Annotated in this window: 243 protein-coding genes, 2 tRNA genes, 1 other RNA gene and 1 pseudogene (2 of these 247 only partly in view); 166 read left to right on the forward strand and 81 right to left on the reverse strand. The window is 69.6% G+C overall.

The window, feature by feature from the left end; all coding sequences use genetic code 11:
• The 4 genes from purD to KTR66_RS04230 all read left to right on the forward strand — a co-directional run.
• Positions 1–826: the 3' portion of a phosphoribosylamine--glycine ligase gene (gene purD, locus KTR66_RS04215; protein WP_213610773.1), read on the forward strand. It extends 449 nt beyond the left edge of the window; 826 of the gene's 1275 nt are visible here — the last part of the coding sequence; its start codon lies off the left edge, out of view; its stop codon occupies positions 824–826.
• Between the two features lie 42 nt (positions 827–868).
• Positions 869–2152 carry an O-acetylhomoserine aminocarboxypropyltransferase/cysteine synthase family protein gene (locus KTR66_RS04220; protein WP_213610774.1) on the forward strand — a complete coding sequence of 428 codons (1284 nt, stop codon included), beginning with the start codon at positions 869–871 and terminating at the stop codon, positions 2150–2152.
• Positions 2152–3162 (forward strand): porphobilinogen synthase, encoded by a 1011-nt coding sequence (hemB, locus tag KTR66_RS04225; RefSeq protein WP_213611327.1) that lies wholly within the window; start codon positions 2152–2154, stop codon positions 3160–3162. Before KTR66_RS04220 ends, hemB begins: the two co-directional genes overlap by 1 nt.
• Positions 3163–3271: 109 nt before the next feature.
• Positions 3272–4237: a tripartite tricarboxylate transporter substrate binding protein gene (locus KTR66_RS04230; RefSeq protein ID WP_213610776.1), complete on the forward strand. Its 966-nt coding sequence runs from the start codon at positions 3272–3274 to the stop codon at positions 4235–4237.
• Between the two features lie 95 nt (positions 4238–4332).
• Here the strand turns inward: KTR66_RS04230 and KTR66_RS04235 are convergent, their stop codons facing one another.
• The 3 genes from KTR66_RS04235 to KTR66_RS04245 are packed head-to-tail and all read right to left on the reverse strand — an operon-like array spanning position 4333 to position 7669.
• Complete coding sequence (locus KTR66_RS04235; RefSeq protein WP_213610778.1) at positions 4333–5610, reverse strand: tetratricopeptide repeat protein; 1278 nt, start codon at positions 5608–5610, stop codon at positions 4333–4335.
• Positions 5607–6461, reverse strand: a complete 855-nt coding sequence (locus tag KTR66_RS04240) for an alpha/beta fold hydrolase (RefSeq protein ID WP_213610780.1) — start codon at positions 6459–6461, stop codon at positions 5607–5609. The genes KTR66_RS04235 and KTR66_RS04240 overlap by 4 nt, the downstream gene beginning before the upstream one ends.
• A gap of 2 nt (positions 6462–6463) precedes the next feature.
• Positions 6464–7669 (reverse strand): CaiB/BaiF CoA-transferase family protein, encoded by a 1206-nt coding sequence (locus tag KTR66_RS04245; RefSeq protein WP_213610782.1) that lies wholly within the window; start codon positions 7667–7669, stop codon positions 6464–6466.
• 100 nt (positions 7670–7769) lie between these two features.
• Between KTR66_RS04245 and KTR66_RS04250 the strand changes: the two genes are divergently transcribed.
• The 4 genes from KTR66_RS04250 to KTR66_RS04265 all read left to right on the forward strand — a co-directional run bounded on the left by KTR66_RS04250 (position 7770) and on the right by KTR66_RS04265 (position 11534).
• A complete protein-coding gene (locus KTR66_RS04250; RefSeq protein ID WP_213610784.1) occupies positions 7770–8321 on the forward strand; it encodes an alpha/beta family hydrolase in 552 nt (183 codons plus the stop codon).
• A gap of 269 nt (positions 8322–8590) precedes the next feature.
• Positions 8591–10102, forward strand: a complete 1512-nt coding sequence (locus KTR66_RS04255; RefSeq protein ID WP_213610786.1) for an aldehyde dehydrogenase family protein — start codon at positions 8591–8593, stop codon at positions 10100–10102.
• Positions 10099–10671, forward strand: coding sequence for a hypothetical protein (locus tag KTR66_RS04260; RefSeq protein WP_213610788.1), 573 nt, complete (start codon positions 10099–10101; stop codon positions 10669–10671). Before KTR66_RS04255 ends, KTR66_RS04260 begins: the two co-directional genes overlap by 4 nt.
• Before the next feature lie 23 nt (positions 10672–10694).
• Positions 10695–11534, forward strand: coding sequence for a glycosyltransferase family 2 protein (locus tag KTR66_RS04265; protein ID WP_213610791.1), 840 nt, complete (start codon positions 10695–10697; stop codon positions 11532–11534).
• A gap of 9 nt (positions 11535–11543) precedes the next feature.
• On the opposite strand, the gene KTR66_RS04270 is transcribed toward KTR66_RS04265, so the two are convergent.
• Genes KTR66_RS04270 through KTR66_RS04280 form a run of 3 tightly spaced genes read right to left on the reverse strand, consistent with a single transcriptional unit; the run spans position 11544 to position 12876 of the window.
• Complete coding sequence (locus KTR66_RS04270) at positions 11544–11894, reverse strand: DUF1428 domain-containing protein (RefSeq protein WP_213610793.1); 351 nt, start codon at positions 11892–11894, stop codon at positions 11544–11546.
• A 38-nt stretch (positions 11895–11932) separates the two neighbouring features.
• Positions 11933–12358: an SRPBCC family protein gene (locus KTR66_RS04275; protein ID WP_213610795.1), complete on the reverse strand. Its 426-nt coding sequence runs from the start codon at positions 12356–12358 to the stop codon at positions 11933–11935.
• Positions 12359–12390: 32 nt separating this feature from the next.
• Entirely contained in the window at positions 12391–12876 is a 486-nt protein-coding gene (locus KTR66_RS04280) for a VOC family protein (protein ID WP_213610797.1), read from the reverse strand.
• 146 nt (positions 12877–13022) lie between these two features.
• Between KTR66_RS04280 and KTR66_RS04285 the strand changes: the two genes are divergently transcribed.
• A complete protein-coding gene (locus KTR66_RS04285) occupies positions 13023–13493 on the forward strand; it encodes a MarR family winged helix-turn-helix transcriptional regulator (protein WP_213610799.1) in 471 nt (156 codons plus the stop codon).
• 12 nt (positions 13494–13505) lie between these two features.
• Here the strand turns inward: KTR66_RS04285 and KTR66_RS04290 are convergent, their stop codons facing one another.
• The 4 genes from KTR66_RS04290 to KTR66_RS04305 are packed head-to-tail and all read right to left on the reverse strand — an operon-like array spanning position 13506 to position 16668.
• Positions 13506–13856 (reverse strand): CrcB family protein, encoded by a 351-nt coding sequence (locus tag KTR66_RS04290; protein ID WP_213610801.1) that lies wholly within the window; start codon positions 13854–13856, stop codon positions 13506–13508.
• Positions 13853–15187 carry a replication-associated recombination protein A gene (locus KTR66_RS04295; RefSeq protein WP_213610803.1) on the reverse strand — a complete coding sequence of 445 codons (1335 nt, stop codon included), beginning with the start codon at positions 15185–15187 and terminating at the stop codon, positions 13853–13855. Before KTR66_RS04295 ends, KTR66_RS04290 begins: the two co-directional genes overlap by 4 nt.
• 9 nt (positions 15188–15196) lie before the next feature.
• Complete coding sequence (locus KTR66_RS04300) at positions 15197–15553, reverse strand: MmcQ/YjbR family DNA-binding protein (RefSeq protein ID WP_213610805.1); 357 nt, start codon at positions 15551–15553, stop codon at positions 15197–15199.
• Positions 15550–16668, reverse strand: a complete 1119-nt coding sequence (locus KTR66_RS04305) for an Mrp/NBP35 family ATP-binding protein (RefSeq protein ID WP_213610807.1) — start codon at positions 16666–16668, stop codon at positions 15550–15552. Before KTR66_RS04305 ends, KTR66_RS04300 begins: the two co-directional genes overlap by 4 nt.
• Before the next feature lie 303 nt (positions 16669–16971).
• Here KTR66_RS04305 and hflK point away from each other — a divergent pair, with 303 nt between their 5' ends.
• The 3 genes from hflK to KTR66_RS04320 all read left to right on the forward strand — a co-directional run bounded on the left by hflK (position 16972) and on the right by KTR66_RS04320 (position 20575).
• Entirely contained in the window at positions 16972–18048 is a 1077-nt protein-coding gene (hflK, locus tag KTR66_RS04310) for an FtsH protease activity modulator HflK (protein WP_371819021.1), read from the forward strand.
• The gene (gene hflC, locus KTR66_RS04315; protein WP_213610810.1) at positions 18045–18926 is read left to right on the forward strand and encodes a protease modulator HflC; all 882 of its coding nucleotides are present in this window, start codon (positions 18045–18047) and stop codon (positions 18924–18926) included. Before hflK ends, hflC begins: the two co-directional genes overlap by 4 nt.
• A 107-nt stretch (positions 18927–19033) precedes the next feature.
• Positions 19034–20575 carry a DegQ family serine endoprotease gene (locus KTR66_RS04320; RefSeq protein WP_213610812.1) on the forward strand — a complete coding sequence of 514 codons (1542 nt, stop codon included), beginning with the start codon at positions 19034–19036 and terminating at the stop codon, positions 20573–20575.
• Between the two features lie 52 nt (positions 20576–20627).
• Here KTR66_RS04320 and KTR66_RS04325 read toward each other — a convergent pair whose 3' ends face one another.
• From KTR66_RS04325 to thyX, 5 genes are read right to left on the reverse strand one after another with little or no spacing between them, the layout of a single operon-like run.
• The gene (locus KTR66_RS04325) at positions 20628–21587 is read right to left on the reverse strand and encodes a tripartite tricarboxylate transporter substrate binding protein (protein WP_213610814.1); all 960 of its coding nucleotides are present in this window, start codon (positions 21585–21587) and stop codon (positions 20628–20630) included.
• 24 nt (positions 21588–21611) lie between these two features.
• Positions 21612–22544 carry a tripartite tricarboxylate transporter substrate-binding protein gene (locus tag KTR66_RS04330; protein ID WP_213610816.1) on the reverse strand — a complete coding sequence of 311 codons (933 nt, stop codon included), beginning with the start codon at positions 22542–22544 and terminating at the stop codon, positions 21612–21614.
• Positions 22545–23429, reverse strand: a complete 885-nt coding sequence (locus KTR66_RS04335) for a ribokinase (RefSeq protein ID WP_213610818.1) — start codon at positions 23427–23429, stop codon at positions 22545–22547. It abuts the gene before it with no gap.
• Positions 23426–24007: an HD domain-containing protein gene (locus tag KTR66_RS04340; protein ID WP_213610820.1), complete on the reverse strand. Its 582-nt coding sequence runs from the start codon at positions 24005–24007 to the stop codon at positions 23426–23428. The genes KTR66_RS04335 and KTR66_RS04340 overlap by 4 nt, the downstream gene beginning before the upstream one ends.
• Positions 24004–24942 (reverse strand): FAD-dependent thymidylate synthase, encoded by a 939-nt coding sequence (gene thyX, locus KTR66_RS04345; RefSeq protein ID WP_213610822.1) that lies wholly within the window; start codon positions 24940–24942, stop codon positions 24004–24006. The genes KTR66_RS04340 and thyX overlap by 4 nt, the downstream gene beginning before the upstream one ends.
• A 64-nt stretch (positions 24943–25006) precedes the next feature.
• Here thyX and ssrA point away from each other — a divergent pair.
• Positions 25007–25341, forward strand: a transfer-messenger RNA (tmRNA) gene (ssrA, locus tag KTR66_RS04350).
• Between the two features lie 422 nt (positions 25342–25763).
• Here the strand turns inward: ssrA and KTR66_RS04355 are convergent.
• The 3 genes from KTR66_RS04355 to KTR66_RS04365 form a co-directional block, all read right to left on the reverse strand.
• The gene (locus KTR66_RS04355; protein ID WP_213610824.1) at positions 25764–26819 is read right to left on the reverse strand and encodes a malate/lactate/ureidoglycolate dehydrogenase; all 1056 of its coding nucleotides are present in this window, start codon (positions 26817–26819) and stop codon (positions 25764–25766) included.
• Positions 26820–26886: 67 nt separating this feature from the next.
• Positions 26887–27405 carry a DUF5943 domain-containing protein gene (locus tag KTR66_RS04360; protein ID WP_213610826.1) on the reverse strand — a complete coding sequence of 173 codons (519 nt, stop codon included), beginning with the start codon at positions 27403–27405 and terminating at the stop codon, positions 26887–26889.
• A 15-nt stretch (positions 27406–27420) separates the two neighbouring features.
• Entirely contained in the window at positions 27421–29688 is a 2268-nt protein-coding gene (locus KTR66_RS04365) for an arylsulfatase (protein WP_213610828.1), read from the reverse strand.
• Between the two features lie 129 nt (positions 29689–29817).
• On the opposite strand from KTR66_RS04365, the gene KTR66_RS04370 reads away from it, so the two are divergent.
• Positions 29818–30777 (forward strand): tripartite tricarboxylate transporter substrate binding protein, encoded by a 960-nt coding sequence (locus tag KTR66_RS04370; protein WP_213610830.1) that lies wholly within the window; start codon positions 29818–29820, stop codon positions 30775–30777.
• A 9-nt stretch (positions 30778–30786) separates the two neighbouring features.
• Here the strand turns inward: KTR66_RS04370 and KTR66_RS04375 are convergent, their stop codons facing one another.
• From KTR66_RS04375 to secG, 4 genes are read right to left on the reverse strand one after another with little or no spacing between them, the layout of a single operon-like run.
• Positions 30787–31119: a hypothetical protein gene (locus KTR66_RS04375; protein ID WP_213610832.1), complete on the reverse strand. Its 333-nt coding sequence runs from the start codon at positions 31117–31119 to the stop codon at positions 30787–30789.
• Positions 31120–31122: 3 nt separating this feature from the next.
• Complete coding sequence (kdsA, locus tag KTR66_RS04380; protein ID WP_213610834.1) at positions 31123–31938, reverse strand: 3-deoxy-8-phosphooctulonate synthase; 816 nt, start codon at positions 31936–31938, stop codon at positions 31123–31125.
• Entirely contained in the window at positions 31938–33572 is a 1635-nt protein-coding gene (locus tag KTR66_RS04385) for a CTP synthase (protein ID WP_213610836.1), read from the reverse strand. Before KTR66_RS04385 ends, kdsA begins: the two co-directional genes overlap by 1 nt.
• Before the next feature lie 59 nt (positions 33573–33631).
• Entirely contained in the window at positions 33632–33943 is a 312-nt protein-coding gene (gene secG, locus KTR66_RS04390) for a preprotein translocase subunit SecG (RefSeq protein WP_213610838.1), read from the reverse strand.
• A 93-nt stretch (positions 33944–34036) separates the two neighbouring features.
• On the opposite strand from secG, the gene KTR66_RS04395 reads away from it, so the two are divergent.
• The 5 genes from KTR66_RS04395 to KTR66_RS04415 are packed head-to-tail and all read left to right on the forward strand — an operon-like array spanning position 34037 to position 38555.
• The gene (locus KTR66_RS04395; RefSeq protein WP_213610840.1) at positions 34037–35026 is read left to right on the forward strand and encodes a LysR substrate-binding domain-containing protein; all 990 of its coding nucleotides are present in this window, start codon (positions 34037–34039) and stop codon (positions 35024–35026) included.
• A 26-nt stretch (positions 35027–35052) separates the two neighbouring features.
• On the forward strand, positions 35053–36027 hold the full coding sequence (locus KTR66_RS04400) for a VOC family protein (RefSeq protein WP_371819022.1): 975 nt from the start codon (positions 35053–35055) through the stop codon (positions 36025–36027).
• Positions 36024–36743 (forward strand): PIG-L deacetylase family protein, encoded by a 720-nt coding sequence (locus KTR66_RS04405; RefSeq protein WP_213610842.1) that lies wholly within the window; start codon positions 36024–36026, stop codon positions 36741–36743. Before KTR66_RS04400 ends, KTR66_RS04405 begins: the two co-directional genes overlap by 4 nt.
• Complete coding sequence (locus KTR66_RS04410) at positions 36743–37576, forward strand: ABC transporter substrate-binding protein (protein ID WP_213610844.1); 834 nt, start codon at positions 36743–36745, stop codon at positions 37574–37576. The genes KTR66_RS04405 and KTR66_RS04410 overlap by 1 nt, the downstream gene beginning before the upstream one ends.
• 13 nt (positions 37577–37589) lie before the next feature.
• On the forward strand, positions 37590–38555 hold the full coding sequence (locus KTR66_RS04415) for a tripartite tricarboxylate transporter substrate binding protein (protein WP_213610846.1): 966 nt from the start codon (positions 37590–37592) through the stop codon (positions 38553–38555).
• A gap of 10 nt (positions 38556–38565) precedes the next feature.
• Here KTR66_RS04415 and hemF read toward each other — a convergent pair whose 3' ends face one another.
• A complete protein-coding gene (gene hemF, locus KTR66_RS04420) occupies positions 38566–39480 on the reverse strand; it encodes an oxygen-dependent coproporphyrinogen oxidase (protein WP_213610847.1) in 915 nt (304 codons plus the stop codon).
• Positions 39481–39688: 208 nt separating this feature from the next.
• On the opposite strand from hemF, the gene petA reads away from it, so the two are divergent.
• From petA to KTR66_RS04450, 6 genes are all read left to right on the forward strand, one after another.
• On the forward strand, positions 39689–40249 hold the full coding sequence (gene petA / locus KTR66_RS04425) for a ubiquinol-cytochrome c reductase iron-sulfur subunit (RefSeq protein WP_213610848.1): 561 nt from the start codon (positions 39689–39691) through the stop codon (positions 40247–40249).
• Positions 40250–40325: 76 nt separating this feature from the next.
• Positions 40326–41612: a cytochrome b/b6 gene (locus KTR66_RS04430; protein WP_213610849.1), complete on the forward strand. Its 1287-nt coding sequence runs from the start codon at positions 40326–40328 to the stop codon at positions 41610–41612.
• Between the two features lie 3 nt (positions 41613–41615).
• A complete protein-coding gene (locus KTR66_RS04435; RefSeq protein WP_213610850.1) occupies positions 41616–42389 on the forward strand; it encodes a cytochrome c1 in 774 nt (257 codons plus the stop codon).
• Positions 42390–42514: 125 nt separating this feature from the next.
• Positions 42515–43717: a pyridoxal phosphate-dependent aminotransferase gene (locus tag KTR66_RS04440; RefSeq protein WP_213610851.1), complete on the forward strand. Its 1203-nt coding sequence runs from the start codon at positions 42515–42517 to the stop codon at positions 43715–43717.
• 168 nt (positions 43718–43885) lie between these two features.
• Positions 43886–45967 carry an elongation factor G gene (gene fusA, locus KTR66_RS04445; RefSeq protein ID WP_213610852.1) on the forward strand — a complete coding sequence of 694 codons (2082 nt, stop codon included), beginning with the start codon at positions 43886–43888 and terminating at the stop codon, positions 45965–45967.
• A gap of 266 nt (positions 45968–46233) precedes the next feature.
• Positions 46234–46380 (forward strand): hypothetical protein, encoded by a 147-nt coding sequence (locus tag KTR66_RS04450; RefSeq protein WP_213610853.1) that lies wholly within the window; start codon positions 46234–46236, stop codon positions 46378–46380.
• Positions 46381–46385: 5 nt separating this feature from the next.
• Here KTR66_RS04450 and KTR66_RS04455 read toward each other — a convergent pair whose 3' ends face one another.
• Both KTR66_RS04455 and KTR66_RS04460 read right to left on the reverse strand, forming a co-directional pair.
• Positions 46386–47948, reverse strand: a complete 1563-nt coding sequence (locus KTR66_RS04455; protein ID WP_213610855.1) for an ABC transporter substrate-binding protein — start codon at positions 47946–47948, stop codon at positions 46386–46388.
• Positions 47945–49411, reverse strand: coding sequence for a M81 family metallopeptidase (locus tag KTR66_RS04460; protein ID WP_213610857.1), 1467 nt, complete (start codon positions 49409–49411; stop codon positions 47945–47947). Before KTR66_RS04460 ends, KTR66_RS04455 begins: the two co-directional genes overlap by 4 nt.
• Before the next feature lie 123 nt (positions 49412–49534).
• On the opposite strand from KTR66_RS04460, the gene KTR66_RS04465 reads away from it, so the two are divergent.
• The 4 genes from KTR66_RS04465 (at position 49535) to KTR66_RS04480 (ending at position 51963) form a co-directional block, all read left to right on the forward strand.
• Positions 49535–50488, forward strand: coding sequence for a tripartite tricarboxylate transporter substrate binding protein (locus tag KTR66_RS04465; protein ID WP_213610859.1), 954 nt, complete (start codon positions 49535–49537; stop codon positions 50486–50488).
• 5 nt (positions 50489–50493) lie between these two features.
• Entirely contained in the window at positions 50494–51429 is a 936-nt protein-coding gene (locus KTR66_RS04470; protein WP_213610861.1) for a tripartite tricarboxylate transporter substrate binding protein, read from the forward strand.
• 61 nt (positions 51430–51490) lie between these two features.
• On the forward strand, positions 51491–51814 hold the full coding sequence (locus KTR66_RS04475) for an ETC complex I subunit (protein WP_213610863.1): 324 nt from the start codon (positions 51491–51493) through the stop codon (positions 51812–51814).
• Between the two features lie 72 nt (positions 51815–51886).
• Positions 51887–51963, forward strand: a tRNA-Arg gene (locus KTR66_RS04480).
• A 51-nt stretch (positions 51964–52014) separates the two neighbouring features.
• Here KTR66_RS04480 and KTR66_RS04485 read toward each other — a convergent pair.
• From KTR66_RS04485 to KTR66_RS04565, 17 genes are all read right to left on the reverse strand, one after another.
• Entirely contained in the window at positions 52015–53082 is a 1068-nt protein-coding gene (locus KTR66_RS04485) for a tyrosine-type recombinase/integrase (RefSeq protein ID WP_213610865.1), read from the reverse strand.
• Positions 53079–53312, reverse strand: coding sequence for an AlpA family transcriptional regulator (locus KTR66_RS04490; protein ID WP_213610867.1), 234 nt, complete (start codon positions 53310–53312; stop codon positions 53079–53081). The genes KTR66_RS04485 and KTR66_RS04490 overlap by 4 nt, the downstream gene beginning before the upstream one ends.
• Positions 53305–53490, reverse strand: coding sequence for a hypothetical protein (locus tag KTR66_RS04495; RefSeq protein WP_213610869.1), 186 nt, complete (start codon positions 53488–53490; stop codon positions 53305–53307). The genes KTR66_RS04490 and KTR66_RS04495 overlap by 8 nt, the downstream gene beginning before the upstream one ends.
• Positions 53487–53765 carry a hypothetical protein gene (locus KTR66_RS04500; RefSeq protein ID WP_213610871.1) on the reverse strand — a complete coding sequence of 93 codons (279 nt, stop codon included), beginning with the start codon at positions 53763–53765 and terminating at the stop codon, positions 53487–53489. The genes KTR66_RS04495 and KTR66_RS04500 overlap by 4 nt, the downstream gene beginning before the upstream one ends.
• Positions 53762–53929, reverse strand: a complete 168-nt coding sequence (locus tag KTR66_RS04505) for a hypothetical protein (RefSeq protein WP_213610873.1) — start codon at positions 53927–53929, stop codon at positions 53762–53764. The genes KTR66_RS04500 and KTR66_RS04505 overlap by 4 nt, the downstream gene beginning before the upstream one ends.
• The gene (locus KTR66_RS04510; protein ID WP_213610875.1) at positions 53929–55704 is read right to left on the reverse strand and encodes a DNA cytosine methyltransferase; all 1776 of its coding nucleotides are present in this window, start codon (positions 55702–55704) and stop codon (positions 53929–53931) included. Before KTR66_RS04510 ends, KTR66_RS04505 begins: the two co-directional genes overlap by 1 nt.
• Positions 55697–55912 carry a hypothetical protein gene (locus tag KTR66_RS04515; RefSeq protein WP_213610877.1) on the reverse strand — a complete coding sequence of 72 codons (216 nt, stop codon included), beginning with the start codon at positions 55910–55912 and terminating at the stop codon, positions 55697–55699. Before KTR66_RS04515 ends, KTR66_RS04510 begins: the two co-directional genes overlap by 8 nt.
• The gene (locus KTR66_RS04520; protein WP_213610878.1) at positions 55909–56427 is read right to left on the reverse strand and encodes a hypothetical protein; all 519 of its coding nucleotides are present in this window, start codon (positions 56425–56427) and stop codon (positions 55909–55911) included. The genes KTR66_RS04515 and KTR66_RS04520 overlap by 4 nt, the downstream gene beginning before the upstream one ends.
• The gene (locus KTR66_RS04525; protein ID WP_213610879.1) at positions 56424–57326 is read right to left on the reverse strand and encodes a site-specific DNA-methyltransferase; all 903 of its coding nucleotides are present in this window, start codon (positions 57324–57326) and stop codon (positions 56424–56426) included. The genes KTR66_RS04520 and KTR66_RS04525 overlap by 4 nt, the downstream gene beginning before the upstream one ends.
• Positions 57311–58684 carry a hypothetical protein gene (locus tag KTR66_RS04530; RefSeq protein WP_213610880.1) on the reverse strand — a complete coding sequence of 458 codons (1374 nt, stop codon included), beginning with the start codon at positions 58682–58684 and terminating at the stop codon, positions 57311–57313. Before KTR66_RS04530 ends, KTR66_RS04525 begins: the two co-directional genes overlap by 16 nt.
• Positions 58685–58687: 3 nt before the next feature.
• A complete protein-coding gene (locus KTR66_RS04535) occupies positions 58688–59833 on the reverse strand; it encodes a DNA polymerase III subunit beta (RefSeq protein ID WP_213610881.1) in 1146 nt (381 codons plus the stop codon).
• Positions 59823–60032, reverse strand: a complete 210-nt coding sequence (locus KTR66_RS04540) for a TraR/DksA C4-type zinc finger protein (RefSeq protein ID WP_213610882.1) — start codon at positions 60030–60032, stop codon at positions 59823–59825. Before KTR66_RS04540 ends, KTR66_RS04535 begins: the two co-directional genes overlap by 11 nt.
• A complete protein-coding gene (locus tag KTR66_RS04545) occupies positions 60032–60292 on the reverse strand; it encodes a hypothetical protein (protein ID WP_213610883.1) in 261 nt (86 codons plus the stop codon). Before KTR66_RS04545 ends, KTR66_RS04540 begins: the two co-directional genes overlap by 1 nt.
• Positions 60289–61287: a hypothetical protein gene (locus KTR66_RS04550; protein ID WP_213610885.1), complete on the reverse strand. Its 999-nt coding sequence runs from the start codon at positions 61285–61287 to the stop codon at positions 60289–60291. The genes KTR66_RS04545 and KTR66_RS04550 overlap by 4 nt, the downstream gene beginning before the upstream one ends.
• A 97-nt stretch (positions 61288–61384) precedes the next feature.
• Positions 61385–62002, reverse strand: a complete 618-nt coding sequence (locus tag KTR66_RS04555; RefSeq protein WP_213610887.1) for a YfbR-like 5'-deoxynucleotidase — start codon at positions 62000–62002, stop codon at positions 61385–61387.
• A complete protein-coding gene (locus tag KTR66_RS04560) occupies positions 61999–62238 on the reverse strand; it encodes a hypothetical protein (protein ID WP_213610889.1) in 240 nt (79 codons plus the stop codon). The genes KTR66_RS04555 and KTR66_RS04560 overlap by 4 nt, the downstream gene beginning before the upstream one ends.
• A gap of 320 nt (positions 62239–62558) precedes the next feature.
• Positions 62559–63311, reverse strand: a complete 753-nt coding sequence (locus tag KTR66_RS04565) for a hypothetical protein (protein ID WP_213610890.1) — start codon at positions 63309–63311, stop codon at positions 62559–62561.
• Between the two features lie 52 nt (positions 63312–63363).
• Between KTR66_RS04565 and KTR66_RS04570 the strand changes: the two genes are divergently transcribed.
• The gene (locus KTR66_RS04570) at positions 63364–63570 is read left to right on the forward strand and encodes a transposase (RefSeq protein WP_213610897.1); all 207 of its coding nucleotides are present in this window, start codon (positions 63364–63366) and stop codon (positions 63568–63570) included.
• A gap of 8 nt (positions 63571–63578) precedes the next feature.
• Here the strand turns inward: KTR66_RS04570 and KTR66_RS04575 are convergent, their stop codons facing one another.
• On the reverse strand, positions 63579–64187 hold the full coding sequence (locus KTR66_RS04575; RefSeq protein ID WP_213610899.1) for a hypothetical protein: 609 nt from the start codon (positions 64185–64187) through the stop codon (positions 63579–63581).
• Positions 64188–64526: 339 nt separating this feature from the next.
• On the opposite strand from KTR66_RS04575, the gene KTR66_RS04580 reads away from it, so the two are divergent.
• The 22 genes from KTR66_RS04580 (at position 64527) to KTR66_RS04685 (ending at position 80157) form a co-directional block, all read left to right on the forward strand.
• On the forward strand, positions 64527–64886 hold the full coding sequence (locus KTR66_RS04580) for a phage regulatory CII family protein (RefSeq protein WP_213610901.1): 360 nt from the start codon (positions 64527–64529) through the stop codon (positions 64884–64886).
• Positions 64883–65287: a hypothetical protein gene (locus tag KTR66_RS04585; protein WP_213610903.1), complete on the forward strand. Its 405-nt coding sequence runs from the start codon at positions 64883–64885 to the stop codon at positions 65285–65287. Before KTR66_RS04580 ends, KTR66_RS04585 begins: the two co-directional genes overlap by 4 nt.
• Complete coding sequence (locus KTR66_RS04590) at positions 65284–65505, forward strand: helix-turn-helix transcriptional regulator (RefSeq protein ID WP_213610905.1); 222 nt, start codon at positions 65284–65286, stop codon at positions 65503–65505. Before KTR66_RS04585 ends, KTR66_RS04590 begins: the two co-directional genes overlap by 4 nt.
• Positions 65502–65693, forward strand: a complete 192-nt coding sequence (locus tag KTR66_RS04595; protein ID WP_213610907.1) for a hypothetical protein — start codon at positions 65502–65504, stop codon at positions 65691–65693. The genes KTR66_RS04590 and KTR66_RS04595 overlap by 4 nt, the downstream gene beginning before the upstream one ends.
• Positions 65690–66745 (forward strand): CHC2 zinc finger domain-containing protein, encoded by a 1056-nt coding sequence (locus KTR66_RS04600; protein WP_213610909.1) that lies wholly within the window; start codon positions 65690–65692, stop codon positions 66743–66745. The genes KTR66_RS04595 and KTR66_RS04600 overlap by 4 nt, the downstream gene beginning before the upstream one ends.
• Positions 66742–67023 carry a hypothetical protein gene (locus KTR66_RS04605; protein ID WP_213610911.1) on the forward strand — a complete coding sequence of 94 codons (282 nt, stop codon included), beginning with the start codon at positions 66742–66744 and terminating at the stop codon, positions 67021–67023. Before KTR66_RS04600 ends, KTR66_RS04605 begins: the two co-directional genes overlap by 4 nt.
• Positions 67020–68792 carry a hypothetical protein gene (locus KTR66_RS04610; RefSeq protein ID WP_213610913.1) on the forward strand — a complete coding sequence of 591 codons (1773 nt, stop codon included), beginning with the start codon at positions 67020–67022 and terminating at the stop codon, positions 68790–68792. The genes KTR66_RS04605 and KTR66_RS04610 overlap by 4 nt, the downstream gene beginning before the upstream one ends.
• A 213-nt stretch (positions 68793–69005) precedes the next feature.
• Positions 69006–69644: a hypothetical protein gene (locus tag KTR66_RS04615; RefSeq protein ID WP_213610915.1), complete on the forward strand. Its 639-nt coding sequence runs from the start codon at positions 69006–69008 to the stop codon at positions 69642–69644.
• A gap of 42 nt (positions 69645–69686) precedes the next feature.
• Positions 69687–69944, forward strand: a complete 258-nt coding sequence (locus tag KTR66_RS04620; RefSeq protein ID WP_213610917.1) for a hypothetical protein — start codon at positions 69687–69689, stop codon at positions 69942–69944.
• A gap of 236 nt (positions 69945–70180) precedes the next feature.
• Positions 70181–70750 carry a hypothetical protein gene (locus KTR66_RS04625; RefSeq protein ID WP_213610926.1) on the forward strand — a complete coding sequence of 190 codons (570 nt, stop codon included), beginning with the start codon at positions 70181–70183 and terminating at the stop codon, positions 70748–70750.
• A complete protein-coding gene (locus KTR66_RS04630; RefSeq protein WP_213610928.1) occupies positions 70674–72692 on the forward strand; it encodes a phage terminase large subunit family protein in 2019 nt (672 codons plus the stop codon). Before KTR66_RS04625 ends, KTR66_RS04630 begins: the two co-directional genes overlap by 77 nt.
• Positions 72693–72709: 17 nt before the next feature.
• A complete protein-coding gene (locus KTR66_RS04635) occupies positions 72710–72946 on the forward strand; it encodes a gpW family head-tail joining protein (protein ID WP_213610930.1) in 237 nt (78 codons plus the stop codon).
• The gene (locus KTR66_RS04640; RefSeq protein ID WP_213610932.1) at positions 72946–74421 is read left to right on the forward strand and encodes a phage portal protein; all 1476 of its coding nucleotides are present in this window, start codon (positions 72946–72948) and stop codon (positions 74419–74421) included. Before KTR66_RS04635 ends, KTR66_RS04640 begins: the two co-directional genes overlap by 1 nt.
• Positions 74422–74439: 18 nt before the next feature.
• A complete protein-coding gene (locus tag KTR66_RS04645; protein ID WP_213610934.1) occupies positions 74440–76470 on the forward strand; it encodes a prohead protease/major capsid protein fusion protein in 2031 nt (676 codons plus the stop codon).
• Positions 76471–76550: 80 nt separating this feature from the next.
• Positions 76551–76895 carry a DUF2190 family protein gene (locus tag KTR66_RS04650; protein ID WP_213610937.1) on the forward strand — a complete coding sequence of 115 codons (345 nt, stop codon included), beginning with the start codon at positions 76551–76553 and terminating at the stop codon, positions 76893–76895.
• Positions 76896–76898: 3 nt separating this feature from the next.
• Positions 76899–77120: a hypothetical protein gene (locus tag KTR66_RS04655; RefSeq protein WP_213610938.1), complete on the forward strand. Its 222-nt coding sequence runs from the start codon at positions 76899–76901 to the stop codon at positions 77118–77120.
• The gene (locus tag KTR66_RS04660; RefSeq protein ID WP_213610940.1) at positions 77117–77440 is read left to right on the forward strand and encodes a hypothetical protein; all 324 of its coding nucleotides are present in this window, start codon (positions 77117–77119) and stop codon (positions 77438–77440) included. The genes KTR66_RS04655 and KTR66_RS04660 overlap by 4 nt, the downstream gene beginning before the upstream one ends.
• Positions 77440–77886: a hypothetical protein gene (locus KTR66_RS04665; RefSeq protein ID WP_213610942.1), complete on the forward strand. Its 447-nt coding sequence runs from the start codon at positions 77440–77442 to the stop codon at positions 77884–77886. The genes KTR66_RS04660 and KTR66_RS04665 overlap by 1 nt, the downstream gene beginning before the upstream one ends.
• A gap of 12 nt (positions 77887–77898) precedes the next feature.
• Entirely contained in the window at positions 77899–79071 is a 1173-nt protein-coding gene (locus tag KTR66_RS04670; RefSeq protein ID WP_213610944.1) for a hypothetical protein, read from the forward strand.
• Between the two features lie 11 nt (positions 79072–79082).
• Entirely contained in the window at positions 79083–79322 is a 240-nt protein-coding gene (locus KTR66_RS04675) for a hypothetical protein (protein ID WP_213610946.1), read from the forward strand.
• Positions 79322–79984, forward strand: a complete 663-nt coding sequence (locus KTR66_RS04680) for a hypothetical protein (protein WP_213610948.1) — start codon at positions 79322–79324, stop codon at positions 79982–79984. Before KTR66_RS04675 ends, KTR66_RS04680 begins: the two co-directional genes overlap by 1 nt.
• Before the next feature lie 11 nt (positions 79985–79995).
• Positions 79996–80157 carry a hypothetical protein gene (locus KTR66_RS04685; protein ID WP_213610950.1) on the forward strand — a complete coding sequence of 54 codons (162 nt, stop codon included), beginning with the start codon at positions 79996–79998 and terminating at the stop codon, positions 80155–80157.
• On the opposite strand, the gene KTR66_RS04690 is transcribed toward KTR66_RS04685, so the two are convergent.
• A complete protein-coding gene (locus tag KTR66_RS04690) occupies positions 80154–80468 on the reverse strand; it encodes a hypothetical protein (RefSeq protein ID WP_213610952.1) in 315 nt (104 codons plus the stop codon). The two genes, KTR66_RS04685 and KTR66_RS04690, sit on opposite strands and share 4 nt — an antisense overlap.
• Before the next feature lie 45 nt (positions 80469–80513).
• On the opposite strand from KTR66_RS04690, the gene KTR66_RS04695 reads away from it, so the two are divergent.
• The 14 genes from KTR66_RS04695 (at position 80514) to KTR66_RS04755 (ending at position 94459) form a co-directional block, all read left to right on the forward strand.
• Positions 80514–81230, forward strand: coding sequence for a DUF6441 family protein (locus KTR66_RS04695; RefSeq protein ID WP_213610954.1), 717 nt, complete (start codon positions 80514–80516; stop codon positions 81228–81230).
• Positions 81227–85315, forward strand: coding sequence for a hypothetical protein (locus KTR66_RS04700; protein WP_213610956.1), 4089 nt, complete (start codon positions 81227–81229; stop codon positions 85313–85315). The genes KTR66_RS04695 and KTR66_RS04700 overlap by 4 nt, the downstream gene beginning before the upstream one ends.
• Positions 85312–86886 (forward strand): hypothetical protein, encoded by a 1575-nt coding sequence (locus KTR66_RS04705; protein WP_213610958.1) that lies wholly within the window; start codon positions 85312–85314, stop codon positions 86884–86886. The genes KTR66_RS04700 and KTR66_RS04705 overlap by 4 nt, the downstream gene beginning before the upstream one ends.
• 2 nt (positions 86887–86888) lie before the next feature.
• On the forward strand, positions 86889–87749 hold the full coding sequence (locus KTR66_RS04710; RefSeq protein WP_213610960.1) for a hypothetical protein: 861 nt from the start codon (positions 86889–86891) through the stop codon (positions 87747–87749).
• Positions 87746–89095: a glycine-rich domain-containing protein gene (locus KTR66_RS04715; protein WP_213610962.1), complete on the forward strand. Its 1350-nt coding sequence runs from the start codon at positions 87746–87748 to the stop codon at positions 89093–89095. Before KTR66_RS04710 ends, KTR66_RS04715 begins: the two co-directional genes overlap by 4 nt.
• Entirely contained in the window at positions 89095–89349 is a 255-nt protein-coding gene (locus KTR66_RS04720) for a hypothetical protein (protein ID WP_213610964.1), read from the forward strand. The genes KTR66_RS04715 and KTR66_RS04720 overlap by 1 nt, the downstream gene beginning before the upstream one ends.
• A 3-nt stretch (positions 89350–89352) precedes the next feature.
• A complete protein-coding gene (locus KTR66_RS04725; protein ID WP_213610983.1) occupies positions 89353–89718 on the forward strand; it encodes a hypothetical protein in 366 nt (121 codons plus the stop codon).
• Positions 89711–90136: a hypothetical protein gene (locus tag KTR66_RS04730; RefSeq protein ID WP_213610985.1), complete on the forward strand. Its 426-nt coding sequence runs from the start codon at positions 89711–89713 to the stop codon at positions 90134–90136. Before KTR66_RS04725 ends, KTR66_RS04730 begins: the two co-directional genes overlap by 8 nt.
• The gene (locus KTR66_RS04735; RefSeq protein ID WP_213610987.1) at positions 90136–92778 is read left to right on the forward strand and encodes a hypothetical protein; all 2643 of its coding nucleotides are present in this window, start codon (positions 90136–90138) and stop codon (positions 92776–92778) included. The genes KTR66_RS04730 and KTR66_RS04735 overlap by 1 nt, the downstream gene beginning before the upstream one ends.
• Before the next feature lie 22 nt (positions 92779–92800).
• Complete coding sequence (locus KTR66_RS04740) at positions 92801–93157, forward strand: hypothetical protein (RefSeq protein WP_213610989.1); 357 nt, start codon at positions 92801–92803, stop codon at positions 93155–93157.
• 70 nt (positions 93158–93227) lie between these two features.
• Positions 93228–93887 (forward strand): TIGR02594 family protein, encoded by a 660-nt coding sequence (locus KTR66_RS04745; RefSeq protein ID WP_213610991.1) that lies wholly within the window; start codon positions 93228–93230, stop codon positions 93885–93887.
• A complete protein-coding gene (locus KTR66_RS04750) occupies positions 93887–94120 on the forward strand; it encodes a hypothetical protein (protein WP_213610997.1) in 234 nt (77 codons plus the stop codon). Before KTR66_RS04745 ends, KTR66_RS04750 begins: the two co-directional genes overlap by 1 nt.
• 16 nt (positions 94121–94136) lie before the next feature.
• Positions 94137–94262 (forward strand): hypothetical protein, encoded by a 126-nt coding sequence (locus KTR66_RS25015; RefSeq protein WP_256437514.1) that lies wholly within the window; start codon positions 94137–94139, stop codon positions 94260–94262.
• Positions 94259–94459: a hypothetical protein gene (locus KTR66_RS04755; protein WP_213610998.1), complete on the forward strand. Its 201-nt coding sequence runs from the start codon at positions 94259–94261 to the stop codon at positions 94457–94459. The genes KTR66_RS25015 and KTR66_RS04755 overlap by 4 nt, the downstream gene beginning before the upstream one ends.
• Positions 94460–94518: 59 nt before the next feature.
• On the opposite strand, the gene KTR66_RS04760 is transcribed toward KTR66_RS04755, so the two are convergent.
• Positions 94519–94770 carry a hypothetical protein gene (locus KTR66_RS04760; RefSeq protein ID WP_213610999.1) on the reverse strand — a complete coding sequence of 84 codons (252 nt, stop codon included), beginning with the start codon at positions 94768–94770 and terminating at the stop codon, positions 94519–94521.
• Positions 94771–95004: 234 nt separating this feature from the next.
• On the opposite strand from KTR66_RS04760, the gene KTR66_RS04765 reads away from it, so the two are divergent.
• The 5 genes from KTR66_RS04765 to KTR66_RS04785 all read left to right on the forward strand — a co-directional run bounded on the left by KTR66_RS04765 (position 95005) and on the right by KTR66_RS04785 (position 98113).
• A complete protein-coding gene (locus KTR66_RS04765) occupies positions 95005–95343 on the forward strand; it encodes an NAD-dependent epimerase/dehydratase family protein (RefSeq protein ID WP_213611000.1) in 339 nt (112 codons plus the stop codon).
• Positions 95344–95383: 40 nt separating this feature from the next.
• Positions 95384–95692 carry a sigma 54-interacting transcriptional regulator gene (locus KTR66_RS25230; RefSeq protein WP_213611001.1) on the forward strand — a complete coding sequence of 103 codons (309 nt, stop codon included), beginning with the start codon at positions 95384–95386 and terminating at the stop codon, positions 95690–95692.
• Positions 95693–95837: 145 nt separating this feature from the next.
• On the forward strand, positions 95838–96953 hold the full coding sequence (locus tag KTR66_RS04775) for a class I SAM-dependent RNA methyltransferase (protein WP_213611003.1): 1116 nt from the start codon (positions 95838–95840) through the stop codon (positions 96951–96953).
• A gap of 396 nt (positions 96954–97349) precedes the next feature.
• Positions 97350–97553, forward strand: coding sequence for a hypothetical protein (locus tag KTR66_RS04780; protein WP_213611005.1), 204 nt, complete (start codon positions 97350–97352; stop codon positions 97551–97553).
• A 485-nt stretch (positions 97554–98038) separates the two neighbouring features.
• Positions 98039–98113 (forward strand) — tRNA-Gly (locus KTR66_RS04785).
• A gap of 354 nt (positions 98114–98467) precedes the next feature.
• Here KTR66_RS04785 and KTR66_RS04790 read toward each other — a convergent pair.
• Both KTR66_RS04790 and KTR66_RS04795 read right to left on the reverse strand, forming a co-directional pair.
• The gene (locus KTR66_RS04790; RefSeq protein ID WP_213611007.1) at positions 98468–98647 is read right to left on the reverse strand and encodes a hypothetical protein; all 180 of its coding nucleotides are present in this window, start codon (positions 98645–98647) and stop codon (positions 98468–98470) included.
• A gap of 21 nt (positions 98648–98668) precedes the next feature.
• Entirely contained in the window at positions 98669–99019 is a 351-nt protein-coding gene (locus tag KTR66_RS04795) for a hypothetical protein (protein WP_213611008.1), read from the reverse strand.
• A 72-nt stretch (positions 99020–99091) separates the two neighbouring features.
• Between KTR66_RS04795 and KTR66_RS04800 the strand changes: the two genes are divergently transcribed.
• Positions 99092–100417, forward strand: a complete 1326-nt coding sequence (locus KTR66_RS04800; RefSeq protein ID WP_213611010.1) for a hypothetical protein — start codon at positions 99092–99094, stop codon at positions 100415–100417.
• Here KTR66_RS04800 and KTR66_RS04805 read toward each other — a convergent pair.
• The 9 genes from KTR66_RS04805 to KTR66_RS04845 form a co-directional block, all read right to left on the reverse strand.
• Positions 100394–101500 carry a hypothetical protein gene (locus KTR66_RS04805; protein WP_213611012.1) on the reverse strand — a complete coding sequence of 369 codons (1107 nt, stop codon included), beginning with the start codon at positions 101498–101500 and terminating at the stop codon, positions 100394–100396. The genes KTR66_RS04800 and KTR66_RS04805 overlap by 24 nt on opposite strands.
• A 4-nt stretch (positions 101501–101504) precedes the next feature.
• Complete coding sequence (locus tag KTR66_RS04810) at positions 101505–102173, reverse strand: hypothetical protein (protein WP_213611014.1); 669 nt, start codon at positions 102171–102173, stop codon at positions 101505–101507.
• On the reverse strand, positions 102173–104362 hold the full coding sequence (locus KTR66_RS04815; RefSeq protein ID WP_213611016.1) for an AAA family ATPase: 2190 nt from the start codon (positions 104360–104362) through the stop codon (positions 102173–102175). The genes KTR66_RS04810 and KTR66_RS04815 overlap by 1 nt, the downstream gene beginning before the upstream one ends.
• A 341-nt stretch (positions 104363–104703) precedes the next feature.
• Positions 104704–105093 (reverse strand): hypothetical protein, encoded by a 390-nt coding sequence (locus KTR66_RS04820; RefSeq protein ID WP_213611018.1) that lies wholly within the window; start codon positions 105091–105093, stop codon positions 104704–104706.
• The gene (locus KTR66_RS04825; RefSeq protein WP_213611020.1) at positions 105090–106442 is read right to left on the reverse strand and encodes a recombinase family protein; all 1353 of its coding nucleotides are present in this window, start codon (positions 106440–106442) and stop codon (positions 105090–105092) included. Before KTR66_RS04825 ends, KTR66_RS04820 begins: the two co-directional genes overlap by 4 nt.
• A complete protein-coding gene (locus KTR66_RS04830; RefSeq protein ID WP_213611022.1) occupies positions 106439–106936 on the reverse strand; it encodes a DUF2924 domain-containing protein in 498 nt (165 codons plus the stop codon). The genes KTR66_RS04825 and KTR66_RS04830 overlap by 4 nt, the downstream gene beginning before the upstream one ends.
• 249 nt (positions 106937–107185) lie before the next feature.
• Positions 107186–107809, reverse strand: a complete 624-nt coding sequence (locus tag KTR66_RS04835) for a hypothetical protein (RefSeq protein WP_213611023.1) — start codon at positions 107807–107809, stop codon at positions 107186–107188.
• Between the two features lie 68 nt (positions 107810–107877).
• Positions 107878–108159 (reverse strand): helix-turn-helix domain-containing protein, encoded by a 282-nt coding sequence (locus tag KTR66_RS04840; protein ID WP_111470928.1) that lies wholly within the window; start codon positions 108157–108159, stop codon positions 107878–107880.
• Entirely contained in the window at positions 108156–108890 is a 735-nt protein-coding gene (locus KTR66_RS04845; RefSeq protein WP_213611024.1) for an ImmA/IrrE family metallo-endopeptidase, read from the reverse strand. Before KTR66_RS04845 ends, KTR66_RS04840 begins: the two co-directional genes overlap by 4 nt.
• A 297-nt stretch (positions 108891–109187) precedes the next feature.
• Here KTR66_RS04845 and KTR66_RS04850 point away from each other — a divergent pair, with 297 nt between their 5' ends.
• The 23 genes from KTR66_RS04850 (at position 109188) to KTR66_RS04960 (ending at position 132201) form a co-directional block, all read left to right on the forward strand.
• Positions 109188–109763, forward strand: coding sequence for a sigma factor (locus KTR66_RS04850; RefSeq protein ID WP_213611025.1), 576 nt, complete (start codon positions 109188–109190; stop codon positions 109761–109763).
• A gap of 33 nt (positions 109764–109796) precedes the next feature.
• Positions 109797–110138: a hypothetical protein gene (locus KTR66_RS04855; RefSeq protein WP_191082761.1), complete on the forward strand. Its 342-nt coding sequence runs from the start codon at positions 109797–109799 to the stop codon at positions 110136–110138.
• Positions 110138–110680, forward strand: a complete 543-nt coding sequence (locus tag KTR66_RS04860; protein ID WP_213611026.1) for a hypothetical protein — start codon at positions 110138–110140, stop codon at positions 110678–110680. Before KTR66_RS04855 ends, KTR66_RS04860 begins: the two co-directional genes overlap by 1 nt.
• Positions 110680–111519: an ATP-binding protein gene (locus tag KTR66_RS04865; protein ID WP_213611027.1), complete on the forward strand. Its 840-nt coding sequence runs from the start codon at positions 110680–110682 to the stop codon at positions 111517–111519. The genes KTR66_RS04860 and KTR66_RS04865 overlap by 1 nt, the downstream gene beginning before the upstream one ends.
• A 4-nt stretch (positions 111520–111523) precedes the next feature.
• Complete coding sequence (locus KTR66_RS04870) at positions 111524–112270, forward strand: hypothetical protein (protein ID WP_213611028.1); 747 nt, start codon at positions 111524–111526, stop codon at positions 112268–112270.
• 7 nt (positions 112271–112277) lie between these two features.
• Entirely contained in the window at positions 112278–112733 is a 456-nt protein-coding gene (locus KTR66_RS24720) for a DUF6511 domain-containing protein (RefSeq protein WP_249731839.1), read from the forward strand.
• Positions 112734–112741: 8 nt separating this feature from the next.
• Complete coding sequence (locus tag KTR66_RS04880; RefSeq protein ID WP_213611030.1) at positions 112742–113515, forward strand: hypothetical protein; 774 nt, start codon at positions 112742–112744, stop codon at positions 113513–113515.
• Positions 113516–113538: 23 nt separating this feature from the next.
• Entirely contained in the window at positions 113539–114288 is a 750-nt protein-coding gene (locus KTR66_RS04885; RefSeq protein ID WP_213611032.1) for a hypothetical protein, read from the forward strand.
• Positions 114285–115610 (forward strand): ATP-dependent RecD-like DNA helicase, encoded by a 1326-nt coding sequence (locus tag KTR66_RS04890; protein ID WP_213611037.1) that lies wholly within the window; start codon positions 114285–114287, stop codon positions 115608–115610. The genes KTR66_RS04885 and KTR66_RS04890 overlap by 4 nt, the downstream gene beginning before the upstream one ends.
• Positions 115607–118198 carry a VapE domain-containing protein gene (locus KTR66_RS04895; RefSeq protein ID WP_213611038.1) on the forward strand — a complete coding sequence of 864 codons (2592 nt, stop codon included), beginning with the start codon at positions 115607–115609 and terminating at the stop codon, positions 118196–118198. Before KTR66_RS04890 ends, KTR66_RS04895 begins: the two co-directional genes overlap by 4 nt.
• Before the next feature lie 437 nt (positions 118199–118635).
• Complete coding sequence (locus KTR66_RS04900; protein ID WP_213611039.1) at positions 118636–119184, forward strand: crossover junction endodeoxyribonuclease RuvC; 549 nt, start codon at positions 118636–118638, stop codon at positions 119182–119184.
• On the forward strand, positions 119181–119411 hold the full coding sequence (locus KTR66_RS04905; protein WP_213611040.1) for a hypothetical protein: 231 nt from the start codon (positions 119181–119183) through the stop codon (positions 119409–119411). The genes KTR66_RS04900 and KTR66_RS04905 overlap by 4 nt, the downstream gene beginning before the upstream one ends.
• Positions 119401–119955 carry a DUF6456 domain-containing protein gene (locus tag KTR66_RS04910; protein ID WP_213611041.1) on the forward strand — a complete coding sequence of 185 codons (555 nt, stop codon included), beginning with the start codon at positions 119401–119403 and terminating at the stop codon, positions 119953–119955. The genes KTR66_RS04905 and KTR66_RS04910 overlap by 11 nt, the downstream gene beginning before the upstream one ends.
• 360 nt (positions 119956–120315) lie before the next feature.
• Complete coding sequence (locus KTR66_RS04915; RefSeq protein WP_213611042.1) at positions 120316–121785, forward strand: site-specific DNA-methyltransferase; 1470 nt, start codon at positions 120316–120318, stop codon at positions 121783–121785.
• On the forward strand, positions 121775–123043 hold the full coding sequence (locus tag KTR66_RS04920) for a site-specific DNA-methyltransferase (protein WP_213611043.1): 1269 nt from the start codon (positions 121775–121777) through the stop codon (positions 123041–123043). The genes KTR66_RS04915 and KTR66_RS04920 overlap by 11 nt, the downstream gene beginning before the upstream one ends.
• A 99-nt stretch (positions 123044–123142) precedes the next feature.
• Positions 123143–123379 (forward strand): hypothetical protein, encoded by a 237-nt coding sequence (locus KTR66_RS04925; protein ID WP_213611044.1) that lies wholly within the window; start codon positions 123143–123145, stop codon positions 123377–123379.
• A gap of 95 nt (positions 123380–123474) precedes the next feature.
• The gene (locus KTR66_RS04930) at positions 123475–124284 is read left to right on the forward strand and encodes a DUF3489 domain-containing protein (RefSeq protein WP_249731840.1); all 810 of its coding nucleotides are present in this window, start codon (positions 123475–123477) and stop codon (positions 124282–124284) included.
• A 90-nt stretch (positions 124285–124374) separates the two neighbouring features.
• Complete coding sequence (locus KTR66_RS04935) at positions 124375–124890, forward strand: hypothetical protein (RefSeq protein WP_213611045.1); 516 nt, start codon at positions 124375–124377, stop codon at positions 124888–124890.
• A 25-nt stretch (positions 124891–124915) separates the two neighbouring features.
• On the forward strand, positions 124916–126829 hold the full coding sequence (locus tag KTR66_RS04940; protein WP_213611046.1) for a phage terminase large subunit family protein: 1914 nt from the start codon (positions 124916–124918) through the stop codon (positions 126827–126829).
• A 13-nt stretch (positions 126830–126842) separates the two neighbouring features.
• Positions 126843–127079 carry a phage head-tail joining protein gene (locus KTR66_RS04945; protein ID WP_213611048.1) on the forward strand — a complete coding sequence of 79 codons (237 nt, stop codon included), beginning with the start codon at positions 126843–126845 and terminating at the stop codon, positions 127077–127079.
• Positions 127079–128572 carry a phage portal protein gene (locus KTR66_RS04950; protein WP_213611050.1) on the forward strand — a complete coding sequence of 498 codons (1494 nt, stop codon included), beginning with the start codon at positions 127079–127081 and terminating at the stop codon, positions 128570–128572. Before KTR66_RS04945 ends, KTR66_RS04950 begins: the two co-directional genes overlap by 1 nt.
• A complete protein-coding gene (locus tag KTR66_RS04955) occupies positions 128569–130062 on the forward strand; it encodes a ubiquitin-activating E1 FCCH domain-containing protein (protein ID WP_213611052.1) in 1494 nt (497 codons plus the stop codon). The genes KTR66_RS04950 and KTR66_RS04955 overlap by 4 nt, the downstream gene beginning before the upstream one ends.
• 24 nt (positions 130063–130086) lie before the next feature.
• The gene (locus tag KTR66_RS04960) at positions 130087–132201 is read left to right on the forward strand and encodes a prohead protease/major capsid protein fusion protein (protein WP_213611053.1); all 2115 of its coding nucleotides are present in this window, start codon (positions 130087–130089) and stop codon (positions 132199–132201) included.
• A gap of 21 nt (positions 132202–132222) precedes the next feature.
• Here KTR66_RS04960 and KTR66_RS04965 read toward each other — a convergent pair whose 3' ends face one another.
• A complete protein-coding gene (locus KTR66_RS04965) occupies positions 132223–132642 on the reverse strand; it encodes a PIN domain-containing protein (RefSeq protein WP_213611054.1) in 420 nt (139 codons plus the stop codon).
• Between the two features lies 1 nt (position 132643).
• The gene (locus KTR66_RS04970; RefSeq protein WP_213611055.1) at positions 132644–132886 is read right to left on the reverse strand and encodes a type II toxin-antitoxin system Phd/YefM family antitoxin; all 243 of its coding nucleotides are present in this window, start codon (positions 132884–132886) and stop codon (positions 132644–132646) included.
• Between the two features lie 106 nt (positions 132887–132992).
• On the opposite strand from KTR66_RS04970, the gene KTR66_RS04975 reads away from it, so the two are divergent.
• The 16 genes from KTR66_RS04975 to KTR66_RS05050 all read left to right on the forward strand — a co-directional run bounded on the left by KTR66_RS04975 (position 132993) and on the right by KTR66_RS05050 (position 146340).
• The gene (locus tag KTR66_RS04975; protein ID WP_213611056.1) at positions 132993–133340 is read left to right on the forward strand and encodes a DUF2190 family protein; all 348 of its coding nucleotides are present in this window, start codon (positions 132993–132995) and stop codon (positions 133338–133340) included.
• Complete coding sequence (locus KTR66_RS04980; RefSeq protein ID WP_213611057.1) at positions 133337–133975, forward strand: structural protein; 639 nt, start codon at positions 133337–133339, stop codon at positions 133973–133975. Before KTR66_RS04975 ends, KTR66_RS04980 begins: the two co-directional genes overlap by 4 nt.
• Entirely contained in the window at positions 133972–134280 is a 309-nt protein-coding gene (locus KTR66_RS04985; protein WP_213611058.1) for a hypothetical protein, read from the forward strand. The genes KTR66_RS04980 and KTR66_RS04985 overlap by 4 nt, the downstream gene beginning before the upstream one ends.
• Before the next feature lie 10 nt (positions 134281–134290).
• Positions 134291–134590: a hypothetical protein gene (locus KTR66_RS04990; RefSeq protein WP_092963389.1), complete on the forward strand. Its 300-nt coding sequence runs from the start codon at positions 134291–134293 to the stop codon at positions 134588–134590.
• A gap of 3 nt (positions 134591–134593) precedes the next feature.
• Positions 134594–135319: a DUF6441 family protein gene (locus tag KTR66_RS04995; RefSeq protein ID WP_213611059.1), complete on the forward strand. Its 726-nt coding sequence runs from the start codon at positions 134594–134596 to the stop codon at positions 135317–135319.
• The gene (locus KTR66_RS05000) at positions 135316–135762 is read left to right on the forward strand and encodes a hypothetical protein (protein WP_213611060.1); all 447 of its coding nucleotides are present in this window, start codon (positions 135316–135318) and stop codon (positions 135760–135762) included. The genes KTR66_RS04995 and KTR66_RS05000 overlap by 4 nt, the downstream gene beginning before the upstream one ends.
• A 21-nt stretch (positions 135763–135783) precedes the next feature.
• Positions 135784–136737 carry a phage tail tube protein gene (locus tag KTR66_RS05005; RefSeq protein WP_213611062.1) on the forward strand — a complete coding sequence of 318 codons (954 nt, stop codon included), beginning with the start codon at positions 135784–135786 and terminating at the stop codon, positions 136735–136737.
• 87 nt (positions 136738–136824) lie between these two features.
• Positions 136825–137802: a hypothetical protein gene (locus KTR66_RS05010; protein ID WP_213611064.1), complete on the forward strand. Its 978-nt coding sequence runs from the start codon at positions 136825–136827 to the stop codon at positions 137800–137802.
• A 176-nt stretch (positions 137803–137978) separates the two neighbouring features.
• Positions 137979–138356, forward strand: coding sequence for a hypothetical protein (locus KTR66_RS05015; protein ID WP_213611066.1), 378 nt, complete (start codon positions 137979–137981; stop codon positions 138354–138356).
• A gap of 164 nt (positions 138357–138520) precedes the next feature.
• The gene (locus KTR66_RS05020; RefSeq protein ID WP_213611068.1) at positions 138521–138673 is read left to right on the forward strand and encodes a hypothetical protein; all 153 of its coding nucleotides are present in this window, start codon (positions 138521–138523) and stop codon (positions 138671–138673) included.
• Positions 138674–138702: 29 nt separating this feature from the next.
• Positions 138703–140856, forward strand: coding sequence for a tape measure protein (locus KTR66_RS05025; RefSeq protein WP_213611070.1), 2154 nt, complete (start codon positions 138703–138705; stop codon positions 140854–140856).
• A gap of 15 nt (positions 140857–140871) precedes the next feature.
• Positions 140872–141558, forward strand: coding sequence for a hypothetical protein (locus tag KTR66_RS05030; RefSeq protein WP_213611071.1), 687 nt, complete (start codon positions 140872–140874; stop codon positions 141556–141558).
• Positions 141559–141560: 2 nt separating this feature from the next.
• Positions 141561–142127, forward strand: a complete 567-nt coding sequence (locus KTR66_RS05035) for a hypothetical protein (protein WP_075823479.1) — start codon at positions 141561–141563, stop codon at positions 142125–142127.
• Positions 142124–142477, forward strand: a complete 354-nt coding sequence (locus KTR66_RS05040) for a DUF6950 family protein (RefSeq protein ID WP_213611072.1) — start codon at positions 142124–142126, stop codon at positions 142475–142477. The genes KTR66_RS05035 and KTR66_RS05040 overlap by 4 nt, the downstream gene beginning before the upstream one ends.
• On the forward strand, positions 142477–144498 hold the full coding sequence (locus KTR66_RS05045) for a phage tail protein (protein WP_213611073.1): 2022 nt from the start codon (positions 142477–142479) through the stop codon (positions 144496–144498). Before KTR66_RS05040 ends, KTR66_RS05045 begins: the two co-directional genes overlap by 1 nt.
• A gap of 12 nt (positions 144499–144510) precedes the next feature.
• The gene (locus KTR66_RS05050; RefSeq protein ID WP_213611074.1) at positions 144511–146340 is read left to right on the forward strand and encodes a hypothetical protein; all 1830 of its coding nucleotides are present in this window, start codon (positions 144511–144513) and stop codon (positions 146338–146340) included.
• Positions 146341–146346: 6 nt separating this feature from the next.
• Here KTR66_RS05050 and KTR66_RS05055 read toward each other — a convergent pair whose 3' ends face one another.
• Positions 146347–146553, reverse strand: coding sequence for a hypothetical protein (locus KTR66_RS05055; protein WP_213611075.1), 207 nt, complete (start codon positions 146551–146553; stop codon positions 146347–146349).
• A 61-nt stretch (positions 146554–146614) separates the two neighbouring features.
• Positions 146615–147058, reverse strand: a complete 444-nt coding sequence (locus tag KTR66_RS05060; RefSeq protein WP_213611076.1) for a helix-turn-helix domain-containing protein — start codon at positions 147056–147058, stop codon at positions 146615–146617.
• Positions 147059–147132: 74 nt separating this feature from the next.
• On the opposite strand from KTR66_RS05060, the gene KTR66_RS05065 reads away from it, so the two are divergent.
• From KTR66_RS05065 to KTR66_RS05090, 6 genes are all read left to right on the forward strand, one after another.
• Positions 147133–149286, forward strand: coding sequence for a heavy metal translocating P-type ATPase (locus KTR66_RS05065; RefSeq protein WP_249731841.1), 2154 nt, complete (start codon positions 147133–147135; stop codon positions 149284–149286).
• Between the two features lie 14 nt (positions 149287–149300).
• Positions 149301–149903: a DsbA family protein gene (locus tag KTR66_RS05070; RefSeq protein ID WP_249731842.1), complete on the forward strand. Its 603-nt coding sequence runs from the start codon at positions 149301–149303 to the stop codon at positions 149901–149903.
• Positions 149900–150532: an SCO family protein gene (locus tag KTR66_RS05075; RefSeq protein ID WP_371819027.1), complete on the forward strand. Its 633-nt coding sequence runs from the start codon at positions 149900–149902 to the stop codon at positions 150530–150532. Before KTR66_RS05070 ends, KTR66_RS05075 begins: the two co-directional genes overlap by 4 nt.
• Positions 150532–151251: a cytochrome c biogenesis CcdA family protein gene (locus KTR66_RS05080; RefSeq protein WP_249731843.1), complete on the forward strand. Its 720-nt coding sequence runs from the start codon at positions 150532–150534 to the stop codon at positions 151249–151251. The genes KTR66_RS05075 and KTR66_RS05080 overlap by 1 nt, the downstream gene beginning before the upstream one ends.
• Positions 151248–151733, forward strand: coding sequence for a signal peptidase II (gene lspA / locus KTR66_RS05085; protein WP_213611081.1), 486 nt, complete (start codon positions 151248–151250; stop codon positions 151731–151733). The genes KTR66_RS05080 and lspA overlap by 4 nt, the downstream gene beginning before the upstream one ends.
• A gap of 67 nt (positions 151734–151800) precedes the next feature.
• Positions 151801–153189, forward strand: coding sequence for a carbohydrate porin (locus KTR66_RS05090; protein ID WP_213611084.1), 1389 nt, complete (start codon positions 151801–151803; stop codon positions 153187–153189).
• Between the two features lie 194 nt (positions 153190–153383).
• Here KTR66_RS05090 and KTR66_RS05095 read toward each other — a convergent pair whose 3' ends face one another.
• The 3 genes from KTR66_RS05095 to KTR66_RS05105 form a co-directional block, all read right to left on the reverse strand.
• A complete protein-coding gene (locus tag KTR66_RS05095; RefSeq protein ID WP_213611086.1) occupies positions 153384–153851 on the reverse strand; it encodes a DUF411 domain-containing protein in 468 nt (155 codons plus the stop codon).
• Positions 153848–154234, reverse strand: a complete 387-nt coding sequence (locus KTR66_RS05100) for a DUF305 domain-containing protein (RefSeq protein ID WP_213611088.1) — start codon at positions 154232–154234, stop codon at positions 153848–153850. Before KTR66_RS05100 ends, KTR66_RS05095 begins: the two co-directional genes overlap by 4 nt.
• A gap of 106 nt (positions 154235–154340) precedes the next feature.
• Positions 154341–154673 carry a four-helix bundle copper-binding protein gene (locus KTR66_RS05105; protein WP_213611090.1) on the reverse strand — a complete coding sequence of 111 codons (333 nt, stop codon included), beginning with the start codon at positions 154671–154673 and terminating at the stop codon, positions 154341–154343.
• Between the two features lie 250 nt (positions 154674–154923).
• Here KTR66_RS05105 and KTR66_RS05110 point away from each other — a divergent pair, with 250 nt between their 5' ends.
• Both KTR66_RS05110 and KTR66_RS05115 read left to right on the forward strand, forming a co-directional pair.
• Positions 154924–155247, forward strand: coding sequence for a hypothetical protein (locus tag KTR66_RS05110; RefSeq protein WP_213611092.1), 324 nt, complete (start codon positions 154924–154926; stop codon positions 155245–155247).
• 103 nt (positions 155248–155350) lie between these two features.
• Positions 155351–155962 carry a hypothetical protein gene (locus KTR66_RS05115; protein ID WP_213611094.1) on the forward strand — a complete coding sequence of 204 codons (612 nt, stop codon included), beginning with the start codon at positions 155351–155353 and terminating at the stop codon, positions 155960–155962.
• A 39-nt stretch (positions 155963–156001) separates the two neighbouring features.
• Here KTR66_RS05115 and KTR66_RS05120 read toward each other — a convergent pair whose 3' ends face one another.
• The 15 genes from KTR66_RS05120 to KTR66_RS05190 form a co-directional block, all read right to left on the reverse strand.
• Positions 156002–157288, reverse strand: a complete 1287-nt coding sequence (locus KTR66_RS05120) for an ATP-binding protein (RefSeq protein ID WP_213611096.1) — start codon at positions 157286–157288, stop codon at positions 156002–156004.
• Positions 157285–158037 carry a response regulator gene (locus tag KTR66_RS05125; RefSeq protein WP_213611098.1) on the reverse strand — a complete coding sequence of 251 codons (753 nt, stop codon included), beginning with the start codon at positions 158035–158037 and terminating at the stop codon, positions 157285–157287. Before KTR66_RS05125 ends, KTR66_RS05120 begins: the two co-directional genes overlap by 4 nt.
• 7 nt (positions 158038–158044) lie before the next feature.
• Positions 158045–158434, reverse strand: a complete 390-nt coding sequence (locus tag KTR66_RS05130) for a hypothetical protein (RefSeq protein WP_213611099.1) — start codon at positions 158432–158434, stop codon at positions 158045–158047.
• Between the two features lie 18 nt (positions 158435–158452).
• Positions 158453–161602, reverse strand: coding sequence for an efflux RND transporter permease subunit (locus KTR66_RS05135; protein ID WP_371819029.1), 3150 nt, complete (start codon positions 161600–161602; stop codon positions 158453–158455).
• 3 nt (positions 161603–161605) lie between these two features.
• On the reverse strand, positions 161606–163240 hold the full coding sequence (locus KTR66_RS05140) for an efflux RND transporter periplasmic adaptor subunit (protein WP_213611100.1): 1635 nt from the start codon (positions 163238–163240) through the stop codon (positions 161606–161608).
• Between the two features lie 11 nt (positions 163241–163251).
• Positions 163252–164454 (reverse strand): TolC family protein, encoded by a 1203-nt coding sequence (locus KTR66_RS05145; protein WP_213611101.1) that lies wholly within the window; start codon positions 164452–164454, stop codon positions 163252–163254.
• A 736-nt stretch (positions 164455–165190) separates the two neighbouring features.
• Complete coding sequence (locus KTR66_RS05150) at positions 165191–166054, reverse strand: DUF3037 domain-containing protein (RefSeq protein WP_213611102.1); 864 nt, start codon at positions 166052–166054, stop codon at positions 165191–165193.
• A complete protein-coding gene (locus KTR66_RS05155) occupies positions 166051–166845 on the reverse strand; it encodes a HipA family kinase (RefSeq protein ID WP_371819031.1) in 795 nt (264 codons plus the stop codon). Before KTR66_RS05155 ends, KTR66_RS05150 begins: the two co-directional genes overlap by 4 nt.
• On the reverse strand, positions 166839–167993 hold the full coding sequence (locus tag KTR66_RS05160; RefSeq protein ID WP_213611104.1) for a hypothetical protein: 1155 nt from the start codon (positions 167991–167993) through the stop codon (positions 166839–166841). Before KTR66_RS05160 ends, KTR66_RS05155 begins: the two co-directional genes overlap by 7 nt.
• A 2-nt stretch (positions 167994–167995) precedes the next feature.
• Entirely contained in the window at positions 167996–169552 is a 1557-nt protein-coding gene (locus KTR66_RS05165; RefSeq protein WP_213611106.1) for a class I SAM-dependent DNA methyltransferase, read from the reverse strand.
• Positions 169545–170042 carry a hypothetical protein gene (locus KTR66_RS05170; RefSeq protein WP_213611107.1) on the reverse strand — a complete coding sequence of 166 codons (498 nt, stop codon included), beginning with the start codon at positions 170040–170042 and terminating at the stop codon, positions 169545–169547. The genes KTR66_RS05165 and KTR66_RS05170 overlap by 8 nt, the downstream gene beginning before the upstream one ends.
• Positions 170032–172416 carry an EcoAI/FtnUII family type I restriction enzme subunit R gene (gene hsdR / locus KTR66_RS05175; protein WP_213611109.1) on the reverse strand — a complete coding sequence of 795 codons (2385 nt, stop codon included), beginning with the start codon at positions 172414–172416 and terminating at the stop codon, positions 170032–170034. The genes KTR66_RS05170 and hsdR overlap by 11 nt, the downstream gene beginning before the upstream one ends.
• 222 nt (positions 172417–172638) lie before the next feature.
• On the reverse strand, positions 172639–173028 hold the full coding sequence (locus tag KTR66_RS05180) for a hypothetical protein (RefSeq protein WP_213611111.1): 390 nt from the start codon (positions 173026–173028) through the stop codon (positions 172639–172641).
• The gene (locus KTR66_RS05185) at positions 173025–174377 is read right to left on the reverse strand and encodes a recombinase family protein (protein WP_213611113.1); all 1353 of its coding nucleotides are present in this window, start codon (positions 174375–174377) and stop codon (positions 173025–173027) included. The genes KTR66_RS05180 and KTR66_RS05185 overlap by 4 nt, the downstream gene beginning before the upstream one ends.
• The gene (locus KTR66_RS05190) at positions 174374–174871 is read right to left on the reverse strand and encodes a DUF2924 domain-containing protein (RefSeq protein ID WP_213611114.1); all 498 of its coding nucleotides are present in this window, start codon (positions 174869–174871) and stop codon (positions 174374–174376) included. Before KTR66_RS05190 ends, KTR66_RS05185 begins: the two co-directional genes overlap by 4 nt.
• Positions 174872–175189: 318 nt before the next feature.
• Between KTR66_RS05190 and KTR66_RS05195 the strand changes: the two genes are divergently transcribed.
• From KTR66_RS05195 to KTR66_RS05360, 35 genes and pseudogenes are all read left to right on the forward strand, one after another.
• Positions 175190–176422 (forward strand): hypothetical protein, encoded by a 1233-nt coding sequence (locus KTR66_RS05195; RefSeq protein WP_213611115.1) that lies wholly within the window; start codon positions 175190–175192, stop codon positions 176420–176422.
• Positions 176385–177359 (forward strand): winged helix-turn-helix domain-containing protein, encoded by a 975-nt coding sequence (locus KTR66_RS05200; protein WP_213611116.1) that lies wholly within the window; start codon positions 176385–176387, stop codon positions 177357–177359. The genes KTR66_RS05195 and KTR66_RS05200 overlap by 38 nt, the downstream gene beginning before the upstream one ends.
• Positions 177360–177450: 91 nt before the next feature.
• Positions 177451–178023, forward strand: a complete 573-nt coding sequence (locus tag KTR66_RS05205) for a sigma factor (protein ID WP_213611117.1) — start codon at positions 177451–177453, stop codon at positions 178021–178023.
• Between the two features lie 24 nt (positions 178024–178047).
• Positions 178048–178398: a hypothetical protein gene (locus tag KTR66_RS05210; protein ID WP_249731844.1), complete on the forward strand. Its 351-nt coding sequence runs from the start codon at positions 178048–178050 to the stop codon at positions 178396–178398.
• Entirely contained in the window at positions 178398–178940 is a 543-nt protein-coding gene (locus tag KTR66_RS05215) for a hypothetical protein (RefSeq protein ID WP_213611118.1), read from the forward strand. Before KTR66_RS05210 ends, KTR66_RS05215 begins: the two co-directional genes overlap by 1 nt.
• The gene (locus KTR66_RS05220) at positions 178940–179815 is read left to right on the forward strand and encodes an ATP-binding protein (protein ID WP_213611119.1); all 876 of its coding nucleotides are present in this window, start codon (positions 178940–178942) and stop codon (positions 179813–179815) included. Before KTR66_RS05215 ends, KTR66_RS05220 begins: the two co-directional genes overlap by 1 nt.
• A 16-nt stretch (positions 179816–179831) precedes the next feature.
• The gene (locus tag KTR66_RS05225) at positions 179832–180464 is read left to right on the forward strand and encodes a hypothetical protein (RefSeq protein ID WP_027286248.1); all 633 of its coding nucleotides are present in this window, start codon (positions 179832–179834) and stop codon (positions 180462–180464) included.
• Between the two features lie 17 nt (positions 180465–180481).
• On the forward strand, positions 180482–182158 hold the full coding sequence (locus KTR66_RS05230) for a DEAD/DEAH box helicase (RefSeq protein ID WP_213611120.1): 1677 nt from the start codon (positions 180482–180484) through the stop codon (positions 182156–182158).
• A complete protein-coding gene (locus KTR66_RS24725) occupies positions 182155–182331 on the forward strand; it encodes a hypothetical protein (protein WP_249731845.1) in 177 nt (58 codons plus the stop codon). The genes KTR66_RS05230 and KTR66_RS24725 overlap by 4 nt, the downstream gene beginning before the upstream one ends.
• On the forward strand, positions 182324–182533 hold the full coding sequence (locus KTR66_RS24730; protein WP_027286246.1) for a DUF6511 domain-containing protein: 210 nt from the start codon (positions 182324–182326) through the stop codon (positions 182531–182533). Before KTR66_RS24725 ends, KTR66_RS24730 begins: the two co-directional genes overlap by 8 nt.
• On the forward strand, positions 182533–183300 hold the full coding sequence (locus KTR66_RS05240; protein WP_213611122.1) for a hypothetical protein: 768 nt from the start codon (positions 182533–182535) through the stop codon (positions 183298–183300). The genes KTR66_RS24730 and KTR66_RS05240 overlap by 1 nt, the downstream gene beginning before the upstream one ends.
• On the forward strand, positions 183297–185642 hold the full coding sequence (locus KTR66_RS05245; protein ID WP_213611124.1) for an AAA family ATPase: 2346 nt from the start codon (positions 183297–183299) through the stop codon (positions 185640–185642). Before KTR66_RS05240 ends, KTR66_RS05245 begins: the two co-directional genes overlap by 4 nt.
• 410 nt (positions 185643–186052) lie before the next feature.
• Positions 186053–186601 carry a crossover junction endodeoxyribonuclease RuvC gene (locus tag KTR66_RS05250; RefSeq protein WP_027286243.1) on the forward strand — a complete coding sequence of 183 codons (549 nt, stop codon included), beginning with the start codon at positions 186053–186055 and terminating at the stop codon, positions 186599–186601.
• Positions 186598–186828, forward strand: coding sequence for a hypothetical protein (locus KTR66_RS05255; protein ID WP_027286242.1), 231 nt, complete (start codon positions 186598–186600; stop codon positions 186826–186828). The genes KTR66_RS05250 and KTR66_RS05255 overlap by 4 nt, the downstream gene beginning before the upstream one ends.
• On the forward strand, positions 186818–187372 hold the full coding sequence (locus tag KTR66_RS05260; protein ID WP_027286241.1) for a hypothetical protein: 555 nt from the start codon (positions 186818–186820) through the stop codon (positions 187370–187372). The genes KTR66_RS05255 and KTR66_RS05260 overlap by 11 nt, the downstream gene beginning before the upstream one ends.
• A 430-nt stretch (positions 187373–187802) precedes the next feature.
• A complete protein-coding gene (locus tag KTR66_RS05265) occupies positions 187803–189290 on the forward strand; it encodes a site-specific DNA-methyltransferase (RefSeq protein ID WP_213611125.1) in 1488 nt (495 codons plus the stop codon).
• A complete protein-coding gene (locus KTR66_RS05270; protein WP_213611126.1) occupies positions 189280–190557 on the forward strand; it encodes a site-specific DNA-methyltransferase in 1278 nt (425 codons plus the stop codon). The genes KTR66_RS05265 and KTR66_RS05270 overlap by 11 nt, the downstream gene beginning before the upstream one ends.
• Positions 190558–190657: 100 nt before the next feature.
• On the forward strand, positions 190658–191026 hold the full coding sequence (locus KTR66_RS05275; protein WP_249731846.1) for a hypothetical protein: 369 nt from the start codon (positions 190658–190660) through the stop codon (positions 191024–191026).
• 109 nt (positions 191027–191135) lie between these two features.
• Positions 191136–191945: a DUF3489 domain-containing protein gene (locus KTR66_RS05280; RefSeq protein WP_249731847.1), complete on the forward strand. Its 810-nt coding sequence runs from the start codon at positions 191136–191138 to the stop codon at positions 191943–191945.
• Positions 191946–192090: 145 nt separating this feature from the next.
• Entirely contained in the window at positions 192091–192291 is a 201-nt protein-coding gene (locus KTR66_RS05285) for a hypothetical protein (protein WP_213611128.1), read from the forward strand.
• The gene (locus tag KTR66_RS05290) at positions 192288–192575 is read left to right on the forward strand and encodes a hypothetical protein (RefSeq protein WP_213611130.1); all 288 of its coding nucleotides are present in this window, start codon (positions 192288–192290) and stop codon (positions 192573–192575) included. The genes KTR66_RS05285 and KTR66_RS05290 overlap by 4 nt, the downstream gene beginning before the upstream one ends.
• 34 nt (positions 192576–192609) lie before the next feature.
• A complete protein-coding gene (locus KTR66_RS05295) occupies positions 192610–193137 on the forward strand; it encodes a hypothetical protein (protein WP_213611132.1) in 528 nt (175 codons plus the stop codon).
• Between the two features lie 79 nt (positions 193138–193216).
• Entirely contained in the window at positions 193217–195061 is a 1845-nt protein-coding gene (locus KTR66_RS05300) for a phage terminase large subunit family protein (RefSeq protein WP_371819033.1), read from the forward strand.
• A 98-nt stretch (positions 195062–195159) separates the two neighbouring features.
• Positions 195160–196620, forward strand: coding sequence for a hypothetical protein (locus KTR66_RS05305; RefSeq protein WP_213611136.1), 1461 nt, complete (start codon positions 195160–195162; stop codon positions 196618–196620).
• Entirely contained in the window at positions 196620–196856 is a 237-nt protein-coding gene (locus KTR66_RS05310; RefSeq protein ID WP_213611345.1) for a phage head-tail joining protein, read from the forward strand. Before KTR66_RS05305 ends, KTR66_RS05310 begins: the two co-directional genes overlap by 1 nt.
• Positions 196856–198346 carry a phage portal protein gene (locus tag KTR66_RS05315; protein WP_213611138.1) on the forward strand — a complete coding sequence of 497 codons (1491 nt, stop codon included), beginning with the start codon at positions 196856–196858 and terminating at the stop codon, positions 198344–198346. Before KTR66_RS05310 ends, KTR66_RS05315 begins: the two co-directional genes overlap by 1 nt.
• Before the next feature lie 2 nt (positions 198347–198348).
• Positions 198349–200475 carry a prohead protease/major capsid protein fusion protein gene (locus KTR66_RS05320; RefSeq protein ID WP_213611140.1) on the forward strand — a complete coding sequence of 709 codons (2127 nt, stop codon included), beginning with the start codon at positions 198349–198351 and terminating at the stop codon, positions 200473–200475.
• 86 nt (positions 200476–200561) lie between these two features.
• Complete coding sequence (locus tag KTR66_RS05325) at positions 200562–200909, forward strand: DUF2190 family protein (protein WP_213611142.1); 348 nt, start codon at positions 200562–200564, stop codon at positions 200907–200909.
• Positions 200909–201181: pseudogene (locus tag KTR66_RS24735) on the forward strand (glycosyl hydrolase 108 family protein); the annotation flags it as partial. The gene KTR66_RS05325 and the pseudogene KTR66_RS24735, both read left to right, overlap by 1 nt.
• Positions 201182–201436 (forward strand): putative peptidoglycan-binding domain-containing protein, encoded by a 255-nt coding sequence (locus KTR66_RS24740; RefSeq protein WP_371819037.1) that lies wholly within the window; start codon positions 201182–201184, stop codon positions 201434–201436.
• The gene (locus tag KTR66_RS05340) at positions 201433–201741 is read left to right on the forward strand and encodes a hypothetical protein (protein ID WP_249731848.1); all 309 of its coding nucleotides are present in this window, start codon (positions 201433–201435) and stop codon (positions 201739–201741) included. Before KTR66_RS24740 ends, KTR66_RS05340 begins: the two co-directional genes overlap by 4 nt.
• A 10-nt stretch (positions 201742–201751) precedes the next feature.
• On the forward strand, positions 201752–201928 hold the full coding sequence (locus KTR66_RS05345) for a hypothetical protein (RefSeq protein ID WP_213611147.1): 177 nt from the start codon (positions 201752–201754) through the stop codon (positions 201926–201928).
• Positions 201928–202647: a DUF6441 family protein gene (locus tag KTR66_RS05350; protein ID WP_213611149.1), complete on the forward strand. Its 720-nt coding sequence runs from the start codon at positions 201928–201930 to the stop codon at positions 202645–202647. Before KTR66_RS05345 ends, KTR66_RS05350 begins: the two co-directional genes overlap by 1 nt.
• A 2-nt stretch (positions 202648–202649) precedes the next feature.
• On the forward strand, positions 202650–203090 hold the full coding sequence (locus KTR66_RS05355) for a hypothetical protein (protein WP_249731879.1): 441 nt from the start codon (positions 202650–202652) through the stop codon (positions 203088–203090).
• 15 nt (positions 203091–203105) lie between these two features.
• Positions 203106–204062: a phage tail tube protein gene (locus tag KTR66_RS05360; protein WP_213611153.1), complete on the forward strand. Its 957-nt coding sequence runs from the start codon at positions 203106–203108 to the stop codon at positions 204060–204062.
• On the opposite strand, the gene KTR66_RS05365 is transcribed toward KTR66_RS05360, so the two are convergent.
• Together KTR66_RS05365 and KTR66_RS05370 are read right to left on the reverse strand one after the other, a co-directional pair.
• Entirely contained in the window at positions 204053–204400 is a 348-nt protein-coding gene (locus KTR66_RS05365; RefSeq protein ID WP_213611349.1) for a type II toxin-antitoxin system RelE/ParE family toxin, read from the reverse strand. The genes KTR66_RS05360 and KTR66_RS05365 overlap by 10 nt on opposite strands.
• Positions 204397–204666 carry a type II toxin-antitoxin system ParD family antitoxin gene (locus KTR66_RS05370; protein WP_213611158.1) on the reverse strand — a complete coding sequence of 90 codons (270 nt, stop codon included), beginning with the start codon at positions 204664–204666 and terminating at the stop codon, positions 204397–204399. The genes KTR66_RS05365 and KTR66_RS05370 overlap by 4 nt, the downstream gene beginning before the upstream one ends.
• A gap of 74 nt (positions 204667–204740) precedes the next feature.
• Between KTR66_RS05370 and KTR66_RS05375 the strand changes: the two genes are divergently transcribed.
• The 9 genes from KTR66_RS05375 to zupT all read left to right on the forward strand — a co-directional run bounded on the left by KTR66_RS05375 (position 204741) and on the right by zupT (position 213944).
• Positions 204741–205118: a hypothetical protein gene (locus KTR66_RS05375; protein ID WP_213611159.1), complete on the forward strand. Its 378-nt coding sequence runs from the start codon at positions 204741–204743 to the stop codon at positions 205116–205118.
• Positions 205119–205282: 164 nt separating this feature from the next.
• Positions 205283–205456 (forward strand): hypothetical protein, encoded by a 174-nt coding sequence (locus tag KTR66_RS05380; RefSeq protein WP_213611160.1) that lies wholly within the window; start codon positions 205283–205285, stop codon positions 205454–205456.
• On the forward strand, positions 205446–207602 hold the full coding sequence (locus KTR66_RS05385; protein WP_213611161.1) for a tape measure protein: 2157 nt from the start codon (positions 205446–205448) through the stop codon (positions 207600–207602). Before KTR66_RS05380 ends, KTR66_RS05385 begins: the two co-directional genes overlap by 11 nt.
• 21 nt (positions 207603–207623) lie before the next feature.
• On the forward strand, positions 207624–208310 hold the full coding sequence (locus KTR66_RS05390) for a hypothetical protein (RefSeq protein WP_213611163.1): 687 nt from the start codon (positions 207624–207626) through the stop codon (positions 208308–208310).
• Positions 208310–208888, forward strand: a complete 579-nt coding sequence (locus KTR66_RS05395) for a hypothetical protein (protein ID WP_213611165.1) — start codon at positions 208310–208312, stop codon at positions 208886–208888. The genes KTR66_RS05390 and KTR66_RS05395 overlap by 1 nt, the downstream gene beginning before the upstream one ends.
• Positions 208888–209238, forward strand: coding sequence for a DUF6950 family protein (locus KTR66_RS05400; protein ID WP_213611167.1), 351 nt, complete (start codon positions 208888–208890; stop codon positions 209236–209238). The genes KTR66_RS05395 and KTR66_RS05400 overlap by 1 nt, the downstream gene beginning before the upstream one ends.
• A gap of 3 nt (positions 209239–209241) precedes the next feature.
• Entirely contained in the window at positions 209242–211254 is a 2013-nt protein-coding gene (locus tag KTR66_RS05405; RefSeq protein ID WP_213611169.1) for a phage tail protein, read from the forward strand.
• 18 nt (positions 211255–211272) lie between these two features.
• On the forward strand, positions 211273–213102 hold the full coding sequence (locus tag KTR66_RS05410) for a hypothetical protein (RefSeq protein ID WP_213611170.1): 1830 nt from the start codon (positions 211273–211275) through the stop codon (positions 213100–213102).
• Between the two features lie 50 nt (positions 213103–213152).
• Complete coding sequence (zupT, locus tag KTR66_RS05415) at positions 213153–213944, forward strand: zinc transporter ZupT (protein ID WP_213611173.1); 792 nt, start codon at positions 213153–213155, stop codon at positions 213942–213944.
• Between the two features lie 3 nt (positions 213945–213947).
• Here the strand turns inward: zupT and KTR66_RS05420 are convergent, their stop codons facing one another.
• Positions 213948–214385 (reverse strand): helix-turn-helix domain-containing protein, encoded by a 438-nt coding sequence (locus KTR66_RS05420; protein WP_213611175.1) that lies wholly within the window; start codon positions 214383–214385, stop codon positions 213948–213950.
• A gap of 79 nt (positions 214386–214464) precedes the next feature.
• On the opposite strand from KTR66_RS05420, the gene KTR66_RS05425 reads away from it, so the two are divergent.
• The 3 genes in view from KTR66_RS05425 to KTR66_RS05435 are tightly spaced (at most 46 nt apart) and all read left to right on the forward strand, a layout consistent with a single transcriptional unit that may run on beyond the window.
• A complete protein-coding gene (locus tag KTR66_RS05425; RefSeq protein ID WP_249731850.1) occupies positions 214465–216675 on the forward strand; it encodes a heavy metal translocating P-type ATPase in 2211 nt (736 codons plus the stop codon).
• A complete protein-coding gene (locus tag KTR66_RS05430; RefSeq protein ID WP_213611177.1) occupies positions 216672–217265 on the forward strand; it encodes an isoprenylcysteine carboxylmethyltransferase family protein in 594 nt (197 codons plus the stop codon). Before KTR66_RS05425 ends, KTR66_RS05430 begins: the two co-directional genes overlap by 4 nt.
• A gap of 46 nt (positions 217266–217311) precedes the next feature.
• Positions 217312–217429, forward strand: partial view of a DsbA family protein gene (locus KTR66_RS05435; RefSeq protein WP_249731851.1) — the 5' end (the start) only. It continues 491 nt past the right edge of the window; only the first 118 of its 609 coding nucleotides appear in the window; its start codon is at positions 217312–217314; its stop codon lies off the right edge, out of view.

Genomic DNA, 217429 nt, shown 5'->3' on the forward strand with positions numbered 1-217429 from the left:
CAAGGGCGTGGTGGTGGCGACCTCGGTCGCCGAGGCCGAGCAGGCCGTGACCGAGATGATGGAGGGCGGCATCCACGGCGAGGCCGGCCGCGTCGTCGTCATCGAGGAATGCCTGATCGGGGAGGAAATCAGCTTCTTCGCCCTTTGCGACGGCACCCACGCCATCCCGCTGGGTGCTGCGCAAGACCACAAGCGGGTCGGCGACGGCGATACCGGCCCCAACACCGGCGGCATGGGCGCCTATTCGCCCCCGCCCGCCTTCACCGAGGCGCTGCAGGCCCAGGTGATGGCCGAATGCATCAACCCCGTCCTGGCCGAGCTGGCGCGGCGCGGCACCCCCTTCCAGGGCGTGCTCTTCGCCGGGCTGATGCTGACGGCCGATGGCCCCAAGCTCCTCGAATTCAACGTCCGCTTCGGCGACCCGGAATGCCAGGCGCTCATGCTGCGCCTGCGCTCCGACCTGCTGCCCGCGCTGCTCGCCGCGACCCAGGGCGAATTGCGCAACTTCGACCTGCGCTGGGAGAAGCTCGCGAGCCTGCTCGTGGTGATGGCGGCCGAGGGCTATCCCGGCACGCCGCGCAAGGGCACCGAGATCCGCGGCCTGGAGGCGGCGGCCCAGGTGCCCGGCGTGCAGATCTTCCATGCCGGCACGGCGCGAGATGAGGCCGGGCGTCTCGTCGCCAATGGCGGCCGCGTGCTGGGCATCGGTGCGACCGGCGCGACCCTGGCCGAAGCCCGCGCCGCCGCCTATGCCGCCGTGGCCAAGGTGGACTGGCCCGAGGGCTTCTGCCGGCGCGACATCGGCTGGCGCGCCCTTCCAAGCTAGGCGCAGTGGTGGCACGCTCCCCTCCAATCAAGGAGGCCAGCCATGACCTACACGAACCCCGAGACCATCGCGCTCCATGGCGGCAGCCATCGCGCGGACCCGAACACCGGCTCCGTCGCGGTGCCGATCCACCAGACCACGTCCTTCCAGTTCCAGGACACCGGCCACGCCGCGCGCCTCTTCGGCCTGGCCGAGCTGGGCAACATCTACACCCGCATCATGAACCCGACCTGCGACGCGCTGGAGACGCGCGTGGCGCAACTCGAAGGCGGTGCGGCGGCACTCGCCGTCGGCTCCGGCCAGGCGGCGACCAGCTTCTGCGTGATGAATCTCTGCGAGGCCGGCGACAACATCGTCAGCAGCACCGACCTCTATGGCGGCACCTACAACCTGTTTGCCAATACGCTGAAGCAGTTCGGCATCGAGGTGCGCTTCGTGGACCCGGCCGACCCCGAGGCCTTCGCCCGCGCCACCGACAGCCGCACCCGCTGCTACTACGCCGAGACGCTCCCCAACCCGAAGCTGCAGGTCTTCCCCATCGCGGAAGTCGCCGCCATCGGCCGGCGCCTCGGCGTGCCGCTCATCATGGACAACACAGCGGCCCCCATCATCTGCAAGCCCTTCCAGCATGGCGCCGCCATCGTGATGCACTCCACCACCAAGTGGATCGGCGGCCATGGCACGAGCATCGGCGGCATCATCGTGGATGGCGGCAATTTCGACTGGGAGGCGGGGGGTGACCGCTTCCCGACGCTGAACAGGCCCGACCCCAGCTATCACGGCGCCGTCTGGTCGCAGGCGGCGAAGCCGCTCGGGCCCATCGCCTATATCCTGCGCATGCGCACCTGCCTGCTGCGCGACATCGGCGCGCCCATGGCGCCCTTCAACGCCTTCATGTTCCTCCAGGGGCTGGAGACGCTGCCGCTGCGCATGGAGCGGCATTGCAGCAATGCGATCCGCGTCGCGGCCTACCTCGCGGCGCATCCGAAGGTGGCGCGCGTGATCCATCCCTCGCTCGCCCAGGGCGAGTCGCTGAAGCGCGCGGAAGCGCATCTCAAGGGCGGCTATGGCAGCCTGCTCGGCTTCGAGCTGAAGGGGGGCAAGGAAGCGGGCCAGGCCTTCATCGAGAAGCTCAAGATGTTCTACCACGTCGCCAATATCGGCGACGCCCGCAGCCTCGCCATCCACCCCGCCACCACCACCCACAGCCAGCTGAACGAGGCCGAGCAGGCGGCGAGTGGCGTCACGCCCGGCTATATCCGCCTCTCCATCGGCATCGAGCATATCGACGACATCATCGCCGATCTCGAACAGGCCCTGGCGTGATGCACTACGCCGGCTCCTTCCCCACCACCCGCATGCGGCGCAACCGGCAGGATGCCTGGACGCGTGCCCTCGTCGCCGAGAACGCGCTGCATGTGAGCGACCTGATCTGGCCGATCTTCCTCACCGAGGGCCAGGGCCAGCGCGTCGAGGTCCCCTCCATGCCCGGCGTCTTCCGCGTCAGCACGGACATGGTGGCCGATCACGTGGCCGAAGCGGCCGCACTCGGCATCCCGGCCGTGGCGCTCTTCCCCTACACGCCCATGGAATCGCGCGACGAGGACGGCAGCGAGGCGCTGGACCCCGACAACCTCACCTGCCGCGCCGCTCGCGCGCTGAAGGCCGCGCATCCCAATGTCGGCATCATCGGCGACATTGCGCTCGACACCTACACGCTGCACGCCCATGACGGCGTGGTCCGCAATGGCGAGGTGCACAACGAGGAAACCGTCGAGGCCCTCGTCACCATGTCCCTCAACTATGCCAAGGCCGGCGTGGACGTGGTCGCCCCGTCCGACATGATGGATGGCCGCATCGGCACCATCCGCCGCGCGCTGGACGCCGAAGGGCTGATCCACACGCGGATCATGTCCTATGCGGCGAAATACGCTTCGGGCTTCTACGCGCCCTTCCGCGACGCCATCGGCTCCCTCACCGGGCCCGACCGCGCCGGCCCAAAGGACAAGAAGACCTACCAGATGGACCCCGCCAACACGGATGAGGCGCTGCGCGAAGTGGCGCTCGACCTCGCCGAGGGGGCGGACATGGTGATGGTGAAGCCCGGCCTGCCCTATCTCGACGTGGTGCACCGCGTCCGCAAGGAGTTCGGCGCACCGACCTTCGTCTACCAGGTGAGCGGCGAGTACTCGATGCTGATGGCCGCCATCGAACGCGGCTGGCTCGACCATGACCGCGCGATGATGGAAAGCCTGATGTGCTTCAAGCGGGCGGGCGCCAATGGGATCCTGACCTATTTCGCGGTGCAGGCGGCCAAGATCATCAAGGCCGGATAACACAAGAGGGCCTCCGGCGGCTGGGGCCATTGGCCCCGGACCCCGAAACAGAGGCTTCCCCCGACGGAGGCGCGCTGCCATCCTCCGGAGACATAAACCGGGGGAAACCATGCCGTCACGTCGCCAGCTCCTCGCCGCGGGCCTCGCCCTGCTGCCCGCGCCCGCCCTCGCCCAGGCCTGGCGCCCCACGCGGCCCATCCGCCTGATCGTCCCCTTCGCCCCCGGCGGCTCCAACGACATCGTGGGCCGCATCGTGGGCGAAGCCGCAGGCAACCTCCTGGGCCAGCCCGTCGTCATCGAGAACCGCGCGGGCGCGGGCAGCGTCATCGGCGCCGAAGCCGCCGCCCGCGCCGCCCCCGATGGGCTGACGCTCCTGATCAACTCCTCGCTGCCCACAGTGCCGGCCATCGTGGCCCGCGTGCCCTACAACACGCTGGAGGACTTCACCGGCATCGCGGTCGCCGGCTTCTCGCCCTACGTCCTCGTCGTGAACCCGCAGGTGCCGGCGCGCACCGCGCAGGAGCTGGTGGCGCTGATGCGCGCCACGCCGCAGAACTATCACATCGCCGCCACCGGCAATGGCAGCGGCGTGCATGTGGCGGCCGAACTCTTCCGCTCCGTCGCCCGCGTGGAATCCGATGTGGTGCACTATCGCGGCGGCGGGCCCTCCGTTGCCGCCCTCGTCTCGGGCGAGGTGAAGGTGGGCCTCCCCACCATGGCCTCCTCGATCGGCCAGGTCCGGGGCGGCGCCCTGCGCGCCCTCGCGGTGCTGGCCGAGCAGCGCACTCCCGTCCTGCCCGACGTACCCACCACCGCCCAGGCCGGCCTTCCCGGCGTGGTGCTGGAGGAATACTTCCCGATCGTCGCGCCAGCGCAGACGCCGCCGCAGATCGTGGCCGCCCTGAGCGAGGCCTTCCGCGCCGCCGTGCAGCAGACGGCCCCGCGCCTCGCGGAGCTCGCCGGCGTCACGCCCCGCGCGGGCTACGATACGCCAGCGCAGGTGATGGGGCTGGTGCGCGCCAGCATCACCCAGCAGACGGCGATCCTGCGCGCGGCGGGCGTGCAGGCGGAATAGGGCCTGATCGCCTTTGGTGGGCTCGCCAAAGGCGCAAGTCAGCCTCTCGGCAAAGCCTGACGCGTGATCAAGCGGTGTTGGTCACGCTTCAGCGCTCAACCCGCGTCAAGCCGCGCCAGCCTCTCACGCAGGCGCGGCACCGCCGCGATCACCGGTCGCGCCTCGGCCAAGGCGACCCGCGCCTCCTCCACGCGCCCCAGCGCACGCAGCGCCAGGACACGACCGAGCTGCGCCTCCCCCCAGAGCGGGGCATGGCCGACCGCCGCGTCGAAGGCGGCGAGTGCGGCGGCCGGCTGGCGCTCCCCCAGCAGGACATCGCCCAGCAGCGTATGCGCCGAGGCGTTCTTCGGATCCTCGGCGATCGCGCGGCGCGCCAGCGGCAAAGCCTCCCGCGTGCGGCCAAGCGCCAGCAGGGCATAGCCCAGCTCCACCTTGCCCTGGGCATCCACCTGGTTGTCGCGCACCACGGGCTGCAGCAGCTCCACCGCCGCCTGGTTCTCGCCCCGGTCGCGCAGCACCTGCGCGCGGCCGACGCGCGGGAAAGCGACACCCGGCATGGCGCGCTGCGCCGCCTCGAAGGCCGCCATCGCCTCGTCCAGCCGGCCCAGTTCGCGCAGCGCCCGGCCGCGCGCGTAGAGCGCCGGCGGGTAATTGGGGAAGTCGCGCAGCTGCGCCTCGCTCACCGCCAGCGCCGCCTCCGCCTCGCCCGTGCGCGCCAGCGACCGGCCGAGGAGGAGCTGCACCGTGCGCATCAGTTCCCGGTCAGCGGCGGAGACCTGCATCATCTCTTCCAGCGTCCCGCGCATCTCCCGCTCGCTCGGCGCCTCGCTCGAGAGCCACCACGCGTAGAGCACCGGCTGCACCACCCGCCAGACCTGGGGCGCGCCCGCGCGGATCAGCGCATCGGGATGTGCCGCCGCGACATCGGCGATCACCCCCTGGCCGGAAAGACGAAGCCGCAGGCGCAGCATATCGCCATCCACCGTCACCTCGCCCGAGACGCGGCGCTCGGCGATGCCCAGCATGTTGCGCAGCGTGCTGGCAAGGGAGCGCAGGGAAAGTCCGGTCAGCGGGACCGTGAAGTCGGGGTGGGTGCCGCCGACATCGGCGCCGGTGCGCCGGCGCGGCTCGCCGCCCACACTGTCCTGCAGCTGCGCCAGCGCATCGGTCAGCCGCAACGCCACCACATCGGGCGTGAGGCCAAGTTCGACCAGGCGCGGCGGCACGGCGATGGGCTGCACCTCCACGCCGTCGCGCTGCAGCTCATCCAACAGGATCACGAGGAGGATGGCGGCGCCCACCAGCGGCACCAGCTTGGGGAGCAGGCCCAGCACGCCGCCCCAGAAGCCGGTCCGGGGCGGCGCGTCGCTCATCCGGCCAGGAAGCCGGCCACCAGCGCCACCTGCGCCGGCTCCATCAGCGCCGGCGCATGGCCGCAGCGGGGAATGGTGGCCACCTGCACACCCGGGCTCTCGCCCATGCGCTGCGCCGTCTCGCGCAGCAGCAAATCCGACCGCTCGCCGCGCAGCACAAGCACGGGGCGGCTCGCCACCGCGGGCCAGAGCGGCCAGAGGTCCACGTCGGTCAGTTCGCCCTGCATGGGCTCCATGATGGCGGGGTCATAGTGCAGCGCCACCTGCCCATCGGGCCGCATGCGCGCGCTGTAATGCGCGAGATGCGCCCATTCGTCGTCGGAGAGCGGGCCGAAGGGCGCGTGCACCTGGCGCAGATAGGCCTCCAGCCCCGCGATATCGGCGAAGACGCGTGGCTCGCTCAGATAGGTGCGGATACGCTCCAGCGCGGCCACCGGCACGAAGGGACCGATGTCGTTGATGACGAAGCGCCGCATGTTCAGCCCCGGCGTCGCGCAGACCCCCATGCCGATCAGCCCCCCCATCGAGGTGCCGACCCAGTCGAACTCACCGAGCGTCGTCAGCAGCGGCATCATCGCCGCGATGTAGTTCGGCACGGCATAGAACCGTCCCTCGGGAAGCCAGCCCGAGAGCCCACGCCCCGGCACATCCAGGCAGATGACGCGCCGCCCCTGCCCTGCCAGATGCCGCGCCAGCACGTCGAAGTCGCGCGCATTGCGCGTCAGCCCATGCACGCAGACCACGGGCCGGCCGGCGGCCGGGCCCCATTCCACCCAGCGCAGCGGCACGGTGCGGCTCGCCGGCGTTCCCTCGAAGGGGCCGCTGACGGCACCGAAGCGGGGCCGCTCCATCCTCAGACGATCCCCTTCTCGCGCAGTGCGGCGATCTCGGCGGCACTCATGCCGAGCAGCCCGCCGAGCACGCTCTCGCTGTGCTCGCCCAGCACCGGCGGCGGCGAACGATAATCGGGGGGCGTGGCGGAGAGCTTCACGGGGTTGGCGATCACCTGGATCTCCTTCCCCGTCGCGTGCTGCATGGTTACAACCATGTCGCGCGCCTGCACATGCGGGTCGGCGAAGACATCCTTCAGCGTGTTGATCGGCCCGCAGCCGATCTTCAGCGCCTCCAGCGCCTCCACCCATTCGCTCGTCGTCTTGGACTTCATGACGGGCGTCAGGGTCTGGGTCACCAGGTCCCGGTTCGCGACGCGCTTCGGGTTGGTGGCGAAGCGCTCATCGGCCAGCAGGTGCTCGCAGCCGAAATTCCTGCAGAAGCGCTCGAAGGTCGGGTCATTGCCGACGGCGAGGATGAGGTAGCCATCCTTGGTCGGGAATTCCTGATAGGGGCTGATGTTCGGGTGCTGGTTGCCCAGGCGCGGCGGGTTCTCGCCCGTGGCCAGATAATTCATGCCCTGGTTGGCGAGCCAGGCCACATGCGTGTCCAGCATGCCGATGTCGATATGCTGCCCCTCGCCCGTGGCGTGGCGATGATTCACGGCCGCCAGGATGCCGATGCAGCCATAGAGGCCGGCAAACAGGTCAGCGACCGGCACGCCCGCCTTCTGCGGCGAGCCGCCGGGCTCGCCCGTCAGCGACATGATGCCGCCCATCGCCTGGATCAGCGCGTCATAGCCCGGGCGCGGCGCATAGGGGCCGGTCTGGCCGAAGCCGGTGATCGAGCAATAGATCAGGCGGGGGTACTTCGCCTTCAGCTGCTCATAACCCAGGCCATACTTGGCCAGCGCGCCGACCTTGAAGTTCTCGGCCAGGATGTCGCAATGCTCCAGCAGCTTGTGCACCAGCGCCTGGCCCTCGGGCTTGGCGATGTCCACCGTGACGGACTGCTTGTTGCGGTTCACGCCGAGGAAATAGGCGCTCTCCTTCGTCTCGGGCCAGAAGGGCGGCGCGAAGCCGCGCGTGTCGTCGCCGCTGTCGGGCTTTTCAATCTTGATGATCTCGGCGCCGAGGTCGCCCAGCATCTGCGTGCAGGTGGGCCCGGCAAGAACGCGGGTGAGGTCGAGAACGCGAAGGCCCTTCAGGGGCCCGGAAGGCTGGGACATGTGTTCGCTCCGTGCTCCGATCGTGATTATGCGCCGCAGCGCGGCCGGGCAAGACGGGGCGCCTTGCGGCATGACGCGCGCGGCGTAGATTCCCCGGGCGATGCTGGGACCGGTCATTCAACTCGATGGCGATTCATGCACCCCGGAGACGAGCATCGGGCATGCGCTGCGGCCGAGACTGGAAGCGCATGCCAGCGGCTGGACCAGCCAGCTGGAGCTTCTGCGCGCCGCGGGCGCCGAGCAGCTGAACCGCAACATCGCGCGCCGTGTCGCCATGCTGGAGCGCGCCGTCTCCACCGCGGAGGGAAGCATCGTCATCGCCCGCTCCTCCGGCGCGCGTGTCGCAACGCTGCTCGCCGCGCGCCGCCCGCTGCGGGCCGTCATCTGCCTGGGCTATCCCTTCCGCAAGCCCGGGCACCCGCCGGAGGCGGAGCGCACCGCCCACCTGGCCCAGCTGCCGACGCCGACGCTCATCCTGCAAGGCGTGCGGGACTCCTATGGCGGGCGGGACATTCTGCAGACCTACCCACTTTCACCCGCCATCAGGGTCGAGTTCGTGGAGGCCTGCCACAGGTTCCGCATCCCCGAAGAGCTCTGGGATGCGATCGCCGCGCGCATCCTGCGCTTCTGCGCCGCCCTGCCGCCTGCCTGAGCCGCGGTCGTCCCCGGCGCGGCCCCTGCCAGGGCGTCGCGCGCTCGCCCCACCCCGCGCGGCGAGCTTCGCCCAGGGCTGTCGATCCTGCCGGATCAGGGCGCATCCCCAGCCGCCGCCTCGCGCGGCGTTTGCAGCTGGCCGGCACCCCTGCGGTTCAGCGCCGGCCCGATGACGCCCACAACCGGCCCGGGCTTGCTCCCTCCCCCCCATCCGGCGCATGGTCCGCCGCCAGTCGCCCAGCCGCCAGTCGCGAGAGGAACGCACCGATGCTCGACACGCCGCACCCCACCCCCGCCGCCCCCTGCCTGGACCAGCAGAAGCTGGCCACCGCCCTCTCCGGCCTGCACTTCATCGGCGGCCGCTATGTACCGGCTGTCAGCGGCAAGACCTTCCCCGTGGTGAACCCGGCCACCGGCATCCAGGTGGCGACCGCCGCCGAGGGCGACGCGGCCGATGTGGACGCGGCCGTCCGTGATGCCGCCCGCGCCCAGAAGGAATGGGCCAAGGTTCCCGCCCGCAAGCGCGGCGCCCTCGTTCACCAGTGCGCCGCCCTGCTGAAGGAGCACCAGGAGGAACTGGCGCGCCTCATCGCGCTCGAGACCGGCAAGGCGCTGCGCACCGAAAGCCGCGTCGAGGCCGGCGTGGTGGCCGATGTCTTCGAATTCTTCGGCGGCCTCGGCTCGGAGCTGAAGGGCGAGAGCGTGCCCTTCGCGCCCAACGTGCTGTCGGTCACGGTGCGCGAGCCGCTGGGCGTCGTCGGCGCGATCATCCCGTGGAACGTGCCGATGCTGCTGATGGCGCTGAAGGTGGCGCCCGCACTGGTGGCCGGCAACACGGTCGTCGTGAAGTCGGCCGAGGAGGCGCCGCTCGCCGTGCTGCGCATCTGCGAGCTGATGAACCGCGTGCTGCCGCCCGGCTGCTTCAACATGGTGAGCGGCATGGGCCCGGAATGCGGCGCGCCGCTGGTCGAGCACCCGCTGGTGCGGAAAGTCACCTTCACCGGCTCGGTCGAGACCGGGAAGATCGTGGCCAAGGCCGCCTCGCAGAAGCTGGTGCCCGTGACGCTGGAGCTGGGCGGCAAGTCGCCCATGATCGTCTTCCAGGATTGCGACTTCGCAAAGACCGTCTCCGGCGCGCTGACCTCCATGCGCTTCACGCGCCAGGGCCAGTCCTGCACCGCCGCCAGCCGCATCTATGTCGAGCGCCCGATCTTCGACGCCTTCGTGGCCGAGATGAAGAAGGCGGTGGACGCCATGGTGATGGGCGATCCGCTGGATGAGAAGACCGATATCGGCACCATCATCAGCCAGGGCCAGTTCGAGAAGGTCCAGGCCTATATCGCCGAAGGCAAGGCGACGGCCGGCGCCACCGCGCATGAATGCAGCGCGATGCCGAGCGATCCCGCGCTGAAGAAGGGCCTCTTCCTGCGCCCGGTGATCTTCACCGGCCTCGATGGCAATTCCCGCCTGGTGAAGGAGGAGATCTTCGGCCCCGTCACCGTGATCCAGGCCTTCGACGACCCCGAGGCCGTGCTGGCCGAGGCGAATGACAGCGAATACGGCCTGGCCGCCTCGCTCTGGACCAACAACCTCAAGGTCGGCCTTGATCTGGCGCATCGCCTGGAGGCGGGCCTCGTGCAGATCAACCAGAACCTCGTGGTGCAGGCGAACCTCAGCTATGGCGGCGTGAAGTCGAGCGGCCTCGGCAAGGAGGCCTCGCTGGAGGCGATGCTCGAGCATTTCACCCACAAGAAGACCATCATGGTCAACATGGCATGAGCCTCGACCTCAGCGCCAAGACCACGGCGGAGCTGAAGGCGCTGCTGTCCAATGCGGAAGCGGTGCTGGCCGGCGCCAATACCAAGCTGCATGCCCGCGCGGAGGAATTCCGCGCGGCGGCGGAGGCGGCGCTGGCTTCGCGGCGCGTGGCGCCCCCGGGCCAGCGTGCCGAGCCCGACCCGGCGCTCGACGCCGCCGTCGCCCGCATCAAGGCCGTGGCGGCCGAGGCGCTGAAGACGTTCGACCTGACGCCCGAGACGGCCAAGGCGCGCGGCATCACCACGCCGCATGCGCTGCTGGCCTCCAACGGCGCGCCCAAGACGGGCGGCGGGGTGCGCACCAAGAAGTTCCGCCGCTGCCCCTATATCTCCTACCGGGGGCCGGGCGGCATCGCGATGCTGCAATACGCCGTGCCGCCGGGCGAAGGGGCCGAGGGCTTCTGGTCGGGCGGCCTCGTCGCCGTCGGCAGCGCAGAGAGCAAGACCGGCTTTGATGCGGCGATGGAGCCGGACGCCGCCGTGGCCGCGTTCCTCAAGGCCCTCTCCGAACTGGCGCCCGCCCGTTCGTGACGGCGGAGGCGGCATGTTCCGTCGTGATCGTCGCCTACAACTCGGCGGCGCTGCTGCCGGGCTGCCTCGCCGCCATTCCGGCGGAATGCCCCGTCATCGTGGTGGACAATGCCTCGCCGGATGACAGCGCGGATGTCGCAGCCGCCGCGCGCCCCGCGGCGCGCGTGATCCGTGCGGGGCGCAACCTGGGCTTCGGGCCCGGCGCCAATCTCGGGTTCGCCGAGGTCACCACCGAATTCGGCCTTCTCCTCAACGCCGATGCGACGCTGGAGCCCGACACCATCGCGGGCCTCGTCGCCGCCGCGCGGCGCTACCCGGAGGCCGGGCTGCTCGCGCCCGAGGTGATCGCCGAGGAAGGCCATATGCAGTTCGGCCATGACCTGCCCTTCCGCCGCCTGCGGGGGCCGGTGGTGGAGCCGGTGGGCGATGCCTGCTGCTGGTATGTCGGCGGCTCCGCCATGTTCCTGCGCATGTCGGCCTTCCGGGCGATCGGCGGCTTCGACCCGGAGATCTTCCTCTATTTCGAAGATGACGACATCTGCCTGCGCATGCGCGCGGCCGGCCATGCGCTGGTGCATGTGGCGGGCGTGCGGGTGCGGCATCTGGGCGGCGCGAGTTCCGCCCCCGCGCCGCGCCTTTCGCATTGGAAGGCCTTCCACCAGGGCTGGTCCCGCCTGCATCTGGAGGCGAAACATCGCGGCCGCGCCGCCGCCTGGCGGCTGGCGCTCGCCGAATGGCCGGGCCTGGCACTCAAGGCCACGCTGCGCCGCGGCGATGCACGGCGGGAGAAATGGCAGGGCCGCGCGGCCGGGATCATGGCCTGGATGCGCGGCCGGGCCGCCAGGGACATCCGGCTCGGCTGAGGCTGCGCCTCACGCGTCCACGATCACCTCGAAGCCGCCGAAGATCATGCGGCTGCCATCAAAGGGCATCTGGTCCATGAAGCCCGAGGCGCGCCCTTCGGCGAAGACCTTCTGCATCCCTGCGTCGCGCGTCGCCTTGTCGGGCCAGGTGATCCAGGAGAACACCACCGTCTCCTCCGGCTTGCGCAGCACGGCCGTGTGCATGGAGTTCACCTTGCCCTCCGGCACGTCATCGCCCCAGGCCTCGACGAGCGAGAGCGCGCCATGCTTGCGGAACACCACCGCCGCCTCCTCGGCATGGCGGCGATAGGCCTCCTTGCCGTCGCTCGGCACCGCCAGCACGAAACCATCCACATACATCGCTCGTCTCCCCACAGATGATGTTGCGGCCGCCGCCTTCAGCGCGCGGCCGGTTGCCCGACATGGGCCGCGAAATTGTCGAGGATCGCCTGCCAGCCCTCGCGCTGCATCTCGATGCTGTGCTGCGTCTCGGCGTCGAAGACCGTCGTGACGCGCGTGCCCTCGCCGCTTGGCGCGAAGGTGGTGCGCGCCCGGCGCCCATCGCCGAGAACGAGGGTCAGCGCGCGGCCGGGCTCCACCTCCTCATAGATGCCCTCGAAGTCGAAGCCGAAGCTGCCATCCTTCGCCTCCATGCGCGCCTTGTGGAGGCCGCCCACGCGCAAATCCACCTCGGCCGCGGGGCAGCACCAATCCGGGCTGGCGAAGTTCCAGCGCATGATGTCGGCGGGCGTGGTGAAGGCGGCCCAGGCGCGCTCGACGGGCGCGGCAACGACGGTCTCGACGGTGATCCGGGGTGCGGACATGGGGCCTCCTGTGATGGGGTTTCGTGCCGGCCTCAGCCGCGCCGCGCGGCCTCGATGGCCGCGATGTCGATCTTGCGCATGGTCATCATCGCCTCGAAGACGCGCTTGGCCGCGGGGCCGCCGGCGGCGATCGCCTCGGTGAGGACGCGCGGGGTGATCTGCCAGTTCACGCCCCAGCGGTCCTTGCACCAGCCGCAGGCGCTCTCCCTCCCGCCGTTTTCGAGGATGGCGTTCCAGTATCGGTCGGTCTCCGCCTGGTCCTCGGTCGCGATCTGGAAGGAGAAGGCCTCGCTCTGCGGGAAGACCGGGCCGCCATTGAGCCCGAGGCAGGGCAGGCCGGCCACGGTGAACTCCACCGTCAGCACGTCACCCGCTTGGCCGGAGGGATAATCGGCGGGGGCACGATGCACGGCGCCCACGCGGCTGTGGGGGAAGGTGGCGGCGTAGAAGCGCGCCGCCGCCTCTGCCTCGCGGTCGAACCACAGGCAGATGGTGTTCTTGGGGGTAGTGCCGCTCATCGGCACGCCGCGCCCGGCAGCGGCGCCGGCTCATTCCTGGCGTGGGCCGATGGGTGGCTCATGCTGTCTCTCCCCAAAAATCTCGCCTGTCTGGCGGTTTGGCTCTGGCCTTGATCCATAAATTTTGATATCAAATTACCTAGAAGATGTCAAGCTTGGAAACTCTCCCCGCCGCCACGGTGCACCACATCCGTGACACCTGCCTGTGCCTTGCGGCGCAGCGGGCCGCGCGGGCACTCGCGCGGCGCTTCGACGAGGCGCTGCGGCCCTTCGGCCTCACCAACGGCCAATTCTCCCTCCTGGTTGCATTGAACCAGGCCGAGCCGCCGCCGATCGGGCGGCTTGCGCCCTTCCTGGCGATGGATCCCTCGACGCTGACCGCCGCGGTCAAGCCGCTGGCGCGTCGGGGCTTGCTGCGCCTCATCCCCGATGCGACGGACCGGCGCTCCCGCCGCGTGCAGATCACGCCGGAGGGCGTGGCCCTGCTGCGCGAGGCGATCCCGGCCTGGCGCGCGGCGCATGCACGGCTGGATGCGGAACTTGGGCCCAGCACGGCGGAGGCGCTGCGGCGCGGCCTCGCCGAGATCCGCCCCCTCGCCGCCGATGGCGCGGCCTGAGCCAGCCGGTGCTCAGCCCCGGGCCAGCACCCAGCCCAGCGCGAAGGCGGCGAGGCCGAGCCCCAGGCTCGCCAGCACATAGAGCGCGCCCTGCCACGCCGCGCGCTCCCAGAGCAACGCCGCCTCCAGGCTGAAGGCCGAGAAGGTGGTGAAGCCGCCCAGCACGCCGGTGATCCAGAAGAGCCGCGCGGAGCCGCCAAGCCCCATCCCCGCCAGCACGCCGATCGCGCCGCTGCCCAGCACGTTCACGGCCAGCGTCCCCCAGGGGAAGGCATTGCCGAGCCAGGCCATGGCCAGCAGCGAGACGCCGTAGCGCCCCATCGAGCCGAGCGCGCCGCCCAGCGCCACCCAGAGGAAGTTCATCGCCGCCGCTTCGCCCAATGCGCGAGGCGCTCTGCGATCTCGGCCTCCGCCCCGCGCCCGGCCGGCTCATAGAAGCGGGGTCGCGCCATGCCGTCCGGGAAGTAGTTCTGGCCGGAGAAGCCTTCCTCCGCATCGTGGTCGTATTGGTAGCCGGCGCCATAGCCCAGCTCGCGCATCATCTTCGTCGGCGCGTTCAGGATATGCGCGGGCGGCGCCAGGCTCCCGGTGTCGCGCGCCGCCGCCTGCGCCGCCTTCCAGCCGGCATAGACGGCGTTGGATTTCGGCGCGGTCGCCAGATGGACGACCAATTGCGCCAGCGCGAGTTCCCCCTCTGGGGAGCCCAGCCGCTCATAGCTCTCCCAGGCGGCGATGGCCGCCGGCAGCGCGGAGGGGTCGGCGAGGCCCACATCCTCGGCCGCGAAGCGCGCGAGGCGTCGCGCGATGTAGCGCGGGTCCTCGCCGCCCAGGATCATCCGCGCGAACCAATAGAGCCCCGCATCCGGGTCGCTCCCGCGCAGCGACTTATGGAGTGCCGAGATGAGGTTGTAGTGCTCCTCGCGGTCCTTGTCGTAGAGCGCCGCGCGCTTCGCCAGCAGTTGCGAGAGCCCCGCGGGGTCCAGCGGCGTGGGGTCCGGCAGCGCCAGCAATTGCTCGGCCAGGTTCAAAAGATAGCGCCCATCGCCATCGGCCATGGCGAGCAGCACCTCGCGCGCCGCGGCATCGAGCGGCAGCGCGCGCCCCGCCTCGGCCTCGGCACGCGCCAGCAGCGCCATGAGCCCGGCTGCCTCCAGCCGCTTCAGCACCATCACCTGGCAGCGCGAGAGCAGCGCGCCGTTCAGCGCGAAGCTCGGGTTCTCGGTGGTGGCGCCGATCAGCACCACCGTGCCGTCCTCCACCACCGGGAGGAATCCATCCTGCTGCGCGCGGTTGAAGCGGTGGATCTCATCCACGAAGAGCAGCGTCCGCCGCCCCATCCGCCGCCGCTGCCGCGCCTCGTCGAAGGCGCGCTTGAGGTCGGCCACCCCCGAAAACACCGCCGAGAGCGAGGCGAAGTGCAGTTCCGCCGCTTCCGCCAGCAGCCGCGCGATGGTGGTCTTCCCCACGCCCGGCGGACCCCAGAGGATCATGGAGGCGAGGCTGCCGCGCGCCAGCATCCGCGTGATGCTGCCCTGCGGCCCCAGCAGCTGGTCCTGCCCCACCACCTCGGCCAGCGTGCGCGGGCGCAGGCGCTCGGCCAGCGGGGCGCCCTCGGCGGGCGCGCTGGGCGCCACGGGCGGGGGCGCCTCAGGCGGGCCAAACAGGTCGTCAGTGGGTTCGCGGCGGGGGGCCATGCGGCGAGACTAGACCGGTTCGCGCGTGGCGACACGGGCCGCCAGCGCGCGCGGCGCGATCAGGCTGTAGCTGCGCCGCACCAGCGCTTCCACCTCCGCCCAGTCGGGCCGCCCGGAGAGGTTCACCCCCACCCAGCCCTTGTGGCCCAGATAGGGTGGGCGGAAGAAGCGCGCGGGCGCGGCCTCGATCAGCAATTCCTGGCTGCCGCGCGGCGCCTTCACCCAGATGGCGAGCGGCCCCGCCAGCCCCACCAGGCAAAAGATCTTTTCCCGCACGCGGAAGGTCGGCGTCTCCCAGGTCTCGCGCTCCTCCGCCTCGGGAAGTGCCAGGCAGATGCGCCGCAGCCGGGCGAGGGCCGCGCTCATTCCATCACGATGCGCGGGCCGGCGGCCGTGGCCGGGGCCGAGACCTTCTCCCAGATCCGCGCGGCGATCTGGCGATAGGTCGCGGCCTCATGCGTGTCGGGGGCGGCCAGCACGATGGGCGTGCCTGCATCCGCCATCTCGCGGATGGCGAGCTTCAGCGGCAATTCGCCCAGGAACTCCGCGCCCAGCCGCTCAGCCTCGGCCCGCGCGCCGCCATGGCCGAAGATCTCGGTCCTGTGGCCGCATTCGGGGCAGCAGAAATAGGACATGTTCTCGATGAGGCCGAGCACCGGGACATTCACCTTCTCGAACATCTTGATGCCGCGCCGCGCGTCAATCAGCGCCACATCCTGCGGCGTGGAGACGATGACCGCGCCCGCCAGCGGCACCCGCTGGGACATGGTGAGCTGCGCATCGCCCGTGCCCGGCGGCATGTCCACCAGCATCACATCCAGCTCGCCCCATTCCACCTGGCCCATCATCTGTTCGAGGGCGCCCATCACCATGGGGCCGCGCCAGACCATCGCCGTCTCCTGCTCGACCAGGAAGCCGATGGACATGGCCTTCAGCCCCCAGCGCTGCAGCGGGATGATGCGCTGGCCGACGGCGCGCGGCTTCTCCTGCGTGCCCAGCATCTGCGGGAGCGAGGGGCCATAGATGTCGGCATCCAGAAGCCCCACGCGCAGCCCCTGCGCGGCCAGCGCCACGGCCAGGTTCACCGAGGTGGTGGATTTGCCCACGCCGCCCTTGCCCGAGGCGACGGCGATGATGCGCTTCACCTCCGGCAGCAGCATCTGGCCCTGGCCGGGCGGCGTCGGCCCGGGGGCAGGCCGGGTGGAGCGCGCCCCCGGCGCCTCCGGCGCCTCGCGATGCGCCGTCAGCACCACGGTGGCCGAGATCACGCCCGGCACGGCGGCGGCCGCCTTCTCGCAGGCCTGGCGCACCGGCTCCATGGCGCGCGCCCGCTCGCGCGGGACGGCGAGCGTGAACTGCACCAGGCCATCGCGCGCCGAAATCCCCTCGACCATGCCGGAACTGACCACATCCACGCCCGTCGCGGGGTCCGTCACCCGGGAGAGAGCGGCCCTGATGGCCGCGATGAGCGTGTCCGACATGATTTCTACCTTTCCTTGACCGGCGGGGCGGCACATATGCACATGCGAGAGCGAGAGCGCACCCCTCCCGGAGGGGCGTTCGAGCCTATATATGGAAGAGAATTCAGAAATGACCGTCCGGGGCGTTCCCCGGCGGCCAGAGTGGAGAGTCCGGTAGAGATGTCTTGGAACAATGGCGGGCCGAGCCCCTGGGGCAATCCGCGTCCTCCCGGTGGTGGGGGAAATGGCGGCGGCCCCTGGGGTGGACCGCCTTCGGGGCCGCCCGGCGGAGGCAATCGCGGCCAAGGGCCGGACATCGAGGAGATGATCCGCAACGCGCAGAACACCGTGCGGCGCCTGCTGCCCCGTGGCGGCGCGGGCGGTGGAAAGGCGATCGGCCTGGCTGCGCTGGTGCTGGTCGGCGTCTGGGGTGCCTCGGGCTTCTACCGCGTCCAGCCGGACGAGCTCGGCGTCGTCATGCGCTTCGGCGCCTTCGAGCGCACGGCGCCGCCCGGTCTGAACTACCGCATCCCCTGGCCGGTCGAGACGGTGACCACGCCGCGCGTCACGCGCATCAACCGCGTGGATATCGGCTTCCGCGGCGCGCCCGATGTGGGCCCCGGCGGGCGCGTGATCTCGGCGCGCGACGTGCTGGCGGAATCGCTCATGCTGACGGGCGATGAGAACATCATCGATATCGACTTCGCCGTCTTCTGGCGCATCCGCGATGCGGCGGACTTCCTGTTCAACACCCGCAACCCGGAGGAGACGGTGAAATCCGCCGCCGAATCCGTGATGCGCGAGGTGATCGGCAAGACACCCATCCAGCCCGCGCTGACCGAGGCGCGCGCCCAGATCGAGCAGGAGGTGCGACGCGGCACCCAGGCCATCATGGACCAGTACCGCGCAGGCATCGAAATCACCCAGGTGCAGATGCAGAAGTCGGACCCGCCGGCGGCCGTGGTGGAATCCTTCCGCGACGTGCAGCGCGCCAATGCGGACCGCGAGCGCGTCCGCAACGAGGCGGAAAGCTTCCGCAACGACATCATCCCCCGCGCCCGCGGCGAGGCAGAGCGCATGGTGCAGGAAGCCCAGGGCTTCCGCGACAGCCAGATCGCCCGCGCCCGAGGCGAGGCCGGCCGCTTCAACGCCGTGCTCAGCGCCTACAACCAGGCGCAGGACGTGACGGTGCGCCGCATGTATCTGGAAACCATGGAAGAGATCTTCCGCCGCAACGGCATGATCCTGGTGGATGACCGCCTGCAGGGCCTCGTGCCCTTCCTGCCGCTCGACCAGCGCGGCAACGCGCCCGCGGCCCAGCCGCCCTCACGGCCCGCGGCACCGCCGCCCACCGCGGTGGCGCCGATGATCCAGCAGCAGCGCGGAGGGGCCGGCCGATGAACAAGCTCGCCATCGCGGCCGGCATCGCCGTGGCCGCCCTCTTCGTCGCGGCCTCCAGCTTCTTTACCGTGCAGCAGACGCAGCAGGTGCTGATCACGCAGTTCGGCCAGCCCATCCGCGTCATCCAGACGCCCGGCCTGAACGTGAAGCTGCCCTTCATCCAGACCGTGATCGTCTTCGACCGCCGCCTGCTCGATTTCGAGGCGCCGGGCGAGGAGGTCATCCTGGGCGACCAGCGCCGCCTGATCGTGGACAGCTTCACCCGCTACTCGATCACCGACCCGCTGCTCTTCTTCCAGACGGTCGGCGCCACCGAGGCCGGTATCCGCGGGCGGCTGAACTCCATCGTCACCTCCTCGCTCCGCCGCGTGCTGGCGGGCGAGACGCTGCTCGCCGTCCTCAGCGCCGATCGCGGCCGGATCATGGGCGAGATCCGCCGCCAGGTGAACGAGGAGGCGCGCCGCTTCGGCATCGACGTGACCGATGTGCGCATCCGCCGCGCCGACTTGCCCGACGAGAACACCCAGGCCATCCTGAGCCGCATGCAGTCCGAGCGTGAGCGCGTCGCCCGCGAGGCTCGCGCCGAGGGCGCCGAGGTCGCAGCCCGCATCCGCGCCCAGGCCGAGCGTGACCGTACGGTCATCCTCGCGACGGCCGAAGCGGATGCCGCGATCCTGCGCGGCACGGGCGAGCAGGAAGCGATCCGCATCTTTGCTGACGCCTTCCAGCGCGACCCCGAGTTCTTCCAGTTCTGGCGCACCATGCAGGCCTATCGCGATGTCTTCTCGACGGGCGAATCCCGCATGGTGCTGACCCCGGAGAGCGACTTCTTCCGTTACTTCCGGGACATGCCGGCGCGCACGGGCGCGCCGCGCTGATGCGTCTTGGGACTGGCGCGCTGGACAGGCGCGCCCTAGCTTCCATTTGATGGGCTGGGGTGGTCCGCGCCGCCCCAGCCCTTTCTCCTTCCAGAGGTGCTTGCCCGATGCGGCTTGTCGCGACCGCCCTTCTCCTGGCCATTTCCGCCCCCGCCTTTGCCCAGCAGGCCGCCCCCCCGCCCGCTGCCCCCACGCCTTTCGTGGCGCCCGAGAGCTTCGCGCCGCTCGTGCGCAACCTGCTGCCGGCGGTGGTGAACATCTCCACCTCGCAGAACGTTGCCCCGCGCCCCGGTCGCCCCGATGCGCCCGAGACGCCGCAGGCGCCGCCCGGCTCACCCTTCGAGGAGTTCTTCCGCGACTTCTTCAACCGCAACCGCCCGCCCGGCCAGCAGAACGAGGCGCAGCCCAATCAGCCGAACCAGCCCAACCGGCCGGCGCCGCGCCGCGCGCAGTCGCTGGGCTCGGGCTTCATCGTGGATGCCTCGGGCATCGTCATCACCAACAACCACGTGATCGACGGGGCGGATGAGATCAACGTCATCCTGCAGGACAACACGACGCTCCGCGCCACCCTGCTCGGCACCGATCCGCGCACCGACCTCGCGGTGCTGCGGGTGAGCCACACCGCGCCGCTCCCCTTCGTCCCCTGGGGCGATTCCGATACGGCGCTGGTGGGTGACTGGGTGGTGGCCATCGGCAACCCCTTCGGCCTGGGCGGCACGGTGACGGCCGGCATCATCTCGGCCCGCGGGCGAGACATCCGCCAGGGGCCCTTCGACGACTTCATCCAGACGGACGCCGCCATCAACCGCGGTAATTCCGGCGGCCCGCTCTTCAACATGCGGGGCGAGGTGGTGGGCATCAACACCGCCATCTATTCGCCGACGGGTGGCTCCATCGGCATCGGCTTCTCCATTCCCTCCAACCTGGCGCGCGGCGTGGCCCGCCAGCTCGCCGAGGGCGGCCGGGTGCGACGCGGCTGGCTCGGCGTGAACATCCAGCAGGTGACGGATGAGATCGCCGAGAGCCTCGGCCTGCGCGGCGGCGCGCGCGGCGCGCTGATCGCGCGCGCGCAGGAAGGCGCCCCCGCCGCCGCCGCCGGCATCCGCAACGGCGACGTGGTGCTGCGCTTCAACAACCAGGAGGTGCGCGAGATGCGCACCCTGCCGCGCATCGTGGCCGAGACGGCGGTCGGCGCGCAGGTGCCCGTGGTCATCTGGCGCGACGGCCGCGAGGAGACGGTGACGGTCACGCTGGGCGAGCTGCCCACCGAGGCGACCCAGGCCTCCACCGCGCCGACGCAGACGCCGCGCCCCGATCGCCCGATCGAGCTCTCGGGCCTCGGCCTGCGCGTCACGGCGCTGACGGCGGAACTGCGTGAGCGCTTCCGCCTGCGCCCCGAGGCGCGCGGCGTGGTGGTGACGGAGGTCCTGCCCAATACGCCCGGCGCCGAGCGGGAGATCCGCCCGGGCGACCTGATCCTGGAGGTCCAGCAGGAGCGCGTGACCACGCCGCAGGAGCTGCAGGAGCGGATCGAGCGGCTGCGCCGCCAGGGCCGCGCCACGGCGCTCTTCCTGATCGAAAGCCAGCAGCAGGGTCAGCGCTTCGTGCCGCTGCGCCTCGCGCCACCCCGCGGCGCACCGGGCTGAGGCCACAAAAAAGGGGGGCTCCGGCCCCCCTTTCTCGTTCGCGCGGGCCGCCTCAGCTCTCGAGGCGGATGTTGTTGTCGCGGATCAGCGCGCCGATGCGCGCCCGCTGCTCGGTCAGGAAGCCCGCGAAATCCGCGGGGCCGAGCGCCTGGATGTCCATCCCCAAGTTGGCGTGCCGCTCGCGCACCACGGGGTCGGCCAGGCCCTGCTGCGCCGCTTCCGCGTGCCGCGCGATGGCCGCGGCCGGCGTGCCCGCCGGCGCGAAGAGCGCGATCCACTCGTTCAGCGAGAAGCCCTCATAGCCGAGTTCCAGCATGGTGGGCGTATCGGGCAGCGCCGGGATGCGCCGCGGCGTGGCAACCGCCAGCGCGCGCAGCCGGTTGTCGCGGATCAGCGGCACCACCAGCGGCGTGGTGTTGAAGGTGAAGACCGTCTCGCCCGCCAGGAGGCCCGGGATGGATTGCTGGCTGGCGCGATAGGGCACATGCGTCACCTCCAGCCGCTCGCGCTGGGTGAACATCACGGCCGCGAGATGCGAGGCGAGGCCGATGCCGGTGCTGGCATAGGGCTGGCCCGGATTGGCGCGCAGATAGGCGACCAGCTCCGGCACCGTGCGCACCGGCGTCTCGGCCCGCACCACCAGCACATTGGGCAGCAGCGCGAAGAGGCAGACGGGCGCGAAGGCGGTGAGGTAGTCGAAGGAGAGGCCGCGCATCAGATAGGGGTTGCTCACCTGCCCGGCCGCGTCGAAGAGCAGCGTATGGCCATCGGGTGCGGCCTGCGCCACCACGCCCGCGCCGATGGAGCCCGAGGCGCCACCGCGATTCTCGATCACCACGCTCTGGCCCAGCGCCGTCTGCATGTGCGGCGCAACCAGCCGCAGCGAGGCATCGGCCGAACCGCCGGCGGGCCATCCGGCCACGATGCGCACCGGGCGCGTGGGGGCCCAGGCTTGCGCATGCGCGATCGCGGGGGCGGCGAGAGGAAGGGCAAGAAGGGTGCGTCTGTTCATCTCTCCTAAATGCCGCGCCCCACGCTATCCGTCGAGACGAATCCCCTCGGCCGCGATCAAGGCCCCCATGGCAGCGCGCTCGGCCGCGAGGAAGCGGGCCAGCGGCTCCGGCCCCTCGGCCGCCGGCTCCAGCCCGAGTTCGGCGAGGCGCGGGCGGAGCGCAGGCTGCATCACCGCCTCCCGCGCGGCATCGGCGAGGCGGGCGATGGTGGCGGGCGGCGTGCCGGCCGGCGCCAGCAGCGCCAGCCAGTCGCCCATGGAAAAGCCGGGGAAGCCTTGTTCCGCGATGCTGGGCGCGCGGCCAGGGAGGGAGTAGCCGAGTGCCACCAGCCGCCCCTCCCGCAGCAAGGGGGCGGCCAGCGCCACCGAGGTGAAGCCCAGCGCCACATCGCCGCGCAGCAGACCCGCGATCTGATCGGCGCCGCCGCGATAGGGAATATGCTCGCCGGCCAATCCCGCGCGCCGCAACAGTGCGGCCATGGCCAGATGCGTCCGCGCACCGATGCCGACGCTGCCATAGGCGACGGGCCGCCCCTCTGCCCGCAGCCGCGCCAGCAGGGCGCCCAGCGAGGCCACGCCCGCATCCGCGCGCACCACCAGCACCAGCGGCAAGGTGGCCAGCAGCGTGACCGGCGCGAAACCGGTCGTGTAGTCGAAGCCGAGGCCACGCATCAGGTGCGGATTCACCGCCTGGCCGCCGGAATCGAGCAGCAGCGTCGTCCCATCCGGTGCGGCCTGCGCCACCAGCCCCGCGCCCACCGCGCCCGAGGCACCGCTGCGATTCTCGGGTGTCACCACCGTGGCCAGGATTTCCCCCATGCGGGGCGCGATGAGCCGGCCGAGAATGTCCGTGCTGCCGCCGGGCGGAAAGGCGATGACGAGGCGGATCGGCCTTTCCTGCGCGAGGGCGGGCCCGGCCAGCGGCAGCGCCAGCAGGGCGCGGCGGCCGGCGCGCACCTAGTCGAGCCCCATCAGCGCATCAATGGCCGCACTGTCCGGCATGGCGGGCGCAGCACCCGGCTTGGTGCAGGCCAGCGCACCCGCCGCATTGGCCCGCCGCACGGCCAGCTCCAGCGGCATGCCGAGATGCAGCGCCGCCGCCAGCACGCCGCACCAGGCATCGCCCGCGCCCGTGCTGTCCACCACCTCGACCGTGAAGGCCGGCACCTCGAAGCTGCCGGCCGCCGTCGCGACCGAGGCCCCCTCGCCGCCCCGCGTCACCGCCACCCCGATGCCCAGCGCGGCGTGCAGCGCCGCCGCCTCGCCGGCCCGGCCGAGCTGCTGGCCGAGCCAGGCCGCCTCGCTCTCGTTCACGATCAGCAGTTCCACGCCCCCCAGCGCCGCGCGATCCATCGCGGCCGCGGGGGCCAGGTTCAGCAGCACGCGCGCGCCGGCCTGCCTGGCGCGGGTGATGGCGCGGGCATTCTCCTCGGGCGGCACCTCCATCTGCATCAACAGGATGGTGTCGTCCCGCAGCTCCGGCAGTTGCGCCGCGCGCGCCAGCAGGTTGGCGCCGGGCGAGACGGCGATCTGGTTCTGCCCCGTTGCATCCACGCAGACGCAGGCGAGGCCGCTTGGCGCATCCTCCCCCCGCAGGCCGGTCACATTCACCCCGGCCCCGATCAGCGCCATGCGCAACAGGTCGCCATGCTCATCCCGGCCGACGCAGCCCACGAAGCGCACATCCGCGCCATCGCGCGCGGCGGCGATGGCCTGGTTCAACCCCTTCCCGCCCGCCAGCGGCGCGCCGGCGGTTCCCAACAGCGTCTCGCCGGGGCGCGGCAGGCGCTCCAGGCGGAATACAAGATCGGCAATGGCCGAGCCGAAGATGGTGACCGTCACGGCAGCAGCAGCCCCTCCCGCATGGCGCGCTCATAAAGTGACTCGATCATGGGGGCGAAGGGTGGGCCGAGGTCAATTGCCGGTTGCATCCGCTTGAGGCTGCGCGCGCGGGTGAGGCCCACCTCGGCCCAGGCCGGCGCGCCGCATTCCACCTGCTGGGCGAAGCCCTGCAGCCGGTCGCAGCCCATGGCGAAGCGCGCCTCCGGCGTCTCCTGCGCCTCGAACTCGCGCCAGAGGGCATGCAGGCGCTGGCCGAGATCCTCCGGCAGCATGCCGAAGATGCGCTGGGCCGCCGCCTCTTCGCGCGCCGCCTGGGTCAGCAACCCGGCCTCGTCGAAGGCGAAGGTGTCGCCCGCCTCGATCTCGATCACGTCATGGATCGCGATCATCGAGAGCACACGCGCCATGTCCGGCCGCGGCTCCACTTCCTCGGCCAGCAGCACCGCGATCAGGGCCACATGCCACGCGTGCTCGCCCGCATTCTCGCGCCGCTCGCCGGTGCGTGAGGCGCGGAGCACATGCTTCAGCCGGTCGGCCAGCGCGATGAAATCAAGCAGCGCCGCCTGACGCGTGCTCACGCCGCGCGCCCCAGGACCTCCATCAGCTCACGCCATTCGCGCTTGGAAAGCCCGCTGGTCGCCTGCGTCACCTCCTCGCCGCCCAGCATGCGCCGCACGATGGCGAGCATCTGGGACGACATCATCACCGCGCCCATGCGGTAATCCGCGAAGGCCTCGTAGCTCAACGGCACCCAGGCCTTCACCGTCTCCAGCATCGCCTCGGCATAGACGCGGATCTCGTATTGCGCGTGCGAATCCGCGCGCAGGCTGAGGAAGTGCAGCAGGTTGTGCAGGTCGGTCTTCCAGTACCACTGGGTATAGGTGTTGAGCGTCAGGTTCATCCGCGCCAATTCGCGCGCGAGGCCGGAGCGCCCCTCATCCACCACCTGGCCGGCGTCATCCTCGTTCAGCATCCAGGCGTAGTGATCATAGTTGCGGCTGGCGTCATCGCGCAGCAGGCGCAGCACCTCGGCCGCCTCCTCGCCCTCCAGCACATCACCGCGGCCCTGGCGGTTGCTGCTGGACTGGGCGGCCAGCTGCGCTGGCTCGGGGATGTAGAACTCCCGGTCCATCACCGAATACCGCGCGGAATATTCGTTCACGTTCGCCGTGCGGTGCCGGATCCATTGCCGCGCCACGAAGATCGGCAGCTTCACATGGTACTTGATCTCGCACATCTCGAAGGGCGTGGAGTGGCGGTGCCGCATGAGGTAGCGGATCAGGCCGCGATCCTCATTGGCGGCCTTGGTCCCGCGCCCGTAGGAGACGCGTGCGGACTGCACGACCGCGCCGTCATCGCCCATATAGTCCACCACGCGGATGAAGCCGTGATCGAGCACGGGCATCACCTGGTAGAGCATGGCCTCGAGCGCGGGCACGGTGGCGCGCCGCGTCTCGGCCCGCGCCGCGCGCGCCTGTTCCAGTTCTGCCCGCTGGGCGTCCGTCAATGCCATTGTCGTGATCCTCTGGTGGGCTGCATGTAGCGCAGGGCCACCGGGCGGGAAACGGGGCCCAGTTACGCTGGCAATCGGCAACGCGGGACCCTATGTTGGCGGGGTCAGAGGCGGCTCGCCGCCCCCGACTATGGCGATAAACGCAGCGTGGCATAAACGTGACGGACCCGGGGGCAGTGCCCGGCGTCTCCACCACTCCAACCTTCCTTGTCGGGAAGCGTGGCACGGGGACGAAACAGGCTCGACGTGCGTGGTAAAGACGCTGCTTTTGCCCGGCATGGTACCGGCGTTATCGGACCAAATCACAAGTGCCAACGACAATGTCCGCGAGGACATGGCGCTCGCTGCCTAATAGGTAAGCGCGGTTCGGGGGGCACCGGGCAACAGAAGCCCCCCACTTTTTTGCTTCGCAAAAAAGTTGATTTTTCCGCCCTCAGACGCCGGGCGCGGCCTCCGGCCGCTTGGCTTCGGATCGCTGAAGCGATCCGGCTCGCCTATTCGGCTCGCATACGTCGTTGCCATGCCCTCAGACGCCGGGCGCGCGCTCCGCGCGCTTGGCTTCGGATCGCTAAAGCGATCCGGCTCGCCTATTCGGCTCGCATACGTCGTTGCCGTGCCCTCAGACGCCGGGCGCGCGCTCCGCGCGCTTGGCTTCGGATCGCTAAAGCGATCCGGCTCGCCTATTCGGCTCGCATACTTCGTTGCCGTGCCCTCAGACGCCGGGCGGCGACTCCGCCGCCTTGGCTTCGCAAAGCTGAAGCCTTGCGCCGGGCCTATTCGGCCCGCATCCTCGAAGCGCGCGCCAGGCTCGGGCTGTCCAGCTAGACCAGCGCCGCGCGGATCTCGCTCTCACTGATCCCGAGCCGCGTGGCGCAGGCCGAGAGGTCCCCCCAGGTCACGTCATCCAGCGGGATTCCCTGGGCCATCCGCTCCGCCTTGGCCCGCCGCTCCGGGTCACCCGGCAGCAGCACCCGGCCCGGCGCGCTCGCCTGCACATGGTCGCAGATCGCCTGCACCTCGTCCCCGAAGCCCGGATTCTCCTTCAGACGCTCCGGGTCCAGCACGAAGCCCAGCATCCCGTTCACGATGCCCCGGTTGTTCGGGTTCTTCGGCTCATTCGTCCCGCCGCCGGTCAAGGCGCCCGCCAGGATCTCGCAGACCAGCGCGAGCCCATAGCCCTTATGCCCGCCGAAGGAGAGCAAGGCACCGCGCGGCCCCTGGCCATACATCACCGCCGCATCCGTGCTGGGCTCGCCCTCATGCGTCACCAGCGCGCCGGCCGGCACCGGCTTGCCCGCATTGAAGGCCACCTTCACCTTGCCGACCGCGATGGCACTGGTCGCGAAGTCCAGGATGATCGGCGCGGGCGTCTTCGGAATGCCGATGCAGATCGGGTTCGTCCCCATCCGCCCATCCGCGCCCCCGAAGGGCGAGACCACCGGCGCCCCGCTCACCGCATTCACGAAGAACAGGCCGATCATGCCCTCGGCCACCGCCATCTCCGCATAGGCGCCGATGCGCCCCAGATGATGCGTGTTGCGCAGCCCGAAGCAGGCCAGCCCATGCTCGCGCGCCACGGCGATGCCCGCGGCCGTCACCTGCCGCCCGGTCCATTGGCCATAGCCCATATGCCCGTCCCAGACGGCGAGCGAGCCGGCGCCGCCCACCTGCTCGGCCACCGCATTGGGCGTGATCAGCCCCTTCTCGGTGTTCTCCACATAGCGTGGCACGAGTTGCATCCCGTGGCTGTCATGCCCCTGGAGATTGGCCTCCACCAGATCCGCCGCCACCTGGCGCGCCACCTCGGGCGCGGCCCCCACGCGGGAGAGCATCCCCGCCACGAGATCGGTCAGCTTGTCATGGGCAAGGCGGGGCATGCGGCGTGGTTCCTCCTGAGATCCGGCGCGGATCGAACCACGCAAGCGCGGGTTCCGCCACCCAGGCTCAACTCACCTCGAAGCGGCACTCCGGCGCGCCCTCGGCGAAGCAGGCGACCTCCCGGCAGGAAGGGTCGCCTGAGCTGCCCAACGCCTCCAGCACATAGGCCATGCCGCCCGCGAAGCTGCCCTCGAAGACGTAGCAGACGCGCCGCCCCGCCCCCGCCCCATAGCCCAGCGCATAGGCCGAGTTCCGCACCACGATCTCGGCGCGCCCGGCGGCCGCGTCGAGCGAGGCGATCTCCACCTGCCCATGTCCACGCTGCGACATGCGCCTCAGATAGTGCCGAAAGGTGTCCTCTGGCCCCAGGCCATGCGTCTTTGCCTCGGCCCGGCACCATTGCAGCGCCGAGAGATGGCAGGATTTGTAGAGGATGGCGCGATAGGCCGGCACACCCATCGCCGCCTCGATGGTCTGCTGCATGTTCACCATGAAATGGCGCGGCAGATACATCATGGGCAGGCCGTTGGTGGTCCAGATCCCCGTCGCGGGGTCCACCTCGATCGGCACTTCGGGGGCGGCCATGCTTCGCTCTCCTCGCTACTGGCGCGCCATCAGCGCCGCGCCGACGCCATCGCCATCCAGCTCCTGGTCATCATCCATCGTGACGACGACCTTGGCGAGCTTGCCGGTGAACAGGAAGGGCGGCTCGTAGTCGGAGACGGGCGAGCCGCGGTCGCAGCCCACATCCAGCCCCGCCCAGGAGACAAAGTTGAAGAAGCCGAGCCGGGTCTCGATCCGCCCCGCCGGCATGCCATCAATCAGCAGCGTGAATTCGCTGAGGCCCGGCCCGGTCGCGATGGTCGGCTTCGCCTCGCGCGTCAGCCGCCGCACGCGCAGCCCGACGATGTGATCGCCCGCCGGCACGGGCCGCTCCGAGGTCACCACCACATGCTCGCCGCCGATATTCATGTCGTGCACCAGCCGCCCGCCGCGCAGATAGAGCGCATAGCCCGTGGTCGCATCGCCATGCGCGATCAGCACGCCCTCATCCCCGCCCTGGAAGCGCGCATGGGCGTCAATGCGGTAGCTGCGGCTGCGGATATCGGGCGCCACCTCCGTCGGCACATGGCCGACGCCCGCGTGGAAGACGTAGCGCTTGCGCGCGCCATGCACGCGCGCCGCGTTCTCGGCGAAGCGCTGGCGGAAGCGGTCATCCAGCGGCAGCACCTGGTGCTTGCGCGCCTCCTCCCACCAGAGCGCCACCAGCTCGCGCAGCTTCTCGGGATGCTGCGCGGCCAAGTCATGGCTCTCGGAGAAGTCGGTCTCGAGGTGGAACAGCTCCCAGCGATCTTCCTCGAAGGGCGTCTCCGGCGTGTGGTAGGCCACGGCCTTCCAGCCCTGATGGACCAGGCCGCGATGGCCGAACATCTCGAAATACTGCGGCACGGGCTTGGAGGGCGCCGCGGCGTCAAACAGGCTGGGCCTGAAGCTCACCCCCTCCAGCGGCATCTGGGCCACGCCATTGACGGTGGCGGGTGGCGTCACACCCACGATCTCCAGCAGCGTCGGCGTCAGGTCGCAGGCATGGACGAATTGGTGCCGCAGCTCGCCGCGCGCTGGAATGCCCTTGGGCCAGGAGATCACCAGCGGGTCGCGGATGCCGCCGCCATGGGTGTTCTGCTTGTAGCGGCGCAGCGGCGTGTTCGACGCCATGGCCCAGCCCAGCGGATAATTCGCGTAAGTGCCCGGCGCACCGATCTGATCGAGCCGCGCCATCTTCTCCGCCATCGTCTCCTCGCGCAGGTTGCGTGGCCCCAGCAGGTTCACGCCGCCGGTGGGCCCGCCCTCCTGGCTCGCGCCATTGTCGGAGAGCACCAGCACCAGCGTGTCCTCGCGCATGCCCGCCGCATCGAGGAAGGCGAGCAGACGGCCGATTTGCTGGTCCGCATGATCCAGCATGCCGGCAAAGGCCGATTGCAGCCTTGTGTAGAAGCGCCGCTGATCCGCATCGCATTCCGCCCAGGCGCCGACATCGGCATTGCGTGGCGGCAGCCGCGTGTCCGGCGGGACGATGCCCATCGCCTTCTGCCGGGCGAAGCGCGCCTCGCGCTCGGCATCCCAGCCCTGCTCGAACATCGGATCATAGCCGCGGATGAGATCGGCCGGCGCCTGGTGCGGCGCATGCACGGCGCCGAGCGCCACCCAAAGCAGCCAGGGCGTCTCCGGCAGTTCCGCCGCGTGGCCGGCGAGGAACTGGATGGCTTGGTCCACCAGATCCTCGGTCAGGTGGTAGCCCTGCTCGGGTGTGCGCGGCGGCGCGATCGTCGAATTGTCGCGCACCAGTTCGGGCGTGTACTGGTCCGTCGCCGCATCCATGAAGCCGTAGTAGCGGTCGAAGCCGCGCGCCAGGGGCCAGCCGTCGAAGGGGCCGGTGCTGCCGCTCTCGGTCAACGGCGTCACATGCCACTTGCCCAGCATGTAGTTGCGATAGCCATGCGGGCGCAGCATCTCGGCGAGTGTCCCCGCCTCCTTCGCGATCTTGCCGCGATAGCCCGGATAGCCGCTGTCGAAATTGGCGAGACTGCCGACACCGGCCGAGTGATGGTTGCGACCGGTCAGCAGCGCGGTGCGCGTCGTCGAGCACATGGCGGTCGTATGGAAGCCCGTGTAGCGCAACCCCTGCGCCGCCAGGCCATCAATGTTCGGCGTGCGGATGGGCGAGCCGTAGCAGCCGAAATCCGAAAAGCCCGCATCATCGAAGAGGATCAGCAGGATGTTCGGCGCCCCCTTGGGCGGCCGCGGGGCCGCGGGCCAGGCGGGCGTGGAATCCTTCACGCTGAGACCGATCTTGGGCGTCCCGCTCATGTGGCCTTGTCCTTCCCTCTCCGTTGCCGTGAGATTGGCGGCGCCGCGCGCGGCATGCAACGCCATGCGGAAATGCTGGCTTTCGCGCGCGATCACGGCACAATCGGAGAAAATACCCGGAGGAATCCCATGACACCCATCATGCGGCGCGCGCTACTCGGCGGCTTGCTGGCCACGCCTGCCCTGGCGCAATCCGGCTGGCCCGAACGACCGGTGCGCGTGGTCGTTCCCTTCGCCCAGGGCGGGCCCATGGATCTCATCGCGCGGCTTTCCGGCGAACATTTGCGCGGCGCGCTGGGCCAGCCCTTCGTGCCGGATTTCCGCACGGGCGCTGGCGGCAATCTCGGCGCGCAGGCCGTGGCCCAGGCCACGCCAGACGGCCAGACGCTGCTCGCCACCATCGACACGGTGATGACGGTGAACGCCACCCTCTATCCCCGTGCCGGCTTCGACCCGGTGCGGGATTTCACGCCGATCGGCCTGCTGGCCCGCATGGCGAGCGTCGTAACGGTGAACGCCGCCTTGCCGGTAACGGATCTCGCGGGGCTGGTGGCCCTCGGCAAGCAACGCCCCCTCACCTATGGTTCGGCAGGCGTCGGCGTGCCCGCGCATCTCTATGGCGAGTATCTCCGCCTCATCACTGGCGCGCAGCTGGAGCACGTGCCCTTCCGCGGCCTCGGCCCCGCCGTGACCGAGCTGGTTGCGGGCCGCATCGACATCGTCGTCGCCCTCATGCCCGGCGTCGCGGCGCATGCGGCCGAAGGGCGTCTGCGCGCGCTGGCGGTGACGGGCGGCCGGCGCTCGCCCTTCATGCCGGAGGTGCCCACCCTGTCCGAGACCATCGCCCCGGGCTTCGACACCGGCACCTGGTTCGGCCTCTATGGCCCGCGCGGGCTGCCGCCCGAGATCACCCTGCGCCTGAACCAGGAACTCGCCCGCTTCGCCGGCAGCGCCCCGGTGCGCGAGCGACTGGCGCAGCTCACCTTCGAGCCCGCGACGGCCACGCCCGAGGAATTGACGCAGCTCCAGGCGCGCGATGCGGCGAGCTGGGCGCGCATCATTCGCGAGGCGGGGGTTCGGGTGGAATAGGCGGGGCGGTCAGTCGCTGCTGCTGCCGCCTTCCCCGCCATTGTCCCCGCTTTCGCTGGCCGGCGTCGCCTCGCCCGTGCCGGGCGGGTCGGACCAATCCACCCGGACCCGCTCGCGCGGCGTGCCATCGCGCAGCGGGTCCCATGGCGTGCCGGGATCGGTGGGCGGGGGTGCGGCAGGGTCATCCGGGCGCAGCCAGGTCACGATGCCATAGGCCATCGCTGCGACAGCCGCGCCGGTTACGCCCATCGGCAGCCATTCCCCCGCGAGGAGGGACAGCACGAAAAGCCCGAGGAAAACGGCGCCGAAGCTCCCGAGGATCAGCACCCCGAGGAGGCGCATGCCTCAGCCCTTGCTGAGCTGGTCGAAGGCCTTGAGGCGCGCGATCAGCGCCGGCATCTCCCGCAGCGGGATCATGTTCGGGCCATCGCTCGGCGCCGCATCCGGGTTCTCGTGGCACTCGATGAAGACGGCGGCGACACCCACGGCGACGGCGGCGCGTGCCAGCACGGGCGCGAATTCGCGCTGCCCGCCGGAGGAACCGCCCTGCCCGCCCGGCTGCTGCACGCTATGCGTCGCATCATAGACCACGGGGTAGCCCGTCTCGGCCATGATCGGCAGGCTGCGCATGTCCGATACCAGCGTGTTGTAGCCGAAGCTCGCCCCCCGCTCGCAGAGCAGGATGCGCTGGTTGCCGGTGGACGCGATCTTGGCGGCCACGTTCTTCATGTCCCAGGGCGCCAGGAACTGGCCCTTCTTCACATTCACCGCGGCCCCCGTCTCGCCGGCGGCGAGCAGCAGGTCGGTCTGGCGGGAGAGGAAGGCCGGGATCTGCAGCACATCCACCGCCTCGGCGGCGGGGGCGCATTGCTCGGCGGTGTGGACATCGGTCAGCACCGGCAGCCCCGTGCGCTCCCGCACCTCGGCCAGGATGGCGAGGCCTTCGGTGAGGCCGATGCCGCGCGCCGCGTTCACGCTGGTGCGGTTCGCCTTGTCGAAGGAGGATTTGTAGATCATCGGCACGCCCGCCTCGCGCGCCATGGCGGCGATGGCGTCGGCCATCTCCAGCGCATGCGCCCGGCTCTCGATCTGGCAGGGGCCGCAGATGAAGGCGAGCGGGCGCGTCTGCCCGATCACCAGGTCCCGGATGGTCACATCCATCAGACGAGCCTCGCCTGGCGCACCGCGGCCCCCACGAAGCCCGCGAAGAGCGGATGCGGCGCGAAGGGCTTGGACTTCAGCTCCGGGTGGAACTGCACGCCGATGAACCAGGGATGGTCCGGATATTCCACGATCTCGGGCAGCAGCCCGTCGGGCGACATGCCGGAGAAGCGCAAGCCGGCCGCCTCCAGCCGCTCGCGATAGGCGACATTCACCTCGAAGCGATGACGGTGGCGTTCCTCGATGCGGTTGGCGCCATAGACGCTGCACACGAGCGACTCATCGGCCAGCACGGCGGGATATGCGCCAAGGCGCATGGTGCCGCCGAGGTCGCCGCTCGCATCGCGCTGCTCGCGTTGGTTCCCGCGCACCCACTCGGTCATCAGCCCCACCACCGGCTCGGCGCAAGGGCCGAATTCGGTGCTGGAGGCCGCCGGGATGTTGAGCAGGTTCCGCGCCGCCTCGATCACCGCCATCTGCATGCCGAAGCAGATGCCGAGGAAGGGGATCTTCTTCTCGCGCGCGAACCGCACCGCCTGGATCTTGCCGCCCGTGCCGCGCTCGCCGAAGCCGCCGGGGACGAGGATGCCATGCACCCCATCCAGCCGGCGCATGACCTCGCCCTCCTCGCGCTCGAAGATCTCGCTATCCACCCAGTCGAGCTTCACGCGCATGTTGTGCGCGATGCCGCCATGGGCCAGCGCCTCATTCAGCGACTTATAGGCGTCGAGCAGGCCGGTGTACTTACCCACCACGGCGATGGTCACCTCGCCCTCGGGGGCCGTGATGCGCTGCACCACCCGCTCCCAGGCGGAGAGATCGGGCTCGCCATAGATCGAGAGGTTGAAGTGACGCAGCACCTCGCGATCAAGGCCCTCGCGGTGATAACTGCCCGGCACGGCATAGATGCTGCTCGCGTCATAGGCCGGGATCACGCTCTCGGGGCGGACGTTGCAGAAGAGCGCGATCTTGCGGCGCTCATTCTCCGGGATCGGCCGGTCGCAGCGGCAGAGCAGGATCTGCGGCTGGATGCCGACGCCGAGCAGTTCCTTCACCGAGTGCTGCGTGGGCTTGGTCTTCAACTCACCGGCCGACGGGATGTAGGGCACCAGCGTCAGGTGGACGAAGAGGCTGCGCGTCGGGCCCAGCTCGTTCGCGAGCTGGCGGATGGCTTCCAGGAAAGGCAGCGACTCGATGTCGCCCACCGTGCCTCCGACCTCGACCAGGATGAAATCGTAATCATCCGTGCCGGCGACGACGGCTTCCTTGATGGCGTCCGTGATGTGCGGAATCACCTGGACGGTGGCGCCCAGATAGTCGCCGCGCCGCTCCTTTGCGATCACCTCGGAATAGAGGCGGCCCGTGGTCCAGTTGTCCGCCTTGTTGGCATGCACGCCGGTGAAGCGCTCGTAATGGCCGAGGTCGAGGTCGGTCTCGGCCCCGTCATCGGTCACGAAGACCTCGCCATGCTGGTAGGGCGACATCGTGCCCGGGTCCACGTTCAGATACGGGTCCAGCTTGCGAAGCCGGACGCGATAGCCGCGGGCCTGAAGGAGTGCGCCAAGGGACGCTGCCGCGATGCCCTTGCCAAGCGAGGAAACCACGCCACCGGTGATGAATACGAACCGTGCCATGGGAGGTCGTCATAGCCACTTCCGTGGCCGTGTCACACCCCCCTAAATCGCAGGGCTGATCAGTTCGTCGGAACCGCGGGCAGCGCAGGCGCGGTCGGCGCGATCACGGGGGCCGGCGCGTCGAGGATGGAGCGGTTCACCGCAGTGCCGCGGTCCAGCAGGGCCAGGATCAGCGCCAGGACGAAGAAGATGGTGCCCAGGATGGCCGTGGTGCGCGTCAGCAGGTTGGCCGTGCCGCGCCCGCCCATGAAGGAGCCCATGCCCTGCGAGGAGCCGATGCCAAGCCCGCCGCCCTCGCTGCGCTGCACGAGGATGACCCCGATCAGCGCCAGGGTGACCAGCAGGAAGATGATGGTGAGGATGGTGGACATGATGGCGCCCCGCATAGCCCGGCGCGCGCCGGATGGCTAGCGCGGAAGCGCGCCACCCTGGCTGGCCATGCGGATTCTTGATAGCTTTCCGCCATGCGCCGCCATCTCGACCGCCGCCTGAAGCTGCAATGGCTGCGCGTCATCGACGCGGTCGAGGCGCAGGGCAGCCTGCTGCGCGCCGCCACGCGCCTCGGCCTCGGCCAGCCGGCGCTGACCCGCAGCCTGCAGGAGGCCGAGCAGGTGATCGGCGCCCGCCTCTTCATCCGCCACGCCCGCGGCGTGCGCCCCACCGAGGCCGGCCTCGTCATCACCCGCCTGGCCCGCCGTGTCCTGGCCGAGCTGCATCGCGCGGAGGAGGCGCTGGACCACCTGGCCGGTGCCCAGTTGGCCGTCGGCGTCCTGCCGGTGGCCGCCGTCGGCGTGCTGCCCGGCGCCCTGATCCGCCTGAAGCAGAGCCGGCCCGACATCCAGCTTCGCCTCCAGCAGGGCCGCATGGAGGAGCTGCTGCCCCTGCTGGCGGCCGGCGAAATCGATCTGATCCTCGGCCGCCTCTACCCGCCCCCCACCCCGGACGGCTTCCTGCGCGAGGCGCTGTGGGAGGAGCCCATTTCCTTCCTCGCCCGCCAGGGCCACCCGCTCTTCGGCCGGCCCGTGACGCGCGAGGCGCTCTCCGGCTGCGAGCTGATCCTGCCCACGGTCAGCCAGCGCGTCGGCCTCGAGATCGACGAACGCCTGGCGGCGCTGGGCCTCACCACCGAGGCGCCCCTGCGCTCCAGCAGCTACGGCTTCATCCGCGAGATGCTGCTGGCGAGCGACATGGTCGCCGTCATGCCGCGGCTGATGATGGTGGGGGATCTGCTGCGGGGCGCGCTCGGCGTGCTGCCGCTGGCCGAGGAAGCCCCGCCCCGCCCCGCCGGCCTGATCCTGCCCGCCGACCGCCCTCTGCCGGAAGCCGGCCAGGCCTTCGTGGCGGCACTGCGCGCCCATCTCGCCGAGATCGCGGCGCAGGGCCTCGCCCCTATTCCCGATGCGAATAGCTCACGCCGCAAAATCCATAGGACAGCGCGCCCGCGCCCCGGCTAGAAGCAAGGCGTCAAGGGAGAGAAACAGTGGAACCGGCCGAACCCATCATGGATGTGGCGCATCTCGGCCATATCGAGCTGCTGACGCCCAAGCCTCAGGAAAGCCTGGCCTTTTTCCGTGACATCCTGGGCATGACGGTCAGCGGGACCCAGGGTGACAGCGTCTTCCTGCGCGGCTGGGATGATTACGAGACCTATTCCCTGCAACTCACCGCGGCGAAGACCTCCGGCCTCGGCCACGCCGGCTGGCGCACCCGCAGCCCCCAGGCGCTCGCCCGCCGCCTCGCGGCACTGCGCGCCGATGGGGTGGAGGTGACGACCTTGGAGGGCAGCAGCTTCGGCCATGGCGCCGCCCACCGCTTCCGCGACCCGGACGGGCATATGGTGGAGCTCTACCACGACACGACCTGGTACGAGGCCCCGCCCGAACGCCGCCCCGCGCTGCGCAACCAGGCCGAGCGCTACCCCGCTCGTGGCGTGAATGTCCGCCGGCTTGACCACTATAATTGCCTCGCCGTGGATGTCGCCGCCTGCCGCGAATTCTTCCAGCGCAACCTGGGTCTGCGCTGCACCGAGCGGATCGTGTTCGACAATGGCGTCGAGATGGGGATGTGGCTTACCGCCACCAACAAATCCTACGACGTGGCCTATGGCCGCGAGGCGAACGGCGTGCATGGCCGCCTCCACCACATCACCTTCGCACTGGACAGCCGCGAGGCCATCCTCCAGGCCGCCGACACGTTCCTGGATGCCGGCATCCCCATCGAGAACGGCCCGCACAAGCACGCCATCCAGCAGACCTTCTTCCTCTATGTGGTCGAGCCCGGCGGCAACCGCATCGAATTCGCCCATTCCGGCGCCCGGCTTGTTCTGGCGCCCGATTGGAAGACCATCACCTGGAGCCAGGCCGAGCGGAACAAGGGCCAGGCCTGGGGACTGCAACTCTCCGACAGCTTCCGCACCTACGCCACGCCACCTTTGCCTGAGAAGAACAAGTCATGAGCAAGCCCACCGCACTCGTCATCTCCGCCCATTCGGCCGATTTCGTCTGGCGCGCCGGCGGCGCCATCGCGCTGCACGCCGCCGCCGGCTTCGAGGTGACCGTGGTCTGCCTGAGCTATGGCGAGCGCGGCGAAAGCGCCAAGCTGTGGCGCCAGCCCGGCATGACGCTGGAGCGCGTGAAGGCCGAACGCCAGAAGGAGGCGGAGGCCGCGGCCAAGGTGCTCGGCGTCCATGACCTGCAATTCTGGGATTTGGGCGACTACCCCATCACGCTGGAGCGCGAGAGCCTGTTCCGCATGGTAGATGTGATGCGCGCCATCCATCCCAAATTCATCCTGACGCACAGCAAGGAGGATCTCTACAATTGGGATCACCCGGCCGTGACGGATTTCGCGCAGCACGCCCGCATCACGGCCCAGGCGCATGGCCATAATCCGGGCCAGAAGGTCCTGGGCGCCCCGCCCGTCTTCCTCTTCGAGCCGCACCAGCCCGAGCAGTGCAACTGGAAGCCCGATGTGCTGCTCGATATCGGCCCCGTCTGGGCCCAGAAGCGCGCCGCCATCGAATGCATGGCGGGCCAGGAACACCTCTGGGAGTACTACACCCGTGTCGCCCAGCAGCGCGGCGCCCAGGCCGCCCGCAACAGTGACAAGAGCATCACCTGGGGCGAGGGCTATGCCAGCGTCTTTCCCCACGTCGTCGAACGGCTGGTGTAATGCGCCTCTCGGCCGCGATCGGCACCTATCCGCACACCGCGGCGCTGCTCGACGGCACCGTGACGGACCCGGAGGTGGCGCTCGACTGCGCCCCCTTCCCCAATATCAGCCGCGCCTTCGCGCCCATGGTACGGGAGGGGCGCTTCGAGGTGAGCGAGATGGCCATCGCCACCTGGCTCCAGGCCTGGGCGCATGGCAAGCCGATCCTCCTCCTGCCACGCGTGCTGGCGGCTCGCCTCCAGGAGGGCTCGCTCTTCTGCCGCGCCGATTCCGGCATCCGTGGCCCCGAAGATCTCGCCGGCAAGCGCGTCGGCGTGCGCGCCTATAGCCAGACCACCGGCCTCTGGCTCCGCGGCATCCTGCAGGATGCGCATGGCGTGGAGCCCGAGAGCGTGCATTGGGTCACCTTCGAGGACCCGCATGTCGCCGAATGCCAGGACCCGCCCTTCGCCACACGCGCCTCCGCCGGCAGCGACATGGTGAAGATGCTGGAAGCTGGCGAGCTCGACGCCATCATCTCCGGCGCCGATGCGCCGACAGGCGATTGGCTGCGCCCCGTCTTCCCCGATGCGGCGGCAGCCGGGGCCGAGTTCATCCGCCGCCACGGCTTCACCCCCATCAATCACCTGCTGGTCATCCGAGCCGACCGCGCGGCCCATGCCGCCGCCGTGCTGCGCCTGATGGATGCAGCCGGCGAGGCCCCGCAGCGCGGGCGCGTCGCCATGATGCCGGCCATCGCCTTCGCCGCCTGCCACGCCGTCCGCCAGGGCCTCATCCCCCGGGCACCGACTCCTGAAGAAATCTGGGCGGGCCTGCCGCCGGACATCGCCTGAAGGAAACGAACCCATGCACCTGCCCCGCCGCGGCCTGATCGCCGCCTCCCTGGGCCTCGCCGCGCCGGCCCTGGCTCAGGAGGCCTATCCCTCACGCCCGGTGACCGTCATCGTCCCCTGGGGTCCGGGCGGGCCGACCGATGCCTTCGCCCGGGTGCTGAGCCAGCGCCTGTCGGCTGACCTCGGCCAGCCCTTCCCGGTGGACAACCGCGTGGGGGCCAATGGAACGATCGGCATGGCCGTCGCCGCCCGCGCCCGGCCCGACGGCTACACCGTGGTGATCGCGCCCAACAGCACCTACGCCGTGGCGCCACACCTCTACCAGCTGCCCTACAACACCGAGCGCGACTTCGTGGGCGTGGGCCTGCTGGTCTCCATGCCCATCTTCATGTTGGTGCATCGCAGTTCGCCGGCCACCACGGTCGCGGAATACGTCGCCCTGGCCCGGCGCCCAAATGCCCGGCTGACCTATGCCAATGCGAGCGTGGGCGCCACGTCTCACCTCGCGACCGAGATGCTGCTGCAATCGGCCGGCATCGAGGTGCTGGAAGTCGGCTACCGGGGCGGCGGCCCGGCCGTGCAGGCGGTCGTGGCGGGCGAGGCCGGGATGGTCTTCATGCCCGCCGCGGCGGTGATGGGCTTCATCAACTCCGGCGAGTTGCGGGCGCTGGGCGTCGCTTCGGCCACGCGCAGCCCTCTCGCGCCCAACGTCCCCACCTTCCGGGAGCAGGGCTTCCCGGATGTCGAGATCGTCGAGCATGTCGCGATGCTGGCGCCAGCGGGCACGCCGCCCGCCATCCTGGAACGGCTGAACGCCGCCAGCCGCGCCGCGCTCCGCGCCCCCGACATCCAGCCCCGCCTGGATGCGCTGGCGGTGACGGCCGAGACCCGGCCGCTGGCCGAATGGGGCGCCTATGCTTCGGCCGAGAGCGCCAAATGGGGCGCGGTGGTCCGCAGCCGGAACATCCGCATCCAGTAAGGGCGGATGGCTACCAGGCGGCCTCCGGCGGCAGGCTCATGAGGATGGCTTCGACATTGCCGCCGGTCTTGAGGCCGAAGATCGTGCCGCGGTCGTGCAGGAGGTTGAACTCCACATAGCGGCCGCGGCGCAGCAGTTGGTGCTGCCGCTCCTCCGGCGTCCAGGCCTCGTGCATGCGGCGCCGGACGATCTCGGGATAGGATTCAAGGAAGGCGCGCCCGACATCCTGGGTGAAGGCGAAGTCCAGCTCCGCCCCCCGCCCCGGCGTCCGGTCGCCCAGCCAGTCATAGAAGATTCCGCCCAGGCCGCGCGTCTCGCCCCGGTGCGGCAGGAAGAAATACTCCTCGCACCATTGCTTGAAGCGCGGGTAGTAGCTCGGGTCGTGCTTGTCGCAGGCGCGCTGATAGGCCGCGTGGAAGAAGGCCGCATCCTCCAGGCTCTCGGGCGAGGTCAGGTTCATCGGCGTGATGTCGCCCCCGCCGCCGAACCAGGCGCGGGTGGTCAGGATGAAGCGGGTGTTCATATGCGCTGTCGCCGCGCGGGGCGAGCGCGGGTGCGCGACCAGGGAGATGCCAGTGGCGAGGAATCGGGGGTCTTCCTCCGCGCCGGGGATCTGTTTGCGAAATTCGGGGCTGAACTCCCCATGGACGGTCGAGATGTTCACGCCGACCTTCTCGAAGACGCGGCCGCGCATCAGGCCCATGGTGCCGCCGCCGCCCTCGGGGCGCTGCCAGGGCGTATAGGTGAACCGCCCGGCCGGGAGCTCAGCATGGGGGCCGCTCTCGAGCGCGTCTTCCAGGGATTCGAAGGCGGCGCAGATCCGATCGCGCAATTCCGCGAACCAAGCCTCGGCGGGCTTCGCCAGCGGATGGGCCAGGGGAGGACGATTCGGGGCGGGGTTGGGGGCGGTTTGGGCTTCGTTCATGAAGGGAGCCTATCACCAAGTCCCGCGGCGGCCAGCGGGGGGAATTTCCCCTGGCGATTGCGCCTTCTTAAGGCCGGGCGTGGTTGCCAGTTTCCGGAAGCATCCCTAATAGGCAGCAAGCTGAAGGTGGAGCGCAGGCAGAGGCTTGCGCGCCGCCTGTCATGGTGGGTTTCAGCCGGATGATCCGGCGGGGCAAAAGGTGGGCTGGATGGCGGACTCGATGGCATCGCAGGCGACGGGCGGGGGTACGGCCCCGGAGGTCACCAAACGCGATTTTCTCTCCCTGACGACGGCGGCCTTCGCCGCAGTGGGTGTCGGCGCAATCGCCTGGCCCTTCATCGGCTCGCTGGCTCCTTCGAAAGACGTTCTGGCTTTGGCCAGCACGGAGGTGGATCTCTCACCCATCGCCGTCGGCCAGAGCGTCACCGTGATGTGGCGCGGCAAGCCGGTCTTCGTGCGCAACCGGACGGCCGAGGAAATCCAGGCGGCCCGCGCCACCCCAATGAGCGAGCTGAAGGACCCCGCGACCGACCAGTCGCGCGTGCGCCGCGACCCCTGGCTGGTCGTGGTCGGCGTCTGCACCCATCTGGGCTGCGTGCCGCTCGGCCAGAAGTCCACGGATGCCAAGGGTGACTACAATGGCTGGTTCTGCCCCTGCCATGGCAGCCACTACGACACCTCGGCCCGCATCCGCAAAGGACCCGCGCCGACCAACCTCGTGGTCCCCGACTACACCTTCACCTCGGACCGGGCGATCCGCATCGGCTGAGCATCATCGGGCGCGGGGTATGGTCCCACGCTGCCTCACTTCCCCACCCGGGGCTTTCAATTAGAGGACGAGCACCATGGCCAGCGGCCTGCACGACTCTCAGGTTACCAACCCGGTCCTGCGCTGGATCGACCAGCGCCTTCCGGTCGTCACCATGATCCAGAAAGAGTACGGGGTGTTTCCGACGCCCCGGAACTTCAATTATTTCTGGAACTTCGGCGCCCTCGCTATGATCAACCTGATGATCATGATCGCGACCGGCATCTTCCTCGCCATGAACTACACGCCGCACACCGCCTACGCCTTCGACAGCGTGGAGCGCATCATGCGCGACGTGAACTTTGGCTGGCTGATCCGCTACGTTCACATGAACGGCGCCTCGATGTTCTTCATCGTGGTCTATGTGCACATCTGGCGCGGCCTATACTACGGCTCCTACAAGGCGCCGCGCGAGCTGCTCTGGATGCTGGGCGTGGTGATCTTCCTGCTGATGATGGCGACCGCCTTCATGGGCTACGTGCTGCCCTGGGGCCAGATGTCCTTCTGGGGCGCCACCGTCATCACCAACCTGTTCAGCGCCATCCCCGTGGTCGGCCCGACCATCGTGACCTATCTCTGGGGCGGCTTCTCGGTGGACAACCCGACGCTGAACCGCTTCTTCTCGCTGCACTACCTCCTGCCCTTCGTGATTGTGGGCGTGGTGTTCCTCCACGTGGCCGCCCTGCACATCACGGGCTCCAACAACCCGCTGGGCATCGAGCCCAAGGGCCCGCAGGACACGCTGCCCTTCCACCCCTACTACACGATCAAGGACAGCGTCGGCATCGTGGTCTACCTGGCGGTTTTCGCGGCGCTGGTCTTCTTCGCGCCGAACTATCTGGGCCATCCGGACAACTACATCCCGGCCAACCCGCTCGTGACGCCCGCCCACATCGTGCCCGAATGGTACTTCCTGCCCTTCTACGCGATCCTGCGCGCGGTGCCGGACAAGCTGGGCGGCGTGCTGCTGATGGGCGGCGCCATCGTGGTGCTGTTCTTCCTGCCCTGGCTCGACACGTCGAAGGTGCGCTCGCTGCGCTTCCGTCCGATCACCCGCATCATCTTCATGCTGTGGACAATCAACTTCTTCGTCCTGATGTGGGTGGGCGCCAAGCCGGCCGAGCAGCCCTACGTGCTGATCAGCCAGATCTGCACCATGTTCTACTTCCTCTACTTCCTGGTGGTGCTCCCTGCGATGGGCCGCTTCGAAGTCGTGATGAAGCTGCCCGAGAGCATCTCCCGTGCCGTGCTTGGCGCCAAGGCTGACCTTGGTGGCGGGCCGCTCCCCGGTGGCGCAGCCGCCAAGCCGATGGAAAAGGCCTGAACCATGCGTATCCTCAAGGCTTTCGCCCTCTCCGCCGCCGTTGCCCTCCCCCTGGTCGCCAGCGCGCCCGCGCTGGCGGCGGGCTCCGGCCCGACGCCGCCGAACGCGCATTTCAGCTTCAACACGCTGTTCGGCACCTTCGACCGGGCGGCCGCCCAGCGCGGCTTCCAGGTCTATAAGGAGGTCTGCTCGGCCTGCCACGCGATGCGGCAGCTGTCCTATCGCAACCTGCTCGACCTCGGCCTCTCCGAGCAGCAGGTGCGTGAGATCGCGGCCAGCTTCACCGTGACGGATGGCCCGAACGACGAGGGCCAGATGTTCGAGCGCCCGGGCCGCCTCTCCGACCGCTTCCGCCGCCCCTTCCCCAATGAGCAGGCCGCGCGCGCCGCCAATAACGGCGCCTATCCGCCCGACCTCTCGGTGATGGTGAAGGCGCGTCCGGATGGCGCCAACTACATCCACGCGCTGCTGACCGGCTACACCGATCCGCCGGCCGGCATGGTGATGATGGATGGCATGAACTACAATACGTGGTTCCCGGGCCATCAGATCGCGATGCCGAACGTCCTGAACGACGACCAGATCGAATACGCCGACGGCACCAAGGCGACCGTGGACCAGATGTCCCGCGACGTGACCACCTTCCTCGCCTGGGCCGCCGAGCCCGAGACGGAGGCCCGCCGCGCCATGGGCGTGAAGGTGCTGATCTTCCTGACGATCCTGGGCGGCCTCGTCTATGCGGTGAAGCGCAAGATCTGGGCCGACGTGAAGCACTGAGCTTCGCGGAGCTGAATTCCGGAAAGGCCGTCCTTCGGGACGGCCTTTTTTTGTTGGGGGCGCCCGGGTTGAAACGCCCCCGTCACGGGAATAGGGTCCGGCCGCAGTTTCAGGACCGGACAACCATGAACCTCACCGCCGATCGGCTCGACAACATCTCCCCCTCCCAGACCATCACCATCACGGCCAAGGCCCGCGCCCTGAAGGCGGCCGGTCGCGACGTGATCAGCCTCTCGGTCGGCGAGCCCGATTTCGACACGCCCCAGAACATCAAGGACGCGGCCATCGCCGCCATCCAGCGCGGCGAGACGAAGTACACCGACGTCTCGGGCACCATGGAGCTGCGCAAGGCGGTCGCCGCCAAGTTCAAGCGCGACAATGGCATCGAGTACAAGCCGGAAGAGATCATCGTCACCACCGGCGGCAAGCAGGTGATCTTCAACGCGCTGCTGGCGACCATCAACCCGGGCGATGAGGCGATCATCCCCACCCCCTGCTGGGTGAGCTACCCGGACATCGTGGCGCTGGCCGAGGGTGTACCCGTCTTCGTGCCCTGCGGAATGAATTCCGGCTTCAAGATGTCGGCTGAGCAGCTGGAAGCCGCGATCACGCCCAAGACCAAGTGGCTGATCCTGAACAACCCCTCCAACCCGACGGGTGCCGCCTACAACGCCGAGGAGCTGAAAAAGCTCACCGATGTGCTGCTGCGCCACCCCAATGTCTGGATCTTCACCGACGACATCTATGAGAAGCTGGCCTTCGACGGCTTCAAGCCCGCCACCATCGTGGAGGTCGAGCCGCGCCTGCGGGACCGCACCATCACGATGAATGGCTGCTCCAAGGGCTATGCCATGACCGGCTGGCGAATCGGCTTTGCCGGCGCCCCCCTCGCCCTCATCAAGGCGATGGACAAGCTGCAGGGCCAGAGCACCAGCAACACCAGCAGCATCAGCCAGGCCGCCGCTGTCGAGGCGCTGAACGGCCCGCAGGACTCCGTCGCCGCCATGGGCAAGGTGTTCGAGCGCCGCCGGAACCTCGTGGTGGAGATGCTGAATCAGGCCCCCGGCCTGCGCTGCCACAAGCCGGAGGGCGCCTTCTACGTCTATCCCTCGCTGAACGCCTGCCTGGGCAAGACCACCAAGGGCGGCCGCAAGCTGGAGACGGACGCGGATTTCGTGGAGGCCCTCCTGGACGAGGAGGGGGTGGCCGCGGTCCACGGCTCGGCCTTCATGTTCCCGGGCCATTTCCGCATCAGCTATGCCACGGATGACGCGACGCTGGTGGAAGCCTGCACCCGCATCCAGCGCTTCTGCGCCGGGCTGAGCTGAGGCAGGCCCCCGGCCCCGCGTCCGGCGCAAGCCGGCCCCGCAGGGCAGCGCTTGCAAATTCCCGCGGGAGAGGGCATCTCCCGCTGCACTGATTTATCCCGATCGCAAGACCTAGGGGCAGGCGGCGCCAAATGGGCGCTGACCTGCCTTGCCGCATGGAGGCCTGACGTGGCTCATTCACCGCTCGAGAAGATTCGCAATATCGGCATCACCGCGCATATCGACGCGGGCAAGACGACGACGACCGAGCGAATCCTCTACTACACCGGCAAGAGCCACAAGATCGGCGAGGTGCATGACGGCAACACCACGACCGACTACATGGAGCAGGAGCGCGAGCGCGGGATCACCATCACCTCCGCCGCCGTGACCGCGATGTGGAATGACAACCGCATCAACATCATCGACACGCCCGGCCACATCGACTTCAACATCGAGGTGAACCGCTCGCTGCGCGTGCTCGACGGCGCGGTCTTCATCATCGAGGGCGTGGCCGGCGTGCAGCCGCAGTCCGAGACCAACTGGCGCCTCGCGGATCGCTACAACGTGCCGCGCATCATCTTCATCAACAAGCTCGACCGCACCGGCGCCGATTTCTACAAGGCCGCGGCGACGCTCACCGAGAAGCTCGGCATCAACTGGGTGGCGCTGCAGCTGCCGATCGGCATCGAGGACCAGCTCAAGGGCGTCGTGGACCTCGTCGAGATGCGCGGCATCACCTGGCAGGGCGATGAGCTGGGCGCCAAGTTCGAATACGGCCCGATCCCGGCCGACCTGGCCGACAAGGCCGCGGAATACCGCCAGAAGCTGCTCGACACCGTCGTTGGCGTCGATGAGGCGGCGATGGAAGAGTATTTCGAGAAGGGCGACGTCTCGGTCGAGACGCTGAAGAAGTGCATCAAGAAGGGCACCATCTCGGGCGAGTTCCGCCCGGTGCTCTGCGGCTCCGCCTTCAAGAACAAGGGCGTGCAGCCGCTGCTCGACGCCGTGATCGACTATCTGCCGAGCCCGGTGGACGTGGAAGGCATCAAGGTCGCCCCGGAGGAAGGCCAGGATGAGAATTCCGAGCGCCGCATCATCCCGGTGAAGACGGACGGCCCCTTCGCCGGCCTCGCCTTCAAGATCATCAACGACAAGTACGGCAACCTCACCTTCGTGCGCGTCTACTCGGGCGTGCTGCGCCAGGGCGACATGGTCATGAACACGACCAAGGGCCACAAGGAGCGCATCGGCCGCATGTTCCAGATGCACGCCGACAAGCGCGAGGAGATCAAGGAAGTCGTCGCCGGCGACATCGCGGCCTTCGTGGGCCTGAAGGACACCGGCACGGGTGACACGCTGGCCTCCGCCGAGGACCCGGTGGTGCTCGAGCGCATGGCCTTCCCCGTGCCCGTGATCGACATCTCGGTCGAGCCCAAGACCAAGGACGCGGTGGAGAAGATGTCCATCGGCCTCGGCAAGCTGGCGGGCGAGGACCCCTCGCTGCGCGTGAAGACCGACCAGGAGACCGGCCAGACCATCCTCTCCGGCATGGGCGAGCTGCACCTCGAGATCATCGTCGATCGCCTGCGCCGCGAATACAACGTGGACTGCAACATCGGCGCCCCGCAGGTGGCCTATCGCGAGACCATCACCAAGGCGCACACCGAGACCTACACCCACAAGAAGCAGTCGGGCGGTTCGGGCCAGTTCGCCGAGGTGAAGGTCACCTTCGAGCCGCTGGAGCGCAACACGGGCATCGAGTTCGTGAACGCGGTCGTCGGCGGTGCGGTGCCGAAGGAATACATCCCGGCGGTGGACAAGGGCATCCGCGTCCAGGCCGACACCGGCGTGCTCGCCGGCTTCCCGACGGTGGACTTCAAGTTCACCCTCTCGGACGGCAAGTACCACGACGTCGATTCGTCGGCCCTGGCCTTCGAAATCGCCGCCAAGGCCTGCTTCCGCGAAGGCATGAAGAAGGCCGGCCCGGTCATCCTCGAGCCAATCATGGACGTGGAGGTGACCACGCCGCAGGACCACGTCGGTGACGTGGTGGGCGACCTCAACCGCCGCCGCGGCGTGATCCAGAACCAGGACATGGCCGGCACCTCGGTCATCGTTCGCGCGCATGTGCCGCTGAAGGAGATGTTCGGCTACATCTCCAACCTGCGTGGCATGACGAAGGGCCGTGCGTCCTTCTCCATGCAGTTCCACCATTACGACCCCGTCCCCCGCAACGTGGCGGACGAGATCATGAAGGCGGCGGGCTAAGCCCTTCCCCTTCTCCGGAACAGGCCGGCCAGGGAAACCTGGCCGGCCTTTTTCATGCCGAGCCTCAGGCTCGATCGGCCGCACCGATCCCGCGCAACGCCTGAACCGAATGGCTGCCCGGGCCGCGTCTCCATAGCGTGTCCGTCATGGCGAGGGGATGCGCCCGGCCAGGAGTTCCCACCGCAACAAAGCGGCGCGCTCTTTGCCGGTCGTCAACCCAAGCCCGCCCAGGATGATCCCACAGGCCCGCCCCTGATCGAGGGGCCATGACGGAGTTCGGTATCATGTCCAGCAGCAGCCACAGCCATGGCGGCGGTCTCGCCCTCACCCTCCTGCGCTTCGGCGTGCTGGCCACGGCCGGCATCTTCGTCGGCGTGGTCGCCCATGTGATGTGGCGGCTGGTCTCGGGCTGAGAGCCTCAATCTCCCCAGCGCGCCAGCCAGAAGCGCATGCGCCCATCGGCCGAAGCGGGCATGTCGAGCTGCCGGCGCATCGCGACCACCATCGGCTCGCGATAGAGCGGCATCGTCCAGAAGGCGCGCCGCTCCATCATGAAGGCCTCGGTCATGAGCGCGGTGCGGCGCACGGGGTCCATCTCGGTCGAGGTGCGCAGGATCAAGGCGTCGAAGGCCGCGTCCGAGACGCGGCCCGCATTCCAGCTTCCACTGCGCTGGTTCTTGGTGTGCAGCACGTTATTCAGGATGGAGAAGCCGTCCAGCTGCGGGGTATTGGCCCAACCCAGCAGGAAGATATCGCTCTGATGGTTCAGGAAGCGCGCCATATAGGCCGGGTAGCGATAGACATTGAGGTTCGCACGCACGCCGATCCGCGCCCACATGGAGGCGATGGCACGGCAGACGCGCTCGCCATTCACGAAGCGGTCATTGGGGCATTCGAAGCCGATGGCGAACCCGTCCGGATATCCCGCCTCGGCCAGCAGGCGCCGCGCCGCGGCCGGGTCGTAGGTGACGCGCGGCGTGGCCAGCGCCGCGTCATAGCCGCCGATCTCGGGCGCGATCAGCGTATGGATGGGCTGGGTCAGGCCGCGCATCACGCTGCCGGTGATGGCTGGCACATCCACCGCCCGCGTCAGCGCCTCGCGCACCCGCACATCAGCCAGCGGGTTGCGCGGCTGCCCATCGACCTGATGGTCGGGTGCGACATTGAAGCCCAGGAACATCACGCGCAGATCCTGCGCCTCCACCACACGGATCGTCCCCGTCGCGCGAAAGCGGTCGAGATCCTGCAGCGGCGTCGGCGTGATCACGTCAAGCTGCCCACCGAGCAGGCCCGCGACGCGCGTCGCATCATTGGCGACAGGCGTGAAGATCACGCGCTGGAGGTTGTGCGTCGGCCGGTCCCACCATTCGGGGAAGCGCTCCAGCACCGTTTCGGCATCGGGCGTGCGCGAGACCAGGCGGAAAGGGCCGGTGCCGTTGGTATTCTGGCTCGTGTAGGCGGTGCGGCCGCGCGCCGGGTCGGCCGGCAGCAGCGCGTCATGGCGCGTCATCCAGGCTTCGGAGAGGATGGAAATGCCGGCCAGGTCGTTGATCAGCACGGGATAAGGCCCGCGCAGCAGCACATCCACCGTCCAGGGACCGGATTGCACCACCTCGCGGATCATGTGCGTGACCGAGGCATAGGGCGAATTGGGCACCGAGGCGCGCTTGAGCGAGGCCACGACATCGGCTGGCGTCATCGCGCTGCCATCGTGGAAGCGCACGCCCTGGCGGATGGTGAAGCGGTAATGGTCGGGCGCGACCACCTGCCAGGCGGTGGCCAGCGCCGGCTCGAATTGCAGGTTGCGGTCATGCCGCACCAGGCTTTCGTAGATGTTACCGAGCAGCGCGGCATTGGCCGTGCTGAAGGCGCCATGCGGGTCCATGGTTGAGATCTCGCCATTATTGCCCCAGCGCACGGTCTGCGCGGACGCAACGATCGGCGCCGCCAGCAAGGCGAGCGCGGTGAGGAAGCGGATCATGCGTTGCTCCTGTCCAGCGGGAAGATCGGGCGGCGCACGCGGCGCCAATCGAACTGCGCGAAATCGAGGCTCGCCACCCCGGGGCCATGGCAGGCGATATCCGCCACGGCGAGCGGCCCGAAGGCCGGGATATGGTTGGTCTTGGCCTTGAGGATGACGTAGCGGAAGCGCGTCGGCTCCAACCCGAAATGCCGGTATTGCAGCGGGTCCAGCCCCTCGACGCGGCCCTCGCTGACCAGCAGCGTCAGCCGCGGCGTCTCCAGCACCGCGCAGCGGCCCAAATCCACGGGCATGCCGGTGAAGACCGGCCCCTCCACGGTGAAGCGCCCGATGGCGAGGCTCTTGACCACGCCGGTCAGGCTGAGCGGTCGCAGCGGTTCCTTGAGCGCCGGCGAAGGCATCTTCCCGCCGATCTCAAGCGTGACCGTCGCACCGATGCCGGCCGCGATCATCGCCGCCACCGCCTCGGGGTCACGGATCGGGCCGGCCAGGATGCGATCGAGCCCCTGGTGCAGCGCCTCCTCGATCACGGCCATGCTGTCCATGGGCCCGCCCGAATGGCAGTTATCCGCCGTGTCGGCGAGGATGACGGTGCCCTCGGTGATGGCCGCGGCGCGCGCGATGGCGCTGGGCAGCGGTTCCAGCACCTGGGTGAATTCCTCCCGCAATGACCAGGCGAGGTCGCCCACGCGCGCCGCCGCGGCCTCGGCCTCCGCGCGGTTCTTGTGGGCGGTGGCGACGACGGTCAGCGCGGTGTCTGCCGTATCGGCCAGCGGAAAGCCGGTGAAGACGGTGCAGCAGGGCAGGCCCGCCGCCTCCTCGGCCCTGGCGGCCGCGATCAGGTGGGACATGGGCGGCTTTCTGGAAAGGCCACGCACCATGTCCGGCAGCATCGGCACGCGGTGCAGCACCGTCACGGGATCAAGCCGCCCTTCCAGCACGTCCCGTAAAAGGCGGCCGGCGAGGCGCCCCGTCTCGGGCATGTCGAGATGCGGATATGTGCGATAGCCCGGCATCACCGTGCAGTTCTCGACGAAGCGGGCGGTGATGTTGCCATGGCTGTCCAGCGCCGCGCCGATCGGCAGGCCAGGGCGCACATGGCGAATGCGGGCCAGCATCTCGCCCTCGCCATCCTCGTGCTCCTCCGCAACCATGGCGCCATGCAGGTCCAGCAGCATGGCGTCGCACTCAAGTGCTGCGGCGCAGAGGATCTCGCTGATCCGCTCGAAGGCATCGCGCGATACAGGGGCACTCGGCAGAGCGCGAGCGGCGATGGGGATGGTGACATGCGCGCCCATCGCCTCCGCCTCCTCGAGCAGGCCGGCCATGGCGTAACCCGAGTGCCGATAGGTGCGGTGCGCCGCCTCGCCCACCATGGGGCTGAAATCCTCCCAGCGCGTCGGCACGGGCGAGAAGGTATTGGTCTCGTGCTTGAACATACCGACAGCGAGGCGAAGACTCATCCGGCGGACTCCCATCTCAATGGACCGGACAAATATCGAAGCCCCTCCCCTCACCGGATGCAAGGGCGAAGCGTGGACAAATGCCCCGCTTTGGTGACATTCGGCAGCCGGAGGAAACGAACCATGAAGCGCCGCGCCGCCCTTGCCCTGCTTGCGACCCCTGCCGTGGCGCAGGCCCAAGGCGCCTGGCCGCTGCGCCCCGTGCGCATCATCGTCCCCTTCCCGCCCGGCGGCTCGAACGATGTGATCGCGCGGCCCCTGGCCGAGAAGCTGCAGCAGCGTCTCGGCCAGCCCGTGGTGATCGAGAACCGCCCCGGCGCGGGCGGCGCCATCGGCGCGGCACAGGTGGCGCAGGCGGCGGCCGACGGGCACACGCTCATGGTCACCAGCAGCAGCTTCGCCGCCTCGGCCGTCGTGCAGCGCACGCCTTATGATGCGATCACAAGCTTCGAGCCGGTTGCGCGCCTCGCCGTTGCCCCCTTCCTGGTGCTGACCAACCTGAACTTCCCCCCGCGCGACATCGCGGGCCTGATCGCCTATGCGCGCGCCAACCCCGGGCGCGTGGATTTCGGCAGTTCCGGCCCCGGCGGCATCAACCATTTCGTGACGGAATACTTCGCGCTCCGCGCCGGGATCAGGCTGAACCACGTGCCTTATCGCGGCATGCCGCCCGCGGTGACGGACCTCGTTGCCGGCCATATCCAGATGCTGATCACGACCATGGCCAGCGCCTCAGCGCCGATCCGGGACCAGCGGGTCCGGCTTCTCGCCTATGCCGGGCCGGGCGCACCGGCCGGCAGCCCTGCCGCGCCGACCGTGCGGCAGGCCACCGGCCTCGACTACGAGGCGACCATCTGGTGGGCCCTCTTCGGCCCCCGCGGCCTACCGCCTGATGTGACGCGCATCCTCAACGCCGCTGCGGCCGCAAGCCTGGCCGAACCTGACGTCGCCCGCGTCTACGAGGCTGAGGGCGCAACCCCCGCCCCCTCCACACCCGCCGAGTTCGCGGAGATCCTGCGCGCCGACATCGCCCGCTTCCGCGAGGTGGCGCAGGCAGCGAACATCCGCGCGGAGTGATCATCATGCGCCGCCGCACCCTACTCGCCGCCAGCCCCCTGCTGGCTAGCCCTGCCCTCGCCCAGCCGCGCACGCTGCGCCTCGTCGTCCCCTATCCGCCAGCCGGCAGCGCGGATGTGCTGGCCCGCGCCATCGCCGAGCAGATCACGGCGCTCGGCGGCCGCAGCGCCATCGTCGAGAACCGCGCCGGCGCATCGGGCACGGTGGGCGCGCTGGCGGTGGCTCGGGCGGCGCCCGATGGCACGACCATCCTGCAGGCCGATGGCTCGCCCATGTCCATCCTGCTGGAGGCGGGCCGCACCCAGTATCGGGCCGAGGATTTCGCGCCGCTGATGCGTCTTGCCACCTCGCCCTTCGTGCTGGCAACGCGGCCTGGCGGGCCGCTGGCAACGCTCCCTGAGATCATCGCCGCCGCCAGCGCCGCCCCTGGCCGCATCACCTACGCGACGCCCGGCGTGATGAGCTTCGCCCATGTCGTAGCCGAACGCTTCGCCGCCGCTGCTGGGATCGAGCTGCTGCACGTCCCCTTCCAAGGCACCGGCCCGGCGACCAGTGCCGTGCTTGGCGGCCAGGTGGACCTCATCCCCGTGCCGCCCGGCCAAGTGCTGGACCAGGGCGGCGGCGCCATCTTCCGCCCCATCGCCATCACCACTGAAGCGCGGCACCCGAGCATGCCCAATACCCCCACCTTCCGCGAGGCAGGAACTGACCTTGTCTTCCTCGGCTGGCGCGGGATTTTCCTGCCGGCTGCGACCCCGCGGGAGGCGCTGGTGGCGCTGGAGCAGATGCTTTGGCAGGCCATGGAAGGCCCGATCGTGACGGCCGCCATGCAGCGCCTGGGCGAAGCGCCGGCCCTGCTCGGCCCGCGCGACTTCGCGCTGTTCTGGGCCGAGGACCGCGCGGCGATCCGCGCCATCCTGCCGCGTCTGCCAAGGGAATAGCCCTCAACGCCGGAAGCGGCCTATCATGCACCGCACTTGGCCTGTTCAGGATCATCGCCGCATGTCGCTCATCAAAACCTCGGCCCGCATCTTTCAGCCGCCACGTTCGGCCATGCAGTCGGGCCGCGCGAATACCCATGAGTGGGTGCTGCTCTTCACGCCCCCCGTCCGCCCGCGCCTCGACCCGCTCACCGGTTGGATCGGCTCAGCCGACACGACGAAGCAGCTCCGCCTCACCTTCCCGACCCGGGAGGCGGCGGTCGCCTACGCGCAAGGCCAGGGCATCACCTATGAGCTGGAGGAGCCGGCGCGCGCGCGGGCCATCAAACCCAAGGTCTATGCCGATAATTTCCGCACCAACCGACCCGACAATTGGACGCATTAGCTCTGCCCGGAGGGTGGTTCAGCGTTTCGGCGATATCGCCTCAACGCAGCACGCTCCAGCCTCCGCGTTTCAGCGCCCTTAGCTCAGTTGGATAGAGCAGGAGCCTTCTAAGCTTCAGGCCGGTGGTTCGAATCCACCAGGGCGCGCCATCCATCTGCTAAATCAACGCCTTGCGAGGCGGTTTGCAGAAGGTTTGCAAGTCATCCAGTGCCGGAGCCCTTACGGGCAAGGCGTTCGGCGGCGATCTTGGCCACCTTCTGCATCCCGCTCTCGGCCATCCGGCGTCGGTCGGCCTCGACGGTGTACTTCTGCGCCTCGGCCAGGGTGCGGTGGCCGAGGATGGCCATGATTTCGTGCGCGGTGCAGCCGGCCTCGGCGAGCATCACGCCGCAGGCCTTGCGCAGGCCGTGCGGGCTGCGAGCCTCGGCGATGCCGGCGTCGTCACACCAGCGGCGAAAGGCGTTGTAGAAGCCGCGCGGGCTGCGCGCGGTGCCGTCCTGCGTCGCCAGCCAGGTCAGGTGGCGGTGGGGCAGTGCGGCCAGCTCGGCCGCGAGCTCGGGCAGGATGGGGATGGCGACGGCCTGGCCGGTCTTCACCTGGCGCAGGTGGATGGCGCCGCCCTTGACGTGCTGGGGGCCCATCCGCACCACATCGCTGCGCCGCTGGCCGGTGCAGAGCAGCAGCTCGAGCGCTAGGCGGGCCGTACTGCCGGTCGGGTGCTTGGCGCGGTAGGCGGCGATCTCGGCGTCGCTCCAGGTGGCGTAGCCGTCGGTGCGGTAGGCCACGGGCTCGATGCCCGCCGTCGGGTCGCTGGCCAGCCAGCCGAGGGCCATGGCGTGGCGGGAGAGCAGGCGCAGCATGCGCAGGCGGTGGTTGCCCGCGGTGGGGCTGCCGGCGCGCTCGGCCACTAGGCGGCGGATGGCGATGGCGTCCAGCATGCGGATGGGCTTGGTGCCGTGCTTGGCGCGCAGCCCCTCGATGATGCGCGTGTAGGCCGCCTGGGTGCTGGTGCGGAGGCCGCGGAAGAGGTCGCTGCCGTAGAAGCTGACGGCCAGGGCATCCAGGCTGCCCTCGGTGGTGCGGGACTGGCCGAGGGGCGCGCGCTGGGCGGCGGCGATGGCGGCCTGGTAGGCCAGCATAAATTCGGGCGAGCCGGCCGGCGTGGGCAGCGCCACCGCCTTGCAGCCAGGCATGCGCAGGTAGATCCGCTCGCGGCCGTGCCGGTCCCGGAAGGTGTGGATGTGGCGCAGCCGGATGCTGGGGCTCATTGGTGCCAGGGGTTTGCCTCGGGCTGGGATTGTGCCGCCCTCCCTGCCCTCGCGTCCAGCCAGCCGTCCAGATCCTCGCGCAGCCAGCCGACGATGCCGCCGATCCGCACTTCCCGCAGCTCGGGCGCGACGGTGGCACGGAAGCAGCTCTCGCTCATGCCGAGGTAGTGCGCAGCCGCGGAGGCGCGCATGAGGCGCGGCGGGAAGGCGAAGCGGCTGCCGTCAGGCATCCTTGCCCTCCTCCGGCGGATCAAGCCGGGCCAGCTCGGCAATGGCTTCGATGCCGAGCGCAAGCCCCTCCAGGCGCCCGCGCGTCAGCGACGTCGGGGTCGGGTGCTCGCCCAGCTCGCGCGCCCATTCGCGCAGCGTCTTGGCAATGCCGCGCATCATGGTTTCCTGGGCGGTCATGGAAGCCTCCCGGCCTTGTGCTCGGCTTCCAGCCACTCGCAATAGAGGCGGGTGTTCTTTGCGTCTTTGCGGGCGCAGGCGGTGCAGTAGTGATCGTACTCATCGCCTGATCCGCGCCAGTAGATGACCGCGCCTCTCGGCATGACGCGGTCGCATGTGGCGCACTGATCCTCTCCGTCAAAAACCGCGATCTCTCCCTTCGACGCGTCGCCAAGGACGAACCCGCCATAGCTCATCTCTTCCGAGGTTAGCGGCTGATCCGGGCTTTCCGTCATCGCGCCTTCCTCCTGGTGATCTTGCGGGCCTTCCTCTGCGCGCGCTGGGCCGCGCGCTTCGGGTTTCCCTTGTTCAGCGGAAGGAAGGATGGCCACATCAGCGGCGGCGGCGGACTGGCCAGAGCGGCGAGGAGCACCTCCCCGGGGGTGTAGACCAGTGCCATCACGCCGCCCTCCTCTCCCGCCGGTCCAGCGCGTGCTGGATGTTCGCCTCGGCCAGGAGTTTCGCCATGCGCTTGGGGACACTGTTGCCGATCAGGCGCATTGCCTGGCTCTTCGTCAGCGGGCGGGTCTGGCCGTTGATGGTGATGGTCTTGGGCAGCGTCAGCTCATGGGCCGCCGCCGCCTCCTCCGGGCTCAGCATGCGCATGCCGATGTCGGTGACGACGTAGGGCTCGCCCTCGATCGTCACGGTCACCAGGCCGAAGCGGGCCAGGGTGGTGAGGGTGTCCATCGGCAGGTCGCAATCCTGCGCGGTGCCGCCCTCGCCGTAGTACTTGGTGAAGAAGGCGGCGACGGCGGCGACGTGGTTGCCCCCGGCGGTGAGCGTGGGCAGCGCGCCCTCGGCCGGCAGTGCCGTGCCGGTGCCGCGCAGATGGGCCAGATAGGCCGCGCCCACCTGCTGCTGGCTTACGCCCGTGGTCATGGTCGAGACCGGCGCCGGCACCGGGTGGCCGATCACGCCGCCGTTGTGCTGCACCATCCAGGCCGCCACCAGGGCGAACTTGTTGGCGCCCACCTGCGTGCCGATCGGCGCCTCGATGTCCAGCACGCGGGGCGCCTGGCCCTCGCGCTCGCCATAGCCGGCCTGCACCAGCGTGGCGCAGGCCACCACCCGGTCCGCCTTCGCGGTGGTGGTGCCGAGCGGTTCTTCCGGGCTGCTGGGCGGCACCTGGCCGGCGCGCCCGCCGCACCCCGTCAGCACGGGCGCGATCACCGCCATCTCGCCCCGGTGGGCGGTGGTGATGGTGCGCAGCGGCTCCTCGGCCGGGTGGATGCGCGCGGGGCCGGTGTGCGTCAGCGGAATCAGGAAGGGGCTCGGATTGTCCAGCACGAAGCGGCGCAGGCCCTCGGCGATGCGGCGCATCGTTGCCTCCGCCAGCGGGCGCGGCCGGTCGAAGATGCTGGGGATGGGCAGCGACCAGTCGAGGATGCTGGCCGCCGCCACCCAGGGCTGGAGGCCAAGCTCGGCCGCCTGCTTGCGGGGCGCGTGGGTGCGCTCGGGCCAGGCGATGGGCCGGCCGTCGCGCCGCGCCACGGCGAAGAAGCGCCGGCGGCTGGTGGGCACGCCGTAATCGGCGCAGCAGAGATCCCGGTCCTGATAGGCGTAGCCGAGGCACTGCAGGTGCCGCACCCAGGCGCGGAAGATGCGGCCCAGGTGGCGCTTGTCCCGCACCAGCTGCTGCTCGCGCACGGGCACGTGCTCGCCCTTCGCGGCCACGGTGCCGTCGAGCTTCAGGACTCGGCCGGTGGTGCGGCAGCGCTTGGCCACCAGCGGGCCCCATCCCCTGATCTCGCGCACGTTCTCGAGGAAGATGACCTCGGGCGCGGTGAGCCCGGCCCAGCGGCACACCTGCCACGCCAGCGAGCGGACGCGGGGTGAGCGCGGGGCGCCGCCCTTGGCCACGGAGTGATCGCGGCAGTCGGGGCTGGCCCAGAGGATCTTCACCGGGCGGCCGCCGGTGGCGGCGATGGGGTCCACGTCGAAGATATCGCCGCGAACGTGCCGGGTGTGCGGGTGGCGCGCGGCATGGGCGGCTAGCGCCACGTCATCGTGGTTGTTGGCGACGGCGACGGGGCAGCCCGCCTCCTCCAGCCCATCGCAGGCCCCGCCGAGGCCGGCGAAGAGGACGACGGTGATGGCCGTGTCGAGCGGCCACTGCCCCTGCGGGATGGTGACGCGCTGGCGGCGCCGGCGGAAGGTGGAGCCGTCAGGCATGCGCGCCGCTCCTCCGGGTCAGGATCTGGCCGCTGCCGGTGCAGGCGGGGCAGGTGATGCCCCTCCCGTCCGGGCCCTTGGTGTGGCCCTTGCCGGTGCAGACATCGCAGCGGGTGCGGATGTGCTGGTCGGTCTCGATCGTCGTCGGCCGGCGCGCCTCGGGCATGGCGTCGAAGAGCGCGGGCGGTGGGGCGGGCTTGCGCTTCATGGCGCGTCACCGAAGAGCGGGAGCGGCGCCGCGGGCTCCTCCGGCAGGGGCGCCAGGCTGGCGGGGTCCTCGGGCTCCAGCGTGCCGGTCTCGGCCCGGTAGCGGAAGCGATGCTCGGTCCAGCGGAGGTAGCGGATGGATGTCTCGCCCGGCTCATGGTCAAGCTCATCCACGAGCTCCGCGACGGATGGCGCCGTCCAATCCTCGCCGACAATCCAGACCTCGGTGGCCAGCGCAGGCATCTCGCGGGAGACGGTAAAGACCGGGTCATCTTCGACCAGGATGGAATCGTGGATGGTCAGGGTGGCGTCGCCGAACCTGTCCAGGCGCTGCATGAGCACCAGCTCGCCATCCGCCAACAAGTCGTGCGGCGCGTCAGCCTCCGGCACTTCGCCATCATAGGTCCGCAGCACATGGCCGCCTGCCACGGCGGCAAGCCAGGCGCTCGGCTGATCCGTCAGGTGGGATACGAACTCGTCGGCGTAATCCAACGGAACCCACTTCGGCGCGCTCACGCCGCATCTCCCATCAGCTGGTCGAAGAGCGTCGGCGCGTTCTGTTCGGCGCTGGTCAGGTGGCGCGTCGCCTGGCGCCAGTATTCCTCCTTCAGTTCGGTCCCGATGAAGCGGCGGCCGGCCTTCAGTGCGCCGTAGCCCTCGCTGCCGATGCCCATGAAGGGGCTCAGCACCACGTCATTCGGGTTGCTGTAGAGCTTGATGGAGCGCTCGATGAGATCGAGCGGCAGGGGGCAGATGTGCTTCTCATCCCCCGGCGCGCGGATGGCGTTCAGCACGTTCGTCTCGCGCGTGTCCATCCAGACGGGCGAGGCGTATTTCTGCCACTGCTCGAGCGGGAAATCCTCGGCCGTGTGGGTCACGGGCTCGATCGCGTCTTCCTCGCGCGCCCACTTGCGGAAGACCATCATGTATTCCGGCAGGCCCTGGCGGGAGAAGGTGCTGTCGGTGCGCAGCTGCTTGTAGAGCAGGCCGTGCGCCTTGGTCTTCGTCATCTCCCGCACCGGGCAGCGCCAGACGGTGATGCGCGAATGGAAGGTCCAGCCGGCCTCCTTGTGCGCCGCCACCAGCATGCCCGGGAAGTCCCGCAGGCCGGCGTCGAAGCCCGTCTGCGTCTTGTAGAGCACCAGGTCCTTGCAATGGACGACGCAGAGGCGCCCGGGCTTCGTCACGCGGTAGAGCTGCCGCGCGAGGAAGCTGTAGTGCTTGAAGAATTCCTCATCATCGGCCGAGTTGCCCATGTCCGCGATGCTGTCGGAATAGACGTAGAGGCCGCTGAAGGGTGGGCTGAACACGCTCAGATGCACGCTGGCATCCGGCAGTTGCGAGATCACTTCGACGCAGTCGCCATGGTAGGCGGCGAAGCGATCGCCATAGCTGGCGTTCAAGCAGTCAACCATGCGGGCAGCCTCCCTTTGTGGCCTGGGGTGTAGTCGCGGAGCTGGACAGAGCGGCCGAGGGCGCGGCGCATCGCCGCCGCCATCGCGGCCTTCATGCGGGCGTGGTCCTGGGCCTTGCGGTCGATGACGCGGCCGATCTGATCCTCGCCCTCGGCGACGATCACATGCGCGTGCACGTCGCGCTGCTGCCCGAAGCGCCAGCAACGGCGCACGGCCTGGTACCAGGCCTCATAGCTGAAGCTGCGGCCGACGAAGCCCATGCGCGCGCAGTGCTGCCAGTTCAGGCCATAGCCGCAGATGCGGGGCTTCGTGATCAGGTGCAGCGCCTGGCCGTGGGCGAAGGCGGCCAGCGCCTCCTCCTTCGCCTCGATGGACATGCTGCCCCGCACCTCGATCGCGCCGGGCACCGCAGCGCGCACGGCGTCCGCCTCGTAATCCGTATCCACCCAGAGCACCCAGGGCTCGGCCGGCTCGGCCGCCACCAGCGCGCCTGCCACATCGGCCCGCGCCGTGATGGTCTGGCGCTTCACGTCATGCATGGTGGTGGCCGAGATGTCGGGCGCGAAGAGGCCGTCCTTCATCGGCTTCACGTCGCCATGCGTCTTGTGGCGATGCGAGACGAGTTGCGGCAGGACGTAGCGGCCGCCATCGAAGCCGAGATCCTCCGGCGTCTGCGCCATGCGCGCCCAGCTCGCCATCCAGTCCCAGAAGTCGCTCTCGCCGTGGTTCTTCAGGCGGTACTTGCCCATGCTGGTCTGGTCGGTGACGAACCAGCGCATGAGCATCTCGTTCGAGGGCATGACGCCCAGGAACTCGGCGTGCTGGCCGAGCTCCATGTGGTCATTCGGGGCCGGCGTGGCGGTGGCGGCCAGGCGGTAGCGGTGGCCCTGGAAGGCGTTGATCAGCGCGCGGCTGGTGGCGCCCGTGAAGTTCTTGAGGATGCTGCTCTCATCCAGCACCACCACGCCGAAGGCGCTCGGGTCCAGGTCCGGCAGGCGGTCATAGTTGCAGATGGAGATGCCGGGGCGCACATCCTCCGGCCCCCGGATCACGCGGGCGTCGTAGCCCAGGCGCTGGGCCTCCTCCTCGATCTGCCGCGCGACGGCGAGCGGCGTGAGGATGAGGGCGCGGCCGTTGGTGCGCTCCAGCGCCACATCGGCGAATTCCAGCTCGCAGCGCGTCTTGCCGAGGCCGGTGTCGAGGAAGAGGCCGGCGCGGCCCTGGGTGAGGCAGAAGGCCGTGCTGGCGGCCTGAAAGTCCGCGAGGCAGGCGGCCAGCCGCTCGGGATCGGTGGGCGCGCCGAGGGCGGCCGCGCGCGGCGCCTTGCTGGCCAGGAACTGGGCGTAGGTGTCCAGCATGGCTCAGTCCGCCAGCTTCATCGGCATGAGGACGGCAAGCGCGGCCGGGCCAGCGGCGCGGCAGGGCGCCTGGCTGTCGATGACGTGCATCGTGAAGCCCTCCGGCACGGCGCGGCAGAGATCGGCGAGGTAGCGGGCCTGGAAGGCCACCTCAATGTCCCAGCCGGCGACCAGCTCCGCCACGTCGGGCGGGACCGTGACGGCCACCTCGCCCGCCTCGGCCTGGCGGGCGGAGATGGTGAAGGGATGGTCCGCGCTGGCGCGGAAGGTGACGGGCTGCGATGGCTCGCGGCCGATGGCGCGCGCCTGCTGAATGAGCGCGGCGAAGGCGGCGGGATCGTGCACCCGCAACAGGCCGCGCGCATCGTCCTTCGGGATCACGCGCGCGTAATCGGGGAAGTCGCCGTCGATCGCCTTGCTGTCATGCGTCCAGCCGGGATGTTCGACGCGCAGGCTGAGCTCGCCCTGCTTGATGATCAGCGTCGCGTCGGCGGGTGTATCCGCCAGCAGCTTCAGCAGCTGCCGGATCGCGGTCCTGGCCACGATCATGGGCAGGGGCGTGTCGCCCTCCGGTAGCGGCGCGCTGGCGTGGATGAGGCGGTGGCCGTCCGTCGCGCAGCTGCGCAGTGCGGGCAACTCCACATCGTCCCGCACATGGAGGAAGGCGCCGTTGAGGTAGTAGCGCGTCTCCTCCTGGCTCATCGCGTGCTCGACGCGGCCGAAGAGGTGGCGGAAGGTGCCGGCGGTGATCTGCCATTGGGCCTGCGCCTTGATGTTGCGCGGCTTGGGGAAATCCTCGGCCGGCAGTGTTTCCAGGCGCGCCGTCATCGTCGCCGTGGTGAGGATGCAGGCGTCACCTTGCGGGGGCATGGGCCACAGCGCGACCTCCACATCGGCCGGCAGTGCATCGAGGATGGCCGTGATGCGGCGCGCGTTCACCGTGATCGGCGCCAGCACGCCCCGGCAGGGGGCATGGGCCGTCACGCGCTCATCGAGATCCGTGCCGATGGCGGTGAGCATCCCGCCCTCGGCGCTGATCAGCAGGTGCGTCAGGATGGGGATGGTGTTGCGATGCTCGGTGGCGCTGGCGGCGATGGCCAGGACCTGGCGCAGCGCGCCGGCCTGGATGTGGAGGGTGTTATCGGACACGGGACTTCTCCATGGCTTCCTGGCAAGGCGCGCAGCGGATGGCGCTGGGCATGGCGGTGTGGCGGGCTTTGGGGATGGGTTCCTCGCAATCCACGCAGATGAGGGCGCCGGGCTGGCTCAAGCGGCTGGTGACGGCGGCGATGCTTTGCGCGTGGTGCGCGTCGCGGCGTTCGACGGCACGGTCCATCTCGTCCGGCATCAGGCGCCGCCCTGGGTGGTGACGGGCGCGGGCAGGGCGAGGAAGGCCTTGATGCGATCGGCCAGGGCGGCATGGGCCTGCGCCACCAGCGGGTGTTGCTGCGCGAAGGGTGTCTGCTCAATCGATCGATGCTCGGCCGCCACTTGGCGCAGCAGCTCGCGCGCCGCGGCCAGTTCCTTCGTGAGGCGCGCGTTGGTGGACTGCTCAAGCCGCAAGCTGCTGAGCGTGGTGCGCTCCAGGATGTCGTGCGGGACGGTCATGCGGCCCTCCGCGTCGCGGCCTCGGCGCGCAACTGGGTGATGACCTCCTGCGCGCGGGCCTCAGAGAGGTTCCAGTCCTCGGTCAGGTGCTTCGTGCCGAATTCCTTGGTGCGGAACTTCTCGCGCAGCTCGGCCCAATCTTGCGGCGAAAGGTCCATCGGCTCCGCCGTGACGATGGGCTTGCTGGCCGGCGCCTCGGCGTTCTGTGGTTTCATGGTGCGGCTGGTGGGGGCGTTCGCGTACTCCGGCGGCACCGGCTCGCCGCGGCGGTGGAGATTGAGCTTGCGGGCCTTCACGCCGATCGCGTTGGCGCTGGGGATAGGCAGGCCGGGCAGTGCGTTCAGCACGGCCAGCATGCGGTCCTGGTGCATGATGGTGGGGAAGAGGCGGCGCAGCAGGGCCAGGCGCTCATCGGTCCAGGGGCTGTCGCTGCGCTGGGCGCGCTGGCGGGAGGGATCGACCGGCGGCGGCTCGGCCTCGGCGGCCTCGGCGGTGGCGGTCTCCTCCTCGGTGGGTCGATGCTGCGCCAGGTCATCGGCCACGGCGTCGGCGAGGCTGGTTTGGGCTTGCTCTTCTTTGGTGGTGCCGAGTTCCTGCTTGCGCGTGACGGCGCCAAAGAGGGTGCCCCACTCCCCCGACGCTAACATGAAGCGCCTGCCCAGCTCGGCCGAGGGCTCCGGCCTGCGCCACGCCGGCAGCATGCTCTCCGGCTCGGCCATATCCTCCGGGGAAATGCGGAATTCTTCGTGCAGGTCGCGCTGCGCTTCGGCCAGCGCCGTCTCGACCGCCTCCAGCCGCGCGGCGAAGCCCTCGACCAGGTCGGCCTCGCGCCGCCAGGCGATGCGCTTGAGGTCAACCGTCAACGACTGTCCATCGCCATCGGCCAGCTGCAAAAGCTCCCAGGCATCGCCAAGGTCAGTTGCCGCGTGCCGCAGCCCGCGGGCGTAGCCGCGCAGCTCGGCGGGCGGGAGGGTGGGGATGGGGTTCTGGGTCACGGCAGGATCTCCAGGGCGGTGATCAGCCACGCGCAGGCGAGGCCGAGGGCGGCGGCGGCGGCGTGCGCGCGCCAGGTGGGGAGCGGGCGCCGGCGCATCAGCGCAGCCCTAGATGCGCGGCGCGGCAGATCCAGTGTGCGTGCGCCTGCGCTTCCGGCCACGGCTCGATCTGCAGGTGCGGGATGGGCATGCCGTGCGCCTCGGGCCAGGGCCAGGCGGGCTTGGCCATGAGGTCCCGGCGCTCGGTGGCCAGCAGGTCCTCATCCGCCACGCGGATTTCCCAGGCCGTCCAGATCATCGGGCCCAGGCGGAAGCGGCGGGCGAGCGCGGCCTGCAGGCGCGCCTCCAGCTCATGCACCACGTGCCGGCCGAGGGCGATCTTCACGGGCGTCGGGATGTCACCCATCAACGCCTCGTGCGCGTCATGCAGAAGGCCGGCCGCGCAGACGTGGGTGTTGTGCCGGCGCTCATTCATCACGTCGAAGACGTGGCAGAGGTGCTGGGCCACGCTGTAGGGCCGCGCGGCCCGCGTGGCGCCGATGAAGCGCGGGATGCGGGAGAGGCTGGTGGCGAGATCCGTCAGGCGCAGGCCCGTCAGGTCCGGCATCATGAGGTCCACGCAGAAGCCGCTGTGGAGCTGGATGACGGCCGCGCTGCGCGGCGGCGCGATGCGGGCGGCAAGCGTGCTGTCGGCGTGGCGGGGGATGGCGTTCATGCTGCGCGCCCCCGGATCGTGGGCGTGGGCTCGGCCAGCATGGGTGCGAGGGTGTTCCGCAGCTCGGCCGCGCGGCGAGTGAGGATAATGATCTCGGCGCCGCTGTTGGTGGCCTCCGCGGCCTCATCCATCCAGTCGGCCAGGATCAGCAGGTGCTCGCTGGTGGTGCCGGGGGTGGTGAGGATGCGCTTGATGAGGCGGTGCAGGCGCGCATCCAGCGTGTGGGTGAGATTCATCGGGCGCCCTCCCAGCCCGGGCACCAATGGGGGCGGCGGTCGTGGGGCTGCCACTCCCAGCCGATGAGGCGCGGGCCGACGCCGGGCGCGCGGCAGCGGGCGCTGGTGCCGTGCGGGCCGGCGGTGCCAGCGGGGTGCGTGCGGGTGGAAAGGTGCTGGCACCCGGTGCAGGCCAGCGGGGCGGGCACCGCGTTCGCCATCATTTCGGGAACTGAGAGCATCAGGGCCTCCAGCGCGGCGGGGTGCCGCGATGCGAGAACCTATGCTTTATGCATATGCTCAGTCAAGGCATATGCTTTGATAACTCGGCTTTCCTTTTTTTAGGGTACCAGTTCGGACCACTCGAGCACGCGAAAGCGGGCCAGAACTTTCCATCTGTTCATGTTGATCGGGGTTCGTGGCGCGTATTGCCGCCAGCCTTGCGCCGTATTCAGGGCAATGAAGGCGAGCGGTTCGTTGTTGGGTGCGAGCACGTCCGCGACCTCGACCAGGGCGTGATCGCCAGTGCGGATGGGGCGCGTCGGGTCCAGATAGATGCGCTCGCCCATGACGCGCCATGGTGCCATGGAATCATCGGGCATGTACATGCAGGCGAGGGCCCGGACCCCCTGCGCGCCTGGTGGGCGCGTGGCGTAGGAGAGGGGCGTCCTGTTCAGGTGGAACAGATGATCCCATGCGCTCATCACCGCTCCCCATAGCGGAACGTCCGCTTCGCCAACCGGAGTGCGGGGCGGCAGGGCGGCAAGGGCCTTCACCGTTCGCTTGATCCCGGAGCGATCGCGCCCGAGCGGGAGACGCCGCAGGATCTGATCGGGTGCGGGGACATGCCAGGCGGTCGCCAGCGCCTGCAGCGTGTTCTGGGTCAATGGCTTGCCATTCTCCCACTTCATCGCCCGCGTCACGGCCGAGGGTGCGAGGCCGGCATGCGCGGCCAACTTGCTGGCGTTCGTCCCCTTTGTCCTTGCCAGGGTCTCGATCCACTCGCGCGCTGCGGCGTGCGCGAGCTGGTCCATGGCCGGGGTCTGGGCGGGCTTCAGCGTCATGCTGAGGGTGTGCGCCGTCAGCATATGCATAAAAAGCCCAAAGCTCTTGCGCTTAAGATTGATCTAGGCATATGCTTATTGCATGAGCCAGGAAGATCAAATCGCCGCGGTTGAGGCCAAGCTGCAATCGGCTGGCGTTTCCGTCTCGGAGGTGTGCCGCCGCGCGGGCATTGACCGCGCCACCTGGCACCGATGGAAGCGGGAGGGCGACAAGCCCCGCGCGGCTACATGGGCGCGCGTCGAGGCCGTGCTGGCCGAAGTTCTGCCCGCCGAGAAGGTGGCCGCGTGATGCGGCCCTTAGAGATCCAGGTCGCGGGGGCGGCGCCTCGATGGTTGAGCGCGCAGCCATGCCTCGACGTCGAGGATCTCGGTTCCGTCCGTCAGGTCGAACGCATGCTGGACGCGCCGAATGAGGAACGACCGGTTGGCCTCGCGCACGTGGCAGCGGCCCCGAAAGGCGACGGGCGGCCCGTCTGGCCCCTCTTCCACCTTGAAGCTGCGCACGTCGACGTCGCGCTCGGTCAACTCGCCGTCGGCTGCGATGTACCTGATGCGGATCGGGGCTTCGCGCCGAAGGTCGAAGAAATCCGACGTCGCGCGCTTCTGCTTGGCGGCCTCGGCTTCGACCTCGGCCCAGTTCGTGTTGGGGTCGAGCAGCAGGCGCTCCAGCTTGGTGAATTCGCTTTCCGGACTGGGCGCGGCCTGCCCCCGCAAGCCGACCTGTGCTGCCTCGATCGCGGTCAGAGGCCGTGGCGCGATCGCTGGCGCTGCCGGCGGGTTCCGGCGCGGCGGCGGCTCTTCGACCGGCGGTCGCTCGGGCTCGCGGGAGATCGTCTGGCGCACGACGAACACCGCGAAGGCGATCATTCCAATCAGCGCGCCAACCAGCGCGACCTCCAGCGGCATATGCGCGGCTCCTCTTATGCCCACGCATGGTGCCAGTGCGGCGGCGTGAAATCCACAACATCGCGCGAGGCTGCCTGACATGGGCGGCCCGGTCTCCCTCGCCGAGCTGGTGGCGCGCGTCGTGGCGCATGTCGCAGCGCAGCGAGCGGGGCGGGGTGGTCTCCATGCGCCCATCGTTCCGCGTCAGCCGCGATCCGTCAGCCGGAAACGTTCCACCCGCAAGCGGAGTGAGGCGCGATGAGCCCGTACCGTGACTTTCCTGATCGTCATCGCAGCCTGAAGGCGCTCACGCGGGCGTTGGTCGAGGGGTGTGGAGGCCTTTACGCCGCGGAGAAGTGCGTGCGGGTCAAGCATTCGCAGCTGGCCAACTACTACGACATGAAATGCGACCAGTTCGTGCCTGTGGATGTGGTGGCGGATCTGGAGGCCGTGTTGGGTGAACCGCTGGTGACGGCGGACCTCGCGCGACGGGCGGGGTGCATCCTGCTGCCCGTGCCCAGCGAGGGGGATGGCCTGCTGGCGCGGCATATCGCGCGCCTGGCGGACGAGGCCAGCCACGTTTTCTCCGCTTATGGCCACGCGATCGCGAATGACGGCAAGGTTGACCCCTCCGAGGCTGAGAAGCTCGAGCGAGAGTTGGCCGATGTGGTGCGCGTGGGCACGGCCGCGCTGGCGCATCTGCGGGCGGCGCGGCGGTGACGCTGGTGGGCGCCCTGCAATCGCTGATCTTCGCCGGCAGCTGCGTGCTGGCCCTGGCGCTGCTGACGCTCGCGCCGCGCTGGATGCAGATCGTCTTCGCTGGGCTTGGATTCTGTTTGGCCGCAGCGGTGATGGCGGAGGCGCTGCATCTCAAGGATGCGGGCCTGCTGCTCGGCGGCCTCATGCTGGTGGCCTTGTTCGCCGGCCTCGACCGCCTGCTGGTCCAGCTGCGGCGTCCTGTGAATTCCCCTTCCGCCCGGGCCCCCGGTGGCGCTGATGCGCCTGGCCCTGGCGGTGAGCGCGCGGAGGGGCGGTCTCCCTCCGGGCTTGGCGTTTCCTCGCTTCAAGCACCTGCGGGCCGTGCCGGGCGGCCCTGCGCATTTTCGGGGCGGCGCGAATGAGCGCGCCGCTGCTCGACGGCATGGATGTGTTCAAGCGCCTGCGCGCGGCCTGTGAGGCGGCGGGTGGGCAGGGCGCCTGGGCGGAGCGGCATGGCATGTCGGCCGCCTATGTCTCCGAGGTGCTGAACGCGAAGCGCGAGCCGGGGCCGGCCGTGCTGAATGCGCTTGGGCTGAAGCGCGTCGTTAAGTTCGCGGAAGTGCGAAGGGTGAATGGATGAGCGCGGCGCTCCCCTCCCCGCCGCCCGCGCTTTCGCCCGCCGCCCAGCGCGAGTTGGCGCAGGACATGCTGCTGGGTCAGCATTCGGTGAGCTACACGGCGGATTACACCCGCCTCTCCGAAGCGCGCGTCGCCGCCCTCGCGGAGGCGCTGCGCAAGGACCGGCGCATTCCGCGGGTGCGGGCATGAATCGCCTGCCGGAGGCCCTGATGGACCGGCTGCGCGCGGCGTTGCCCATCTCGACCGTCGTGGCGCGGCGGGTGCCGCTGAAGCGGGTGGGGAAGCAACTCTCCGGCCTCTGCCCCTTCCACAACGAGCGCTCGGCCTCGTTCACCGTCAGTGACCAGCGCGGCACCTTCAAGTGCTTCGGGTGCGGCGCCGGCGGCGATGTCTTTGGCTGGTTCATGCGGACGGAGGGGGTGAGCTTCCCGGTCGCCGTGGAGCGTGTGGCGGCCGAGGCGGGGATTGATCTGCCGGACCGCCCGCGCCACGCGCCGCGGCCCGTGCCGGTGAACCTTGCCCCACCGCCGCCGCGCGAGCCCACCCAGCGGGAGATCGAGGCCGAGGAGCGGCGCGCCTGGTTCATGGCGGCCGCGGCGCGCATCTGGAAGGCCGCCGGCCCGCTAGATGGCATCGCCCGGGCCTATCTGACGCGCCGGCATCTCTGGCCGCTGCCCGAGGGGGCGGACCAGGTGCTGCGCTCCGCCCATCTGAAGCATCCGGCGACGGAGCTGCTGCACCCCGTCCTGCTGGCGCGTGTGGATGGGCCGGACGGGCAGATGCGCGCCATCCATCGGACCTATCTGACGCCCGAGGGGGAGAAGCTTTCGGGCCAGGACAGGCATGGGCACGCGCTCAACGCAAAGCTGGCGCTGGGGCCGATCGATGGCTGCGCCATCCGCCTCTCGCCGCCGGTTGCGCATCTGGGCTTCGCGGAGGGGATCGAGACGGCGCTGGCCGCCTGGCGGCTCACGGGCGTGCCGTGCTGGGCCTGCATTTCGGCGACCGAGCTGCAGCGGCAGGCGCCGCCCTTCGATGTGCAGCGCGCGACGATCTTCGCCGATCGGGACGATCCCAAGGGCAAGCCGGAGGGGACCGGGCTACGCGCGGCGCGCGTGCTGCATGCCGAGCTGCGCCGCCAGGGCGTGCCGGCAGAGATCTGCCTGCCGAGCGAGCCGTGGGGGGATTACGCGGACGTGCTGGCCGATCTGGTGCAACGAGAAGAAGGGGAACGCGCGTGAGTGAGAAGCAGGATGGTGGTCCGGCATTTCCCGCAGGTGAGCATTTCAATGCGGATCGCAAGCTCATTTACCCCAGCGGTGGCATGACCCTGCGTGATTGGTTTGCTGGTCAGGCCTTGATCGGCATCGTGGGCGGCCTCTGCACCGATTCCGAGAGCCCGGCAGGTGAGCCGTGCCGCGCCCGCGCGATGGGGCGTTTGGTATTTGCCCATGCCGCGCAGGACGCCTACCACTTGGCCGACGCCATGCTGGCCGCCCGCGCCGGGACCAAGGCATGAGCGCCGTGGTGAAGTTCCCCACGGGCTTCGACGGCCCCCCGCCCCCGCCGCCGCCTGATGAGCCGCCGCCGGAGCGGGAGGAGGATGGCTGCACCGTGGGCTTCCTCGGCCAGCTCGGCGATTGCTTCTGGTTCTTCGACTATCTGGGCCAGATCCGCGAGCTGACGGCGCGCAAGATCGGCCAGTCGGGCGAGATCGCGGCGCTCTTCGGCGCCAAGGGCTGCGAATGGCTGGCGCGGGAGTTTCCGGCGCGGGACAAGGAAGGCGAGATCATCCCGGACCAGTTCGCGGTGCGGCGGGTGAATTACTGGATCATCCGGCGCTCCGGCGCGCTTGGCCTGTTCAACAAGGATATGCCGCGGCGGGGCATCGGCGTCTGGCGCGTCGGCCCGCGGGTGGTGCTGCATGTGGGCAACCGCATCCTCTGGGGGCGGCGCAAGCCGGGCGAGGACGACGTCTGGCGTGATCCGGGCTTTCGCGAGGATGACGCGCTCTGGCCCGCGCTGCCGCCCGTGCCATGCCCGGATCGTGCGGCGACGCCGGGGCAGCTTGCCCGACTGCAGGAGATGCTGCGCCGCTGGAACTGGCGGGACCGAATGGGCGCGGAGGTGGTCTTCGGCCTCTGGGCGGCGGCGCAGATGGGTGCCGCCATCCCGTGGCGGCCGCATGGCTTCATCGTCGCTGAGCCCGGCTCGGGCAAGAGCACGCTTTTTTTCGTGCTGCGCGCGGCAAGCCCGCTTTCCACGCTGATAGACGACTACACCGAGGCGGGCATCCGGCAGCTCATCACCGGCTCGGCCTGCGGTGTGATGCTGGATGAGGCGGACCCGGATGATCATCTCGCGGCGGAGAAGCTGCAGCGCGTCATCGGCTTTATCCGCCGCACCTCGGGCGGCAAGGGGGCGACGGCCGTGCGCGGCGGCGCGGGCGGGCAATCGCAGGCCTTCCAGGCGGTGGCGAGCTTCCTGATGTGCGGGACGCTCTCGCCCAATCTGCTGCCGGCCGATGCGTCGCGCATCACATCCATCGGGCTGCTTTCGCTGGATCGCGAGGCGCGGGCGCCCACTGAGGCGGAGGTCGCGGACATCGAGGCGCTGGGGCCGGCGCTGCTGGGGCGGGTGATGCAGGCGCTGCCGCGCTTCCCGGCCGCCTTCCAGGCGGCGCGGGAGCAGATCATGGCGCGCGACGGCGGGAGCCAGCGCGTGGCGGACCAGATCGGCACCATCCTCGCCGCGCGCTGGGTCGTGCTGCATGACGATCCCTTTCCCTCGCATGCCGATGAGCTGGATGACCTGGCCTGGGCGATGCCGGGCGATGAGGAGCGCGAGCTGGATGGCGCGCCGCGGACATGTTGGCATCACCTGCTGCATTCGGGCCTCGAGAGCTACCGCAAGGGGGACCGGCCCACCGTGCGCAGCATGATCATTGAGGCCATGCGGAGCGAGGGAGTGCCGGAACAGGCGCGGCGCGACCTGTTCGACCACGGGCTGCGCGTCGGGCCCTATCCGCTGAGCGGAAGCGGGCCGCCTGGCCTTTACGTGATGAACAAGCACCCGCGCCTCGCGGCCATCTTCAAGGACACGCGCTGGGAGGGTGGGAAGTGGGGCGAGGAGCTTTCCCGATTGCGGCAGGGCGAGGCGGAGGCGGTGAGACCGCCGCTCCCTGTGACCCTCGCAAGGGGCGAGAAGCATCGCTGCGTCTGGGTTCCTGGCGTTTTCCTGCCCGTCGCGACCGATTGGAGGGACGGAAGGGACGATCCGGGTGAGTGAGCGTCCCTTCCGAAGCCCTTGATTTCGCAAGGAAGGGACGAAGGGACGCGAGGGACGGGCGCTTCCTCACATGTGTGTGCGGGCGCGCGTATTGCGCAAATGGTGCGTCCCTCACGTCCCTTCTGTCCCTTTCCTTTGTTTTGAATGGGTTGGGGAGGGACAAGGAAGGGACGCGAGGGACGTTGCGGTGGTCAGGCAATCAGGAGGGGTTTGATGGACATGGTGGTGGCACAATCGGCCCGGGCTTCGGCGTTGCAGCGCCAGCCCATCGACATCGAGGATCTGCTGGTCTGGACCTATCGGGACCAGCGGGCGGATGTGGTGATCGAGCGCGGCATCGGGCTTTTCGACCAGGAAGGCGAGGCGGATGGGTTGGTGCGGCAACGCAGCTCAGCCTGCGGCGTGCTGGCAGTAGCGCGCAATGCGTTGCTCGGCTGGCGTGTGGATGGCGGTGGGCGCTCGGCTGGCGGGCTGCACGAGGATGCCGAGCTGGTGCATCGGGCCGTGATGCAGCTGACGGGTCGCGTTCAGGGGCTGCCGCACTGGCGCCTGGTCATCCAGAACGCGGCGCGGGCGGAGCGGCCAGATGCGATGGTGCGGGAAGTGCCGCGGCCGGTGCCGCGCATGCATCGGGATGGGCGCGTGCTGGTGGAGTGGAGCGACAAGGGCAAGCGCTATGGCACTTGCCCGGTCGAGTACGCGCCCTCGGCTGCGCTGATCCTGGCCGCGCAGGCGGAATATACGGCTTGGCACTCGGCGCTGATGCTGCTGGCCCTGGCGTTGCAGGTGGAGCGGAAGCTGACGCGCTGGTTTCCCCTGCGCCCGGCGGCGCCGGCCACGCCCTGGCTGTGATCTTGCTGGATGATGGGCGCGCGCATCGGGCAGGCTGGAGGCATGTGGCAGGTCATCATCCTGGTGGGCATGCTGCTGGCCCCGGCACCGGCGTGGGCGCAGGCGTGCTCGGGCATCTCCGACCCGGCCGCGCGCCTGAATTGCTACGCCCGGCAGCGCACCGCTCCGGCTGCGCGCTCGGTGCCGGTGGCGCCGCCGGAACTGGGCGGAAACTGCACCGCGGCGAATCCCTGCGTGGGGCCAAGGGGTGGTCGCTACTACTTCACGCCGTCAGGGACGAAGCGTTACCTCGGCCGGTAACTTCGTGCTTGACGTGCGACGGTGATGTTGACAAAACGGGGCAGCGATCGGTGCGCCCGGTGGAGGAAACTCCCCCGGGCGCTTTGCGTTTGAGGGGCCTGGCCCTGCCCCTATCGATGGGTCCTTCCCCATTTCACCTGTATGCGGGCAACAAGCACGCGAGAGCTTGGTAGTGGGGGTTGCGGCAGAGGGTGCAACCCGCAACGCCAGTTGCACAACCCGCAACGGGGGCCGGCATGCCACGCCTGACCATCACGGAGATCGCCTCCCGCGTCGGCGTTCATAAATCCACCGTCTCGCGCCAAGCGCGGGCGCGCGGCCTCGTTGGCGAAGACGGAAAGGTTGACCTCGAGGAGTACCAGGCTCTCCGTCAGACCGATCTCGACCCGGCGCTGCAGACCACTGGAGCCGCCCGGCCGAGCGAGGTGACGAAGGTCCTGAGCGGCCCCCAGCTCTCCGTCGAGCGCACGCGAAAGCTCGCCGCCGATGCGGAGCGCGCCGAGATCGAGCTCAAAGCCCGCAAGGCAGAGCTGGTCTCCGCCGCCGAGACCGCCGCGGCAGAGGAGGACGTCTGGCGCACCGTGCGGGACAAGTTCATGGCCGCCCCGCGCGCCTGGGCGGATAGCCTGCTGGAGGTGACTGAGCCCGCCGTCATGGAGGCCCGCCTCCGCCGCCTGTTCAACACGGCCCTGCGCGAGATCGCTGAGACCCTGGAGCGCGACGAAGACGATGCCGCTGGACGGTCTGACGAGCGCGCGCCGGCTGGTGCGCCTGGCGGCAGCGCGGGGGCTCAAGCCGCCGCCTGAGCGCACCCCGGCGGAATGGGCGGATGCGAAGCGCGTTCTGGGTTCCGAAGAAGGCCCGCATCCTGGGCCGTGGCGCACCAGCCGCACGCCGTATCTGCGCGAGGTCATGGAGGCCTGCGGGGTCACCCACCCATCGCGGCGGGTCACACTGCTGGCCTCGGCCCAGGTAGGAAAGACGAATGTCGAGCTGAATGTGCTCGGCCAGATCATTGACGAGACGCCGTGCAAGGTCCTGTTCGTCGTGCCGTCGCTGGATGAGGCGGGCGCCTTCAACCGGGAGAAGCTGGAGCCGCTGCTGAGCAACACCCCCGCCGTGAAGGCCAGGGTAAAGCCGCTCACCAGCCGGGACGAAACGGGCAGCACCACGCGCGTCAAGAAATTCCCGGGCGGCCAGATCGAGCTGACGGGCGCCAACTCCTCCAAGGGGTTGCAGATGCGCTCGGTGCCCGTGGTCATGCTGGATGAGATCGCGGAATTCCCGTTCGACGTGGACGGCCGCGGGGACCCGGTGGCGATGGCCGAAGCGCGGACCATGGCCTTCACCGGGCGCGAGAAGATCATCGCCGTCAGCACGCCCGGCACCAAAGGCTCCTGTCGGATCACGGCGCGCTACGAGGAGGGCTCGCGCGCGCTGTTCCATGTGGCCTGCCCGCACTGTGACCACCGGCAGCCGCTGATCTTCGACAATCTCCGCTGGCCGACGGGCGAGCCCGCGAAGGCCGAGTACCACTGCGCCGGGTGCGGCGCCGGCATCAACCATCGCGCCAAGGCCGACATGCTGGCCAACGGCGTCTGGGTGCATGAGCGGCCCGAGCTGGCCGAGATCCACCCGAGCTACCGCATCAACGCGCTCTACTCGCCCTTCGTGCCCTGGTCCTGGATCGCGGACCAGCGCGAGAAGTCGGCCGATGATCCGGTGAAGGACAAGGTCTTCACCCAGCAGGTGAAGGGCGAGGCGCATGAGCCCCGCTATGACGTGCCGGCGCACGAAACCCTCTGGCGGCGGCGTGAGGCCTGGTCGGCCAAGCGCATCCCGCCAGGCTGCCTGTTCCTGACGCTGGCGGTGGACGTCCAGGGCGACCGCCTGGAATGGGGCGTCTATGCCTTCGACCGGCACTTCGGCCAGTGGTGGATTGATGGCGGCATCCTCGATGGCGATCCGAACCTCGATCCGGTGTGGCTGGATATGGATGAGGTGATCGGCCGCAAGTGGCGCGACGCCTGGGGGCGCGAATGGGCGCCGGAAGCGGTGGGGGTTGATTCAAGCTACCTGCCCCAGCGCGTCTATGCCTACGCCCGCCGCCACGCGCACCGCGCCTCGCCGCGCGTCATGGCGCTGGATGGCCGGCCGAAATGGGGTGAGCCGCCCGTGGGCAAGTCCTCGCCGCAAGATGTGGACTACCAGGGCCGGAAGATCGGCATGGTGCAGCTCTGGCCCGTCGGCACCTGGGATCTGAAGACGGAAGTCGCCAGCGCGCTGCGCCTGACCGAGATGGGTCCGGATGCCAGCGGCACCTGGCCGAAGGGAGCGATGCGCTTTCCGCAGGCGCTGGCCATCGACTTCTTCGAGCAGCTGACGGCCGAGGCCTGCAAGGTGACGGAAACGCGCGGCGGCTTCGAATCCCGCATGTGGGTCAAGATCAGGGCGCGCAACGAGCAGTGGGACCTTGCGGTCTACTGCCGCGCGCTGGCGCGCCACGCGACTGTTGGATTCAGCGACGCGGAATGGGCCGCGCTGGAGCGCGAGCGCCTGGGCCCGCCCGAGGCCGCGCAGGCGGATCTGGCTGCGCTCTGGGCGCCGGATTTGAAAGCGCAGGCGCAGGCGGCCGTGGAGGCGCAGGCGCTCGAAACCGAGCGCCGCGCCAGCCAGGTGCAGGCCGCTCCGCCCCGTGCGGCCGAGGAGCGCCTGTTCGACGGCGCCGAGGATTTCTGGGGCGACTGAGCCCAAAGGAAGCACAGATGGCCTTCACGACCGATGACCTGAACGCGGTGGATCGCGCCATCGTGGCGCTCGCCTCCGGCCAGCGCACGGCCGAGGTGCGATTCTCCGATGGGCGGCTGGTGAAGTACGCGGAGACCAGCCTGAACGATCTGCGCAGCCTCCGCGCCTCGATGGCGGCCGAGGTGGCGACCGTGGCGCAGGACCCGACGCTGATGCGCGGCGGCGTGACGTATGCCGAGTGGACGCGGGACTGATGGCCCGCTTCCTCCTCGAGCGCGCGCTGATGCCGCTGGCGCCCGGCTGGGCGCTGCGCCGCATCGGCGCCCATGTGCAGGCCGAGGCGTTCCTGCGCGCCTATGACGCGGCGAAGCCCTCGCGCGCGACAAAAAGCTGGCGGGCGCCCTCCACCTCGGCGCGCACCGAGGATGCACCGGCCCTGCGCACCCTGCGTGATCGCTCGCGCGATCTGGGCCGGAACAACCCCTGGGCGAAGACGGCGCTGCTGAAGCTGCCGGCGCACATCGTGGGCACGGGCGTCGTCCCCCGGACGGTGGATGGCGCCGAGCGCACGCGCAACCGCGCCCTCTCCGCCTGGCGCGGCTTCGCGGAGGAGTGCGATGCGGAGAGTGACCTGGGCCATGAGGCCCAGCAAGCGCTCGCCATCCGCACCGTGGTCGAAAGCGGCGAGGCGCTGGTGCTCTGGGATGTGGATCGGCGCCGCGCCGGCGGCTGGGCCACGCGCGTGCTGGAGCCCGACTATCTGGACGAGCGCTTCAACGAGGTCTCCCGCAACGGCTCGGGCCGGATCATCGGCGGCATCGAGCTGAGTGCGCGCGGCGAGCGCGTCGCGTACCACCTGTTCCGCGAGCACCCGGGCGACATGTACCCGATGCTCAACCGCCTGAGCGAGCGCGTGCGGGTGCCGGCCGAATTCGTGGATCACATCTTCCACAAGGTGCGGCCCGGCCAGCTGCGCGGCATCCCCTGGATGGCGGCGAGCATGCTCGGCCTGCGGGACATGTCGGACTACATCGAGGCCGAGCGCTGGCGGAAGAAGATCACCGCGGCCCTCGCCGCCTTCGTCACGACGCAAGGCACGCCGGCCACCAGCGGCCTCGGCGCGGTCCGGACCGAGACCAGCGCCACGGGCGAACAGCGCGGCATCGAGAAGATCGCGCCCGGCACCATCAAACGCCTGCTGCCCGGCGAATCGGTGACGTTCAGCTCGCCGCCGGCGGACCAGGGCCTTGATGCCTATCTGCGGTGGGAGCTCTACGCGATCTGCGCCGGCCTCGGCCTGCCCTATGCCGAGCTGACGGGCGACCTCAGCAACGCGAACTACTCCTCGATGCGGGCGGGCAAGCTCGAGTTCTGGAACCTGCTCGACGCGTGGCAGTGGCTGATGGTCGAGCCGATGCTGCTGAAGCGCGCCTGGCGCCGCGTGCAGGCCACCTCCGGCGTGCCCGGCATGGCGTGCGAGTGGGGCTTCCCGAAGCGCCACTGGGTGGACCCGGTAAAAGACGTGACGGCCGAGATCCGCGCCATCCGCGCCGGCCTCACCAGCTCGCCCGAGGCCATCGGCAGCCGCGGCTACGACTGGCGCCGCACCCTGGCCGAACAGGCCGAGTACAAGGCGGCGGCCGACGCCGCCGGCCTGGTGCTCGACACCGATCCCGCGCGCACCGCCCTCAGCGGTGCGGCGAATGCCGAGCCCACGCCCGGCAACTGACCTGACAAGGAGGGCCGCATGGCCGATCGCATGACGACGCCCCGCGAGGGGCGCGCGGGTGAGCCGCTGCGCCGCGAGGCCAGCTTCCGCCCCGGGACCTATGACGCCGAGGCCCGCACCGTCGAGGTGACGTGGACCACCGGCGCCGATGTCCGCCGCTACGACTGGTGGGAGGGCCGCCACTACATCGAGCGCCTGACCGTGAGCGAAGAGGCGGTGGACCTCTCCCGCCTCAATGCCGGCGCGCCGGTGCTGGACACGCATTCGAGCTGGGAGCTGAGCGACCAGATCGGCGTGGTCGAGCGCGCCTGGATCGAAGGCGGAGAAGGCCGCGCCGTGCTCCGCTTCTCCGAGCGGGAGGATGTGCAGGGCATCGTCCGCGACATCCAGGCGGGCATCATCCGCAACATCTCGGCCGGTTACTGGGTGGACGAATGGGTGGTGACGCCCGGCACCTCCCAGCAGGTCGAGATCCGCACCGCCGCGCGCTGGACGCCCGGCGAGATCAGCTTCGTGCCGGTTCCGGCCGATCCGGGCGCGGGCACCCGCGCGCGCCCGTCCACCCCCGCACCCCGTGCGGTTTCCACCACCACCCCGCCGGAAGCTCCGGCTCAGCAGGAGGCCCGCATGGCCGTACCCAACAGCACGACGGGCCAGCCGCCCGCCGAGACCAACGACGCCGCCGCGCTGGACGCGGCCCGTGCGGCCGCCGCCACCGAGGCGCGCGAGGCCGAGACGGCCCGCATCCGCTCCATCAACACCGCCGCGCGCCACCTGGGCCTGGAGAGCGAGGCCGCCGCGCTGATCGAGAGCGGTGCCACGCTCGAGGCCGCGCAGCAGCGCCTGATCGAGATCATGGCCGAGCGCCGCGCGGCCGGCGGCACGGTCAACTCGGCCGCCATCACGATCACGCGCGATGAGGGCGACACGAAGCGCAGCGCCCTGCAGATCGCGATCGAGCATCGCGCGGGTGTCACGCGCGAGCTGCCGGCCGAGGCGCGCGAGTTCCGCGGCATGTCGCTGATCGACCTGGCGCGGGAATCCATCCACCTGGCGGGCGGCCAGACGCGCGGCCTGACGAAGGTGGAGGTGGCGAAGCTCGCGATGAACCATCGCGGCATGCTGATGCGCTCCGGCGTCGGCCTGCACACCACCAGCGATTTCCCGAACCTGCTGGCCAACACCGCCAGCAAGGCGCTGGGCGATGGCTATGGCTCCGCGCGGCGCAGCTTCACCGCCTGGGCGCGGCAGCGCACCCTGCCGGACTTCAAGTCCTTCCGCGTGATCAACCTCTCGGGCGCGCCGGCGCTCCAGCAGATCGCGGCCGTGGGGCAGGAGGCGGGCGAGATCACCTTCGGCACCGTGGGCGAATCAGCCGAGGCCTACCAGCTCTTCCGCGCTGGCCGGCGCGTCTCGATCTCCTTCGAGGCCATCGTGAATGATGACCTCTCGGGCTTCTCCCGCGTGCCGCAGCTCTTCGGCACGGCCGCCGCCCGGATGGAGAGCGAGACCGTCTATGGCATCCTGAACAGCAACCCGAACATGTCGGACAGCGTGGCCCTCTTCGCGGCGGGCCATGCGAACATCTTCGGCAATGGCGTCGCGGGCTTCGGCGCCGGCGATGGTGTGATCAGCGTCCAGGGCCTGGGCGTCGGCCGCCGCGTCATGCGCACGCAGACGGCGCCGAATGGCGACATCATCGACCTGACCCCGCAGTTCCTGCTGGTTCCGGCCACTCTGGAGATGCTGGCCCTCCAGTTCACTTCCGCGCAGTTCGTGGCCTCTTCGCCGGGCAATACGAACCCGAACCCGAATACGTCGCTGACGCCGATCGTGGAGCCGCGCCTCTCCTCGGCCACGCAGTGGTACCTGGTGGCCAACAACGCCGAGGTGGATACCGTCGAGTATGCCTACCTCGAGGGCATGGAGACGCCGGAAGTTACCACCTACGTGGATGAGGACACGGACGGCACCATCGTGAAGTGCACGCACAACTTCGGCGCGAAGGCGACCGACTGGCGCGGCATGGCCCGAGCCTCCGGCACCTGATGCCGCCCGCCGGGCCGGCATGGGCCGGCCCGGCATCCTTTCCCTCATGAGGCGCGCCAGGCGCGCAGGAGCTTCCATCCATGGCAAAGAACTATGTCGGCCCCGGCGACAAGATCGCCGTTGCGGCCCCCTACGCGCTCACCTCCGGCCAGGGCGCCCTGGTGCAGGCGGTCTTCGGCGTCGCGCAGAATGACGCGGCCAACGGCGCTTCCGTCGTGCTGGACACGACCGGCGTCTATGACATCACCAAGGAGCCGGCGCTGGCCATTTCCCAGGGCGTGCGCGTCTTCTGGGACAACGCCAACCGGCGCATCACCACCACGGCGACGTCGAACTTCCATGTCGGCATGGCCTGGGCGGCGGCGCTGGCGGGTGACGCCACGGTGCGCGTCAAGCTCGACCGCGGCACGCCCTCGGGGAGCTGATCCATGCACATCCGCACCTTGAAGCAGGCGGCGACGCCGGGCGGCGGCATCGTCCCCGCCGGCACCATCCTGGACCTGCCGGAGGCTGAGGCGGCGCCCATGCTCAAGGCTGGTGACGCCGAGCTGCTGAACGAGCCCCAGGCCACCGAGGAGGCAAGTGCCTCCGAGGGGCAGGGCGAGGGTGGTGAGGCCGAAGAGGGCCAGAACGCCGACGGCGCCGAATGAGCGACGCCTTTACCAGGGCCGCCGCCGCCCTGGTGGCGGACCCGAACATGGGGCTGGACGCGGTCTATCTGCCCGCCTCCGGCCCCAGCATCGCCTGCCGCGTGGTCTATTCCGAGCCGGTGGAGCACGCCGGCAGCCTGGCGCTCGCGAAGCGCCGCATGGCCTCGGTGCCGGCCTCCGCCGTCGCCGCCCCCGCGCGCGGGGACCAGCTGCGCATCCCGTCCCTCGCGCGGCCGGACAACCTCTTCAAGGTCGAGCAGGTGGAGACCGATCCGATGCGCGCCATGCATGACCTGACGCTGAGCCAGGCCGCCTCCTGATGCCCACCACCGTCTGGGATGCCGCAATGGATGCCGTGGCGGCGCAGCTGCGCGCCGTGGTCACCGGCACCCCGGTGGAGCTCGACCGCCGCGCCCCGGTGGCGGATGGCGAATGCCCCCGCCTGGTCGTGACGCAGGGCGACACGCCGGCGCCGGACCTCACGCAGGACCCGGGCGCCGAGTACCACGACATCGAAATCACCATCGCCGGCCACTGCGTCGGCAGCACCGACACCGCCACGCGCATCGCCACCAACACGCTCCGCGCCCAGGTGATGGCCGCGCTGAACGGCTACGCGGCCGGCGTGGTGTTCGACGTGATCGCCATCGGCGGCGATGGCGTGCAGCTCTTCGACGCCGAGGAATCCGCCAAGCCGCGCGGTGAATTCGTTCAACCCTTCCGGGTGCGGTGCGTCACCGCCTCGGGCCACCCCTACAGCGACTGACCGGAGGTCCCCATGGCTGGTGCCACCATCCGCAAGCGTTTTTCGGCGTTTGCCTTCAAGCAGGAAGCCACGCCCGGCGTGGACGCAATCGCCGACAGCCCCGTGCTGGCCGATTTCGTCCTGGGTGAGGGCAGCTACACCTACAACCCGCGGATGGTCGAGGACCCGAGCTTCACCGGCTCGCTCGACATGGCGCCCGGCATGCCTGGTGCCTTCGAGGCCAACATCACGATCAACGTCCCGATCCGCGGCAGCGGCGCGGCGGCCACCCCGCCCGCCTGGGGCAAGATGATGCCCTCCTGCGCGGTGGAAGAGGTGGTGGACGCCACCGGCGTGGCCGCCGCGGCGCTTACCGCCGGCACGGTGACGACGGGCACGCTGGGCACCGGCTTCGGCACCACGGCGCAGATGTATCGCGGCATGCCCGCCATCCTCGCCGTGAACCCGGTGGGCGGCGCCATCCTGCCCATCCTGGACTACACCGCCGGCAAGGTGGCCGATTTCGGCGTGACCTTCGGCGCCGCGCTCAGCACCAGCACCACGGTGCAGATCCCGCCGCATGTGCTGTATCGCGCCATCACGGATGAGACGAAGATCAAGTGGGGCACGCTCTACGTCTATGAGGACGGGCTGGTGTCGAAGTTCACCGGCCTCCAGGGCAGCGTGCGCCTCGGTCTCACCGCGGGCCAGAGCGGCATGCTGACCTTCACCTATCGCGGCAAGATGCTGGGGAACCCGGCGCCGGCCGCGCTGCCCACGGCGCTCACCGCCGGCTCCGCGCAGTCCCTGCCCATCTGGGTGAATGGCAATGCGCGCTTTGGGCGCGAGGTTATGCGCGTCAGCCAGATGAGCTTTGATCTGCGGAACAACATCATCCTGCCGCCCAACCCGGAATCGGCCGATGGCTTTGACCCCGGCCAGATTCTTGGCCGCGCGGTGCAGACCACCTTCGACCCGCAGCGGGACACGACGACGCAGGCGGCGAACATCGCGGCCTTCCGGGCCGGCAACAGCCGCTCGCTCTTCGCTCGGCTGGGCAGCGTGGCCGGCAACCGGTTCATCGTGAGCCAGCCTGCCATCCGGCAGACCATGGGTGACCCGGGGGACCGGCAGGGCCTTTCGATCAACCAGATCACCGCCGAGGCCAACCTGGCCGACGCGCCCTTCTTCCTCGCCAGCTTCTGAAGGAGGCCCCGATGGCCACGAAGACCCCCGCCCCCTGGATTGACCGCGCGCGCCTGCGCCTGGCGCTGCCCGGCCACCTGGTGGCGCTGCATGACGACAAGGGCGTGATCCCGCCCGAGCGGTACCTGCGCAGCGAGGAGGGCGGCTACATCGCCCTGCTGGCCGAACCGGAAGGCGAGGTGATGGTGGAGGTGGCCGAGCCCGCCCCGGCCAAGCCGAGCCTGCCGCCGAAGCCGGTGGACGCGCCCTGATGGACAAGCCCATCACTTCGGCGCGCGCGATCGAGCGCTTCACGCCGCATGGCAGCCCGCGCACCTATCTGCTGGCGCCGCTGAGCTACTTCCAGCGGATCGATTATGAGGCCGATGTCACGCGCATCGCGGGCCTCTACCCGAGCGACGCGCAGCTCATGGTGGCCGCCCGCGCCGCGATCCTCGACGCCGCGCCCGCGAACGCGGAGGAGCTGATGCAGATCGTCGCCGCGCGGGAGGAGGCGCCGGCCGATGCGCAGGCCCTCTCCCGCTTCGGGCAGATCGAGCTGCAGCTGATCAAGGCGCCGGTCTATGTCGAGCTGCTGGTGGCGCGCCAGAAGCGCCTGGCGAAGCTGCCCTGGGTGGCGGCGATGCACGCGCTGCGCGGCTGGGAAGGCCCAGGCCTGCCGCCCTTCGAGGCGGTGGATGGCGTGGCCTCGCCCGCCTGCATGGAGGCGCTGGCGGCGCTGGAGGAGTTGCCCGCCGTCGGCTGGCAGGCGCATGCGCTGATGAAGCCGGGCCGGCGTGCGGAGGGAAACTCCGCATCGCCCTCGCCCTCACCCGGGACCCCGGCGCCTGCCAAGGCGGGGACCAGCCGGAAGGCGGCGGGCGCTGGCTCCTCGCGGGGGAAGAGTTCGAGGAAAACCCGCGCAAGCGCATAGGGCCCGCCTGGATGAGCTTCGTGCGGCTCTGGTTCGCCTGCCGGGGGGAGGCGGGCATCGTGAACTGGCCGGCGGCCGGCGGTGTGGGGGATCAGGCGGCGTGGCTGGTGGATGCGTTCAACATCCTGGCCGGGGTGGATGCGCAGATGCGGGAGGAGCGGCCGGGGGGTTAGGGCTGCCGTCCGCACAGTCGCAGCTGGTGCTGGTAATCTTCCAGCGCACGCAGCAGTCGCGCGTGACGCTGCAGCATGTCGAACATCTCGACCATGAGCGCCGTATGCGCTTGACCCAGCGGCGTATCCGGTTGGCTGCGTCCGTGCGGCATGACGATGTTGTTCAAGGCTTCCAGTGGCGCTGCGCGCTCGCTTTCGGCCGCGATCACCAATCGCACGGCACGGTCTATCGCGCGGCAATCGGCCGGTGTGTAGGCCAGGGCCGATCCCGCCCAGGTCAGACCCATCAACGTAATCGCCAGCGGCTTCATTCTGCTCTCCATCAAGGGCGCTGAAGCTTAGCCGAAAGCCCCTTCATGATCACGATGAACATCGAGGGCGACCTGCGCGACGCCATCGCGCGGCAGGTGGATGGCCTCTCCGACCGGTTGGCGGGGGCGGTGCGGCGCACTTCTGAATCCGCCGCTGGCAAGCTCAGGGGGCAGACGCGCGCGGCGGGCCTGGGGGCGGGCCTGGAGAAGGCCTGGCGGATGGAAACCTATCCGCAGGGCCGCCGCCGCACGCTGCGCCCCGCCGCGCTGATCTACTCGCGCTCGCCCGTCCTGCATGAGGCGTTCATGGAAGGCGCGGCCATCGTCCCGCGCCGCTCCCGCTTCCTGGTGATCGCGCTCGACGCCGCGATCAAGATGGGATTCGGCCATACCAGTGTCAGCCGCAAGGGCGGCGCCGTGCCGGGCGAGCGCAAGCGCAAGGCCAGCCGCCTGGATGACGCGGCCGAAGCCCTGCGGGCCGACATTGTGAGCATCTCGCAAGCCCGGAAGGGCGCTGCCATCGGCCCCCGCAAGGGCGGTGCGCCACGCGCGCGGATCGTGCTCTTCCCGTCCAAGGCGCGCCCCGGCGCGCTGCTGGCCGTGCTGTTCCGCCCCGGTGAGGGCGGGAGGGGCACGCCGTTGTTCCTGCTGCTGCGCGCCACCCGCGCGCCGCGGCTGCTCGACTTCGCAGCGGTGCGTGCCCAGGCGATGGGCGAGCTCCGCACCAACGTCACCCAGGCCCTGGAAGGTGGTTCAGCATGAGCGGCAGCAACACCGCCGGCGTCACGCTCCCGATCCGCCTCCAGGCCAATGGCGTGAAGGAGGGGCTGGAGGCCATCGGCCAGGCCGGCAAGACGGCTTTCGACGGGATCGCCGGCGCGGCGGGCAAGACGGAACAGTCCAGCGCCGCGCTCCAGCGCGCCTTTGCCCGCACGCAAGCGGTGCTCGACCCCGCTGCCGCGGCGGCCGAGAAGTATGCGCTGCAGGTGACGAACATCAACCGCGCCGAGGAAGCGGGCCTCGCCACCGCCCAGCGGGCCGCCCAGCTGCGCGAGGCGGCGACCGCGCAGCGGGATCGCTCCATCGCCCGCATCCAGGCCGAGACGGCCGCCATGCTCGCGCAGAACGGCGCGCTCAGCACGCAGGCGGCGGCAGTCCAGCGCTTTAGCGCGGCCAATGACCAGGCGGCATCCTCCGCGCGTGGCTTTGGCGGCGTGGTGGGCCAGGCCGGCTTCCAGGTGCAGGACTTCGTCACTCAGGTGCAGATGGGCCAGAATGCCCTGATGGCCTTCGGCGTGCAGGGCGCGCAGCTGCTCGGCGCCTTTGGCACGGGTGGCGCCATCGCCGGCGCGCTGCTGGTCTTCGGCACGCTGGCCGCGCAGATGGTGGGCCTCGGTTCCGCGGCCGATACCCTGGCCGAAGCCACGGATGCGGTGAAGGAAGGCTATGACCGGCTGAACGACGCGGCCGAGCGCCGGCAGCGCGGCCTGCAATCTGAGGCCGAGGCGGTGGCCCTGCTGGCCGAGGAGTATCGCGGCATGGGCCTCGCCGCCGCGCGCGCCGAGACGCTGCTGGTCGAGCGGCGCGGTGCGGCGCTGGACCTTGAGGCCGGCCGCATGCGGGAGGCCTTGCAGGGCACGCTCTCCAGCGGCGTGCTGCAGCAGCTCCGCCCGCGCGACGCCACCAATGCCCTGGGCGAGGATCTCGGCCTCGCGCGCGTGGATGAGCGGCTGGTGCCGTTGGCTGGTTTGCTCGAGCGCATCGGCGCCGAGGCCGGCCAGACGCAGCAGAACATCCGCGCGCTGGCGGCGGAGGCGGACCGGCTTGCCCAGGCTGGCGGTTCCAGCGCGCAGAGCTTCACGCAGATGCGTGATGCGGCGCTGGACCTTCTGCCGGCCGCCGCGCAGCTGGACCAGGCGCAGCGCCAGCTTGCTGTCCAGGCCGTTGCCGCGGCCGAGGCCATGGGCAATTCGGACGAGGTGGTGGCGCGCTACGCCGCCCGCTTCGGCAGCCTCGCCACCGAGATTATGAATGCCGGGCGCCAGCTCAACGCGCTGCGCCAGGGCGGCATCGGCATCGCTGAGAGCGCCATCGCGGGCGAAATCCGCCGCAACGAGGCGGTGCTGGCCGCGCTGCGCTCCGGCGGCGTGGAAGCGGGGCGGACGGCGCGTGACGCCGGCACGCGCGAAGAGCAGATCCTGAAACGCGCGAGCGACCTCGCCGCCGCCGCCCGGCGCGAGATGGAGGCGGCCCAGGTGCCGCTGGCGGAGATCCAGGAGCGCCTGCGCGAGGCGCAGACCGAGTACCTGGCACTCGCGACCCGCGCCGTGGACAGCGGCCGTCAAGCGGATGAGGGGCTGCGCCCGGCCCGTGATGGCGCGCGGGGCACCGCGGCGGCTGTGCGGGACATCGCCGAGGCCTATGTCGAGCTGCGGCGCGAGGCCTCCTCCGGCCTGCTGCTGGTGAGCGAAGCCGACGCCCGCACCGTGCGCGAGGTATCGGCCCAGCTGCGTGGCACCGCGCTCGATCCTGCCGCGCGCCGCCGTGCGGAGGCGGAGGCGGAGCGCACGGCGGAGCGCGAGGCGGAGCGCCGGCAGTCCGAGGCGGATCGCTTTTCCCAGAACTGGGGTGACCGCCTGGCGCTGGAAACCACCCGCGGGATCTTCGAGGGCACGAAGAACGGCGAGACCGCGGCGCAGCGCTTCGGCAATGCCTTCCGCAACATCCTGTTGAGCAGCGTGTCTTCCGTGCTGTCCCGCCAGGTGTTTCAGCCGATCATCTCCAGCGTCGTCAGTGGTGGCAGCGGCGGCGGCCTGTCCAGCCTCTTTGGCGGCTCCGGCACCATGGGCGGCGCGGGCGCCGTGGCCGATGCCGGCGGCATGCAGGGCGGCCTGAACCAGGCCGGGCAGCTTCTCGGGCTGCGCAGCGCGGGCGGCTTCGGCAACCTGGGCAACGCCTTCACCGGCAATGGGTTGGCGAACACCGGCTTCGCGGGCCTTGATGGCCTGCTGAACACGCAGGTGGTGGCACCCTCGCTCAGCACCAACGGCATGATCGGCGCTGGCGGCATTCCCATCGTCGATGGCTCGGCGGGACTGAGCGCCGCCGGTGCCATCGGCGGCGCCGCCTCCATCGCGGGTGGCGCGTATGGCGTGTATCAGGGCCTCCAGCGCGGCGGCATCGGCGGCTACACCTCCGCCGCCGGCGGCGCGCTCTCGGCGGGCCTGGGCGTCGCCATGCTGGCCGGCGCCACCATCCCCGTGGCGGGCTGGGTCCTGGCCGGCCTGCTGGCCATCGCGGGCGCGGCCCTGCCCGGCCAGCAGCAGAGCGGGCGCGGCCAGCTCTCCCGCATCAACCTCAACACCGATAACCAGACCTATGAGGGCCTGGGCGGGGATCGCTTCAGCCAGGGCAACCGCGACGCCGCGTCGAGCACCGTCGCGTCCATCGCCGACATGGCTCGCCGCATCGGCGATCAGCTCGGCGGCGCGCGCATCGGCGGCGATGTGGCGGTGGGCGTCACCAGCTCGCGCGGCTCGGGCCCCGGCCAGCTCTACCTCCAGGTCGGCGCCAACACCCAGGCCTTCGCCAATGACGAAGCCGGCTCCAAGCAGCTGGCCGAGACCGCCGCGCGCCTCATCCTCGAGGAGTTCAAGCGCCAGGGCACCGCCACGGGCGACTATGCCGGCATCCTCGCCGCCAGCCCCACCGTGGAGGTGCTGAGCCAGAACCTCGAATGGTATGAGAAGACCTACAAGGTCCTGACGCAGGCGACCGAGCCCGTCTCCGCCTTCCAGCAGAGCATTGACCAGCTCACCGCGCAGTTCCAGCCCGCCATCGACAAGGCGCGCGAGCTGGGCCTGAGCGTGGATGCGATGACGGCGGCGCGCGAGCGCGAGTTGCAGAAGCTGCGTGATGAGCGCGCCACCGCCGTCCGCAACTTCGGCAACAACCTCGATATCCGCACGGCCCGCGCCGTGGGGGATAATCGCAACGCCGATCTCTTGGCTTTCGATGTGCAGGCTGAAGTTCAGATGAAGCAGGCCCGCGCCGAGCTTGAGGCTCTGGGCCTGACGGCGGAGGAGGTGGCCGGCTACATCACCCGCGTCGAAAGCACGCTGGCGACCGAGCGCCTGGCCATCGTGACGCAGTATGCCAATGAAGCGGCAGCGAAGGAGCGGCAGGCGGCGGCGGAGCGGCAGCTCGCCCTTGAAGCGACCGTGCAGGCGGGCCGCGAGCGGCTGCGCGTGCAGGAAGAAGCCCTGCGCGCTGCGAATGACAACGAGATGGCGCTGCGCCAGCGCATGCGGGAGGGCATCGCCTCGCTTCGGGAAGAGGTGGACGCGGCCTTCCTCGGCAGCAATTCGCCGCTCACGGGCCAGCAGCGCTTCGCACTCGCGCAACAGAAATACGAACGCGGGCAGCTTGGCCTGAATGAGTATCTGGGCGAGGCGAAGGGCGTCTTCGGTTCCGCGACTTCGGAATATGCCGGCCTGTTCTATGGCGCGCTGGACAATCAGTTGCAGGAAGCGGCGCGGGTGGAGGAGGCGCTGCGCCTGAGTGCCGCGATGCGCGCCTATCAGCTCGACCCCATCAACAACCCCAATCCGCAATTCGACACGAATGTGCGCGCCTGGTGGGATGTGCGCGCGCCCCGCCCGCAGGGCGAAATCGCGGCTACGGATACCAAGGCGCTCACCACGCTCATGCAAGGCGTGCTGGCCGAGCTGCGCAGCGGCAACAGCGTGCGGGTGAACAGCAGCGAGGAGCAGGCCGATCTCCTCGCTCGCATGACGCGCCTTCTCGCCTCGATGGAAGGCAAGGCGCAGCTTGCGGCGGCGGCATGAGCAAGCTCGTCTATCTGGCCGAGATCGAAGCCTATGACCCCGCGATCTCGGCCGTCCGCACGCTGCGCTTCGCCTCCTCCGGCTGGGCTGGCACGGGCGCGCCCGGCTTCTTCGATGGCCGTATCATGGGCGTGCCGGTGCTGTCCCGCACCGCCTTCGCGCCCGGCACCACCTCGGGCCGCATCGCCCAGGGCATCGGCGCGCTGAATCTGGCCAACCCCGATGGCGCGCTGGATGCGCTGGCGGATTATGGCTTCGATGACCGCCGCCTCGTCATGCGCGTAGGGGAGGAGCGCACGCCCTATGCCGACATGGCGATCCTGCTCACCGGCACCGTTGAGCAGGCCAGCTTCACCGATGCGCAGGTGACGCTGCGCCTGCGAGATCGTCTCTGGACGCTCGACAAGCCGATGGTCTCGGCGAAGTACCTGGGCACCAACAGCGGCGCGACGGGCGTCGAGGGTACGGCCGATACCATCAAGGGCCAGACCAAGCCGCGCATCTTCGGCCGCGTCATCAACATGGCGCCCAAGCAGGTGAACGTGCCCGCGCAGATCTGGCAGGTGAGTGATGGTCCGGTGGCCGCGATCACGGCCTATGAAGGCGGCACCGCCATTGCCACGGGCGCGCCCTATGCGGACCTGGCGGCGTTGCAGGCCACGGCGCCCGCTGCTGGGCAGATGCGCGCGTGGCTTGGGGGTGGCCTGTTCCGGCTGGGCTCATCGCCCACCTTTGCCATCACGGCCGATGTGGATGAGGGCGCGCTGGCGGCCGACCGCACGGCGGCGCAGGTGCTCTCCCGCCTTGCCGCCGGCCCCGGCGGCCTGCTGACGGATGACATCGATGCGGCCGATGTGGCGGCGCTGGATGCCGCCAATGCCGCGCAGGTGGGCATCTGGACGCCGGGCGACGGCCCGACGCTGGCCGCGATGGAGGCCATCGCCAACAGCGTCGGCGCCTGGGTGGGCTTCGACCGCCTGGGCAAGCTGCGCATGCGGCGGCTGGAGCGTCCTGACGGCGCGCCGGTGGTCACGTTCCGCATGCTGCGCCGTGGCGAGGTGGCGAACGCCACGACGGCCGATATCATCCGCCTGGAGCGCGTGCCGCTGGCCGACCAGGGGCGGGGCGTGCCGACCTGGCAGACCACGCTGCGCTACGCCCGCAACTGGACGCCGCAGCGCCGCAACGAGTTGACGGGCGCCGTCACGGATGCGCGCGCCGCCTATCTGGCCGAGGAGTGGCGCAGCGCCGTCGCCAAGGATGAGGCGGTGAAGGTCAAGCACCTCGGCGCCTCTGACCTGACCTTTGACAGCCTGCTCATCAGCGAGGCCGACGCCGAGGCCGAAGCGGCGCGCCGCCAGGCCATGACCAGCGTGCGGCGGGACCGTCTGCGTCTCGGCACGGTGTTGACCTCGGCGCAGCTCGCGGCGGTGGATCTGGGCTCCATCGTGAGCGTGCAGGTACCGCGCTACGGCTACGCGGCCGGGCGCCTGATGGTGGTGATCGGCCTGACCATGGGCGTGGATGGGCTGGACCGCCCTGATTTCGTCACGCTCGATCTCTGGGGATAGCCATGCCGGAAAACGTAGTCTTCGGGTGGCCGCGCTGGACGGATGGCGTGGCCTGGAGCGGTGGCGCGTGGCAGGCGGATTATCCCGTCGCCAATCTCGGCACGCTGCCGCTGGCGCGTGTGGCGCGTTCGGCATCGCTCGCGCCGGCTGACACGCAGATTGTCGGCACGCTGGCGAAGGACCGGCAAATCCGCCTCTTTGCCTTGGTGCGGCACAACTTGACCGTCACGGCGCGCTATCGCCTGCGCCTCTATGCCGACGCCGCGCGCACGGTGGTGCTGTACGACACGGGATGGGTGGATGTCTGGCCCATCCTCTACCCCTGGCCGACCGTCGAGTGGGAGGATGACCGGTGGTGGACCGGCACCTACACGGCCGAGGAGCTTGAGGGCTACATCTGGACGCGGCCGATCTGGCTGCCGGAGCAGGTGCTGGCCCGCGCCTTCCTGCTGGAGTTGGACGATCCTAGCAACACGGCTGGCTTCGTCGAGCTTGGGCTGCTGGAGGTGGCGCGCGGCTGGCAGCCCAGCCTGAACGTCTCCTACGGCTACAGCACGGGGCGCCGCACGCGCTCGCTGATGGTAGAGGCGCTGGGCGGCAGCAAATACTTCGACCGCCGCGACGCGCCCCGCATGGTCAAGGCCGACATCCAGAACCTGCCGCGTGCCGAGGCGATGACGGGTCCGGTGGAGATGGTGCGCCAGCTCGGCGTGGATACGCCGGTTCTGTGGTTCCCCTTCCCGGATCGTGTGCAGGACTGGGTGCGCGATTGCTTCCTGGGCCGGCTGGTCGATCCCGCGCCGCTCACGATCCCGCATTACAACCGGATGAGTTTCCCCGTTCAGATTGAGGAAATCTTATGACGCAGGTCTCCTTCCCTACCGTCTGGGGCGGCAGCGGCATTGTCTATTCTGACGATGGCACTGGCCCGCGCGACATGCGCGATGGCGGGTTTCGCAGTTGGCTACTTCTCATGTTGGGTGAGAGCATTACCGTCACGGATGGCGCGGCGCAGGCCGCCATCCTGGCGGCGGGCAACGCGCTGGGCGGCGCCGCGACGCAGGCGACTTCCACCACATCTCTCACCATCGGCACGGGCTCCCAGGCGCTGACGGTTCAGACGGCGAAGAACTTCGTGATTGGCATGCCGGTGCGCATCGCCAGCAGCGCCACCAACTTCATGGACGGCAGCGTCACCGCCTATAACAGCGGCACGGGCGCCCTGACGGTGAGCGTAGCGCAAACCGCAGGCAGTGGCACCTTCGCAAGCTGGAATGTGTTTCTGGTCGGTCAGCCCGCCGCCTTGCCGACGATCCTCCGCGAGGCGCGCAGCAGCAACACCGCCCTCGGCACGGCGCAGCGCGGCGGCTTTTTCCATTGCACCAGCAGCTTCACGCAGACCTTTGCGGCGGCGGCGACGCTCACGAATGGCTGGTATTGCTATATCGCCAACAATGGTTCGGGTGACATCACGTTGGACCCGAACGGGTCCGAGCAGATCGACGGCCTGACCAACTTCATCATGTACCCGGGCGAGGCGCGGTTGGTGATCTGCACCGGGACGGGCTTTGTCTCGATGGTCATGCGCGGTTTCCGTCGCCGCTATGACGCCTCGGGCACTTTCATCAGGCCGCCGGGCTACACGCAGTTTGCGGGGCTGCTGTGGGGCGCCGGGGGCTCGGGGCGCAAATCCAGTGACTTTGCTCCTGGCGGCGGTGGCGGTGCGTGCCTGCAATTTCATATCCCATTTGCTTCCGTGGGCGCCTCTGAGACCGTGACTATCGGTGCGGGCGGCGCTGGCGTCACGGCTTCGGTGGGCGATGGCAACGCGGGCGGCGCATCCTCTTTCGGCTCGATCTGCTCAGCGGCTGGCGGCGGCGGGGGCATTTCGTTAGCTCCGCTCGGCGGGGATGGCGGGCTTGTGCTTGCCAACGTCACATCCTCCTTCTGGAACGGCGGCGGCGGTTCAAGCAGCGGCATCGCAGGCTTCGCCTCGATCTACGGCGGCGGCGGTGGTGGTGGCGTGGGCAACGCCGGAGAAATCCGCGCGGCCGGCGCAAGCACCTTTGGCGGCGCTGGCGGTGCGGGCGGCAACACCACCAGCGGCACGGCCGGCGCACAGCCTGGCGGCGGCGGTGGCGGCACCCGCACGGGAACGACCAGCGGCGCGGGTGGCGATGGCCGCATGGACATCTGGGGCGTGCTCTGATGGCGCGCTTCGCCCTGCTCGATGCCGAAGGCGTCGTGCGCAACATCGTGGTGGCCGAAGGCGCCTGGCAGCCGCCCGAGGGGCTGACCAAGCGCGCGGCCGGGGCCGAGGCGCAGATCGGTGGCCGCTGGACGGGCACGGCGTGGGAGCCCGCCACCCCGGCCCCGCCCGCGTTGCCCACGCGGACCGAGCTGCTGGCGCTGCTCCAGCAGGTGCAAGCGCAGATCGAATCCCTCCCGCCCGAGGAGCCCTGACGCATGACCGACACCGGCTTCGCCCGCTGGGAAATCTGGGTGCAGGACACCGACCCCAGCGACTTCACCTTCACCGATGACGCAGACGCGCCGCTTGACCTCACCGGCATGACCTTCCGCCTCTCCATCGAATGGGCGGGCGGCGCGCTGCTGCTGGTGAGCGGCGTGGATGCGGAGATCGTGGTGCGGAATCAGGCGGTGGCCGAGACGAAAGGGCTGGTCACGGTGAACCTCTCGGCCGCGCAGCGTGCGCTGCTGCCTGTGGATGGCAGCACGATCCGCTTCAACATCCAGCGGGTGGATGGCGCGCTGAAGCTGAGCGCGCCCTATGGCGAAATCACGGCGGTGAAGTGGGTGGCCAATGCCTAACGTAACGATCACCAGTGCGCGCCAGGCGTTCAAGGTGCAGGGCCCCGGCGGGTCGGCTGCCGCGGCCGTCGCGGTGGCCGCAGCAGACCGCGCCGAGGCCGCCGCCACCACCCTGCCGCCCGTGGCACGCAGCGCGGCCTTCACGCTTGCCGCGGCCGACGCCGGCAAGATGCTGGACTGCACCGCTGCCACCACGCTTGCCGTCACGCTGCCGAACAACCTCGCCGCCGGGCTGCAATTCACCTTCCGCCAGGGCGGTGTGGGCGAGATCCTGTTCAGCCCGGCCAGCGGCGCCACGCTCCAGGCGCCGGGCGGGGCCACGCGCAGCAATGGGCAATTCGCCACGGCGCTGCTGATCGTGATGAGCAACACGACCGGGACGAACGCCGTCTATACCCTCGGCGGCCGGATCTACTGATGTACGGCCTGCAAGCCTTGGCATGGGGCGATGCCGGCCCGATGCGCCTGCGCTCCTGCGGGCCGGTGATGACGCCGGGGCAGCCCTACACCCATACGCCGAACATCACAGGCGGCATCGGCCCCTACACGCTCGCCTTCGCGGGGGATGCACCGGCTGGCCTGTCCATCAGCGGCGGCACCATTTCCGGCACGCCCACGGCCTCCGGCCCTTATGTCATCACCGCCACGGATCAGCGCGGCCAGACCGTGCCGCTGGTGATTCACCCGCTGGCCTGGGATGGCCCGGCGCGGCTCTACATCCTGCCCGCCATCGGCCAGTCAAATGGCGTTGGCGCCACGTCGAACAGCGCCGGCACGAATGACCCGGCCGGGCCACTGACCCGCACGCCACAGCGCGGCGGGCAGGTGCTGATGTTCAACGGCGGCACGGTGCCGCTGCCGGCCAATCCCTCGGCCGTCAGCAAGGGCCTCGTCATCCAGCCCGACCGCTACGCCAGCGTGGTGGACGCGCGGGAGGACGCCAACAGCTTCGTCCAGCGCGAGACCTGGGGCAGCGAGGCGGCGCGCGCCTTCGCGGCATCCCTGCGCCCGCAAGACCGCGTGATCACCTTCAACACCGGCCTCGGAGGCTGCTCCTTCAACGACCTGGTGCAGGGCTTCGCTGGCAGCCGCGCGACGTTCAGCGGCTCGATCTCCGGCACCACCATGATCGTCACCAGCGTGTCCGCCTCCACGGGCGGCGGCCTGACGAATGAATTGATCCTGAACCACGCCTCCATCGCGCCGGGCACGATCATCACGGCCGTTCCGGACGAAAACGGCAATGTGGGCGTCTATCAGGTGAGCCCCGCGCAGGACGTGCCGAGCTTCACCAACGCCACCACGACCGACCCGGCGCCCAAGCCCTGGCAGAACCTGCGCACCCTCACCGCCGCCGCCACGGATTACGCGCTGGCCAACGGGCTGGTGCCGGTGGTGATCGGGCTGCTCTACAACCAGGGCGAGGCCGAGCAGGACATGCCGCTGGTGGCGCAGCGCACGACGCAGCTCAACACGCTGCGCACGCTGACCGACGCGCTCAAGCCCATCACCGGCCAGAGCCAGGATATCCTGATCGTCCACCCGCAGGTCGGTGCGCCGATCTACAACATCAACGGCGCGCCGCCATCCAACGTCCGGAACGACAACCCCGACACGTCCCTGATGCAGCAGGTTTCCCCGGCGACGCTGGCGGCCGAGCTGCATGCGCGGCGCTTCGATGCGCGGATGGCGACCTTCGCGCAATATGACCAGGCGAGCGACACCACGCCCCGCGTGCATTACCTCGCCGCCGGGCATCGCCGCATGGGGCAGAAGGCCGGGGCGCTGCTCGCGGCCTATCACGCCGGGCGCCCGGTGCTGCACCCGCACATGCTGCGCTGCACCGGCAACCTGGGCAGCACGACCCGCATGGTCACGCTCAGCGAAGACGCGGTGATCGACACCAGCCTGATCGCCGATCCCGGCCAGCGCGGCGTCCGCTACCGCGACAGCGGGGGCGAGATCGCGGTCACCGACGTCGCCATCAGCGGCAGCACGCTCACACTCACACTGGCCACCGCGCCGAATGGGCAGGGCGAGCGGGTGGACATCGCGTGCAGCAATGGCCTCGTCACCGGCAGCTACACCGGCACCTCTTGGCCCTTCACGCCCCCACCCGTCTATCTCGGCCCGCAGGTGGGGCAGCGCTCGCAGATCCGCGCCGTGCGGCCCTTCGGGTTTGATGAGGACACCGGCCTTCCCCTGCCGCGCTATTTCGCCCACCAGCGCCTGCAGGCGCAGATCGGCAGCGGCGCGGGCACGCTGGATGGGGTGTTTGCCGATCTTGGCGTGACGCCCTCCTTGATCCTCGATGCGGGCGATGCCGCCTGCTACTCGGGCAGCGGGCAGAGCATCACCGACCGCTCGCCCAATGCCACGGCCTGGCAGCTCGGCATCAATGGCAGCGCGGATGAGACAGACTCGGGGTTCGTCGCTGCCGCCTCGGGCCAGCCGGCCTATTTCCTGTTTGACGGCACGGACAGCATCACGCCGGCCGGGACGGTGAGCTTCGCCGATGCCTGGCACCGGAGCGGCGCGGCCTTCTGCTTCTTTGCGGCGTTCTTCCTGCCTTCCTCGCCGCCTGGGGCAAACCAGTATCTGCTCTCGACCTGCGCCGACACCTCCACCGGCATCGGCGTCAACATCCGCGTCACCGGCGCGGGCCGCTGGGGGATGGCTGTGCGGAACGGGTCGGGCGTGGTGTTTAACCAGAACTCGACCGACGTTCTCCAGCCCGGCTGGAATGTCTGCGGCATCGGCATCAACGCTGCCGCGAATCAAGGGTGGTTCATGACCACGCCCTCCATGGTCTCGGGCGCGTTCCAATCGCTCACGGCGCCCTACACCTCGCCCAGCGCGGGGAACAAAAGCAACGCGGCGAGCCCCTTCATCGGCAAGACGGCGGAGGGCGCGGATGTGAATTCGCAGCGCCTCATGCCTGGCGCGCGCATCCATGCCGTCGCCGCCTGCGGCTACCAGACCGCCGCCAAGATGCAGCCGCTGTTCAACGTCCTCGCCGGCCGCGTCGGGCTGGCGGTGGACCTCTCGGGGAATGTGTGATGGCCGGCAAGGAGTGGATGGCATGACGAAGACGGCGCAGACCTTGCTCTCTGGTGTGCTGGAGCATGGGGTGAAGCTCATGCTCGGCTTCCTGGCGGCCGGCATGCTCTGGGTCCACACCAGCATCATCGACCAGCGGCAGAAAATCGAGGTCCTGTCCCGCCGCGTCGATGCCGAGATGCACGCCGAGATCGTGCGGGTGCGGGCGCGCAGTGACGAGGCGGATGCGCGCATCGAGGGGCGCGTTCAGGCCGTCGAGAGCACCGCCCGCGCCGCCGAGCTGGCCGTGGTGGACATCCGCCGCGCGATCCAGGGGATCGAGGCTGGCATCGTCCAGATGAACACCCTGCTGCGCGAGCAGGCCCGCGCGGGCCGATGAAGCGCCCGCCGCCCTGGCGGGTGACCTGGCGCATCTGGCGCCGCTGATTTCACCACAATTGGAGGCTGCCATGAATCCGTCCTGGATGCAGATTGCACTGGCCGAGCAGGGCCAGGCCGAACAGGCGGGGGGAAAGCACAACCCCCGCATCCTCGAATACCACGCGGCCACCACGCTCAAGGCGCGCGATGATGAGACGCCGTGGTGCGCCAGCTTCGTGAGCTGGTGCTTGGCCGAGGCCGGGCTGGTCAGCACCTCGAGCGCGGCGGCCCGGTCCTATAGAACCTGGGGCGTGCCTTTAAGCGAGCCCGCCTATGGCGCGATCATCACGTTCAAAGACCCCGACCACACCGGGTTCTACATGGGCCGGCGCAAAGACGGTCGGTGGCTGATCCTCGGCGGCAATCAGTCGAATCGGGTGAACGTCGCGGCTTATGATCCGGATCGCGTGACCGCGATCCGCTGGCCGGCCGGCGTGCCCCTGCCCAATGCCGTGGCGCCGCTCGGCAAGTCGGGCGTGATCCGGGGCAACCTCTTGGCCGGCGCCAGCACCATCGGCGCTCTCGGCCTGGGGCTGGTGGAAAATGCCGAGACGGTGGACCGCGCGAAGGGTTGGATCGGCGAGGGCAGCACGGTGGCCATCATCCTGGGCGTGCTGGCGCTGGCCGGCATCGCCTGGAGCATCCTGGCCCGGGCCCAGGGCAAGAAGCAGGCCGAGGCCGCGCCGTGATGGCGCTGCTGGCCCTGCCGGCGGCGCGCTGGGCCATCGGCGCGGCCGTGGCGCTGATGGTGGTGCTGGGCGGGCTGGCCTGGATCCGGCACGACGCGGCGGCGGATGCCGAGGCTCACCTCGCGGCCCGCGCCGCTCACTCCCAGGAAAGGACACGCCATGAGGCCGATGCTGCTGCCCGCGATGCTGATCGCGATGGCGCTGACCGCCGGCTGCGCTCCGGCGATTTCTGAGCGCCCCTGCCCGCGGGTGACCGAGTTTCCGAAGCCGGTGCAGCTGCAGGCGGCGGAGGAGATCGAGGGGAAGCCCGCGATCACGCGCATGATGGACGCGATGGCGGCCGACCGGGCGTTCAACCGGGCGGTGTGCCCGTGAACGTCATGCAGGCATTCTGCCACGCGGCGGCGCAGGGGTGGGATAGGGGCCGTCGTGAGGAACGGGAGGAGTTCGAATTGCGGGTCCGCCTCTTCGGCCCGTGGCGCGCGTCCTTACGCCATGATTGGCCGTTCTGGCTGCTGCTGATCAGCCAGAGCTGGAAGCTCGGCGCGGCGCTGGCCCTTGCGCTGGGGTGATCCTTGCACTTTCTGCAAAGAAGCCCGGCCGGGGAAACCCGCGCCGGGCTTTTTGCGTTTCAGGCCCTGCCGCTGGGGTAGCCGCGTGCATAGCCTGGCGCGCTGGTCTGCGGGCTCTCCACCAGCTCGGCGGCGCTCGGGCGGGCGCCGCACTTGGCGCAGCGCAGCCGGGCGACGATCCGCGGCAGGGGCGTCTCGGCGCCATGGTCCCGGGCCAGCAGCTTCAGCGGCAGATGCACCCGCCTGGCGCAGGCGCAGTGCACCGTGAGCCAATGGCCGGACCAGGCGCTGAGGGTGTCGTTCGGCGGCATGCCCGGAGCTTCGAGGTTTGCAAATCGCCCTGCAAGCTACTGATCCGGCGTGGTGCATTGGCTGGGGGTTGCGGCCGTAGAGCGTTGGCCGGACTGAAAATCCCCAGTCCACCAGGGCGCGCCATACCCCCGCGCGGGTTCCTGCGGGCCTCGTTTGCTGGCTCGCAGACCACGATGCACACCCGGCACATCTCTCGATGATCCCCCTCCGCAATGATCAGCGCAGCTGAATCCATGGTGCTTCATCTCAGGACCGACGGTGCCGGATTCATCGGCTCCAACCGTGCCGGCGCTCTCATCGCGCGCGGTGAGCGCATTCGCGTACTGGATGAGCTCTCAGTCGGCAGACTTGAGAAGCTGCCGCCCGGCGCCGAATTCATCAAGGGCTGCATCACCGATGCCGCGCTGGTCCGCGGCACGATGCAAGGTGTGGCAGGCCGCTTCCACCTCGCCGCCATCGCGTCCGTCGCAGGCTCCAACGAGGCTCGGAGGGGTAAGCATCGCGCGAACCAGGCCAGCACCATCGCCGCAACGGACGCGACACGGGCGGAAGGGCCCGCACTCGCCCGATAGCGGCGTCATCTGCTTCTGCGCGCGCCGCCTTGCGCACGGTTTGTCGGACGATCGACAGCGTTGCCGCCTCCGAGGCCATGGTGTTCATCACGGGCGAGACGGGCACTGCAAGGAACTGGCGGCGAAGGCCGTTCACCAGGACTCGGCCCGGCGCAAGGCGCCCCTCATCCCACTGAACTGGGGTGGCATCCTCAATCGCCCGCTAAAGAGCGAGACCTTCGCCCACATGAAGGGCGCCCTCACCGAGACCTGCCGCTGTGCCGCCCGCGGGCCACCCCAGGAGCCTGAGTTCGTCGCGATGTGGGGGTATCGAGCGCCGCGCCATTCTGGCCGGCCTGCGTCATACTGAGCGGGACGTGCCGCGCACGGCAACCTTGCTCCACTTCAACCCATCCACCGTCTACCGCCGCCTCATCACCTGGCGGGACGAGGGCACACCCCCGGGCGGATTCGGCCCAGTGGCCGGGCGCGGCCGCAGGGCGTAAGCAAGGCGCATGACGCGTGATACGGGCTTCGAGATTTTCCTGACCGCCCTGCCTGGGCTGGAAGAGGCGCTACTCGCCGAAGTCCGTGGCAAGGGCTTCAAACGCCCCCGGGCCGTACCCGGTGGCGTGGTGCTGGAGGGCGGCTGGCCCGAGGTCTGGCGCGCGAATCTCTGGATCCGCGGCGCGGGGCGCGTGCTGGCCCGCATCGCACGCTTCAAGGCTGAGCATCTGGCGCAACTCGACGGCCGCGCGCGGCATGTGCCCTGGGCCAGCGTGCTGCGGCCTGACGTTCCGGTCCGGGTCGAGGCGAGTTGCAGCCGTTCGCGCATCTATCACAGCGGGGCTGCGGCGGAGCGCATCGAGCGCGCCATCCGGGAGACGCTAGGCGCGCGCATCGCCGATGAGGCGGAGCTCAGTATCCGCGTGCGGATCGAGAACGACATCTGCACCATCAGCCTCGATACCTCTGGCGAGCTGCTACACCGGCGCGGCCACAAGCAGGCGGTGAACGCGGCGCCCATGCGCGAAACAATGGCGGCACTCTTCCTACGGCAATGCGGCTTCGGGGGTGCTGAGCCGGTCTTCGACCCGATGTGCGGGTCGGGCACCTTCATCATCGAGGCGGCTGAGATCGCAGCCCGCCTCAACCCCGGGCGGGACCGCAACTTCGCGTTCGAGCAACTTGCCACCTTCGACCCCGAAGACTGGGCAAGGATGCGTGCCGTGAGCCCCGCTCGCACACCCGAATTCCGCTACTTTGGCCGGGATCGCGATGCCGGCGCGATCGCGATGAGCACAGCCAATGCCGAGCGCGCGGGGGTTGCCGCCTTCACCGATTTCCAGCGCGCCCCCATTAGCGAGGCCACGCCGCCACAGGGGGCACCCGGCCTCGTCATCGTGAACCCGCCCTATGGCAACCGTCTGGGCGACAAGAAACAGTTGCTGCCGCTCTATCAGGCGCTGGGTCAGGTTCTGCTCAGCCGCTTTTCCGGTTGGCGCGTGGGCCTCATCGCCGCTGATCCACACCTCGCACAGGCTACCCGCCTGCCCTTCCTCCCGCCTGGCCCGCCGGTGCCGCATGGCGGTGTGCGTGTGACCCTCCATCGCACCGCCGCCCTTCCCTAGGCCATCTCGCCTGACCGCCCCTCGCCCTCTAGGTCGCAAATGAAGGGGCGGCACGCCGCATGCCCTGAGTGGGGGAACAACCTTCTCAGCCGTGAACGACATATGCGGCATGGTAGGTATGGTGAACGGAAATCCGGTGGCATTGGATGTCGCCGCGGCCCTCCGGCGCCTCGACTATCGCGGCCATGACGAGGCTGGCGTGCCACTGAAGTAGCCTGCCGGCGCATCGAATCGTGGGCAGCGCCACCGACGTAGTGCCCATGCAGGAAGTCGCGCACCCCGAGGAACGTGCCGCCATCGGTCACATCCGCCATGCCTCCAAGGGGCGTGCAGGTGACCGCAACGCGAGTGGCAGTGCGCTCGGATGGCCGCCACTTCGAACATCATTCCCGCCGGATGATCGCCGAGGGGCCCGAAGCGCTGACCGCCACCGACGCCGCGCTGAGGGGGCTCGCCCTGCAAGCCGAGATCGTCGCCTTTGACTTTCTCACCGTGATCACCTGCGGCGGTTCGCTCTTCATCGGCACGACAGCATGCGAGGCGATCGAGCGCGACCGTCGAAGAAGCGGGCGGCGCAACGTTGCGGCTTGCCTTGAATGAAGTTGGCCATATCGGGTCACAGAGCCATAGCCTCTCCGCGCCAGGCGCGGGCCATCCGGTCTGACAGAACGAGCCCTCCGGAGCGACGGCAAGCGAAACCTAGCCGGCGACATCGAGGGCAAACTGCTAGGTCCAATTGGCCGCTTCAGTTTCGGCGCAACCCTGCCGGCGCGAGGATAGCACGGCATGGGCGACAGCCATGACGAGGATGTCAGCGATGACGACGATGATCCGGCAGCCGAACAAGCGCCCCAGCGGCGGACGGTCAGCATTTCGCGCGGGGAGCCCGTGACCGGCATCACGCCGCCGAACCCTGTGCTCCGAATCAGGAAATGTCAGCAGAATCTACGCCGGTCGGCTCGTGACGGGCGGCTGCGGTCTTGCATGCATGATCCGCTGCCAACGATGGCCGCCATGCGTGGTCGGCATGCCAAGGTGGGGTTGCAAGGCTCGGTGATGCGTGCGAGAAGCTCGGCACGGAGCGGGCGGGCGTAGCTCAGGGGTAGAGCACGACCTTGCCAAGGTCGGGGTCGAGGGTTCGAATCCCTTCGCCCGCTCCAATCGGTTTCCCAACCGCACATTTCCATTTCTCTAATACCGCCCTGAACCGCAGGTTTCCTGGGGTTTCGTCGCGGCGGCTTGAGGGTTGGAGAACAGAACGACCCGGAACGTCGCTCTCCGGAGACGGGAAACTCTCCGAAGCTTGGGGGTAGCCCGATTTAACCCTCAAGCTGTATCCCATTGATATTTAATTGTTTATGCTGCGAGAAGCTTGGGGTTTTTCAGCAAGTCGACCGCCCGGCAAAGGCTACTGGAGACTGAAGAGTCGAGGGCTCGCCTACCGCCACGGCTTCCCCACGGCGCGCCGCCAGCTCGAAGGGAGTGGGGCCGCGAGTCCCCATCTCCCTCATTGGCTACACTAACGGTCCAGGCCCGCCCTCTTCCTTGACGGCCTGTTCAGCTGCCTTCGTCAGCACTTCGTATTCTGCGCTTACGACGTCCGGCGCGCCGCCCACGGCGGGCTCCGGCTCGGGCCGGGGCGTTTTCGTGGCGAGCAGCTTGATGTCTGTGTGCTCGACGATGTGCCGCACCATCGAGACCACCCGCCGCGATGATTACTTCTGCGCTAAGCGACCGGCACTGCGCAGAATGCCCGCCAGCGCCTGCGCCGTTCGCAAGCTCCCGTCCCAGACGTCCGAGACGGCGGTCTGAATGATCTGCTCGCCCTTTGGGTCGACGTCGAAGGATTCTTCAACGCGAATATTAGCATAGTTTAGGACGATCCGCGTCTTGCGGCTCAGCCGGACGAAATCGCCGTTGCAGATGCGGCTGATCCAGGACTGGCTTACCCAATCATTGGGATTTCTCGCCTTAATCAGCGCTGAGAGCTCAGATTCGGTTAGCGATCGTGCCGTGAGCCAGTTCCGTAGCTCAGCGCCGATCGCCTGTGGGGTCCGCGTGCTCATACCTGCCCCTTTACACGCATAAACGCATACTGCAAAGTCTTCTGGACAGGCGGGAGACGGCATTTGGAGGCGTTGAGGGATAGCCTGGGCCTGCGAGTAGACTCGCTCGCCGACGAGCTTGGCGCGGGGCCACGGCTCGTGGCCCAAAGCTGGTTCGCGCGGCACGAGTTTTTCGGGCCAGCGTCCACCAACCAGGACAGCCACGACCTGCCGTTCCAACGCTGGTACCGATTCAAGGAGGCGTTCGCGCCCCGCGCCGTCGTGGAGGCGTTCTCCGCGCTCCCCATGCGCCCGCAGACCTGCATCGACCCGTTCGGAGGCAGCGGAACGACGTCCTTAACCGCTCAGTTCCTAGGCGTCCGGCCTACCACCGTTGAGGTAAATCCATTCCTGGCCGACCTCATCGAGGCCAAGCTGACGACCTACGTACCCAATCGGCTAATCCGTGCGTTCCGCACGGTGGTCGATGCGGCGGCAGACATCGAGCCCGACCCGTCGGCTGTCTTAGCCGGAGCGCCATCAACATTCGTGGAACCGGGCGTCGCGGGCCGGTGGATCTTCAATCGGGACGTGGCCGTGCGGATCCTGGCCTACCGCCTGGCTATTGAGGGTCTCGAAGACGCGACGCATCGCCGACTGCTGCGGGTTCTTTTGGGCTCGACGCTGATCACGCTGAGCAATGTGGTGATCAGCGGGAAGGGTCGCCGCTACCGCTCCGGCTGGACGCGTCGCGCGGTACGGCCCTTCGAGGTCGGCAGGCTGTTCGAAGCCGCAGTCCTGCGCGCGATCGAGGACATCGTGCGCTTCGGACGCCGAGCCTGCCTTGACTTTACCCTCCTACGCGGCGACGCCCGCACGGCGCTCTCACAGAGCGACTCAGTCGACTTCGCGCTCTTTTCGCCGCCCTATCCCAACTCCTTCGACTACACGGACATTTACAACGTCGAGCTCTGGATGCTGGGTTACCTGCGGACCGGGGCGGACAATCGGGCGCTCCGCGAGGCGACCCTGCGCTCGCACGTACAGATCCACCGAAGCTTCGATAGCGCCGCCGTATCGCCGCTCCTGACGGAGACCCTTGACCTGCTCAACGCTCGCCGTGACCAGCTTTGGGACGCCAAGATCCCACAGATGGTCTCCGCCTACTTCGACGACATGACGGCAGTCCTTCGGGGCCTCCATCGCGTCATGCCAGCAGGGGGATCTGTGATGATGGTCGTCGGCGACAGCCAGTACGCGGGGGTGCCGATTGACGTCGCGGCGATATGCGCTGAGATGGCCGACGGCTGTGGCTTCGCGCTGAAGGGACTGTCACAGATGCGCTCTATGCGATCGAGCGCCCAGCAGGGTGGCGCTCATGAGCTCGGCGAGACCCTAGTTCACCTCACCTGCGAGTAGGATCCCTGCCTTGTCGGCGGCGGCTTTCGCATCACGGTGCGCCTCGGCGCTAGCGTACATGAAGTAGCGTCGCACCTCGACATCCTTGGACTTTCCGAGTGCTATCACCTCGGGCTGATCCTGGTCATCGCACCGAGCGTCGAAGCAGCAGAGGTAGGCCAGCTCCGCGCCGGTGTCCTGCCGGTACTCCACCGCCTGCCCGATACCCTCCATCGCATATGCGAGCATGTCCTCCGGCTTGATGTTGACAACCCGGGTGCCCGAGGATCGGCGAGAGCGCAGCACCTTGAGCTCGAGCGCACAACCTCCGACGCCCGGCGCCATGGCCGCTCCTACGATCGAGACGTCGACCCGCCCGTGGGGAGTCTGATCCTCCATACGCACATTGTCGAGGCCGACCAGTCGGCGGAGGTGAACGGTCAGCATGGTGCTTATGCGCACCTCGAGCGCCTCAATGGTGATCCGGTTCGCCGCTGCGCCCTTCCAAGGCAGGAGATGACCGCTGGGCGTCTGTGTGTACTGGCGATGGAACTCCCAGATATGCCTCTCGAGGTCGGACGGGCTGAGCTGCTTGTGCGGATCCAGGACCAGCGGCACACACGAGTTCTTTCCGAGGACACCGCGCTTGCACAAGATCAACTCGCCCCTGTCCGGGCGGAACACCGTATGCGGCGCCTCGTGCAGGTCTGCCGCCTTGAGGGCGGCGACTATATGTTTCAGGTCGCCGCAATCCTGATCCGGCAGTCTCGCGACGATCGAGAAATCCTCATTGGCGATGAACACCCCACCGCACACGTCCGCGTCGGCGCTCGAGTTAAGGTAGTGGATGATGCTCGCGTCCAGCCGGGAGGCGTCTTGATGGATCGCCCGCGACAACACGAACACACAGGGGTTCGCATCCGGCACTGGTCCGTTTTTGTCCAGGAGCCAGCGCCGCGTGTAGTCGTAAGCTCGCGCGAAGAACTCGGCTTCCAGGCCCTCATCTGAGGCCGGTAGATGCGGGACCCCGGCCAAGCCTGCGCCACGAAGTGACGCGAGCGCGGCATCGTCCAGATCCGCAAGGGCAGCCTGCAAATCGGGCACCACCTCAGGCAACCGCCCGATTGTGACGGCGGTCCCATAGCTGTTCGAGGTAGCGGAAATAGAGGTGCACCTCGGCCCGACGCCCCACGGAGCGATCTCCGCCAACACGGAGCCCTATGGCGCCGGCCGCCAGCGCCGTGAGGTTCTCCGATGCGGTCCGGAAGTCGATGGGCCCCTCGAGGTCCGCGCGAGTGAAAGCCACATCCTTGAGCAGTACGTCGTCGGCATCGCCCGGCGGCTCATCGCTGGCCTCGTCACGCAGGATCGCTGCAAACGCGCGGACCACCTCCCTGAGGAATGAGGCCTTGTGTCTAGCCTCCCCGAGGAGGAGTGCACGATCGACTGCGGCCATCCCCGTCCGGGTGAGCGAGTAATTGGCCTCGAACCACCACCCCTGATCATCCTTCATCCGCTTTAGGCCGCTCACTGCCGCCAGGCCCTGGACGGACAGGCGATCGATGTCCCACTGGACCTCCGGAAAGAAGGGCCCACGCTTAAACTTCAGGATGTAGCCGTCCGGGGTCAGCAGGTCGTAAACCGGCGCCATGGCGTTCGCGAGGTAGACTAAGCGATGCAGGCGCTCGACGGACAGTGGCGCGATGCCGGTCCGCTCCGCTGCGTCCAAAAGCGACAACAGCCACATCCGCGCGGCCAGCACACCGCGTCGCTGCATCACGTGACCTCACCGTCGGCCTCGTCATCCGCGGCTGCATCTGGAGGCAGGGCATCGGCGATAAGCGCGGCCCGATCTGCCTCGTCCACGTCCTCGTAGACCGCATCCCAGAGCTTGTTTTCGTAGAACTCGCGGTGCTGCCGCAGCGCGGCGTTCGGCGCTGATATCGACAGCAGGTTGATCAGATGTCCGCGCCGTGCACCTGCCGGCAGAGCTGGAGGGAGGTCCTCGGCCTCTGGTGCCTCGTCTCGAGTCAGGGCGTCGGCGTCGTCGCTCGACACTGGCTCCCGCGCCGGGGGAGCCGTGACTCCAAACAGGGCCGGGATCATCCCCTCGCTGTTGAGGTTCGTGCTCGCGATAAAGACGTTCCCTAGGGCGTCCCCCTTGGCCGCGAACCCCCGGAACAGCGCGCCGGCCTCGCGCACGAAGAGGCTGTCCAAGCTCGCCTCCGGGGTCTCGAGGACTAGCATCGCGTCGCTCTCGGGCGCGCCGGCGGCCTCCATGAGCGCCATGCGGAACGCGAGATCGATGAACTCCCGCTGGGACTCAGAGACCTCGCTCGCGTCCTCCCGGGCGCTGGCGCTGCCGGTGAACACGCCCGAGCTCATCATCACTTCCAGAATGGGGAACTCGAACTGCTCTCCCTCCTGGCCGATCCTGCGGACGTCGCTGGCCTCGTGGAGCAAGCAGGTCTCGGCAAGAAGATGCTTGGCGATCCGGGCGAAGGCCTGCTTTACCTTTCCGAGCCTCTCGGTCAGGTGCCGCTCCTGGCTCATCTTGATCGCTTTGTAGCGCGCCTCAGCTGTCGTGCGATCGGCGGCTATCCGCTTCAGCCGCGCCTCGCCCTCTTCCACATAGCGGCGCTTGTAGGCAATCTGTTCTTCGTCGTCGGCCATTGCCGCGTCGATCACCTCCGCTGAGGCCTGCCTCTGTAGGTCGTTCAGCCGGTTCTGGTGTAGATTCACCTGGGCGAGGGACTCACCCCGAGCTTCGATCAGTTGCCTAAGTTCGGAGTCCTCCCGCACTACGTCGAAATCGAGCGCCGAGAGGGAAGCCCGAAGCTTCTCGACCTGCTGACCGACGCGCTCTAGACGCTTCTCGTTGAACTCGGCGGCACTGACGACATTCTCCTGCTCCGCCACCTCGCTCTCGCAAACGGGACACTGATGCCGTTCGGCGTAGGCCTTAAGGCGCTCAGCTGCAGCGGCCGAACGATTGCCACAGACAAGACAGCCACCACCCGTCGCAAGGCTCAAGAACACATGCGCTGCGGTCGCCTCAAGGCCGGGGAAGACATGCTGATAAAAGAGCTGCTGCTCCTCCTCGTAGGCGAGGCGCGCTTCCTCAAGGTCCAGCCTCGTCTTCTCGCGGCGGAGCCGCACCGACTCGGCCTTCTGCCGGGCCACGACAATCGCCTCGGCGTGCTCCTGATCTTGCTCCTGGGCCGCCGCGAGGGCCGTCCGTTCCGCACGGATTTCTACGGCGATGCCGGATTGCTCAGCGGCGTCGTATTCGTCGAGTTCCTTCCGGGCCTTCCCGATCGGCACTCGTTCGTTGCGATAGTTGCTGTCGAGCGTTTGGGCCTTGTCGTATTCCTCAGCCGCTGTCCACGCGGCGGTCCTGTCGTAGAATAGTAAGCGGAACATATCGAACTGGGACCGACGATCCCAGATCAGCTCTGCCCGGTCTTCCAGGAAGAAGACCAGGAAGCGAAGGATGGCGAAGAAATCGAAGTAGCTGGCGGCCCCCGAGAGTTCGCAGACCAGGCTCTCGTAGCGGTCCTGGGTTGCCTGAGCTTCGGGCACATCGTCTAGGCAGAGCGACTCCACCTCCAGCGTGCGCAGGCTCCGCACGACCTTGATGCGGCGTCGTCCGAAACTGATCACCGCCTCCGCACGCGCGCCACGGGCTTCGTCACGTACGCGTTTGCGGAAATACTTCTTGTTTCGCCAATCGGACAGAATGTGCTGGGTTGATGCGAGCCCACCATCCTCCTTGCTCATGTCCTTGGGACCCAGGAGCATCCGGTAGATGATGTTGAGAAGGGTCGTCTTTCCGAGCCCGTTGATGCCGGCGATGACGTGCACGCCGGAACCAAACTTGTGAGCAAGGCCCGACGAGTTCGCTGTTTCGAAGAGCCCGTACCCCTCGACCTTCAGTTCACGAAGTACAGGAAACGTGATCGCCAAACCGAGTTAACCCCCCATTATGCCCTGTCGTTTGGTTCTACTTGTACGCAACATCGCGTGCCCATTCTGAGGAGCAATTTGTTAAATTAACAGTTTAAACGTTCATTGGATCGCGCAACGCGTCGCAGTCAGATCGTCACGTTCACGACATGGTCTCGCCTTCGCCGCGCCACTGGCTACGCGCCCCTACTGTCCAACAAATTACCCAGGGCGCACAATACCGGGACCGCAACCTTGGGCGTGTTTTTGGGAGATGACTGCCTCGGTGCTCATGTTGAGCGGCTTGGAATAAGGCGGCGTCGCCCGATACGGGCACAGCGCCAAGCGAGCGATTGAAGGCTTCATGATGCCAAGTTCAGCCGGTGGCGCTGGCACGCCCAGGCATCCGGAATCGGCGCAAGCAACGCCGGCAGTGCACAGGTAGCAGAAGTCCGCCCATCCAAGATTGCCTCAACGATATCCGGCGCCAGCAGGGTCAGCCGCAGCAGGCTGCCGAGGTAGCCCCTCTCGATTCGTTCGGCGGCTGCCATCTCGCTGATGGACGCGTAGCGCCCCACGTCGAGCATCCGCTGGTACCGGAACGCCCGTGCCAGCGCCTTCACGAGCGCCGGGTCGGCCCGCGTTGTGACTGGCGCCACGCCATCGGTCATCGGTGTCACGACGGTCTTCCTGCCTGGCCGGTAGCGGATTGCCAGAGGCACCCGGACCGTGATGCTGGTCGCCGTGGTCATGCTGCCGACCTCAGCGTATCGGGCGCGATGGCGCCGAGGTCGCGGACCAGGCCGCCGAGACCATCCAGGCGCAGCCGAATGTCCGCGCCGGCCGGGCCCACGACCACCCGCTCCACCAGCGACCTCACAATTCTCGCCTGCTCTGCAGGAAACAGGTGCTCCCAAAGCGGGTCGAGCCGGTGCAGCGCGTCATGGGTTTCGCTCTCGGTCAGGTCCGGCGCCTCCCGGCGCGCCGCGCGCCAGGTGCCGATTACGATCTCCGGCTGCCGCAGCAGCGCCCGCACCTGATCCACTACCGCCGCCTCGATCTCGGCCGCCGAAATCCGGCGCACTATGCTGGCGTCGCCGGCGGCGTCGCCCTTCAGCACCCGCTGCGCCACGTAGTAGCGGTAAAGCCGGCCATTCTTCCTGGAATGCGTCGGCGACAGCGCCCGGCCGTCCACCCCGAAGATCAACCCCTTCAGCAGCGCCGGCGTCTGTGCTCGGTTCTGGTTGGCACGCACGCGCGGGCTGACCTGAAGGACGGCGTGCGCCCGGTCCCATAGATCACGGGGCACAATGCCCTGGTGCTCACCGGGATAGATGCTTCCCTTGTGCGCGGCCTCCCCGACGTAGGTCCGATTGTTCAGCAGCTTGTAGACATCGCCCTTGTCCAGGGGCCGGCCCACCTTGCTGGTGGCGCCCTCCTCTCGAAGGCGCTTCACCGTCTCCATGCCCGAGGACGTCTCGGCGAAGATCTCGAACACGCGGCGCACCCGCGGTGCCTCCTCCTCATTCACGATCAGCTTCCTGGCCACCACGTCGTAGCCGAGCGGTACCTTGCCCCCCATCCACATGCCGCGGGCGCGGGAGGCGGCGAATTTGTCGCGGATTCGCTCGCCAATGACCTCGCGCTCGAACTGCGCGAAGCTGAGCAGGATGTTCAGCGTCAACCGGCCCATGCTGGTCGTGGTGTTGAAGCTCTGCGTCACGGACACGAACGTCACGCCGTGCGCATCCATCACCTCCACCAGCTTGGCGAAGTCCATTAGCGAGCGGCTCAGGCGATCAATTTTGTAGACCACGATGACGTCGACGAGGTCGGCCTGAATGTCGCGCAGCAGGCGCTGCAGCGCCGGCCGCTCCAGCGTGCCGCCCGAAAAGCCGCCATCGTCATAGCGATCGCGGACCAGAACCCAGCCCTCGGCGCGCTGGCTGGTGATGTAGGCCTCGCAGGCGTCGCGCTGCGCGTCGAGCGTGTTGAACTCCTTCTCCAGCCCCTCGTCAGTGGATTTGCGAGTGTAGACCGCGCAGCGGAGCTTCTTGGTCGTCGCCGGCATGGCCGGCTCGATGCGGGCGCGGCGGGTCATGTCTCACCCCGCGCCCGCAGCCCGAAGAACGTCCAGCCATTCCAGCGCGTGCCGGTGATGTGGCGCGCGATGGCTGAGAGCGACTGGTAGGGCCGCCCCTCGAATTCGAAGTCGTTGACGCGCACCGCGACCACGTGCTGCACGCCCTGCCATTCGCGGAGCAGGCGCGTGCCGGCTAGCGGCCGGCTGTCGGCACGAATGCGGCGCAGGACGACGTTGCCGCCATCCAATTGCTCGCCCAGCGCCACCAGCCGGTCGACGGTCTCGGGCTTCAGCCCGCCATAGGCCAATTCCTGGATGCGATAGGCCAGCCGGCTCTGGATGTAGGCGCGGTTCCAGGGCGGCGGCTCCTTGCCGAACAGTTCGCGCCACTGCTGCTTCAGCGTAGCGGTCGGCGCCGCCTGCAGTGCGGCGAGGCGGCTCAGCACCTGCGTCGGCGGGATCTTCGGGATGGTGGGCGCCGGCGCGGGCGCGGCGGTGGATCGTCTGGTCATGCGAGTCCCTTCCTGTTGGGGTTCGCATGCAGGCGCTGGTGGGCGGTGGAGTGTAGGGGAACGTCTCCCACCCCCCGAGCTATTTCGGCATCGCGCGCTTCATCCTCGGCAACGCGGCTGCGCAGCCGCACCAGGCCCCTGGCCAGGATGCCGCAGACCTCGCGGAGGTGCGGCGGGAGGTGAGCGTTCAGTCCCACGGGCGATGGCTTCATACTTAGCCCTACCCGTCTCGGCAGCGATCCGTCCCAATCAGGCGCGGCGGCGTTCCAACTGAGGCGCGATCCGCCGCCAGGGCTGGCTCAGCTTCTTCTTGATCGTGCTGGAGTCCGGATGTTCGCCACGATCAGCAAACCACGTCTCCATGCGGCGAACGTATTCCGCCAGCGTGGCCGGCGGACCGTCCTGGAACATGCTGACCAGTGCCTCAGCCCAGAAGGCATCCCAGTCATAACGCGGTGCTGCGCCACGCGCGGCGGGTGGCGGCGCCACGACAGCGGCTCCGCTGCTGGCCGTCGCCACACCCACCTCCTGCTCCGCCTCGAAGCGCAAACGCTCGGCATGCCGGACGACCAGCCGCTCGCGCGAGACCACGATCGTGCCCGCGTCATCGCCGCGCGCTTCAATACTGATGTAGCGACCTGGCTCTGCCTTGAAGCTGCTGATCGTCTCGGACCCGTTCATGAGGGTGGCCCAGGCCTGCGACTGGTGGAGATCTGCGGCGCCCGAGAGATAGCTGCGCTCGTCCGGGATGTGGCACCAGTCTCGATCATTCACGTCCTCGATGCTGCCCTTCTCGACAGCGAGGCCCGCGACGACGACGGACAGGGTGAGCTCATTGGCCGCGACGAAATTCGCCACGTCCAGTTCCGTCACGCCCCCGCGCTCACAGATCTCGGCCAGCCCATAGCAGGGCTTCCTCACAATTCGGCCGCCCACGACATTCATCCCTTCCCGACAAAGCGCAACCGCCGATACGCTTGCACAACCTTGGCCATATCCTTCCGCATGTCGGGCGGCAGTCGCTGCGCCTCGACGAACAGATCATCCATCCGCACACCGAGAATGGCGGCGGCGCGCTCTATCAGCTCGTCGCGGGGCGGATTCTCCTGGTCACGCTCGATGCGCGACCAATAGGCCGCCGAGATTTCCAATCGCTCCGCGAAATCGTTCAACCCGATGCCGAGCGCAGTCCGTCGCTCGCGGATGACCGATCCAAAGCTCACCGTTGATCTCCTTGCACCAGGCCGTAGCGGCTCAGCCGCACGGCGATAAAGCGCTCCGACACACCGAAGTCGCCGGCCAGCGCGGCGACCACGCCCTCGATCACCTCGGGCGGGTTGTCGGATGCCAACACGCGGCAGCCCTGCCGACCCCGATGCGCCGCATGCACCGTGCGCAGCCGCTCGGACCGCGCGTGCACCAGCATCCGGAGGTGGAGCTGCACCGGGGGAGCGAGTAGCGCACCCATGAATTCATTCGCCCGACGTTCGGAGGCCGCGGTGGTCCGATCGAGCAGCGCGCTCGGGCCGGCCGTCACTGACCGATACCGCCGCGCTGGCATGCCGAGCGCCACCGGCACGTCGAACACCACATGGCCCAGCTCATGGGCCGCGGTGCTGACCGCGAGATCCGGCCGCCCGGCCACCATGCGCGCATTCACGGAGACCAGCGCCGTGCCCGGCATATCGGGATCCGTCTCACAGACGCCGAGCACTGCCTCCCCGGAGCCATCATGCACGGGATGGTCGAGCTCCCAGGCGACCACGATGGCCCGACCGTTAGCCGACACTGTCCGCGTGGCGGCGACCAGAGCGGCGAGCGGGAGCGCAAATGCACCATGCTCCGTCATGGCCTGGCGGCGCACCTGCGCGGCAACGGCCCAGAGGGTCTGGGCCGACAACGGCCGAGGCGCGCCTGAGGCGGCGTGATGCGGGTACTCAACGGTGATGGACATGCCGGGATCATGACGAACTGCTGTGCGATTGGTCAACAGCAATGTTCCCTTCCTGTTCGACTATCCCCGATATCCACAGGCGACCGGCTCAGGGAGGAGTTCCCGCATGGGTGGGGCGGAAATCGCCAGGCTATCCATCTGATTTCCGACGAAATCAGCCATAAGCCACTGATTTAGCAATGGGGAATAAATCCCAGGCGGCTCCAATTCCCCATTGCGCCCCATTCCGCCTCTCCGCCCCGGCAGGTCGTGTGGTTGCTTCTGGACGTCATAGCCGCCCAGCAGGAGCCACGCCCGATGCCCACCGAGCTTTCCCTTGCCGATCTCGACGTCGTTCACCCGCTCGCCGAGCGCTACGCGCGGCGCCTCTGCCGCACCCTGGGGCGCCCCAGCCATGAGCGGGAGGACATGGAGCAGGACATGCTGCTCGACCTCCTGGCGCGGTTGTCCGGCTTCGATCCGGCGCGAGGGACGTTGGCGGCCTTCGCCACGGTCTGCTTCCAGCACCGCGCATCCCGTCTCGCCACACGCCTTCGCCGCGAGAAGCGCGAACGGCACGAGGCGTCGCTGGACGACGTGGTGCCGGGCCAGGAGGAGGAGCTGACGCTCGCCGACATCATCCCCGAATCGGAGGGGTATGCGGCGTGGTGCGGCCAGCAGACCGACGCGGTGGCCGCGCTGGAGCGCCGCCTTGATCTGGATCGCGCCGGCACCGTGCTGGACCAGCGCGACCACAGCATCTGCGCAGCCCTGACGCAGTGCACGCCGCACGAACTCGGCCAGCAGGGCCCGATGCCGCGCTCGGTTCTGTACCGCCGCATCCGCGAAATGCGCCTGCGGTTGCTCGCCGGCGGCATCGCCGCGGCGGCCTGAGACGCATCGGCGAGGGGCTGGGTAGGGCTAAGTATGGACACCAACATCACCGACATCCGCGCAGTGTCGAAGCCTCTCACCGAGGCGTCGCTCTGCACCTGGCTGGGCGCCGCGGCCCCCGGCGACAGCATCACCTATCACCGCGGCGCGCTCGCCCGGCAGGTCTGCCCGCAGTTGCGGTGCCTGCCCGAGCAGGAGCGCACCGCGCTGCAGCGCCTGGCGGCCCGCGCCTGGAAGCTCGCCGAGCTCGGCCTGGCCGATATCGTGCAGCGCCGCCACGGCTACGAGGACTACGCCTACATCCTCGTCGCCCGGCGCCGGCCGCGTCGCTATGCGTCGTCCATCCTGCCCCTGCTGCTCGCGGAGGCCGCGTGATGGACGCGCCCCGCACCAACCGCCCCACGCTCGATGCGCTGCGCCACATGCCGGTGAGCGACGTTATCGCGCTGCCGGCCGAGCACCTCGCGCTGCTGCAGACCGATGCGCGCGAGGCGCTGGATGGCGCCAAGCGCATGCAGGACTGGATCGAGGCCGCGATCGCGCTCCGCTACGAGCAGCGCGCCGTCGGCGCCCGTGCCGCGGCCGGCAAGGACACTGGCACGGTCCGCTTCCAGGACGGCGCCGTGGAGATCGCGGTCGATCTGCCGAAGAAGGTGGATTGGGATCAGGCGCGTCTCGCCTCCCTGTCCGAGAAGATCCGCGCCGGCGGCGAGGATCCCGGCCAGTACGTCGAGGTCAGCTTCAAGGTCTCGGAGCGGGCCTACACCGCCTGGCCGGAGCGCATCCGCGCCGCCTTCGAGCCGGCCCGCACGGTTCGCACGGGGCGCGCCACCTATCGCCTCGCCCTCATGTCCGACGTCGCACGGCGCGATAGCCCGCATGCTGACGGCGTCATCTCGATGCGGGGAGGTCGCTGATGGCACTCCGCATCGTCACGGCCGACGAGCGCCTGTCGAGCGCCGTCAACAAGACCACCCTGGCGCTGTTCGGGCCGAGCGGCGTGGGCAAGACCACGCAGGTCCAAACGATGCATGCCGAAAAGACCCTCTGCATCGACCTCGAGGCCGGCCTCAAGTCGGTGCAGGACTGGCGCGGCGACAGCATCCCTGTCCGCTGCTTCGAAGATGCCATCGACCTTGCCTGCCTGGTCGGCGGTGTGAACCCGGCGGCCGATCCGACCGGGTTCTTCTCGGAAGGGCACTATCAGCATCTCGCCGCGGCGCATCCCGACCTGGTGCGGCTGCTCGCCAGCAAATCCATCGTGTTCCTCGACTCGATCACCGACCTCACACGGCAGGCGATGGCCTGGGCCAAGACGCGGCCCGAGGCCTTCTCGGAGAAGACCGGCAAGCCGGACACCCGTGGCGCCTATGGCTTACTGGCGCGCGAGGTGATCGGCCTGCTGAAGCACCTGCAGCACGCGCCGGGCAAGACCACCATCATGGTCGGCATCCTGGAGAAGGTGACCGACGAGTTCGGCAAGGTCACCTGGCAGCCGCAGATGGAAGGCGGCAAGGCCGCGCGCGAACTGCCCGGCATCGTCGATCAGGTCGTCACCATGGGGCTGTTCAGCCGCGAAGGCGATGCCTGGCGATACGACCCGGAGCGCGGAACCGAGCGTCGCTTCGTTTGCCGCGCCGGCAACAGCTTCGGGCTGCCTGCGAAGGATCGTTCGGGCCGTCTCGACGAGACCGAGCCTGCGGATCTCGCCGCCCTGCTCCGCAAGATCAACGCCACCAGCACCAACCAGGGGTGATGCCATGACCTATGACATGAACGATGCCGAACTGCCGCGCGGCTCCGACCTCATCCCGGACGGCAGCTTCGTGAAGGTCATCATGCACCTCCGCAAGGGCGGTCTCGATGGCCAGGGCGAGGCAGATCGCGGCCTGCTCAAGGCGACGAAGACGCAGGGCAGCGACGTGAAGATGCTGGACTGCGAGTTCACCGTCACGGCGGGCCCGCACATCCGCCGCAAGTTCTGGCAGACCTTCACCGTCGTCGGCGGGAAGGTGGACGAGCAGGGTGTGTCGATTGGCTGGAAGATCTCGAAGGGGGTCTTCCGGGCGATGATCGACAGCGCGCTCGGACTGGATTCGCAGGACATGAGCGAGGCGGCGAAGGCCAAGCGCATGCTGCGCGGTCTCGCCGATCTGCACGGCATCACCTTCGCTGCGAAGGTGCGCGTCGAGCCCGCCAACGACCCCCGTTATTCCGACAGCAATCGCCTGGACCGTGTCGTGCTGCCGGGCGAGCCGGAATACGCCAAGGTCATGGCCGGCGAAGGCGTGGCGGCGGCGCCCAGCCACCGGCCGGCGCGTCCGCCGGCCGCAGCGGCCACCACGCCGCCCGCCTGGTCGGGCACGGCTGCCGCCGCGCCCGCGGCTCCGGCGCCCCGCATGTGGGAACGCCCGGCCACCGCGAGCCCCGCACCCGCCGCGCCGCAGCCCGCGGCTCCGCCCGCCCCGGCGCCGGCGGCAGGCGGCCCGGCCTGGTTGAACGGGTGATGCGCCGATGGTTCGTCGCCGCTGGACGCGGCCGGCGCAGCCGCGTGCTGCGGCCCAGTCCCTGCCACCGCCGCGCGGCTGCTCGCCTAAGGATCAGGTGCGTCGCCTCACCTGCGCGCTGTGCGGTCGGGAGGCGAAGGGCTTCGGCTACATCCACCAGCTTCGCTGGGGCGAATTCCCGCATCACCGCTTCTGCTCAATGCGGTGTTGCGAGGCCGGGGGCGCGCTGGGCCGGAGGTCCAACGGCGTGATCGACAAAACGCAGATGGAGGAGCGCGCGGTGAAGGACGCGCGCCGGCCGCTCGCCGAGGTGCTGGTGGAGCTGAACCTCATGGCGCCGTTCCACGACCGCAGTGCGGCAGAAATCGACCGCATCATCGAGGCCTGCGTGGACGGCTTCCAGGCATCCATGCAGCGCCAGGCCGCCGAGCGGGATCCGCTCGACGACCCAATTCCATTTTGAGGACGCCCATGATCCTCGACCTCAACCACCAATCCGGCCTGGTCTACGGACGCGCCGCGCACGGCATGGCCGACACCACGGCCCGCATCAATGCGCATGTCGATGCCGCACTGGTCGCGCGCAACCAGCGGCAGCGCCCGCGCGACTATCTCGGTGGCAGCCGGATCGGCGAGGCCTGCGCGCGAAAGCTGGTCTACGAGGTGGCGCATAGCCCGAAGGATGCGGGTCGCGATTTCGACGGCGGCATCCTCCGCGTCTTCGATGCGGGACACCAGTTCGAGACGCTGTCCATCCGATGGCTCCGCCAGGCGGGCTTCGATCTGCGTGACCGCGGCGCCGATGGCGAGCAGTTCGGCTTTGCCGCCGCGGACGGGAAGCTGCGTGGGCATGCCGATGGCGTCATCGTCGCGGGTCCCGATGTCGGCATCCGCTGGCCTTCCCTGTGGGAGCACAAGGCCCTCGGCCAGAAGTCGTGGAACGACCTGGTCAAGCACGGCCTGCGCCAGTCCAAGCCAATCTACTTCGCGCAGGTCCAGCTCTACATGGCCTATCTCGAGATCGAGGTGGCGCTGCTGACCGCGCTGAACCGCGACACCCTCGCCCTGCACCACGAGGCGGTGCCCTTCGATGCAGCCGAGGCGCAGCGCCTGTCCGATCGGGCCGTCGACATCCTCCGCGCTGCCGAGGCCGGCGAGTTGCCCCCGCGCATCGCCGCCCACGCCGATTTCTTCCTCTGCCGCTTCTGTCCCTACGCGGCCCGCTGCTGGGAGGCCAACCCGTGAGGTCACCTTCGCCATTTCCGCCCGTGCCACTGGCCTACGCGCTGAAGCGCCACATTCATCGTTACGCGAACCGCTTCTGGTGTCCCGTCGATGCATCCGGCGTCCTCAGCGCGCCGGTCTACCTCTTTCCCGACCAGACCAGCTTTGACTCGGACGAGGTCCAGCTGCTGTCGCAGACCATCATGGCCGGCCCGCTGCGGCTGCCTCACGAGCGTGTGCTGTTCGAGGTCACCGAACATCTCCATCCCGGCGCATCTCTCGTTGCCTACGCGGTCGGGACCGAGCAGGGCGTCGATGCATTCCTCTTTCGCTTCGACACCCGTCGCAAGCTCTGGACCGACGTCTTGGCTCGGGCCAGCTTCCTGCCCGACGGCGTCGCGGACGTCGAAGCGCATCCGACCCTCGTCGATCCGGCAGAGCACACTCCATACTTTCAGGCGCTCACCGGCATGGTCTGGCGTGCGCTTGGCCTGCTGTCGGTCGGCACCCAGCTCCGGGAACACGTGGTGTCGCCGCTGCGGCGCGCTTCGCTCGCCAAGCACGGTGTCCGCGGATGGACCTACCGCATCGCCGAAATCGACACGACGCAGGTTGCGGCCGCAGTCGCGCTTCGCGGCGGAACGCACGCTTCGCCGCGCTGGCACATTCGCCGTGGGCACTGGCGCACGCTCGCCGACGGGCGGCGCGTGTTCGTCCGCGAATGCGAGGTCGGCGATCACTCGCGCGGGGCTGTCGTGAAGGACTACCGCATGGAACTGGGAAGTGCAGCATGAGCGGCGACATCACGCCCTCCGACACCCAGCACCGCGCCATCAGCGCGATCCGGGCATGGTTCGAGCACGGCACCGAGCAGCAGCAGGTGTTCCGCCTGTTCGGCTTCGCCGGCACGGGCAAATCGACCGTGCTCAAGTTCGCACTGGGTGAGATCGGCCTCGAGCCGCATCGCGCCGGCGGTGATGGCGAGGGCTGCGTGCCCGGTGTCGTCACAGCCACCTTCACCGGCAAGGCTGCGCTGGTCCTGCGCCGCAAGGGCACGCCCGCACGCACCATCCACAGCCTGATCTACAGCGTCATCGAGGCGACCGAGGAGGAAATCGAGGCGGCCGAAAAGAAGATCACCGAGGCGATGGCCAGTGCTCGGCAGATCTCGGGCTTCGATCGCACCACCGCCGAGGCGACGATCGAGGCGATGCGCCAGGCCGTCTCTGAAATGAAGCGGCCGCGCTTCGCGCTGAACCCGAAAAGCGACGCGGCGCATGCGCGGCTCATCGTGCTGGATGAGGTGTCGATGGTCGGCGAGGACATGGCGCGCGACCTCATGAGCTTCGGCAAGCCGATCCTGGTCCTCGGCGATCCAGGTCAGTTGCCCCCCATCCAGGGCGAGGGCGCCTTCACGAAGGATCCGCCCGACATCATGCTCACCGAAATCCACCGCCAGGCTGCGGAGAGCGCCATCATCCGCCTCGCCACCATGGCCCGCGAGGGTATGGCGATCGGCTTTGGCCAGTACGACACGCACGTCTGGAAGATGCGCAAATCCGACGTGACGCCGGAGCAGGCGCTCCGAGGTGGCCAGGTCATTTGCGGCATGAACGCCACCCGCCTGCAGCTGAACAACGCCATGCGCCAGGCCGCCGGCTTTGGGCCAGGCTGGCTGCCGACCGGCCCGGCCGAGAAGATCGTCTGCCTGAAGAACCAGAACGACCTCGGGCTGATCAACGGCATGTTCCTTTCGCTCGACGCCGTCGTCGACGAGGGGACACATTACTTATCGGCGGTGGTGACCGACGAGGACGGCAATCGCATTGGGCCGCCACAGCAGGATGGCAGCCGCGGCCGCCTGCGCATCTACAAGGGCCATTTCGAAGATCACATCGCCTTCGACAAGCAGCGCCATGACCGCGACTGGAAGACCAAGCGTGCACTGACCGAAGCGACCTTCGGCTGGGCCATCACCGGCCATAAGAGCCAGGGGTCGCAGTGGGAGAACGTGGTGGTCTGGGACGATGGTCTCGGCCGCACGGAGCTGGATCGGCGCCGCTGGCTCTACACCACCATCACCCGCGCCGAGCAGGGCCTGGTGATCCTCGCATGAACGCCGAGCCGCATCCCGCCGTCGCCGTATCGTCATGCATCGACCTCAACGATGCCGGCCCCGTGCTACAGGTCCGGCACGACCTGGCCGAGGTGCGCCGCAGGCTGGCGGACACGGCACGCGACTGGATGCCCGCGCTGTTTCCGCAGGCGATTCGCTCGCCCGACCGGAAGACGCTGCGCTGCGCCGACCTCTCGGGTCGCCGCCCGCGTGGCGAGGGGTCCTGCGTCCTGCATCTTGAGGGTCGCTTCGCGGGATGGGGCTTCGACCACGCCACCGGCGAAAGCGCCGGGCCGATCGACATGGTCTATCACGCGACCGGGCTGACCGAGGCACGGCTCTTCGCGGAGGCCGCGCGGCTGGCCCAGATGGAGCAGCCGGCGCCCAGCCTGCGGCCGCAGGAGCCGCGACCGGACCACAGCCGCGAGGTGGCGCGGCTGCTGGAAGGCTGCCAGCCACTCGCCGGCTCGGTGGCCGAGACCTATCTGCGCAGCCGCGGGCTGGAGATGCCGGACAGCCCCGACCTGCTGTTCCATCCGGACCTTCCCGACTTCGAGACGAAGCGTGGCTGGGCTGGAATGGTGGCGGTTGCTCGCGACAGCACCGGCGAGCCCACCGGCGGCATCCACCGGACCTACCTGCTGGATGACGGATCGGCGAAGGCGCCGCCGGGGAAGAAGATGCTGGGGCCCATCGCCGGCGGTGCGGTGCGCCTGGCGCCGTTCCCCGCCGACGGCCGGCTCGGCGTCGCCGAGGGGATCGAGACCGCGCTCTCGGCGCAGGCCATCTTCTGCGTTCCGACCATGGGAGCGCTCTCCGCGGATGGGCTGCGGCGTTGGCGGTGGCCGGACGGCACCACCCACGTCACCATCTTTGCCGATGCTGGCCTGCCAGGCATGCAGGCCGCGGCCACGCTGGCGGACCAGCTGAACCTCGCCAACATCCCCTCCCGGATCCTCGCGCCGCTGCATGGCGACGACTTCAACGACGACCTGCGGCATGGCGTGACGGCCGAAAACTATGCCGCGTCGCCGGCGGCAGATGACCAGGCCCCACCGCCCACCACCGCGGAGGAGTTGCTGGCAGCCGCGGCCACGCTCACCAACCCGCCCGACATGGCGCCGCTGTCCCAGCTGCTGGGGCGCCTCGTCACCCTGCGCCTCGAGCCACTGCCCGAGCGCCAGGTCCTCGGCGCCATCAAGTCCGCGACCGGCATCGCCATCTCCATCCTGGAGAAGCAACTCGGGGAACTGCGGCGCCGCTTCAACACCACCGGCGATGTGAACCAGGCGCCGATCCGGCCACGCTGGGCCGCCCTGCTGCGCCTCGAGCCCAGCGGCACGCCGGAGCGGAACGAGGCCAACGTGATCACCGCGCTGTCGCTCGATGCGGCGTTCGCGGGCGCGCTGGTCTTCGACGAATTCGCGCAGGAGATCCTGGTTACCCGCGCCCTGCCCTGGGAGCCCGCCGCCAGCACCCTGCCGCGGGCCTGGGGCGACGCGGACGACGTGCGCTGCGCCGAATGGCTGCAGCGCCACGAGATCAACGTGCCCCCTGTCGTGGTGGGGCGCAGCGTCGTGGCCGTCGCCCGCAACATCCGCATCCACCCGGTACGGGACTATCTCACGGCGCTCGCCTGGGACGGCACGCCCCGGCTCGACGCATGGGCCGTGACCTATCTCGGCGCCGCAGACACGGCGCTGAACCGAGCCATGGCGTCGCTGTGGATGATCTCCGCCGTCGCGCGGATCATGCGTCCCGGCTGCAAGGCCGACCACATGCTGATCCTGGAAGGACCGCAGGGCATCCGGAAATCGACGGCGCTGAAGGTGCTTGCCTCCGATGCGTGGTTCACCGACGAACTGGCGGAGATCGGCTCGAAGGACGCGGCGCAGCAGATGCGTGGCGTGTGGATCATCGAGATGGCCGAGCTTGACGCGATCGGCAGGGCCGAGGTGTCGCGCATCAAGGCCTTCCTCACCCGCACCTCCGATCGCTACCGGCCGCCGTATGAGCGCTACGTGGTCACCGTGCCGCGGCAGTGCGTCTTCGCGGGCAGCGTGAATCCCGACACGTATCTGCGCGACGAGACCGGCAATCGGCGCTTCTGGCCGTTGCGATGCGGGGAGATCGACCTCGACGGGCTCCGCCGCGACCGCGACCAGCTTTGGGCCGAGGCTGTGGCGCGCTTCAACGCGGGCGCGCCGTGGTGGCTGGAGGATCGCGACCTCATCGTCTCGGCCACAGCCGAACAGGAGGCCCGCTACGAGCCGGACGCCTGGGACGCGCTGATCGAGCGCTGGCTGGTCTCCGAGCGGCGCAGCGTGAATGTCGGCTTCGGCAACTATGACGACTGGCAGGACCGCTACGTGCCGCGCCCGACACCATTGACCGACGTCTCCGTCGGCGAGGTGCTGGAGCAGGCGCTTAGCATCGAGCCGGCGAAATGGACCCGGGCAGACCAGATGCGCGTCTCCAGCTTCCTGAAGGCTAGGAAGTGGGAGCGGTTCAAGGCCACCGTGCCCGGCAAGGATGGCGGCACGCGGGAGTGGCGATATCGGGCCCCGCGTCCGGACGGCAGGGCGTGATGGCTGCCGCGCTCATGTCCCAACGCCCCCGCCATGTCCCAACCCATGCGCTGAGGTTGGGTCAGGCGAAATCGACCGAAACTCAGTCACTTGCTGACCGGTGTCCCAACGTCCCAACCGTCCCAACGGGTCTGAAACCTAGATGCGGAAGGTCTGGGTCGGGGCGGACATACATTCTCCTTATAGGTTTAGGGGAGGTCGCCCCAGGTTGGGACGTTGGGACACACCCGCATAACACGTTGATTTGGCGTGAAAGTGCTTCCTGCCAGGTCGCCGCAGGTTGGGCCCGGTTGGGTCCTGGGTTGGGGCGGCACCGGCCACCGGCGATCGGACCGCCGGATACAGGCCCACCCGAAATGCCGGGCAGCGACGGCGAGCTCCGCCAAGAACCGCGCCGTCGCTGCCCTCACCAGGATCATCCCCTCTCGGAGACCACCATGGCAGTTGCGACTCTCACCATGCCCGCCGCCCATGCAAGCGGCCCGCCCATCGCCCTCCCGCCCACGATCAGCCTGGCGCACCACGCGGTCCTCGCCCTGGATCTCGGCACCACGACCGGATGGGCACTGCGCCGCCATGATGGTGGCATCACCTCGGGCACGATGACCTTCAAGCCCAGCCGCTTCGAGGGTGGGGGCATGCGCTTCCTGCGCTTCCGCGGATGGCTGGCGGAGGTCGCCGCCCTGTCCGGCGGTGTGGCGCGGATCGTGTTCGAGGAGGTCCGCGCCCATGCCGGGACGGACGCGGCCCACATCTATGGCGGCTTCCTCGGCACGCTGACCGCCTGGTGCGAGGAGCACGACGTCCCCTACGAGGGCGTCCCGGTCGGCACGATCAAGCGCTACGCCACCGGCAAGGGCAATGCCGACAAGGCGAAGATGGTCGCCGCCATCGAGGCCCGCGGCTTCCGGCCGGCCGACGACAACGAGGCGGATGCCATCGCCCTTCTGCTCTGGGCGACCGATCCCACGGGAGGCCGCGCATGAGCATGCACGGCGCACCGCAGCCGCCGCGCTCCTGCCTGGACCGCGGCACGCGCAGCCCGACCAACGACACCGAGGTCAACGCCATGCGCGCGGCCGCCTGGCATCGGCACGGCGTCGCTGCCCTGCCGGTGGCCGACATCACGGACCACTGGCTCCGCCAGGCCATCACCAACGAAGCCAATCGGCGCTGGGGGCGTCGCAACGGGGAGAACCACGATGGCCGGTAAGCGCAAGCCCAAAGTGCCGAAGCCGGAGCACGACGATCTGGCGAAGCCCTCGAAGTGGCGGCTGCAGCACGGTGGCTTCTCGGAGCCGATCCGCGAGGCGGATCCCGAGACCGGCAGCCCAGTCCAGCATCGCCGCGCCGTGGACACGCTCGGGCTGATGCTGGCGCACGGCAGCATCACGCCACAGATGCACGAAGCGGGTGAGATCTTCCGCGGGCTGTTCCGCGCCGCCTGCTTCGACAGCATGTCGACGTCGCAGATCATGCGCATCCCAGGCACGCGCGTCGACACGCTCTCGACGATGCAGGTGGAGGCACGGCGCCGCGTCGCTGCGGCGCTCGATGCGCTGGGGGGGCAGGACAGCCCCTGCGGCTCCTGCGCGTGGTTTGTCATCGGTCTCGAGTTCTCGGTCCGCGAGTGGTCGATGCGTCAGGGCTGGGCCGGACGGACCGTACACGGCCCAGTGGGACAGGGCATCCTGGTCGGATCCCTCGGCATTCTCGCCGTGCATTTCGGGCTGATGCCACGAGCGAGGGCGGCGTGACGCGGGATGATCGGGGCGGTCACCATCGCCCCGATCACGCTGTTACAATTCACCCCGTAGCGGCTCCGAAATCAATGAGGCTAGAAGCAAGACACGTAGAGAAGGTGCGAGAGCGCCGCGGCTGAACAGCCACGCTGCGGCTCAATCGAGACAGTGGCTCTCGAGCCGCAGGGTCCTTCCTGGCCCCGCTGTATGCGGGGGGCGGAAGCGCGCAAGGTCGCTAGCGCCAGGCCATAAAACAGGGTTGCGGTTTGCAGCCCTTTCCGCGTGCGATCAAACAGATAACCCGCAAACTATGCCGCGCTGAGTTTGCAGCCGCGGCCGCATGGTTTGCACCCACTCCCAAATCTGGATGGCACGATGACGCTCCCCTGGATGGCGGCGAAGATTCTGCTGCGTCCGGTGGCGGAGCTGCGCCCCCATGCCGGCAACGCGCGCGTGCACAGCGCCGCGCAGCTGGAGCAGATCAAAGCCAGCATGCTGGCCTTCGGCTTCACCAACCCGCTGCTGGTGGATGAGGCGGGCGTGCTGATCGCCGGCCATGGTCGGCTGGAGGCAGCGTCGGCGCTCGGCATAGCCAAGGTGCCGGTGATCGTGCTGCGGCATCTTTCCGCCGCGCAGAAGGAGGCGCTGCGGCTCGCCGATAATCGCATCGCGGAGAATGCGACCTGGGACCAGGCGCTGCTGCGCGATGCGCTCGCTGCGGTGCAGACGGCGCAGGACATCGACCTCGCCGCGCTCGGCTTCTCGGCGGATGAGCTCGCGGACATCCTCGCGGCGGCTGGAGATGCCGTGTCCGACGGCGACGCGCCCGAGGCTCTGTCTGCGGATCTCGCCGAGGGGGGCGGTGCGGCAGGCGCGGCAGGCACCGAGGATGCACCGGCGGACGATCCCGCCGATGCCGATCCGGAGCCGCCGCGCCAGGCCGTCACGCGCCCCGGGGACCTCTGGCTGCTCGGCGAGCATCGCCTGCTCTGCGGCGACAGCACCGACGCAGCCAGCGTGGCGCGCGTGATGGGCGATGACCGTGCGGCGTTGCTCTTCACCTCCCCGCCCTACGGCAACCAGCGGGACTACACCACCGGCGGCGGGACCGATTGGGACGCGCTGATGCAGGGCGCGTTCCAGCATCTGGACGCGGCCATGCGCCCGGACGGGCAAGTGCTGGTGAACCTCGGGCTGATCCATCGCGACAATGAATGGCAGCCCTATTGGTCCGGCTGGCTCGACTGGATGCGCGCCCGCGGATGGCGCCGCTTCGGCCTCTACACCTGGGACCAGGGGCCCGGCCTGCCGGGCGACTGGAACGGTCGGCTCGCACCGGCCTTCGAGTTCGTCTTCCACTTCAACCGCCAGGCCCGCCAGGCCAACAAGATCGTGCCCTGCAAATGGGCCGGCACGCCGAACAAGGGCAGCGGCCTGCGGGCGGCCGACGGCACCATCTCGGAATACCAGCATGCCGGCCTGCCGGTGCAGGACTTCCGGATCCCGGATAACGTGCTGCGCCTGACCCGCCACAAGGGCCGCGGCATCGAGACCGAGCACCCCGCGGTGTTTCCGGTGGTGCTGCCGGAGTTCCTGATGCGGACCTACACCGACGAGGGCGAGATCATCTTCGAGCCCTTCGGCGGGAGCGGCACAACCATCCTGGCCGGCCAGCGCACCGGCCGCCGCGTGCGCGCGATCGAGCTGGCACCGGCCTATGTCGACCTGGCGGTGGCACGCTGGCGGATGCTGCATCCAGATCTGCCCGTGGCGCTGGCGGACGATGGCCGCGATTACGATGCCGTGGCCGCGGCGCGGTTGGAGGTCACCGCCGATGCAGCCTGATCTCGTCGTCTCCGCGCTGCCGGTGGTGGCGCTGGTCCCCTATGCCGAGAACGCGCGCACGCACTCGCCGGCGCAGGTGGCGCAGATCGCCGCCTCCATCGCCGAGTTCGGCTTCGTGAACCCGGTTCTGGTCGATGCCGAGGGCGTGCTGATCGCCGGCCACGGCCGCGTCATGGCGGCGAAGCAGCTCGGGCTCGCCTCGGTGCCGGTGCTGCGGCTCGGCCATCTCTCTCCCGCGCAGGCGCGTGCGCTACGCCTGGCCGACAACCAGATCGCGCTGAACTCGGGCTGGGACGAGGCGCTGCTCGCCGCCGAGATCGCCCGCATCCGCGACGAGGCGGTGGTGGATCTCGACGTGCTCGGCTTCTCCGGCATGGAGCTGGACCGGCTGCTGGCGGCTGCCGACGCTGGTCTCGGCGATGATGCCGACGATGCGCCGCCACCGCCCGTGGTGCCCGTCACTCGCACCGGCGACCTTTGGCGCTGCGGGGAACACCGCCTGCTGTGCGGCGATGCCACCAAGATCGAGGATGTCCAGCGCGCCCTCGGCGCCGGCCACCTGGCCGACATGGGCTTCGTCGATCCGCCCTACAACGTGGCCTACGAGGGCGGCACTGCGGCCAAAATGACCATCGCCAATGACGCGCTCGGCGGCGGCTTCCCGGAGTTCCTCCGTCCCGCCCTGGCCAATCTGCTCTCGGTCACGAAGGGCGCCTGCTACGTCTGCATGTCCTCCTCGGAATGGCCGACGCTGCATCGCGTCTGGCAGGAGGCGGGCGGGAAGTGGTCGAGCACGATCATCTGGGCGAAGAACACCTTCGCGCTCGGCCGTGCCGACTACCACCAGCAGTTCGAGGCGATGCTCTACGGCTGGAAGGCGGGCGCGCAGCACTACTGGTGCGGCGCGCGCGACCAGGGGAATGTCTGGCACTTCGACAAGCCGGCGCGCAACGACCTCCATCCCACTATGAAGCCGGTGGCGCTGGTCGAGCGCGCGATCCGCAACAGCAGCAAGCCGCGAGACACGGTGCTGGATTGCTTCGGCGGCTCGGGCACGACCATGATCGCGGCGGAGCGCACGGGGCGGCGCGCTGTGCTGCTGGAGATCGATCCCGCCTATGTCGACGTCATCGTGCGGCGCTGGCAGGAGACGACGGGCGAAGCAGCCGTGCTGGAGGGCGATGATCGCATCTTCGCCGATGTCGCCGCGGCGCGTGGCGTCGTCGATCATGATGTGATCCAGACCGCCGAATCATAGCAATTCCGCGCCGCTGCATCTTGCTTGGCTCGTGCGCGCCACAGCGCGAATGGTCCGTCACACGCAGGGGATTCCCTGCCGCAACAGACGGAGACCAGCATGACGGATCGCACCGCCCGCGCAGCCCGCAACCAGGAACGCAGCCTCGAAGCCTTCCTCGCCGAGAAGGCGCGCTTCGACGCGATGGTCGCCGAGCTTCAGCAGATGAGCGCGGACCACTTCGGCGCGGATCCCGAGGCGGTGCTCTGGGGTGCGCATGCCAACCTGCAGCACTGGAACAGCCTGCTGGCGCGGGTGACGGACTCCTACCTGAGGCGCGGCGAATGGGCCGAATGAATCGGGCCACTCCCGCACCGCCCCGACCGGCAGCGCCGGCGGGGCTCCCGGCAGTAGGGGCCGATGGTCGGCACCCGGAACCGGAGACCACCAGGATGACCAAGCTTTCCGACAGCCAGCGCGTGATCCTCAGCGCCGCCGCGCAGCACGAGATGGGCCTGGCCCGCGCGCCGAAGACCCTGCCGGCCGCGTCCCGCAACGCGGTGTTCCGCAGCCTGATCAAGAACAACCTGCTCACCGAGATCAACGCCCCGCGGGAGCATGTCGGGCTCGGCTGGCGGCAGGACGAGGACGGCACCTGGATCGTGGCGCGCATCACCGACGAGGGGCTGCGCGCTATCGGCATCGACCCGAACGAGGGCGACGTGGAGGCCGGCGAGCCCGACTGCTCCGGCATCGAGGGCAGCGTGCACGACACGGCGCCCGCGGGCGCGGACGACGCCGCCGAGGGGGATGCCCCCGCGGAGGAAGCCGAACCCGCCCAGGGCGTGCCGACACCCGCCCCGCGCGCGAGCCTGCGTGACGCCGCCGTGGCGGTTCTGGCCGCCTGGGACGCCAGCCCGGCGCAGGACGCGACCGACAACCCGATCAGCCGCGCCATCGAGGCCCTCCGCGCCGCCCTCGCGGGCAAGCCCGCCCGCACGGCCCGCGAGCCGGGTGCGCCTCGCAAGCCGCGCGAGGGCACCAAGCAGGAGCAGGTGCTGGCCATGCTGCGCCGGCCCGAGGGCGCGACCGTCGCGCAGATCGCCGAGGCGACGGGCTGGGCGCAGCACACGGTCCGCGGCTTCTTCGCGGGGCTGAAGAAGAAGGGCCACGCGGTCGAGGTGAAGTCGCGCGAGCGGATGGTCGGCCCGAACAAGACGGGCGCGAAGGGCTCCTTCACCATCTACCACCTGCCGGCCTGACCACGGAGCCGGACACGTCGAGGGCTCGCCGCCGGACGGTAGCGGGCCCTTGCTCATGATGACCATCAAGCGCGGCGGGAGGTCGCCGCCATGCCGGAAATGACCGCCTCCACGCGCGAGGCCGCCCGTCGCCTCGGCGTCAGCGACACCGCCATCCACAAGGCAGAACGCGCGGGCCGCATCGCCCGCGAGCCGGACGGCCAGTGGGACATCGACAAGACCCGCCGTCGCCTCACCGAAACCGCCGATCCCACCCGCTCGCCCCTGGCCAACGGCGCCGGCGCCGAGGGCACGCCCTTCGCCCGGCTGAAGGTCGCGCAGCTTGCCCTGAAGGTGGAGGCGCAGCGCCTCTCGCTGGACGAGACCAAGCGCCGCCTGCTGGACGTTGCCGAGGCCAATGCCGCTCTCGACGAGATCGGCAGCACGATGCGCGACGCTTTGCTGAACTGGCCCGCCCGCGTGTCCGGCCTGATCGCAGCCGAGATCAGCGTCGACCCGCATCTGCTGCAGACCATCCTGCAGAGCCACATCAACGACCTGCTGACGGAGGCGGCCGATCGCTTCGATCCAGCAGGCCTCGGAGGGGACCGGTCCTCGCAGCCGTGAGCATGTGCGTCGGCGTGTCGGCGCCATGCTCCGCCCGCCGCCGCAGCTCACCGTATCGGAATGGGCCGAACGCCACCGCCTGCTCGGCAGCCGCGCCTCCGCGGAACCCGGCCCCTGGCGCACCAGCCGCACGCCTTATCTGAAGGACGTGATGGACGCGCTGTCCGCGGTGCATCCGGCTCGGCGCGTCGTGTTCATGAAGGGTGCGCAGGTCGGAGCGACCGAAAGCGGCAACAACTGGCTTGGCTACATCATGCACCACGTGCCGGCACCGGCGCTGGCGGTGCAGCCGACCGTGGAACTGGCCAAGCGCTTCTCGCGCCAGCGCATCGACCCGCTGCTGGAGGAGACGCCGGCGCTGCGGGAGCGCGTCGCCCCCGCCCGTGCGCGCGACAGTGGCAACACGATGCTGTCGAAGGAATTCCCCGGCGGCATTCTGGTCCTGACCGGCGCAAACAGCGCAGTCGGGCTGCGCTCGATGACGGCACGCTTCCTCTTTCTCGACGAGGTGGACGCCTATCCCGGCGACGTCGCCGGCGAGGGTGATCCGATCGCGCTGGCCGAGGCGCGGGCCCGAACCTTCGGCTGGCGCCGCAAGGCCTTCCTGGTCAGCACGCCGACCATCGCCGGGCGCAGCCGGATCGAGCGGGAATACCTGGCCTCCGACCAGCGGCGGTTCTTCGTGCCGTGCACGGCCTGCGGCGACATGCAGTGGCTGCGATTCGAGCGGTTGATCTGGGAGAAGGGTGCACCGGAGACGGCGCGGTATCACTGCGATGCCTGCGACCATCCGATGCAGGAGCACGACAAGACCGCGATGCTGGGTGGCGGGGAATGGCGCGCGACGTCCGAGGGTCAGGATCCAGACACGATCGGCTTCCACATCTCGGCGCTCTATTCGCCCGTGGGCTGGCTCTCCTGGGAACAGATCGCCCGGGATTGGGAGGCCGCCCAGGGCAAGCCCGAGGACATCAAGACCTTCAAGAACACCGTGCTCGGCGAGACCTGGCAGGAGCAGGGCGAGGCGCCGGATTGGGAGCGCCTGGTCGAGCGGCGCGAGGATTTCGCCATGGGCGTCGTCCCGCTCGGTGCGCTGGTGCTCACCGCCGGCGTGGACGTGCAGGACGACCGCCTGGAATGCGATGTCTGGGGCTGGGCGGAGGGGTTCTCGTCCTGGCTCGTCGATCACGTGGTGATCCCCGGCAGCCCGCGGGACCGCGAGCCCTGGGACGAACTGGCTCAAGTGCTGGCGCGCGACTGGCCGCGCCATGGTGGCGGCGCGATGCGCATCGCCCGGCTCTGCGTCGATACCGGCGGCCGGGACACCGCCGCCGTTTATGGCCACCTCCGCCGCCTGCGGGATCCGCGCATCGCGCCGACGAAGGGCATCGATGGCTGGAACCGGGCGCAGCCTGTCCAGGGCCCGACGCCGGTGGACGCGCTGGTCAATGGCCAGAAGCTGCGGCGCGGCCTCAAGCTCTGGACCGTGTCGGTCTCGACCTGGAAGGCCGATCTCTATCGCCGGCTTTGGCTCGGCCGCGGCGACGCGGAGGAGCTTCCACCCGGTTGGGTGCATCTGCCGCGCGCGATCGACGTCGAATGGGTCAAGCAGCTGGTCGCGGAGCAGCTGCGCAACACGAAGGATCGCCGCGGCTTTGCCCGCCAGGAATGGGCAAAGCTTAGGGAACGCAACGAGGCGCTGGACTGCGCCGTGCTGGCCCGCGCCGCGCTCTGGCTGCTGGGTGCAGACCGCTACGGCGAGCAGTTCTGGGCGCGGCTGCGGGATGAGGCGGCAGATGCGCCGCTGCGGCCGAGCGAGGTTCCCGCCGCCGGGAATGTCGCTCCCCCATCACCGCCGCCCCTGACTGCCCCGGCATCGGGGCCCGATACCCAGCGGCCGCGGGGCTGGCTGGCGCCGCGCAGTGGCTGGCTTCGTTGAAAGGAGGACGTTAATGGATCCGACCGTCCTCGCCTGGGCGCTGGCACAGCCCGCTGGCACCCGCGCCGCCGTGCTGGCCGCCGCCTTCACCGGCGGCACCACACGCGTGACCTTCGACGGCCGCACGGTGGAGTACCGCTCACTGGATGAGCTCGGCCGGGCGCTGTCGGTGCTGCACGCCGCGGAGAACAGCGCCGCCCGCCGGCCCAACGTGACCTTCGCCAGCTTCTCGCGCGAGGGCAGCAGGTGATGGGGCGCCTTCGTGACGCCTGGCACGCCCTGCGCGGCTATGCCGCTGCGCAGGACAGCCGCGCCTCGAGCTGGGCGGCATCGGGAGGCAGCGCCACAGCCGAGGTTGGTGCCGCCGCGCCCACCGTAGCGCGCCGTGCCCGCGATGCCGTGCGCAACGACCCCTACGCCGCCCGCATCGTCGATCTCTGGACCGGCAACGCGGTCGGCGCCGGCATCACCACGCGCTGGCCGGACAAGCCCCATGCCGAGGCCTGGCGCCGCTGGTCCGACAGCACCGCGTGCGACGCCGAGGGGCGGCTCGACCTCTATGGCCTCCAGGCCCTGGTGATGCGCGCCGTGGTGGAGAGCGGCGAATGCTTCATGCGCCTCCTGCCGGCCGACATCACGCCGGCCAATCCGATCGGCCTGCGGCTCCAGGTGCTGGAGAGCGACCACCTCGACGCGGCGCGGCAGGGCGTCATCGAAGGCGTCCCCACGCTGCAGGGGATCGGCCTGGGCGAGGCCGGTGAGCCGGTCGGTTACTGGCTGCACCGCGTCCATCCGGGCGCGTCCTGGGTTCTGCCGGGAGGTGCGACCTGGCTGAGCAGCCAGCGCGTGCCGGCCCGCGATGTGCTGCACATCTATCGCAAGCGCCGGCCTGGCCAGCTGCGCGACGTCTCCTGGCTGGCGCCGGTGCTGACGCGGCTGCGCGATCTCGGCGATTACGAGGCCGCGCTACTGATGAAGGCCAAGATCGAGGCGTGCCTCGCCGCAGTCGTCTCCGAGGATGGCGACGACGCCATGACCGGGCCGGCCTCGGGCCTGCTACGCGATGCGCAGGGCCGCACGGTGGAGAGCTTCGAGCCCGGCATGATCCTCTATCGCCGCGGAATGGGATCCGTGGAGGTGGTGAACCCGTCCGGCGGTGGATCGCACGCCGCCTTCGCGCGCCGCGCGCTGGAGGCCTCCGCGGTCGGCTCAGGCCTGACCTATGACCAGGTCGCCGGCGATTTGACCCAGGCGAACTACTCCTCGCTGCGTGCAGGAAAAATCGAATTCCGCCGGCTCTGCGAGCAGGTGCAGTACGGCATGCTCATCCCGATGCTGGTGCGGCCGATCGCGGATCGCTTCCACGCCCAGGGTGCACTGCTCGGACTGTGGGGCGCGGAACTGCCGGACGGCCTGTCCCACGTCCCGCCCGCGCACGAGATGATCGACCCACTCAAGGACACCACCGCGCTGATCGCGCAGGTGCGTGCCGGCTTCGTGCCGCAGCCCGAGGCGGTCGGCGCCTTCGGCTATGACTTCCGCCAGGTCGTGGAGATGATCCGCGAGGCCAATGCCCTGCTCGATGAGGCAGGGCTGTCGCTCGACAGCGATCCGCGCCGCGTTGCGAAGTCGGGCGCTGCCCAGGACGCTGCTCAGCTCGCCGCCATCGAGATCGCCGCCACCGGCGCTGCTTCGCCGCGTGCGGATGCGGGCGCTGCCGCCAATCCAGGAGCATCCCAATGATCGCAGGCGCCTACGACTGGACCGATGACATGCTCAAGATCAAGAGCATGCAGAAGAAGTTCCGCGACAGCTTCAACGGCACCGAGATCAATCCGGCCCGCTGGGAGATCGCGGCCACCGGCGGCGGCATCACCCACACCGTGGCGGATGGCGCCGTCACCATCTCCACCGGCACGACCCTCGACGATGAGCTGACGCTCACCAGCCGCACCAGCTTCACCATCCCGCTCCGGGTCATGGTGGCGGTGAACATGAGCCAGCGCATCGTCGGCCAGTCGGTGTGGCTCGAGCTCGTCAGCATCGATCCCACCACGGCGCAGCCGGACGGGCGCAGTGCGGCGGCCTGGCGGTTGGATGGCGCCAGCGCGACGCTCGCGAACTACGAGGTGCAGAGCGAGGGCGCCCCGCGCCTCGGCAGCACCTCGGGCAGCACCATCCCGACCACGGCCCCGGCCGGCTGGTCCGTGCTGGAGCTCGAGCCGACCAACGACGAATGCTACTTCCACGGCCGGCTGCTCGACACCACGGCCGCGCGGTCGAACTCCTATGTACGCCACCAGCAGATTCCGGAGCCGAACGCGCTGTATCGTTTTCGGATCCGCGTGCGGAACCGCCAGTTCATCAGTGGCATCTCCGCGGTGGCGAACAACGGCTCCGGCGCGGTGCGCATCACCCGCGCGGCGCATGGCTTTGCCACCAATGACGTGGTGACGGTGGCTGACGTCTCCGGCGTGCCCGGGGCGAATGGCAGCTTCACCATCACGGTGATCGATGCGAACAGCTTCGATCTGGTGGGCTCGACCTTCACCGGCGCCTATCTGAACACCGGCTGGGCCTCGGTCTCGCGCAACCTCGCGCCGGTCTCGAACACGGACATCAAGGTCCAGTTCGTCACCATCGCGGACTACGCCGAGCTGACGACGGAAATCACCGCCGGCCGCGGGCAGTCGGTCGCGGGCCAGGGGCTGGGGGTGAACGTGCTCAGCACCATCCCGCCCAGCGTCACGCCGGTGGGTGGCCAGGCGCGCAACACCTCCGGCGCTGTGCCGGTGCTGGCGGCGACCGGCTACTCGGCCAACCCGGTCGCGGTGACCACGGCGCGGGGCGTCGACCTGCTGGCGACGCTGATCGGCGCGCTGGTCACCAAGCCCTACGCGATCCCGGAGGCGGACTGGCAATACGCCGCTGCCGCGGGCGGGATCATCACCACCACCGACGTGGTGCTCCGGGCAGCGGCGGCCGCCGGCATCCGGAACTACGTCACCTCGATCGATGTGCGCAACGCGCATGCGACGGTCGCGACGGAGGTGGTGATCAAGGACGGCGCGACAGTGATCTGGCGGCAGCTACTGCCGGCGGCGATGGCGGCCCCGGTGGAGATCACCTTCCCGACGCCGCTGCGCGGCACCGCGGCCACGGCCATGAACGTCGCCTGCATCACCACCGGCGCGCAGGTCTACGTGAACGCGCAGGGCTTCGCCGCGCCGTAACGGCGCCCCGCAAGGAGCACTTCCATGACCGAGCCGATCGAACCGGCGGGGCCCACCCCCGCACCGGAACAGGAAACCGTGCCCGATCGAGTTCCCGTCGCTGGGCAGTCGATCACCGCGTGCCGCGCCCTGGCAGCTCCGGTCACCGTCAATCGAGCGGCCCGCACCGTCGAGGTGGTGTGGAGCACCGGCGCACGGGCCCGCAACTTCGTGCCCCCCTATGGGCCGATCCTCGAAGAGCTCGACATGGCGCCCTCCGCGGTGCGCATGGACGCGCTGCGCTCTGGCCGCGCACCCGTGCTGGACACACACCGGCGCGCTGGCACGCGCGACGTGCTGGGCCGCGTCACCGCCGCCCGCCTCGAGGCCGGCCGCGGCTACGCCACGCTCCAGTTCAGTGGCGCCGATGACGTGGAGCCGGTCTGGCAGCGCGTGGCCGACGGCACGCTGCAGTCTGTCAGCGTCGGTTACCGGGTGCATCGCTACGACCCAAGGCCCGACGCCTGCACCGGCCAGACCATCCACCGCGCCGTGGATTGGGAGCCCTACGAGATCTCGATCGTGCCGGTGCCGGTGGACGGCTTGGCCGTGATCCGTGGCGAGGGGGATCAAGGCACCCCCGCCACCGCCATCGAACCCGCCCTGACCATCCCCGAGGACCCACCCATGCCCGAGACGACGCCGGCTTCGCCGGATCCCGCGCCGGCGCCGCCTGCGCCGCCCACCATTCCGCACCAGGAGGTCCCCGTGACCACGACGCCCGCCAGCACCCCGCCCACCGCGCCGCCCGAGCCGACCCGCGCCATGCCGCCCACGCCTGACCTCGAGGCCATCCGCGCCGAGGCCGAACGCGCCGCGGTCGAGCGCATCGCCGGCTATGAACCGGTGCTGGCCGCCGCCCGCGGCCTGGTGACCCCCGACATGCTCGACGCCATGCGCGAGGCCGCCATCCGCGACCGCATCTCGCCCGAGGTGCTGCGCGGCCGGCTGTGGGACGCCTTCACCAGCGGCGCCGCGCGTCCCTCCCTGCCAGCGCGCCCCGACACCGGCCCCTCCAACGAAGACCCGTCGCAGCTCCTCGACGCGATGGCCGAAGCGCTCGCGGCCCGCACCATGCCCGGCTACCAGGCCCCGGCCACCGGCCGCCACACCGAGTTCCTGGGCTGGCGCCCCTCCGACATGATCGGCGAGCTGCTTCGCGCCCGCGGCGAGCGCAACGTCCCGCGCAACCCGACCATCCTCGCCGAGCGCGCCTTCCACACCACCAGCGACTTCCCGGCGCTGCTCTCGGCTGCGGCCAACAAGATGCTGCTGGCGGCCTATGCGCCGGCGGCCCCGACCTACCGGACGCTGTTCCTCCGCCGCGATTTTCGGGACTTCAAGCCGCACCGCCACCTGCGGGTCGGCGACTTCCCGACGCTGCTGCCGCTGTCGGAGAATGGCGAGGTGCAGGCCGGGACCATGTCCGAGAGCCAGGAGCTGGTGTTCCTGCAGACCTTCGCCCGGCGCATCCGCGTCACGCGGCAGATGCTGGTGAACGACGACCTCGGCGCCTTCACTGACTTCGCCAGCATGATCGGCCGGCGCGTCGCGGACTTCGAGAATGCGACGGCCTATGCCCTGGTGAACAGCGCCGCCGGCGACGGCCCCACGCTCATCACTGGTGCCGCGGCGGTGTTCGGCACCGCGGCGGCGCGGGCCAACAAGGCTGGTGCCGGCACCGCGCTGGACCTGCCGAACCTGGCCCTCGGCCGCGCCGCGGTGATGCGCCAGAAGACCTTGGACGGCCTGCCCATCGCGGTCGGCTCGCAGATGCGCCTGCTGGTCGGGCCGAACCAGGAACTCGCGGCGCGGCAGCTGACCGTGTCGGTGCAGGCGACCCAGACCAGCAACGCCAACGTCTATGCCGGCTTCGTCCAGCCGCTGGTCGAGCCGCTAATCCCGAACAACCGCTGGTACTTGTTCTCCGATCCGCTGGCGGCACCGGTCTATGTCTACGGCTACCTGAACGGCGCGGAGGGGCCGCAGGTCACCACGGGCAATGTCCAGGGTGTGGATGGCGTCGAGGTCAGCGTGATCTTCGACTTCGGCGTCGGCGCTATCGACTGGCGCGGCGCCTGGTTCAACCCGGGCACCTGATCCAGCAGCTCTTCGCCACCGTCACAGCTTGGTGGTGGCGAAGGGGTTGTGGACCGTCACGCCACGCCAGGTGAACCCGTGCTGCATGTCCTCAGAGAGCAGCATGCGGCAGTCTGCCTGCGCGGCCGCCGCCAGCATCACCGAGTCCCAAAGCGCCAGACGATGGGTGGTGGCGATCTCCATCGCCTCCACCATCACCGCCGGCGTGGTGCCGATCACCGGATAGCTGTCGGACCAAGCGAGAACCGCGGTGCGGGCATCGGCAGGCTCACGCCGGGCCTTGCGCGTCAACACGACGAACAGCTCGCCCAGCGCCTGTGCAGGGACCAGGACATCCGCGCCGTCAAACCCACGCAGGATATCGAGCGCGATCGCTTTCCGATCCTCGCCGTTCACGCCCTCGGCGTAGGCCAGGACATTCGTATCGAGCGCCAGACGCATCTCAGCGCTCGTACAGATCGTCGCGGTTCCAGCGGCCGACATCGACCACGGGCTGCGCGGCAAGCCGTGCCAGCAACTCGGCTCTCGCCGCTCCGCGCGCGGCATCGGCGGCGTCACAGGGCACGAGCCGCGCCACGGGCTTGCCGTGGGCGGTCACGACGAAGCTGCGGCCTTCCTCCCTGACCTCGCGGAGCAGGCGGGAGAAGGCGCGGTTGGCGTCGGCGGCGGAGATGGCGGTGTCCATCCTTCGCTAATAGTGAAATGCACTACTTCATGCAACCCCGATCGCAGGTCGCAGCCGCTGGCTCCGGCCCTGCGCCACCCCAACCACCACTGGAGACCTCATCCCCATGCGCAACTATGTGCAGCCCGGCGACAGCCTGGCGCTGGCCGTCCCCTATGCGGGCGGTGTCACCTCCGGCCAGGGCGTGCTGGTCGGCGCGATCTTCGGTGTCGCCGCGGTCGATGGCGTGCAGAACGCCGTCATCGAATGCCAGACCAAGGGCGTGTTCGACATCACCAAGGAGCCGGCCCTGGCGATCACCGCCGGCGCGCGCCTCTTCTGGGACAACACGAACCGGCGCCTCACCACCACGGCCACAGGCAATTTCCAGGTGGGGATAGCCACGGTGGCAGCGCTCGCCGCGGACACCACCGTCCGCACCGTGCTGCTGCGTGTTCCGGCGATCGGCACATGAGCATCGATCCGAAGGCCACGCGGGGCTATCGCAACCGCAACCCGGGCAACATCGAGCACGTCCCGGCCAACAAGTGGCAGGGGATGGCCGAGCCGCCCTCGGATGGGCGCTTCTGCCGCTTCACCAGCCACGAGTTCGGCATCCGCGCGCTGGCTGCGCTGCTGGTCACCTACCAGGACCGGCACAAGCTGCGGACGCCGCGCGCGATCATCGAGCGCTGGGCGCCGAAGGTGGAGAACGACACCGCCGCGTACATCGCGGTGGTGGCGCGGCGGATCGGCGTCGGGCCTGACGATGCGATCGACCTGCATCGGCACGATCACCTCCGGCCGCTGGTCGAGGCGATCATCCACCACGAATGCGCCGGACTGAGCTATCCGGCCGGCGTCATCGATCGCGCGCTCACCCTGGCCGGGGTGCCGCCGGCGCCGCCGGTGACCCTGCGCGAGGTGGCGGCCGTCACCGGCACCGGCCGCGGTGCGGTGCTGGTGGGCGCCGCGGGCATCGCCACCGCCGTGGCGCAGGCCGCACCGGCGATCCAGGCGCTGGGCACGCTGGCGCCGGCTGTCGCCATCGCGGTCATCGCCGCCGCGGTGGTGGGCGTGCTCGCCTGGCGACTGCGACGACCAGCATGAACGCCTTCGCCGCGGCCATGGATGCGTTGGCCGCGGATCCGAACATCGGTGCGGATGCACTCTACCGGGCCGGTGGCACGGGCGCGCCAGTCCTGCTCCGCGTGGTCCGCTCGGCGCCGGACCGTCTCGGCGACGCCTTTGGCACCAGCGTGATCCAGGCCAGCGACGTGCTGACCGTCGCCATCGCCGTGCTGCCCAGCGTCGGGGCGGACGACACCTTCACCCTCGGCGCTGACACCCTGACCGTCCAGCACGCCGAGCGGGACGCCGCCGGCATCGCCTGGCGCGTCTTCTGCCGCCGATAGGAGCACCGCCATGATCGACCCGGAGCGCATCGGCGGCATCGTCGGCGAGGCTCTGCTCGCCGGCGCCCTGGGTGCGCTCGGGGCGATGGCGCGCTTCTCGTCCACCGACCGGCCACTGCTCACGCGCGCCTATCTGCTCCACGCGCTGGCGGGCGGCAGCCTCGGCACCGGCGCCTGGCTGATCGCCCATGCCTTCGAGCTCGACGGCTGGTGGCTGTTCGCCGTGGCCTGGCTGGCGGGGACGCTGGGATATGCCGCACTGCACGACCTGCTGCTGCGCATCCTCAGCCGCAAGTTCGGCGGGCGCTGATCCATGCGGCTCGGTGCCGCGATCGTCGGCGATCTGCGCAAGGTGCTGGCCGATGAGGTGAAGGCGGGCGAGCGCGCGGCCATGACCGCCATCCGCGCTGAGACCGAGCAGGTGAAGGCCGAGTTGCGCCGGCAGGTCACCACCGCCTTCTCGGGCAACGCGCGCGGAATCGCTAATGCCTGGCGGTCGATGATCTTCCCGCGGACGGGTCAGTCGCTGCGGCCAGCGGGGTTGGTCTTCACCAAGGTGCCGAACGTCATCGACGCCTTCGAGCGGGGCGCGCTGATCCGCGCCAAGGGTGGCGGGAAGTTCCTGGCCATCCCGACCGGCTTCAATGCGGCGCGGGGGCGCCGGGGGCGCGGTGAGAAGGGCATGCGGGTAACGCCCGCGCAGATGGTCGCCTCCGGCCAGGCCTTCCTGCGGCCCTTCAAGTCGGGCCGGGGCTTCGTGTGGTGCCTGCCGCTGCGGCAAGGCGAGCAGACCGGGCGCCGGCGGCGGACCCGCCTCGTGGCGGGAGGCGTTACGGAGATCGGCACCGCCAACCGCAAGGGGCGCGAGGCCTGGGCGCGCGGGCTGCTGGAGCAGGGAATGGTGCCGATGTTCCTGCTGCTGCCCCAGGTGAAGCTCGCCAAGCGGCTCGACGTGCGCGGCGCGGCCGAGCGTGGGCTGCGTCGGCTTCCCGCCCGGTTCGTGGCGGCTTGGGAGCGTGAGAGCGGGAGGTCCGCGTGAGCATCCGCGAGGCAGCCATCGCGGCGCTGCACGGCCGGCTCGTCACGGCGCTGGCCCTCCGGAACCCCGCGCCGCTGGTGCTGCGCGGCGAGACCATCCCGCAGCGCATCCCCGCCGGCGGGCTGGTTCTCGTCCGCGACGGCGAGACGGCCGAGGAAACGCCAATCCTCTCGCCGCTCGTCTGGCAGATCGAGCATCGCGCCGAGGTCGAGATCACCGTCGCTGGCGCCACGCCCGCCGCGCGCAACACGCTGCTGGATGCGTTGCTGGTGGATGTCGCGGCCGCCATCACCGCCAACCGCACCCTCGGCGGCGCCGTCGAATGGGCACAGCCCGCCGGCGCGTCCTTCGAGGATGTCGAGTTCGAAGGCGCGGCCGCGGCCCGCGCCGCTGCCGTCCCCATCACCCTCTGGTTCACCGTCGCCGGCTCGCCGCTGGCCTGATCCGCCTCCAGGAGAACGCCCATGCCCCGTGCCATCGGCGCGAATTGTCGCCTGCTCATGCTGCCCGAAACCACCTACGGCACCGCGCCTGGCAGCAACTGGCGGCGCATGCCGTTCCTGTCCTGCGACCTGGGGGCGGAGCAGCCGTTGCTCGATGCCGATGTGATCGGCGTGGGCAGCAACCGCGATCCGGCAGCACCCTTCCTCGACACGGTGACGGTTGCTGGCCAGGCGGTGGTGCCGGTCGATCTGATCAACATCGGCCACTGGCTGCGGCTGCTGCTCGGCGCGCCGACCACCACCGGCACCACCAACTTCATCCACACCTTCGCCTCGGGCGCCGCCGCGCTGCCGAGCAACGCGATGGAGATCGGCTATCCCGACGTGCCGTCCTTCGACGTGTGCACCGGCGTGCGCGCTGACACACTGGAGCTGGACTTCACGCCGACCGGCGCGGCCACTGCGACCTTCGGATTGCTGGGTCAGGGCTCCGTGCGCACCGGAGCGACGTCAGGCGGCACGCCGACCAGCGCCGCCTATACGGCCTTCAACAAGGCGCAGGGGTCGATCACGCGCAGCGGTTCGGCGCTGGCACAGGTCACCGGCGCGCGGCTCACCTACGCCAATGGGATGGAAGCGGTGCGCACGATCCGCGCCGATCGCCGCGTCGAGGGCGTGGACCCCGGCATCGCCCGCTGCACCGGCCAGATCACCGTGCGCTTCGAAAACACGACGCTGCTCGCGCAGGCGCAGGCCGGTACCTCAGCGGAGTTTGCGCTCGCCTTCACCATCGACGCCAACCGCAGCCTGACCATCACGCTGCACGAGGTCTATCTGGCGCTGGCCAAGACGCCGATCGAGGGGCCGGCCGGGGTGGAGGCCAGCTTCGATTTCAGGGCCGCCTTCAACGCGACGGCGACGCGGATGATGACCGCGGTGTTGCGGAACCAGCAGGCCGGGACGGAGTATGCGTGACGCCCTAGCAGCCTCTTCCGCTTCCGCATCAAGGCCGCCAAACTACCATCTTCCGTAAGCTCCGTCGGCTGCAAAGAGGCATAAGGGTTGAGGGTCTTCATCGCGAATTTCGGTCAGGCGAACTACCTCTGGCCGAAATGCCGGGAGCGCAGCACCGTCGCGACCATCAACAACGAGCGCGTCCATCCCTTTTGGGAGCGGCGGGACCGCGAAGGCTTCGTCGACTTCGCGGTGGCAAACCTCAAGACGGCCCGGATGGAAATTCCCACACGGGCGGTCGCGTCACGTTGGTTCGGTCTGAACGATGCCATTGCTGAGACAAGCGGTGACCTCTGGATCCACAGAGAGAAGGACAACTTGTGGTGGACGATCTCCCGCCCTGAGCCCGTCGAGATCACCCTGATGCCCTCCGTCAATCCGCAGCGAGATGGCCCCCGCGTCTTCGAGCTGCACAAGGCAGCCGAGCCCTGGCGAAACCGCGACCGAAAGGGGCGCCCCCTGCCTTGGGCCGGCCTCCATCCGAAGGCTCGCGACTTCCTCTTCACCGAAGGCACCCTGCAGCAACTCTCACCCGACAACGCGGAGTATGCGCTCGCTCTGATCGAGGGCGACGGCCTCGAGCCCTGGCACGGCAGGCCCGCATGGCAGGCGAAGGCTATGCGAACGGGCCGAAATCCCGCGACCATCTATGACGCCAAGCGGAAGACTATCTTCCGGATGGTTGAAACCGTGTTCAGCACGGTGGCTGGTGCGAATGGTCAGCAGGTGCTGCGCACCCTCAAGGACAAGCGCACGTCCTTCGACAAGCCGGCGCTGGAGAAGTACGTCGCTTCACTCATCGATGACCAGGACGGGCTTTGTGCCATCACCGGGATAGCGCTGCAGTTTGACGAGGACGGCAGCGATCCGGAGATGCGCTGCTCACTCGATCGAATCGACAGTTCGGGGCACTACGAGCCCGGCAATTTGCAGGTCGTGTGTCGCTTCGTGAATCGCTGGAAGAGTGACAGCCTGGATGCAGAATTCCGCCGTCTTGTTGGCCTGGTGAGGGTAAGCACCTTCTAGCTCTCGCCGGCCAAATGGCGCGTCTACGTGATGCTCGAGGTGACCGCGCCTGGACCGCCGACCGGCGGCTTTGGGTTCGCTCAGGCCAAGCGTGTCGATGCATGCCCATTCCTTCGCGGACGGGCCACAGCCGCGATGCGACGACGCAACAAGCTGACATTGGAAGGATTGCTCCCATGCTCACCCTCGACCTCCCGGTCGAGCCGTACTGGCTCGACCTGCCGCGCGGGGTCCGCGTGGAAATCCGCCCCGTCACCACCGCCGTCATGGCCGCGGCCCAGGCTGGTTCCGCCCGCCGCCTCGGCGCGTTGCGCGCCTCGGACGCCGACCTCGACCCCGACATGGCGCGGGGCCTCGCCTTCGCCTTTCTGGTCAAGGCGCTCGCCCGCCACGCCGTCACCGCCTGGGAGGGCGTGGGCGACGCCGCCGGCAAGCCGCTGCCGCTCTCCCCCGAAGCGGTCGAGCGCCTGATGGACATGGACGAGATGGCGGCCGCCTTCTGGGACCGCGCCACCGGCCCCGTCGCCGCCGTGGCCCTGGAGGGAAACGGCTAAGGGCCCGAGCCGAATGGCATTTCGGCCAGGGCCCTGACTACTGCCGCGGCTGCGCGGCCCTCGACCGCGACTGCGGCCTGGCCTGCCCCTACGCCGCCCACGCGCCGGCCAGCGTCGAGGGCGCTGCGGCCTGGGCCGCCGGCACCACCTGCGCCGCGGCGACCATGGCGGGCCTCGATCTCGACATGCCGGCCGCGCTCGCCACCGCTCGCGAGATGGGCGCCTCCGGCTGGGCCGCAGCCGAGTTGCTCCTGGCCATGCGCATGGGCCTCGCCGCCGGCAGCGCCGCGCGCCGCACTGATCCCCCCGGATCCTGACCACCCCACCGACGCAGGAGGCATGACGCATGGCGGATAGCACGCGCCGCGTCTCGGTCCGCCTGTCGCTGGACGACGCCGCCCGGGTCAAGCAGGAGCTGCGCGAGGTCGGCGAGACCGGCCAGCGCAGCCTGGAGCGCATCCAGGGCGGCGCCGATCGCGCCTCCCGCGCGCTGGACCTGCTCGACGTCGCCGTGCGCGGCGTGCAGATCGCCGGCCTTGCCGCAGGTCTGCGCGCGGTAGTGGTGGCCGGCGACGCGCTCACCCAGTCCATGGGGCGGCTCAACACCGCGCTGGGCTCCGTCGAGCGCGCCGGCGAGATCTACGACCGCCTCTATCGCGACAGCCTGCAGACCGGCGTCGCCGTCCGCGAGAGCGTCGACGCCTTTGCGCGCTTCTCGATCGCCGCCCGCGAGATCGGCGCCACCTCCGACCAGGTCGCCACGCTGGTCGGCGGCCTGCAGCGCATCGCCATTGCCTCGGGTGCCAGCCAGCAGGAAATCGCCTCCTCCACCCAACAGCTCGCCCAGGCGCTGGCGTCGGGCACGCTGCAGGGCGACGAACTGCGGTCCATCCTCGAAGGCCTGCCCACGCTGGCGCAGGCTCTGGCCCGCGAGCTCGGCGTCTCCATCGGCGAGCTGCGCAAGCTCGGCTCCGAGGGCAAGCTCACCGCCGACACGGTCTTCCCCGCGCTGCTGCGCGCCGTCGAGCGGCTGAACGGCGAGTTCGAGCGCGCCCCACTCTCCGTCGGCCGCGCCTTCGGGCAACTGACCGCCGCGGCGGACCAGTTCCTCGCCCGGCTGGACCAGGCGATCGGCCTGTCCAACGCCCTGGCGAGCGCGCTGTCCGGTGCCGCGCGCGTGCTAGACGGCGTCCGCCGCGGCTCCGGCCTGCTGCTCCCCTCTGAGCAGGAGGCCGACCGCCGCGCCCAGGCCGAGGCCCTGCGCGCCCAGATCGCCCGGTTGGAGGCGGAGAGCGAGGGGCAGAGCCTGCGCGCCCCGGTCCGCCGTGGCAGCATCCGTCCTGGCTTGGTGGGGGCGGCCCAGCAGCAGGCCGGCGTAGATCGCGCCGCCCGGCTGGAGGAGCTGCGCCGGCAGTACACGGAACTCCAGGAGGAGATCACTCGCGGCGAGGCGGCCGCTGGTGAGCGCCAGCGCACTGAGCAGGAGAGCGCCGCTGCCCAGGCCGCCGAGGCCCGCCGCCGCCGCACCGCCGCCGATGCCGAGGAACTGCGCAAGGCGCTCGACGTCCGCTTCCGGATCAACAGCGAATACGAGGACCGCGTCCGACGCCTGCGCGAGGCCGAGGCCGCGGGCGGCATCACTGCCGCGGATCGCACGCGCCTCGAGACGCTGGCCCTGCGCGAACGCGACGAGGCCCTGCGCCGCATCGAGGGCACCACCCGCCGCGTGGCTTCCATCCCGCGCCCGGACCGCGAGGCCGAGCGCGAGATCAACGACATCATCCGCGAGCGTGAGCGGCTGATCCAGAACAACGAGAACGCTCAGGAGCGCTACACCCGCCGCCTCGAAACCCTCGGCCGGCTGGTAGAGCGCTCCGAGCGCATCGGGCAGCCCATCCCCGACGAGACCGTCTCGCGCGAGGCCAATGCCGCGCTGGAGGAGCTGGAGCGCAGCCAGCAGCGCGTCCAGCAGGCCACGGAGCGCACCAGCAACACGGCGCGCGAACTCGGCCTGACCTTCTCGTCGGCCTTCGAGGACGCGATCATCAAGGGCGAGAGCTTTTCCAAGGTGCTTCAGGGCATCCTGCAGGACATCGCCCGCATCGTCGTCCGGCGCACCATCACCGAGCCGCTCGGTACGGCGGTGACCTCCAGCCTGGCTGGCTTTGACTTCGGCTCGATCTTCTCCGGGATCGGCTCCGCGCTGGGTGGGCTGTTCCGCGCCGAGGGCGGGCCCGTGGCGGGTGGGCAACCCTACATCGTGGGCGAGCGCGGGCCCGAATGGTTCGTGCCGAACCGCAGCGGCACGGTGCTGCCCAACGGCATGGCGCCAGGCGGGCCGGTGATCAACCAGAGCATCACCATCGATGCGCGCGGCGCCGATGCCGGGGTCGAGGCGCGGCTGCGGGTGCTCTCGGCGCAGATCGTGCGCCAGGCCAGTGCCGCCACGCTCGACGCCATCCGCCGCGGCGGCAGCGCCACCTCTATCGTGCGGGGATAGGTCCAGGAGGGCATCATGACCGAATACACCTGGCCCGCCACGCTGCGCCCGTCGCGGCTCAGCTTCTATCTGCAGCACAACACGCTACGCTTTGTCTCGCCGGTCACCCGCGCAACCCAGGTGCTGCGGCGCGAGGGTGCCCGCTGGGTGGCGGAGGCGAGCTTCGAGCCGCTGGGGCGTGTCCAGGCCGGGATGATGGACGGGCTGCTGGCGGCACTCGCCGGCTCGGCCAACACGGTGCGCATCTGGGACTGGCGGCGCGAGTACCGCACCGGCGATCCGCGCAGCCAGGGCGATGTGCCGACCGGACCGTACTCCTTCTCGGACGCCACCATCTTCACGGACGGGACCGGGCTGGTGGTGGGCTCAGGCAATCCCTCACTGGCGGCCGGCGCACCCCGCGGGGCGCTGTCCATCGTCACGCAGGGCTGGTGGCCGGGCACCGTAGCCGTGGGCGCCGGCGACTACATCGGCCTCGGCGGCCGGCTCCACATCGCCACGGCCGCGGTCGCAGCCTCCGGGGCAGGCACCGCCACCATCGCCATCGCGCCACCGCTGCGCGCCGCGGTGGTGGTCGGCGAGCCGCTGATCCTCTCCCTGCCGAGCGTGCCGATGCGGCTGGTCTCAGACGACGAGGCGGCCAACCCGACGCGGCCGGGCCCCTTCGCCGCGGTCACCATCCGCATGGAGGAGGCGCTGTAGTCATGTCCGGCACCCCACGCCTCAGCAACCAGGCAGCCTCCGCCGCCACCGCGCCGATCGCCACGCCGGTCGTCCTGGTTGAGCTCGACTTCGCCACCGGTCCCTTTCGCGTCTGGACCGGGCTCGGCCCGCTGGACTGGGCGGGGAAGGTGTTCGAGGGCGCCGGCAGCATCGGCGCCATCTCGGATGTGGAGGAGACGGTGGAGCTGCGCGCCGTGCGGCTCACCCTCGCGCTGTCGCCCGTGCCGCAGGAGGTGGTGGATATAGCGCTGGCTGAGCGCAGCTACCGCCTGCGGCCGGTCACGCTGTGGGGCGCCCTGCTGGACGCGCAGGGCGCCTTTGTCGCGGACCCGTTTCCACTCTGGGCCGGGCTGATGGACACCATGGAGGTCACGGACGGCGCGGAGCCCTCCGTGGCACTGGCCTGTGAGAGCCGGTTGGTCGACCTCGAGCGCGCCGAGGTGCGGCGCTACACCGACGCCGATCAGCAGGCGGAATACCCCGGCGATCGGTTCTTCGAGTTCGTCCCCGCCCTGCAGGAGGCGGAGATCCGGCTGCCTATCCAATGACCCGGCTACCCGACTGGCCGGAGCGGCTGGCGGCGCTGATCACCGTCGCTGAGCATCGGCCCTTCGACCTGGCGCGCTGGAACTGCGGGCGCCTCGCCTTGGCCGCGGTGGTGGCCTGCACCGGACACCGGCCGTCGTGGCAGCACCACCCCACGCTGGCGGCGATGGCGGACACTGCCGGCTTCCCCCGCGTCCCGGTGCCTTTCGCGCGCGCTGGCGACGTGGTGCTCGCCGCGGGCCCCGACCGCCTCGGCGTCGTGCTGGACGCCGGCCGCGCTGCCTTCGTCGGAACCGCGGGGCTGCTTCGCCTCCCCATCAACGCCTGCGCCATTGCCTGGAAGGTTGGCTGATGCCCGTCGCCATTCCCTTCATCGCAGCCGCGGCGGGTGCCGCCGCCTCCGCCGTCATCGGTGGCGGCATCCTGGGCGCCGTGGCGGCCGCCGGCGCCGCCCTGGTGGTGTCCGCCGTCGGTGCCGCGGTCTTCCGCCCCAAGTCGCCCTCCGCCGCTCGCAGCGCCAACGTCACGCCAGGCACCGACACCGGCCCGGGCTCCGGCTTCGATCCGCGCACGCCCGGCGCCGGCCGCACCCAATCCTTCCGCCAGCCCATCACCGAGCACCAGATCGTCTTCGGCCGCTGCCGCACCTCGGGCCCCGTCGTGTTCCTGCATTCCGCCACCGATGACGAGGGCCGCGCCGACGGCTTTCTCCACGTCGTCGTGGTGCTGGCGGCGCATCGCGTGCGCGCCATCGGCGAGGTGTTTCTCAACGGCACCGCCTCGACCGACGCGAAGTTCGCCGGACTGCTGCGGATCGATCGCGCGCTGGGCGATCCGGGTCAGGCCGCCAATAGCAATCTGGTGGCGGACACGGGTGGCCAATGGACCGCCGCGCATCGTGGCCAGGGCCGGGCCTACCTCGCCGTGCGGCTCAAGCTGCGGCCCGAGGCCTTTCCCTCCGGCGCGCCCAGCCTCTCGGCTATCGTCGAGGGGGCGGACACCATCCTCGATCCGCGCACCGGTGCCACCGGCTGGTCCGACAATCCCGCGCTCTGCCTAGCCTGGTACCTGACCTCGTCCTTCGGGTGGCGCGCGGCCTGGGCGGATATCGACCTGCCGGCGCTGATGGCGGCGGCGAACATCTGCGACGAGATCATGGGCCGGCGCGATGGCACCGCCGAGCGCCGCTACACCGTCAACGGCGCCGTCACGCTGGGCGAGGGCAAGATCGCCATCACCCGCAAGCTGGTCGCCGCCATGGCCGGCGCGCTCGTGGTGTCGGGTGGGCGCTTCTACATCCATGCGGGTGCACCCGCGCTGCCGGCGGCGACACTCACCTCCGACGACCTGCGCGGCGACGTCACCATCGTCGGCTCGCGGCCGCGGCGGGATCTCTTCAACGGGGTGCGCGCCGTCTATGTCGAGCCGGCCGCCGCCTGGCAGCCCACCGACGCGCCACCGCTGCTGGCCAGCAACTACGTCACCGAGGATGGCAGCGAGGCGATCTACCGCGACATGGAGTTCCCGCTCACCACCTCGGCGGCGACCGTCCAGCGCCTGATGAAAATCGAGCTGGAGCGCAACCGCCGCCAGCGCGAGGTGGCGATGCAGGCCAACCTTTCGGCGCTGCGGCTGCGGCCCTGGGATGGGGTGACGGTGGCTCTCGACCGGCTCACGCCGTTCCCGGCGCGTGTGACCGGCTGGGCGCTGGCGCCGGATGGTGGGGTGAACCTGCAACTCGCGGAGGAGGATCCCGCCGTCTGGGCGTGGAACCCGGCGACGGACGAGCGGGCCACGGGGCAGAACCCCTCGGTGGTGCTGCCGAACCCAGGCGTGATCGCGGCGCCGGCGACCATCCTGGTGGAGACGCCAGTGGTGATCGCCTTCACGGCCATTGCCGTGTCCTGGTCGGCGGTGGGGTCGGCCTATCTCGCCGGCTACGAGATTGAGCTCCGGCCGGCCTCCGTCGCGGTCTGGCAGGGCTATGCCGGTGGCTTCGGCGCCACCGCCGTCGCTATCCCCACCGCGGAGCCGACCGCATTCCGCGTCCGGGCGCAGGCCCGCAGCGGAGCCGTGTCGGGCTGGCGCGAGGCGCTGGTGCCGGCCGCCGCGTCGGGCCTGGCTGCGACCGGCATCGCGAGCGGCGTGCGGCTGTCGGGCGGCTTTCCCGCGGATGCCGTTCGGCTGCAGGTGTTCGAAGCCAGCAGCGCCAGCCTGGCCGCCGCCATCAAGCTGGCCAGCGAGCCGACCGCGCTGCCATGGGACCGCACCAGCCTCACCACCGGCCAGACCCGCTGGTACTGGCTGCGCAGCGTCTCGGCCGAGGGCAACGTCTCCGCCTTCGCCGGCCCGGTCACCGCCACCGCCCTTTGATCGGAGAACGCCATGCCGGCCCGCATCGACGACCTGCTGGTCCTGAACGCCAACCTCAACAAGAGCGACTTCGCGAAGTATCTGCGCGACCGCGAGGCCGTGCTGCCGAATGATTTCGGCGGGCTGGGCGATGGCGTGGCGGATGACCGCACCGCCATCCAGGCCGCCTTCGATCGCGCCAGTGCGGACCAGAAATTCGCGATGATCCCGCCCGGCACCTGGAACGTCTCCGGCACGGTGACCCTGCCGGGCGGCGCGCGCGGGCTGATCATGCAGGGGACCATCCGCTACACAGGCACGGTGCCGACCTCCGTGCTCGTGCTGGGCGATGGCGGCACCATCCGCAACGCCGAGAAGCTCTACACCGGGCTCAACGTGATCCGTCAGACGCTGTCGGACTGGTCCTCCGAAGCGGACATCGGCATCACCGTGCGCAACGTCGATGCGAGCCAGATCGAGCTGCGGCGGGTGGAAGGCTTCACCATCGGCATGCGCACGTTGGGCGATGGCCGCGGCGTGGAGGACAGCACCTTCACGTTGGGCCGCATCGTGAACAACCGCATTGGCCTCGATATCTGGTGCGCGACGGCGACGGCCTGGAACACCTCCATCCGCTACTACGGCGGGCACTTCGCCCAGGCGACGGGGGTGAACGCGAGCCAGGACCGCTTTGGCGTGCGCTTCGGCAATGAGGTGGGCGCCTACTCCAACCACAACCGCCACGTCTTCGACGCGCCGAACTTCGAGCTGCGCCAGGCCGGCAGCAACATCGCCATCCCCTTTCTGAACCAGACCTCGGGCTCTGCCATCATCGCGCGCAACATGCGCATGGAGGCGTGCTCACCGCTGGCGGCGCGGCACACGGCGGGCGCGCAGGATTGCGAGTACGACATCGCCTGGACCAACACCTATCTTGTGGGCATCGACTACACGGCCACGGCGAACCGCTGCGGCAATGCGGTGATCAACCGGCACCGCGCGCCGGCGTCGCGGTTCCAGCGCTTCCTGGCCGGCGTGCCGAACATCCGCGCGGCGGCGTTCCGCCAGTCGGCGACGGAGATCGGCGTGGAGGGGCTGATCACCATCGCGACCTCGACCACCACCGCGACCTTCATGGCGGATTTCTGCTTCAACGGGCTCGACGACGTCACCCCAACGGATCGGGCTTTGACGCTGGCCGCCCAGCGCGGCTTGTGCTGGTTGCTGGACGTATCGGCGACCAAGGAGTTTGCCCTCGTCCACACCCTGGCCGGCAACGCCCCTGGAGGTCGGCTGTTCGCGCGGTGCTTCGATGGCGCAGGCAACATCCGCACCAACCTGGCGGGCGACGTCCTGGCCTCCATCACCACCATGCTGTGGAGCCCGCCGGGTAAGCTTTGGACGGGCGGCTCCCCCATGGAGGATAGCAGCCTCAACCGCCGCCAAAGCCTGCGCTTTGGGCCAGCCGTGGCCTATGCCCAGATCGGCATCGTCGGCTTTGACGGGCCAATCGACATGCAGTCGCTCCGGCTCTACGGGCTGCCGGAGGCCGCACCACCAGTGCTCAACGGCACGCCGCTGGCGCCCAACGGCGGGCGGCGGGAATTGGCGGCGGAGGTGTCGTGGGACCTGCCAAGCCTGGCGCCAGGGGCGACCGCGCTGCTCGACGTGACGGTAAACGGGGCGCGGACTGGCGACCTGGCGCAGGCGTCGCTGGTGTCGTCCACCCGCTTCATCGAGCTCGACGCATCCGTGTGGTCGAACAACACGGTGCGCGTCATGGCGCGAAATATCTCGGCGGCCACGTTCGACTTGACGGCCGTGACGCTGTCAGTGGGGGTGGTGAAGCGGCGGATGCCGTGAGCGAGGTCAGAACACGCGATCGGTGATGATCAGCGGCGTGTCGGGCGGTACCAAGCCGTGCTCTCGCGCGAGCTGCCGCGAAACGAACAAAATCATCTTGCGGCCATCGTCACCGACATGGTCCCAAATGCGAAACACCTCCTCCCGCTCATTAGGGCGTGGCTTACGGCCAAGGACCCGCTTTGGCATCGCAGTGCTGTCCTTGACTCTCATCAGCATCTCTCCTGTCCAGCAACCTGCCCCAACGCCAGCCAGGACCATGATGGCGTGCCAGTCAGCAGATCACACCATGCCCTGACCCGAGGCAGTGGCCATGTGTATGATCGGCCAGGGTTTCGATGATGCGGCACTCCGCCACGCGGCCGCCTTGGCAGGCCTCCGCCACCCGGGACAGTTCAGCGCGCAAGGCCGTCAATTGCCGCATCTTCGCGTCGATCGCCTCGATCTGCGACATGGCAGCCGCGTGCGCCTTGCCACAATCCTGTTCCGGCTCGGCCGCCAGATCCAACAGTGCGCGCACCGCCGGCATCGCGAAGCCCAGCTCCCGCGCGTGCCGGATGAAGCCGAGGCGCTGCAGGTGTGACGCCGCATAGGCTCTATGTCCACCCGCGGTGCGGCCAGGTTCCGGCAGCAGCCCCTCCGCCTCATACCAGCGGATCGTGGTCGGCTTCACGCCGGTCGCGCGGGACAGATCGCCGATGGACAGGCTCTTTTGCATGATCCGAAGATGGGGGCTTGCACCTCCAGTCGCTAGAGGTCCCATAACGTGCCCGCATGATATGGAGCGGGCTCATGAACGACGGCAGCAGGATGGTTTGGCGGGTGGAGGGCATGGATTGCGCCTCCTGCGTCGCCAAGGTCACGACGGCGCTGGGCCATGTGCCCGGGATTGCCAATATCGAGGTGAACCTCATGGCGGAGCGCCTCTCCGCCACCGTGCCACCGGTCTCGGTGGCAGAGGTCGAGCGCCAAGTCCGTGGCCTGGGCTACACCATCACCGCCTTGCCGGCGACCGGCGCCGCACCCTCCCATGCGCATGGCGACCACGACGACGACCCGGCCGATTTGGAAAAGCCCTGGTGGAACACCGGCAAGGCGCGGCTGGTCTGGCTGTTGGGCGCCCTGGTGGGCGGCGCCTATGCCTTGTCGCTGCTGCTCCCGGAACGCTTCACCTATCCGCTGTTCCTGGCCGCGACGTTGGTGGCGGTAATCCCCTTCGGCCGCCGCGCCGTGGCACTCGCCCGCGCCGGCAGCCCCTTCTCCATCGAAACGCTGATGGTCACCGCGGCGCTCGGCGCCACCATCATCGGCGCGGCCGAGGAAGCGGCCATCGTCGTGCTGCTGTTTGCGCTTGGCGAACTGCTGGAGAATGTGGCGGCCGGCCGTGCCCGGGCCGGCATCCGCGCACTGGCGTCCCTCATCCCGCGCGTCGCACTGCGCCTGCGCGGCGATGGCAGCACCGAAGAGGTCGCACCGGAGCGGCTGGCGGTAGACGATCTGGTCCTGGTCCGCCCCGGCGACCGCGTGCCCTGCGACGGTCTGATCGTTGAAGGCAACTCCTCCCTGGACGAAAGCCCGGTCACCGGTGAGAGCATCCCCGTGGCACGCGGCCCTGGCGATGCCGTGGTCGCGGGCTCCATCAACACCGATGGCGCACTGCGCCTGCGCGTCACCCGCGCCGCCGCCGACAACACCATCGCCCGCATCATCCGCATGGTGGAGGATGCGACGGCCTCCCGCGCGCCCACGCAGCGCTTCATCGAGCGCTTCTCGCGCTGGTGGACGCCGGGTGCCATGGTCGTCTCGCTCGCGGTCATCCTGCTCACGCCGTTTTTGTTCGGCTGGGACTGGTCGACCAGCCTCTATCGCGGCCTCGCCGTGCTGCTGATCGCCTGCCCCTGCGCGCTGGTAATCTCGGTGCCGGCCGCCATGGCCTCGGGCCTTTCCGCGGGTGCCCGGCGCGGCCTGCTGGTCAAGGGCGGCGCGGCGCTGGAGGCGATCGGCGCCGCAAGGACGGTCGCCTTCGACAAGACCGGAACACTCACCGAAGGCCGGCCGCGCGTGACGGACGTGATTGCGGTACCGGGGCGGACGGCGGATGAGGTGATCAGCCTGGCTGCCGGCGTCGAGCAGGGCAGCGCCCATCCGCTCGCGAAGGCGATCCTGGTCGAGGCTGGGACCCGTGGCCTGGCCCTCCCGCCGGCCCGGGATGCCTCGGCCATTCCAGGCAAGGCCGTGGTGGCGATGCTGGGCGAGCGTCGCGTCGAGGTCGGCAGCCCGCGCCATGCCGCCGAGCGCGGCGTGGCGCTCGGCGATCTGGCAAGCACGCTGGAACGCCTGGAAGGCGAGGGCAAGACCGTCTCCGTGGCACTCATCGACGGCGCGCTCCTCGGCCTGATCGCGCTGCGCGACGAGCCACGGCCGGATGCCGCCGCCGGGATCGCGGCACTGCGCGCCCAGGGCGTGAATGCGGTGATGCTGACCGGCGACAATGCCCGCACCGGTGCGGCCATTGCCGCCTCGCTGAGCATGAGCGTGAAGGCGGAGCTGCTGCCGGATGACAAGCTGCGCGAGATCGCTGCGCTGAAGGCCGCTGGGCCGGTGGTGATGGTGGGCGATGGCATCAACGATGCGCCGGCCCTGGCCGCCGCCTCGGTCGGCGTGGCTATGGGCGGCGGCACCGATGTGGCGCTGGAGACGGCCGACGCGGCGGTGCTGAAGGACCGCGTCACGGGTGTTTCAGAACTCGTCGGCCTCTCGCGTGCGACGATGACGAACGTCAAGCAGAATGTCGCCGTGGCCGTGGGTCTCAAGGCGGTATTCCTGGTGACGACCCTGTTCGGTATCACCGGGCTGTGGCCGGCCATTCTCGCTGATACCGGCGCCACCGTGCTGGTGACGCTGAACGCGCTACGCCTGCTGGCCTGGAAGCCGCCCTCTGCCTGATGCCGGAGAAACCGATGCCCAACCTCCCTCGCCGCGCCGTTGCGGCCCTCGCCTTCACCCCCTTCGCTGCAGCCATGGCGCAGACGCCGCCTGGCGAACGCGTCATTGGCCGCGCCGACGCGCCGGTCACGGTGATCGAGTTTCACTCCCTCACCTGCGGCAACTGCGCGCGCTTCCACAACGACATCTTCCCGCGCATCAAGGCGGAATTCGTGGACACCGGCCTGGTCCGGTTCGTGCTGCGGGACTTTCCACTGGACCGCGTAGCCCTCGAAGCGGCGGTGATGGTGCATTGCGCCGGGCCGGAACGGTTCGAACCCCTCATCACGCTCGTCTATGCAAAGAAGGAGGCATGGGCGCATTCGCCCGACCCGCGCGCCGCCCTCCGCCGATACGCGGGTCTCGCGGGCCTCAGCGCTTCGGCGCTCGAAGCCTGCTGGTCCGATCCCGCCTTCGCGCGCGCCGTGGTCCAGATGCGCCTCGAGGCCGAGCGCGACCACGGGGTAAACGCCACGCCCTCCTTCCTCATCGCCGGGCGGCTGCATCGCGGCATCCTCACCTTCGACCAGTTCGCGGCCCTGGTCCGTCCACTTCTGCCGGCACGGAGACCGTCGTGACCATTCTCCGCCTGCTCCGCTACGGCGCCTGGGCGGCCGTCGCCGCCTTGGCGTTTGTCACGGTCGCGGTCGGCAGCGGCTGGTTCGTGGTGGACGGGCCTGGTGCGCGACGCGTCATCGCCACCGGCCCTGCCTCGCTGCCGATCGGCGGCCCCTTCACGCTGACCGACCAGCGCGGCCGCGCCGTGACCGAGCGCGACTTCCGCGGCCGGCCGATGGCCGTCTTCTTCGGCTTCACCCATTGCCCCGATATTTGCCCGACCACGCTGGGTGAATTCGCCGCCTACATGGAGGCGCTCGGCCCCGATGCGGATCGGCTGCACTGGCTCTTCATCACGGTCGATTCCGAACGCGACACGCCGGAGCACCTGGCGCGCTACATGGAGCTCTTCGACCCGCGCGTCGTGGCGCTGACCGGCACCGAGGCCCAGGTGGCTCAAGCCGCGCGCAACTTCCGCGTGACCTATCGCCGCGTGCCGCTGGATGGCGGCGGCTACACCATCGACCACAGCGCCAGCACCTTCCTGCTCGATGCGCAGGGCCGCTTCGCCGGCACCATCGACTTCAAGGAGCCCGACCACATCGCCATCGAAAAGCTGCGCCTGCTGCTGCGCCGCCCCGCGACGTGATGCTGGAACTCTCGGCCTTCGGCCTGCTGGTGGCCTTCGCCGGCGGCATGGTGTCCTTCCTCTCGCCCTGCGTGCTGCCGCTGGTGCCAGGCTACGTCGCCTGGGTGGCCGGCACCGATCTCGCGACCGCGCGCGCGGAGCGTTGGCGGGCGCTCAGGCTCTCGCTGTTCTTCGTGGCGGGCTTCGGCATGGTCTTCGTGTTGCTGGGCCTGGGCGCCACCGCGCTGGGCGGGGCGCTGCGCCGCTGGTCCTACGAGCTCACCATCGCCTCGGGCCTGCTCATCATGCTGATGGGCGTGGTGCAGATGGGCCTCCTGCGCGTCGCACCCCTGATGCGCGAGCTGCGCTTCACGCCGCCCTCCGCTGGCGGCGGCCCCGCGTCGGCGACCTTGATCGGCGTGGCATTTGGTTTCGGTTGGACGCCCTGTATCGGCCCGGTCCTGGCCGGCGTCCTGGCGGCGGCGGCGCTGACGCCGGGCGCAGGCGTGGGGCTGCTCGCGGCCTATGCGCTGGGCCTGGGTGTGCCCTTCCTGCTGGCGGCCTTCTATCTGCCGGCGGCCATGACGCGCCTGCGGGCTTTGGGTCGGTTGGGGCGGGCGCTGCAACTCGGCTCGGGCGCGCTGATGGTGCTGTTCGGCCTCGCCATCGCCACGGGGGAACTGACGCGCCTGGCCATCTGGTTCATGAAGACCTTCCCCTGGCTCGCGAGACTTGGATGACCACACGACGCAACCGCCTGCTCCTCGCCGCCGCCGCCGCGCTGTTGGCCTTCCTGACCGACCAGGCCACCAAGCTCTGGGCGCTCGATGCGCTCTGGCCGCCTTACCAGGTGGTGGTGGAGGTGCTGCCGGTGTGGAACCTGCGCCTGGGCTTCAACACCGGCGTCACCTTCGGCATGTTCCGCGACAGCGCGGCCGAGGCGGTGTGGCTGCTGGTGCTGATCAAGCTCGGTGTCGTCGCCTTTCTACTGTGGTGGCTCTGGCGCGGCGAGACGCGCGTGGAGGCGCTCGCGCTCGGCCTTATTGTGGGCGGCGCCATGGGCAATGTGCTGGACCGCGTGCGGATCGGCGCCGTGGTGGACTTCCTGGATTGGCACTACGCCGGATGGCACTGGCCCACCTTCAACATGGCGGATGTGGCGATCGTGTGCGGCGTTGCACTGTTGCTCTTTGCCAGCATGCGTCCGCCACGCGCAGCATAGCCAGTCCTCTAACCACCCCTCAGAAAGAACAGCTTGCCGATATTGCTCCATTGCACTACCGCATTGGATGCAAAGAAAAAATATCCATCACGTCCACGCAAGTCTTCATCTGAAGACCTATGCATACCTCGTCTTCCTGCTCGGCGTTCTCGGTGTCGGCAAGGCCTCGGCTCAATCATCTGACGCCATCTTTCCACGCCTGGCCGAAACCCAGGCGCAGCTGGAGGCGGAAGGCTGGCTGCTGCGCGGCCAATCCACCTTCGTGCAGAACTTCTACCCGACGTTCCGCGCGCCCTATGAAGGCGGCAACAGCCTCAACCAAGGGCCGCGCGGCCGAAACACCTTCTCGGCCGATGTGGTGCTGGGGCGGCGCCTCTGGACCGGGGCCGAGGTGGTGTTCAACCCCATCGTCACCCGCGGCCATGGGCTTTCTGGCACGCGCGGCTTCGCGGCCTTCCCGAATGGCGAGGCCTTCCGCGTCGGCACGGATGGCCCCATGGCCACCGTGGCACGGCTGTTCCTGCGGCAGACCATCGGCCTCTCCTCCGACATGGCGGCGCCGGATGACGACCCGCTGCGTTTCCGGGCACCCCCGCCGCGCGAGCGCATCACGCTCACCGTCGGCAAGTTCTCGATCTTCGACATCTTCGACGACAACCGATACGCGCATGATCCGCGCACGCAATTCCTGAACTGGGCCTTCGTCGGCGCCGGCGCCTTCGATTTCGCGAATGACGCCAAGGGCTACACGCTCGGTGCGGCCGCGGAATGGGAGAACGGCCATTGGGGCCTGCGGGCCGGTGCCTTCCAGGTGGCGCGGCGGGTGAATTCCCTCTCGATGGACCCGCAGCCGCTGCGCGGGCACCAGTTCCTCGTTCAGGGCGACCGTTTCTTCGAGGTGAATGGCCGTCCGGGTGCGGTGCGCCTGGTCGCCGGGCTCTCGCGCAGCCGGGCGCAGACCTACAACGCCCTGCTGAGCGGCGACATCGAGGCGACCGATGAATCCCCCACCGGCCGCTACACCACGAAGCACATGCTGATCCTGAACATGGAGCAGGAGGTGACCGATGATCTCGGCCTCTTCGCGCGGCTGTCCTGGAATGACGGCCGCACCCAGCAATGGATGTTCACGCAGATGGACTGGGCGATCTCGGCCGGGGCCTCGCTGGCCGGCACGAGATGGGCGCGGCCACAGGACAGGGTGGGGCTGGCCGCGAATATCGGCGGACTGGCAAGCGGCCAGCGTCGGTTCCTGGCGGCGGGTGGCCTGGGCTTCATCATCGGCGACGGCCGGCTCAACTACCGGCCGGAGACGACCACGGAACTGTACTACGACATGCGGGCGGCGCCCGGCAGCAACATCACCGCCAACATCCAGCTCATCGCCAATCCCGGCCACAACGCCGATCGTGGGCCCGTTGTGGTGATGGGGCTTCGCCTGCGCACGGCGTTCTGAGGATGGCCGCCTGGAGGCCACACTTATCGCAGCCACAGGGGCGATGCCCGCATAAGCCACCATCTGAAGAGCGAATGCTGTGCCAAGCAGGGCCGAAAGCTGCGCCACGAATAGATTCCGGTACGTCCGATTGACCAGCGGCCCAAGCATGCGCCCCTCTTAATCGGTCAGGGCATGGCACCCTCGTCGTGGGCTCAGGCCGGTGCAGCACCACGCATGCGCAGTAGGGCGAACTGCGTGCCGTCAGGGCGCCAGGCGATGACGTCATAGGGCTCGGCCTCGCGTCCCGGCACTTCCATTCCCGGCGTTCCGACCGGCATAGCGGGGACCGCCACGCCGGCAATCCGGGCGGGGCCTTCGCGAAGTGCTGCCCGGATGGCGAAGGCCGGCACGTGACCCTCCAGCGCTATGCCAGCGATGCGTCCGGCATGGCAGGACAGTAGCTCCGCCGGCGTCCCCAGCATGCGCCGAAAGGGCGCGACGCTGGGCACCACCCGGTCCGTCACCGCAAAGCCTTCGGCCCTGAGATGCTCGACCCAGCCGCCGCAGCAGCCGCATTGCGGGTCACGCCAGACCTCCGCCGTCAGGCGCTGCGCCGAAGCCGGTGCGGCGGCAGCCGCCATTAGCAACGTACGGCGGGCGACCGTCGCGGCGCGTCTCATCGAGCGGGCAGGCGCTGCAGGATGGCCCGCATCTGCGCGATCTCCCGCTCCTGATCGCGGATAATGGACTCCGCCAGGGCGCGCACCTCGGGATCACGCCCATGTTCGAGAACGACGCGCGCCATGTCGATGGCGCCCTGGTGATGCGGAATCATGCCGGCGGCAAAGTCACGGTCGGCATTGCCGCTGTAGGTCATCATCATGCCATCATGCATGCGATTCATGACCGCGATGTAGGCCCGTGTGGCGGGCGTTGCGTCGGCGGGCGCCTGCATCATCGACATGCCCGGCATCCCAGCATGTCCGGCATGCGGAGCCATTTGAGCCATGGCCAAGCCACCAATGGCCAGGGTTGCCGCGGCCACGATCAAGATGCGCTTCATTGTTCTGTCCTCCAAGGGTGCAAGAGGCTTGCCACAGCCCCTGTATCGGCAGGTTTCCGTAGGATGACAAATCATGTCAGGCGGCCGCCGAAGCGCCCGCTCGTACTCAGGCTGCCATGCGGGAGCAGGACTCGGCGCAGGCTTTGCATGCCTCGGCGCAAGTCAGGTCCATGGCATCGCCATCGGCCACGGCGCGACAGCTCGCCTCACAGGCGCGGCAGATCTCGGCGCATTCCTTGCACAGATGATGTGCATGATCTGAACCGCGCAGCATGAAGTCGGCGCAGGTCAGGCAAATCTGCGCGCAATCCATCATGATGCGGATATGCGCAGCATCGGCATGCTTGCCGCCGTGCTCCAGGCAATGCGCGATGGTCGCCACGCAGGTTGCGTGGCAGTCGAGGCAAATCTTCGCTTCAGCCTGCATGTCATGATGCATCGTTCGTCTCCCGTGGGGTGAGTTTGAAGGTGGGCACCCAGTGGGAAGAACGGCGTCACTCCGCGGACGTTGCGGTTTACAATTTGACAAAGTATGTCGGCCCATACTTGCGGACTTGGCCGAGACCGGCGCGGTCATTATTTCATAACAGTTCTGTCATACTTTGTTATGCTGCTGACGCCATGTGTCAGCGGTTTCTGGGCATACCCACTGCACGGCAATTTGCCGGACAGAAGAGGAAAACCAGACCATGTTCCGCAGCTTGATCATCGCGGCCACGCTCGTCTCCGGGGCCGCCCTGGCCCAGCCTCACCCCGATGTCCGCTCGATCCCCGGCGGCGTGCAAGGCAACGCACCCGCCCATGTGGATGGTGTGGACGGAGATGGCAATCCGATCATCCATCGCCCCGAGGTTCCCGCCAACCGGGCCGTGACGGCCGGCCCCGGCCGCCTCGAAGGCGGCGCCGAGGACAACAGCGTGACCCGCACGGGCCCCGGCCGCGGCACGATGGGCGGCGACCGCGCGGCCATCGTCACTGGCAACGAGGAAGGCCGGCCCGTCATCGCACGCTGAGCCGATCGTCTCCCACGGCAGGCATCGGCCTGCCGTGGCGGGAGCGGCGAAGCAGCAGGCCGCGTCCCACCATCACGCTGCACATCCACCATGGGAGAGTTCAATGATCCGAGGAATCCTTCTGGCCGCGACCACCGTCGCGGCAATCGGCGCCACGCCGCAGGCGCAGGCGCAATCCGGCGACGCGACCTGGCGGTTCCGCTGCCCCGCCGCCGGCACCACCGTCGAGCAGTCGAGCGGCACCATGCTGCGCTTCCGCGGCCCGGCATCCACCAACCCGGGCGAGTGCATGACGGCGGGCAACCAGCGCCGCTTCATGGGCTACTGGCAGGTGGGGGAAGGCTTCTACAACGCTGCGGGGCCACGCCTGGCGGCAGCCTTCGCCAACGGCATCAATCTCGCCAATGTCAGCCCGCTCGAATTCACCTATTACGGGTTCAACCGCTCGAACGACAGCATCCAGATCATGGAACGCTGGACGGCCGCGGCGGGCGGCGCGGTGACGACGCCCGCCGGGACCTTCGATACCGTTCGCGTGGATCGGTATTTCAACGTGATCGGTTCCTCGTTCCAGTATACCCAATCCGTGTGGTTCGATCGTGCCACGAACGTTCCCGTGCGTGCGAATATCGACCATCGCAACTTTGCTCAGGCACCCACGCTCGTGAACTGGGTTGCATTTGATGTGACGCATCCGCAGACCGCGTCGCGCTGACTTGGGGGGGCGGCGCGGGATGTATTCCCGCGCCGCCCATCAGCCTGGCAGAAACACGCTCACCAGCAAGCCACCATCCGGTCCAACGCCGAGGGTGAGTTCGCCCCCTTCGGCTGTGGCAAAACGCTTGGCGATGGTCAGTCCCAAGCCGATGCCGCTGCCACCGCGGGCCAGATCCAGTCGGACGAAAGGTGAGAGGACACGTTCATACTCGACGGGTGGAATACCTGGCCCGGCATCCGCTACCTCCACGCGCCACCCTCCTTGCCCGGCCCGGAGCCGAACCCGGACCGGTTCTGCACCGTGCTGCAACGCATTGCCCAGCAGATTGCTGAAGGCACGTTTCGCGGCGAGACGTCGCAGTGACATGACGGCATGCGCCGGTCCCTCATAGCTCACATCACGCCCCGCATCCGCAGCGTCATCGGCCAAGGTTTGCAGAATTGCGGCGAGGTCGGTCGGCACTGCCGGCTCCGCATCGCGACCCTCCCGAAAATACTCCAGCGTGCGGCCCACCATGGCCTCCATCTCAGCCACATCGCCCTCGATGCGCGTGCGCTCCTCACCTTCGGGCAGGAAGCCGGCGCGCAGCCGCAGCCGTGCCAGCGGCGTCCGAAAATCATGGCTCAGCGCCGCCAACGCCTCGGTGCGGTCCTCGATCAGCCGGACGATCCGGGCCTGCATCGCGTTGAAGGCTTGCGCCGCGTGTCGCACCTCGATCGGCCCATTGGTGGGCAGGGTGGCGGGCCTGGGGTCTCGCCCCACCTTGTCCGCGGCTTCCGCCAAGCGGCGCAGCGGCTCGGTCATCCAGCCGACGATTGCGATGGAGGCGAGAAGGATTCCCAGTGCCATGGCCCCCATGGAAATCCAGTCTGCCGGCAGGGAGGGGAAGCGATGGATCGGCGGCCTGGTCGCAACGAAATGCACCCAACCACCGCCGTGGGCCTGAACGGCGCCCTGGCTTTCCATGCCGTTGCGCAAGCTGCGCAGTTGCGGACCCAGCCTGGCCGCAAGCTCGGCCGGGGCGAACACCGCGTCCTCGGCCACGCCCGGCTGCGGGCCGCTGCGCCAATCGAGGGTCAGGCCTGGAAGGGAAAGACCACGCACCATGGCCTCACGCGCAAGCTCCGGCGTTTGGGCTGCGATGTTGCCGGCCGCCAGGATGCGGTCGGCCATCCGGGCTTCCAGCGCGTTCACCTCGGCACCGTGCAGCGAGCGCTCATGGATGAACATGCTGCCCAAATGCAGCAGGCTGAGCCCGCCCACCAGAAGCCAAACCGTGCGCCCGGCGAGGCTGTCGGGCCGCAGGAGCCTGCCCAGCCTCATTCGCGCGTCACCGGCGGCACGAAGACATAACCGCTGCCACGCACCGTCTTGATGATGGCGGGGCTCGCCTCATCCGGCTCGATCTTGCGGCGCAGGCGGCTGACCTGCACATCCACCGCGCGGTCCGAGGCATCCACGCTCATCCGCCGCTTCGCGACCTCCATCAGCTGCTCCCGGCTCAGCACGCGTTGGGGGTGTTCCAGAAACGCAAGCAGCAGATCATGCTCGGCGCCCGAAAGATCCACGATCGCGCCCGCCGGCGAGGTCAATTCGCGGGCTTTGAGGTCCAGGGACCATCCAGCAAAGCGCAGCCGCCGGGGCGCTGCCGCGCTGTCCCCCGGATCCATCATGCTGCGGCGAAGCACCGCGCGCACCCGCGCCACGAATTCGCGCGGCGCGAAAGGCTTGGCCACATAGTCATCCGCGCCGATCTCCAGCCCCACCACCCGGTCCGTCTCATCGGCGCGCGCGGTCAGCATGATGATGGGCACCCGGCTCTGCGCGCGCAGGCGGCGGCACAGATCGAAGCCGGAGGCCCCAGGCAGCATCACGTCCAGCACCACGAGGTCGGGCGGCGAGGTCGCCTCGGCCATCACCTCGAACATCTCCCGCCCGTCGCGGGCGGTGGAGACGCGGAAGCCCGCCTCGCGCAGCAGCCGGGCCACCAGGGCGCGCATCTCGCCGTCATCCTCGACGATCAGAAGATGCGCCTCCGGGTCAAGCAGGCGCTGGTCGCGCTCCTGGATCATGCGGGTGTCATGGGATGGCCGCGAAGCGCACCGAACGCTGTGGCTGGCCGGGCAAGGTCAGCGTCGCCACCACGCGCAGGCCGCGGGCCGGTATGTCGCCCCGCCCGACCAGGAAGGCATCATCCGGGCCCGCTTCCAGCCGCACCGTCTGCTGCCGTCCCCCTGCCTGAACGACCACGCTGCCGCTGGCGCCACGAGCGCTGGTCGGGCGGTCCTGCTCATCCAGCACGTAAATGCGCAGTTCACCGGCCTGCACCACCAGTTCGACATGGCGGTTGCCGACCTCGCCGATGGCTCCGCCATTCGGGCCGGGGGCGTGGCTGTGGGAATGGCCCTGCGCCAGGGCTGCGCCCGGCATGGCCAGCACGGCGGTGATGATGAGGTTGCGTCGGTTCATGTAGGTATACTCCAGTGTTCAGAAGGTTTCGGGAATGGCGGCGGTGGGTGCTGAATTGCGCGCCGCGTCGGCCTCGGCCCGCAGGCGTTCCAGCGCCGGCCGGCCGAAGCGGTGGAACAGGATGGGTGTGACGAAGGTGTCGAGCAGCGTGGCGCTGACCAACCCGCCCAGGATGGTCACGGCGACCGGGTGCAGGATTTCCTTGCCCGGCGCGTCCGCTCCGATGGTCAGCGGGATGAGGGCCAGGCCCGCCGCCAGCGCCGTCATCAGCACCGGCGTCAGTCGCTCGGCCGAACCACGCAGAACCAGCGCGAGGCCCCATTTCTCGCCCTCATGCAGGGCAAGGTTCAGATAGTGGCTGATCTTTAGGATGCCGTTGCGCGCCGCGATACCCGTCAACGTGACGAACCCCACAAGAGTCGCCACCGACAGCGGCTGCCCAGAGATCCAGATGGCCAGCACCGCGCCGATCAACGCCAGAGGCACGTTGCCCATGATGATGAGCGCGAGCGTGGCCGAGCGATAGCGCGAGTAGAGCACGGTGAAGATCATCGCGAGCGACAGGAGGCCCAGCAGCCCGATGGTCTGCATCGCCTCCTCCTGCGCCTGGAATGTGCCCTCCAGGCTGGTGGAGTAGCCCGGTGGCAGCTCGATGCGCGCAAGCTCGGCCCGGATGCCGGCCACGGCCTGCGCCATGTCCACCTTGCCGTCGGTATTGGCCTGCACCACGATCCGGCGCCGCGCGCCTTCGCGCAGCACCTGGTTGGGGCCATCGGCGTCCTCCACGCGGGCGAGCATGCGCAGTGGAACGCGGCCGCCCGGCGTCTCGATCAGCGCATTGGCCAGGCTGTCGGTGGTGCGGTCCGCGTCGGCCAGCCGCATCACGAGGTCGTAGCGGCGCGAGCCTTCCAGGATCTGGCTGACCACTATGCCGCCGGTCAGCGCCTGCATCTTCTCCAGGATCGCCGCGGTGGAGACGCCGTAGAGCGAGGCGCGCTCGTGGTCGATCGCGATCCGCAGCTGCGGCACGCGCACCTGGCGTTCCAGCTGGAGGTCCACGAGGCCCGGAACACTAGTGGCCAGCCGGGCGCGGATGGTCTCGGCCAGGGCGCGCAGAGTGTCCAGATCGTCGCCGAACACCTTGAGCGCGATCTGCGCCTGCACGCCGGAGAGCATGTGCTCCAGCCGGTGGCTGATCGGCTGGCCGATCGAGACGGAACCGGGCAGCACCGCCAACCTGTCGCGCAGGTCGCCCAGCACCTCGGCGCGGGAGCGCGCGCTGGGTGCGAGGTCCACGTCGAGCTCGGAGCGGTGCACGCCCTCGGCATGCTCATCCAGTTCGGCCCGGCCGGTGCGGCGGCCCACGCCGCGCACCTCGGGCACCTGGCGTACGATGTTCTCCGCCGCCCGCCCCAGCTCGCTCGACTGGTTGAGCGAGATGCCGGGCTGGAAGGTGAGCGAGATCAGCACCGTGCCCTCGTTGAAGGCGGGCAGGAACAGGCGCGGCAGAAACGGGACCGAAGCGCCCGCCGCAAGGACCGCGATGCCGGCCACGCCCAGCACCGCGCCCCGCCGCGCGAAGGCCCAGCGCAGCAGCCGGTCGTTCAGCGCCTTCAACTTGCGGACCAGCCAGCCCTCATGCTCACCGAGATTCTTCATCTTCGGCAGCAGGAAGTAACACAGCACCGGCGTGACGGTGATGGACACCACCAGCGATGCCAGGATGGCCACGATGTAGGCGATGCCGAGCGGCGCGAAGAGCCGCCCCTCGATGCCGGTCAGCGCGAACAGGGGCAGGAACACCATGATGATAATCATCGTGGCGTAGACGATTCCGGATCGAACCTCCATGCTGGCCGCCGCGATCACCTGCAGGATGGGCGCGGGTGTGGCGGCATGGCGGTTCTCGCCCAGGCGCCGGAACACATTCTCCACATCCACCACCGCGTCATCCACCAGCTCGCCCACGGCGATGGCGATGCCGCCCAGCGTCATCGTGTTGATGGAAATGCCGATCCAGGAGAACACGATCACCGAGAGCAGGATCGAGAGCGGGATAGCGGTCAGCGAGATGAAGGTGGTGCGGACATTGAGCAGGAAGGCAAACAGCACGATCGCGACGACCACCGCCGCCTCGGCCAGCACGGTCTGGAGATTGCGAATGGAGGTTTCAATGAAGTTCGCCTGGCGGAACTTCACGCGGTCCCCCCTCACGCCGCGGGGCATGGCCGATTGCAGGTCCGCCAGCGCCGCCTCGACAGCCTGGGTCAGGCGGATGGTATCCGCGCCGGGCTGCTTCTGGATCCCCAGGATCACGGCGCTACCGCCATCCACGCCGGCATCGCCGCGCCGGAAGCGGGCGCCGAAATCAACCTCGGCCACCTGGCGCAGCAGGATAGCCTGGCCTTCGCGGAAGCCCACCGGGGCGTTACGCAAATCCTCCAATGAGGTGGTCCGGCCAAGATTGCGGATCAGGAATTCGCGGCCGGCCTGATCGACATAGCCGCCGCCGGCATTGGTGCCGAATTGCCGCAGCGCCGCCTGCAACGCCTCGAAGTCAATGTCGAGGGCATTGAGCCGATGCAGGTCCGGCATCACGCGGAACTGCCGCACCTCCCCGCCGATCGGGATCACCTGCGAGACACCGGGGATGGTCAGCAGCCGCGGCCGCATCACCCAATCGGCCAGCGTGCGCAATTCCATGGCGGAGACCGAGCCGTCGGCGGGCGCCGTCATCGCGACCAGCATGATCTCGCCCATGATGGAGGAAACCGGCGCCATCATCGGCTGAACTCGCGGCGGCAACTGCCCGGCGATCTGTCCCAGACGCTCATTCACCTGCTGGCGTGCGCGCCAGATATCCGCACCCCAGTCAAATTCGACATAGACGATGGACAGCCCGACCGAGGAGACGGAGCGGACCCGAGTGACACCCGGCAGCCCGTTTACCGCCGTCTCGATCGGGAAGGAAACGAGCTGCTCGGCCTCCTCTGGCGCCATGCCCTCCGCCTCGGTCATCAGCACGACGGTGGGCTTGTTCAGATCGGGGAAGACATCCACCGGCATGCGCGTCAACGTCCAGGCGCCATAGACGGTGACGAGCATGGCCGCGACCAGCACGAACAGCCGGTTGCGAAGCGAGAAGGTGACGAGGGTGTTGAACAGCATGGCTCAGCGGACCTGGGCGATGAGATTGGCGCCCTGCGTCACCACCCGCCGACCCGGCTCGATGCCAGCCGTAATGACGACACGCGCGCCGTCAAGCGGCAGGACCCGCACAGGTCGCGGCGCGAAACGCTCCGCCGCCGTATGCTCGAACACCACGGGCGGCCCCTCGGCGGAGCGCACCACCGCCTCGGCGGGCACGACGATGCCCTGCACATTGCGCCGGTTTCGCACCAGCACGACCACGGGCGCGCCCACCGCCACATCGGCCGGCGGGTTCACCACGCGAAAGTTGAGCGGGACGGCCTGCTGCCGCACGGTCAGGCCGCGCCCTGCGAATTCCAACTCGACGCTGCGGCCATCTCCGAGCACCGCGCTGGCACCGGCGATGTTGTCGAGACTGGTGCGGTCGAAGGCCAGCGCCTCCACCCACAGCCGGGCCGGGTCCACGATTTCGAACACGGCCTGGGTGTTGTCCACCAACTGCCCCAGGGCGGCGCGTACCACCGACACCACGCCCGAGACCGGTGCCACTAGCGGCTCCCGGCCCGACAAGGCCGGCTGGATGGCAGCCCGGCGCTGCCGCACGCCGTTGAGTTCGGCCTGTGCCTCAGAGATTTCCCGTTCGGAGACGCTCCCGCGCAGCGCGGTCAGGCGGTTCACCCGGGCGGCCAGGATGGTGATCTGCGAATCCAGCTCGGCGGCATTCTGTACCAGCGTGCCACGCTCGGAGGCGGTGTAGCTGGGCGTCACGAAGGCCAGCACCTGGCCGCGCTCCACCCGTTGGCCCAGGGTGGGCAGACCGCGCTCGCCTGGCTCCAGCCGGCCGGACTGGCTGGGCTGTACCCGGCCTGACGCATTCGGGTCAGGCACAAGCGTGCCGACGATCTGCGTGGTGGCCAGAGCGTCGCCCGTCGCGGTCACCTCGGTGCGGATGGTAAGCAGGCGTTGCGACGGCTTGGGCATGAAGACGGTGCCATCGTCGTTCCGGCGCGGCGGTTCCGCCACGGTGGTCTGCGCCATGGCCGGGAGGGACATCAGTAAGACTACGGCCACGGATGCCGCCACCCGGATGGCCTTGGCTTCAGGCACCGGCTGGGCCGGCGCCAGATCGGCCTCAATCATCGCGGGCAGCGGGCGGGGCGCCGAGAGCCTACCAATCAAAAGCCCCACGACAAGGAGACCCAGCCCAGCCGCCAGCAGCACCGGCGCCTCACGCAGCGCGTCGAGCCACGTATGTTGCTCCGCCGCGGCGCTGGCTGGCTCGGGGATGCCCAGATGCCCGGTCAGCAGGTCCATCTCCTCGCCAGCGGTGATAGAGAAGATAAGATCTAATGAACCCGGCTGTGCCAGCCGCGGGTGGCGAAGCAGGAACAGGCCGATGCCCTGCCGCTCGGCCTGGATCTCCTGCCCATCCAAGGTGACGTTGACCCCGCCATCGACCGGGGCATTGCCGGCCCAACGATCCAGATAGATCAACATGACGCCGCCGGGCTGGAGAATACCGACCAGTTCGAAAGCTTCGCTCTCGGCTGCCACGCGCGGCAGCGCAGCGGCCGAAGTGGGCGCTTCGTCGCCATGTCCTTCATGCGCCCCTGCCTGCCCGGCCAGCGCAAACATCAAAAGCGCGGCGAGGAACATCCGTCGAAGGATCACGGCTCGACTCCCAGGATCTGGTTGATGGTGGAGGCTGCACGATCGCGCTCGACCCGGCTTCGCCGCCGCGCCGCGTCGGATTGCGCGAGCTGCGCGCGCACGCGCGCCACCTCGATGAAGGGGACATTGCCGGCACGGAAGGCGGCCTCGATCAGTCCGGCCTGCTCGGCCAGCGCGCGGTGCCGCTGCTCGGTCAGCGTGGTCAGCGCTTCGGCATCTTCGCGCTGGGCGCGGGCGCGACGTTCGGCGCTCTCGAAGCTTCGGGCGATGGTGGCCAACTGCGCTTCGGCCGCCGTCGCCTCGGCGCGCGCCATCGCCACGCGCTCCTCAACCTGGGGGGCGTACGCAAAGGGAATCCGGATGCCGATGACAGGCCGGTCCCGCCAGGGCTCGCCGAAGGCATCCCGCTCGCGCCGCCAGCCGGCAAAGACGGTCGGGCTTGCACGATCGCGCACCTGGGCCAGCCGCTCCTCGGCACGCGCAAGCTGCAGGCTGGTGGTGGCGAGCGCCGCCTGCGGCAGGTCACGCAGGGCGGCACCGGGTATGCCGGTGCGTGCAATCGGCTCGGCGGCGCCTGGGGTCGGATCGCGCCCGGACAAAGCGCGAAAGGTGAGTGCGGCATCGCGCACCTGCCCCTCGGCAATCCGAACGGCGCCCTCGGCGTCACGCGCTTCGGCTTGGGCGACGAGCAGATCGGTGCGCGGCGCATTGCCCGCCCCCGCCTGCCGGGCCATGTCGCGCTCCAGCGTGCGGGCTGCGCTGAGGCGAGCGCGGGCGGCATCCCGTTCGGCCAGGGCCAGGGCCCATGCCCAATACGCATCCCGAACCTCGCCCGCGAGGGTAATGCGCGCCTGTCGCAGCCGCGCATCCAACTGCTGTTCCTGGGCGGTCACGCTGCCGCGCAGCGCCCGGGATTCTCCCGGCAGCCAGATCGGCGCCTCCAAGCCCACCTCGAACTCCTGATATCCGCTGCGTTGCGGATTGATCTGTGTGCGCCAGGAGGGCGCGAGGGTCGGCGCTCCAGGCAGCAGGGTCTCTGAGCCACGGCGTCGAGCGGAAATGACGTCGCGTTGCGCTGTCAGCGCTCGGATCTCAGCATTGAGCTCGATCGCCGCAGCAAACCCTGCCCGCAGATCAGCGGAAGCGGCAGGGGAGTGGACGCTGTAGATCAGAGGTAGTGCGAGTAACAGCCTGCGCATGCTTGCTTTCCCTAGATGCCAGTTTGGTCGCACGGCGTACGTGTCAGTGGGCTGCAAGCTTGTGACAAAAGATTGCAAGCGCGAGTGGCCCTCCCCCATCCCAGTAGGATCGCGGGCTACCCCCCGCCGCCCGGACAGACCCGAGCGTGCGCTGCTAACGCACTCAGCTCCCACCTCGGGTGTTTGACGATGAAGCGTTGCTGCGGACACGGGTGTTGAAGCCTGGCGGGCGGCAGCCACCGCATGGCGCCGATCGCCTGCTAGTTGTTGGGCACCGGGTGATACGTGAGATAGCCGCGCACAACTTGGCCGAGCCAGCGCCCCTGATTGGACTCTGGAAAATGACGCATCCAGTGAGAATCGTCTCACGAACACCAGAGCAGGTTAGATTCCGGTTCCCACCGCTGCTCCAGTCGGTTTTCCAACCTCACATTTCCCACGCGCAGATCGCGCCCTGAACCGCAGGTTTCCTGGGGTTTCGCCGGGTCGGCTTGAGGGTTGGAGAACGCAACAAACCCGGAATTCTCTCTCCGGAGGCCCCAAAGTCTCCGAAGCTCGGGGGTGCAGCGATTTACCCTACAAGCTTCAAGTTATTGAAGTTCCTCGTGTTCCGTGACGGCAAGGTTGAGGCTTTTCAGCATCCCTACCGGTCGCCGGCGCATACTCGCTCCCAAACTTCGCCGAAAACCTACAAGCTGCCGGGGGCGCCGCCGAAGCACCGCCCCGTTGGCCCGGGTCAGTGCCGGCCGCCGACCTCGTCGTGATGGGCCCGGACTTCGTCCTCGATTCGGGCCACTAGGGCGTCGACGTCATCTTCCTCCAACACCTCAGGATCGAGCGCCGCCTGGCGGAACAGCGCGACGGCCCTTCGATAGGCAGGTGCCAGTGCGGGGTCCTGCGGCGCACCGAGGATGAAGTGCAGCTTCAGCGGGTCCGTCGCACCGTCCCGAACGGCCGTCAGATGCCCCAGCCACCGGTGGGTCTTCGCCATGATGCCGTCGCCATCGGCCAGGTCGAGCGAGACGGGCTCGTACACATGCCAACTGCCATTCTTCCAGGCGTGCTCGAAGGTGATGCTGTCGAGCGAACCAGCGATCACCTTCGGCTCGAAGGGCACCTGTACATTACGTTCCGCCAGCTTCTCCCGGACAGGGCGCCAAACCTCTTCATCGACCCGCCGGCGCACCGTCCGATCGTCGTTGCGACGAACCAAGCGTTCGAACAGCCGCTCCAGCGTCGCCTCAGCGTCGCTGGTCAGCCCTGAGCCCACAGGCGACCACTGGAGAGCGCTGTCATCCGCAGCCATCGCCTTCCGGGCATAGCTGGCGGCATCCCCCTGGCCAGACAGCAGCGTGGTGGCCGCGACATCCTCGGCCACGGCGCGGATGGCCCGCTCGACCGCGCGCATGGCACGTCGGAACGCCTCCCCGTCGAGATCAGGGAACGCATCCTTCAGCCGACCATGCGTATGGCGGGTCTTGACCAGCAAGCGATGCTCGGCAGCGACGTGCAGCACGATGCCGACATTCAGCATCTCGCCCGCTCGCGCGTCGTGCACGTAGCGGAGGACGGTGTAGGTGTATGGTCGCTGCTCGGTCATGCCAGGACCCTTTTTATCTCGTTGAGGCACCCGTCTATATGGTCACGCGCGTCCTTGATGAGGCGGATGGCCGCCGCCGTGTCTGCCGCGGCCGAGGCCCATTCCGCCGGAAGGGCTGACGCATACCCTTCGATCCGCCCGTCCGACAAGGCGGCCCAGGCTGCCCGGATGGGGTCGAAGTTAAGCGCCGCCCGCCGCAGCTTGTCACGGAAGATGTGCGCGCCTGGATTTACAAGGCGTTGCAGCCCGCCGAGTTGCCATGGCGGCTGCCAGCCGATGATGATCAGCCGATGCGCGAAGGCGAGTTCGTGATCGATGATCCGCAGGTGCTCGCCCAGCACCAGGCAGTTGGCGTTGCCCTCCCGCCGGTCGTCGTTCTGGATGATGGCGTCGAACACGAAGATGCCGAGCGCCGCCTCCACCATCTCGGGCCGCAGGGTGATGCCGGCGTTCCAGGTGGCGAACTGCGGCCCGGCAAGGCGCGAGCCGAAGGCGACGGGCAGGCTAGCGGCCATGGCGGCACGGATATCGGGATCCGGCACCGCGGCCACCCAGGCGGGCGGCAGGTCAACCAGGAAGGGCTGTGGCACCGGCAGGCCGAGATCGCCCGCGAGGCAGGCGGCGATGGCCTCCCGGGCAAGATGCACCGCCCCCTGTTCACAGCGGGCGGAGATCTTTGCGAAGAGTTCGACCTCGTCCCCGGTCGGGTAGGCGCAGGCGAGCATGACGGGCTTGGTGCGGCCGTTGCTGGCCGCACGGGTGAACTCGGTGGCGGTGACCCGCGTCAGCATCCGGCCGGGCTGAAGGTCTGATGCAGCATGGCGGGCAGAAGCGCGGCTGCATCTTCGGCCGCCGCGGCGTTCAGAGCGCGAACAGCCTTCGCTTTCATGCGCAGATCCTCGAACCACTGCTGCGCATCGAGAGGCGGCACAGGCACGAGGATGGCTTCAAGGCGGTCCTGCGCCAGGGTGCGATTTCGATCTGCGCTGCCCGGCGATGCCGCCTGGATTTGCGCCAGCCCGTCGCGCGATTGGAGGAAGAACCAAAGCACGCCGGGAAGCAGCCTTCGGTGATCAGCGACGCAGGTCAGGTACCGGTGCGATGCCACCTTCCCGTGATGCGCCGGCTCAGCCACCGCGAATGCGCCCTCCCATGCCTTGATGTTGCTGATGACGAGGTCGTCCGCCTCGATGCGGAATAGCTTCTGCCAGGTCAGGCTATCCCCTCGTAGCGTAGGCTTCAGGAAAAGGCCGCGACCGAATGCGCGAGCACCGATCTCCTCGTAGGTCCCGTCCTGCTCGATTTCGACGGGGCGACGCACCAGCGGCGCGACATCGGCCATGCGGGCGCGCTGGCTGCCTGCGGTGAGCCGCGCGAAGGCTTGCTGAAGCATCGCAGCGAGCTCCGACTCCTGCCGGTCCGCGGCATCCGCGCGTGCCTTGAGCCGCGATGACACCGCATCCAGCCGCGCGGCGATGCGGCGCTGCTCGTCCAGGGGCGGGAGCGGCACCTGAAAGGTCAGAAGGCTTTCTGGATGCACGCGGCGCCGACGGTCGCCCATTCCAACGCCGAGTTTGGCAATCTCGGCCCAAACACCGGGCTGCTTGAAAATCCAAGCAATGAAGGCGGGATCAGCAGAGCCTTCGATCCAATCGAAGGTAGGGAATTCGTTCGATACGAAGCACCCATCCAGGTCTAGCGGGACAACCGCATAGGCGCCTTCGAAAGCGAACAGCCTGCTGTAGATGAACTGTCCCGCACGAACCCGGTAGAGGGTCTTCGCGCTCGTATCCATGCCGGTGATGTCGGGTTTGGCAAAGACTCCACGACCGAAACCGAAGATGCCGAGGTTGGGGTAACTCCGTTCAGGATGAACCGCCTCAGCGTCCTGGACAGGTCGGAGAACATCGCCCAACGGCACCATGCGCCAACGCGACATGATCACGCGCGCTCCGCCACCAGCGCCTCAATCTCCCGCAGCAGGTCCAGCACCTGGGCCTCCCGGGCCACCATCCCGGAGACGATCTCGGCCGGCGTGCGATGGTCCTCCGCCTCCACGGCGTTCGGATTCTTCAGGTCGAGGTTCACCGCCAGCACGCGCCCCTCCGCGTCCGTGCGGATCAACCCCTCGGCCGGCACCGTCCAGGCCCGCGGGTCTTCGCCACGTGCACCCCACCAGGCCAAGCAATCGGCCAGATCCTCGAACTGCAAAGGCGCGGTCTTGCTGTATTTCCGACGCCCCTCCGGCGCGGGCTGCTGCCAGTAGCTGATCGTCTGCGTCGGCCCGCTGGTGTCGAAGAAGATCACATTGGTGGGGATATCGGTGTAGGGCGCGAAGACGCCCTCCGGTAACCGCAGCACAGTGTGCAGGTTGAACTCGCGCAGTAAGTCCGCCTTCACCCGCGCGGCCACGCCGCCCTCGAACAGCGTGCCATTAGGCACGATCACCGCGGCGCGTCCCTGCCCATGCCGCTTCAGCCGCCGCATGATGAGCTGCAGGAACAGCATCGCCGTCTCATTGGTCCGGCGGTCATCGGGAAAATTGGCCTGGATACCGACCTCCTCCTCCCCGCCGAAGGGCGGGTTGGTGAGGATGACATTCACCCGGTCCCGCTCACCGATCTGCGTCAGGCGCTGGCGGGAGAGCGTGTTGCCGAGCGTGATGTCCGGCGCCTCCAGCCCATGCAGCAGCAGGTTCATCTGCGCCAGCAGGAAGGGCAGCCGCTTCGCCTCGCCACCGATCAGGCTGCGATCCTGCAACACCTCCCGGTCCTCGGTGGTGCGCACCTGGGCGGAGAGATGCTCGAAGGCCTCAGCCAGGAAGCCGCCCGTGCCACAGGCAGGATCGAGCACCACCTCGCCCAGCCGCGGATTGGTGACGGCCACCATGAAGCGCACCACGGCGCGCGGCGTGTAGAATTCGCCGCTGTCGCCGGCGGCGTCCCGCATCTCCCGCAGCAGCCCTTCATAGAGGCGGGAGAGGGTGTGGATCTCCTCCGACGCGTCGAAATGGATTGCGTCCACCAGATTGACCACGTCGCGCAGGAGGTAGCCGCTTTCCATGCGGTTGGTCATTTCGGCGAAGACGGTGGCGATCACGTCGCGCCGGTCCCGCACGCCATCCCGGCCGCGCAGCGAGCGGAGATAGGCGAAGAGGCCCGGCCCCTTCGAACCATCGGGCCGGATCGTCTCCTCCGCCGCGAGGAAGCGGATCAAGTCAGGCCCGGTGATACCGTCCCGGCGCGCCGCCCAATCGCGCCAGCGATAAGGCGGGTCGATCGCCGCATGGAAGGGCTTGCCGGCCAGAACCGCCTCGTCCTCATGGATGCGCTCCATGTCGTCGAGGAACTTCAGGAATAAAACCCAGGTCAGCAGGGGCAAGCGGTCCAGGTCGCCGTTCAGCCCCTTGTCCTTTCGCATAATCTGGCGGGCTGATTTGACGATGCTGTCCAGGCGCTGGGCGGTGGTCTGCTGCGCGGCCGCGGGGCGCTTAGCCATCGGCGCGAAGGTCCTGCGCGGCCTGGGCGGCGATCAGCGCGACACGATGCGCGTCCGGGATGGCGCAGACATGCGTCTCGACGCCGAACGCATCCCATGCCTGGTTCGCCCATGCCTTCGGGCCGAAGCTCGCCCGCGCAATCGGGTCCAAGAACACCAGCATCTTTCGTACCCGCTTGCCCTGCCACTCAGCGGCATGGGCCTGTTCAATCAGCAGCATCTTCAACGTGTCCTTCAGGACCTTGTTCTTGGTTGCCGTCTTCATGGCCGAGCCGACGCGCGCGTTCACTTCCAGCAGCACCACCTCGTCCGTCGATTCGGCGAAGGCGTCCACGATGGCCGCCGCTGGGCCGATCGGAAAGCGCTTCTGGGTCTCGACATGCGAGAGGCCGAGTTCCGCCGCGACGATACCGAGGGCGACCTTCTCGGCTTCACGCTGCGCCAGGGAATCGCTGCCCATACGGGGCACGGCGCCAATGTCACGCGGCATAGAGCTGTTCCTGTAACTCGGCCATCGCAGCGCGCAGCTGATCGGCGCCACCGAAGCGGCGGACGATCTCGCTCGGGTTCCCCATGGAGGCTACTGGCTCGATCCGCAGCGCATCCGGCAGGCGCAACTCATCGGCACCATGAGCGGCGTACTTCTCCAGCAGCGCTTCCAGCACCGCGCGCGCATCGGGGCCGTGGCGGTCGAAGAGGTCCTGCCGCTCGGTGCGCAAGCGCTCGGCGCGCTGCCGTCGTGTGCGCAGCGGCGCGTCCCAGGCGAGATGGCACAGAAGGTCGAAGGGGTCGTCATCCGGCCGCGCCATCTCGGTGGCCAGGGTCGTGAGGTCGATACCCCTTTCCGCCAGCTCCTCGACGACTGCCGCGCGCTTATCGGCGATGGTCCAGGCAGCGCGAAAGGCTGATGGAGTGGGATAGAGGGTGCGGATCTTCTCGCCGGTGTAGTCGGTGATGCGGCGGGCGGTCAGACGCTTGCCATCGGCGTCGAGCTCATAGACGTGGTGCTGCACCACTTCGACGGTGCCACCATCCACATAGAATTTTCGTGGCTCACCAGGCTGGCCGCCGCCGGGCGGCAGCGGCGTGGCGGGGCCGGCCGGCTCGTCACCACCCGGCTCCTCGCCACCTGGTGGGGCAACAGGGTCGATCACTACGCCCGTCTCGATGCCATTCGGGTCGATAGTGGTGGTGGTCGCGGCGACGGGATCGCCATCGAAATCGGGATCGGCGAATTTCGCCGTCGCGGTGCCCGTGTAGTCGAGGATGTTGAAAAACAGCTTGCCGTAGTCCTCCCGCAGGCGGGTGCCGCGGCCGATGATCTGTTTGAACTCGCTCATGGAGCCGACCACGCGCGCAAGCACCACGTTGCGGCATGTCGGCGCATCCACGCCGGTCGTCAGCATCTGGGAGGTGGTGAGGATGACGGGCGTTCGCTTCTCAAGGTCCTGAAAGTGCGACAGGTGGCCCCGACCGATCATGCCTTCGTCGGACGTCACGCGGCAGACGTAGTTCGGGTATCGCGCCACGAGATCGGCATTGAGGTTGGAAAGGGCACGGCGCATCTCGCTGGCGTGCTCCTGGTCCACGCAAAAGACGATCGTCTTGGCGAAGCGGTCGGTGGCCTTCAGGAAGCCGGTCAGATGGCGGGCGATCGCCTCAGTGCGGGCACGCAGGGCGACGACGCGCTCAAAATCCTTCGTGTGGTACTCCTCGTCCGGGATCTCGCGACCGAAACGGTCGAGCTCCCCCTTCGTAGGACGCCAGCCGGCCGCATCGGTATCCGTCACGACACGGTGGACCCGATAGGGCGCGAGGAAGCCGTCCGCGATGCCTTGCGCGAGCGAGTAGGTATAGAGCGGGTCACCGAAATAGGCGTAGGTGTCGCGGTTGTCCTCACGCAGCGGCGTGGCGGTCATGCCGATCTGGAACGATGGCGCGAAGTAGTCGAGGATCTCGCGCCAGCTGCTGTCGTCGCGGGCGCTTCCACGGTGGCATTCATCGACGATGATCAGATCGAAGAAGTCGGGCGGGAACTCGCGGTAGAGACCGGGGCGCCGCTCGTCCTGGGCAATCGCCTGGTAGATCGCGAAGTAGATGTCCCGACCGAGGCTTACCCGCCCACCCTCGATCTTGAAGCGGCCCTTGCCGAACGGCGCGAAGTCGCGCGCCATCGGGTCGTCCACCAGCACGTTGCGGTCGGCCAGGAAGAGGATCTTGGGCTTCAGATGGTCGCCACGCCGGTTCCAGCCGGATGACCAAAGGCGCCAGGCGATCTGGAACGCGATCGGCGTCTTGCCGGCCCCGGTGCAGAGGGTGAGGAGGCTGCGCTGCCGTCCGGTCAGAACGGCCTGTACGGCACGGTTGACCGCAATCTCCTGATAGTAGCGGAGCGGCTTGGCCGGATCAGGATAGCCGGGGGTGAGCGCCATCTGCGCAAGCGAGTCGTCGGCGAGGCCGAGGCCGGCGCGTTGCCGCGCCCAGAGATCGGCGGGGGTGGGGAAGTCATCGACCACGCGTTCAATGCCGGCGAAGAAATCGAACTCGATGATCTCCTTGCCATTGGTCGCGTAGGCGAATTTGAGACCGAGTATTTCGGCGTAGTCCTTTGCCTGCTGCAGCCCGTCGGCGGCGCTGAGGTAGGTGGGCTTCGCTTCGACGACGGCGAGCGCCAAGTCGGGACGATACCGCAGCAGGTAGTCCGCGCGCTTGCGGCGGCCGCGGCGGGGTTGCCCGGCCACGAACACGACCCGCCCATCGGTGAAAGTCCGCTGCTCCTGTACGGCGTGCGGCGCGGAGTCCCAGCCGGCAGCCTGGAGCCGAGGCACAACGAAGAGGCGGCAGGTGTCAGCTTCGGTGTTCAACTCGCCTCCCTCGGCCAGAATTCGAAACAAATGACTGCTTCAGGCCGCGCGCCCGTTCCAGGGCCAGGGCACGGGATGCCTGGCGGGTTCGAGATACGCGGCATGGGCTGTCGACTCCGCGGGCATTACGGCGGCGGCCGCAAACGTCCAAGTATTGATCATTGTGCCCAAGGATAAACCCGCTGTCATCTGCCGCCGATGGCGACGCGGGGTTAGCAGCAGCTATTCGGCCGCATTTATGGCTGCGCGCTGGGCATCCCATGCGGCTGGGAGCGGGTCCAGCAGCACCGGCAAGCCGATTCGTTCGGGGTGCCTGCCATCGAGAACGCTCTCGACGATGTCGGGAGCGAGAAGCGTCAGCTTCAGCAGGCTGCCGAGATATCCCCGATCGAGTTTTTCGACTGCCGCCAATTCGGTGATAGAGGCATATCGGCCCTCGTCCAGCATCCGCTGATATCGGAACGCCCGTGCCAGCGCCTTCACTAGCGCCGGGTCGGCGCGCGTCGTGACCGGCGCCACGCCATCGGTCATCGGCGTCACGACGGTCTTCCGGCCCGGTCGGTGCCGAATCGCCAGCGGCACCCGGACCGTGATGCTGGTCGCCGTGGTCATGCTGCCGCCATCAGCGCGTTGGGCGAGATGGCGGTGAGATCGCGGACCAGGCCGGCGAGGCCCTCCACGCGCAGCCTAATGTCGGCACCGGCCGGCCCGACCACCACCCGTTCCACCAGTGACCGCACGATCCTCGCCTGCTCCGCGGGGAACAGATGCTCCCACAGTGGGTCGAGCCGATGCAGCGCGTCCTGGGTCTCGCCCTCAGTCAGGTCCGGCGCCTCCCGGCGCGCCGCCCGCCAGGTGCCAACCACGATCTCCGGCTGCCGCAGCAGCGTCCGCACCTGATCGACCACCGCCGCCTCGATCTCCGCTGCCGATACCCGGCGCACGATGGTGTCGTCACCGGCGGCGTCGCCCTTCAGCACGCGCTGGGCCACGTAGTAGCGATAGAGGCGGCCGTGCTTCCTGGCGTGGGTCGGCGACAGTGCCCGGCCATCCACGCCAAAGATCAGCCCCTTCAGCAGCGCTGGCGTCTGCGCACGGTTCTGATTGGCGCGCACGCGTGGGCTGATCTGCAATACGGCATGCGCCCGATCCCAGAGATCCCGCGGCACGATCCCCTGGTGCTCACCGGGGTAGACCTGTCCCTTGTGGGCGGCGTCGCCGACATAGGTCCGGTTGTTCAGCAGCTTGTAGACGTCGCCCTTGTCCAGCGGCCGGCCCGCCTTGCTGGTGGCGCTCTCCGCCCGGAGGCGGGTCACCGTCTCGATGCCCGATCCCGTCTCGGCGAAAATCTCGAACACGCGGCGAACCCGCGGCGCCTCGTCCTCATTCACGATCAACTTCCGCGCGACGACGTCGTAGCCGAGCGGCACCTTGCCCCCCATCCACATGCCGCGGGCGCGGGAGGCAGCGAATTTGTCGCGGATGCGCTCGCCAATGACCTCGCGTTCGAACTGCGCGAAGCTGAGCAGGATGTTCAACGTCAACCGACCCATGCTGGTGGTGGTGTTGAAGGACTGCGTGACGGAGACGAAGGTCACGCCATGCGCATCCATCACCTCCACCAACTTGGCGAAATCCATCAGCGAGCGGGACAGGCGGTCGATCTTGTAGACCACGATCACGTCGACGAGGTCGGCCTGGATGTCGCGTAGGAGGCGCTGCAGCGCCGGCCGCTCCAGCGTGCCGCCCGAGAACCCGCCGTCGTCATAGCTGTCGCGCACCAGCACCCAGCCCTCGGCGCGCTGGCTGGTGATGTACGCTTCGCAGGCGTCGCGCTGCGCGTCGAGCGTATTGAATTCCTTCTCCAGCCCCTCGTCCGTGGATTTGCGCGTGTAGACCGCGCAGCGCAGCTTCTTCGTGGTGGCCGGCATGGCCGGCTCAATGCGGGCGCGGCGGCTCATGCGTCACCTCGCGCGCGCAGCCCGAAGAACGTCCAGCCGTTCCAGCGCGTGCCGGTGATGTGGCGCGCGATGGCGGACAGGGACTGATACGGCCGTCCCTCAAATTCAAAGTCGTCGGCGCGCACGGTGACCACGTGCTGCACGCCCTGCCATTCCCGGATCAGGCGCGTGCCGGCAAGCGGGCGACTGTCGGCGCGGATTCGGCGCAGGACGACGTTTCCGCCATCCAGTTGCTCGCCGAGCGCCACCAGCCGATCGGCGGTCTCGGGCTTCAGCCCGCCATAGGCCAATTCCTGGATGCGATAGGCCAGCCGGCTCTGGATGTAGGCCCGGTTCCAGGGCGGCGGCTCCTTGCCGAACAGTTCGCGCCACTGCTGCTTCAACGTAGCGGTCGGCGCCGCCTGCAGCGCGGCGAGCCGCGACAGCACCTGCGTCGGCGGGATCTTCGGGATGGTGGGCGCCGGCGCGGGCGCGGCGGTGGATCGTCTGGTCATGCGAGTCCCTTCCTGTTGGGGTTCGCATGCAGGCGCTGGTGGGCGGTGGAGTGTAGGGGAACGTCTCCCACCCCCCGAGCTATCTGTGCATCCCGCGCATGGTCTTCGGCAGCGCGGCTGCGCAGCCGCACCAGGCCGGCGGCCAGGATCGAGCAAACCTCCCGAAGGTGCGGCGGGAGCTGCTGGTTCATCGGGCCGGATGCGGGAAGGCTCATCCCAAGCCATTACTCGGCAAGGCCAGAATCCGTATCACGTGACCGTTGCGCCGTGCTCACAACCTCCGATAGAAAGATTACGAATCATCAATCGGAGCTTCGCTTGGCCAAGAACGTCCGAAACTTCGTAAACCGCCTGTTCATGCAGACGGTCGACCTTGGCCTTCTTCGAGAACTCCTTGCGCCGCATGAGCCAGAAATGGCCTTTAAGTGGCTTGAGCTTCCTGAAGACGAATCTGCCCAGCGGGATGCCCTCTTCCACCTCTTCCGGGAGCGCGGTGACGAGTTCCCCGATATATTGTTGGATGCGCTTCACTCAATACTGACTCTTTCGACGCCGAATGGAGCGCGGGCGCTTCAGGAGATTGCCGATGAGCGCGGCGTGCGACTGGCCGAGGAGGCCGAACCGGCACCCGCCGACGATCGGAAGCGCCTGACCGCGCGCCATCTCGCGCTGATCGCCTACCTGCACCACCGCGATATCTTTCAGCGAGCGGTCCATCGGCACGCGTTTTTCGCATCATCCCCCCTCAGGCTGATCGGAGCCAGGAAAGGAGTGGTGCCGCGGCACGAGGACGAGACGGCACGGGAAGCCTTCAAAGCCGCCTGCCGGGAATACTTCGCGCGGCGCTACCAGGGGCGAATTTGCGACGTCTACTGGTACCCGGAGTCCACGCACATGAATCTGCTGGTTGAGCACGGCATGAACGCCGTGATCCTTCCCGTGGAGGAGGGCGGCCGGCAGACGACGCGTCCTGTGCGCGAGATCACAGCAGACGCCATTTGCTTCGAGCCAGAGACAGGGCTGATTAAGGTGGCGGCGCGCGCCAAGGTCGAGCGCCTGAAGCTGGTGCACCTATTCGCCGAACATCTCCTCGACGATCCCGACTTTTTCTCTGGTCCGAAGAGCGATCAACTTTACCATCTGGCGCCCATCGAAAAGAAGGGCACCACCTGGAAGTTCGAGAACGACTGGGACGACGATCTGAAAAGCGTCAAGGTCGTCGAGATCGAGATCGATGAGGGGCAAGCAGGCAAAGGCGGCCGCGGAGGTTCCCCGTGGAGCCTCCGCATGACCGACACCCTGAATTCCGTGTCCCGGGTCGAGCGCGTGTGTCCAGACATCGATCTCTCGACCTTGCGGGTATCGGGGCTGAAGATGCGGATGCGCTTCGAAATCGACGGGGAGCGACGCGACGTCACGGTCGCGATCAAGGTGCCCAACACAGTCTCCTTTCGCGACCATCTGCTCGAGGCCCGGATTTTCGAGCACCTTCGGCTCAACGGATTTCTGATGGATGACGACCCTGCTCGCCTCGCTGCTGCAGCAGATTGATCTGCATCCCATCCGCGCGCTGCCCGCCGCAGCGTGCATAGGGTGGGAGCCGCTTCGAGATCACCTCCGCCAAGTGGGCATCCTGGCCTGGCGTCCACCGCTGGACGAGGCGGACGCAGCGGATGTCGAGTTTGTCGATGGCGAGCCCTACCTCACCGTCGTCCAAGATGATCTGCATGCGCGTTCGCTCGACATCGACTTTCGCGCGACGGCGGTCGCCATCCGCCGGGACTGCGGGATCACGGGTCCACCTTTGGAACTGCTAGACGCACGGGTTGTGCGCATCGGCGCCGTCCCGGCCAAACCGTACCCGTGCGGCGTCTACCTGGTACGACTCCTGTCCGACCGGAATGCATTGGACACCTTGTCGGCGATCAAGGCACGCCATGGTGCGGGTCGCGTGATCATCATGACACCGACATTGCGCTTCCTCAGTCCCGAGACGCTTCGTTTGATTCAGCCACTCGGCGTCACCATCAGCCCCGTCGCCGAGCGCATAGCTGGCGCCCTGCCCGCGCCTTTCCGAATGCTGCTCGACGATCTTGTCAGCGGACAGGATGCGGCTCCGCGGGAGGATGCTCTGCAGCTCGATGAGATTCGCTCGGTTGCGGCCTTTCGGGGCAGCGAGCTTTCGCTGACCCCCCGTGAATTCCACGCCCTGCGAGAACTCGCCGGTGCGGCTGCCGACCGCGATCCCATCGTTTCGAGGGGTGCGATCCTGGATGTTCTCGCCAGATACTCGACCCATGGCGAGGAGCCGAGAGACGAGCAGGTGACACTGGTCATCTCGGCCATCAAGAAGGCCATTGCGGCAGCAGCGTCACCGGAAGAGAAAGCCTCGGACGCGCTCATCCGGACCGTTCGCGGTGTTGGGTACGAGCTTCGGCTGCCGGCTGACCGCATCTGGTTTCGACGCTCGGACGCACGAGCAGAATAGCTTCCGCATAGGTTCGGATAGCTTCCACACAGGTTGAATCCCCCCCGCGAACGGCACGGTCCGCCCATCAACTCGATGGAAAGGACCACCGATGGCTTCCCACCCCAATCTCCCCGACCTCGCTCCGGCCCACCATCTCGCCGGCGTTGCAGCCTCGGCCCTGTGCCGCAGCCTCGGCCTGCCGCCTGAGGATCGCGAAGACTTCCGCCAGGATCTTCTTGTCGATCTTCTGACCCGTCTTCCTGCCTACGACCCCGCGAAGGGCGAGTTCGGCGCCTTCGCTCGGGTCTGCATCCGGAATGCTGCCGCACTGATCGCCGGCAAAGCCCGTCGCCAGCGCGCGGCCCGCCATCCGCGCTCCCTCGACGATGCCGTTCCCAACACCGAAGGCCTGACGCTGGGCGACACCATCGCGGAGGCGGATGGATACGGCGCGTGGTGCGGCCAGTCCACCGACGCCATCGGCGCGCTGGAACGCCGCCTCGACCTGGAGCGCGCGGCCGGCGCAATCGCCCCCGAGGACTACCCGCTCTGCGCAGCGCTCAGCGAGCACACGCCGCACGAGTTCGGCGAGCAGAAGACGATGCCGCGCATGCGCATCTATCGCCGCATCCGGGAAATCCGCCTGCGGCTGCTCGCCGCCGGCATCCCCTCCGCCGCCTGATACGGATTTGGAGGTGGATGAGTAATGGCTGTCATGGACACCAACATCCCCGACATTCGCGCGGTGGCAGCGCCCCTCACCGAGGCGTCGCTCTGCACCTGGCTGGGCGCCGCGGCGCCTGGCGACAGCATCACCTACCACCGTGGCGCGCTCGCCCGGCAGGTCTGCCCGCAGTTGCAGTGCCTGCCCGAGAACGAGCGCACCGCGCTCCAGCGCCTGGCGGCCCGTGCCTGGAAGCTGGCTGAACTCGGCCTCGCCGACATCGTCCAGCGCCGCCACGGCTATGAGGACTACGCCTACATCCTCGTCGCCCGCCGCCGCCCGCGTCGCGCCGCCTCCGCCATCCTGCCGCTGCTGCTCGCGGAGGCCGCGTGATGGACGCGCTCCGCATCAACCGCCCCACCCTCGACGCGCTGCGCCACATGCCGGTGAGCGATGTCATCGCGCTGCCCGCCGAGCATCTGGCGCTGCTGCAGACCGATGCGCGCGAGGCGCTGGACGCCGCCAAGCGCATGCAGGACTGGATCGAGGCCGCGATCGCGCTCCGCTACGAGCAGCGCGCCATCGGCGCCCGTGCCGCCGCCGGCAAGGATACCGGCACGGTCCGCTTTCAGGACGGCACCGTGGAGATCGCGGTCGACCTGCCGAAGAAGGTGGAATGGGACCAGGCGCGGCTCGCCGCACTGGCGGAGCAGATCCGCGCCGGCGGCGAGGATCCGGGCCAGTACGTCGAGGTCAGCTTCAAGGTCTCCGAGCGGGCCTACACCGCCTGGCCCGATCGCATCCGCCAGGCCTTCGAGCCGGCACGCACGGTCCGCACCGGCCGCGCCACCTATCGCCTCGCCATCATGTCCGAGACGGCGCTGCGCGACAGCCCGCATGGCGCCGGCGTCATCCCGCTGCGGGGAGGCCGCTGATGGCGCTGCGCATCATCACCGCCGACGAGCGGCAGGCTGAGGCGCGCGGCATCAAGGCCGTGATCTTCGGCAAGAGCGGCATCGGCAAGACCTACCTCCTGCTGACACTCGACGAGGGCAGCACGCTCTTCATCGACCTGGAGGCGGGCGATCTCGCTGTGCAGCACTGGCGTGGCGCGTCGATCCGCCCGCGCACCTGGGAGGAATGCCGAGACCTCGCGCTGTTCCTCGCCGGCCCCAACCCCGCACTGCGCGATGACCAGCCCTATTCCGCCGCGCAGTTTGCACGCGTCCTGCAGGCCTATGGCGATCCGGCGCGCATGGACGGCTTCGCCACCATCTTCGTGGACAGCATCACGGTCGCCGGCCGGCTCTGCTTCCAGTGGTGCCGCGGTCAGCCCGAGGCGCATTCGGAGAAGACCGGCAAGCCGGACATCCGCGGCGCCTATGGCTTGCATGGCCGCGAGATGATCGCCTGGCTCACGCATCTGCAGCATGCGCGTGGGCGCAACGTGATCTTCGTCGGAATCCTTGACGAGAAGCTCGACGACTTCAATCGCCGCGTCTTCGTGCCGCAGATCGACGGCAGCAAGACCGGCCTCGAGCTGCCCGGCATCGTCGACCAGGTGATGACGCTGGCGGAGATCAAGCCGGACGCCGCTCCCGGCCAGCCTGCGCTCGCATCCTTCCGCGGTCTGGTCTGCCAGACGCTGAACCCCTGGGGCTACCCCGCGAAGGATCGTAGCGGCCGGCTCGACATGCTGGAGCCGCCGCATCTCGGGCAGCTCTTCCAGAAGATCCGCAGCCCATCGCCGCCGATCGCCGCGCACGGCGCGCCGTCGATCACGCCGCCCGTCCCTACCCCCAACACCTGATCGGAGCAGAAGCACCATGGCTGCCTGGAACGACTACAACGACGCCCAGTCCAACCCGAACCTGATCCCCAAGGGGACGCTGGCGAAGGTCCGCCTCACCATCCGCCCCGGTGGCTTCGACGATCCGAGCCAGGGCTGGACCGGCGGCTACGCGACGCGCGGCAGCACCGGCGCCGTCTATCTCAATGGCGAGTTCACCGTGCTGGAGGGGCCCTACGCCAAGCGGAAGATCTTCACGCTGATCGGCCTCTACAGTCCGAAGGGGCCGGAATGGGCGGGGATGGGCCGCAGCTTCCTGCGCGGGATGCTGAACTCCGCGCGCGGCATCTCCGACAAGGATGTCTCGCCCCAGGCGCAGGCGGCGCGCCGCATCGGTGGCTTCGCGGACCTCGATGGCCTCGAGTTCGTGGCGAAGATCGAGCACGGCACCGACGCCGGCGGCGAGACCAAGAACGAGATCCGCATGGCGGTGACGCCGGACCATCGGGACTACGCCCAGCTGATGGGGCGGCATGTGGCGCCGGCGGGTTATGCGCAGCCAGCCCAGGCCTACGCGCCGCCCGCCACGCCGGCCATCCCCCAGGGCGCCTTCCCGGCCGCCCAGCCCGCCGCCACCGGCGCCGACCCGCGTCCCGCCTGGGCGCGCTGAGGTAGGGCCGCACCAGCATGATGCTCCGCCCCCGCCAGAAACTCTTCGTCGAGCGCAGCCTTCGTGCGCTCGGCGAACACGGCAACACCCTCGGCGTCGCCCCCACCGGCGCCGGCAAGACGATCATGCTGTCGGCGGCGGTGGGCGAGCATGTCGGCGGCAGCGCCGCCAAGGCCGCGGTCCTCGCCCATCGGGACGAACTGACGGCGCAGAACCTGGCGAAGTTCCGCCGCGTGAACCCCGGCCTCTCCACCTCGGTGGTGGATGCCGGCCAGAAGTCCTGGGGCGGCCAGGTCACCTTCGCCATGGTGCCCACGCTGACGCGCGCGGCAAACCTGGAGGCGATGCCGGCGCTAGACCTGCTGGTGATCGACGAGGCGCATCACGCCGTCGCGGACAGCTATCGCCGCATCATCGATCGCGCCTTGGATCGCAACCCCGACTGCCGGATCTACGGCGTCACCGCCACGCCGAACCGCGGCGACAAGGTCGGGCTGCGCCAGGTGTTCTCGAACGTCGCGGACCAGATCCGGCTCGGCGAACTGATCGCCTCCGGCCATCTCGTGCCGCCCCGCACCTTCATCATCGATGTCGGCGTCCAGGATGAGCTCCGGGCTGTGCGTCGCAACGGCGACGATTTCGACATGGGCGAGGTCGCCCGCGTCATGGACACGGTGCCGGTCACTGATGCCGTGGTGAAGCACTGGCAGGAGAAGGCCGGCGGCCGCCAGACGGTGGCCTTCTGCTCCACGGTTGCGCATGCCGAGCACGTCGCCGCGGCCTTCAACACTGCCGGCGTCCCCACCGTCATGGTCACCGGCGACATGCCGGAGAGCGAGCGGCGCTCCGTCCTGGCCGCCTATGCCCGCGGCGAGGCGCGCATCGTCGTGAATGTCGCGGTGCTGACGGAGGGCTGGGACCACCCGCCCACCTCCTGCGTCGTGCTGCTGCGGCCGAGTTCGTTCAAGTGCACGATGATCCAGATGGTCGGCCGCGGGCTGCGCACCGTGGATCCGGTCGAGCATCCCGGCATCGTCAAGCGCGACTGCATCGTGCTCGACTTCGGCACCTCCTCGCAGATCCATGGCTGCCTGGAGCAGGACGTCGATCTCGACAGCCAGCCCGGCGAGGGCGAGCCGCCCACCAAGACCTGCCCCTCCTGCGAGGCCGAAGTGCCGATCGCGGTGATGGAGTGCCCAATCTGCGGCCACGCCTTCGAGCCCCGCGGGCGCGAGACGGCGCCGCTCACCGACTTCATCATGACGGAGATCGATCTCCTCCGGCGTTCTGCCTTCCAGTGGTGCGACCTGTTCGGCGATGACGCCGCACTGCTGGCCAATGGCTTCAACGGCTGGGCGGGCATCTTCTTCCTGAACGGCGCCTGGCACGCGGTCGGCGGCGCCAAGGAGGAGCGGCCGCGCCTGCTGTCCATCGGCGAGCGACTGGTGGCGCTGGCCGCGGCGGACGACTGGCTGAACACCTACGAGACGGACGAGAGCGCCCACAAGAGCCGGCGCTGGCTGCGCGAGCCGCCGACGGAACGCCAGCTGATCCATCTGCCCCCGGCCGCACGGGCCGATCTCGGCATGACCCGGTACCAGGCCTCGGCGCTGCTCACCTTCAAGTTCAACCGCCACGCCATCCAGCATCTCGTGCGCAGCGCCCAGCCCGCGGCGCTGGGGCAGGCCGCATGATCGATGGCACGCTCCCCGGAACCGCCCTGCGCCGTCTGCTCCCGCCCGGCGCGTGGCTTTGGCTGGTTCGACCCGGCGCCGCGGAAGAAGCCACGGCCATCGGTCTCCTTCTGCTGCATCGCCTGCCAGGGCTTCTGGTCGCGCTTGGCTGGGAGGTCGTCCGCCATGGTTGACCTCACCGAGCAGGAGAAGGCCGCGATGCGCGCCGCCATGCGCCGCGTCGCGGAGACGATGGCCGAGATCGGCTGGGGCACCCGCTTCCAGGAGCTAAGCGAGGCGCAGGTGCTGACCCTGATCGAGGTCGCTGTCGGCGGCTTCCAGGAGGCGATGCAGGCGATCGCCCGGCAGGACGCGGCGGCGGAGGTGCCCTTGTGATGCTCGACTTCAACAGCCGCAGCCAGACATCCGCGCACGTCAATGCCGCCATCGACGCGGCGCTGGTCACGGCCAACCAGGCGACACCGCCGCGCAGCTACCTAGGCGGCTCTCGCCTCGGCCATGCCTGCGAGCGGGCGCTGCAATTCGAGTTCGTGAAGGCCCCGAAGGATGAGGGCGCCGACTTCGATGGCCGGCTGCTCCGCATCTTCGGGATCGGCCACGCGCTGGAGGATGCGGCCGTCGCCTGGCTGCGCGCCGCCGGCTTCGATCTCTATACCCGCCGCGGCGGTGGCGAGCATGGCGAGCAGTTCGGCTTCTCCGTCGCGGGCGGTCGCATCCGCGGCCATGTCGATGGCGTCTTCGCCGGCGGCCCGACCATCCCCGGCATGGCGTTCCCGGCGCTGTGGGAATGCAAGACCATGAATGCCAAGGCCTGGCGCGAGACGTCCAGCAAGGGCGTCGCCGTGGCCAAGTCGATCTATGCGGCGCAGATCGCGGTCTACCAGGCCTACATGGATGCCGCGGTGCCGGGGGTAGCGGACAACCCGGCGCTGTTCACCGCCATCAACAAGGACACGGCGGAGCTGCACCACGAGCTGGTGCCGTTCAACGCGGAGCTGGCGCAGCGCATGTCGGATCGGGCGGTGCGCATCCTGGCCGCGACGGATGCCGGCGAATTGCTGCCCCGCGTTGCCGCCCAGGCCGATCACTTCGAGTGCCGCTTCTGCCCCTGGTCCAAGCGCTGCTGGGCGCTGCCTGCATGACGGCTTGGGGCGACTTCAACGATGCCGCGCCACTGCCGGAGGATAGCGCGAGCGAGCTTCCCGGCGCTGAGCAGACCGCCCTTGATCGACCTCCCGGTGCAGGGCAGCCGATGCCGGCGGCCGTTGGATCCATCGCGCCGGACATCGAGCAGATCGCCGCCTTCCTGGACGTGGTGTTCGGCTATTGCGACGGGCTGATTCCGGTCCGCGGCTTCATCGACCAAGGCCAGGGGCTCGACACCAAGCCGCACAACATCTGGGTCCCTGCCGATCGGCACGCCGCCGCATCCCTCAGCGCCTATGCCACCTGGGCCGCGCGCGAAGGCAGCGCCGTCTATGTCATCCCCGGCACCGTCGCCGAGCAGGGCCAAGCCCGCGCCGAGCATGTGCTGCAGATGCAGACGGTGGTGGTCGATCTCGATGCCGGCGACATCACCGCCAAGCTGACGCATCTCGTCCAGCACCTCGGCGCCCCCACCCTGCTGGTCGAAAGCGGCGGCCGCACCGCCGAGGGCGTCGCCAAGCTGCATGTCTGGTGGCGGCTCACCGAACCAGCCGAGGGGGCGGACCTGGTGCGGGTCTGCGCGCTGCGCGGCGAGATTGCAGAGAAGGTCAGTGGTGACCTGCACTTCCGATCGGCCCACCAGCCGATCCGCGTGCCCGGCACTGTCCACCAGAAGCAGGGCGTCCAGCGGCGCGTCACGATTCGGGAGCATCGTCCCAGGGTCGAGGTGGAGCTCCCCGACTTCGCCGCGGCGGTGGCGGCCATGCCCAGCATGCCGGGCCTGGAGGCGCCCGCCCATAGCGCCAACCGTCCCGGTCTCGATGCGGTCCTGACCACGCCAGTGCGGGAAGGCGCTCAGGACGCCTGGACACGCTTCCAGGGCGCCAGCGCGGCCATCGGTCACTTCGTCCGTATGGTCCACGAGGGCCGAATCACCGGCGACGAGGGTTGGGAGGCGATCTGCCAGTACAACGCCGCCTGCCTCCGCCCGGCCTGGCCGCTGGACCGCCTGAAAGCAGAGGCCGACGCGATCTGGGCGCTGCATGTCGATCGCAACGGGCCGCCGCTGCTGCGCGCCGACGCCGCACTACCAGCAGCCGTGCCCGCCCACACGCTCGGCGCGCTGCTCGACGACAGATCGCCAATGCCCGACGACCTCATCGGCCCTCGCCTGCTTACCCCGGGTGGGATGCTGGTGCTGGGCGGCGCGCCGAAGGTCGGTAAATCCGACTTCCTCATCAGCTTGCTGGTGCACGCCGCCGCCGGCGCGCCGTTCCTGCGCTTCACGGCGCCGCGGCCGCTGCGGGTGTTCTATCTCCAGGCCGAGATCCAGTACCACTACCTGCGCGAGCGCCTGCAGCAGCTGCGCCTCGACCGCGCCGTCGCTGCCCGCGCGCGCGACACCCTCGTCGTCACGCCGAAGCTCCGGATGCTGCTCGACGAGCGCGGCGTGCCGCTGGTGGCTGCCGCCATCCGCCAGGCCTTTCCCGACGCGCCGCCGGACGTGATCTGCATCGACCCGATCCGCAACCTCTTCGATGGCGGCCCCGGCGGTGAGGGCGAGAACGACAACGCGGCGATGCTGTTCTTCCTGCAGAGCCGCGTCGAGGCGCTGCGCGACGAGGTGGCACCCGAGGCGGGCATCATCCTCGCGCACCACACGAAGAAGCTCAGCAAGAAGCAGGTGAAGGACGATCCCTTCCTGTCGCTCTCCGGCGCCTCCGCGCTCCGCGGCTTCTACACCTCCGGCATGATCCTCTTCCGCCCTGACGAGGAGGAGACGCCGCGCGAGCTGCATGTCGAGCTGCGCAACGGGCCCGGCCTCAACCCGCTCCTCATCGACAAGCGCGGCGGCGCCTGGGTGGAACTCGACCGCAAAGGCGAGCGCATCGTGCGGCGTGACGTCGGCGCCCGCCTTGATGCCGAGCGCAGCCGTCGCCACGACGTCATCCTCCAGATCATCGCGCAGGAGGCCCGCGAAGGGCGCGTGTTCACGGGCGGCGCCTTCGCGGCGCAGTTCGAGAACACCCACGGTCTGGGTGGCAACGACACCATCTCGCGCCGCATCAACGTCCTCGCCAACAAGGGCTACATCAAGTTCCTGCGCGCGGCCCCGGAGCATGGCATTCCTGCCAGCAAATCCTCAAAGGGCTATCTGCTGGTGCAGGACATGCTCTTCGCGACGGGCGAGGAGACGATGGATCCCGAGACCGGCGAAATCACGCCCAGGCTGGTTCGCCTGCTCCCCACTCACTTCCAGTCCGACACCAACAGCGCCGTTCTGCCGGTCGAAAACCCCGAGGTCTGGGTGCTGAACGACCCGGAGGTCGAGGCATGATCCGCCCGATCGGAACGCCCCCGCACCGTGCGGAACTTGGCAGTTCCGCAAGTTCCGCAGCGCTGCGGAACTTCCCTGCGGAACTCGATTTGCCCAAGCATTCCAATGGGTTCGCCAAGTTCCGCAAGTTCCGCAAACGGGCTTTGCGGAACTGGCTTGCGGAACTTCAAAACATCCAGCCCGATCAATCGGTTAGGCAAGTTCCGCAAGTTCCGCAAAATGCCACCCCCCTACGGGGGGTGTGCGTGCGCGCCGCAGCGGCGCGCGCACACCGCACCCGGAGCGGTCAGGTTCAGCCTCGGGCTCCCCCCGATGGGCACCATCCCCGCAAGCCGGGCAGCGACGGCGAGCTCCGCCAAGAACCGCGCCGTCGCCGCCCTCACCAGGATCGCCCCCTATCGGAGACCATCATGGCAGTTGCGACTCTCACCATGCCCGCCGCCCATGCAAGCGGCCCGCCCATCGCCATCCCACCCGCGATCAGCCTGGCGCACCATGCCGTGCTCGCCCTGGATCTCGGCACCACCACCGGCTGGGCGCTGCGCGGTCAGGACGGCGGCATCACCTCGGGCACGATCATCTTCCGTCCCACCCGGTTCGAGGGCGGCGGGATGCGCTTCCTTCGCTTCCGCGCCTGGCTGGCGGAGATCGCTGCACTGTCCGGCCCTGTGGCACGCATCGTGTTCGAGGAAGTGCGCGCCCATGCCGGGACCGATGCGGCGCACATCTACGGCGGCTTCCTCGGGATGCTGAGCGCCTGGTGCGAGGAGCACGAAATCCCCTACGAGGGCGTCCCGGTCGGCACCATCAAGCGCTACGCCACCGGCAAAGGCAACGCCGATAAGGCGAAGATGGTCGCGGCCATCCAGGCCCGCGGCTTCACGCCGGCCGATGACAACGAGGCGGATGCCATTGCCCTTCTGCTCTGGGCCACCGATCCCACGGGAGGCCGCACATGAGCATGCACGGCGCACCACTGCCGCCCCGGTCCTGCCTCGACCGCGGCACGCGCAGCCCGACCAACGAAAGCGAAGTGAACGCCATGCGCGCCGCCGCCTGGCATCGGCACGGCGTGGCCGCGCTGGCTGTCGCCGACATCAGGGACGACTGGCTGCGTCAGGCCATCACCAACGAAGCCAATCGGCGCTGGGGGTGCCGCGACGGGGAGAACCACCATGGCCGGTAAGCGCAAGACCAAGGCATCGAAGGCGAAGCAGGACGACCTGGCGAAGCCCTCGAAGTGGCGGCTGCAGCATGGCGCGTTCTCGGGTCCGATCCGCGCTGCCGATCCCGAAACCGGCACGCCCGTGCAGCATCGCCGCGCCGTAGACACGCTCGGCATGATGCTGGCCAGTGGCAGCATCACGGCGCAGATGCACGAAGCGGGTGAGATTTTCCGCGGGCTGTTCCGCGCTGCCTGCTTCGACAGCATGTCGACGTCGCAGCTCCTGCGCATCCCTGGCTCGCGCGTCGACACGCTCTCCACCATGCAGGTGGAGGCACGACACCGCGTCGCTGCGGCACTCGATTCGCTCGGGGGGCAGGACAGCCCATGCGGCTCCTGCGCGTGGTTTGTCATCGGTCTCGAGTTCTCGGTCCGCGAGTGGTCGATGCGTCAGGGTTGGGCCGGACGAACGGTGCACGGCCCAGTCGGACAGGGCATCCTGGTCGGGTCCCTCGGTATTCTCGCTGTGCACTTCGGGCTGATGCCACGAGCGAGGGTGGCGTGACGCGGGATGATCGGGGCGGTCACCATCGCCCCGATCACGCTGTTACAATTCACCCCGTAGCGGCTCCGAAATCGATAAGGCTAGAAGCAAGATACGTAGAGAAGGTGCGAGAGCGCCGCGGCTGAACAGCCACGCTGCGGCTCGATCGAGACAGTGGCTCTCGAGCCGATGGTTCCTTCCCGGCCCCGCTGTATGCGGGGGGCGGAAGCGGGCAACATCGCTAGCGCCAGGCCAAAAAACAGGTTCGCAGTTCGCACCCTTCGCCCGTGATTTCAATCGCTTGAGTGCGAACCATGGCTGTCGTGGTTCGCACTCGATTCGCACCCACGGTTTGCATGGTTCGCACCCTTTCCGTGTGACTTCAGCGCCGTAGCTGCGAACCATCGCCACGCCCGACGCGTGGCCCCCACCCCAGACCTCGGATGGCCCCATGACGCTCCCCTGGATGGCAGCGAAGATCCTGCTGCGCCCGGTGGCGGAGCTGCGTGCGCATCCCGGCAACGCGCGCGTGCATGGCGCCGCGCAGATCGAGCAGATCAAGGCCAGCATGCTGGCCTTCGGCTTCACCAACCCGCTGCTGGTCGACGAGGCGGGCGTGCTGATCGCCGGGCATGGCCGGCTCGAAGCCGCGGTGGCGCTCGGCATCGAGAAGGTGCCAACGATCGTCCTGCGGCACCTGTCCGCGGCGCAGAAGGAGGCGCTGCGCCTCGCCGACAATCGCATCGCAGAGAACGCGACCTGGGATCAGGCGCTGCTGCGCGACGCGCTCGCCGCGGTGCAGGCGGCGCCGGACCTCGACCTCGCGACGCTTGGCTTCTCGGCCGCGGAGCTCGACGACATCCTCGCGGCGGCTGGAGATGCCGTGTCCGACGGCGACGCGCCCGAGACCCTGTCGGCGCCCGCGGTCCAGGGGGGCGGGGACGGCGCGGCGGGGACGGACGAGGTATCGGCGGAGGATGATCCGGCCGATGCCGAACCGGATCCGCCGCGCCAGGCCGTCGCGCGCGTGGGCGACATCTGGCGGATGGGCGACCACCGCCTCGCCTGCGGCGACAGCACCAACTCGTCCACCATCGCCCGCGTGATGGGGCCGGAGCGCGCGGCGCTGCTCTTCACCAGCCCGCCCTACGGCAACCAGCGGGACTATACGACCGGCGGCGTCTTGGATTGGGACGCGTTGATGCAGGGCGTGTTCCAGCATCTCGACATTGCGCTCGCGCGCGACGCGCAGGTGCTCGTGAACCTCGGGCTGATCCATCGTGACAACGAATGGCAGCCCTATTGGTCAGGCTGGCTGGACTGGATGCGCGCGCAGGGCTGGCGCCGCTTCGGCCTTTACGCCTGGGACCAGGGGCCTGGCCTGCCCGGCGACTGGAACGGGCGGCTGTCGCCCGCCTTCGAGCTGCTCTTCCACTTCAATCGAGAGGCTCGCCGCCCAAACAAGATCATCCCCTGCCGCTGGGCGGGGCACGTCAATTCCGAGAAGGGCGGGCTGCGCGCCAAGGACGGGACGGTCGGGGAGTGGCAGCATGCCGGCCAGGGCGTGCAGGAAACCCGGATCCCAGACAGCGTGCTGCGCATCACCCGGCACAAGGCGCGCGGGATCGAGACAGAGCACCCGGCGGTGTTCCCGGTCGCGCTGCCCGAATTCCTGATGCGAGCCTACGCCGACGACGGCGACATCGTGTTCGAGCCCTTCGCTGGCGCCGGCACGTCCATCATCGCCGGCCAGCGGACCGGGCGCCGCGTGCGCGCGATCGAGCTCGCGCCGGCCTATGTCGATCTCGCGATCGCCCGCTGGCGCATGCTGCATCCCGAACTGCCGGTGATCCTGGACGATGGCGGGCACGGTATCGGCCCTGACTACGACGCGGTCGCCGCCGCGCGCGCCGGGGAGGCAGTCGCCGATGCAGCCTGACATCGCCGTCGCCACCGTCCCGCTGGCCTCCCTCATTCCCTACGCCGAGAACGCCCGGACGCACTCGCCCGACCAGGTGGCGCAGATCGCCGCCTCCATCGCCGAATTCGGCTTCGTGAACCCGGTGCTGGTGGATGCCGCCGGCGTGTTGGTCGCGGGCCATGGCCGCGTCATGGCCGCGAAGCGCCTCGACATGGCAGCGGTGCCCGCCATCCGCCTGGCGCACCTGACCGAGGCTCAAGCTCGCGCCCTGCGGCTGGCCGACAACCAGATCGCGCTGAACTCCGGCTGGGACGAGGCGCTGCTGGCGGCGGAGATCGCCCGCATCCGTGACGAGGCCATCGTGGACCTCGACGTGCTTGGCTTCTCGGGCGATGCGCTGGAGCAGCTGCTCGCCAGCCTCGACGCATCGCGTGATGAAGTTGCGGCGCAGGGCGACCCGGACGAACCGGCGCCCGAGCCGCCCGCCAACCCTGTCACGCGCCCCGGCGATCTCTGGCGCATCGGTCGCCACCGCCTGCTCTGCGGCGACGCGACCAGCAGCGCCGACGTCACTCGCCTCCTCGCCGGCGCACAGCCGCACCTCATGGTCACGGACCCTCCCTACGGCGTGAACTACGACCCCTCCTGGCGCAACGACGCGGGCGTCTCCACCACCATCCGCACCGGCAAGGTGGCCAACGACGACCGCGCCGACTGGCGCGCGGCCTGGGCGCTGTTCCCTGGTGATGTCGCCTACATCTGGCACGCTGGCGTGCACGCCCGCACGGTCATCGAGAGCCTGGAGGCGGCGGGCTTCATCGTGCGCAGCCAGATCGTCTGGGCCAAGCCGCGGCTGGTGCTCGGACGCGGGGACTATCACTGGCAGCATGAGCCCTGCCTCTATGCCGTCCGCAAGGGCGCGACAGGCCATTGGCAGGGCGCGCGGGATCAGACGACGCTGTGGTCGATCGGCGCAGGCCCCGAGGACCTCGCCACGGTGCATGGCACGCAGAAGCCGGTGGAGTGCATGCGCCGACCGATGCTGAACAACAGCGAGGCGGGGGACGCGATATACGAGCCCTTCTGCGGCAGCGGCACCGCCATCATCGCGGCGGAGACCAGCGGGCGCGTGTGCCTCGCGATGGAGATCGACCCCGCCTACTGCGACGTGACGCTGCAGCGCTGGGAGGCAATGACCGGCGAGACCGCCACGCTGGACGGCGAGGATCGCAGCTTCGCCGATGTGTCCGCGGCTCGATTGATGATCGAGAAAGCCCAATCATAGCAATGAGATAACGCTGCATCTCGCTTGGCTCCCGCGCACCACAGCGCGAATGGTCCGTCACGCGCAGGGGATGGCCCCCGGCACCAGGACGGAGACGACGATGACCAACCCCACCATCCTCCCCACCAAGAACGAGGCCTGGGGCTTTTGGGGCACCATGGGCGAGCGCGCCGCGGCCGCCTGGCCGATCGCCTTCGCGGTCATCCAGGACGCGACGGGCACGGATCCGGACTCGGTGCGCGCCTTCCTCGACAGCCGCCACGGCCGCCACTTCGCAGACGAGGTCAGCAACCACCTCCACGCCGGCGCCACCCTGCCCGACGCCATCGCGCGCGCTACCGCCACCTGGATGGGCTGGCGGATCGGGCTCCGCACCAGCCGCGAGACCGGCATCCCTGCCGGGCTGCCCTACCTGACGGGCTTTGTGATCAGCGAGGGCATCGCCGCCGACGACGCGCGCAACGACTGACGCGCCGCGCCCGCCGCCACGCGGCGCCGCCACCGCCCCGCCGGGACGCCCCGCGGGGCTCGGGCTGGTAGCACCCGACTGATCGGGTGCCGAACCGGAGACCCCGACGATGAAGCTTTCCGACACCCAACGCGTGATCCTCACCGCCGCCGCGCAGCACGAGATGGGCCTGGCCCGCGCGCCAAAGTCGCTCCCTGCCGCCGCCCGCAACGCGGTGTTCCGCAGCATGATCAAGGCCAGCCTGCTCACCGAGATCAACGCGCCCCGGGAGCATGTCGGGCTCGGCTGGCGCCAGGATGAGGACGGCACCTGGATCGTGGCGCGCATCACCGACGAGGGGCTGCGCGCCATCGGCATCGACCCGAACGAGAACGACAGCACGGCGGCGGACGACGCCACGCAGCACCACCGGGAGGAACCCGCGCAGGACGCGCGCACGGCGCCCACGGGCGGGGAGGACGCCGCGCCGGCGGATAACGCCACCACTGCACCCCGGGCGGCGACCACGCGCGCCCCGCGCGCCGGCCTGCGTGACGCCGCCACGGCCTTCCTGGCCGCATGGGATGCCAGCCCCGTGCAGGACGCGACCGACAACCCGATCGGCCAGGCGGTCGAGCAGCTGCGCGCCGCCCTCGCCGGCAAGCCCGCACGCACGCCGCGCGACCCGGCGGCGCCGCGGAAGGCGCGCGAGGGGACCAAGCAGGAGACGGTGCTGGCGCTCCTCCGCCGCGCGGAGGGTGCCACCATCGCGCAGATCAGCGAGGCCACTGGCTGGCAGCAGCACACCGTCCGCGGGTTCTTTGCGGGCCTCAAGAAGCGCCAGGGCATCGAGGTCCAGGTGCTGGAGCGGGTCCGCCAGGTCGGACCGAACAAGGAGGGCGCGCGCGGCTCCTACAGCATCTACCGCATCGCCGACTGACGCGGCGCAGCCACAGCTCCGTACATCATCATGAGCGCCGCGGATCATCAGCATCCGCGGCGCTTTCTCGAGTTGGCTGTGCCGAACCACAGCGCGAAGCGTCCGTCACGCGCAGCCATCCCGCCGCGCAGCACGGAGACGGACGATGCACCAGACGGACACCATCACGCAGCTCAAGGGCCTCGCCGACCATGCCCGCCTGAGCCACGCGCACTGGCTGCGCAGCGCGCGGCAAGGCGGCAGCGGGAGCTACGGCCCTGCCTACTGCATCGAAGGCGCGGGCAACTGGCGCCGCCGGCTTGGCGAGCTGCTGGAGCAGATCCGCCAAGCGGAACGGGCGCGATGAGCGGCCGGGGGGAACGCCGCTGGATCGTGCTGGCTCAGGATGGCCGACACGTGAGCCTGGGGCGGGCGGCGCCCCCTACGGCCGAGGAGATCGCCACGGCGAGCGACGGCTTGGCGCGGCAGGGCCTCGCTGGCTGGATCGCCACGCTGGACGGAGCCTACTGGGGCCGTGCGCGCGTGACGCTCACGCCCGTGCGCACCATTGGCGCCGACACGACGCTGGACTGGCCGGCGGCCGTCGCTGCCTTCGAGCAAGCTCGCCAGCGCGCGCGGCGCGCTGCCTGACCCACACCCCGCGCGCGGCGGGAGAGATGCCGCCGTGCCCGAACTGACCCCTTCCACCCGCGAGGCCGCACGTCGCATCGGCATCACCGAGACCGCACTGCGCAAGGCCGAGCAGACCAGTCGCATCGCCCGCGAGCCCGATGGCCAGTGGGACATCGACAAGACCCGTCGTCGCCTGGTGGAGACCGCCGATCCTGTGCGGTCCCCGCTGGTGCGCGGCGGCAGTGCGGGCAACGCTGGGGACGGCACGCCCTTCGCCCGCCTCAAGGTTGCGCAGCTCGCCTTCAAGGTGGAGGCGCAACGACTCGCGCTCGATGAGACCAAGCGCCGCCTGCTCGACGTCACCGAGGCCAACGGCGCGCTGGACGAGATCGGCAGCACGATGCGCGACGCGCTGCTGAACTGGCCGGCGCGTGTCTCCGGCCTGATCGCCGCCGAGATCAGCGTCGACCCGCATCTGCTGCAGACCATCCTCCAGGGGCACATCAACGACCTGCTGACGGAGGCCGCCGATCGCTTCGATCCCGCAGGCCTCGGAGGGGATCGGCCTCCGCAGCCGTGAGCATGTGCGCCGCCGCGTCGGCGCGATGCTCCGACCGCCGCCGCAGCTCACAGTGTCGGAGTGGGCGGAGCGGCACCGCATGCTGGGCTCGCGGGCCTCGGCCGAGCCGGGCCCGTGGCGGACCAGCCGCACGCCCTACCTGAAGGACGTGATGGACGCGCTGTCGGCGGTGCATCCGGCGCGCCGCGTCGTGTTCATGAAAGGGGCGCAGGTCGGCGCCACCGAGAGCGGGAACAACTGGCTCGGCTACATTATGCACCATGTGCCAGCACCCGCGCTGGCGGTGCAGCCCACCGTGGAACTGGCCAAGCGCTTCTCACGCCAGCGCATCGACCCGCTGCTGGAGGAAACACCGGCGCTGCGAGAGCGCGTCGCACCGGCCCGAGCCCGCGACAGCGGCAACACCATGCTGTCGAAGGAGTTCCCCGGCGGCATCCTGGTGCTGACGGGCGCCAACAGCGCGGTCGGGCTGCGCTCGATGACGGCGCGTTTCCTGTTTTTGGACGAGGTGGATGCCTATCCCGGCGATGTCGCCGGCGAGGGTGATCCCATCGCGCTCGCCGAGGCTCGCGCCCGCACCTTCGGCTGGCGCCGCAAGGCCTTCCTGGTCTCGACGCCCACAATCGCCGGGCGCAGCCGCATCGAGCGGGAGTATTTGGCCTCCGACCAGCGCCGGTTCTTCGTGCCGTGTCCCGAATGCGGCGAGATGCAGTGGCTGCGCTTCGAGCGGTTGCTCTGGGAGAAGGGTGCGCCGGAGACAGCGCGGTATCACTGCACGGCCTGCGACCACCCGATGGCCGAGCACGACAAGACCGCGATGCTGGCCGCGGGCGAATGGCGAGCCACCGCCGAGAGCCAGGATCCGTACACCATCGGCTTCCACATCTCGGCGCTGTACTCCCCGGTGGGCTGGCTCTCCTGGGCGCAGATCGCTCGCGATTGGGAGGCCGCACAGGGCAAGCCCGAGGACATCAAGACCTTCAAGAACACGGTGCTCGGCGAGACCTGGCAGGAGCAGGGCGAGGCGCCGGATTGGGAGCGCCTGGTCGAGCGCCGCGAGGATTTCCGGATGGGCGTGGTGCCCGCCGGCGCGCTGGTGCTGACAGCCGGCGTGGACGTGCAGGACGACCGCCTGGAATGCGACGTCTGGGGTTGGGCGGAGGGGTTCTCGTCCTGGCTGGTCGATCACGTGGTGATCTCCGGCAATCCGCGCGAGCGGGAACCGTGGGACGCACTGGCAGCACTGCTGGCGCGGGACTGGCCTGGTGCAGGTGGCGGCAGCATTCGCATCGCCAAGGCCTGCGTCGACACCGGCGGCCGGGACACCGCAGCGGTCTACGGCCACCTCCGCCGGCTGCGGGACCCGCGCATCGCGCCCACCAAGGGCGTGGACGGCTGGAACCGGGCGCAGCCCGTGCAGGGCCCGACGCCTGTGGATGCGATGGTCGATGGCCGCAAGCTCCGCCGTGGCCTCAAGCTCTGGACCGTCTCGGTCTCCACCTGGAAGGCCGATCTCTATCGCCGGCTCTGGCTCGGCCGTGGCGATGCCGAGGAGTTCCCGCCCGGCTGGGTGCATCTGCCGCGCGGCGTCGAGGCCGAGTGGGTCAAGCAGCTGGTCGCCGAGCAGCTGCGTACCACCAAGGATCGTCGCGGCTTCGCGCGGCAGGAATGGGCCAAGCTGCGCGAACGCAATGAGGCGCTGGACTGCGCCGTGCTGGCCCGCGCGGCGCTCTGGCTCTTGGGCGCGGATCGCTACGGCGAGCGCTTCTGGGCGCAGCTGCGCGAGCAGATCGCCGATGCGCCGCTGGTGTCACCAGCGCCTGAGCCTGCAACCGCGGCGCCGCCACCATCACCAGCATCTCCCGCGCCAACCACCACGCGCCCCACCACTTGGCTCGCCCCTCGCAGCAGCTGGCTGCGCTGATCGCTTCATCGCAGGCAGGCCCGGTGGCCGCGCCCGGCTCATTCCCGGGACCGGCGGGGTTCGACTCCCCGGCCTGCACCCCTTCGCGGAGACCATGCATGCTCATCACCGACCCCGACTGGTCTGCCCCGCCGGTGGCCTTCGCCGACGCCTTCCTCGACCCCGCCGGCCGCCTCAAGATCGCCCGCGCCCAGAATATCTACGACGTCGATTTCGAGTACGGCCAGCAATCCCTGCGCTGGGAGAATTTCACCGCCGGCACCGGCGCCATCACCCACATGCCCATGGAGGGCGGCGTGCGCCTGCGCGTCGCGGCCAACACGGACATCGCCATCCGCCAGTCCAAGCCCTATTTCCGCTATCAGCCCTCCAAGGGCGTCGCCGCCTCCGCCGCCGTGCTGTTCGGCGCCCCCGCCACGGGCGTGATCCGACGCGTCGGCCTGTTCGACGCCGACAATGGCGTGTTCTTCGAGCAGGACGCGACGGGCCTCTGGGCCGTGCGCCGCGCCAACACAGGAGCGGGCGTCGTCGACACCCGCGTCGCCCAGGCCGCCTGGTCCATCGATGCGCTGAATGGCCGCGGCCGGTCGGGGCGCGTGCTCGATCCAGCACGCATACAGATGGCGGTGCTGGACTACGCCTGGTATGGCGCCGGCCGCTGCCGGCTGGGCTTCGTGGTGGGCGGCAAGCTGCTCTGGTGCCATGCCTTCGACCATGCCAATGCCGCGGGGGCGGTGCTGCCCTGGGCGCGCACCGGCAATCTGCCCTGTCGCTACGAGCTGCGCCGCACCGGCTCGGGCACGGCCGACTTCTGGCATTGGGGCGTGTCCGTCGCCGTGGAGGGCGGGCTCGACGAGCAGCGGGGCTTCACCTTCCCGCACGCCAACACGGCGCGCGTCGCCGTGACCACGCGCCGTCCCATCCTCTCGGCGCGGGTGCGCCCGCTCGGCACCATCGCCTTCTCGGGGACGGCGACGGCGGGCGGCGCCAACAGCCTCTCGGTCGCGAGCGGTTGGATCGCAAACCAGTGGCGCGGGATGCATGTGCTGCTGACCGGCGGCACCGGCGCGGGGCAGCTCGCGCGGATCACCGGCAACACCACCACGACGTTGACGGTGGACGATCCGCGCACCCTCTCGGCGTCGCCCTTCGCGCCGGCGCCGGCAGCCGGCACCACCTTTCAGATCGGGCTGGTGAACCGCGGGCAGCTGGTGCCGCGCCAGCTCATCGTCTCGTCCGATGCGGGCGCGACCTTCGAGCTGGTTCTGAACGGCGCGCTGACCGGCGTGGCCTGGTCGGATCTGGCGGCGAGCGGCTCGCCGAACAGCCTGAGCCAGACGGATGTGGCGGCCACGGCGATCACGGGCGGCGATCGCGTCTACGCGGCCTTCACGCCGGCGGGCGGGACGGGGGTGCTGACCTTCGATCTGCGCGATGTGCAGCCGCTGGGGACAAACGTGCTCGGCAACACGCCCGATCTGCTGACGGTGGTGGCGACGTCGCTGTCGGGGACGGCGAATGTGGCGGCGTCGCTCTTGTTCCAGGAGGCGATGGCGTGATGGACCCGGCGGTGCTGGCCTGGGCGCTGGCGCAGCCGGCCGGGAGCCGAGCGCAGGTGCTGGCGGCGGCCTACGCGGGCGGCACGACCCGCGTCTCCTTCGAGGGGCGGACGGTGGAGTATCGCAGCCTCGATGAGCTTGGACGGGCGCTGGCGGTGCTGCGCGGGGCGGAGGTGGCCCAATCCCGCCGCCCCTCCAGCACGCTGGCCAGCTTCTCGCGCGGGGGAACCGGGTGATGCCGAACCTCTCTCAGCGCATCGTCGGCGCCTGGAACGTCATCCGCGGCTATGCCGCCGCGCAGGACACGCGCGCCTCCGCGGGCTGGGCGCCCTCGCGCGGGTCGGCCAATGCGGAGGTCGGTGCGGCCGCGGCCACCGTCGCCCGTCGTGCACGTGACGCCGTGCGCAACGACCCCTACGCCGCGCGCATCGTCGACCTCTGGACCGGCAACGCGGTCGGCGCGGGCATCACCACGCGCTGGCCCGACGATGCGCATGGCCGTGCCTGGCAGCGTTGGGCAGAGAGCACGGCCTGCGACGCCGAGGGACGGCTCGATCTCTACGGCCTGCAGGCGCTGGTGATGCGCGCCGTGGTGGAGAGCGGGGAGTGCTTCGTGCGCTTCCTGCCGACGGCGCCATCGCCGTCCAACCCCATCGGCCTCCGGCTGCAGGTGCTGGAGAGCGACCACCTCGACACCGCGCCACAGGGCATGATGGAGGGCGTGCCGACGATCCAAGGCATCGCGCTCGGAGAGGCCGGTGAGCCGGTCGGCTACTGGCTGCACCGCGTCCACCCCGGCGCCTCCTGGCTGCTGCCGGGCGGCGCCACATGGCTGTCCAGTCAGCGCGTCCCGGCCGCCGACGTCCTGCACATCTACCGCAAGCGCCGCCCAGGCCAGCTGCGCGACGTCTCCTGGCTCGCGCCGGTGCTGCTCCGCCTGCGCGACCTCGGCGACTACGAGGCCGCGCTGCTCATGAAAGCCAAGATCGAGGCCTGCCTCGCCGCCGTCGTCACCGAGGAGGGCGACGAGGCCCTGACCGGCGCCGCCGCCGGTCTGCTGCGCGACGCGCAGGGCCGGACGGTCGAGAGCTTCGAGCCGGGCATGATCCTCTACCGCCGCGGCATGGGCAGCGTGGAGGTGGTGAATCCGAGCGGCGGCGGCTCGCACACGACCTTCGCGCGGCGCGCGCTGGAGGCGGCGTCGGTCGGCGCCGGCCTGACCTACGACCAGGTCTCCGGCGATCTGACCCAGGCGAACTATTCCAGCCTGCGCGCCGGCAAGATCGAGTTCCGGCGGCTCTGCGAGCAGGTGCAGTACGGCATGCTGATCCCGATGCTGGTCCGGCCCATCGCGGACCGCTTCCACCAACAGGGCGCGCTGCTCGGGCTGTGGGGTGTCGACATGCCCGACGGCGTGTCGCACGTCCCGCCGGCGCACGAGATGATCGACCCGCTCAAGGACACGACGGCACTGATCGCGCAGGTGAGAGCAGGCTTTGTGCCGCAGCCCGAGGCCGCCGGTGCCTTCGGCTACGACTTCCGGGCTGCGGTGGAGATGATCCGCGAGGCCAACGCGCTGCTCGACGACGCGGGGCTGTCGCTCGACACCGATCCGCGCCGTGTCGCGAAGTCCGGCGCCGCGCAGGACGCCGCCCAGATGGCCGCCGTGGAGATCGCCGCCACCGGCGCGGCATCGCCTCCCAGAGACACCGCACCCCAGGGCTGACCATGACCGAGACCACCGAACCGGGCGGCAGCGATGCCGCGCCGGTGATCACCGCTGCGCGCCCGCTTCCGGAGGTGCCACCGCTTGGCGTGCATGTGGCGCAGCGCGCGCTCACCGCCCCGGCCACCGTCGACCGCGAGGCCCGCACCGTCGAGGTGGTGTGGTCCACCGGCGCCCGTGCCCGCAACTTTGTCCCGGGCCTTGGCCTCATCACCGAGGAGCTGGAGATGTCGCCGAACGCGGTGCGCATGGACGCGCTGCGCTCTGGGCAAGCTCCGGTGCTGAACACCCACCGCCGTGGCGACGCGCGCGATGTGCTCGGCCGCGTCACCGCTGCCCGCCTCGAGCGCGGTCGCGGCTACGCCACGCTGCTGTTCTCCGCCGCTGCGGACGTCGAGCCGGTCTGGCAGCGCATCGCCGACGGCACGCTGCGCGCCGTCAGCGTCGGCTATCGCGTCCACCGCTACGAGCCGCGGCCCGACGCCGCCACCGGCACCACCGTCCATCGCGCGGTGGATTGGGAGCCCTTCGAGATCTCCGTCGTGCCGGTCCCCGTCGACCGCGATGCGGCCGTCAGGGCGGAGGGCGATCAGGGCGCCCTCACACCCGCCGTCGAACCCGCCCTGCCCAACGAGGACCCCACCATGCCCGAGACGACGCCGGAGACCCCGGCTGCCCCGACTGCGGCGCCGCCCTCCGGCGCGCCGTCCACCACCGCACCCCAGGAGACCACCGTGACCGACACGCCCGCCAATTCCCCGCCCGCGCCCGCGGCGCCCGAGCCCACCCACGCCGCACCGCCCGATCTCGACGCCATCCGCGCCGAGGCCAGCCGCGCCGAGCGCGAGCGCATCAGCGGCATCGACAGCGCCGTCGACGCCGCCCGCGCCCTGGTCCCCGCCGACCGCACCACCACCCTCCGCGCCGAGGCCGTCGAGCGCGGCTGGTCCGCCGACCAGGTCCGGCGCGCGCTCTTTGACGCCATGGTCGCGGTGGCACCCAAGCCCTCCCGCCCGGCCCGACCCGAGACCGGCCCCGGCCATGACGACCCCGCCGCCATCCGCGACGCCATGGCCGAGGCGCTCGCCGTGCGCTCCATGCCCGGCTACCAGCCGCCCGCGGGGGGCTCCGGCCGTCACGCCGAATTCCTGGGCTGGCGCCCCTCCGACATGATCGGCGAGCTGCTGCGCCTCAAGGGCGAGCGCCAGGTGCCGCGCAACCCCACGCTCCTCGCCGAGCGCGCCTTCCACACCACCTCCGACTTCCCGGCGCTGCTCTCGGCGGCGGCGAACAAGATGCTGCTCGCGGCCTACGCACCCGCGCAGCCGACCTACCGCCAGATCTTCCTCCGGCGCGATTTTCGGGACTTCAAGCCGCACCGCCACCTGCGCGTGGGCGACTTCCCGACCCTGCTGCCGCTGATGGAGAACGGCGAGATCCAGGCCGGCACCATGTCCGAGAGCCAGGAGATCGTGCTGCTGCAGACCTTCGCGCGGCGCATCCGCGTGACGCGGCCCATGCTGGTGAACGACGACCTCGGCGCCTTCACCGACTTCGCCGCGGCGATCGGCCGCCGTGTCGCCGACTTCGAAAACGCCACCGCCTATGGCCTGCTGAACTCGGCCAATGGCGATGGCCCCACGCTCACCAGCGGCAACGCGGCCGTGTTTGGGACCGCTGCCGCGCGTGCCAACAAGGCCTCGGCCGGCTCGGCGCTCGACCTCGGCTCGCTCGCCCAGGGGCGGGCCGCGGTGATGCGCCAGCGCACCCTGGACGGCCTGCCCATCGCCGTCGGCGCGCAGATGCGCCTGCTGGTCGGGCCGAGCCTGGAACTCCCCGCCCGCCAGCTCACCGTGCCGGTCGCCGCCAACCAGGTCACGCAGGAGAACGTGTTTGCGAGCTTCGTGCAGCCGGTGGTCGAGCCGCTGGTGCAGGCGAACCGCTGGTACCTGTTCGCGGAGCCGAGCGCCGCACCGGTCTACGTCTACGGCTACCTCAATGGCGCCGAGGGGCCGCAGGTCACCACCGGGCCCGTCCAGGGCGTGGATGGCATCGAGGTCAGCGTGATCTTTGATTTCGGTGTCGGCGCCATCGACTGGCGCGGCGGCTACTTCAATCCGGGGACGTGATCCCCTTCCACCGTTCCTGATCATCTCGCGAGAGGCGCCACCGGAGTCCCGGGCGGCGCCTTTCGCGCATCTGGAGACCCATCCCCATGCGCAACTACATCCAGCCCGGCGACAGCCTGACCATCGCCGTCCCCTACGCCGGCGGCGTCACCTCCGGCCAGGGCGTGCTCGTCGGCGCGCTCTTCGGCGTCGCCGCCATCGACGGCGCGCAGAACGCCATGATTGAGGCCGCCACCCAGGGCGTCTTCGATCTCACCAAAGAGCCCGCGCTCGCCATCACCGCTGGCGCGCGCGTGTTCTGGGACAACACCAACCGCCGCATCACCACCACCGCCACCGGCAATTTCGCGGTGGGCATCGCCACCCAGGCCGCGCTGGCAGCCGACATCACCGCGCGCGTCTGGCTGAACCGCGTGCCGGCCTCGGGGGCGTGATGGCGAGGCCCGATCGCTTCATCCCCTGCGTGGCGGAGGTGCTGCGGCACGAGGGCGGCTACGTCGATCATCCCCGCGATCCCGGCGGCTGCACCAATTTCGGCATCACGCGCCGCACCCTGGAGGGCTAGCGGCGCGAGCTAACCGCCTGCGACGCGGTGCGCGCGCTCGGGGTGGACGAGGCGCGCGCCATCTACCGCGCGCACTACTGGAACGCCGTGCATGGCGACGAACTGCCGGCTGGCATCGATCTCGCGGTGTTCGACGCTGCCGTGAACAGCGGGCGACGTCGTGCGGCGCTGTGGCTGCAGGAGGCGCTGGGGGTCGCGGCCGACGGCGCCATCGGCCCCAAGACGCTGCGCGCGGCGCGCGCCACCAATGATCGCGCGGCGCTCATCGGGCGCGTCTGCGACATCCGCTTGACCTTCCTGCGCGGCCTCGACACCTGGCCGGACTTCGGGCGCGGCTGGAGCCGGCGCGTGCGCAGCGTCCGCGCTGCATCGCTGGTGATGGCGGGGGCGCCTTGAGCGCCTTCGCCGCGGCCATGGCCGCGCTGGTGGCCGACCCGAACCTCGGCGTGGAGGCCGTCTATCGCCAAAGCGGAACCGGCAACCCATTCGCCCTGCGCGTGCTGCGCTCCTCGCCCGACCGCGTGGCCGATGCCTTCGCCACCGAGATCATCGCCGCGACCGACATCCTCTCGGTGCCCATCGCGACGCTGCCCAACCTCGCGGCCGGCGACACCCTCACGATCGGTCCCGACCTCGTCACCGTCACCTCCGCCACCCGCGACGCCACTGGCACCGCCTGGCGCGTCCTCTGCCAGCGATAGGAGCCGCACGATGGACCTTCCGCAAATCCTCCAGCTCGCCGAGAACGGTGCAGGCCTCATCGCCATCCTGCTGCTCGTCTGGCGCGTTGACGGACGCCTCGAGCAGGTGCGCGTGCTGCTGGAGCGGCTCTCCACCCTGATGGAGACCGAGATCGGCCACCGCCGCTGCGACGATCGCGACACCTAATGCGCCTCGCCGCTACCATCATCGGCGACCTGCGCCAGGTCCTCGCCGCGGAGGTGCGCGCCGGCGAGCGCGCCGCCATGCAGGCGATCCGTGCCGAGACCGAGCAGGTCAAGGCGGAACTGCGCCGACAGGTCACGGACGCGCTGGGCGGCAACGCGCGCGGCATCGCCAATGCCTGGCGCTCGCAGGTGTTCCCCCGCTCGGGGCAGTCGCTGCGACCGGCAGGGCTGGTCTGGACCAAGGTGCCCAACGTCATCGACGCCTTCGAGCGTGGGGCCGTCATTCGCGCCAAGCGTGGGCGGAAGTTCCTCGCGATCCCGACCAGTCTCAACCGGCAGGGTGGGCGCCGCGGTGCCAAGCCGCGCGTCACGCCCGCGCAGATGGTGGCGTCGGGTCAGGCCTTCCTGCGGCCCTTCAAGTCCGGGCGTGGCTTCGTGTGGTGCCTGCCGCTGCACCAGGGCGAGCAGACCGGGCGCCGCCGCCGCACGCGCCTCGTCGCCGGCGGCCTGACCGAGATCGGCACCGGCAACCGCAAGGGTCGCGAGGCCTGGGCGCGCGGCATGCTGGAGCGTGGCCTGGTGCCGATGTTCCTGCTGCTGCCGCAGGTCGCACTGCGCAAGCGGCTCGACGTGAAGGGGGCGGCCGAGCGCGGGCTGCGCCGACTGCCGGGGCGCTTTGTGCAGGCCTGGGAGCGTGAGGCTGGGAGGCGCGCAGCGTGAGCATGCGCGAGAACGCGCTGGCCGCGCTGCACGCCCGGATCGGCGCGGCGCTGGCGGCCAGGAACCCGGCGCCAGTGGTGCTACGCGGTGAGACCGCGCCGCAGCGCATCCCGCCAGGTGGTCTCGTCGTCCTGCGCGACGGCGAGACGGTGGAGGAGACCGCCATCCTCTCCCCGCTGGCCTATGCCATCGAGCATCGCGCGGAGATCGAGGTGGCCGTTGCCGGCGCGACACCCGCCGCACGCAACGCCCTCCTCGACGCGCTGCTCGTGGACATCGCCGCTGGCATCACCAGCAACCGGACCCTCGGCGGCGCGGTGGAATGGGCCGCGCCCGGTGCACCGACCTTCGACGACGTCGAGTTCGAGGGCGCCGCGCCCGCCCGCGCCGCCTCCATTCCCGTCACGCTCTTCTACACGGTCGCCGGCTCGCCGCTGGCCTGATCCCGGAGACATCCCATGCCCCGTGCCATTGGCGCCAACTGCCGCCTGCTGACGCTGCCCGAAACCACCTACGGCACCGCGCCCGGCAGCAACTGGCGGCGCATGCCCTTCCTGTCCTGCGACCTCGGCGCGGAGCAACCGCTGCTGGATGCCGACGTCATCGGCGTGGGCAGCAACCGGGATCCGGCCGCGCCCTTCCTCGACACCGTGACTGTCCAGGGCCAGGCCGTGGTGCCGGTCGATCTCGTCAACATCGGCCATTGGCTGCGCCTGCTGCTCGGCGCGCCCACCACCACCGGCACCAACCCAAACTTCATCCACACCTTCGGATCCGGCGCGGCAGCGCTGCCGTCCAACAGCGTCGAGATCGGCTATCCCGATGTGCCGAACTTCGACGTCTGCACCGGCGTGCGCGCCGACACGCTGGAGATCGACATCTCGCCGTCAGGCCCCGCCACCGCCACCTTCGGGTTGATGGGACAGGGCTCGCTGCGCGGTGGCGCATCCTCCGGCGGCACGCCCACCAGCGCGGCCTACACCGCCTTCAACAAGGCACAGGGTTCCATCACCCGCGCCGGCTCGGCCCTCGCCCAGGTCACCGGCGCGCGCATGACCTACAGCAATGGCATGGAGATGGTCCGCACCATCCGCGCCGACCGCCGTATCGAGGGCGTGGATCCGGGTGTGGCCCGCTGCACCGGCCAGGTCACGGTGCGCTTCGAGAACACAACCCTGCTCGCCCAGGCACAGAACGGCAGCGCCGCCGAGTTCGCATTCGCTTACACGATCGATGCGAACCGAAGCCTCACAGTGACGCTGCACGAGGTGTATCTGGCGCTGGCCAAGACCCCGATCGAGGGACCTGCTGGGGTGGAGGCGAGCTTCAATTTCAGGGCAGCGTTCAACGCGACTGCCACGCGCATGATGACGGTGGCGCTGCGGAACCAGCAGGCGGCGGTGGATTACGCCTGACGCGTGGTGCTGCGCAGAGCCGTCAGCGCATCGGGAAGGTCCATCGCGCCGTGGAGCACGCGCAGGATCACCGGGACCCCAGCCGCCCGCGTTTCGTACACCAGGACATAGCGGTAGCGCGGCAGCGGCACGAACCGGATCGTGGGTGGCGCAAGGTCTCGGCGGACAACCCCGTGTTCCGGATGCCGCGCGATGCGCTGCGCTGCCAGCACGACCGCATCGCGCAACCCTCGTGCCGCCGCTGGCTCCTCGCGGGCGATCCAGCGGACGGCTTCGGCCAGTTCACGCCGCGCCTGTGCGGTGAGCCTCGCCGAGGGTTCCGGCGTCGTTCCGCTCAGCGGGCGCCGGCGCCCTGTCGCGCCTCTGCCTCGGCGATGATGGCGTCGAGCTCGGCTGCCACCTGGTCCATCTCGAAATAGCCGGTCTCGTCGGACTCACGCCGTGCATCATCGAGGGACTGGAGAAAGGCTGCGCGCTGCGCGTTGCGCGCCTGCAGGAGCTTCAGCGCGGCGTCGATCACGTCTTGCGGGCCAGCGAATTCGCCCGTCGCCATCGCCGCCCGGGCGATCGCCTCCTGCTCCTTCGTCAGCTGCACCACCGTCATCTGAACCTCCTCACCCGCAACGCCTGGCGCCGCCGCCGGGTGCACAACCGCGTCATCACGGAGCGCACCATAGCATGCTCACCCTCGACCTTCCCACCGAAGCCGTCTGGCTGGACCTCCCGCGCGGCGTGCGCGTGGAGGTGCTGCCCGTCACCACCGCTCTGATGGCCGCAGCCCAGGCCGCCGCCGCGCGCCGTCTCGGGGCGGTGCGCGCGGCCAACCCGGACCTGGACCCCGACCTCGCGCGCGGCCTGGCCTTCGCCTTCCTCGTCAAGGCGCTGGCCCGCCATGCCGTCACGGCCTGGGAGGGCGTCGGCGATGCGACAGGCAAGCCTCTCCCGCTGTCCGGTGAGGCGGTCGAGCGCCTGATGGACCTCGACGACATCGCCGCCGCCTTCTGGGACCGTGCCACCACCCCCGTCACCGCCGTGGCCCTGGAGGGAAACGGCTAAGGGCCCGCGCCGCGTGGCACTTCGGCCAGGGCCCCGACTACTGCCGCGGCTGTGCCGCGCTCGACCGCGACTGCGGCCTGACCTGCCCCTACGCCCTGCACGCGCCAACGAGCGCCCAGGGCGCCGCCCTGTGGGCTGCGGGCACGGCCTGCGTCTCGGCCGGTATGGCGGGCCTGGAACTCGACACCGCCGGCACCCTGGCCCTGGCGCGCGAGATGGGCGTGCAGGGCTGGGCCGCCGCCGAACTGCTGACGGCGCTGCGCATGGGCCTCGCCGCCGGTGCAGCAGCGTGCCGTTCTGCCACCCATGACGCCGGAGGGTCGCCCCATGGCGGATAGCACCCGCCGCGTCTCCGTCCGCCTGTCACTGGACGACGCCGCGCGCGTGAAGTCGGAACTGCGCGAGGTCGGCGAGACCGGGCAGCGCAGCCTGGACCGCATCCAGGATGGTGCGGACCGTGCCTCGCGGGCCCTGTCCCTCATGGACGTCGCCGTCCGCGGCATCCAGCTCGCCGGTGTCGCCGCCGGACTGCGCGCCCTCGTCATGGCGGGCGACGCTCTCAGCCAATCCATGGGCCGCCTCACCACCGCCGTGGGCGGCGTGGAGCGCGCCGCCGAGGTCTACGAGGCGCTGTATCGCGACGCGCTGCAGACCGGTGTCGCGGTGCGCGAGAGCGTCGACGCCTTCCAGCGCTTCTCGATCGCCGCCCGCGAGATCGGCGCCACGTCGGACGAAGTGCTGCGCCTGGTCGCCGGCCTGCAACGCGTCGCCATCTCGTCCGGCGCCAGCACCGCAGAGATCCAGGGCAGCACCCAGCAGCTCGCCCAGGCCCTGGCCTCGGGCGTGCTGCAGGGCGACGAGCTGCGGAGCATCCTGGAGGGGCTGCCGACGCTCGCGCAGGCGCTGGCCGGCGAGCTCGGCGTCTCCATCGGCGAGCTCCGCAAGCTGGGCTCCGAGGGCAAGCTCACCGCCGACACGGTGTTCCCGGCGCTGCTGCGGGCCGTGGAGCGGGTGAATGGCGAATTCGAGCGCGCGCCGCTCTCGGTCGGCCGCGCGTTCGGGCAGCTGACGGCGGCCGCCGACCAATTCCTCGCCCGGCTCGACCAGGCCATCGGCCTGTCCAACACCCTGGCGCGAGCCCTGTCGGGTGCGGCCCGGGTGCTGGACGGCGTGCGCCGCGGCGCCGGTCTCCTCACCGAGGGCGAGCGTCTGGCCGACCAGCGCGCCACCCGCGACGCGCTGGCCGCCGAGATCGCCAGGCTGGAGCAGGAGATCACTGGTGGTGGTGAGGGTCGGACGCCACGCCGCGGCAGCATCCGCTCAGGCCTCGTCGGCACCGCCGAGGGTCAGGCCGGCGTGGATCGCGCCCGCCGCCTCGAGGAGCTCCGCACCCAGCATCGCGAAATGGTCGAGGAGGTCGCCCGCGGCGAGCGCGAGGCCGCCGAGCGCGGTGAGGCCGAACGCCGCGACGCCGACGCCCGTGCCGCCGAGGCCCGCCGTCGCCGCGGCGCCGAACAGGCCGAGGAACTCCGCCGCCAACTCGACGACCGCTTTCGCATCAACAGCGAGCACGAGGACCGCGTCCGTCGCCTCCGCGAGGCCGAGGCGTCGGGCGCCATCGACGCCGCCGAGCGCCAGCGCCTCGAGACGCTGGCCACCCGCGAGCGCGACGAGGCCCTGCGCCGCCTCGAAGGTTCCGTCCGCCGCGTCACCGCTGCCCAGCGCGACAACCGCGACGCCGAGCGCGAGGCCAACGAGGTGCTGCGCGAGCGCGAGGCGCTCATCCGCCAGAACGAGAACGCCTATGAGCGCTACGCCCGCCGCCTCTCCAACCTCGGCACGCTGGTCGAGCGCGCCGAGCGCATCGGCCAACCCATCCCCGACGAGACCATCTCGCGGGAGGCCCAGGCGGCGCTGGAGGAGCTGGAGCGCGGCAGCGAGCGCGTGCAGCGCGCCACCGAACGCGCCTCCGAGACCGCGCGCGAACTGGGCCTGACCTTCTCCTCCGCCTTCGAGGACGCGGTGATCCGCGGCGAGAGCCTGTCCAAGGTGCTGCAGGGCATCGGGCAGGACATCGCCCGCATCATCGCGCGACGCACCATCACCGAGCCGCTCGGCAATGCGCTCACCGGCGCGCTGTCGGGTTTCTCCTTCGGTGGCATCTTCGACGGGGTCGGGTCCTGGCTCAGCGGGCTGTTCCGCGCCGAGGGCGGACCGGTCACGGCCGGCCAGCCTTACATCGTGGGCGAGCGCGGGCCGGAATGGTTCGTGCCCCAGCAGTCGGGGACGGTGCTGCCCAACGGCACAGCGCCAGCCGGCGGTCCCACCATCCACACGACGCTGAACATCGACGCGCGCGGGGCGGACGCCGGCGTGGAGGCGCGGCTGCGGCTGATGGGCCAGCAGATTGCGCGCCAGGCCACCGCGATGACGCTGGATGCCATCCGCCGCGGTGGCACCGCCTACGACACAGTGCGCCGCTGAATTGGGAGAGGAGGTAAGGCCATGACGGAATACGCCTGGCCGCCAGAGCTGCGCCCCTCCCGGCAGGTCTTCTACCTCCAGCCCAACACGCTGCGCTTTGTCTCGCCGCTCACCCGCCAGACGCAGGTGCTGCGCCGAGAGGGCGCGCGCTGGATGGCGGAGATGACCTTCGACCCGCTGAACCCGCGCCTGGCCGGTGTGCTGGAAGGCCTGGTGGCCGCACTCGCCGGCTCGGTGAACACGGTCCGCCTGCGTGATTTTCGGCGCGAGTTCCGCTCGGGGGATCCACGCTCCCAGGGCGACGTGCCGACCGGGCCCTACAGCTTCAACGACGCCACCATCTTCACGGACGGGACCGGCATGGTGGTGGGCTCGGGCAATCCGGCGCTCGCGGCCGGGGCGCCACGCGGGGCGCTGTCGCTGGCCACCCAGGGCTGGTGGCCGAACGCGCTGGCCGTCGGCGCCGGCGACCACATCGGCCTGGGCGGGCGGCTCTACATGGCCACCGCGCGCGTCATGGCGTCGGGCACCGGCACGGCCTCCATCCCCATCGCACCCCCGCTGCGCGCCGCCGCGCCGGTCGGCGAGGCGCTGTTCTTCTCGAACGTGTCCACGCCCATGCGCCTGGTCTCCGACGACGAGGGCATCAACCCAACCCGGCCGGGACGCTTCACCAGCATCACCTGCCGCTTTGAGGAGGCGCTCTGATGGACGCCGCCATCCGCGCGACGCCGCGCCTCTCCGTTCAGGCCGCGGCCGCCGCCACCGCGCCGGTCGTCGCGCCCGTCATCCTCTGCGAGCTCGACTTCGCGACCGGCGCCTTTCGGGTGTGGTCGGGCCTCGGCACGCTGAACTGGGCTGGCCGCAGCTTCGAGGGCATCGGCGACATCGGTGCCATGGGCGAGGTGGAGGAGACGGTCGAGCTGCGCGCCGTGCGCCTCACGCTGGCCCTCTCGCCCGTGCCGCAGGAGGTCATCGACATCGCGCTGTCGGAGCGCTCCTATCGCCTGCGTCCGGCGCGGCTGTGGCTCGCGCTGCTGGATGAGGACGGGGCATTTGTCGCGGACCCCTTCCCGCTCTGGGCGGGCATCATGGACACCATGGAGGTGGTGGACGGCGCCGAGCCACGGGTGACGCTGGCCTGCGAAAGCCGGCTCGTGGACCTCGAGCGCGCCGAGGTGCGGCGCTACACCGACGCCGACCAGCAGGCCGAGTTCCCGGGCGACCGGTTCTTCGAGTTCGTGCCGGCGCTGCAGGACGCCGAGATTCGGCTGCCCGCGCGATAATGCGCCATCCCGGTTGGGTCGCGCGGCTCGCAGCTCTGCTCCGGGAGGCGGAGACGCGCGCCTTTCATCCGCGGCATTGGAACTGCGCGATGTTCGCGCTGGCCGCCGTGGAGGCCGTCACCGGCCGCTGCCCCCGCGTGCACGTGCAGCCCGATCTTGCCGCCTCGGCCGACAGCGCGGGCTTTCCGCGCGTGGCGCCGCTGCTCGCGCGGACGGGCGATGTTGCGCTGGCCTCGGCACCCGATCGTCTCGGCGTGGTGCTGGACGCCGGCCGCGTTGCCTTCGTCGGGCCGCGCGGCCTGATCCGCGCTCCCATCACCGACTGCACCATCGCATGGAGGATTGGCTGACAGATGCCGGCTGCGATCCCCATCATCGCTGTGGTCGCCGGCGCGGTCGGCTCCGCCGCTGTGGGCGGCGGCGTCATCGGCGCCCTGGTCGGCGCGGGTGCCGCCATCGCCGTCTCCTTCATCGGCAGCCAGGTCTTCCCCCAGAACACCGCCACCGCCCGCGGCAGCAGCGCCAGTTTCAACGACAGCGGCGCGGGCGGCACCACCACCACCGCCGTCGAGGCCCAGGCCCGCACCCAATCCTTCCGCCAGGCCATTACCGAGCACGCCCTGGTCTTCGGGCGGTGCAAGGTCTCGGGGCCCATCGTGTTCGTGCACAGCAGCACTGACGACGAGGGCCGTGCCGATGGCTACTTCCACGCCGTCGTGGTGCTCGCCGCCCATCGCGTCCGCACCATCGGCGAGGTCTGGCTTGGCGATGCGCTCGCCACCGACCCGAAGTTCTCCGGCCTGGTCCGCATCGACCGCCACCTCGGCGACCCCGGCCAGGCGGCCAATGCCAACCTCATCGCCGAGACCGGCGGCAAATGGACCGCGGCCCATCGCGGCGCCGGGCGCGCCTACATGGCGCTGCGCCTCAAGATCACGCCCGAGGCCTTCCCCTCCGGGCCGCCCAACATGGCCGCCCTGGTCGAGGGCGCGGACACCATCCGCGATCCCCGCTCCGGCGCCATCGGCTGGTCCGACAATCCGGCCCTCTGCCTCGCCTGGTACCTCACCGCGCCTTTCGGCTGGCGGGCATCCTGGGACGAGATCGACATGCCCGCCCTCATCGCCGCGGCCAACATCTGCGACGAGATCATGGGCCGGCGCGACGGCACCGCCGAGCGCCGCTACACCGTCAACGGCCGCGTCTCCCTCGGCGAGGGCAAGATCGCCATCACCCGCAAGCTGCTCGCCGCCATGGCGGGCACCATGGTGGTCTCGGGCGGGCGCTTCGTGATCCATGCCGGCGCGCCCGCGCTGCCGGCCGCCACCCTCACCGCCGCCGATCTGCGTGGCGACGTCTCGGTCATGGGCTCGCGTCTGCGGCGGGATCTCTTCAACGGGGTGCGGGCCGTCTACGTGGATCCCGGCAAGAACTGGCAGCCGACCGACGCGCCGCCGCTGCTCGCCAGCAACTACGTCACCGAGGATGGCGGCGAGGCGATCTATCGCGACCTCGACTTCCCGCTCACCACCTCCGCCGCCACCGTCCAGCGCCTCATGAAGGTCGAGCTGGAGCGCAACCGCCGCCAGCGCGCGGTGGTGGTGCAGGCGAACCTCTCGGCGCTGCGGCTGCGCCCCTGGGACGGAGTGATGGTCGCCATCGACCGCATCGAGCCCTTCCCGGCCCGCATCACCGGCTGGCGCTTTGCACCGGAGGGCGGGATCGACCTGACGCTCGCCGAGGAGGACGCAGCCGTTTGGGACTGGAACCCCGCCGTGGACGAGCGCGCCACTGGCGACAGCCCTTCCGTCATCCTGCCCCGGCCGGGCAGCATCGCCACGCCGGCCTCCATCCGCGTGGGCACGCCCTCCACGGCGACCTTTGCGGCGCTGGGTGTGGACTGGGCCGCGGTGCCCTCGGCCTACCTCGCCGGCTACGAGGTCGAGGCCAGGCCCGCCTCCGTGGCGAACTGGCTGGCCGTGGCGGCCGGCACGGGGGCGCTCTTCGCGGTGTTCCCCACCACGGAGCCCACCGCCTTTCGCGTCCGCGCACGGGCGAGGAGCGGGGCGGTGTCGGGCTGGCAGGAGGCCGCGATCCCGGCCGCCCCCTCGGGCCTTGCCGCTGTGGGTGTGGTGGGCGGGATCCAGATCACCGGCGCCTATCCCGCCGGCGCCACGGCGCTGCAGGTCTTCGAGGCCACCAGCAACAGCCTCGCTGCCGCGGTCTTGCAAGCGACGATCACGACGCTGCCCTGGACGCGCACCGGCCTCGCCACCGGACAGGCGCGCTGGCTCTGGCTGCGCAGCGTCTCCCCCGAGGGCAACGTCTCCGCCCTCGTCGGCCCCGTCACCGCCACCGCCCTCTGACCGACGGGAGGACCCCACATGCCCGCCCGCATCGACGACCTGCTGGTGCTGAACACCCCGGTCAGCAAGACCGACCTGGCCAAGTACCTGCGCGACCGCGAGGCCGTGCTGCCCTCCGACTTCGGCGGGCTGGGCGAAGGCGTGGCCGATGACCGCGTGGCCATCCAGGCCGCCTTCGACCGCGCCGGCACCGACCAGAAAATGGCGATCATCCCGCCCGGCACCTGGAACGTCTCCGGCACCGTCACCCTGCCGGGCGCCGCCCGCGGTCTCATCATGCAGGGGACCATCCGCTACACCGGCACCGCGCCCACCTCCGTACTGGTGCTTGGCGATGGCGGCACCGTCCGCAACGGCGAGAAGCTCTACTCCGGCCTGAACGTCATCCGGCAGACCATCTCCGACTGGTCCTCCGAGGCCGATATCGGCATCACCGTGCGCAACGTCGATGCGTCGCAGGTCGAGCTGCGGCGCGTCGAGGGCTTCACCATCGGCATGCGCACGCTGGGCGACGGGCGCGGTGTGGAGGACAGCACCTTCACGCTGGGGCGCATCGTCAATTGTCGCATCGGCCTCGACATCTGGTGCGCCACCGCCACCGCCTGGAACACCTCCATCCGCTACTATGGCGGGCACTTCGCCTGCGCCACCGGGATCAACGCCACGCTCGACAGGTTTGGCGTGCGCTTCGGGAACGAGCCGGGCGCCTACACCAATCACAACCGGCACATCTTCGACGGGCCGAACTTCGAGCTGCGCCAGGCGGGCTCCAACCTCGCCATCCCGTTTCTGAACCAGACGTCGGGCTCGGCCATCGTCGCGCGCAACATGCGCATGGAGGCCTGCTCGCCAATCGCGGCGCGGCACACGGCCGGCGCCCAGGATTGCGAGTACGATGTCGCCTGGACCAACACCTACCTGGTCGGCATCGACTACACGGCCACGGCGAACCGCTGCGGCAACGCCGTCATCAACCGCCACCGCGCGCCGGCGTCGCGGTTCCAGCGGTACCTCGCGGGCGTGGAGAACGTCCGCGCGAAGGCATTCCGGCAGTCGGCCACCGAGATTGGCGTGGAGGGGCTCTGCACCATCGCCACCTCCACCACCACGGCCACCTACATCTCCGACTTCTGCTTCAACGGGCTGGCGGGGCTGACGCCGACCGGGCGCGGGGTGCAGCTTGCTGCGAACCGCGGGCTGGGCTGGGTCATCGACACCACGCAGGCGAAGGAGTTCGCGCTGGCGCATGCGCTGGTGTTCGGCGTGGCGGGCGGCAGGCTGTTCGTGCGGTGCTTCGACGGGGCGGGCAACATCCGCGAGAACATCGCGGGTGACGTGCTGGCCTCCATCACCACCATGCAGTGGAACGGGCCGGCGAAGGGGTGGAACGCCGGCGCGCCGATGGACGACGCCAACCTCAACCGGAGGCAGACGCTGCGCATGGGGGCGGGCGTGGCTTTCGCGCAGGTGGGGATCGTGGGCTTTGACGGGGTGATCGAGCTTGAGGCGCTCAGGCTCTACGGGCTGCCGGAGGTGGCGCCCGGCATCCTCAACGGCACGCCGACGCTGCCGGAATCGGGGCAGCGCGAGTACGCCGCGGAGGACAGTTGGGACCTGCCGAGCCTCGCCGCAGGGGCAACCAGCCTGCGGGACATCACCGTGGCGGGTGCCAGGCCGGGGGACATCGCCAGCGCGTCACTCGCGACCAGCAGCCGGTTCTTTGAACTCGACGCGCATGTGTGGAGCAACAACACCGTGCGCGTCATGGCGCGGAACGTCTCCAACACCACGATCGATCTCGGGCCGGCGACGCTGGCGGTGGAGGTCAGGAAGCGAAGGGTGGCATAACCGAAAGCAGCACTCCTGGACGCCCTTCCAGTCAGGTCATACACGCAGACATGCCTGAGTTTTCTCCCGCCGTTCTGGTTGCTCTCGGCGTTACCCTCGCCGCCGGGTTGTCGACGGTCCTTGGCGCCGCCTTTGTCGTACGCGCGGACCAGGCGAGGCCGCGGCTGCTGCCGCTTGCCTTGGCCTTTGCGGGAGGGGCCATGGTGTATGTGTCTCTAGTGGAAATCCTCCCCAAGGCCGCGCTCTCGCTGTCGGACGCGCATGGCGACCGGGGCGGCTACGCGCTGGCCACGCTCGCCTTCTTCGCCGGTGTCGCACTCCTCGTCCTACTCGATCGGCTGGTCCCAAACCCGCACCCGGATACGCACCCGCACTCGGATGCTGAGCGGGAGCACCTCGCGCGGCTCAGCCTGCTGACGGCCGCAGCCATCACCGCCCACAACCTGCCCGAGGGCCTCGCCACCTTCTTCGCCACGCTGGAAAGCCCAACGCTTGGCGCGCCGCTCGCGGTCGCCATCGCGCTGCACAACATCCCCGAGGGCGTTTCTATCGCGGTGCCCGTCTTCTACGCCACCGGCAGCCGCGGCAAGGCGGTGGGGGCCGCCCTTCTCTCGGGCCTGGCCGAGCCGCTGGGCGCTCTGCTCGGCTATCTCGTGCTCGGCCCCTTTCTCTCGCCCAGCCTCTTCGGCGTGGTGTTCGGCGTCATTGCTGGCGCCATGGTCTATCTGGCGCTCGACGAGCTGCTTCCCGCGGCGCAGCGCCACGCCAAAGGCCACGATACCGCCTACGCCATGGTGGCCGGAATGGCGATGCTCGCTGCCAGCCTCGTGCTGTTCCGCTAAGCTTCAGCGCCCGTGGTTCTTGTCGGCGCAGTGGCCGTGGCGGTGGTCCGCCAGGGTCTCAATGATGAGGCAATCCGACACGCGCCCGCCGGCGCAGGCCTTCGCCAGCCGCGCCAGTTCGGCGCGCAGCGCCTTCAACTGGCGAAGCTTGGCGTCGATCGCCGCCATCTGCTCGGTCGCCGCCGCATGCGCCGCGGCGCAGTCCCGCTCGGGTTCCGCCGCCAGATCGAGCAGCGAGCGGATGGTCGGCATGGCGAAGCCCAGCTCCCGCGCGTGCCGGATGAAGCCCAGCCGCTCCAGATGCGCGCGCCCATAGGCCCGCTGCCCGCCCGGGGTGCGGCTCGGCGCGGGCATCAGCCCCTCCGACTCATACCAGCGGATCGTGGTCGCCTTCACGCCGGTTTCGCGCGCGAGATCGCCAATGGAATAGCTGCCCTTCATGTCCCATAGATGGGGGCTTGAACCTCCAGCCGCTAGAGGTTGCATATCCCCGCCGCAGCGGAACAACGGGAGCGGTGCCATGGATGGAGCGACCAGGCTGAGCTGGCGGGTAGAGGGGATGGACTGCGCCGCCTGCGTCGCGAAGGTGACGATGGCCGTCGAGCGTCTGCCCGGCGTGTCAGACGTCGAGGTCAACCTGATGGCGGAGCGGATGTCGCTCACCCTCGCCCCGCCGGGCGAGGCGGCGGCGGTGGTCCGGCAGGTAGAGGCCCTCGGATATGCGACGCGGCCCGAGCCTGCCACCGGCGCCGCAGGGAAGACCGCCGCCGGCGCCTCTTGTCCGGACCACGACCCTGCCGGGCACGCCCATGATCGCGCCACGGTTCACGCCCATGGCGAGCAGGACCCGAGCGACGCGGAGCGCCCCTGGTGGCGCACGGGCAAGGCCATGCTCGTCTGGGCGTTGGGTGCCCTCGTCGCCGGCGCCTACCTCCTGTCGCTCGCCCTGCCGCAGGACCACTACTGGCTCTTCCTCGCCGCGACCCTGATCGCGCTGGTGCCCTTCGGCCGGCGCGCCGTCGCGCTCGCCAGAGCGGGCAGCCCCTTTTCCATCGAGACGTTGATGTGCACCGCCGCCCTCGGCGCGGTCGTCATCGGCGCCGCCGAGGAGGCGGCGATCGTCGTGCTGCTTTTCGCGGTGGGCGAGCTGCTGGAAAATGTCGCCGCCGGCCGCGCCCGCGCCGGCATCCGCGCGCTCGCCGCGCTCATCCCCCGCGTTGCGCTGCGGTTGCGCACCGATGGCGGCACCGAACAGATCGCGCCCGACCGGCTCGCGGTGGGCGACCTAGTCCTGGTCCGCCCCGGCGACCGCGTCCCCTGCGACGGAATCATCCTCGATGGCCGCTCGGCGCTGGACGAAAGCCCCGTCACCGGTGAAAGCATTCCGGTGGCGCGCGGCCCCGGCGACGCGGTGCGGGCCGGCTCCATCAACACCGACGGCGCGCTGCGCCTGCGCGTCACCCACGCGGCCTCCGACAACACCATCGCCCGCATTATCCGCATGGTCGAGGACGCAACCGCCTCGCGCGCGCCCACGCAGCGCTTCATCGAGCGCTTCTCGGCCTGGTGGACGCCGGGGGCGATGGGCGTCGCGCTGCTCGTCATCCTGCTGCCGCCCTTCCTCCTGGGATGGGATTGGTCCACGAGCCTGTATCGCGGCCTCGCCGTGCTGCTGATCGCCTGCCCCTGCGCGCTGGTGATCTCGGTGCCGGCGGCCATGGCCTCGGGCCTGTCGGCGGGCGCCCGGCGCGGCCTGCTGATCAAGGGCGGCGCGGCGCTGGAGGCGATCGGCGCGGCCCGTGCAGTCGCCTTCGACAAGACCGGCACGCTGACCGAGGGCCGCCCACGAGTCACCGACGTGATCGCGGCGCCCGGGCGGGAGGCCGACGAGGTGATCGGTCTTGCCGCCGCGGTCGAGCAGGGCAGCGCACACCCGCTCGCCAAGGCGATCCTGGCCGAAGCCAGCGCTCGGGGCCTGACGCTCGCGCCTGTGCGCGACGCAGCAGCGATCCCTGGCCGCGCGGTTGCGGCGACGCTGCATGACCGCCAGGTGGAGGTCGGCAGCCCGCGCCACGCCGCCGAGCGTGGCGTGGCACTGGGCGGGCTGGCCGAGGCACTGGAACGCCTGGAGGGCGAAGGGAAGACGGTGTCAGTGGCGCTGATCGACGGCGCCCTGCTGGGCCTGATCGCGCTGCGCGACGAACCGCGCGCCGATGCCGCGGCCGGGATCGCCGCCCTGCACGCCCAGGGCGTGGCGGCAGTGATGCTGACCGGCGACAATGCGCGCACCGGCGCGGCGATCGCAGGCGCGCTGGGCATGGGCGTGAAGGCGGAGCTGCTGCCCGACGACAAGCTGCGCGAGATCGCGGCATTGCGCGCCCAGGGCGCGGTGGTGATGGTGGGCGACGGCATCAACGACGCGCCCGCGCTGGCCGCCGCGACGGTGGGCGTGGCGATGGGCGGCGGCACCGATGTGGCGCTGGAAACCGCCGACGCCGCCGTGCTGAAGGACCGCGTGTCGGGCGTCTCTGAACTGGTCGGCCTGTCCCGCGCGACCATGGCCAACGTCAAGCAGAACGTGGCCGTCGCGGTGGGGCTGAAGGCGGTGTTCCTCGGCACGACCCTGGTGGGCACCACCGGCCTTTGGCCCGCGATCCTGGCCGATACCGGTGCCACCGTGCTGGTCACGCTCAATGCACTGAGGCTGCTGCGCTGGAAGCCGGCGGCATGATGGCCCCTCCGGCCTGGCTGCCGCTGCTTCCCGCCTTCGCCGCTGCGGCCGCCTTCGCGCTCGGCAACCGCCGCGTCCAGCGGGTCATCGGGCGCTCGCCCGACGTCTTCGGACGTGGCGGGGATGATGCGCTCAACTTCCTCGGCCGGGCGCACCGCGGCGCCGCCGCAGCCTGCGCGGCGGGACTGCTGCTCGGCGCGGCTGGCGAAGGTCCCGCGGCAGTGACCGGCTGGGCGGGCGTGATCGCCATGGCAGCGGGCGCCGGGCTGCTGGCCTGGGCGCAGCGCGCCATGGGGAAATCCTGGCGGGTCGGGATCGATGCGGCCCCGACCGGCCTTGTGACCAGTGGCCCCTTCGCCCTGTCTCGCAATCCGACCTTCCTGGGTTTCCTGCTGCTCTTCGCCGGGGCGGCGCTGGCGGCGCCGGGCCCGCTGACGGCCGTGGCGCTGGGTGCCGCGCTGGTGAGCTTCCCCGCGCAGGTCCGCCTCGAGGAGGCGCATCTCGCGGCGCTGCACGGGGACGCCTGGCGCGCCTACGCGGCAAGAATCCGGCGATGGTTCGGCCGGGTCCAACGAAGGGTGACGGCTTGACCACCGTCCCCCCCACCATCAGCGACTCTCAAGGATGCACCAAGGCATGATGCGACGCGCCTTCTTCCATGCTGGTCTAGTCACCTTCGTGGCCGCCTCTCCACCCGCGACCGCACAACCCGCGCCGCCCGGGGAGCGCACGATCGGCCGCGCCGACGCGCCCG

It is taken from the genome of Roseococcus sp. SDR, assembly GCF_019083995.1.
Taxonomy (GTDB): domain Bacteria; phylum Pseudomonadota; class Alphaproteobacteria; order Acetobacterales; family Acetobacteraceae; genus Roseococcus.

Coding starts and splice junctions, on each gene's coding strand:
- KTR66_RS04275 (WP_213610795.1), bottom strand. CDS start 12,358: ATGTCCGCACCCCGGATCACCGTCGAGACCGTCGTTGCCGCGCCCGTC.
- KTR66_RS04965 (WP_213611054.1), bottom strand. CDS start 132,642: ATGCGTCTGGCGCTCGATACGAATGTCCTGGCCTACGCCGAGGGCGTG.
- KTR66_RS04525 (WP_213610879.1), bottom strand. CDS start 57,326: ATGGTTGACTGCTTGAACGCCAGCTATGGCGATCGCTTCGCCGCCTAC.
- KTR66_RS05215 (WP_213611118.1), top strand. CDS start 178,398: ATGGACGCGCTCCGCATCAACCGCCCCACCCTCGACGCGCTGCGCCAC.
- KTR66_RS04825 (WP_213611020.1), bottom strand. CDS start 106,442: ATGACCCGCCGCGCCCGCATCGAGCCGGCCATGCCGGCGACGACCAAG.
- KTR66_RS04900 (WP_213611039.1), top strand. CDS start 118,636: ATGGCAGTTGCGACTCTCACCATGCCCGCCGCCCATGCAAGCGGCCCG.
- KTR66_RS04230 (WP_213610776.1), top strand. CDS start 3,272: ATGCCGTCACGTCGCCAGCTCCTCGCCGCGGGCCTCGCCCTGCTGCCC.
- KTR66_RS05305 (WP_213611136.1), top strand. CDS start 195,160: ATGCTCATCACCGACCCCGACTGGTCTGCCCCGCCGGTGGCCTTCGCC.
- KTR66_RS05310 (WP_213611345.1), top strand. CDS start 196,620: ATGGACCCGGCGGTGCTGGCCTGGGCGCTGGCGCAGCCGGCCGGGAGC.
- KTR66_RS05350 (WP_213611149.1), top strand. CDS start 201,928: ATGCGCCTCGCCGCTACCATCATCGGCGACCTGCGCCAGGTCCTCGCC.
- KTR66_RS05020 (WP_213611068.1), top strand. CDS start 138,521: ATGGCGGGCCTCGATCTCGACATGCCGGCCGCGCTCGCCACCGCTCGC.
- KTR66_RS04715 (WP_213610962.1), top strand. CDS start 87,746: ATGACGCAGGTCTCCTTCCCTACCGTCTGGGGCGGCAGCGGCATTGTC.
- KTR66_RS04575 (WP_213610899.1), bottom strand. CDS start 64,187: ATGCCGCTGGAGGTCGCGCTGGTTGGCGCGCTGATTGGAATGATCGCC.
- hemB (WP_213611327.1), top strand. CDS start 2,152: ATGCACTACGCCGGCTCCTTCCCCACCACCCGCATGCGGCGCAACCGG.
- KTR66_RS04595 (WP_213610907.1), top strand. CDS start 65,502: ATGAGCGCGGCGCTCCCCTCCCCGCCGCCCGCGCTTTCGCCCGCCGCC.
- KTR66_RS04975 (WP_213611056.1), top strand. CDS start 132,993: ATGCGCAACTATGTGCAGCCCGGCGACAGCCTGGCGCTGGCCGTCCCC.
- KTR66_RS04745 (WP_213610991.1), top strand. CDS start 93,228: ATGAATCCGTCCTGGATGCAGATTGCACTGGCCGAGCAGGGCCAGGCC.
- KTR66_RS04220 (WP_213610774.1), top strand. CDS start 869: ATGACCTACACGAACCCCGAGACCATCGCGCTCCATGGCGGCAGCCAT.
- KTR66_RS04725 (WP_213610983.1), top strand. CDS start 89,353: ATGACCGACACCGGCTTCGCCCGCTGGGAAATCTGGGTGCAGGACACC.
- KTR66_RS05100 (WP_213611088.1), bottom strand. CDS start 154,234: ATGAAGCGCATCTTGATCGTGGCCGCGGCAACCCTGGCCATTGGTGGC.
- KTR66_RS05210 (WP_249731844.1), top strand. CDS start 178,048: ATGGCTGTCATGGACACCAACATCCCCGACATTCGCGCGGTGGCAGCG.
- KTR66_RS05205 (WP_213611117.1), top strand. CDS start 177,451: ATGGCTTCCCACCCCAATCTCCCCGACCTCGCTCCGGCCCACCATCTC.
- petA (WP_213610848.1), top strand. CDS start 39,689: ATGGCGGACTCGATGGCATCGCAGGCGACGGGCGGGGGTACGGCCCCG.
- KTR66_RS04510 (WP_213610875.1), bottom strand. CDS start 55,704: ATGCCTGACGGCTCCACCTTCCGCCGGCGCCGCCAGCGCGTCACCATC.
- KTR66_RS04270 (WP_213610793.1), bottom strand. CDS start 11,894: ATGTATGTGGATGGTTTCGTGCTGGCGGTGCCGAGCGACGGCAAGGAG.
- KTR66_RS05405 (WP_213611169.1), top strand. CDS start 209,242: ATGCCGGCTGCGATCCCCATCATCGCTGTGGTCGCCGGCGCGGTCGGC.
- KTR66_RS05160 (WP_213611104.1), bottom strand. CDS start 167,993: ATGTCGCGTTGGCGCATGGTGCCGTTGGGCGATGTTCTCCGACCTGTC.
- KTR66_RS24725 (WP_249731845.1), top strand. CDS start 182,155: ATGATCGATGGCACGCTCCCCGGAACCGCCCTGCGCCGTCTGCTCCCG.
- KTR66_RS04600 (WP_213610909.1), top strand. CDS start 65,690: ATGAATCGCCTGCCGGAGGCCCTGATGGACCGGCTGCGCGCGGCGTTG.
- KTR66_RS05430 (WP_213611177.1), top strand. CDS start 216,672: ATGATGGCCCCTCCGGCCTGGCTGCCGCTGCTTCCCGCCTTCGCCGCT.
- KTR66_RS04545 (WP_213610883.1), bottom strand. CDS start 60,292: ATGACCGTCCCGCACGACATCCTGGAGCGCACCACGCTCAGCAGCTTG.
- KTR66_RS04360 (WP_213610826.1), bottom strand. CDS start 27,405: ATGGCCGCCCCCGAAGTGCCGATCGAGGTGGACCCCGCGACGGGGATC.
- KTR66_RS04495 (WP_213610869.1), bottom strand. CDS start 53,490: ATGACCGCCCAGGAAACCATGATGCGCGGCATTGCCAAGACGCTGCGC.
- KTR66_RS05140 (WP_213611100.1), bottom strand. CDS start 163,240: ATGTTCCTCGCCGCGCTTTTGATGTTTGCGCTGGCCGGGCAGGCAGGG.
- KTR66_RS04865 (WP_213611027.1), top strand. CDS start 110,680: ATGGCACTCCGCATCGTCACGGCCGACGAGCGCCTGTCGAGCGCCGTC.
- KTR66_RS05200 (WP_213611116.1), top strand. CDS start 176,385: ATGACGACCCTGCTCGCCTCGCTGCTGCAGCAGATTGATCTGCATCCC.
- KTR66_RS04645 (WP_213610934.1), top strand. CDS start 74,440: ATGGCCGATCGCATGACGACGCCCCGCGAGGGGCGCGCGGGTGAGCCG.
- KTR66_RS04695 (WP_213610954.1), top strand. CDS start 80,514: ATGATCACGATGAACATCGAGGGCGACCTGCGCGACGCCATCGCGCGG.
- zupT (WP_213611173.1), top strand. CDS start 213,153: ATGCCTGAGTTTTCTCCCGCCGTTCTGGTTGCTCTCGGCGTTACCCTC.
- KTR66_RS04915 (WP_213611042.1), top strand. CDS start 120,316: ATGACGCTCCCCTGGATGGCGGCGAAGATTCTGCTGCGTCCGGTGGCG.
- KTR66_RS04795 (WP_213611008.1), bottom strand. CDS start 99,019: ATGAGCACGCGGACCCCACAGGCGATCGGCGCTGAGCTACGGAACTGG.
- KTR66_RS05380 (WP_213611160.1), top strand. CDS start 205,283: ATGGCGGGCCTGGAACTCGACACCGCCGGCACCCTGGCCCTGGCGCGC.
- KTR66_RS04780 (WP_213611005.1), top strand. CDS start 97,350: ATGATCGCCGAGGGGCCCGAAGCGCTGACCGCCACCGACGCCGCGCTG.
- KTR66_RS04540 (WP_213610882.1), bottom strand. CDS start 60,032: ATGCCGGACGAGATGGACCGTGCCGTCGAACGCCGCGACGCGCACCAC.
- KTR66_RS04925 (WP_213611044.1), top strand. CDS start 123,143: ATGACGGATCGCACCGCCCGCGCAGCCCGCAACCAGGAACGCAGCCTC.
- KTR66_RS05425 (WP_249731850.1), top strand. CDS start 214,465: ATGGATGGAGCGACCAGGCTGAGCTGGCGGGTAGAGGGGATGGACTGC.
- KTR66_RS05400 (WP_213611167.1), top strand. CDS start 208,888: ATGCGCCATCCCGGTTGGGTCGCGCGGCTCGCAGCTCTGCTCCGGGAG.
- KTR66_RS04395 (WP_213610840.1), top strand. CDS start 34,037: ATGCGCCGCCATCTCGACCGCCGCCTGAAGCTGCAATGGCTGCGCGTC.
- KTR66_RS04850 (WP_213611025.1), top strand. CDS start 109,188: ATGCCCACCGAGCTTTCCCTTGCCGATCTCGACGTCGTTCACCCGCTC.
- KTR66_RS04655 (WP_213610938.1), top strand. CDS start 76,899: ATGCACATCCGCACCTTGAAGCAGGCGGCGACGCCGGGCGGCGGCATC.
- KTR66_RS04625 (WP_213610926.1), top strand. CDS start 70,181: ATGCCACGCCTGACCATCACGGAGATCGCCTCCCGCGTCGGCGTTCAT.
- KTR66_RS04285 (WP_213610799.1), top strand. CDS start 13,023: ATGTCAAGCTTGGAAACTCTCCCCGCCGCCACGGTGCACCACATCCGT.
- KTR66_RS04980 (WP_213611057.1), top strand. CDS start 133,337: ATGAGCATCGATCCGAAGGCCACGCGGGGCTATCGCAACCGCAACCCG.
- KTR66_RS24720 (WP_249731839.1), top strand. CDS start 112,278: ATGGTTCGTCGCCGCTGGACGCGGCCGGCGCAGCCGCGTGCTGCGGCC.
- KTR66_RS04440 (WP_213610851.1), top strand. CDS start 42,515: ATGAACCTCACCGCCGATCGGCTCGACAACATCTCCCCCTCCCAGACC.
- KTR66_RS04660 (WP_213610940.1), top strand. CDS start 77,117: ATGAGCGACGCCTTTACCAGGGCCGCCGCCGCCCTGGTGGCGGACCCG.
- KTR66_RS04515 (WP_213610877.1), bottom strand. CDS start 55,912: ATGAAGCGCAAGCCCGCCCCACCGCCCGCGCTCTTCGACGCCATGCCC.
- KTR66_RS04690 (WP_213610952.1), bottom strand. CDS start 80,468: ATGAAGCCGCTGGCGATTACGTTGATGGGTCTGACCTGGGCGGGATCG.
- KTR66_RS04255 (WP_213610786.1), top strand. CDS start 8,591: ATGCTCGACACGCCGCACCCCACCCCCGCCGCCCCCTGCCTGGACCAG.
- KTR66_RS04830 (WP_213611022.1), bottom strand. CDS start 106,936: ATGACCAGACGATCCACCGCCGCGCCCGCGCCGGCGCCCACCATCCCG.
- KTR66_RS04775 (WP_213611003.1), top strand. CDS start 95,838: ATGACGCGTGATACGGGCTTCGAGATTTTCCTGACCGCCCTGCCTGGG.
- KTR66_RS04910 (WP_213611041.1), top strand. CDS start 119,401: ATGGCCGGTAAGCGCAAGCCCAAAGTGCCGAAGCCGGAGCACGACGAT.
- KTR66_RS05355 (WP_249731879.1), top strand. CDS start 202,650: ATGCGCGAGAACGCGCTGGCCGCGCTGCACGCCCGGATCGGCGCGGCG.
- KTR66_RS04615 (WP_213610915.1), top strand. CDS start 69,006: ATGGACATGGTGGTGGCACAATCGGCCCGGGCTTCGGCGTTGCAGCGC.
- KTR66_RS05135 (WP_371819029.1), bottom strand. CDS start 161,602: ATGCTGTTCAACACCCTCGTCACCTTCTCGCTTCGCAACCGGCTGTTC.
- KTR66_RS24730 (WP_027286246.1), top strand. CDS start 182,324: ATGGTTGACCTCACCGAGCAGGAGAAGGCCGCGATGCGCGCCGCCATG.
- KTR66_RS04560 (WP_213610889.1), bottom strand. CDS start 62,238: ATGAATCTCACCCACACGCTGGATGCGCGCCTGCACCGCCTCATCAAG.
- KTR66_RS05080 (WP_249731843.1), top strand. CDS start 150,532: ATGCTGGAACTCTCGGCCTTCGGCCTGCTGGTGGCCTTCGCCGGCGGC.
- KTR66_RS05130 (WP_213611099.1), bottom strand. CDS start 158,434: ATGAACCGACGCAACCTCATCATCACCGCCGTGCTGGCCATGCCGGGC.
- KTR66_RS04970 (WP_213611055.1), bottom strand. CDS start 132,886: ATGGACACCGCCATCTCCGCCGCCGACGCCAACCGCGCCTTCTCCCGC.
- KTR66_RS05270 (WP_213611126.1), top strand. CDS start 189,280: ATGCAGCCTGACATCGCCGTCGCCACCGTCCCGCTGGCCTCCCTCATT.
- KTR66_RS04470 (WP_213610861.1), top strand. CDS start 50,494: ATGCGCCGCCGCACCCTACTCGCCGCCAGCCCCCTGCTGGCTAGCCCT.
- KTR66_RS04705 (WP_213610958.1), top strand. CDS start 85,312: ATGAGCAAGCTCGTCTATCTGGCCGAGATCGAAGCCTATGACCCCGCG.
- KTR66_RS05180 (WP_213611111.1), bottom strand. CDS start 173,028: ATGACCACGGCGACCAGCATCACGGTCCGGGTGCCGCTGGCGATTCGG.
- KTR66_RS04675 (WP_213610946.1), top strand. CDS start 79,083: ATGGCCACGAAGACCCCCGCCCCCTGGATTGACCGCGCGCGCCTGCGC.
- KTR66_RS04320 (WP_213610812.1), top strand. CDS start 19,034: ATGCGGCTTGTCGCGACCGCCCTTCTCCTGGCCATTTCCGCCCCCGCC.
- KTR66_RS05035 (WP_075823479.1), top strand. CDS start 141,561: ATGTCCGGCACCCCACGCCTCAGCAACCAGGCAGCCTCCGCCGCCACC.
- KTR66_RS05420 (WP_213611175.1), bottom strand. CDS start 214,385: ATGAAGGGCAGCTATTCCATTGGCGATCTCGCGCGCGAAACCGGCGTG.
- KTR66_RS05395 (WP_213611165.1), top strand. CDS start 208,310: ATGGACGCCGCCATCCGCGCGACGCCGCGCCTCTCCGTTCAGGCCGCG.
- KTR66_RS04860 (WP_213611026.1), top strand. CDS start 110,138: ATGGACGCGCCCCGCACCAACCGCCCCACGCTCGATGCGCTGCGCCAC.
- KTR66_RS05165 (WP_213611106.1), bottom strand. CDS start 169,552: ATGGCTAAGCGCCCCGCGGCCGCGCAGCAGACCACCGCCCAGCGCCTG.
- KTR66_RS04410 (WP_213610844.1), top strand. CDS start 36,743: ATGCGCCTCTCGGCCGCGATCGGCACCTATCCGCACACCGCGGCGCTG.
- KTR66_RS04405 (WP_213610842.1), top strand. CDS start 36,024: ATGAGCAAGCCCACCGCACTCGTCATCTCCGCCCATTCGGCCGATTTC.
- KTR66_RS04650 (WP_213610937.1), top strand. CDS start 76,551: ATGGCAAAGAACTATGTCGGCCCCGGCGACAAGATCGCCGTTGCGGCC.
- KTR66_RS04855 (WP_191082761.1), top strand. CDS start 109,797: ATGGACACCAACATCACCGACATCCGCGCAGTGTCGAAGCCTCTCACC.
- KTR66_RS05030 (WP_213611071.1), top strand. CDS start 140,872: ATGACCGAATACACCTGGCCCGCCACGCTGCGCCCGTCGCGGCTCAGC.
- KTR66_RS05050 (WP_213611074.1), top strand. CDS start 144,511: ATGCCGGCCCGCATCGACGACCTGCTGGTCCTGAACGCCAACCTCAAC.
- KTR66_RS05360 (WP_213611153.1), top strand. CDS start 203,106: ATGCCCCGTGCCATTGGCGCCAACTGCCGCCTGCTGACGCTGCCCGAA.
- KTR66_RS05280 (WP_249731847.1), top strand. CDS start 191,136: ATGAAGCTTTCCGACACCCAACGCGTGATCCTCACCGCCGCCGCGCAG.
- KTR66_RS04890 (WP_213611037.1), top strand. CDS start 114,285: ATGAGCGGCGACATCACGCCCTCCGACACCCAGCACCGCGCCATCAGC.
- hemF (WP_213610847.1), bottom strand. CDS start 39,480: ATGAACGAAGCCCAAACCGCCCCCAACCCCGCCCCGAATCGTCCTCCC.
- KTR66_RS05325 (WP_213611142.1), top strand. CDS start 200,562: ATGCGCAACTACATCCAGCCCGGCGACAGCCTGACCATCGCCGTCCCC.
- KTR66_RS04895 (WP_213611038.1), top strand. CDS start 115,607: ATGAACGCCGAGCCGCATCCCGCCGTCGCCGTATCGTCATGCATCGAC.
- KTR66_RS05025 (WP_213611070.1), top strand. CDS start 138,703: ATGGCGGATAGCACGCGCCGCGTCTCGGTCCGCCTGTCGCTGGACGAC.
- KTR66_RS05015 (WP_213611066.1), top strand. CDS start 137,979: ATGCTCACCCTCGACCTCCCGGTCGAGCCGTACTGGCTCGACCTGCCG.
- KTR66_RS04305 (WP_213610807.1), bottom strand. CDS start 16,668: ATGTCGGACACGCTCATCGCGGCCATCAGGGCCGCTCTCTCCCGGGTG.
- hflK (WP_371819021.1), top strand. CDS start 16,972: ATGATCCGCAACGCGCAGAACACCGTGCGGCGCCTGCTGCCCCGTGGC.
- KTR66_RS04620 (WP_213610917.1), top strand. CDS start 69,687: ATGTGGCAGGTCATCATCCTGGTGGGCATGCTGCTGGCCCCGGCACCG.
- KTR66_RS04870 (WP_213611028.1), top strand. CDS start 111,524: ATGACCTATGACATGAACGATGCCGAACTGCCGCGCGGCTCCGACCTC.
- KTR66_RS05170 (WP_213611107.1), bottom strand. CDS start 170,042: ATGCCGCGTGACATTGGCGCCGTGCCCCGTATGGGCAGCGATTCCCTG.
- KTR66_RS05390 (WP_213611163.1), top strand. CDS start 207,624: ATGACGGAATACGCCTGGCCGCCAGAGCTGCGCCCCTCCCGGCAGGTC.
- KTR66_RS04665 (WP_213610942.1), top strand. CDS start 77,440: ATGCCCACCACCGTCTGGGATGCCGCAATGGATGCCGTGGCGGCGCAG.
- KTR66_RS04905 (WP_213611040.1), top strand. CDS start 119,181: ATGAGCATGCACGGCGCACCGCAGCCGCCGCGCTCCTGCCTGGACCGC.
- KTR66_RS04455 (WP_213610855.1), bottom strand. CDS start 47,948: ATGATCCGCTTCCTCACCGCGCTCGCCTTGCTGGCGGCGCCGATCGTT.
- KTR66_RS04720 (WP_213610964.1), top strand. CDS start 89,095: ATGGCGCGCTTCGCCCTGCTCGATGCCGAAGGCGTCGTGCGCAACATC.
- KTR66_RS05260 (WP_027286241.1), top strand. CDS start 186,818: ATGGCCGGTAAGCGCAAGACCAAGGCATCGAAGGCGAAGCAGGACGAC.
- KTR66_RS05065 (WP_249731841.1), top strand. CDS start 147,133: ATGAACGACGGCAGCAGGATGGTTTGGCGGGTGGAGGGCATGGATTGC.
- KTR66_RS04240 (WP_213610780.1), bottom strand. CDS start 6,461: ATGGAGCGGCCCCGCTTCGGTGCCGTCAGCGGCCCCTTCGAGGGAACG.
- KTR66_RS04530 (WP_213610880.1), bottom strand. CDS start 58,684: ATGCTGGACACCTACGCCCAGTTCCTGGCCAGCAAGGCGCCGCGCGCG.
- KTR66_RS05225 (WP_027286248.1), top strand. CDS start 179,832: ATGGCTGCCTGGAACGACTACAACGACGCCCAGTCCAACCCGAACCTG.
- KTR66_RS04475 (WP_213610863.1), top strand. CDS start 51,491: ATGTCGCTCATCAAAACCTCGGCCCGCATCTTTCAGCCGCCACGTTCG.
- KTR66_RS04765 (WP_213611000.1), top strand. CDS start 95,005: ATGGTGCTTCATCTCAGGACCGACGGTGCCGGATTCATCGGCTCCAAC.
- KTR66_RS04880 (WP_213611030.1), top strand. CDS start 112,742: ATGATCCTCGACCTCAACCACCAATCCGGCCTGGTCTACGGACGCGCC.
- KTR66_RS05285 (WP_213611128.1), top strand. CDS start 192,091: ATGCACCAGACGGACACCATCACGCAGCTCAAGGGCCTCGCCGACCAT.
- KTR66_RS05150 (WP_213611102.1), bottom strand. CDS start 166,054: ATGACCGAGCAGCGACCATACACCTACACCGTCCTCCGCTACGTGCAC.
- KTR66_RS04940 (WP_213611046.1), top strand. CDS start 124,916: ATGCTCCGCCCGCCGCCGCAGCTCACCGTATCGGAATGGGCCGAACGC.
- KTR66_RS04365 (WP_213610828.1), bottom strand. CDS start 29,688: ATGAGCGGGACGCCCAAGATCGGTCTCAGCGTGAAGGATTCCACGCCC.
- KTR66_RS04710 (WP_213610960.1), top strand. CDS start 86,889: ATGCCGGAAAACGTAGTCTTCGGGTGGCCGCGCTGGACGGATGGCGTG.
- KTR66_RS05155 (WP_371819031.1), bottom strand. CDS start 166,845: ATGCTGACGCGGGTCACCGCCACCGAGTTCACCCGTGCGGCCAGCAAC.
- KTR66_RS04295 (WP_213610803.1), bottom strand. CDS start 15,187: ATGGCCCCCCGCCGCGAACCCACTGACGACCTGTTTGGCCCGCCTGAG.
- KTR66_RS04460 (WP_213610857.1), bottom strand. CDS start 49,411: ATGAGTCTTCGCCTCGCTGTCGGTATGTTCAAGCACGAGACCAATACC.
- KTR66_RS04610 (WP_213610913.1), top strand. CDS start 67,020: ATGAGCGCCGTGGTGAAGTTCCCCACGGGCTTCGACGGCCCCCCGCCC.
- KTR66_RS04820 (WP_213611018.1), bottom strand. CDS start 105,093: ATGACCACGGCGACCAGCATCACGGTCCGGGTGCCTCTGGCAATCCGC.
- KTR66_RS04955 (WP_213611052.1), top strand. CDS start 128,569: ATGATCGCAGGCGCCTACGACTGGACCGATGACATGCTCAAGATCAAG.
- KTR66_RS05185 (WP_213611113.1), bottom strand. CDS start 174,377: ATGAGCCGCCGCGCCCGCATTGAGCCGGCCATGCCGGCCACCACGAAG.
- KTR66_RS04355 (WP_213610824.1), bottom strand. CDS start 26,819: ATGCCCCGCCTTGCCCATGACAAGCTGACCGATCTCGTGGCGGGGATG.
- thyX (WP_213610822.1), bottom strand. CDS start 24,942: ATGGCATTGACGGACGCCCAGCGGGCAGAACTGGAACAGGCGCGCGCG.
- KTR66_RS04260 (WP_213610788.1), top strand. CDS start 10,099: ATGAGCCTCGACCTCAGCGCCAAGACCACGGCGGAGCTGAAGGCGCTG.
- KTR66_RS04490 (WP_213610867.1), bottom strand. CDS start 53,312: ATGCCTGACGGCAGCCGCTTCGCCTTCCCGCCGCGCCTCATGCGCGCC.
- KTR66_RS04555 (WP_213610887.1), bottom strand. CDS start 62,002: ATGAACGCCATCCCCCGCCACGCCGACAGCACGCTTGCCGCCCGCATC.
- KTR66_RS04680 (WP_213610948.1), top strand. CDS start 79,322: ATGGACAAGCCCATCACTTCGGCGCGCGCGATCGAGCGCTTCACGCCG.
- KTR66_RS04375 (WP_213610832.1), bottom strand. CDS start 31,119: ATGCGCCTCCTCGGGGTGCTGATCCTCGGGAGCTTCGGCGCCGTTTTC.
- lspA (WP_213611081.1), top strand. CDS start 151,248: ATGACCACACGACGCAACCGCCTGCTCCTCGCCGCCGCCGCCGCGCTG.
- KTR66_RS05095 (WP_213611086.1), bottom strand. CDS start 153,851: ATGAGACGCGCCGCGACGGTCGCCCGCCGTACGTTGCTAATGGCGGCT.
- KTR66_RS04735 (WP_213610987.1), top strand. CDS start 90,136: ATGTACGGCCTGCAAGCCTTGGCATGGGGCGATGCCGGCCCGATGCGC.
- KTR66_RS04740 (WP_213610989.1), top strand. CDS start 92,801: ATGACGAAGACGGCGCAGACCTTGCTCTCTGGTGTGCTGGAGCATGGG.
- KTR66_RS04640 (WP_213610932.1), top strand. CDS start 72,946: ATGGCCCGCTTCCTCCTCGAGCGCGCGCTGATGCCGCTGGCGCCCGGC.
- KTR66_RS04985 (WP_213611058.1), top strand. CDS start 133,972: ATGAACGCCTTCGCCGCGGCCATGGATGCGTTGGCCGCGGATCCGAAC.
- KTR66_RS05320 (WP_213611140.1), top strand. CDS start 198,349: ATGACCGAGACCACCGAACCGGGCGGCAGCGATGCCGCGCCGGTGATC.
- KTR66_RS04570 (WP_213610897.1), top strand. CDS start 63,364: ATGAGCCAGGAAGATCAAATCGCCGCGGTTGAGGCCAAGCTGCAATCG.
- KTR66_RS05145 (WP_213611101.1), bottom strand. CDS start 164,454: ATGCGCAGGCTGTTACTCGCACTACCTCTGATCTACAGCGTCCACTCC.
- KTR66_RS04465 (WP_213610859.1), top strand. CDS start 49,535: ATGAAGCGCCGCGCCGCCCTTGCCCTGCTTGCGACCCCTGCCGTGGCG.
- KTR66_RS05090 (WP_213611084.1), top strand. CDS start 151,801: ATGCAAAGAAAAAATATCCATCACGTCCACGCAAGTCTTCATCTGAAG.
- KTR66_RS05265 (WP_213611125.1), top strand. CDS start 187,803: ATGACGCTCCCCTGGATGGCAGCGAAGATCCTGCTGCGCCCGGTGGCG.
- KTR66_RS04945 (WP_213611048.1), top strand. CDS start 126,843: ATGGATCCGACCGTCCTCGCCTGGGCGCTGGCACAGCCCGCTGGCACC.
- KTR66_RS04990 (WP_092963389.1), top strand. CDS start 134,291: ATGATCGACCCGGAGCGCATCGGCGGCATCGTCGGCGAGGCTCTGCTC.
- KTR66_RS04435 (WP_213610850.1), top strand. CDS start 41,616: ATGCGTATCCTCAAGGCTTTCGCCCTCTCCGCCGCCGTTGCCCTCCCC.
- KTR66_RS05125 (WP_213611098.1), bottom strand. CDS start 158,037: ATGATCCAGGAGCGCGACCAGCGCCTGCTTGACCCGGAGGCGCATCTT.
- KTR66_RS05040 (WP_213611072.1), top strand. CDS start 142,124: ATGACCCGGCTACCCGACTGGCCGGAGCGGCTGGCGGCGCTGATCACC.
- KTR66_RS04590 (WP_213610905.1), top strand. CDS start 65,284: ATGAGCGCGCCGCTGCTCGACGGCATGGATGTGTTCAAGCGCCTGCGC.
- KTR66_RS05115 (WP_213611094.1), top strand. CDS start 155,351: ATGATCCGAGGAATCCTTCTGGCCGCGACCACCGTCGCGGCAATCGGC.
- KTR66_RS05410 (WP_213611170.1), top strand. CDS start 211,273: ATGCCCGCCCGCATCGACGACCTGCTGGTGCTGAACACCCCGGTCAGC.
- KTR66_RS04415 (WP_213610846.1), top strand. CDS start 37,590: ATGCACCTGCCCCGCCGCGGCCTGATCGCCGCCTCCCTGGGCCTCGCC.
- KTR66_RS05290 (WP_213611130.1), top strand. CDS start 192,288: ATGAGCGGCCGGGGGGAACGCCGCTGGATCGTGCTGGCTCAGGATGGC.
- KTR66_RS04950 (WP_213611050.1), top strand. CDS start 127,079: ATGGGGCGCCTTCGTGACGCCTGGCACGCCCTGCGCGGCTATGCCGCT.
- KTR66_RS04960 (WP_213611053.1), top strand. CDS start 130,087: ATGACCGAGCCGATCGAACCGGCGGGGCCCACCCCCGCACCGGAACAG.
- KTR66_RS04565 (WP_213610890.1), bottom strand. CDS start 63,311: ATGCATATGCTGACGGCGCACACCCTCAGCATGACGCTGAAGCCCGCC.
- KTR66_RS04325 (WP_213610814.1), bottom strand. CDS start 21,587: ATGAACAGACGCACCCTTCTTGCCCTTCCTCTCGCCGCCCCCGCGATC.
- KTR66_RS05255 (WP_027286242.1), top strand. CDS start 186,598: ATGAGCATGCACGGCGCACCACTGCCGCCCCGGTCCTGCCTCGACCGC.
- KTR66_RS05120 (WP_213611096.1), bottom strand. CDS start 157,288: ATGAGGCTGGGCAGGCTCCTGCGGCCCGACAGCCTCGCCGGGCGCACG.
- KTR66_RS04385 (WP_213610836.1), bottom strand. CDS start 33,572: ATGGCACGGTTCGTATTCATCACCGGTGGCGTGGTTTCCTCGCTTGGC.
- KTR66_RS04700 (WP_213610956.1), top strand. CDS start 81,227: ATGAGCGGCAGCAACACCGCCGGCGTCACGCTCCCGATCCGCCTCCAG.
- KTR66_RS05220 (WP_213611119.1), top strand. CDS start 178,940: ATGGCGCTGCGCATCATCACCGCCGACGAGCGGCAGGCTGAGGCGCGC.
- KTR66_RS05375 (WP_213611159.1), top strand. CDS start 204,741: ATGCTCACCCTCGACCTTCCCACCGAAGCCGTCTGGCTGGACCTCCCG.
- KTR66_RS05275 (WP_249731846.1), top strand. CDS start 190,658: ATGACCAACCCCACCATCCTCCCCACCAAGAACGAGGCCTGGGGCTTT.
- KTR66_RS04500 (WP_213610871.1), bottom strand. CDS start 53,765: ATGACGGAAAGCCCGGATCAGCCGCTAACCTCGGAAGAGATGAGCTAT.
- KTR66_RS04935 (WP_213611045.1), top strand. CDS start 124,375: ATGCCGGAAATGACCGCCTCCACGCGCGAGGCCGCCCGTCGCCTCGGC.
- KTR66_RS05060 (WP_213611076.1), bottom strand. CDS start 147,058: ATGCAAAAGAGCCTGTCCATCGGCGATCTGTCCCGCGCGACCGGCGTG.
- KTR66_RS04920 (WP_213611043.1), top strand. CDS start 121,775: ATGCAGCCTGATCTCGTCGTCTCCGCGCTGCCGGTGGTGGCGCTGGTC.
- hflC (WP_213610810.1), top strand. CDS start 18,045: ATGAACAAGCTCGCCATCGCGGCCGGCATCGCCGTGGCCGCCCTCTTC.
- kdsA (WP_213610834.1), bottom strand. CDS start 31,938: ATGGATGTGACCATCCGGGACCTGGTGATCGGGCAGACGCGCCCGCTC.
- KTR66_RS04370 (WP_213610830.1), top strand. CDS start 29,818: ATGACACCCATCATGCGGCGCGCGCTACTCGGCGGCTTGCTGGCCACG.
- KTR66_RS05110 (WP_213611092.1), top strand. CDS start 154,924: ATGTTCCGCAGCTTGATCATCGCGGCCACGCTCGTCTCCGGGGCCGCC.
- KTR66_RS04630 (WP_213610928.1), top strand. CDS start 70,674: ATGCCGCTGGACGGTCTGACGAGCGCGCGCCGGCTGGTGCGCCTGGCG.
- KTR66_RS04790 (WP_213611007.1), bottom strand. CDS start 98,647: ATGGTGCGGCACATCGTCGAGCACACAGACATCAAGCTGCTCGCCACG.
- KTR66_RS05045 (WP_213611073.1), top strand. CDS start 142,477: ATGCCCGTCGCCATTCCCTTCATCGCAGCCGCGGCGGGTGCCGCCGCC.
- KTR66_RS05245 (WP_213611124.1), top strand. CDS start 183,297: ATGACGGCTTGGGGCGACTTCAACGATGCCGCGCCACTGCCGGAGGAT.
- secG (WP_213610838.1), bottom strand. CDS start 33,943: ATGTCCACCATCCTCACCATCATCTTCCTGCTGGTCACCCTGGCGCTG.
- KTR66_RS04300 (WP_213610805.1), bottom strand. CDS start 15,553: ATGAGCGCGGCCCTCGCCCGGCTGCGGCGCATCTGCCTGGCACTTCCC.
- KTR66_RS05055 (WP_213611075.1), bottom strand. CDS start 146,553: ATGAGAGTCAAGGACAGCACTGCGATGCCAAAGCGGGTCCTTGGCCGT.
- KTR66_RS04505 (WP_213610873.1), bottom strand. CDS start 53,929: ATGGCACTGGTCTACACCCCCGGGGAGGTGCTCCTCGCCGCTCTGGCC.
- KTR66_RS05370 (WP_213611158.1), bottom strand. CDS start 204,666: ATGACGGTGGTGCAGCTGACGAAGGAGCAGGAGGCGATCGCCCGGGCG.
- KTR66_RS04750 (WP_213610997.1), top strand. CDS start 93,887: ATGGCGCTGCTGGCCCTGCCGGCGGCGCGCTGGGCCATCGGCGCGGCC.
- KTR66_RS05345 (WP_213611147.1), top strand. CDS start 201,752: ATGGACCTTCCGCAAATCCTCCAGCTCGCCGAGAACGGTGCAGGCCTC.
- KTR66_RS04430 (WP_213610849.1), top strand. CDS start 40,326: ATGGCCAGCGGCCTGCACGACTCTCAGGTTACCAACCCGGTCCTGCGC.
- KTR66_RS04235 (WP_213610778.1), bottom strand. CDS start 5,610: ATGAGCGACGCGCCGCCCCGGACCGGCTTCTGGGGCGGCGTGCTGGGC.
- KTR66_RS05300 (WP_371819033.1), top strand. CDS start 193,217: ATGCTGGGCTCGCGGGCCTCGGCCGAGCCGGGCCCGTGGCGGACCAGC.
- KTR66_RS04280 (WP_213610797.1), bottom strand. CDS start 12,876: ATGAGCGGCACTACCCCCAAGAACACCATCTGCCTGTGGTTCGACCGC.
- KTR66_RS04760 (WP_213610999.1), bottom strand. CDS start 94,770: ATGCCGCCGAACGACACCCTCAGCGCCTGGTCCGGCCATTGGCTCACG.
- KTR66_RS04810 (WP_213611014.1), bottom strand. CDS start 102,173: ATGCAGCGACGCGGTGTGCTGGCCGCGCGGATGTGGCTGTTGTCGCTT.
- KTR66_RS04730 (WP_213610985.1), top strand. CDS start 89,711: ATGCCTAACGTAACGATCACCAGTGCGCGCCAGGCGTTCAAGGTGCAG.
- KTR66_RS04485 (WP_213610865.1), bottom strand. CDS start 53,082: ATGAGCCCCAGCATCCGGCTGCGCCACATCCACACCTTCCGGGACCGG.
- KTR66_RS04845 (WP_213611024.1), bottom strand. CDS start 108,890: ATGTCCATCACCGTTGAGTACCCGCATCACGCCGCCTCAGGCGCGCCT.
- KTR66_RS05385 (WP_213611161.1), top strand. CDS start 205,446: ATGGCGGATAGCACCCGCCGCGTCTCCGTCCGCCTGTCACTGGACGAC.
- KTR66_RS05250 (WP_027286243.1), top strand. CDS start 186,053: ATGGCAGTTGCGACTCTCACCATGCCCGCCGCCCATGCAAGCGGCCCG.
- KTR66_RS04685 (WP_213610950.1), top strand. CDS start 79,996: ATGAGCTTCGTGCGGCTCTGGTTCGCCTGCCGGGGGGAGGCGGGCATC.
- KTR66_RS04635 (WP_213610930.1), top strand. CDS start 72,710: ATGGCCTTCACGACCGATGACCTGAACGCGGTGGATCGCGCCATCGTG.
- KTR66_RS05240 (WP_213611122.1), top strand. CDS start 182,533: ATGCTCGACTTCAACAGCCGCAGCCAGACATCCGCGCACGTCAATGCC.
- KTR66_RS04670 (WP_213610944.1), top strand. CDS start 77,899: ATGGCTGGTGCCACCATCCGCAAGCGTTTTTCGGCGTTTGCCTTCAAG.
- KTR66_RS05105 (WP_213611090.1), bottom strand. CDS start 154,673: ATGCATCATGACATGCAGGCTGAAGCGAAGATTTGCCTCGACTGCCAC.
- KTR66_RS04245 (WP_213610782.1), bottom strand. CDS start 7,669: ATGTCCCAGCCTTCCGGGCCCCTGAAGGGCCTTCGCGTTCTCGACCTC.
- KTR66_RS05315 (WP_213611138.1), top strand. CDS start 196,856: ATGCCGAACCTCTCTCAGCGCATCGTCGGCGCCTGGAACGTCATCCGC.
- KTR66_RS05230 (WP_213611120.1), top strand. CDS start 180,482: ATGATGCTCCGCCCCCGCCAGAAACTCTTCGTCGAGCGCAGCCTTCGT.
- KTR66_RS04250 (WP_213610784.1), top strand. CDS start 7,770: ATGCTGGGACCGGTCATTCAACTCGATGGCGATTCATGCACCCCGGAG.
- KTR66_RS04995 (WP_213611059.1), top strand. CDS start 134,594: ATGCGGCTCGGTGCCGCGATCGTCGGCGATCTGCGCAAGGTGCTGGCC.
- KTR66_RS05190 (WP_213611114.1), bottom strand. CDS start 174,871: ATGACCAGACGATCCACCGCCGCGCCCGCGCCGGCGCCCACCATCCCG.
- KTR66_RS04290 (WP_213610801.1), bottom strand. CDS start 13,856: ATGAACTTCCTCTGGGTGGCGCTGGGCGGCGCGCTCGGCTCGATGGGG.
- KTR66_RS04450 (WP_213610853.1), top strand. CDS start 46,234: ATGACGGAGTTCGGTATCATGTCCAGCAGCAGCCACAGCCATGGCGGC.
- KTR66_RS04930 (WP_249731840.1), top strand. CDS start 123,475: ATGACCAAGCTTTCCGACAGCCAGCGCGTGATCCTCAGCGCCGCCGCG.
- KTR66_RS05070 (WP_249731842.1), top strand. CDS start 149,301: ATGCCCAACCTCCCTCGCCGCGCCGTTGCGGCCCTCGCCTTCACCCCC.
- KTR66_RS05005 (WP_213611062.1), top strand. CDS start 135,784: ATGCCCCGTGCCATCGGCGCGAATTGTCGCCTGCTCATGCTGCCCGAA.